The 169,506-nt window shown below is 38.5% G+C and carries 157 protein-coding genes, 5 tRNA genes and 1 pseudogene; 81 read left to right on the top strand and 82 right to left on the bottom strand.

Features of this window, described 5'->3' with window-relative positions; all coding sequences use genetic code 11:
• The 6 genes from E6H07_17690 to E6H07_17665 form a co-directional block, all read right to left on the bottom strand.
• A partial coding sequence (locus tag E6H07_17690; GenBank protein ID TMI62086.1) for a hypothetical protein occupies positions 1-3,366 on the bottom strand: 3,366 nt, incomplete at its 3' end.
• Between the two features lie 810 nt (positions 3,367-4,176).
• Positions 4,177-4,260 (bottom strand) — tRNA-Leu (locus E6H07_17685).
• A gap of 102 nt (positions 4,261-4,362) precedes the next feature.
• A tRNA-Leu gene (locus tag E6H07_17680) sits at positions 4,363-4,448 on the bottom strand.
• Positions 4,449-4,514: 66 nt separating this feature from the next.
• Positions 4,515-4,587: transfer RNA gene (locus E6H07_17675), tRNA-Gly, on the bottom strand.
• 86 nt (positions 4,588-4,673) lie between these two features.
• On the bottom strand, positions 4,674-4,892 hold the full coding sequence (locus tag E6H07_17670) for a hypothetical protein (GenBank protein TMI62085.1): 219 nt from the start codon (positions 4,890-4,892) through the stop codon (positions 4,674-4,676).
• A gap of 49 nt (positions 4,893-4,941) precedes the next feature.
• The gene (locus E6H07_17665) at positions 4,942-6,003 is read right to left on the bottom strand and encodes a glycosyltransferase family 2 protein (protein TMI62099.1); all 1,062 of its coding nucleotides are present in this window, start codon (positions 6,001-6,003) and stop codon (positions 4,942-4,944) included.
• 125 nt (positions 6,004-6,128) lie between these two features.
• On the opposite strand from E6H07_17665, the gene E6H07_17660 reads away from it, so the two are divergent.
• From E6H07_17660 to E6H07_17650, 3 genes are read left to right on the top strand one after another with little or no spacing between them, the layout of a single operon-like run.
• Positions 6,129-7,277 (top strand): HAMP domain-containing histidine kinase, encoded by a 1,149-nt coding sequence (locus E6H07_17660; protein TMI62084.1) that lies wholly within the window; start codon positions 6,129-6,131, stop codon positions 7,275-7,277.
• Positions 7,274-7,900: a hypothetical protein gene (locus E6H07_17655; protein TMI62083.1), complete on the top strand. Its 627-nt coding sequence runs from the start codon at positions 7,274-7,276 to the stop codon at positions 7,898-7,900. The genes E6H07_17660 and E6H07_17655 overlap by 4 nt, the downstream gene beginning before the upstream one ends.
• A 30-nt stretch (positions 7,901-7,930) precedes the next feature.
• A complete protein-coding gene (locus E6H07_17650; GenBank protein TMI62082.1) occupies positions 7,931-9,109 on the top strand; it encodes a DUF2130 domain-containing protein in 1,179 nt (392 codons plus the stop codon).
• A 1-nt stretch (position 9,110) separates the two neighbouring features.
• On the opposite strand, the gene E6H07_17645 is transcribed toward E6H07_17650, so the two are convergent.
• The gene (locus E6H07_17645; GenBank protein ID TMI62081.1) at positions 9,111-9,731 is read right to left on the bottom strand and encodes a 4'-phosphopantetheinyl transferase superfamily protein; all 621 of its coding nucleotides are present in this window, start codon (positions 9,729-9,731) and stop codon (positions 9,111-9,113) included.
• 178 nt (positions 9,732-9,909) lie between these two features.
• On the opposite strand from E6H07_17645, the gene E6H07_17640 reads away from it, so the two are divergent.
• On the top strand, positions 9,910-10,446 hold the full coding sequence (locus E6H07_17640) for a dCTP deaminase (GenBank protein ID TMI62080.1): 537 nt from the start codon (positions 9,910-9,912) through the stop codon (positions 10,444-10,446).
• A 7-nt stretch (positions 10,447-10,453) separates the two neighbouring features.
• Here the strand turns inward: E6H07_17640 and E6H07_17635 are convergent, their stop codons facing one another.
• Both E6H07_17635 and E6H07_17630 read right to left on the bottom strand, forming a co-directional pair.
• Entirely contained in the window at positions 10,454-10,927 is a 474-nt protein-coding gene (locus E6H07_17635) for a tryptophan-rich sensory protein (protein ID TMI62079.1), read from the bottom strand.
• A 30-nt stretch (positions 10,928-10,957) separates the two neighbouring features.
• The gene (locus E6H07_17630) at positions 10,958-12,034 is read right to left on the bottom strand and encodes a DUF3810 domain-containing protein (GenBank protein ID TMI62098.1); all 1,077 of its coding nucleotides are present in this window, start codon (positions 12,032-12,034) and stop codon (positions 10,958-10,960) included.
• Positions 12,035-12,203: 169 nt separating this feature from the next.
• On the opposite strand from E6H07_17630, the gene E6H07_17625 reads away from it, so the two are divergent.
• From E6H07_17625 to E6H07_17610, 4 genes are all read left to right on the top strand, one after another.
• Positions 12,204-12,758 carry a DUF177 domain-containing protein gene (locus tag E6H07_17625; protein TMI62097.1) on the top strand — a complete coding sequence of 185 codons (555 nt, stop codon included), beginning with the start codon at positions 12,204-12,206 and terminating at the stop codon, positions 12,756-12,758.
• A gap of 30 nt (positions 12,759-12,788) precedes the next feature.
• On the top strand, positions 12,789-12,983 hold the full coding sequence (rpmF, locus tag E6H07_17620) for a 50S ribosomal protein L32 (protein ID TMI62078.1): 195 nt from the start codon (positions 12,789-12,791) through the stop codon (positions 12,981-12,983).
• A 109-nt stretch (positions 12,984-13,092) separates the two neighbouring features.
• Positions 13,093-14,034 (top strand): phosphate acyltransferase PlsX, encoded by a 942-nt coding sequence (plsX, locus tag E6H07_17615; protein TMI62077.1) that lies wholly within the window; start codon positions 13,093-13,095, stop codon positions 14,032-14,034.
• Positions 14,035-14,132: 98 nt separating this feature from the next.
• Positions 14,133-15,257: an MCE family protein gene (locus E6H07_17610; GenBank protein ID TMI62076.1), complete on the top strand. Its 1,125-nt coding sequence runs from the start codon at positions 14,133-14,135 to the stop codon at positions 15,255-15,257.
• Positions 15,258-15,704: 447 nt separating this feature from the next.
• On the opposite strand, the gene E6H07_17605 is transcribed toward E6H07_17610, so the two are convergent.
• From E6H07_17605 to E6H07_17580, 6 genes are all read right to left on the bottom strand, one after another.
• Entirely contained in the window at positions 15,705-16,760 is a 1,056-nt protein-coding gene (locus E6H07_17605) for an AI-2E family transporter (GenBank protein TMI62075.1), read from the bottom strand.
• Between the two features lie 238 nt (positions 16,761-16,998).
• On the bottom strand, positions 16,999-17,355 hold the full coding sequence (locus E6H07_17600) for a hypothetical protein (protein TMI62074.1): 357 nt from the start codon (positions 17,353-17,355) through the stop codon (positions 16,999-17,001).
• Entirely contained in the window at positions 17,355-17,696 is a 342-nt protein-coding gene (locus tag E6H07_17595) for a hypothetical protein (GenBank protein ID TMI62073.1), read from the bottom strand. The genes E6H07_17600 and E6H07_17595 overlap by 1 nt, the downstream gene beginning before the upstream one ends.
• Positions 17,697-17,744: 48 nt before the next feature.
• Positions 17,745-18,023 (bottom strand): YtxH domain-containing protein, encoded by a 279-nt coding sequence (locus tag E6H07_17590; GenBank protein ID TMI62072.1) that lies wholly within the window; start codon positions 18,021-18,023, stop codon positions 17,745-17,747.
• Between the two features lie 103 nt (positions 18,024-18,126).
• Positions 18,127-18,318, bottom strand: a complete 192-nt coding sequence (locus E6H07_17585; protein TMI62071.1) for a hypothetical protein — start codon at positions 18,316-18,318, stop codon at positions 18,127-18,129.
• A gap of 47 nt (positions 18,319-18,365) precedes the next feature.
• Entirely contained in the window at positions 18,366-18,539 is a 174-nt protein-coding gene (locus E6H07_17580; GenBank protein ID TMI62070.1) for a DUF1328 domain-containing protein, read from the bottom strand.
• Positions 18,540-18,754: 215 nt separating this feature from the next.
• Here E6H07_17580 and E6H07_17575 point away from each other — a divergent pair, with 215 nt between their 5' ends.
• Together E6H07_17575 and E6H07_17570 are read left to right on the top strand one after the other, a co-directional pair.
• Positions 18,755-19,228, top strand: a complete 474-nt coding sequence (locus E6H07_17575; protein TMI62069.1) for a DNA starvation/stationary phase protection protein — start codon at positions 18,755-18,757, stop codon at positions 19,226-19,228.
• 266 nt (positions 19,229-19,494) lie between these two features.
• Entirely contained in the window at positions 19,495-20,916 is a 1,422-nt protein-coding gene (locus tag E6H07_17570) for a GHKL domain-containing protein (protein TMI62068.1), read from the top strand.
• Between the two features lie 47 nt (positions 20,917-20,963).
• Here E6H07_17570 and E6H07_17565 read toward each other — a convergent pair whose 3' ends face one another.
• Complete coding sequence (locus E6H07_17565; protein ID TMI62067.1) at positions 20,964-21,362, bottom strand: response regulator; 399 nt, start codon at positions 21,360-21,362, stop codon at positions 20,964-20,966.
• 234 nt (positions 21,363-21,596) lie between these two features.
• On the opposite strand from E6H07_17565, the gene E6H07_17560 reads away from it, so the two are divergent.
• Complete coding sequence (locus E6H07_17560; protein TMI62066.1) at positions 21,597-23,057, top strand: sigma-54-dependent Fis family transcriptional regulator; 1,461 nt, start codon at positions 21,597-21,599, stop codon at positions 23,055-23,057.
• A 275-nt stretch (positions 23,058-23,332) separates the two neighbouring features.
• On the top strand, positions 23,333-23,674 hold the full coding sequence (locus E6H07_17555; GenBank protein ID TMI62065.1) for a hypothetical protein: 342 nt from the start codon (positions 23,333-23,335) through the stop codon (positions 23,672-23,674).
• A 186-nt stretch (positions 23,675-23,860) separates the two neighbouring features.
• Here E6H07_17555 and E6H07_17550 read toward each other — a convergent pair.
• Positions 23,861-23,937 (bottom strand) — tRNA-Arg (locus tag E6H07_17550).
• 273 nt (positions 23,938-24,210) lie between these two features.
• Between E6H07_17550 and E6H07_17545 the strand changes: the two genes are divergently transcribed.
• Positions 24,211-24,283, top strand: a tRNA-Lys gene (locus E6H07_17545).
• A 29-nt stretch (positions 24,284-24,312) separates the two neighbouring features.
• Here the strand turns inward: E6H07_17545 and E6H07_17540 are convergent.
• Both E6H07_17540 and E6H07_17535 read right to left on the bottom strand, forming a co-directional pair.
• Positions 24,313-25,893, bottom strand: a complete 1,581-nt coding sequence (locus E6H07_17540; protein TMI62064.1) for an amidohydrolase — start codon at positions 25,891-25,893, stop codon at positions 24,313-24,315.
• A gap of 68 nt (positions 25,894-25,961) precedes the next feature.
• Positions 25,962-29,285 (bottom strand): tetratricopeptide repeat protein, encoded by a 3,324-nt coding sequence (locus E6H07_17535; protein TMI62063.1) that lies wholly within the window; start codon positions 29,283-29,285, stop codon positions 25,962-25,964.
• Positions 29,286-29,506: 221 nt separating this feature from the next.
• On the opposite strand from E6H07_17535, the gene E6H07_17530 reads away from it, so the two are divergent.
• The 6 genes from E6H07_17530 to E6H07_17505 all read left to right on the top strand — a co-directional run bounded on the left by E6H07_17530 (position 29,507) and on the right by E6H07_17505 (position 35,873).
• Positions 29,507-30,841: a CHASE2 domain-containing protein gene (locus E6H07_17530; protein ID TMI62062.1), complete on the top strand. Its 1,335-nt coding sequence runs from the start codon at positions 29,507-29,509 to the stop codon at positions 30,839-30,841.
• Between the two features lie 15 nt (positions 30,842-30,856).
• Complete coding sequence (locus E6H07_17525; GenBank protein TMI62061.1) at positions 30,857-31,753, top strand: hypothetical protein; 897 nt, start codon at positions 30,857-30,859, stop codon at positions 31,751-31,753.
• 113 nt (positions 31,754-31,866) lie between these two features.
• Complete coding sequence (locus tag E6H07_17520; GenBank protein ID TMI62060.1) at positions 31,867-33,180, top strand: insulinase family protein; 1,314 nt, start codon at positions 31,867-31,869, stop codon at positions 33,178-33,180.
• A 20-nt stretch (positions 33,181-33,200) separates the two neighbouring features.
• On the top strand, positions 33,201-34,592 hold the full coding sequence (locus E6H07_17515; GenBank protein ID TMI62059.1) for an insulinase family protein: 1,392 nt from the start codon (positions 33,201-33,203) through the stop codon (positions 34,590-34,592).
• Between the two features lie 126 nt (positions 34,593-34,718).
• Complete coding sequence (locus E6H07_17510) at positions 34,719-35,192, top strand: 23S rRNA (pseudouridine(1915)-N(3))-methyltransferase RlmH (protein ID TMI62096.1); 474 nt, start codon at positions 34,719-34,721, stop codon at positions 35,190-35,192.
• Positions 35,193-35,228: 36 nt separating this feature from the next.
• Complete coding sequence (locus E6H07_17505) at positions 35,229-35,873, top strand: rhomboid family intramembrane serine protease (protein ID TMI62058.1); 645 nt, start codon at positions 35,229-35,231, stop codon at positions 35,871-35,873.
• Here the strand turns inward: E6H07_17505 and tilS are convergent.
• Both tilS and E6H07_17495 read right to left on the bottom strand, forming a co-directional pair.
• Positions 35,862-37,232: a tRNA lysidine(34) synthetase TilS gene (gene tilS, locus E6H07_17500; protein ID TMI62057.1), complete on the bottom strand. Its 1,371-nt coding sequence runs from the start codon at positions 37,230-37,232 to the stop codon at positions 35,862-35,864. The genes E6H07_17505 and tilS overlap by 12 nt on opposite strands.
• A gap of 157 nt (positions 37,233-37,389) precedes the next feature.
• The gene (locus tag E6H07_17495; protein ID TMI62056.1) at positions 37,390-37,701 is read right to left on the bottom strand and encodes a tetratricopeptide repeat protein; all 312 of its coding nucleotides are present in this window, start codon (positions 37,699-37,701) and stop codon (positions 37,390-37,392) included.
• Between the two features lie 101 nt (positions 37,702-37,802).
• Between E6H07_17495 and E6H07_17490 the strand changes: the two genes are divergently transcribed.
• The 4 genes from E6H07_17490 (at position 37,803) to E6H07_17475 (ending at position 41,260) form a co-directional block, all read left to right on the top strand.
• A complete protein-coding gene (locus E6H07_17490; protein TMI62055.1) occupies positions 37,803-38,546 on the top strand; it encodes an electron transfer flavoprotein subunit beta/FixA family protein in 744 nt (247 codons plus the stop codon).
• A 54-nt stretch (positions 38,547-38,600) separates the two neighbouring features.
• Positions 38,601-39,590 (top strand): electron transfer flavoprotein subunit alpha/FixB family protein, encoded by a 990-nt coding sequence (locus tag E6H07_17485; GenBank protein ID TMI62054.1) that lies wholly within the window; start codon positions 38,601-38,603, stop codon positions 39,588-39,590.
• Between the two features lie 90 nt (positions 39,591-39,680).
• A complete protein-coding gene (locus tag E6H07_17480; GenBank protein ID TMI62053.1) occupies positions 39,681-40,283 on the top strand; it encodes a hypothetical protein in 603 nt (200 codons plus the stop codon).
• 164 nt (positions 40,284-40,447) lie between these two features.
• On the top strand, positions 40,448-41,260 hold the full coding sequence (locus E6H07_17475) for a 4-(cytidine 5'-diphospho)-2-C-methyl-D-erythritol kinase (GenBank protein TMI62095.1): 813 nt from the start codon (positions 40,448-40,450) through the stop codon (positions 41,258-41,260).
• Here E6H07_17475 and E6H07_17470 read toward each other — a convergent pair.
• Positions 41,249-41,734, bottom strand: a complete 486-nt coding sequence (locus E6H07_17470) for a glyoxalase (GenBank protein ID TMI62052.1) — start codon at positions 41,732-41,734, stop codon at positions 41,249-41,251. The two genes, E6H07_17475 and E6H07_17470, sit on opposite strands and share 12 nt — an antisense overlap.
• Before the next feature lie 228 nt (positions 41,735-41,962).
• On the opposite strand from E6H07_17470, the gene rocD reads away from it, so the two are divergent.
• Positions 41,963-43,198 carry an ornithine--oxo-acid transaminase gene (gene rocD / locus E6H07_17465; protein ID TMI62051.1) on the top strand — a complete coding sequence of 412 codons (1,236 nt, stop codon included), beginning with the start codon at positions 41,963-41,965 and terminating at the stop codon, positions 43,196-43,198.
• A gap of 1 nt (position 43,199) precedes the next feature.
• Here rocD and E6H07_17460 read toward each other — a convergent pair whose 3' ends face one another.
• Together E6H07_17460 and E6H07_17455 are read right to left on the bottom strand one after the other, a co-directional pair.
• Positions 43,200-43,601, bottom strand: coding sequence for a hypothetical protein (locus tag E6H07_17460; GenBank protein TMI62050.1), 402 nt, complete (start codon positions 43,599-43,601; stop codon positions 43,200-43,202).
• 3 nt (positions 43,602-43,604) lie between these two features.
• Positions 43,605-45,044, bottom strand: coding sequence for an amino acid permease (locus E6H07_17455; GenBank protein TMI62049.1), 1,440 nt, complete (start codon positions 45,042-45,044; stop codon positions 43,605-43,607).
• Positions 45,045-45,595: 551 nt separating this feature from the next.
• On the opposite strand from E6H07_17455, the gene E6H07_17450 reads away from it, so the two are divergent.
• The 8 genes from E6H07_17450 (at position 45,596) to E6H07_17415 (ending at position 53,731) form a co-directional block, all read left to right on the top strand.
• Positions 45,596-46,189, top strand: coding sequence for a DUF1080 domain-containing protein (locus E6H07_17450; GenBank protein ID TMI62048.1), 594 nt, complete (start codon positions 45,596-45,598; stop codon positions 46,187-46,189).
• A 114-nt stretch (positions 46,190-46,303) separates the two neighbouring features.
• A complete protein-coding gene (locus tag E6H07_17445) occupies positions 46,304-48,280 on the top strand; it encodes a gliding motility-associated C-terminal domain-containing protein (protein TMI62047.1) in 1,977 nt (658 codons plus the stop codon).
• Between the two features lie 96 nt (positions 48,281-48,376).
• Positions 48,377-48,979 (top strand): hypothetical protein, encoded by a 603-nt coding sequence (locus E6H07_17440; GenBank protein TMI62046.1) that lies wholly within the window; start codon positions 48,377-48,379, stop codon positions 48,977-48,979.
• A gap of 642 nt (positions 48,980-49,621) precedes the next feature.
• Complete coding sequence (locus E6H07_17435) at positions 49,622-50,077, top strand: hypothetical protein (protein ID TMI62045.1); 456 nt, start codon at positions 49,622-49,624, stop codon at positions 50,075-50,077.
• Positions 50,078-50,122: 45 nt separating this feature from the next.
• Positions 50,123-50,518, top strand: coding sequence for a hypothetical protein (locus E6H07_17430; GenBank protein TMI62044.1), 396 nt, complete (start codon positions 50,123-50,125; stop codon positions 50,516-50,518).
• A gap of 195 nt (positions 50,519-50,713) precedes the next feature.
• Entirely contained in the window at positions 50,714-51,322 is a 609-nt protein-coding gene (locus E6H07_17425) for a hypothetical protein (protein ID TMI62043.1), read from the top strand.
• A 158-nt stretch (positions 51,323-51,480) separates the two neighbouring features.
• Entirely contained in the window at positions 51,481-51,807 is a 327-nt protein-coding gene (locus E6H07_17420; GenBank protein TMI62094.1) for an antibiotic biosynthesis monooxygenase, read from the top strand.
• Between the two features lie 178 nt (positions 51,808-51,985).
• Entirely contained in the window at positions 51,986-53,731 is a 1,746-nt protein-coding gene (locus E6H07_17415) for a hypothetical protein (protein ID TMI62042.1), read from the top strand.
• Positions 53,732-53,869: 138 nt separating this feature from the next.
• Here E6H07_17415 and E6H07_17410 read toward each other — a convergent pair whose 3' ends face one another.
• From E6H07_17410 to E6H07_17395, 4 genes are all read right to left on the bottom strand, one after another.
• The gene (locus E6H07_17410) at positions 53,870-55,498 is read right to left on the bottom strand and encodes an ATP-binding cassette domain-containing protein (GenBank protein TMI62041.1); all 1,629 of its coding nucleotides are present in this window, start codon (positions 55,496-55,498) and stop codon (positions 53,870-53,872) included.
• An 80-nt stretch (positions 55,499-55,578) separates the two neighbouring features.
• Positions 55,579-56,277, bottom strand: a complete 699-nt coding sequence (locus tag E6H07_17405) for a rhomboid family intramembrane serine protease (protein TMI62040.1) — start codon at positions 56,275-56,277, stop codon at positions 55,579-55,581.
• Between the two features lie 117 nt (positions 56,278-56,394).
• Positions 56,395-58,035 carry a chaperonin GroEL gene (groL, locus tag E6H07_17400; GenBank protein TMI62039.1) on the bottom strand — a complete coding sequence of 547 codons (1,641 nt, stop codon included), beginning with the start codon at positions 58,033-58,035 and terminating at the stop codon, positions 56,395-56,397.
• A 100-nt stretch (positions 58,036-58,135) separates the two neighbouring features.
• Positions 58,136-58,417 (bottom strand): co-chaperone GroES, encoded by a 282-nt coding sequence (locus tag E6H07_17395; protein ID TMI62038.1) that lies wholly within the window; start codon positions 58,415-58,417, stop codon positions 58,136-58,138.
• A 412-nt stretch (positions 58,418-58,829) separates the two neighbouring features.
• Here E6H07_17395 and nusB point away from each other — a divergent pair, with 412 nt between their 5' ends.
• From nusB to yajC, 3 genes are all read left to right on the top strand, one after another.
• The gene (gene nusB / locus E6H07_17390; GenBank protein TMI62037.1) at positions 58,830-59,768 is read left to right on the top strand and encodes a transcription antitermination factor NusB; all 939 of its coding nucleotides are present in this window, start codon (positions 58,830-58,832) and stop codon (positions 59,766-59,768) included.
• Between the two features lie 115 nt (positions 59,769-59,883).
• Positions 59,884-60,339 carry a DUF1573 domain-containing protein gene (locus tag E6H07_17385; protein TMI62036.1) on the top strand — a complete coding sequence of 152 codons (456 nt, stop codon included), beginning with the start codon at positions 59,884-59,886 and terminating at the stop codon, positions 60,337-60,339.
• Positions 60,340-60,367: 28 nt separating this feature from the next.
• On the top strand, positions 60,368-60,703 hold the full coding sequence (yajC, locus tag E6H07_17380; GenBank protein TMI62035.1) for a preprotein translocase subunit YajC: 336 nt from the start codon (positions 60,368-60,370) through the stop codon (positions 60,701-60,703).
• A gap of 50 nt (positions 60,704-60,753) precedes the next feature.
• Here the strand turns inward: yajC and pyrF are convergent, their stop codons facing one another.
• Genes pyrF through E6H07_17345 form a run of 7 tightly spaced genes read right to left on the bottom strand, consistent with a single transcriptional unit; the run spans position 60,754 to position 67,395 of the window.
• Positions 60,754-61,560: an orotidine-5'-phosphate decarboxylase gene (gene pyrF, locus E6H07_17375; protein TMI62034.1), complete on the bottom strand. Its 807-nt coding sequence runs from the start codon at positions 61,558-61,560 to the stop codon at positions 60,754-60,756.
• A 40-nt stretch (positions 61,561-61,600) separates the two neighbouring features.
• Positions 61,601-62,950 (bottom strand): FAD-dependent monooxygenase, encoded by a 1,350-nt coding sequence (locus E6H07_17370; protein TMI62033.1) that lies wholly within the window; start codon positions 62,948-62,950, stop codon positions 61,601-61,603.
• Positions 62,951-62,977: 27 nt separating this feature from the next.
• A complete protein-coding gene (gene kynU / locus E6H07_17365) occupies positions 62,978-64,252 on the bottom strand; it encodes a kynureninase (protein TMI62032.1) in 1,275 nt (424 codons plus the stop codon).
• A 1-nt stretch (position 64,253) separates the two neighbouring features.
• A complete protein-coding gene (locus tag E6H07_17360; GenBank protein TMI62031.1) occupies positions 64,254-64,670 on the bottom strand; it encodes a RidA family protein in 417 nt (138 codons plus the stop codon).
• A 37-nt stretch (positions 64,671-64,707) separates the two neighbouring features.
• A complete protein-coding gene (locus tag E6H07_17355) occupies positions 64,708-65,100 on the bottom strand; it encodes a GxxExxY protein (protein ID TMI62030.1) in 393 nt (130 codons plus the stop codon).
• Positions 65,101-65,137: 37 nt separating this feature from the next.
• Complete coding sequence (locus E6H07_17350; GenBank protein TMI62029.1) at positions 65,138-66,595, bottom strand: aldehyde dehydrogenase; 1,458 nt, start codon at positions 66,593-66,595, stop codon at positions 65,138-65,140.
• A gap of 14 nt (positions 66,596-66,609) precedes the next feature.
• A complete protein-coding gene (locus E6H07_17345; protein TMI62028.1) occupies positions 66,610-67,395 on the bottom strand; it encodes an SDR family oxidoreductase in 786 nt (261 codons plus the stop codon).
• 65 nt (positions 67,396-67,460) lie between these two features.
• On the opposite strand from E6H07_17345, the gene E6H07_17340 reads away from it, so the two are divergent.
• Together E6H07_17340 and E6H07_17335 are read left to right on the top strand one after the other, a co-directional pair.
• On the top strand, positions 67,461-67,985 hold the full coding sequence (locus E6H07_17340) for a 3-hydroxyanthranilate 3,4-dioxygenase (GenBank protein ID TMI62027.1): 525 nt from the start codon (positions 67,461-67,463) through the stop codon (positions 67,983-67,985).
• A gap of 85 nt (positions 67,986-68,070) precedes the next feature.
• On the top strand, positions 68,071-69,063 hold the full coding sequence (locus tag E6H07_17335; GenBank protein ID TMI62026.1) for an amidohydrolase: 993 nt from the start codon (positions 68,071-68,073) through the stop codon (positions 69,061-69,063).
• Here E6H07_17335 and E6H07_17330 read toward each other — a convergent pair.
• From E6H07_17330 to E6H07_17320, 3 genes are read right to left on the bottom strand one after another with little or no spacing between them, the layout of a single operon-like run.
• The gene (locus tag E6H07_17330) at positions 69,053-69,925 is read right to left on the bottom strand and encodes a glycerophosphodiester phosphodiesterase (protein TMI62025.1); all 873 of its coding nucleotides are present in this window, start codon (positions 69,923-69,925) and stop codon (positions 69,053-69,055) included. The two genes, E6H07_17335 and E6H07_17330, sit on opposite strands and share 11 nt — an antisense overlap.
• A 35-nt stretch (positions 69,926-69,960) precedes the next feature.
• Positions 69,961-70,593 (bottom strand): hypothetical protein, encoded by a 633-nt coding sequence (locus E6H07_17325; GenBank protein ID TMI62024.1) that lies wholly within the window; start codon positions 70,591-70,593, stop codon positions 69,961-69,963.
• A 34-nt stretch (positions 70,594-70,627) separates the two neighbouring features.
• The gene (locus E6H07_17320) at positions 70,628-71,725 is read right to left on the bottom strand and encodes an Mrp/NBP35 family ATP-binding protein (protein TMI62023.1); all 1,098 of its coding nucleotides are present in this window, start codon (positions 71,723-71,725) and stop codon (positions 70,628-70,630) included.
• 211 nt (positions 71,726-71,936) lie between these two features.
• Here E6H07_17320 and E6H07_17315 point away from each other — a divergent pair, with 211 nt between their 5' ends.
• The 4 genes from E6H07_17315 (at position 71,937) to accC (ending at position 75,196) form a co-directional block, all read left to right on the top strand.
• Positions 71,937-72,467 (top strand): carboxypeptidase-like regulatory domain-containing protein, encoded by a 531-nt coding sequence (locus tag E6H07_17315; GenBank protein TMI62093.1) that lies wholly within the window; start codon positions 71,937-71,939, stop codon positions 72,465-72,467.
• 91 nt (positions 72,468-72,558) lie between these two features.
• Positions 72,559-73,125, top strand: coding sequence for an elongation factor P (gene efp / locus E6H07_17310; GenBank protein TMI62022.1), 567 nt, complete (start codon positions 72,559-72,561; stop codon positions 73,123-73,125).
• A gap of 189 nt (positions 73,126-73,314) precedes the next feature.
• The gene (gene accB / locus E6H07_17305; protein ID TMI62021.1) at positions 73,315-73,797 is read left to right on the top strand and encodes an acetyl-CoA carboxylase biotin carboxyl carrier protein; all 483 of its coding nucleotides are present in this window, start codon (positions 73,315-73,317) and stop codon (positions 73,795-73,797) included.
• Positions 73,798-73,858: 61 nt separating this feature from the next.
• Entirely contained in the window at positions 73,859-75,196 is a 1,338-nt protein-coding gene (gene accC, locus E6H07_17300) for an acetyl-CoA carboxylase biotin carboxylase subunit (protein ID TMI62020.1), read from the top strand.
• A 168-nt stretch (positions 75,197-75,364) separates the two neighbouring features.
• Here accC and E6H07_17295 read toward each other — a convergent pair whose 3' ends face one another.
• The 3 genes from E6H07_17295 to E6H07_17285 form a co-directional block, all read right to left on the bottom strand.
• Positions 75,365-77,557: a glutamine synthetase type III gene (locus tag E6H07_17295; GenBank protein TMI62019.1), complete on the bottom strand. Its 2,193-nt coding sequence runs from the start codon at positions 77,555-77,557 to the stop codon at positions 75,365-75,367.
• Between the two features lie 99 nt (positions 77,558-77,656).
• Positions 77,657-78,715 carry a glutamine synthetase gene (locus E6H07_17290; protein TMI62018.1) on the bottom strand — a complete coding sequence of 353 codons (1,059 nt, stop codon included), beginning with the start codon at positions 78,713-78,715 and terminating at the stop codon, positions 77,657-77,659.
• A gap of 143 nt (positions 78,716-78,858) precedes the next feature.
• Positions 78,859-80,139, bottom strand: a complete 1,281-nt coding sequence (locus E6H07_17285) for a hypothetical protein (protein ID TMI62017.1) — start codon at positions 80,137-80,139, stop codon at positions 78,859-78,861.
• Between the two features lie 123 nt (positions 80,140-80,262).
• Between E6H07_17285 and purL the strand changes: the two genes are divergently transcribed.
• The 3 genes from purL (at position 80,263) to proC (ending at position 84,491) form a co-directional block, all read left to right on the top strand.
• Positions 80,263-82,497: a phosphoribosylformylglycinamidine synthase subunit PurL gene (gene purL, locus E6H07_17280; GenBank protein ID TMI62016.1), complete on the top strand. Its 2,235-nt coding sequence runs from the start codon at positions 80,263-80,265 to the stop codon at positions 82,495-82,497.
• Positions 82,497-83,528, top strand: coding sequence for an ADP-glyceromanno-heptose 6-epimerase (rfaD, locus tag E6H07_17275; protein ID TMI62015.1), 1,032 nt, complete (start codon positions 82,497-82,499; stop codon positions 83,526-83,528). Before purL ends, rfaD begins: the two co-directional genes overlap by 1 nt.
• A gap of 165 nt (positions 83,529-83,693) precedes the next feature.
• On the top strand, positions 83,694-84,491 hold the full coding sequence (proC, locus tag E6H07_17270; protein TMI62014.1) for a pyrroline-5-carboxylate reductase: 798 nt from the start codon (positions 83,694-83,696) through the stop codon (positions 84,489-84,491).
• Positions 84,492-84,493: 2 nt separating this feature from the next.
• On the opposite strand, the gene E6H07_17265 is transcribed toward proC, so the two are convergent.
• Positions 84,494-85,537, bottom strand: coding sequence for a GMP reductase (locus E6H07_17265; protein TMI62013.1), 1,044 nt, complete (start codon positions 85,535-85,537; stop codon positions 84,494-84,496).
• Positions 85,538-85,647: 110 nt separating this feature from the next.
• Here E6H07_17265 and E6H07_17260 point away from each other — a divergent pair, with 110 nt between their 5' ends.
• Entirely contained in the window at positions 85,648-86,151 is a 504-nt protein-coding gene (locus tag E6H07_17260) for a redoxin domain-containing protein (GenBank protein ID TMI62092.1), read from the top strand.
• A gap of 27 nt (positions 86,152-86,178) precedes the next feature.
• On the opposite strand, the gene E6H07_17255 is transcribed toward E6H07_17260, so the two are convergent.
• A complete protein-coding gene (locus E6H07_17255; GenBank protein TMI62012.1) occupies positions 86,179-86,556 on the bottom strand; it encodes a hypothetical protein in 378 nt (125 codons plus the stop codon).
• A gap of 129 nt (positions 86,557-86,685) precedes the next feature.
• On the opposite strand from E6H07_17255, the gene E6H07_17250 reads away from it, so the two are divergent.
• On the top strand, positions 86,686-87,396 hold the full coding sequence (locus tag E6H07_17250; protein TMI62011.1) for a tetratricopeptide repeat protein: 711 nt from the start codon (positions 86,686-86,688) through the stop codon (positions 87,394-87,396).
• 226 nt (positions 87,397-87,622) lie between these two features.
• On the top strand, positions 87,623-88,558 hold the full coding sequence (gene mdh / locus E6H07_17245) for a malate dehydrogenase (protein ID TMI62010.1): 936 nt from the start codon (positions 87,623-87,625) through the stop codon (positions 88,556-88,558).
• 157 nt (positions 88,559-88,715) lie between these two features.
• On the opposite strand, the gene E6H07_17240 is transcribed toward mdh, so the two are convergent.
• Positions 88,716-89,660, bottom strand: a complete 945-nt coding sequence (locus tag E6H07_17240) for a hypothetical protein (GenBank protein ID TMI62009.1) — start codon at positions 89,658-89,660, stop codon at positions 88,716-88,718.
• A gap of 223 nt (positions 89,661-89,883) precedes the next feature.
• Between E6H07_17240 and E6H07_17235 the strand changes: the two genes are divergently transcribed.
• From E6H07_17235 to E6H07_17220, 4 genes are read left to right on the top strand one after another with little or no spacing between them, the layout of a single operon-like run.
• Positions 89,884-91,080 (top strand): circularly permuted type 2 ATP-grasp protein, encoded by a 1,197-nt coding sequence (locus E6H07_17235; GenBank protein ID TMI62008.1) that lies wholly within the window; start codon positions 89,884-89,886, stop codon positions 91,078-91,080.
• On the top strand, positions 91,077-91,565 hold the full coding sequence (locus E6H07_17230; protein ID TMI62007.1) for a hypothetical protein: 489 nt from the start codon (positions 91,077-91,079) through the stop codon (positions 91,563-91,565). The genes E6H07_17235 and E6H07_17230 overlap by 4 nt, the downstream gene beginning before the upstream one ends.
• A gap of 33 nt (positions 91,566-91,598) precedes the next feature.
• The gene (locus E6H07_17225) at positions 91,599-91,916 is read left to right on the top strand and encodes a cupin domain-containing protein (GenBank protein TMI62006.1); all 318 of its coding nucleotides are present in this window, start codon (positions 91,599-91,601) and stop codon (positions 91,914-91,916) included.
• A gap of 23 nt (positions 91,917-91,939) precedes the next feature.
• Positions 91,940-92,719, top strand: coding sequence for a transporter (locus E6H07_17220; GenBank protein TMI62005.1), 780 nt, complete (start codon positions 91,940-91,942; stop codon positions 92,717-92,719).
• Between the two features lie 14 nt (positions 92,720-92,733).
• Here E6H07_17220 and E6H07_17215 read toward each other — a convergent pair whose 3' ends face one another.
• From E6H07_17215 to E6H07_17170, 10 genes and pseudogenes are all read right to left on the bottom strand, one after another.
• Positions 92,734-95,343 (bottom strand): TonB-dependent receptor, encoded by a 2,610-nt coding sequence (locus E6H07_17215; GenBank protein ID TMI62004.1) that lies wholly within the window; start codon positions 95,341-95,343, stop codon positions 92,734-92,736.
• Positions 95,344-95,568: 225 nt separating this feature from the next.
• Positions 95,569-95,856, bottom strand: a pseudogene (locus E6H07_17210) (hypothetical protein).
• 82 nt (positions 95,857-95,938) lie between these two features.
• On the bottom strand, positions 95,939-96,253 hold the full coding sequence (locus E6H07_17205; protein ID TMI62003.1) for a hypothetical protein: 315 nt from the start codon (positions 96,251-96,253) through the stop codon (positions 95,939-95,941).
• A gap of 235 nt (positions 96,254-96,488) precedes the next feature.
• Positions 96,489-97,322, bottom strand: a complete 834-nt coding sequence (locus tag E6H07_17200) for a hypothetical protein (protein TMI62002.1) — start codon at positions 97,320-97,322, stop codon at positions 96,489-96,491.
• A 5-nt stretch (positions 97,323-97,327) separates the two neighbouring features.
• A complete protein-coding gene (locus E6H07_17195; protein TMI62001.1) occupies positions 97,328-97,819 on the bottom strand; it encodes a TlpA family protein disulfide reductase in 492 nt (163 codons plus the stop codon).
• Between the two features lie 49 nt (positions 97,820-97,868).
• A complete protein-coding gene (locus E6H07_17190) occupies positions 97,869-98,414 on the bottom strand; it encodes a hypothetical protein (GenBank protein ID TMI62000.1) in 546 nt (181 codons plus the stop codon).
• An 18-nt stretch (positions 98,415-98,432) separates the two neighbouring features.
• A complete protein-coding gene (locus E6H07_17185; GenBank protein ID TMI61999.1) occupies positions 98,433-98,957 on the bottom strand; it encodes a heavy-metal-associated domain-containing protein in 525 nt (174 codons plus the stop codon).
• Positions 98,958-99,123: 166 nt separating this feature from the next.
• A complete protein-coding gene (locus E6H07_17180; GenBank protein ID TMI61998.1) occupies positions 99,124-99,516 on the bottom strand; it encodes a hypothetical protein in 393 nt (130 codons plus the stop codon).
• Positions 99,517-99,585: 69 nt separating this feature from the next.
• Complete coding sequence (locus tag E6H07_17175; protein TMI61997.1) at positions 99,586-101,523, bottom strand: hypothetical protein; 1,938 nt, start codon at positions 101,521-101,523, stop codon at positions 99,586-99,588.
• Positions 101,524-101,715: 192 nt separating this feature from the next.
• A complete protein-coding gene (locus E6H07_17170; protein TMI61996.1) occupies positions 101,716-102,522 on the bottom strand; it encodes a hypothetical protein in 807 nt (268 codons plus the stop codon).
• A gap of 110 nt (positions 102,523-102,632) precedes the next feature.
• Here E6H07_17170 and sucC point away from each other — a divergent pair, with 110 nt between their 5' ends.
• Positions 102,633-103,844: an ADP-forming succinate--CoA ligase subunit beta gene (gene sucC / locus E6H07_17165; GenBank protein TMI61995.1), complete on the top strand. Its 1,212-nt coding sequence runs from the start codon at positions 102,633-102,635 to the stop codon at positions 103,842-103,844.
• An 89-nt stretch (positions 103,845-103,933) separates the two neighbouring features.
• Here the strand turns inward: sucC and E6H07_17160 are convergent, their stop codons facing one another.
• The 4 genes from E6H07_17160 to E6H07_17145 all read right to left on the bottom strand — a co-directional run bounded on the left by E6H07_17160 (position 103,934) and on the right by E6H07_17145 (position 106,790).
• Complete coding sequence (locus E6H07_17160) at positions 103,934-104,467, bottom strand: putative metal-dependent hydrolase (protein ID TMI62091.1); 534 nt, start codon at positions 104,465-104,467, stop codon at positions 103,934-103,936.
• A 73-nt stretch (positions 104,468-104,540) separates the two neighbouring features.
• Entirely contained in the window at positions 104,541-105,299 is a 759-nt protein-coding gene (locus E6H07_17155) for an ABC transporter ATP-binding protein (GenBank protein TMI61994.1), read from the bottom strand.
• Positions 105,300-105,312: 13 nt separating this feature from the next.
• A complete protein-coding gene (locus tag E6H07_17150; protein ID TMI61993.1) occupies positions 105,313-105,771 on the bottom strand; it encodes a GNAT family N-acetyltransferase in 459 nt (152 codons plus the stop codon).
• 11 nt (positions 105,772-105,782) lie between these two features.
• A complete protein-coding gene (locus E6H07_17145; protein TMI61992.1) occupies positions 105,783-106,790 on the bottom strand; it encodes a class 1 fructose-bisphosphatase in 1,008 nt (335 codons plus the stop codon).
• A 156-nt stretch (positions 106,791-106,946) separates the two neighbouring features.
• On the opposite strand from E6H07_17145, the gene E6H07_17140 reads away from it, so the two are divergent.
• A complete protein-coding gene (locus E6H07_17140; GenBank protein TMI61991.1) occupies positions 106,947-107,375 on the top strand; it encodes a CBS domain-containing protein in 429 nt (142 codons plus the stop codon).
• Positions 107,376-107,432: 57 nt separating this feature from the next.
• Here E6H07_17140 and E6H07_17135 read toward each other — a convergent pair whose 3' ends face one another.
• A complete protein-coding gene (locus E6H07_17135; protein TMI61990.1) occupies positions 107,433-109,532 on the bottom strand; it encodes a DNA mismatch repair protein MutS in 2,100 nt (699 codons plus the stop codon).
• A gap of 223 nt (positions 109,533-109,755) precedes the next feature.
• Between E6H07_17135 and msrA the strand changes: the two genes are divergently transcribed.
• A complete protein-coding gene (msrA, locus tag E6H07_17130; GenBank protein ID TMI61989.1) occupies positions 109,756-110,418 on the top strand; it encodes a peptide-methionine (S)-S-oxide reductase MsrA in 663 nt (220 codons plus the stop codon).
• A 274-nt stretch (positions 110,419-110,692) separates the two neighbouring features.
• The gene (locus tag E6H07_17125; GenBank protein ID TMI61988.1) at positions 110,693-111,190 is read left to right on the top strand and encodes a hypothetical protein; all 498 of its coding nucleotides are present in this window, start codon (positions 110,693-110,695) and stop codon (positions 111,188-111,190) included.
• Here E6H07_17125 and E6H07_17120 read toward each other — a convergent pair.
• Positions 111,187-112,818 (bottom strand): ABC transporter substrate-binding protein, encoded by a 1,632-nt coding sequence (locus E6H07_17120; GenBank protein ID TMI61987.1) that lies wholly within the window; start codon positions 112,816-112,818, stop codon positions 111,187-111,189. The genes E6H07_17125 and E6H07_17120 overlap by 4 nt on opposite strands.
• Positions 112,819-112,862: 44 nt before the next feature.
• Between E6H07_17120 and E6H07_17115 the strand changes: the two genes are divergently transcribed.
• Complete coding sequence (locus tag E6H07_17115; GenBank protein ID TMI61986.1) at positions 112,863-114,551, top strand: M1 family metallopeptidase; 1,689 nt, start codon at positions 112,863-112,865, stop codon at positions 114,549-114,551.
• Positions 114,552-114,599: 48 nt separating this feature from the next.
• The gene (locus E6H07_17110; GenBank protein TMI61985.1) at positions 114,600-116,099 is read left to right on the top strand and encodes a lipopolysaccharide biosynthesis protein; all 1,500 of its coding nucleotides are present in this window, start codon (positions 114,600-114,602) and stop codon (positions 116,097-116,099) included.
• Positions 116,100-116,233: 134 nt separating this feature from the next.
• Here E6H07_17110 and E6H07_17105 read toward each other — a convergent pair whose 3' ends face one another.
• On the bottom strand, positions 116,234-116,977 hold the full coding sequence (locus tag E6H07_17105) for a hypothetical protein (protein ID TMI61984.1): 744 nt from the start codon (positions 116,975-116,977) through the stop codon (positions 116,234-116,236).
• Positions 116,978-117,273: 296 nt separating this feature from the next.
• On the opposite strand from E6H07_17105, the gene dnaE reads away from it, so the two are divergent.
• A complete protein-coding gene (gene dnaE / locus E6H07_17100) occupies positions 117,274-120,951 on the top strand; it encodes a DNA polymerase III subunit alpha (GenBank protein ID TMI61983.1) in 3,678 nt (1,225 codons plus the stop codon).
• 175 nt (positions 120,952-121,126) lie between these two features.
• On the top strand, positions 121,127-121,444 hold the full coding sequence (gene trxA, locus E6H07_17095; protein TMI61982.1) for a thioredoxin: 318 nt from the start codon (positions 121,127-121,129) through the stop codon (positions 121,442-121,444).
• 75 nt (positions 121,445-121,519) lie between these two features.
• Here the strand turns inward: trxA and E6H07_17090 are convergent, their stop codons facing one another.
• Entirely contained in the window at positions 121,520-122,785 is a 1,266-nt protein-coding gene (locus E6H07_17090) for an MFS transporter (protein TMI61981.1), read from the bottom strand.
• Between the two features lie 212 nt (positions 122,786-122,997).
• Here E6H07_17090 and E6H07_17085 point away from each other — a divergent pair, with 212 nt between their 5' ends.
• Positions 122,998-127,011, top strand: a complete 4,014-nt coding sequence (locus E6H07_17085; protein TMI61980.1) for a T9SS type A sorting domain-containing protein — start codon at positions 122,998-123,000, stop codon at positions 127,009-127,011.
• A 69-nt stretch (positions 127,012-127,080) separates the two neighbouring features.
• Here E6H07_17085 and E6H07_17080 read toward each other — a convergent pair whose 3' ends face one another.
• A complete protein-coding gene (locus E6H07_17080) occupies positions 127,081-127,425 on the bottom strand; it encodes an iron-sulfur cluster assembly accessory protein (GenBank protein TMI61979.1) in 345 nt (114 codons plus the stop codon).
• A gap of 157 nt (positions 127,426-127,582) precedes the next feature.
• Between E6H07_17080 and E6H07_17075 the strand changes: the two genes are divergently transcribed.
• Positions 127,583-128,092, top strand: a complete 510-nt coding sequence (locus tag E6H07_17075) for a hypothetical protein (GenBank protein ID TMI61978.1) — start codon at positions 127,583-127,585, stop codon at positions 128,090-128,092.
• Positions 128,093-129,652, top strand: a complete 1,560-nt coding sequence (locus E6H07_17070; protein TMI61977.1) for a methylmalonyl-CoA mutase — start codon at positions 128,093-128,095, stop codon at positions 129,650-129,652.
• A 31-nt stretch (positions 129,653-129,683) separates the two neighbouring features.
• Here the strand turns inward: E6H07_17070 and E6H07_17065 are convergent, their stop codons facing one another.
• Together E6H07_17065 and E6H07_17060 are read right to left on the bottom strand one after the other, a co-directional pair.
• Positions 129,684-131,357: a glutamine--tRNA ligase/YqeY domain fusion protein gene (locus E6H07_17065; GenBank protein TMI61976.1), complete on the bottom strand. Its 1,674-nt coding sequence runs from the start codon at positions 131,355-131,357 to the stop codon at positions 129,684-129,686.
• A 73-nt stretch (positions 131,358-131,430) separates the two neighbouring features.
• The gene (locus E6H07_17060) at positions 131,431-131,958 is read right to left on the bottom strand and encodes a hypothetical protein (protein ID TMI61975.1); all 528 of its coding nucleotides are present in this window, start codon (positions 131,956-131,958) and stop codon (positions 131,431-131,433) included.
• Between the two features lie 299 nt (positions 131,959-132,257).
• On the opposite strand from E6H07_17060, the gene E6H07_17055 reads away from it, so the two are divergent.
• On the top strand, positions 132,258-132,674 hold the full coding sequence (locus E6H07_17055; protein ID TMI61974.1) for an SET domain-containing protein: 417 nt from the start codon (positions 132,258-132,260) through the stop codon (positions 132,672-132,674).
• Here the strand turns inward: E6H07_17055 and E6H07_17050 are convergent, their stop codons facing one another.
• Both E6H07_17050 and E6H07_17045 read right to left on the bottom strand, forming a co-directional pair.
• On the bottom strand, positions 132,675-133,403 hold the full coding sequence (locus E6H07_17050) for a response regulator transcription factor (GenBank protein TMI61973.1): 729 nt from the start codon (positions 133,401-133,403) through the stop codon (positions 132,675-132,677).
• Positions 133,404-133,433: 30 nt separating this feature from the next.
• Entirely contained in the window at positions 133,434-134,516 is a 1,083-nt protein-coding gene (locus E6H07_17045) for a hypothetical protein (GenBank protein TMI61972.1), read from the bottom strand.
• A gap of 117 nt (positions 134,517-134,633) precedes the next feature.
• Here E6H07_17045 and E6H07_17040 point away from each other — a divergent pair, with 117 nt between their 5' ends.
• Positions 134,634-135,290, top strand: a complete 657-nt coding sequence (locus E6H07_17040) for an intradiol ring-cleavage dioxygenase (protein ID TMI61971.1) — start codon at positions 134,634-134,636, stop codon at positions 135,288-135,290.
• 5 nt (positions 135,291-135,295) lie between these two features.
• Here the strand turns inward: E6H07_17040 and E6H07_17035 are convergent, their stop codons facing one another.
• The 3 genes from E6H07_17035 to E6H07_17025 form a co-directional block, all read right to left on the bottom strand.
• Complete coding sequence (locus E6H07_17035) at positions 135,296-135,772, bottom strand: hypothetical protein (protein TMI61970.1); 477 nt, start codon at positions 135,770-135,772, stop codon at positions 135,296-135,298.
• Positions 135,773-135,829: 57 nt separating this feature from the next.
• Positions 135,830-136,525: a YggS family pyridoxal phosphate-dependent enzyme gene (locus tag E6H07_17030; GenBank protein TMI61969.1), complete on the bottom strand. Its 696-nt coding sequence runs from the start codon at positions 136,523-136,525 to the stop codon at positions 135,830-135,832.
• Positions 136,526-136,631: 106 nt separating this feature from the next.
• The gene (locus E6H07_17025) at positions 136,632-137,786 is read right to left on the bottom strand and encodes an acyl-CoA dehydrogenase (protein TMI61968.1); all 1,155 of its coding nucleotides are present in this window, start codon (positions 137,784-137,786) and stop codon (positions 136,632-136,634) included.
• Between the two features lie 217 nt (positions 137,787-138,003).
• Between E6H07_17025 and E6H07_17020 the strand changes: the two genes are divergently transcribed.
• The 9 genes from E6H07_17020 (at position 138,004) to E6H07_16980 (ending at position 146,417) form a co-directional block, all read left to right on the top strand.
• On the top strand, positions 138,004-138,606 hold the full coding sequence (locus E6H07_17020) for a hypothetical protein (protein ID TMI61967.1): 603 nt from the start codon (positions 138,004-138,006) through the stop codon (positions 138,604-138,606).
• A gap of 17 nt (positions 138,607-138,623) precedes the next feature.
• Complete coding sequence (locus E6H07_17015; protein TMI61966.1) at positions 138,624-138,926, top strand: hypothetical protein; 303 nt, start codon at positions 138,624-138,626, stop codon at positions 138,924-138,926.
• A gap of 108 nt (positions 138,927-139,034) precedes the next feature.
• Positions 139,035-139,454 carry a cytochrome c maturation protein CcmE gene (locus E6H07_17010; GenBank protein TMI61965.1) on the top strand — a complete coding sequence of 140 codons (420 nt, stop codon included), beginning with the start codon at positions 139,035-139,037 and terminating at the stop codon, positions 139,452-139,454.
• A 47-nt stretch (positions 139,455-139,501) separates the two neighbouring features.
• On the top strand, positions 139,502-142,108 hold the full coding sequence (locus E6H07_17005) for a cytochrome c assembly protein (GenBank protein ID TMI61964.1): 2,607 nt from the start codon (positions 139,502-139,504) through the stop codon (positions 142,106-142,108).
• Positions 142,109-142,188: 80 nt separating this feature from the next.
• Positions 142,189-142,896, top strand: a complete 708-nt coding sequence (locus E6H07_17000; GenBank protein ID TMI61963.1) for a DUF4294 domain-containing protein — start codon at positions 142,189-142,191, stop codon at positions 142,894-142,896.
• An 83-nt stretch (positions 142,897-142,979) separates the two neighbouring features.
• Entirely contained in the window at positions 142,980-143,717 is a 738-nt protein-coding gene (gene bshB1 / locus E6H07_16995; protein ID TMI62090.1) for a bacillithiol biosynthesis deacetylase BshB1, read from the top strand.
• Positions 143,718-143,788: 71 nt separating this feature from the next.
• Positions 143,789-144,856: an acyl-CoA desaturase gene (locus tag E6H07_16990; protein ID TMI61962.1), complete on the top strand. Its 1,068-nt coding sequence runs from the start codon at positions 143,789-143,791 to the stop codon at positions 144,854-144,856.
• 133 nt (positions 144,857-144,989) lie between these two features.
• Positions 144,990-145,838, top strand: a complete 849-nt coding sequence (locus E6H07_16985; protein TMI61961.1) for a GMP synthase — start codon at positions 144,990-144,992, stop codon at positions 145,836-145,838.
• Positions 145,839-145,952: 114 nt separating this feature from the next.
• Positions 145,953-146,417 (top strand): hypothetical protein, encoded by a 465-nt coding sequence (locus tag E6H07_16980; GenBank protein TMI61960.1) that lies wholly within the window; start codon positions 145,953-145,955, stop codon positions 146,415-146,417.
• A 28-nt stretch (positions 146,418-146,445) separates the two neighbouring features.
• Here E6H07_16980 and E6H07_16975 read toward each other — a convergent pair whose 3' ends face one another.
• Positions 146,446-147,375: a methyltransferase domain-containing protein gene (locus E6H07_16975; GenBank protein ID TMI62089.1), complete on the bottom strand. Its 930-nt coding sequence runs from the start codon at positions 147,373-147,375 to the stop codon at positions 146,446-146,448.
• Between the two features lie 139 nt (positions 147,376-147,514).
• Between E6H07_16975 and E6H07_16970 the strand changes: the two genes are divergently transcribed.
• Together E6H07_16970 and E6H07_16965 are read left to right on the top strand one after the other, a co-directional pair.
• The gene (locus tag E6H07_16970) at positions 147,515-148,906 is read left to right on the top strand and encodes a DNA polymerase III subunit epsilon (protein TMI61959.1); all 1,392 of its coding nucleotides are present in this window, start codon (positions 147,515-147,517) and stop codon (positions 148,904-148,906) included.
• Between the two features lie 4 nt (positions 148,907-148,910).
• Positions 148,911-149,747 (top strand): FKBP-type peptidyl-prolyl cis-trans isomerase, encoded by an 837-nt coding sequence (locus E6H07_16965; protein TMI61958.1) that lies wholly within the window; start codon positions 148,911-148,913, stop codon positions 149,745-149,747.
• Between the two features lie 9 nt (positions 149,748-149,756).
• Here E6H07_16965 and E6H07_16960 read toward each other — a convergent pair whose 3' ends face one another.
• Positions 149,757-150,194: a type I restriction enzyme HsdR N-terminal domain-containing protein gene (locus tag E6H07_16960; protein ID TMI61957.1), complete on the bottom strand. Its 438-nt coding sequence runs from the start codon at positions 150,192-150,194 to the stop codon at positions 149,757-149,759.
• 43 nt (positions 150,195-150,237) lie between these two features.
• Between E6H07_16960 and E6H07_16955 the strand changes: the two genes are divergently transcribed.
• The 3 genes from E6H07_16955 to E6H07_16945 all read left to right on the top strand — a co-directional run bounded on the left by E6H07_16955 (position 150,238) and on the right by E6H07_16945 (position 153,520).
• The gene (locus tag E6H07_16955; GenBank protein TMI61956.1) at positions 150,238-151,008 is read left to right on the top strand and encodes an AMP nucleosidase; all 771 of its coding nucleotides are present in this window, start codon (positions 150,238-150,240) and stop codon (positions 151,006-151,008) included.
• 106 nt (positions 151,009-151,114) lie between these two features.
• Positions 151,115-151,576, top strand: coding sequence for an IS200/IS605 family transposase (gene tnpA, locus E6H07_16950; protein TMI61955.1), 462 nt, complete (start codon positions 151,115-151,117; stop codon positions 151,574-151,576).
• Positions 151,577-151,789: 213 nt separating this feature from the next.
• Entirely contained in the window at positions 151,790-153,520 is a 1,731-nt protein-coding gene (locus E6H07_16945) for an ABC transporter ATP-binding protein (protein ID TMI61954.1), read from the top strand.
• A gap of 54 nt (positions 153,521-153,574) precedes the next feature.
• Here the strand turns inward: E6H07_16945 and E6H07_16940 are convergent, their stop codons facing one another.
• Positions 153,575-157,441 carry a TraB/GumN family protein gene (locus E6H07_16940; protein TMI61953.1) on the bottom strand — a complete coding sequence of 1,289 codons (3,867 nt, stop codon included), beginning with the start codon at positions 157,439-157,441 and terminating at the stop codon, positions 153,575-153,577.
• A gap of 344 nt (positions 157,442-157,785) precedes the next feature.
• On the opposite strand from E6H07_16940, the gene queA reads away from it, so the two are divergent.
• A complete protein-coding gene (gene queA, locus E6H07_16935; protein TMI61952.1) occupies positions 157,786-158,835 on the top strand; it encodes a tRNA preQ1(34) S-adenosylmethionine ribosyltransferase-isomerase QueA in 1,050 nt (349 codons plus the stop codon).
• A 90-nt stretch (positions 158,836-158,925) separates the two neighbouring features.
• Here queA and E6H07_16930 read toward each other — a convergent pair whose 3' ends face one another.
• The 4 genes from E6H07_16930 to E6H07_16915 are packed head-to-tail and all read right to left on the bottom strand — an operon-like array spanning position 158,926 to position 161,776.
• Positions 158,926-160,134: a DUF3570 domain-containing protein gene (locus E6H07_16930; GenBank protein ID TMI61951.1), complete on the bottom strand. Its 1,209-nt coding sequence runs from the start codon at positions 160,132-160,134 to the stop codon at positions 158,926-158,928.
• 25 nt (positions 160,135-160,159) lie between these two features.
• Positions 160,160-160,366, bottom strand: coding sequence for a DUF4266 domain-containing protein (locus tag E6H07_16925; protein ID TMI62088.1), 207 nt, complete (start codon positions 160,364-160,366; stop codon positions 160,160-160,162).
• A 29-nt stretch (positions 160,367-160,395) separates the two neighbouring features.
• A complete protein-coding gene (locus E6H07_16920) occupies positions 160,396-161,349 on the bottom strand; it encodes an FAD:protein FMN transferase (GenBank protein TMI61950.1) in 954 nt (317 codons plus the stop codon).
• Positions 161,336-161,776 (bottom strand): thioredoxin family protein, encoded by a 441-nt coding sequence (locus E6H07_16915; protein TMI61949.1) that lies wholly within the window; start codon positions 161,774-161,776, stop codon positions 161,336-161,338. Before E6H07_16915 ends, E6H07_16920 begins: the two co-directional genes overlap by 14 nt.
• A gap of 245 nt (positions 161,777-162,021) precedes the next feature.
• Between E6H07_16915 and E6H07_16910 the strand changes: the two genes are divergently transcribed.
• Complete coding sequence (locus E6H07_16910) at positions 162,022-162,489, top strand: hypothetical protein (protein TMI61948.1); 468 nt, start codon at positions 162,022-162,024, stop codon at positions 162,487-162,489.
• Here E6H07_16910 and E6H07_16905 read toward each other — a convergent pair whose 3' ends face one another.
• The 5 genes from E6H07_16905 to E6H07_16885 all read right to left on the bottom strand — a co-directional run bounded on the left by E6H07_16905 (position 162,490) and on the right by E6H07_16885 (position 168,575).
• A complete protein-coding gene (locus E6H07_16905; protein TMI61947.1) occupies positions 162,490-163,812 on the bottom strand; it encodes an aspartate kinase in 1,323 nt (440 codons plus the stop codon). It abuts the gene before it with no gap.
• Positions 163,813-163,939: 127 nt separating this feature from the next.
• Positions 163,940-164,158 (bottom strand): hypothetical protein, encoded by a 219-nt coding sequence (locus E6H07_16900; protein TMI61946.1) that lies wholly within the window; start codon positions 164,156-164,158, stop codon positions 163,940-163,942.
• 60 nt (positions 164,159-164,218) lie between these two features.
• Positions 164,219-165,298 (bottom strand): Ldh family oxidoreductase, encoded by a 1,080-nt coding sequence (locus E6H07_16895; GenBank protein ID TMI61945.1) that lies wholly within the window; start codon positions 165,296-165,298, stop codon positions 164,219-164,221.
• Between the two features lie 101 nt (positions 165,299-165,399).
• Positions 165,400-165,813, bottom strand: a complete 414-nt coding sequence (locus E6H07_16890) for a single-stranded DNA-binding protein (protein ID TMI61944.1) — start codon at positions 165,811-165,813, stop codon at positions 165,400-165,402.
• 206 nt (positions 165,814-166,019) lie between these two features.
• Positions 166,020-168,575 (bottom strand): zinc carboxypeptidase, encoded by a 2,556-nt coding sequence (locus tag E6H07_16885; GenBank protein ID TMI61943.1) that lies wholly within the window; start codon positions 168,573-168,575, stop codon positions 166,020-166,022.
• 112 nt (positions 168,576-168,687) lie between these two features.
• On the opposite strand from E6H07_16885, the gene E6H07_16880 reads away from it, so the two are divergent.
• Positions 168,688-169,329 (top strand): CDP-alcohol phosphatidyltransferase family protein, encoded by a 642-nt coding sequence (locus E6H07_16880; GenBank protein TMI62087.1) that lies wholly within the window; start codon positions 168,688-168,690, stop codon positions 169,327-169,329.
• Positions 169,330-169,506: the final 177 nt, after the last annotated feature.

Below are 169,506 nucleotides of genomic sequence, written 5' to 3'. Positions count from 1 at the left end.
TACTGTTGTACCAGCAGGGAACGTTGCACTTAATGTTGCTGTCGCACCAGGACATAATGTTCCTATTGTTCCGAATACCGGAACTGGAACAGTTGATACTGTTATTGTAAATGAACCTGTGACAGGACAACCATTCACTGTTGCACTATAATTAACTGTATATACACCACCAGCAGCAGGCGCAGTAAATGTTGTTCCACTTACACCTGTACCACTCCATACAACACCTGTTACTGTTGTACCAGCAGAGAACGTTGCACTTAATGTTGCTGTCGCACCAGGACACAATGTTCCTATCATTCCGAATGTCGGAGCTGGAACAGTTGACACTGTTATTGTAAATGAACCTGTGACAGGACAACCATTCACTGTTGCACTATAGTTCACAGTATATGAACCACCAGCAGCAGGTGCAGTAAATGTTGTTCCACTCACACCCGTACCACTCCATACAACATTTGTTACTGTTGTACCAGCTGGGAAACTTGCACTTAATGTTGCAGTTCCACCAGGACACAATATTCCGATTGTACCAAATGTCGGAGCTGGTATTGTCGAAGGACTAACCGTTAATGGACCAATTGTTACCGGGCAGGAAACACATAGAGTTCCTGTGCTTGCAACAGTAGCTACAACACTATATGATCCAGCTGCAGATTGCGCACCAAAGCTGATTGCATTACCAGTTCCGGTAATAGCCGCACCTACATTCACACCATTAAGTTGCAATTGATAATTAATTCCCACCTGGGAGCCACTAAGCCCTAATATAACTGATCCTCCTCCCCCAGGACATAAACTGCCACTGGTAACTTGCAATGTAAAATTGCTGGCCGGAGTTCCTGCTACTATAATAGTCATTGAACCCGTAACTGGACAACCGTTCACAGTAGCACTGAAGTTTATTGTATAATTACCCGGAGTTGAAGGAGCAGTAAATGTATTTCCACTTACACCTGTTCCACTCCATATAATATTGGTAACTGTTGTACCCTCAGGGAAAATAGCATTAAGTAAAACACTAACACCGGGACAAAGTGTACCAACATTATTGAAAACTGGAGATAGTACGCTGGCTACAGTGATTGTGCGGGTAGCTGTCCTTGGACACCCGTTCACTATGGCACTAAAGTTCACTATATAAGTACCAGGAATAGTCGGTGCAGTAAATGTTGTTCCACTCACACCTGTACCACTCCATATAATATTTGTTATTGTTGTACCTGCAGGTAAAGTCACACTTAATGTTGCAGTTGCACCAAAGCACAAAGTTCCTATTGTATTAAACGTTATCGCAGGAGCATTAGCAACAGAGACCATCACCGTACCTGTAACAACGCAGCCATTTACAGTAGCACTGAAATTGACAGTATAGTTACCCACTTCAGCAGGTGCAGTAAATATATTACCAGTTACACCTGTACCACTCCATACAACATTTGTTACTGTTGTACCAGCTGGGAACGTTGCACTTAATGTTGCTGTCGCTCCAGGACATAATGTTCCTATTGTTCCGAATGTCGGAGCTGGTACAGTTGACACTGTTATTGTAAATGAACCTGTGACAGGACAACCATTCACTGTTGCACTATAATTAACTGTATACACACCACCGGCAGCAGGTGCAGTAAATGTTGTTCCACTTACACCTGTACCACTCCATACAACACCTGTTACTGTTGTACCAGCTGGGAAAGTTGCACTTAATGTTGCTGTCGCACCAGGACACAATGTTCCTATCATTCCGAATGTCGGAGCTGGTACAGTTGACACTGTTATTGTAAATGAACCTGTGACAGGACAACCATTCACTGTTGCACTATAATTAACTGTATATACACCACCAGCAGCAGGCGCAGTAAATGTTGTTCCACTTACACCTGTACCACTCCATACAACACCTGTTACTGTTGTACCAGCTGGGAAAGTTGCACTTAATGTTGCTGTCGCACCAGGACATAATGTTCCTATTGTTCCGAATACCGGGACTGGAACAGTTGATACTGTTATTGTAAATGATCCTGTGACAGGACAACCATTCACTGTTGCACTATAATTAACTGTATACATACCACCGGCAGCAGGGGCAGTAAATGTTGTTCCACTTACACCTGTACCACTCCATACTACATTTGTTACTGTTGTACCAGCTGGGAAAGTTGCACTCAATGTTGCTGTCGCACCAGGACAAAGTGTACCGATTGTGCCAAATGTTGGGGCCGGTACATTGGACGCAGCAATAACTGCTGTTGCAGATGTAACTGGTTCACAGCTTTCGAAAGTTATTCTTACAGAATAAGTACCTACGGCCAACCCGGTAAATGAAAGATTACCTGAAGTGTAAATTACTGCGGCACCAAATGCAACACCATTACGTAATAACTGGTATGTGACACCAGCCTGAGGATTGGTAACAGTTATCGTTCCAGTGGATGTTCCCGGACAAATTGCAACCGGAGTTCCTAATATTGGAGTCGTCAGTGGGCAGAGCTGTGTCGGACTCAATGTAAGAGTGGCTGAGCCCGGACAACCATTAGCATCTGTAACATTAACATTGAATGTAAAACTAGAAATGCCCGGAGCAACAGTGGCAACCGGAGTGATAGAAGAAGTATTATTAAATGAAACACCAGCTGTTGGTGAACTCCATGTGGCTGTAGCTGGGCTGGTTCCTCCGCCAATGTTGACACTTAATCCAACTGTTCGGTTAGTTGGAAATTGTGTCATATTTGATATGATGTTCACAGTTAATTGAGGACAGTCCATTAGACATCCTACACCCATACCGGCTAAAGTGCAAAGTCCACATCCCGTCCGACTGCCCGATTTATAGTAAGCATTTAGATTTCCTGTGCCCCAATTACCATGCAACACAAGACTATAATACCTTGGAGCACTACCTGAAGTGCCTCTATTAAACTTCAGGACAGGAGTATTTATGCACTGCTGACTATTATCAACATGCAGCCCCACATTCAATGAACTATGGGTATTGGGATCAGGGCTTGATCCGGTTCCCGCCCTGACGATACTTTCTTCGTTTAAAGCATCATTAGGATCGGGACATTGGTTGATGGAAAAACCCCAGTGACTTAAATCCTGCACGGTTCCATTGTTTCCATTTCCAGGATTAGGATTAACAACTCTCCATACAAATGTTGTTTGGTTCTCAGTCGCATTGTATGTTCTTGAAACCAATGAAATGTTATAAGCACATGTGCTTTGTGCTTGAATAGATAAATTAAAATTATTTTCTAAAAAAAAGAGGCATAGGAAGGTCAGCAGTTTCCAGGCTTTAAACTCATCGCACAATCTCATGTCCCATTTATGCTGAAAACAGTTTTTTGACATTGTAAAAGTCTTCATAACGTTTAGGTTTATATTGTAAATAAAAATGAAGTATAACCTCACTTGAAAATTATCGAGTAGAAATTTAGGGAGGGGATTTATTCGGACCGAACATCACACTATTGAGATTAGGCAATAGAATGCATGTGCAAGTCGATGACTTTGCCATAAGTGTATAACTTTGACTTAAAAAATAAGTAAGGATATGAGATAATCTAGGATAGGGATTGTCAGTGGAAACGACGATCGACACGAATACAAGAATGAGGCCGTGACAAGAAATTATTTAACATTTTTTTTATTTCAATTAACTCACTAACATTTCTTCACAATAATTAGGCAACACCTTTATATTGCTTACAGTATAATATAATTTTTTTAAAATAATTTTAATGTTTCGCTCACTTAACAACATCGATTTTATAACTGTAGAATTTTATCACCACTTCAACTTCTAATGATGAGAAAAATTTTCCATAAATTTTTTTTGCTACAATAAAATTTAGGTGATCAATCATGGTTGTTAAATCATCAGTGTGTACCCAATAGACTTTCCAATAAATTTGAAAATTATGTTATTGAAAAAAATCGCATTGATGTGGAAGTTAATTTTATTAGAATGCTGAAAGTGCTTTGCCGCGAAAGAACTAATACTTACTTAATCATTGCTTATGTAAAAAATAAAAATAGCTTCTGATCTTTCACAGAGCTTATCTGTGATTTCAATCGGAGAAATTTAATATCGAAGGGAAGTGAAGATTTGTGAACAACTCTAAACGAAAAAACTCTGCAATTTGCCTTGTAATAAAGCTTTGCAGAGTTATTCTGTGCCCAAGACTGGATTCGAACCAGCACACCCTTTCGGGCGCCACCACCTCAAAGTGGTGCGTCTACCAATTTCGCCACCTGGGCAAATTTTAAGAACTACTTCAAAGTGTTGGCGTTCTACCATCCCGATAGTTATCGGGATCGCCACCTGCAAACACAATGAGATGTATAAAAGAAGAAATGATGTACCCCAGACGGGAGTTGAACCCGTACAGGCATTACTGCCCACAGGATTTTAAGTCCTGCGTGTCTACCAATTCCACCACCGGGGTAAAAAAAAGAACTTGATACTGAAAAAAGAAAAAAAATCCACCAGTAGGCACTGATGGATTTTCCAGAGCGAAAGACCGGGCTCGAACCGGCCACCCCGACCTTGGCAAGGTCGTGCTCTACCAAATGAGCTACTTTCGCATGATCTGAACTGATGTTCAGAGACAAAGAACTAAAGGGCGGCAAAAATAAGCATTGAGCCCTTTCGAAAAAAATTTTAAACCCTCTTATTTATATTGGGGGGTGTACAGGCTACTTCCCTGAACTTTTACCACCGGCTTATCAAACCTTTTGGTATAAAGCATATAGCTGGCGCCAAATAAAAAAGCCACCAAAGTAAAAACAGACAGGTAGAAAATAAAGCCAGAAGCCGATACCCAGCTATGAGTAAAGTCTTTGTCCTGTACTTTTTTGAGTTCCTTGTGGAATTCGTCGTTATGAGCCATAATTCAGTTTTGTGCTGCAAAAATAATGGTTCAGGTCAAATTATAAATCTTATTTGCCAACAATCTCGCTGAAATATTTCTTCTTTTTTACAAAATGCGCCCAGACTACATTGCCCTGATAATAACCGGATAAGTTGGTATGTTTTGTAAACCCATGCCTGTTTTTCTTTCTGAGAAAAAGCCACCAACGAATAAAAGCAAAATGGGCTTTAATGATAGACCTGAAATACCCGGCATCACCAGACAATAATCCTTTTAATGCTGAAATATCATCCAAAGCAAATCTTAACCCTATAACAAATAAGGCCCTCCAGAATGGAAGATTTTTTGAAAGCATGATAAGGTTATTCCTGAAATTCAAAAACACTTTTAATGAATTGCCCTTTGGCAATGTGCCACCACCGACATGATACACTACAGATGATGGACAAGAATAAATTTTATGCCCGGCCAGTTGTATGCGCCAGCACAGATCAATTTCTTCCTGGTGAGCAAAAAAGAAATCATCAAACCCTTTTACTTCATGAAAAACATTTGCTCGGATAAATAACGCTGCGCCGCTTGCCCAGAAGATAGGTTCGCTTTTATCATATTGGCCATTGTCTTCCTCAAACACATCAAAGATCCTTCCCTTTGCAAAAGGGTAACCGTATTTATCCAGCCATCCCCCTGCCCCGCCGGCATATTCAAACAATTTCTTATTACTCCATGTAAGCAGCTTTGGCTGACAAGCAGCAATTGTTTTATCACTTTCCAATAGATCAACTAAAGGTTTTAAGGAACCCGGCAACAGTTCAACATCCGAGTTGAGGATAAAATAATAATCAGATTCTACTTGTTTCAATGCTTCGTTATAGCCTTTAGCAAAACCAAAGTTTTTTTCCAGGCGAATTATCCTGATTTGCGGATAACTGTTTTCAAGAAATAAAACTGAATCATCTGTAGAGCCATTATCAGCCACTACCACTTCAAAATTAGAATAAGCAGAAGCCAATACTGATGGAAGAAACTGTTCAAGAAATTTACGGCCATTCCAGTTCAGGATTACAACAGAAACTTTAGGTGATTGATTCAATTGAAGGGGTTTGGTTTTCAAAAATAAGGAGTTCAGTTCACAGTCAGCAGTAGACAATTGGCAATCAGTAAACTTAAGTTATTGATATGTCTTAGTGATTTAAACTACAGACTGTGAACTGTTAACTGCCGACTGACAGACTGTTTTCCCTAAATTCGTATATGTTTCAGCAATTACTAAACTGGAGAACCCTGGTGGCAATCATCGCCATCAGTATTGTTACCGGAACTATTTTTTATTCGCAGTACCTCGCAAAGAAAATTGCAAAAGAAGAACGCCAAAAAGTGGAGCAATGGGTTGAAGCCGGCCAATCTATATTGAATAACTCCGCCAGCACAGATACTAAACTTGCATCTCTAATATTGGTTGAGAATAAAACGATCCCTATCATTCAAACCAACGAAAAAGACAGCATCATTGAACATATCAATCTTGACTCATCAGAAGCATTGAGTAGATCTTATGTAGAACGAAAATTCAGGGAATTTAAATCTCAAAACTCACCGATCATTTGGATGGACCCGGTTGATTCAACCAGACATAATAACTATTACTACGGAGAATCAAAGCTGTTGAAAGAAGTCCGTTACTATCCTATTGTGCAGCTTGTGATCGTGGGCTTATTTATTATTATCACTTTACTTGCTTTGCGCAGCAGTTATCGTTCCACTCAAAACCAGGTATGGGCCGGTATGGCAAAAGAAACTGCACACCAATTAGGTACTCCCGTTTCTTCACTTGCAGGCTGGGTAGAAATGCTGAAAGAAAATCCTTCCAATGAGCATGTAGTAGCTGATCTGCAGAAAGATGTTGATCGCCTCCAATTGGTTACTGATCGCTTTGGAAAGATCGGAAGTACGCCACAGTTAGAAAAAAGAGATATAGTAGCACAGGTAAGGACAATGATGGATTATATGAAGAAACGTACAACCGGTAAGATCAATTTTATTTTGAATACACAGGGTAAAAAAGAAATATATGCTATGATATCCGGGCCGCTGTTTGATTGGGTGATTGAAAATCTGTTAAAGAATGCACTCGATTCGATGGAGGGCAAGGGCAATATTATTGTCGATATTTTTAATGAAGATAAAAAAACGATCATCGATGTGATTGATACAGGTAAAGGTATCAGCAAACAAAATTTCTCAAAAGTGTTCAAACCTGGTTTTACAACTAAAAAACGTGGTTGGGGACTTGGACTCAGTTTGTCAAAACGTATCGTTGAACAATTTCATAAAGGACGCATTTATGTAAAACAATCAGACCAAGGCAAAGGAACTACTTTCAGAATAGAATTAATTGCATGAAGCCATTACAAAAAATTTTAAGAGATCCGGCATTCTGGGCATTGATGGCATTTAACATCATCCTTATTGTTGAATATCGTGATGATCCGAACTATTATACAACGATCGTCTGGATATTCTGGATACAAAGTGTGATAATCGGCATTTTCAATTTCTTCGATATGCTCACTTTGCATAATGTAACTGAAAGTTTTACACTCAGTAATAAAGTGTCGAGCACTGGCGAATCAAAAGGCTGTCTTTCATTTTTCTTTCTTGTTCATTACGGCGGCTTTCATCTTGGATATCTCATTTTTTTATCTATTTCCTTTAAGTTCAGTGCTATTGATTTTTCTGTATTGAAATTCGCATTTCTGAGTTTGCTTGCATGTACACTGATCCAGTTCGTACAAAATAAAACAGTGTACCGAAACGTGCCACGGAGTATCACTAAAATGTTTTTTATTCCTTACCTGCGGATCGTACCAATGCATTTAACTATTCTATTACCGGAATTTTTGGACTGGCAACCGGGCCTGACATTTCTGATTCTCAAAACAGTTTTTGATCTGATCGGCCATCTTGCTACCACACCTTATTACTGGAAGGATAAAGCCCCGGAGCCTGAAGGAGGTTTTATTTAATCGCTTAACTTTATACCAATTGAAATAATTATGTCCAACGAAATAAAATGCCCGAGTTGCGGAACTGTATTTGAAGCCACTGATTCTATCCGGGATGAAGTGCAGAAAGAACTACGTGCAAAAATGCTTGATTGGCAAAACCAGAAGCAAAAAGAATTTGAAGCAGAAAAAGCAAAGTTGCAGAAGGAAACAGAAGAAGCCTTACGCAAAAATATTGCATCTGATTTTGAAGTAAGAATGCAACAGTTGCAGCAAACCAATAAAGACAACGAAGAAAAACTGAAAGAAGCCCGTCAGCAACAGGTTGAATTTTTAAAGAAAGAACAGGAACTGAAAAACAAGGAAGCAGAGCTTGAATTATCTGTTCAAAAAAAATTACAGGAAGAAAGAGAAAAACTTTCAATGGAAATAAGAAAGTTGGAGGAACAACGGATCACAGCTAAAGAAACTGAATTTCAACTGCAGTTAAGAGAGTTGCAAAAGCAATTGGACGACCAGAAAAAGCTTGCAGAAGAAATGCGACGAAAATCCGAACAAGGCTCAATGCAGTTACAAGGTGAAGTACAGGAATTGGCATTGGAAGAAATGTTGCGTTCAGCTTTTCCTTTTGATATGGTAAGTGAAGTCGGTAAAGGTATTCGTGGTGCTGATTGTATTCAAACAGTACGTAACAACCTTGGACAAGAATGCGGAAAAATAATTTATGAAAGTAAACGAACAACAAGTTTTAGCAATGATTGGATTGAAAAACTAAAAGCTGATATGCGCAACCAGGGAGCTGATGTGGCTGTCATAGTCACACAGGCAATGCCAAAAGATATGAACTCATTTGGTGAAAAAGAGGGAGTATGGATATGTTCATTCAGTGAAGTAAAAGCCGTGGTACATATGCTGCGTGATGGAGTGATAAAAATTTCTACCGCATTAAAAACACAGGATAATAAAGGCGATAAGATGAACCTGCTGTATAATTATCTCACCAGTTCAGAATTTGCCGAACAATGGAAAGCAATCCGTGAAGGATTTATGAATATGAAAATTTCCATCCAACGAGAAAGAGATGCAATGGAAAAATTGTGGAAGGCCAGGGAAAAACAATTGGAAAAAATTTTATTGAGTGCTGCACATGTACGTGGCTCCATCGAAGGCATCTCGGGTATGGATTCAGTGGATCTGAATTTGCTGGAGGAGGGAGAAGATGAAGGGTAATTTAGCTCATCACCCAGGCCAATACTAAATGCTCAAACTGGCGATAGTGGGCAGTAAGAGGTGTATCATTTTTTGAAAAGAAGCAATCAATGGTATCATCAGCTGGGTTTTGTTTTAATAATTGTATTTCTCTTCTGAAATCAACTCCACCGAATCCATGCCATTTAAATACCGATTCTTTTGTTGACCACAATAAAGTCGCAGGCTGAATCCGATTTTCGCTGGAGCCGATCAAATGAAATATCTCATGTTCCTTAGCTGAAAGAAATTTGTGCATGATGCTAGCAATTTTCTCCACCGGTATTTCAATATCAATTCCCACCCTTTTATCCCTGCTCACAATAGCTGCCGCATAATCACCACAATGAGAAATGGAAAAATGAAATTGCTCATCGGGCAAAAAAGGTTTGCGGGTATCCGCTATCTCGATCAAATGATAAGGAAATACCGGAAAAAGATATTGCAGTAAAAAACGACCAGCCAGGTGCTGCAGTCTTTTGTGCGGATGCGTTACATCCCTGTGCTGAGGCACATTAGCCTTAAAGAATTCTTCTGTTTCTTCGATCTTCCAGATGCCCAGTCTTGTAGTTTCGTTGATTTGTTGTTGAAAAAATATCGGCACAGATGTTATTTTAGATTTAGTCCCGATAGCTATCGGGAGCAGATTTTATTTATCATTGCAAAAAATTAGGTCGCCTGTAATGTTCAGTAAAGATAAGAACCCTGAAGTGTGCGACGCAACATAAGCCTAATAGTATTATCCCGATAGTTATCGGGACTAAGTACATAAAAAACAAAACATGATTTTATCTGATACAAGAATCCTGGAAGAAATTCAGAAAGAAACGATCAAAATAGTTCCGTACGATCGTGAATGCCTCGGCAGTAACAGTTATGATGTGCATCTTGGTAAAACACTGGCAACTTATAAAGAACATATTCTTGATGCAAAAAAACACAACCAGATAGAAATATTTGAGATCCCGGACGAAGGCTTTGTTTTATACCCGCATATTTTTTATCTCGGCGTTACGCTGGAATACACCGAAACTCATGCCCATGTTCCTTTTCTTGAAGGCAAATCCTCAACCGGGCGCCTGGGAATAGATATACATGCTACTGCCGGCAAAGGCGATGTTGGTTTTTGCGGTAACTGGACATTGGAAATATCTGTAAAGCAACCCGTGAAAGTTTATAGAGGTATGCCAATTGGACAACTTATTTATTTCCCTGTAGATGGTGTAATAGAGATAGCCTACAATCAAAAGAAAAATGCCAAGTACAGTGGGCAGCATGATAAGCCGGTGGAGAGTATGATGTGGAAGAATAAATTCTAAACTTCAATCAACTATTCAATTTCCAGATTGTATAATTCAGTATCGCTGCAAAGCTTACCCAACTAATGTAGGGAACCAGTAACCATGCCGCTATTTTATTAATTTTTGCGAAAGTAAAAATAGTAACCAGTATCAAAACCCATAAAGCAACAATCTCCGCAAATGCCCAGCCCGGCTCATGCTGGTTAAAGAAAATAAAGGACCAGAAAAAATTGAATATAAGTTGCAAAGCAAACATCAATATTGCATAATTCTTCTGATTACGGGTTGTATCAGCTTTCCAAATAAGAAAAAGAGCAATACCCATCATTATATACAGGATTGTCCATACCGGCCCGAATATCCAGTTAGGCGGATTCCACGACGGTCGCTGTATGGTTTGATACCAGCCTCCGACTCCGGTTATGGTAAAAAAACTGCTGGTGAATCCAACGGCAAGTGGAATTGCTATGGACAGTATAAGCTTTATTACATTATTCATACTGGTAAAACAAACAAAAAAGAATATTGTTTACAATGACTCAAGCCCATACTTTTTATAGTATGCAATTAACCATCCGACCACTTCATTATAAGCCTGCTTACCTGCCGGTTGATTATTGGCTTTTAAATATTCTCCATAACCCCACGAGATAATTTTTTCCAAAGGATTACGGTGACGGTAAAAAAACTCTCTTAGTTCCTGCCTGTCTTTTTTTACCAATGTATCCAATTGTGTAAGGTATTTTTTAGCCGCCACAGAGTCCTTTCTCATCAGATCTGTAATGGCATAACTAAATATGTCGGAATAAACTGAATACCTGAAATATGGTGATTGTGAGTTTTTTGCGGCTAGATAGCCGGCAAAATTGGCTTCGTTTTCTTTTGCATAGCCCAGTTGATGTCCTGCTTCGTGACAACTTACAAAGGGTATCAAAACTTGTGGTACTGTTGTATTCACCTGTGCCTCGCCTGAAAAGGGATTATAGTAACCCTGGAATCCAAGATAGTTGCCTGCATAGCTGAAAAGTGATGGCTTGATCGATTTGCTTTGATAATTCAAAAAAGGATATTGTTTTACTGCCTCATCATAAGCCTCCATTGTTTCATTGAAAAGATTTCTTTTGCGCTTTAATGATTTTTTTTCGCTGGCGGAAAACTCTTTCGCATAATAATTCACCTTTTCTGTTAGTTTGCTTACGAGGCTATCAAGGTCGGTATTTGAATATTTTGCCAGCTTTAAATCCAACTGTTGACCAACGCCCATCCGGTTATAGTTTAGCCCCCAAAGCAAATAGAACAAGACATACATAAAAAGAAAAAAGAAAATGATCTGCTGAAGGCCGGTAATAAAGAACTGTTTGTTGAACTTCTTTTGCCAGGCTGTTTTGATCAGCTGAAATGTTTTATAAATAATGATAAGTATAAGAAAGGCGTAAAATACATCCCCAATACTGAAAGGAATCCAGCCAAATAAAATGCGTTGAGCCCTGGAAATGAGGGGGTAAAGGCCGTTTGAGTAGTATTTTTCAATAAACCCGGGATAAAGCGAAACCCATTTGATAGCAATAGCTGTAACAATGAGAAAAACCCAGCTCTTGCTTTTCATAAGCACTGTGAATATGCGGGCAATGATTTTTTTCAACCAGCGGGATTTTATTTGAGAATCAACGCTAAAATAAGCATCCGGCGCTAAAAATAATTTAATTTCGACCCTGATTTTAAGGGTTAAATCCCTACCTTTGCGTCCCGTTTTTAGAGAACCAAAAGCTGAAGAAATGCCGCACCGCAGGGAGTTTGAAATAGCAATTGTGGGGTTGAAACCCGGTCCGCATGAGTTCAGTTATGATATTACGGATAAGTTCTTTATAGCCTTTCAGCAGCAGGATTTTAAAAACTGTAAAGCACATATCAAACTCTGGCTTGATAAGAAAACAGGTTTCATTCAGTTGAAGTTTGAGGTCGGTGGTACTATTGAAGTGGTATGCGACAGGTGCAACAGTAACCTTCCTCTTGAACTCTGGGATGAGTTTAATATGATGGTAAAAATGGTGCAGGAGCCTGAACTGATGAATAACCAGGAAGATGATCCGGATGTGCATTATATCGGTCATGGTGAAAGCCATATCGACGTATCGAACTGGATCTACGAATTCATTAACCTGAGCATACCAATGCATAAGACCTGCAGTTTTGAAAAAATGGATGGCCCATACTGCAACAAGTCAGCTATGGATATGCTGAAAAAACTGGAGGCTGAAGAAAAGAAAGACGAAGAAAAAGAAAACCCGATCTGGAAAGGATTGGAAAAGTTTAAGAATCTAGATAATTGATATTTTAAAACGACATTTAATATTTGAGTTATGCCAAATCCAAAAAGACGACACAGCCAGCAACGTAGTGCAAAACGCAGAACGCATTATAAAGCGACAGCTTCTACTTTAACTATCGACAGCACTACTGGCGAAACACATGTACGCCATCGTGCACATGTAAGCGAAGGCAAACTTTACTACAGAGGAAAAGTAGTAAGTGAGATAGCGAGTGCTAAAAAATAAAAGGATTAAGTTCCAGATAACAAATTCCAAATTCCAGGTGGAGTACTCTTCATTTGCGGGATTTGGGATTTTTTATTTGTAGTTTTTCAAACGATAGTTACATTGCGTTATGAATATTGGCCTCGACATGATGGGTGGTGATTTTGCCCCGCTGGAAGCAGTAAAAGGGGTACAAGAATTCTTGAATGAAAGTAGCGGGGATATTCAATTGTTTTTGATCGGGGACAAAACAAAAATTGAAGAAGGAATTGCTGCTACTGGTTTAAGCCCCGCCAATCTTCATATTATTCATGCATCACAGGTAATAGACATGCATGAACATCCCACCAAAGCTTTAAAAGAAAAACAAGATTCTTCAATTGCCATCGGCTTTCATTTGCTTGCTTCCGGTAAAACAGATGCATTTATCAGTGCAGGTAATACAGGTGCTATGCTGGTAGGTGCTTTGTTTAGTATAAAAGCATTGGAAGGAGTATTAAGGCCAACCATTTCTACAATCATTCCCAAAGAAAATGGAGGCACGGGCTTGCTGCTCGATGTAGGTTTAAATGCAGATTGTAAACCGGAACAATTGAACCAGTTTGCCATTATGGGTTCTGTGTTTGCGCAATTGATCTTAGGAATTGAAAGTCCAAAAGTAGGTTTGGTGAATGTTGGCGAAGAAGAAGGAAAAGGCAACCTGCTCGCACAAGCCACTTATCCCCTGCTTAAGGATAACAAGCATATCAATTTCATCGGAAATATTGAAGGCCGTGATGTACTTATTGATAAAGCAGATGTAATGGTTTGTGAAGGATTTACGGGCAACATCATTCTAAAGCTTGCGGAATCACTTTATGATATTACCCAAAGGAAAAACATCAAAAACGAATATTTTGACAGGTTTAATTTTGAAAACTACGGAGGTACGCCGGTATTGGGTGTAAATAAACCGGTGATCATTGGACATGGAATTTCCCAGGCAAAAGCATTTAAAAATATGATCAGTGTTGCCTGTAAAATGATCGAGAAGGATGTTTTAGCAAAAATGAAAGAGGAGCTAGTCAATTAATATGCTTTCGACAAAATAGATTTCTTCCTATTGAGTTTATAAGAATTGCCACTATCTTTATAGTCCACCTATAGTCCACGACCACCAAACAGCCACCAATGAGAGGATATTTACTATCCATGTTTCTTTATTGCCTTACCGCAGGGGCTCAACCCTATGCTGACCCGAATGAGTTAAAATCGCCCTCTTTAAGTGTTAGCAAAAAAACTTATTTCTTCTCTGTAGGCGAACGCAAACTACCTATTCATGTACATCAATATGGCGATGTAAAGGATCTTGTATTCATTAATATGCACGATGATGAGGTTACATCTGTAGAAGCCACCCGGCAATTGTTGGAAAGCAGAGGCGGAATACTAATACAAATTGAAAATTCGCAGAAGAGAAATGTGAGATTCAAAATGAGAGGCGTCACATACCAGTTTGACCCCAACCGCATTTTTTCCCGTGATGGCACCAAGTCAACGCTTGAATTCTTTTATCGGAGAAAAGTTTCTGAAAGAGTAATAGACGAGGTTGAGAATTTTGGTCAATGGCTTTTGCGGCTGATACCGGAAAATCCAAAATGTGTAATTGCATTGCATAATAATACAGAAGGAAATTTTTCGATCAGGGATTATTTACCCGGTCATAGTCGTGATGAGGTTGCCGAAACTGTGAATGCATTACCTGAACAGGATAGCGATGATTTATTTCTTACAACTGAGGCTTCAATATATACAGAAATAAAAGAAGCCGGTTACAATATTATACTGCAGGCCAACAGCCGGGCAAAAGATGACGGTTCCTTGAGTATCTATTGTGGTCGCAATAATATACGCTATGTAAACCTGGAAACACAACATGGCAAACTTCAACAGTATAGGGAAATGATGACAACCTTGCTAGATGTGTTGGATGGAGCAAAGCCCGGCAGAAATTTTTATAATTTTTCTATACAGCTTACGGATTCGGTAAATGCAGATCATATAAACACCGGAACCAAGATTTATTTCAATGAGAAAGAAGTTGGCGAGCTAAGCACTATTGAATTCTGGACAGACTTACAAAAGATCACCGGCCAGTTTTCGATAAAAAAAGATTTCATTATTTATTCCAATTCAGATCTTTTTCTAATTCAGTCAACATCATCCTCCCCGATAATTGAAATCAGGATTGACCCCACCCGGGAGAAATCCATTACCGATTCGCAAAGAGATATAATTGCAATCCAGTTAAAATAAAAGTGCCCGATAAGAAAGATATCGGCTTATCCTCTTCTTATTTCAATTGTTCGCATGAAAATGACTTTTCCTCTTACTCAGTATGAGAATTATTTTTCCCATTTATAAATGATTTGATGATATGTAGATGAGGCATAGATATTGCAAATTCTATTCAAACATTTATTTATGAACCGAATATTCTATCTATTGCTTTTTGCCATAATGATATTTTTTTCCGGCTGTGGTGTTGTAGAAGGTATTTTTAAAGCTGGTATGTGGTGGGCATTTATTCTAATTTTTGGATTTATTTTTCTCGTGATCTGGATTTTTTCAAAGACCAGGAAAAAATGACCTGTTGTTCCCGATACTTTCCTTACTCCGTTAAAATTTTCCTACCGGAGATGCTTACACATCTTACCCCGATATCTTTATGGAAAAAATTCCGCAGGAGAAACGAAAGAAGCATTAAGTACTTTCTGCAGGAGTTTGCAACTCTTCCTTTTCTTTTTCGACTGGCTCTACAAACTCATTCATATAAATTTTAAAGAGAACGATTATATAGCTAACTAATAAAGGTCCAAATACCAATCCTATAAACCCAAATAACCCCAAACCTACAATGACACCTAACACCGTAATAACCGGGTGTACATCACCCATTTTTTTCATAATAGTTATCCGGGCAATATAATCAACATTGCCGGTGACAATAAGACTATAGAATAACAGTCCAATTGCCATTACTGAATTTCCACTTGTATACGTATAAATAACTAAAGGTATCCAGACTAACATGGTCCCTACTATAGGAAAGAAAGCAAAGACACCGGTAAGAAAACCCCATAATGCCCATTCTTTCACTCCAAAAATGAAATAGCCGAGGGTCGCAGCAGCACCCTGGATAATTGAAATAAGCGGAATCCCCAATGCATTGGCTTTTACTATTTTTTTTGTTTCAGAAGCCAGCATTATGGTGTTGTTATCCTTTAATGGAATGACGCGGAACAATGTTTGCTCAATTTCACGGCCATTACATAGCATGTAATACAGAACGAATAACATTGTTACCAGGTTAGCAAGAAGATTAGCTGTGCTATTCAAGAAGGAAGGCAGAAAAGCAATCATTTTATCAAGAGACCCTGATAATGATTTTTCAGAAACAAAGGTATAACCCATTTTTTGCTGCACCTCTGCTACAGCTTGTTTAATAGTTTCAAGAGTAGCTGTAGGATCGCTGAGAAAATCATTCATCTTAGGGCTGATAAGTGTAATGGCAAGAAAAACCGGAAGCCCCAATAAAAGCAGGTAATACAAAATATATAAACCTGCAGCCCTTCCTTTTTTCCATTTCTTTTTATATACAAGCTGAAAATAACTAGCACGACTCAGAATATAAAGTGTTACTGCTCCCAATAAACCGGGAAGAAAGAGATATAATTCCTGGATAGAGATCCAGATGAGTAAAATTAATATAGCTAAAAGTAATACCTGCTTGATGCGGTTATTAAAGGTTACGTTCATTGGATGTTAATTTAAATATTGGAGATAGCTTGTATTATATACATTCTGGTAATTTACAACAAAAAGAGCCAGATCTTCTGATCCGGCTCCTCACAGGGTAATTAAACCGGGATTATTACACCCGGATTGAATGAAAAATTGTTAGTAGGGTTTGCCGGAGATTATTTGGACAAAGTTTTTTTTAAATATTAGCACCAGCAAATTTCACCAACAATTTTCCTTGTTCTGATCTTTATTATTACATACCACTAGTTTTTTTCTGCATTTCGGGAATCTTCTTTCTTACAAAATTGGCAACCAGGAATTGTACTGCTGTCCCGGTTATTTTTTTAAACATATTTCCCGAATTACCAACAACTAATTTTCTTCCAAGTAACCCTGCACCCATACCAATAGCCGTATTAATAGCCGCACTGCGTATATCTGGCGATTGAACTACATCTCTTAATGCTGTCCTGATCATATTAGAAGGACTAAAACTTTCCATCATACTCATTGCAGACATTTTAAATTCGGCCATTTGTTGATCCTGTAATTTTTCTAATTCCAGTATCCGCTTTTCCAGGCTGGTCATGCTTGATACAGAGGTTGCCACTACTTAATAATTTTATTTATTATCAGGTTCGTCAACGGATTCTTTATCAATTTGCGCCGAAATACATAAACTAAAAAACCAGCAAGCACATAAAAACCGCCTACAATAAAAAATCCATAACTTATATTACCCATCGCCGATCCGATCCAAAATGCCCCTCCAATACTTAATATTGTAATTGCAGTAATTGTGAGAATAACAACTGCTATTACCGAAATAATTGATGAAACTGTTTCAGAAATTTTTCCTGCAGCCCGAAGCTTCCATAACTCAACTTTTGTTTCTGCTATCTCCCCTGCCCTGGAAACAAGATTCTCTATATTGTCAATTATGGACTGCATGATAAACAGTTTTTATACTGCTGGCTGGTTAAAAATTTTCTTCAACAATCAAGACAAAGCGTTTTTCATCTCATTTTTTGCAGAACCAAGCTTTGCTTTTGTTTTATCAACAAATTCTTCTCCATCTTCTTTAACACCGGCGTAAGTTTCTTTTGCTCCATCAATAAAACTACCAACGGAATTTTTCACAGAGTTTGCCAGGTCGCCAGCCTTATTGAAAATTTTTTTTCGGGTATTTGGACCTGAATCTGGTGCCAATAAAATTCCCGCTACTGCGCCTACTGCTGCTCCGGCAAGAAAGGCAACTAATATGTTTGAAGTACTCATAAAAATGGTTTTTAATGTTTAAAAATTGTTTTAACTATGGATTACTTAAAGAATCATGCCGTATTACTACTGCATACTTTTTTTACTATCGCATTCCGGAAATTCAATTATTCTCTTTGGAGGTTTTTTTAACCGCAGGAATATCTACACCTAATGTCATAATCGAACGTAAAAAGAAAAGCAATGCAACGATCAAAGCTATATGTATGCTTGACGACCGGTCAGGAGAAAATAACCCAACTATCCACAAGCCTAAAAATGCAAAACTTAATATTAACAGTAGCATCCTTTTCATGTCAAAAGAAAAATGTTTAAAAGATAAATTGTAGTTATTCCGCCTGGTTAAATCCCTGACCCCCCAGCTCTTTTCCCGAAAATCAACGATAAGACGAAAAGAATAAGAAAGATGACGAAAAAAACTTTTGCAATAGAAGCTGCTCCGGAAGCAATACCACCAAAACCAAAAATGGCTGCAATGATGGCGATAACTAAGAAGGTAACTGTCCAGCGTAACATAATAGTTGATTTTAAGATTATCGAATTTTATTTAGTGAACTTCTTTCAATAAGGAAAATAGCATGCCACATCGTTTCGAACCTTTATAATAAATACTTTTCAATTTTAACGGGGCCTTTTTTCCCCAACCGAAGTAAAAACTACTAATGCTGCTTTCGCAATCTGTGGAATAATAGTTGCAAACCTTCTTTATCATTAACTAAAATCAGAAATGTATGAAAGTAAATATTGGCATTACGGAAAAAAACCTCTCGGCTATCAATTCACTATTAAGTAGTGTACTGGCGGATGCTGTTGTGCTTTACACTAAAACAAGAAAGTTTCACTGGAATGTTTCCGGCAATAGTTTTATGGAGCTGCACGAACTGTTTGAAGACCAGTATAAGCAACTAGAAAAATCTATTGATGAAATAGCAGAAAGAATTAACAAGCTTGGCTTCAAAACACCTGGAACAATGACGGAGTTTTTGCAAACGTCTTCATTAAAAGAAGCGCCGGGTAAATATCCTGATCAAAAACAAATGATAAAGGAGTTGCTGAATGACCACGAAGCAGTTGTAGTGCAACTGCGAAAGCATATTGAGGATAGTGATGAAAAATATAAGGATATAGGAACGGCCGATTTTCTTACAGATCTTATAAGGGAACATGAAACACTGGCCTGGAAGCTAAGGCGCTACCTTTCCTGATTTTTAAATAATGCGTTGCTATGGAATACATCTGACCATTAGGTTTAAAGGTCGAACTACAACAAATAGCTACATATATAATTCTACCAACGATGGCTGACCATTCTTGGGCATTATCCAAAACTATCGAGCAGTTATTTTGCTCCTGCCTTTGGTGGAAATGGAATTACCTTTAGTATAACAGACCCGTAATAAGGCAATAAAAATAAAAACTTAGGCTTTTCTTTCGACAGATAAACTGATTATATCTTCATTTTCTTATTCTTATGCAAAATGCGTTAAAAAAAATCAAGAGCAATCCCAGAATAAAAAATGGATACTTGGCAGGATTTACTTTTTTATTAATTGCCTGTTTAGTTACACTGTATGCCAACCGGCAACTTATAAGGCAATCTGAGCTGGTGGCAAACACTAACAAAAAAGTTACAACTATAGAAGCTTTATTGTCACAGGTTAAAGATGCCGAAACGGGTGTAAGAGGCTACCTCGTTAACCACGACAGCACATTTCTTGAACCTTATACAGGAAGTAAGATAATTGCAGATTCTTTATTTAAAATACTAAGAGAACAGATAGGGAGCAACCGTGAGCAACAAAACCATCTTACGGAACTAAAAACATTAGTGGATGAGAGATATTTCGCTTTGGAGGATAATGTTATTGTATATAACAGGAACAGCAAACGGATTATCGATTCTATTTATTACATACAAGTAAAGGGCAAAAGGGTAATGGATAACCTGAGAAAAAAAGCTACCCTTATACAGGCAAATGAAGCCGGGCAACTAAGCAGAAGAGATGAAAACCTTGCTCAAAACTTTAAGGCGTTGAACATTATAATTATTTCTACGATCAGTATTGCCGTTGCAATTTTGATCTTTGGTTTTATAACACATACAAAAGAAAACCAGGCGCGGCGGCAGGCAGAAAAAAAGATCATTGATTACCAGGCGGAATTAAATTCCCGAATCGAAGACCTGCACAAAGCCAATAAAGAACTCATACAGATACGCAGCCAGGAAAAATTTGCTGCTACCGGCCGTATTGCCAGAACAATTGCTCATGAAGTAAGAAACCCTCTTACAAATATTAACCTGGCCACTGATCAGTTAAAAGCAGAAATAATTAATGCGGATGAGAATAATAGTTTACTGTTTGAAATGATCAACAGAAACAGCCACCGTATTAACCAATTAATATCGGATCTGCTTAATTCTACTAAATTTTCTGAACTCACTTTTAATAGGATCTCGGTCAACGAACTACTTGACGAAACAATTAAAGAGGCAGCAGACAGGATTGCCCTTACGAATGTAAAAATAATTAAGAAATACAGCACTGATATATGCGATGTGACCGTTGATAAGGAAAGAATAAAGATTGCTTTCCTTAATATAATTATCAATGCGCTGGAGGCAATGGAGAATAGACCCGATGGCAAGTTGATAATGGAAACAAAGGGGGAAAATGACAAATGTAAAATAATATTTACAGATAATGGCCCCGGTATGGACGATGAATCACTGTCGAAATTGTTTGAACCTTACTTTACAAATAAGCCTAATGGAAATGGATTGGGTCTTACCAACACTCAGAATATTATCCTAAACCACAAAGGAGATATAACTGTGCAAAGCAAGAGAAATGGAGGAACAAGTTTTATTATTACACTTGATTTTGCAAAGTAGTCTGTAAAAATTGTGGAGTTTATTCCACAAACAGGGTAAAAAAGTAATCAATCTTCAGTACGACTTAGTAGAACATCAATTATATTATTTACCTCCGTAATGGTAAAAGGCTTGGAAAGAAAGAAATCGGCCCCGTTGCTATATGCCCTGGAACGATCCTGAGGAGTATCATGTGCAGTGATCATTATTATTTTTAGGTCAGGATTACTATTCTTGATTTTTGTAATGAAGTTAATACCATAGCCATCCGGCAGGCGATTATCTAATAACAAAATCTCCGGATCCTCCTGCTGAATACGGGTTTCAGCGGCGGCAAGAGAATGAACATAGGAAACACTGAAATTTCTTTTTGTAAGATTCCGGCTTAAAAAATAACAGATATCTACTTCATCATCTACTATCAGAATTTTAGCTACGGACGTCATGGCTGAATTAAATACACTCACTTTCAATCTAGTTTACACTTTCTATTATAGTCGCAAGAAATCTGCCATATATGATTTCAGGTGAAACCCACGAATTCAGGCATCTTCTTTGCTATTTGGGACTTACAAGCTTTAAAAAAGGGAATATATTTTCTCATTGTGATATAAGTTTTCAATTATAATTTTACTGTCTGAGTACCAATATTTTTCAAATCTTTTTTAAATAAATATTGACGAACCAATAATCAATAGCAAATGAAAAAAATACTGATTATCGATGACGACGCCGACATGTGTCGACTGCTTAGCCACTTCCTTCAACGGAAAGGATTTGAAACAGATTCGGCTCCTACAGCAAGTAAGGGCTTGGCAAAGTTTGCAGAAGGTCATTTCGACCTTGTTTTATGCGATTTCAGATTGGGAGAAAAAGATGGAAGGGATGTGTTGCAGGAAATAAAAAAACAAGATCCTGCGGCAATTGTAATCATAATTACAGGTTATTCTGATATTAAAATGGCCGTAGAGGTAATGAGGTATGGAGCGTTTGATTACATCACTAAGCCTTTAATACCAGAAGAGATACTTAACCTGATCAATAAAGCCCTGACATCAAGAGAGCCATCGGCTACAAAGCCTGTACAAGACAATAATACCAACACAACAGCCTCACCAACGTGGAATGCAAAAAAAATAATTCTGTCATCAGAAGAATATTTAGTAGGCGTTTCGCCAAAGACAACAGATGTGTATAAACAGGTAGCATTGGTGGCACCTACAGAATATAGCGTAATCATCTACGGCGAAAGCGGAACAGGGAAAGAAGTAATTGCACAAACTATTCATGACTCAAGCAACCGGAAAAACAAACCATTCATGGCGGTGGACTGCGGCACATTATCAAGAGAGCTTGCCGCGAGTGAGTTGTTTGGCCATATAAAAGGATCATTTACCGGTGCATTAGGCGATAAAGAAGGAATGTTTGAAGGAGCGGATGGCGGTACTTTGTTTTTAGATGAGGTATCTAACCTGCCGATGGATGTACAGATCACTCTTTTGCGGGTAATACAGGAAAGAAAATTTAAACGGGTAGGAAGCAATAAAGATCTACCTGCAGATGTACGGGTAATTGTAGCATCAAATGAAAACCTTCAGGATTCTTACCGGAAAGGAAAGTTCAGGGAGGACTTATATCACCGCTTCAATGAATTCTCTATTTCACTTCCACCTTTGCGGGAACGAAAAGAAGACATTGCTTTGTTCGGAGCATTTTTTCTTGATAAAGCCTGCAAAGAACTTGGTAAACAATTAGAAGGGTTTGATGAAGAAGTAATGCAACTTTTTCAATCGTATAGCTGGCCGGGTAATTTGAGGGAATTCAGAAATGTGATAAGAAGGGCAGCGTTATTAACTCCTTCAGGACTGATCACAGCAAATGTGCTGCCTTGGGAAATAATTGGAAACCTTGGAAAAGAAGCAGAAGCCCCTGCTGCAAGTAATGGTAATGGCCACATCATTCATTCACATCCGCCAAGAGATCTAAAGGATGCTACTTCACAGGCAGAATATGAAACCATCATGAACGTATTGAAAGAAGTAAAGTTTAATAAAACAAAAGCCGCTGAACTTTTAAAAATAGACCGTAAGACATTGTATAATAAAATGCGTCAGTACGAAGAGTCAAACCAATCAAGGAAACACGATGTCTCTGTCAAATAACAGATTATAACTATACCCTATCCTATCAGCATTTTCTGAAGTAATGATCAAGATTTTTTTCTTGATCATTACTTTTTTTAGTCCTTATATATACTACTATATTAAAAATCTTTCATGATAGTAGGCTAGATCATGAGTAGTAATTTTCCCGAATTGGTATTTTTTTCCCGTGTTTATGTATCCAAAACATTGCTTATGAGCACAAAATATTAATGGCATTGTTTTTACAATATCATTACTGCAAACTAATTTATAATAAATAAAATTTAATGTTTATGGCTAACACTCAAACAGACAACACTAAAAATGTCAACCCACAAGGAAGTGGTGCAAACAGTGCTACTGCTGAACCTCAAAAAGAAAGGGATCAAAAAAATAATCCTCAATACCGGGATTCAGACAGCGAAGATCAATCAACAGTTACCAACCAGGATTCTAAGATCATTAATAAGGATGAACCAATGAGAAAAGATCCAAAGGCTCAGGATGAAACAAATGATGATGAAGATGTTGATGAAAAAGGCAGGGTGGAAAATTATAAAGATGACCATGAAATAGATATGCCAACTCGGGATTCAGAAAAAACAGAAAAGAAGATTCCTAATATGGAAAGATAAAAGATAGTAGTATTGGATAAGGTATGGAGTGGTCATTTACTGGAGCAGTTTTTAAGTGATCACTCCTATACTATTTTTAGCCAGTACTAAACTTACGCCATTTCATTACCCAATTGTTTTTTAAAGAACTCATCAAAATAAAAAAGGTCTCATAAACTGCCTGTTTACAAGACCCTCTCATTTTTTTCGTGACCGCGTCAGGATTCAAACCTGAAACCTTCTGATCCGTAGTCAGATGCTCTATTCAGTTGAGCTACGCAGCCAAGGCCGGCAAAAATAAGACAAATAGGCTTGTGTGCCAAACAAAGAATTGATCTTGATTACGAAGTATAATTTTTTTTCCTGCAAAATTCTTGTGTTAATCTGTTCTAAAATTAATAAGCCTGCATTTCAAAAAAACAGTGTTTTAAATAACTGCTTATTACCCTCCTTTTCAGGCTATAATTTCTTCTAAAATCTGTTGATAACTAATAGAATTTTTTATTTGGACTGAAAGGCCTGAGCCTGTATTTTTGCACTCCTTTTTAGGAAAGGTTGATCTCGTAGCTCAGTTGGTAGAGCACAACACTTTTAATGTTGGGGCCCTGGGTTCGAGTCCCAGCGGGATCACAGCTAAGCTTCACAATTGTGAGGCTTTTTTATTCTTGTCCTGGCTGTTTTAGCTTCCATCCTGTCTTTGCTTTTTCCTCATCTACTATTTTCTTTACATCAGCCAGTAATTTTTTAGCATCATAAACAATTCCGTCTTTGATCGTATACTTCACACCGCCAACACGAACAGATTTATTTTCCGCATTCAATCGTATTGCACCAGTTCCATAAAGTACTTGTAAATTTTCTAACGGATTTGCATCGACAATAACCATATCTGCGAGTTTACCCACTTCAATAGTTCCAAGATCTTTATCTACCCCTAAAGCTTGTGCTCCATATAAAGTTGCTGAGCGGATAACTTCTAATGGATGAAAACCTGCTTCACGCAATAACTCCAGTTCGCGAATATATCCAAAACCATAGGTTTGATAAATAAATCCGTTATCGCTTCCTGTTGTTACACGACCGCCACGATTTTTGTATTCATTTACAAATGTCATCCACAAACGATAATTTTCTTTCCATTCTATTTCCTGCTCTGTTCCCCAATTGAACCAGTATGAACCATGTGAATTACGATTGGGTTCATAAAATTTCCATAGAGATGGCAATGTATAATCTTCATGCCATTCCAATCTTCTTGTTTTATGCAGGTCGCGACTGGCTTCATAAATATTAAATGTAGGATCGAGTGTAAAATCCAAGCCCAGTAATTCATTCATTACTGCATTCCATTTTTCGCTGTAAGGTTTTGCAGCTTGTTTCCAAAGTTTACCAGCTTCCTCAAAACGATGTTCTTCATTTGCATAATTATAATCGAGCGGATAATTCTGAACAGTTTGCTTTTCGAACATTGCTTCTGGTAATCCATACCAATGTTCCATTGATGTAAGCCCTGCTTTTGCAGAATTCACAACATTCCATTGCGCTACACTCATCTGCATATGATGGCAACAACTGCGTAATCCTAATTTTTTATTTTCACGGATAGCGGCATCCATGATCTGTGGCGCAGCTCCAAAAAATTTAATACCATCAGCTCCTTTCTTTGCGTTTTCATTTACCCATTCTCTTGCTTGTTCAGGCGTAGTGATGGTTTGCTTTGCTCCTTGCCCGAAAGCTGTGTAAGCAAAAATCCGCGGAGCAGTTATTTTGCCTTCATTGCTTTTTTGCTTTTCATCGAGTACCCAATCCAATCCATTGCCACAACTCGGGTCACGGATTGTAGTAATGCCATGCGCCAGCCAGAGTTTGAATACATATTCAGCAGGAGTGCCTTGTGCTGTTCCTCCAATATGTCCATGCATGTCTATCAACCCTGGTAACATATACATACCATCACATTTCAGTTCCTTTCCTCCCTCTTTCAACTTTGGTCTGCTGGCTTCATTGATCGGCATTCCCGGACTGCCAACTCCTGCGATCTGAACGATCCTATTTTTTTCAATTACAATATCCATCGGACCGATGGGAGGTGCACCGTTTCCATTTATCAATATAACACCACGAATGATCAATTGCGGCCATGGTCCATCACCCTCTTTTACTTCAGGTGCTTTTTTTATTTGTGGAAACGATTTGGTAAAAAATAAAATGCAGATAAATACTAAAAATATTTTTCTCATAGCAGTTGATTGAAAAAGAAAATTACTTCAAAGGAGTTCTTTGAACAAATAAAAAAATTACAGGCACACTACTGTCCTGTATATTTTTTTACGAGATCGACAAATGGTTTGAAATTTTTTAGGCTAACGAGATCAGGATCTGTGATCAGGCTTTCATAATCTTTGAAGCCTTTATCAATTGCCAGTTGCAAATAACGAACTGCTGGTTCTTTCTTATCACTTAGTGCATAACTGCAGGCCAATTGGTAATGCAAGTTGGCGTTGCGTGGTTCAAGTCGTACTCCTTTTTCAAGATAGACGATGGCAGAGTCAAATTTACTCATTGAATGATACAACAAACCAAGATTAGACGCTGCTTTCGGATAAGTAGAATCCATCTGCACAGCCCGGATATAGTAAAGCGCTGCAGAGTCATTTTGTTCAAGTCGCTGATAGGATGCACCGATACTATTTACCACCTGCACTGAAGAGTTATCTAACGCCAATGCCTTTTTATAATAAACAATTGCTGAATCAAAAACTTTCAGATCATAAAAATAACCGCCAACGCTTGCATAAACTGTTGCACTTGCGCCTCCTCTCCTTGTTAATTGTTTCTGATAATAATATCCCGCTGAATCCAGTTGATTCATCTGCTTAAAGACGGATGCAAGATTAAGATTAGCATACGTATTATCAGGATCGAGAGTGATCGCTTTGCGCAAATAAATTCTTGCCGAGTCCAGTTTTTTGTTTTCCCGCAGGAATACTAATCCAATATGTCCATAGGTATTGGCATTGGATGGATCATAAGCAAGCGATTTGCGCAGGTAGGTTCTTGCCGAATCATATCGCTTCAAATCAAGGAAGGCCAAGCCGATCTCATTCAATGAGCCAGAGTTTGCATCATTAAATCCGCGGTTATCTTTCAGGAAGTTCGTAACAGAGTCAACCTGGTCAAGTTCTTTGAACAAACGCATCAGGTTATTATAAGCTGGCAGGTAATCTGGACGTATTTGCAATGCCCGTTTGAAATAGCTTTTCGCAGAGTCATACTTTTTATCTTGTTTAAATACCACACCGAGATTATTCAGGATAATATTATTTCTCGGCTCAAGATTAATTGCTTTCTGAAAATAACTATAAGTACTATCCAATTGCTTTTGCTCTCTGAACACAAGACCAGTATTGATCAGTGAAAATGCAGAAAAAGGATTTACAGCCAATGCCTGCCTGTAATACGCTTTTGCAGAATCATATTCTTTTGTTTCAAAGAAAATTCTTCCCATGTTATTATAGGACTCTTCATAATTAGGGTCAAATAAGATAGCCCGCCTGTAATACACTTTTGCAGAATCATATTCTTTTAACTGTTTGTAAAAATTACCGATATAGATATTTACAGTTGCTTTATCCTGGTAGTTGACAAATGCTTTGTCAAAATAAACCCGTGCTGAATCATACTGTCGCTTTTCAATAAAAGCTTTGCTCATACCATTATAGGCATTGATGAACTTCGGATCAAGCGTTATACTTTTTCTGAAATAAATAATAGCAGAGTCATATTTTTTTCGGCTCATATAAATCCAACCGATATTATTTGTAGCATAAGTATTTTTTGGTTCTATTATCAAAGCCTGCCTGTAATTATAAATAGCAGAGTCCGCCCGGTTCAATGTTTGGTAATAACTTCCTAAGTCAACCCATGCATCAGAAATGGTCGGATCCAAATCAATTGCCCGACGATAATATTTTGTAGCAAGATCCGGCTGGGCAAGACTGCGGTAAGAAAATGCAAGGTTCAGATAGGGATATCTCCATTTCGGCGCCTTTGCAATCGCTTTTAATGCATAATAGATCGAACTGTCGTAACGTTGGTTGTCCATATGCAATGATGAAAGTGTGTTCATCAGGTAGGCAGCATCCTTTTCAGTAGTAATAGCGGTATAAGCATATTGAAATGCTCTTTTGATATCAACTGTTTTCCTATCCCTGCCGAAATAACCTCTTGCTTTAAAAAAATACATCCTGCCGGTTAATGATTTTGCATACTGCGGATCATCAGGTTCAATCAATTTTATAGCTTTCTCCAGCATCAACCCCACTTCATAGAATTCCTGTCGTGCAATTTTTTCCATCCGGTCAAGACTTGAACTCCCTTCCCCTCCCTCATCTTCTACTGTTTCCGACATCTGGCTTCTTATCTTTTGAATCGTCGACGCATCCTTACAATCAAGATAAAGATTGATTTTTTCCTGTGCCACATTCACGAACTCAGCAGCAAGTGTTGACTGTGCATCCGAAGTATATGGATCACCTGGATATTTTTTTACCATCTGCTCATAATAGTACTCAGCAGATTTATCACCCGTCAGTTTATTTTCTTTTATGGCTTTGTTGAAAGCATTGTACGATTGTATCAATACGGTATCCTCATAAAAATGTCTGTACTTATATCTGGCTTGAAATGCATTCCCCCCCGATTTTAAATATTGATCCTTTACTTGTATCCATTTACGCAAATAAGCAGTGTCGATCTGTGAGATCATCGGATCCTTTGTCTCCGGACAGCAGATATAGGGTTCCTGTTTTTTATGAAATTTTGTCATCGCAAAAGAGGGAACGTTCTTATCAATATATGACTTAAGCTCATACAGTGATACCTTCTTATCTTTTGATTCATCTGCTGAGCCGTTTAATCCGTCCACTAGAAAATAAGTAAAGAGACCATGACCCGTTCCGCCAATCTTTCCATCTTCAAATGATTCCTGTCCCGCACCAGTTGCAAGCATGGTTATTTCACCAGATGATTTTTGAGTAATCGCCTTTGTAAGTGCTGCCTGGCCATCTTTACCACCGGGCAGCTCATTACTACGACAAGCATCCATGATAAAGTACACTTCTACTCCTTTACCGGTCATTTCCTCAATACGACTTTTCAGGTTATATAACTGAATGCTACCCCCGGCGAGATAATTGTTCTTATCGCCTGCCGGGTTAGTTTCATAAGTAAGAAAGAAAAATTCATCTTCATCAATTGCATCTCCATGTCCGGCGAGATAGATAAAAAGTCGGTCCTTGTCTCGCAGGCTTTTTGCCTTCAGCCATTTATTCCCTTTGCTCCAGAAATTCGTGGACATAGCCTGCTCATTCAATAGCATAAAAATATTGTCATCGCTCAAAGAGCCGCCGGCAGGAGATTTTAAAAAATCATGGAACAATTCGGCATCCTTATCTGCGTACTGAAGCTCACGAACATATTTGTATTTGGAAATACCAAGGATAATTGCAAAGGTCTGAGGCCCGGTAATAGTTGAGTCACGGAGCTTGGGTGGAGCCTGCGCATGTAAATACTTGACTTGCAACAAGCCGAGTAAGAGAAGCAAAATAACAATGGAACCTTTTTTTGCCATAAATTAGCCTTCGAATTTACTGATTTGCGCAGACAATCTATACCACAAAAGTGGTAATCTGGCCTTTTGGCCATTTCATATTCAGTTTTCCATATAGTTTTGTTCAAAATCGGTTAAGCATAGTTCCATTCATCAAGGCTTAATAGAAGCATCAATGATGAACGGAGCGTCGCCACTAAAGTTAAATCGGAGTTAATGCTGCCGGGAACCAAAAATTAAAAATGAAGCTACCATTTCACAAACGCATTTTCCATCATTCCAAAAGGTATGCAAGACATCTTACAAAATATCTCTACGAAAGAGATACGATTTTTGCTACCCTTTCAGTGTTCATATTCCTGTTTTTGCTGGGCATAATACCTATCAATTTCTATGTGCTGAACCCGATGAAAATGGCCCTGAAGGATTTTGATTTTAATGATATTGCTTATGCAAAAACTCATAAAGATGATGGTATAAAGATTGACAGGCGGATTGTAATAGTTAACATTGGTACATTGGACAGGGCACAAATGGGATTCCTTATCGAAGCTGTAAATGCATATAAACCCAAAGTGATCGGGCTTGATACTTTTTTTGAAGGTGAGAGGGAATCTGAAAAAGATTCAATCTTAAGAGAAGCATTCAGAAAAACAAAAAACCTCGTAGCGGTAAGTGTGGCCGAAGCTGATGAACATGGTAAGATAAAGATCAAGAAAAACAATTTTGATGATGTACTTCCCAAACGTGGTTATGCCAACCTTGTCGGCGAAGATGTAGGTACCATACGCTATTATGCTCCATTCGATGATATAGACGGTAAAAGGTACCCTCAAATTACTTCTGCAATCGTAAAAGAATACAACGATACCACCTATAAGAAATTAGAAAAAAGGCATAAGGAGGTGGAAACAATAAATTATACCAGGACGGTAAACAATGAGGACAAAAAGAAATACCAGGTAGTTGAACCTGAGGAATTGTTTGCAGATGGAATTGATACTAATATGCTCAGGGGAAAGATCGTTCTTCTTGGCTATATTAATCTTGATCCCAATAATATAGAAGATAAAAAGTTTACCCCCATGAATAGCAAATTCTATGGTAAACAGCACCCGGATATGAATGGAATCATCGTTCAGGCAAATATTATCTCGATGGTTCTGGATGGAGAATACGTTAATAAAATGCCGGCATGGGTAGCCTGGATATTTGCCCTTTTGATTGGCTGGCTGCATATGTCCCTTTATATCCGGTTTTACCTTGAGGATCATATCTGGTTTCACCTGGTCGCTAAGCTTACCCAGGTGTTTTCAGTGATATTTTTTGCGTATCTTGGCATGATTATTTACGATAAGTTCAGAGTAAGGCTGGAAATGAAGTATACGCTGTATGTAATCGCCCTTGCTGTTGACGTGATTTACTTCTACGAAGCCTTAGTTACCTGGATGCACAAAAAATTTGGTTATGCAACCATTTTCGGCCACCATCATCATGAACATGGGACAGAAGAAGCCCATCACCCTGCTGTACATTCAACACATGAACAACATACAAATACCCACGAGGCCCATTAAACAAAACTAACGAACATGAAAAAACTCTTCTTCCCGCTTACAATTTTACTGGCTACCTCTGCTGCTGCACAGGAGAACCAGTTTGTAGTTTACAGTGTAAAAGGAAATGTAACTGTGGTACAGAACAACGCTGAAACAAAAGCAAAGATCGGGACCATTGTTACCAGTGGATCCACCATTAAAGTACCGCAGGGTTCATTTGCTACATTGATCTGCAATGAGACCCGGGCATTTTCTCTTAACAAAGCCGGCAATTATAATACCGCCAGTTTTAAAGATTCCTGCAAAGTCGGAGGTGGCTCCCTTAGTTCCAACTACATGAAATATGTATGGAATGAAATGACCAAGCCGAAAGGCAGTCCCGAAAAAAACAGGAAACAGTATATGAACAATGTAGGTGCTGTTAGCCGCGGTATCAACAATGTATGGATAGACCCGAAACTGGATACGGTAAATTATGTTTCCGGTACAGTGCCGCTTTCATGGAAAGCTTTTACCGAGTCTGAGGAATTTGAATTCAAATTATTTGAATCAGCTACCGGTGGCGAACCCATTCATTCAAAAGTTGTGATGAAAAAGCATGTTGATATTAAAGATATCCTGACCATTATTAAACCTGGCAAAACTTACTATTGGACAGCCATGGTAAAAGGCGAAGAAAATGAAGACAGGAAATTATTGAAATATTGGACAAAAGAAGAATATGCTATTTATTACAACAGCATAAAAAATGCAGGCCCTGCTGCTGAATCAGATGGTGAAAAGAATTTTCGTATTGCCTTCATACTGGAGGAAGCACATTTCCTGGCCGAAGCTTATGACCATTATTTAAAAGCAACACAGTTTACACCTGATAATGTTTTTTTCCGCTCTACATTTATGTCGTTTAAAAAAGATTACGAGATCAAATAAAATAAGAGTGAAAAGATATAGTGGGTCCCGCTTCGGCGGGACTTATTTTTTTATGAAAGGTGTTGCTGATACCCTTTGTTTCCTTAGTTTAGCCCCGCATTAAATTAATTACTATGAAAAGAATATTTGCACATGCTTTGTTCCTGCTTGCCGTTTCATCGCAGGCACAGATGAAAGCGGATGATGTAAAAACATTTACATTGAAGAACGGAATGAAATTCCTTGTCATCGAGGACAATTCAATTCCTAATGCCAATATGTATATGTTTTACAAGGTAGGTAGCCGAAACGAATACCAGGGTATTACAGGTCTCTCCCATTTTTTTGAACACATGATGTTTAACGGTGCCAAAAAATATGGTCCGAAAATGTTTGACCAGACTATGGAATTTAACGGCGGCGCCAATAACGCTTATACAACAGAGAATGTAACGGTGTACACCAACTGGTTTCCATCTTCAGCAACTGAGGTGATCTTCGATCTGGAAGGTGACCGCATTTCCAGTCTCAGCATTGACCCTAAAATGGTGGAGAGTGAAAGAGGTGTTGTAATAAGTGAAAGAAGCACTGGTCTTGAGAATTCACCATGGAATGTACTTTTTCAAACTGCACAAGGTGTAGCGTTCTTAGAACATCCTTATCATTGGCCGGTAATCGGATACCTGGACGATATGAAGAATTGGAAACAAGCTGACCTTGAACGTTATTTTAAAACTTACTACGCACCGAATAATTGTGTAACAGTTATTTCGGGTAATGTAAAGTTTGATGAAGTAAAAAAGCTGGCTGAAAAATATATTGAGCCAATACCTGCACAAGCCGCACCTCCGAAAGTGAACATAGTTGAACCGCCACAAAACGGCGAACGCAGAGTCGTGATGCAAAAAGATGTAGCTACACCCTATATCGGGATTGGCTGGCATGTACCGGAAGCAAAGCATGAAGATTATTATGCGCTAACATTATTAAGCGATATTCTTACCAGTGGACGTTCATCAAGATTATACAGTTCGTTGGTTGATAAAAAGCAACTGGCAACAAATATCTTCGCCAATTTTGGTGAGAGCTTCGATCCTACGCTTTTCAACATTGCAGGTGTAACTGCAAAAAACATCAGCGAACTGGACCTGGAAAAAGCTATTTATGAGGAACTGGATAAAATAAAAAAAGATGGTGTTACTGATAACGAACTACAGAAAGTAAAAAATCAAAAGCTGATGGAGTTTTATGGACAGGTGGAAACAATCAATGGTAAATCAAATAACATCGGCACTTATGAAGTGTTCTTTGGTGATTACCGGAAAATGTTTGATGCACCCGCAGCATTTAATAAAGTAACATCAGATGATATTAAAAAGGTGGTAACAAAATATTTTACCAAATCAAACCGTACGGTAGGAATTTTAAAATCAAATACTGAAGAATAACCAACCTAAAAAGAAATTTTATGCAAAGAATATTTTATATACTGGCTATTTGTTTGTTTACCGGCATTAGTTTAAATGCACAATCGTACAAACTACCGCCTTACGAGAAATTCAAATTGAAAAACGGGCTAACCGTTTATTTGATGGAGCAGCATGAAGTACCCATCATCAGTGTATCGGTAATTTTACCGGCAGGTGCCATTTATGATGGAGAAAAATCAGGCCTGGCATTGTTAACTTCTTTTGCGTTGAAGCATGGCACAAAAAATTTCAACAAACAAAAATTGGATGAAGAACTTGATTTTCTTGGCGCAAGTATAGGCACTTCATCTTCAAAAGAATCAGCAAGTCTTTCAGCAAGAATGGCCACAAAGGATAAAGACAAAGTGTTGAACATGCTTAAAGAAGTTTTGCTGGAACCAACATTTGATGCAGGAGAGTTTGAAAAAGAAAAAAAGCGTTGGCTTGTTACTCTTGAGCAGCAGAAAGAAAGTCCCCGTTCCGTTATCGGTTCTTATTTTGATAAGTTTTTATACGGCGATCATGTATATGGAAATATCGGATCGGGAAAAATTTCAACTGTTACCCCACTTACTGTTGATGACGTAAAGAAATTTTATGCTGAAAATTATTTGCCCGAAGGAGCTGCCATTTCAATTGCCGGTGATTTTAAAATGGCTGAAATGAAAACGACTGTTACCAATCTTTTTTCTGAATGGAAAAAAGGAACTAAGCCACAGGTTAATCTTGCTTCAAAACCAATTACAAAACCAGGTAAGCAACAGGTCTTACTCATTAATAAAGACGATGCGAAAGAAACAACTTTTTATATCGGTGCACCGGGTATCAGCCGAAACAATCCTGATTATGTTTCAATAGATGTGATCAATACATTATTCGGTGGCCGTTTTACATCTATGCTCAATGATGAGCTGCGGGTAAATACCGGTTTGACTTATGGTGCAAATAGCCGTTTCGCTGCACTTAAGAACGGTGGCAGTTTTGTTATTTCAACTTTCACAGCCGGTAAAACAACTGAGCCTGCAATTGATAAAGCACTGGAAGTTTTGGATAAACTGCATAAAGATGGTATCGATGAAAAATCGTTGGCTTCTGCAAAAAATTATGTGAAGGGACAATTTCCTCCACGTTATGAAACAGCCGGTCAGTTAGCTAATTTAATGACCCAAATGTTCTGGTATAATTTTGATGAATCGTTCATCAACAATTTTGAAAAGAATGTTGACGGACTGACATTAGATAAAGCAAAAGAAATAATTGCTAAATATTTTCCTAAGGATAAGCTGCAGTTTGTACTGGTTGGCAAATCAGCAGACATTAAAAAGATAGCAGAGAAATACGGCCCGGTAACAGAAGTGCAGATAAAAGAAGAAGTGAAGAAAGCGTTTTAGATGATAATTGCGCAGATGATAACTGATAGTTAGAAGATAATAGTGCCTCCCTTTTTCGGGAGGCATTTTTTTACAGATGCAGTTACTATCTTTAGCGCAACTAATACCCCTTTAGGGGACAGGGGCATGAAAATACAATTCTGGAGTATAGGGAAAAGTCATGAAGCATATATCAAACCCGGTGTGGAAGAATTCACTCACCGCATCTCTAAATATTATAAAGTTGAATGGAACCTGATACCCGTTCCGAAAAATGCCGGCATGATGAGTGAAATGGATCTGAAAAAGAAAGAGGGTGAAATGATCTTAAATTTCTTAAGCAAAGACGATTATCTTGTCGTATTAGATGAAAGAGGAAAGCTATTAAGCAGCGAAGGACTCGCTGAATTTATACAGAAGAGAGGAAATGAAAGTGTGAAGAGTTTGATCTTCCTGGTTGGTGGTGCTTTTGGAATTGATGATACAGTATTGCAAAGGGCAAATTTTAAATGGAGCCTTTCACATCTTGTATTTCCTCACCAGTTGGTAAGATTGATCTTAGCCGAACAGGTCTACCGGGCATGCACCATTCTTAAAAATGAAAAATACCATCACAAATAAATTATATTTGAAAATCTTTAACCCAACGACTACTTCATGCTGAGCTTAACTGTTATCATCTGCATCCTGACTGTTCTGCTTTCTTTTTCCGCATTTAACAATCACAAACTTATAAATGATCTGATCTTTTGGCCTGCTGAGCTTACAAGACGCAATCAATGGTATCGCTTCATCACTTATGGTTTTATTCATGGCGATTTTATGCACCTGATCTTTAATATGATTGCCCTGTATTCTTTTGGAGAAAGTATTGAAAATTATTTTAAAGACCCGGTCTTGTTTGGGGAAAATGGTGGTCTTGTGTTTCTTGGTTTTTATTTCTCTGCTTTAATAATTTCTGTTATTCCTGATTATTTTCAGCACAGGGACCATTATCATTACCGTGCATTAGGTGCTTCGGGTGCAGTGTCTGCAATTATTTTTTCTGCCATATTGTTTAACCCCATGGGCGGAATCGGTTTTGCATTTTTACCCGGCATCAATATTCCCGGATTTATTTTCGCTGTGCTGTATCTCGTTGTATCAACTATCCTTGCAAAGAAAGGCCAGGATAATATTGGCCATATGGCACATATCACCGGCAGTGTTTATGGATTACTCTTTACTTATCTTGCCACAAAACTCTTTACAGACTATGATGTGATTGATGTTTTCTTGCGCAGAATACAATCAGGATTTTAGTTCCAGTTTCAGAACTGATTTCGTTTTCCCGGTAATTTTAAAACGTTCATCTATCCGGTGACCAACAACCCAGATAATTTTTTTATTACTTTCAATTACCCAAATTTTTTCTTTAGCAGGCTTTGAAAGTTTACTATCAATAAAAAACCGGGAAAGTTTTTTCTTTTTCTTCATGCCCAATGGATAAAAATAATCGCCTTGTTTCCATTTACGAAGAATTAGCGGATAGCTGATCTCTTTTGAATCAAGACATGCAGTTGCATTGCCGGTTGTTGGCTTCTGGCTATTGGTTTCCTCTATATGTAAAATACCTTTTTCGAATCCAACATTTTTATCTTTCTGTTCAATTATAATGATCCCGGATGCTGCAGACTGCACCGGGCTGATGATAAACCAATGACGGTGTTTGATCAACCTGTAATTAAATGACGGGGAATCAATATAACGACCCGATTCGCTTTCGGCTAACTTCAACACTTCAACAATTTGTTTTTCGCCGAACCCAAACTCTGAAATTATTTCATAGATCAATGCCCGGTTATTATAACCCAGTAATTGTTTGATAGGAATATGCCATTCGCTTCCTTTCTCTTTTACCAGTTTCTTTTTTAAACCGGCTACTGATAGTTTGTAAAGTTTTTCTATTTCTTTAAACCTTTCAATATTATCAGCAAGGTTTTCTTTTACCTGGGGATAAACTTTGCTGATGGCTGGAATAATTTCATTCCTGAAAAAATTTCTTGTGTATTTGGAAGATTGATTAGAAGAGTCTTCAACAAACTCCAATTTATTCTCTTTTGAAAACTCCAGGATTTCTTCCCGTGTAAAACAAAGCATTGGCCTTTTGATATGGCCATAAGAAACAGGAATACCAGTCAATCCATGCAAACCTGTACCGCGGCAAAAATTCATCAATACAGTTTCTGCATTATCATCCTTATGATGTGCAGTGAGCAGGTGAGTGGTGAGCGGTGAGTGGTGAATAGGATTCTCAGAATTGCCCGTTGCCCATTGCCCATTGACAATTTCCTCAAACCATTCATATCTTAAAACTCTCGCTGCCTCCTGGATTGATAATTTATTTTCATCAGCATATTTCTGCGTATCAAATTTCTTAACCTTAACCTCAACCTTATACTTTTCTCCCAATGCTCTTACAAACTGTTCATCTCTTTCACTCTCATCTCCTCTTAATTGAAAATTGCAATGAGCAATAATAAAATCGTAGCCAGACTGTTTACATAATTCACAAAGCACAACAGAGTCTACACCACCGCTTACAGCCAGCAGTAACTTATCTTTTGATGAGAAAAGATTTTCGTCTTTAATGAACTGTTGATATCGTTGCAGTAAATTCAAATTTGTTCAATATTGTTCTGAACCCTGAAGAGTGCGACGCAACAAAAGTTCAATAGTAGCAATACAGTTGATTTCATAAATAAAAAATTGTACTCAAAGCATTTTCGATGGTCTAAAAATTTTTCGAACTAAGTTCCCCCTTTAGGGGGACAGGGGGCTAAAAAGTTAACTCCTCATATGCACTTCTCAATTCCCCGAATGCATGATTATCTCCTATTCTTTTTGTTTCCTCCATTCCTTTTTCATAAATCTTAATTGCGTTATCAGTTTCGCCAATTCGTTCCAGCAATTTAGCGAGGTGATAATAACTGCCGACGTAACCCGGCTCTCGTTCCAGTATTACTTCAAATAATTTCTGTGCATCTGCATCATTACCCAGCTTGATATACTCCAGCGCAAGAGCATGCTGCAGAAAACTATCTGCAGGGTTATCTCTAAGCATTTCATTTATTCGCACTATCCTATCCATCTGGAAAAATTATTAGTTATTAATTACTAAATATTAATTGCCCACCCTTATCTTTGCTTTGGTTGCATAAACAACTATTTCTCTGACCTAAATAATCTCACATGAAGATTCTTGTCTGTATAAGCAAAACGCCGGACACAACGGCAAAAATAGCCTTCACCGATAACAACACGAAATTCGATAACAACGGTGTGCAGTGGATCATTAATCCTTACGATGAATGGTATGCATTGGTTCGTGCCATTGAACTGAAAGAAGCAGATGCATCAACGGTTATTCATCTTTGTACAGTTGGTGCTGCTGATGCTGAACCTATCATCCGTAAAGCACTTGCACTTGGTGGCGATGAAGCTTTCCGCGTAAATGCAGACAGTCATGATAGTTTTTATATCGCATCGCAAATTGCTGAAGTAGCAAAACAAGGTGGCTATGATCTGGTCTTTACCGGAAAAGAAACAATTGACTATAACGGTTCATCAATCGGTGGAATGGTTGCGGAACTACTGAACCTCCCCTATGTTTCATTGGCAACAAAATTTGATCTGGCCGGAAACAAAGCAACCATCACAAGAGAGATTGAAGGTGGCGAAGAAGTTTGTGAAGTGGATTTGCCAGTTGTTGTAAGCTGCCAGAAAGGTGTTGCTGAGCAACGCATACCAAATATGCGAGGCATTATGGCTGCAAGAACAAAACCATTGAAAGTAACAGAACCTGCAGCGGTTGATCCACTCACTTCAATAACTAGTTTTGAATTACCACCCGCTAAGGCAGGTGTAAAATTGGTTCCTGCAGATAATCCTGAAGAACTGGTTCGCTTGTTACATGAAGAAGCAAAAGTTATTTAACTAATATCTCAATATCCAATATCTTAATATCACATAACTCTTCAATCAACTCATATGTCTGTTTTAGTTTTTATAGATCAATCAGAAGGCCAGGTAAAAAAATCTTCCTTTGAAGCTTTGACTTATGGCAGCAAATTAGCAGCGCAACTCGGCACAAGTGCTGAAGGAATTATTTTGGGCACAATAAAAGATGATATCGCTGCATTAGGAAAATATGGTGTTTCAAAAATTCATCATGTAAATAATGATGCATTGACCAACCTTGATGCGCAAACTTATACGAATGTGATTGCGCAGGCAGTACAGGCTTGCGGCGCAACTGTAGTTGTGTTCTCAAATAATGTAAATGGAAAAGCAATAGCCCCACGTCTTTCTGCAAAACTGAAAGCCGGATTAATTTCCGGTGCAGTTGGTTTACCTGATACAAGTAATGCCCGCCCGGATGATCCGGTCGGACGGGGTTTTGTAGTGAAAAAAGGAGTGTTCTCAGGAAAGGCCTTTGCAAAGATCGCTGTAAATACAGCTGTAAAAATTATTGCGATACAGCCCAACTCCTTCCAAACAATAGCCGGCGGTGGAACAGCGGAAGTTGTTGCATTCAACGCAACAGTTGATACACCCAAAGTAAAAATAACAGCCATAAATAAAATAACAGGCGAGGTGCCGCTTAGCGAAGCCGAACTCGTTGTAAGTGGTGGCCGCGGATTAAAAGGCCCTGAAAACTGGGGCATGATAGAAGAAATGGCTAAACTATTAGGGGCAGCTACAGCATGCAGCCGTCCGGTTTCCGATGCACATTGGCGTCCGCATCATGAACATGTGGGACAAACAGGGCTTGCCATTGCACCTAACTTATATATTGCAATTGGTATCTCTGGCTCTATTCAGCATCTGGCTGGAGTAAACCGCAGTAAAACGATTGTGGTGATCAATAAAGACCCCGAAGCCCCTTTCTTTAAAGCGGCAGACTATGGAATCGTTGGTGATGCATTTGAAGTAGTGCCTAAAATGAACGAGGCTATAAGGAAATTAAAGGCGCACTAATGAGAGGTTTAAAAATCATTAAAATATGTTGAGTAAAGCAGCTTTTATTAGGCTGCTTTTTTTATTAAAATGACTATTTTCGTGCCGGTTATGAAGAAAATAGAATTGGAAATAGTAGCCCTTTCGCACAGTATTACGCAAACACATTCGTATGCAGTTGTATTGGGAGAGGCAAATGGTGTTCGCCGTTTGCCCATTGTTATTGGTGGTTTTGAAGCACAGGCAATTGCAGTGGCACTTGAAAAAATGCAGCCCAGTCGTCCACTTACCCACGACCTGATGAAAAATTTCATGAATGCTTTTGCACTCACATTGCATGAGATCATCATCTGCGATCTGCAGGAAGGGATTTTTTACTCAAAGCTTGTTTGCTCATCCGATAATGACACGGTGGAGATCGATTCCCGTACATCTGATGCATTGGCGCTGGCCGTTCGTTTTGGCTGCCCTATTTATACCTACGAAAACATTCTCGAGAGTGCTGGCATTGTAATGGAAGACCAGGAAAAAGGCGGCAAAAAGAAAAAAGGACAGGAAGTTGCAGTGGAAGAACCGCAGCATACCGGTAAGGAAGATCTAAAAACAATGACGCTGGATGAACTGAATGAACTCCTGAACAATGTGCTGGAATCAGAAGATTATATCAGGGCCGTTGCTATACGTGATGAAATAAACAGCCGGAAGAAGAAATAATTTTTGTACCGGGCGACATTACTACTATTAAGTTTCTGTTGCGGCGCTCCGTTCAGGGTTCTGTTCTTTTTTCAGCAATTGCGTCGCAGTTTACCCTGAGCTTGTCGAAGGGTCACTCACTTGTACGTTCTTATCGCCACTCAGCATATCCGAATAATCTCTTAATGGTAACATTTCCTAACTGCAAGATCAATCTTGGCTTAAGCATTACCGGCAAACGTCCGGATGGTTACCATAATCTTGAAACAATATTTTTCCCGATTACTATTAAAGATGTTCTTGAAATTATTTCTGCAGATAAAACTGAGCTTACAGTAACAGGAAATGAAATTGATGTTAAGCCCGAAGAAAACATTTGCTTTAAAGCATATCAACTACTGAAAAAAGATTTCCCTGAACTGCCAGCAATAAAAATTCATTTACATAAAACAATTCCATCCGGTGCAGGATTGGGAGGAGGTAGTGCCGATGCATCTTTTATTTTAAAAATGCTGAATGATAAATTTCAGCTCAACTTATCTACCGATCAGCTTATCAGTTACGGGTTACAGCTCGGTAGTGATTGTCCTTTCTTTATCATCAACAAACCTTGTCTTGCCACAGGCCGTGGAGAAATACTGGAAGAAATAAAAATTGATCTGTCAGCTTATAAAATTTTGATCATTAATCCCGGTATTCATATCAATACAGGTTGGGCATTTACACAACTCACTCCTACCCTGCCTGCAAAACCGATTAAAGAAATTATCCAGCAACCTGTCTCAACGTGGAAAGATAAATTGAAAAATGATTTTGAAGAACCGGTATTCAAAAAATATCCTGAAATAAAATCATTAAAAGAAACTCTTTATAACAACGGAGCCATATATGCAGCTATGAGTGGAAGCGGTTCTTCTGTTTTTGGTTTATTTGAAAAAGAGAAAAAGATGAAGATCGATTTCCCTGGAAATTATTTTACAAAAGAGTTATTCTGCTAAAGCAAGTAAGGATTCGAGATCAAGTCTGTCTGTTCCCATTACAAGATTTCCTTTTTCATCAACTGGCCATTCTTCTTTGGGTTTATCCCAATACAACTCTACTCCATTTTTGTCCGGATCATCCATATAAAGAGCTTCTGATACACCATGATCACTTGCACCAGTCAACGGATATTTTGCGTCAATCAATCTCTTCAATGCAATTGCAAGGTCTTTTCTTGTGGGATACAATATTGCTGTATGATAAAGTCCTGCTGTATTTATCGGTGCTGGTCCTGCATTTTTACTGTGCCATGTATTGAGCCCGATATGATGATGATAACCACCAGCCGAAATAAACACGGCGCTATCACCGTAGTATTGCTGAACCTCAAAACCGAGCAGATCCCGATAAAACTTTAACGACCTCTCAAGATCAGCTACTTTTAAATGCACATGCCCGATTCTTGTGCCTGAAGGAATTGTGTAAGCCATATAAAAAATTTAATCTAACTGTATAAACTTATAACCTATTACTTAAAACTCTACGCTTCTTTTCTTATCTTGCATGCAAATGTCGCACAACAAATCATATTTATTCTTATCATTCCTCAAGAATAATCTCGATCTACTCAATCATCGAGGGTAGCCCCTCCTGCCTCCCCAAAGGGGAGGTTCCCGAGCATTCATTATTACTTATCATCTTTTCACTATTATCTTTTTATGACATCAACTATTATGTTATCCGATAAAACACAATATTATTTAGATCTCGAAAAAAAATACGGTGCACATAATTATCACCCGTTGCCGGTTGTGCTTTCAAAAGGCGAAGGTGTTTACCTGTGGGATATAGATGGCAAACGCTATTATGATTTTTTAAGCGGCTATTCTGCCGTTAACCAGGGCCATTGTCATCCAAAGATCTTAAAAGCATTTATAGAACAGGCACAGCAACTTACTTTAACAAGCCGTGCATTCCATAATAACCTGTTGGGTGAATATGAAAAGTTTATCACCGAATATTTTGGTTATGATAAAGTGTTGCCAATGAATACAGGTGTTGAAGCAGTTGAAACCGGTATTAAACTTTGTCGGAAATGGGCCTATGAAGTAAAAGGCATTCAGGAAGGCGAAGCGAAAATAATTGTGTGTGAAGGAAATTTTCATGGTCGTACCACTACTATTATTTCTTTCAGCAGTGATCAGTCTGCAAGAAAAAATTTCGGGCCGTATATGTCCGGATTTATTTCTATTCCTTATAATGATATTCCGGCTTTAGCCGAAGCATTAAAAGATAAAAGTGTCGCCGGCTTTTTAGTAGAACCAATACAAGGTGAAGCCGGTGTGTTGGTACCTGATGAGGGATATTTATCAAGAGCTAAACAGTTATGCGAAGCAGCGAATGCACTTTTCATTGCTGATGAAATACAAACAGGCTTAGCAAGAACAGGTAAAATGCTTGCCTGTGACCATGAAAATATAAGACCTGATATTTTATTGTTAGGGAAAGCATTAAGCGGCGGCATGTTGCCAGTGAGTGCAGTGCTTGCTGATGATGAAATAATGATGACAATAAAACCCGGCGAACATGGAAGTACATATGGTGGTAATCCATTAGCAGCAAAAACTGCAATAGCTTCCTTACAGGTTTTAAAAGATGAAAAAATGATAGGGAATGCAGAAACAATGGGTATAATACTGAGAGGTGAATTAAAGAAACTGGATTCCCGGCATATCAGCATCATTCGTGGAAAGGGTTTGCTGAATGCAATTGTTATCAATCATCCAAATAAAGAGGCGGCATGGGATCTCTGTCTTGAACTAAAAGAAAATGGCCTGCTTGCAAAACCAACGCATGGCGATAAAATTCGTTTTGCCCCTCCACTTATAATTACAGAAGAACAAATAATGGAATGTGTTGAAATTATTGGAAAGAGTCTGAAAGTGCTTGATTAGATCAGCTCTTCTGCTCTTGTTTTATTTCAATATCAGGGAAAAAAGAAGATATAAGCATAACACCTGATGCAAATAACATTAGCCATAATCCTATTTGAGAAACGGGACATTCACCGCCTGCGCAAGCAGTGAGTAAAAAATAATTTTTAGCGGCCCAGGCAACATTTATTGCAACCACCAAAAGATTAAACCGTTTGGCCCATAATTTTTGAATGAACGATAATAGCAGGAAGAAAAAAGCAAAGATGAAATGAAAATAACCGGGCTTACCATAATTAGTTCCTGTTGCATCTATACCGCTTACTGTAATGGCTTTTGATTCAATGATCACCCAGGGTGTAAAACAGGAAACGATCAGCAATATTGCTGCTATCACTCCAATCCATTTCATTTTCTTGTTCATGTTCTAAGAATTATCTGTTTTGTATTTCCTGCGAAAATAAAAATATAATGGGATACCAATGGCAGTAAGTACCAGGCCAATTACAGAATTAATTGTATTCGATTTACCCATATTGTAGTTCTTAATATCATTATACAAGGTCATTACGAGGTAAAAGGCATTAAAGATGATAACAATAATAGGTACCCACGGATAGCCCCAGACTTTATAAGGCCGTTCAGCATCCGGCATCCTCTTTCTTAAAATAATAACTCCGGCTACCAGCATCAGGTTAAACAGCCACACAATAAAAATATAGAGATCGGCAAGAATAGTAAATGAACCGCTCAATACGAGAATAAGCATCCATACAAAATGAATAAGAAAAGCATTACCCGGGGTCTCGTATTTTTTGTTGACGATGCCAGTCGATGCAAAAAATCTGCCTTGCTCGGCCATTGCAAATGTCATACGTGGTGATGTAAACACATTTCCATTTGAAGTGCCAAGTACATTTATACAAATCAATCCTGCAACAATTCCACCGCCAATAGTACCAAATGCAACCATCATTGCATCCGTGGCTACCAATGAAGATTTTGCCATTACACCAACGGGCAGTATATACATCATTGCCGCAGTAATGAGAATGTAAACGATCATACAAACAATAAGCCCCATAATAAGACTTCGGGGAATATTTTTTTTCGGATTTTTTATTTCACCACCTATTGTCAGCATTATACTGTATCCGTCAAAAGCCTGTAAGGCGCCATTACAGGCAGCCACCATCGCAGCCACCAAAGCAAAACCTACGGGTTTTATTCCATGATCCTCTATAATAAAATTTTGCAAACTTCCTTTTCCTGAAAACAATAAACCAAAAACAATAAATAAGATCGCAAGCATTTTTGCATATGTAAGATAACGTTGCAAAGCTCCGCCGGCTTTAGTACTGTAATAGCCAACCAGGGATAAAAGTCCCAGTACAATGATTGTAAAAATTTTTACTCCAAAATTCTGTAGTGGAAAAATGTCGCCCATCATTGGGAGATGAAAACTTACTGATTGTTCAACAGCTTCCGAAAACCGCGGAAGCTTTACAAAATATTCAAAGTACTGACCGATTATAAAAGTAACAGCAGCAGTGCCGGCAGTATTGATCACGGCAAAATTTGCCCAGCCAAAAAGATAACCCCAGAAATCGCCATAGATCTTTTTCATGTACACATACTGGCCTCCTGTTTCGGGCATCATTGCCCCAATTTCAGCAGTGGACATGGCGCTTAATAAAGTAATAGTGCCGGCAATGATCCATGCTAACATTATTAAATAAGGAGAACCTAATTGCCCGGCCATTTCCGCCGGACGCATAAAAATACCGGAGCCGATAACTCCTCCAATAACTAACGATGCAGCAGTAGTAAAACTGATTGTTCTTTTTAATTCAGTGGTTGGTGGCATGAGCAGGGAAGATAAGGAAGAACAGTGTTACAAAAGAAAACCCCGTCCCGCTTGAAGCGGGACGGGACATTTAAATTATTTTTTCACTTCAGTTGGCTTCAACCCGAATATCTTGCCCTTCGATAAACGCAGGACTGCTCGACATACTCCCGGCCCGGATGCTAGTTTTTCCCGGAAGATTAACAGGTACGGAAGGATAAAGATCGTTTCACTAAGATAATTTCATTTCTCATTTGGCACAAACTCACAGTTCATTTTTTTATTCATAAACAAAAAAAATAATTGATATCAACTCAAAACCCGAAATAATGAACCAGCTTTCGTATAACTACGATATTAACCAGTCCTCAGAAAGCTAAATAGTATCTCAGTTTGAAAAAATTGAACCACATAGAAACATAGTTACATAGGCTTTCACATAGATGGTCTATGTGTCTCTCACTATTGTGGGCTATGTGCCTATGTGGTTCAAAAAGTATTTCACAATAAACAGAAAGCTACCTGCTAACTTCTGTTTATTTAAAATGGCTAACTTGTTTTAAAATAACAGCATGAAGAATGTACTGCTTGCCCTTCTCATTTTTCCTTTTTTAAACTTTCAAAACAAATCCGTTTCACTTTTTAATGGTAAAGACCTAACAGGCTGGACAATTCATGGTACTGAGAAATGGTATGTAGAAAAAGGACAGCTTGTTTGCGAAAGCGGACCCGATAAACAGTATGGTTATCTCTCCACTAATAAAAGCTATAAAAATTTTGTTCTCAATCTTGAATTCAAACAGGAATCGAATGGCAACAGTGGCGTGTTTTTCCGTTCTTCTATTGAAGGCACTAAGATCAGCGGCTGGCAATGCGAAGTGGCGCCAAAAGATCATTTTACCGGGGGCATTTATGAATCATATGGCCGGGGTTGGCTGATAAAACCTAACCCACTGCATGAACGTTTTTTAAAAACCGGCAAATGGAATAAGCTGAAACTACAGGTAAATGGCGACGAAGTAACAACCTGGCTGAATGGCCATATGATGGTACAATTCAACGATGAAAAAATTGGTAAAGGCAATGGGTTTATAGCTTTGCAGATACATGATGGAGGTGGAATAAAGGTGAGATGGAAGAAAATTATGATTGAAGAACTGCCGTAATTCGATCCTCTTGTTAATGTTAAATGTCACCCCTAAACTTTCAGGGGCAACCGGGCCCAACTTCACTTCGTTTTATCTAAACTAAATCTTAACTTTAGTTACTCAATCCGGTCTGTGCATAACATCACTAAACAAAATATTAAAGCCATAAAATTGTTGCACCCGGCCATACTCTCATTTTTTCTATTCACTGTTTTTTTTCAATCTAAATTAACTGCTCAATGTCCTCCCAATATTGATTTTGAAAACGGAAGTTTTAGCGGATGGACATGCTATACCGGGAATACAGTTGCTTTAGGTAATTCAACAAATGCAATAAATCTCTTTCCGTCCGGTGGCCCGGTACCCAATTATCATACAATGTACTCTGCTGCCAATGATGCAGGTACCCTGGACTTTTATGGTGGCTTTCCTGTTATGTGTCCAAACGGAAGCGGCTATTCTGTAAAACTTGGAAATACTATGGGTGGTGCAGAAGCAGAAGGTATCTCCTATGAATTTACGATACCTGCCGGCCGCAATACTTATTCTTTGATCTATCATTATGCAGTCGTATTCCAGGATCCGAATCACCTCGATTTTCAACAACCACGACTGGTGCTGGAAGTAACCAATGTGACCGATAATCAACGTATCGATTGTTCCTCCTTTACTTTTTTTCCGAATGGCTCACCACTACCAGGATTTTTTCAATCGACTAATGGCGATTCTACTGCCGTTTGGTGCAAAGACTGGTCAGCAGTTACGATCAACCTGAATAACCAGGCAGGAAAAACGATTCGTTTGTTTTTTAAAACGGCAGATTGCACATTCCGCCGCCATTTCGGTTATGCTTATATCGATGTAAATACGGAATGCAGCAGCGAATTTGTTGGCGCCACTTATTGCCGCGATGATACAGCAGTAAATGTAGTAGCTCCTTACGGATATCAATCATACACATGGTATAACAATACTTTTACTCAAACATTAGGTAGTACGCAGCATATTCGTTTCAGTCCGCCACCCGCGGTAGGCACTACCATTGCCGTTGAGCTGATACCCTATAATGGTTATGGCTGCCTGGATACCTTATATGCCAGGCTGGTCGATACCCTTACGCTTAGGGCCAATGCAGGCGAAGATGTACTCTCATGCAATAAAAATCCTGTAATGATCGGCGGCAATTCTAAGCCCGGAGTAGTGTATACCTGGAGCCCGGATGTGGGATTATCCAATCCGGACATTTCAAACCCAAGGGCCAATCCTCCTAATACAATGTTATATGAATTGACGGTACGCAGCACGGGAGGTGGCTGCATGAGTAAAGACTCGGTTCTCGTTACTACTTCGATCATAGATAGTAGTATGCAGGTAATTGGGAAAACAAATTTCTGTGTTACTACTGGCGATAGCGCTGTGTTTCGTGTGCAACCAACCGACAGTATTCAATGGTATGTAAATGGCAACCCGGTTATCGGAGCTAATAATACAAGATACAGGGCCAATATATCGGGCACCTATCATGCAATGTTGTATACCGACGTAGGTTGTGCAATATCTACAAGGACTGAAACGGTATTAATAGAAACACCGCGGTCACCTGTTATTTATCCTATTCAATATGCAGTGATAAATAACCCGATTGACTTAACTGCGAGAAATTTTGGAGTAAGTTATTTATGGAAGCCACCCATTTACCTGGATCATGTAAATATTATCAATCCGCAATTCAACAGTCCATTGACTGACGAAGAATTTATTTATACAGTTACCATTACTACCTCTGGTGGTTGTGTAACTGTTGATACGCAAATTGTAAAAACAATTAAAGAAGTAAAAGTTTATATACCCACAGCATTTACTCCAAATAATGATGGCCGGAATGATCTTTTGCTGCCCATAACTTTTGGTATAAAAGAAATTCAATACTTCCGTGTATTCAACCGCTGGGGCCAGCTCGTATTTGATATAAAATCAAACCAACGTGGTTGGAACGGAACCATCAGCGGTATGCAACAACCTACCAGCACATTTGTATGGATATTCCAGGGATTGGGGCTGGATAAAAAAACCTACACACAGAAGGGAACGGTGACGTTGATACGTTAGAAGGTGGCATAGAATAAGATTGATTCTCAGAAGAAATTTATACCAGATACTACGTAAATTTATGAGTTGTGCGTCACCAAATCAGATTCCGTAATTATGATGAAATTATTTATTATCGTTTTCTTTTCATTGGCTTCAAGCATTCATTCTTTTGGACAATTCTCTTTTAAAGGTGACAGTACCGACATGAGAATTCAAAGTGGAGTAATGGAGGGAATAGATAAAAAATTCATTTTGCAAAAGGACAATGAATTTGAACTTCGACTCTTCATTTTTCCTAAATGGTCTGACAACAAAGAGGGGCTTTCAATATTCATAATTTCTTTTAAAAGTGGCGAATGGAAAGCCAGGCTGTTTAAAAATGCCTGGTCACCCGAGCAATCTCAAGAAGTTCCATTAAAATCAGACGGATTGGACTCCTTGTGGAAAGAGTTGGACAAAAACAATGTCTTAACTATTCCACTTGCACAAAACTTAGTTGACAAGAAAGGTGAAATACTTATTGACCAATTACAAACTGACAACAACTCCATTCTTTATTCATTTGAGCTATTGGCCAAAGATGCTTATCGAAGTTATGCCTATAAATGTCCCTTGGAGTTTTCAAGAAAATACGACTACATTTCAACTTTTAAAAAAGTGTCTAATATAGTTCAACTTATTCTGCAGTTTTGCAAAATTGAAAAGATGAGTTGTTAATTGGCGAACGCACAACATTCAGTTTTGCGTCAGCAGGGGGCGAGGAACATATCCTCATCTTTACGCCATTGTTGGTGTTCAAAATAAAAACTCTTTCAAATTTCTGACTCTTCACCAACAACACACTCATAGTAAAACTTCGGTTGTTGGTGAATAGAATTAAAGGAGCAAAAGACTTAACTTCGTTTAAATTGAAAAAATAGTTTCCTAACTCGCTATGGACATTGTCAAGCCCACATTCTATCTGAAACAAATTTGCCCTTGTTGTGAGCAAGGCTATCCATCATTCGTTGTATGTCCAAACTGCAATTACTTAACAGCACACTGTGAAGAAATGGGAGACACCTTTATAGCCGCAAAGGATTTAGACAAGGGATTTACTAAGGTTTGTCCGAATTGTAAGCAGACCAAAACAGAGGATTTTATATTGGCTTCTTCAAATGATATTTTGAATGCTGGTCTTACAAAAGATGATTACCAATGAAACAACTGTGCTAACATGGTATTCATGCGATGATGACTGATATGCATGTCTTCATCAACAACACAATCATAGTACAACTTCGGTTGTTGGTGAAGAGAATTAAAGAAGCAAAAGGCTTAACTTCGAAAACAGCAATAACGGTGTAAATGTGCAACTATATGCGACCATTCATTATTATTTGGTATGTGACTATTTTTTTATTTGTCTTAAGCTGTTCTCAAAAAATTAATAATGCCAAATACCCAGATTGTTCATCTGACGATATTTCAAAGATGGACACTTGTTTATTGGACATGACTCTTCGACAAGCGATTAATAAACTAAACCTTGACACTTCACAGTTCTATGTTATTGAAGAACCAATTGCAGCACTTCGTGGCATTCGATTTAGACCGAATGATAGTTCCGAGGTCAATCTATATGTTCAAAAGACCTTAATAAAAGAGAAGTATGATTCATTCAGGATACATGACTCTTTAAATTTTCTGTTGAAAGACTCCTTGAAATTCAAAAATCGATATCTTTTCATTGTTGACAAACCGATCAAAACGGTTGTCTGGACAAAAGATGCTGGGGCGACATATAAAACTGTTTATGTTCCTGAAAAAGAATAACTGCACAAAATATAAACTGCGTAAGAAAGCAATTCCTAAATCACTATGAAAATTTATTTTACACTAATCCTGATCATTTTATTTCATACTCATGAAACAAACGTTGGCGTTGCTTTTCGACAATTAAATTGCAATGAAAGTGTTCCAGATTGTCGAAAAGCAATTGAAACTTACAACTCATTAGCAAATAGTTTTAGTAAAGGAGTTTATATATACTCCGCAAAACGGGTTCAAACTAATTACTCAGATGGAAAGACAAAGTATAAAGTAAAAGGGAAAAATAAATCTATTCAGTTTTTGATAAATTTCACGCATATCAAGTGTGATGAAAGCGAAAATGGTACCTATGTAATAACCAAAGAAGTATTAGCCGAGTGGAGTAAGTGGTTAAATTCTAATTGCAAGGAAGAATCCGAAAGGATAATACTAATAAAGGAATAATATTACACCGTTGTTGGTATTCAAAATAAAAACTCTTTCAAATTTCTGACTCTTCACCAACAACACAATCATAGTACAACTTCGGTTGTTGGTGAATAGAATTAAAGGAGCAAAAGACTTAACTTCGAAAATACCAACAACGGCGTAATAAACCAGTACCGGGAGTTAGGTATATTAATGAGTTAGTGGCCATTTATGCAGACACCTTTTCAACTATACGACTATTTTAAAATATCAATTATTCAAGATAAAATTGAAAATGTATCCAGGAACTTAAATACCCTTCTTGTTGATTTTGCATTGAAGCAAAAAGAGCTGACAAAAGTTGACTTCAAAAAAATATGTTCGACACGAACGATTCCGTATAACTCAAATAAAGTAAAGTTTCTTTTGTTTGAACCAGCAACTAATCTAGGCTCAACAGTATTTTTTCCAAACTTCCGTGATGGGTGGTATACGGCAGTTTACAACTACACAAAACTTAGAAACAAAAACGCATATCAAGTTGGCTTTACAATTGACGACACAAAAAAATATCCTGCATATTTTTTTAGTTATTTCTATAAGGACAAAGGCCAAATTGCTGAAAGAAGAGTGCATGCCATAAAAGAGGATAGTAAGTGGGTTTTCTTTTCTGGAAGGACACCACTTCCGATTGAAGACACCAGCAATTACACAAGGAGGAGTATAAAAGACAGAATCAGCAATGAAATAATTATTGGTTACTTGAAAAGAGCTGGTTATGACTTAACAGATCAGAATTTTTATACATCGGCTAAAAACGCAATCCTATTTACAAATTAGGAGGACAATAAACGGCCACAAACATAAGCTGTATAAAAAGCTCTTTCAAACTTCCAACTCTCTTCTAACTATTCAAAGATTAAAACATTTTAAAGATGAAATATATTTTAGCTTTCATGCTTTTTACATACAACAACATTTCAGCCCAAACAAAAGATATGATGATCCGTTTATCAGAAATAGAAATTGATTCAACTTATCTTAAAGAGTACAAACTAATTCTTCAGGAGGAATCCCGTGCCTCAGTTCAATTAGAACCGGGAGTTATTGCTATCTACCCAATGTACCAAAAGCAAAACCCCACACAAATTCGTATTTTAGAAATATATGCAAACAGGGAAGCGTATGAATCTCATTTAAAAACTCCTCATTTTCAGAAATATAAAAGCAACACTTTAAAAATGGTAAAAGCCCTGAAACTTGTAGATATGGATAATATAGATCCTCAGACAATGAGTGAAATATTTCGTAAAATGAAACATTGACAAAGAAGAAACCTTCTTCAAATCCCTTGCTCATCTCCAACAACAACATTGAAATAAAAATTTGAAATTGCTATTTCAAATCGAAAGACTTCGTTTATAGCAATAAACAGCAGTATGGTGTAAATTAAATATGCCTGCTAATAGTTAAATGGCTTATTATTTGACTTATCAGCATTACATGAACAAAAAATTGTTTTTGCTGATATTGATCCCCTCGCTTCTAATCGTTGGCGGTTATTTATTCATCCGGTATACACTCGGGGTGACTATAGCCCGTGACGGGGAAAAAATTGCCACTGTAAAAGAAACAGATTCAGCATCAACAAAAAAATCCTTATCACTAAACCTGCGTCCACTTATTATAGAACGATTGCAACAATTAGTTGCAAAAACATCTAATAATATTTATGCCTTGTCCATTGGTGATATGAAAGCGGATGTCTTGGCCTCCACTGCCAGTTTTCAAAATGTTGTTTTAAAGCCGGATAAAAAAAGAGCCGATTCATTAAATGAATTAAGGATAGCACCGGCTGAAATTTTTGCTTTTTCCTTTCCGAAATTTGAAGTAGAAGGGATCAATTTTGATGATATATTAACTGAGAAAACCATGGATTATAAACTGGTGAAGCTAACCAATCCTGTTTTCGAGATCTATCGTAATAAAAACGACACGAAAGAAATAAAAGAAGATTTTACACAACGTTTTTTAAAGGAGATGAAAAAGCTATCAGTACAAAATCTTATAGTGGAAGGTGGCAGGATCATTATTCACAATAAAGGCAGATCAAATGTGCTGAAGGATGTTACCATAAATATGAAAGATATCCTGGTAGACTCTGCTACAAGAAATGACCGGTCCCGCTTTCTTTTTGCAAAAAAAGCCAGTCTCAGCTTTAAAGACTATAAAGCAGAAATGAGCAAAGGACAATATAACCTGGCTATTGATAAAGTGAATGTAGAAGTACCGGAGCAAAAACTTACCCTTGCAAACCTTTCGTTTAATTCACCATTAAATAAAAAAGAATTTTCCAGTCGTCAAAAATTCAGCAAAGAATATTTCCAATTTTCATTTCCTTCAGTAACATTAAATGGTGTAGACTGGTGGAAACTTGTCAATGAAGACGAGGTAGTAGCAAAAGAAATTACTATCAATAGTGGAAAGCTGCTTATTTATTTAGATCGTTCGTTACCACCAAGATCAAAAATGGGAAACTTTCCTGTGGATCTTCTTATGAAGCTGGCAATGAAAATAAATATTGACCGGTTGAAAACAAATGATCTTGATTTTGCCTACGAAGAGTATAATCCTTTGTCGCAGCAAAGCGGAACGATTCATGTGAATAATATATCCATGAACATTGCTAACGTTTCAAACAGAACCGGGAAAGGATTGAGCCCGGTTACTGTCAATGGGAATGGCTTGTTGATGGGCAAGATCCCTGTGAAAGCAGATTTTACTTTCAACCGTGAAAATTATAAATCCGGCGGGTTTACAGCCCGCATCAGTTCCGATAAAGATTTTGACGGAACTATGATTAACAGTTTTGCAATGCCGATGGGAATGGTTAAGATCGAAAAAGGTGAGCTACAAAAATTGGACGCCAATATACAGGGCGATCAATTACAGGCTTCCGGAGATATAACTGTTTTATATAAGGACCTTAAATTGTTTCCGCTGGAAAAAGATAAAGGTGAAAAAGAATTAGATAAAAAAGGTGTTACCAGCCTGGTGGCAAATGCATTTGTATTAAAAAAAGACAATCCAAAAGAGGGAGAAGAAATACGAAAAGTGCAGGCTGCATTTAAGCGTATTCCTGAAGGTGGTTTTTTTATGCTGGTTTGGAAAACAATAATGACCGGAACTTTAAAAACGATCGGAGCACCGACAAGAATCGCTAATAAAACTGTAAGCAATTCAAAATAGATATCTTCGAAATTTCACGCAAAGACGCCAAGTAATAAGAAGGCGCAAAGAATTTACTTTGCGTCTTTGTCTTCTTTGTGCCATTGCGTGCCATATTCACAATTCACAATTCACAATTCACCATTCACCATTCACACTCTAAGCATACATCTCTTCTCTCAGCGTCTTTACTCTCTCGTCTGAAAGATATTCATCAAACTCTGACAGCCGATCAATAATGCCTTTAGGTGTTAACTCGATCACACGATTGGCAACAGTTTGCATAAATGTATGGTCATGACTGGTGAGTAAAACGATTCCTTTAAAAGCTGTACACTGTTCGTTGAAGCTTTGAATACTTTCCAGGTCAAGATGGTTGGTAGGCTGATCAAGAATAACCACATTGGGATTTTGCAACATCATGCGGCTGATCATACAACGTACCTTCTCTCCCCCACTCAGTACATTTGTTTTTTTCATGATATCATCACCACTAAACAACATCTTGCCTAAAAAACCACGAAGAAAAGGTTCATCTATCTTTTCAGTAATATGTTGCGGCACATATTGACGCAACCATTCCATCAGGTTATCGCTGCCATCGAAGAATTCACTGTTCTCGATCGGCAAATAAGCATGTGTAACAGTCGAACCCCATGAATAAGAACCAGCATCCGGTATAGCATTCGCCGTAATGATATTGAAGAAACTTGTAACAGCCAGCGGGTCGCGGCTAAGTATAGCGATCTTATCTCCTTTGTTTACGGTAAACGTTACATCTTTAAACAACACACGGCCATCAACAGACTTTGATAATTTTTCCGTACTTAATATCTGGTTACCTACTTCACGCAACGGCTGAAAAATAATACCGGGATATTTTCTATAACTCGGTTCAATTTCATCAATGGTTAATTTTTCCAACGCTTTCTTTCTTGATGTCGCTTGTTTACTCTTGGATGCATTGGCGCTGAAACGTGCAATAAAGTCTATCAATGCCTGGCGTTTCTCTTCTGTTTTCTTATTCTTATCACCGATCTGTCTCGCCATTAATTGCGAACTCTCATACCAGAAACTATAGTTACCGGAGAATATTTTTATTTTTTGCCTGTCCACATCGGTTACATGTGTACACACCGCATCTAAAAAGTGACGGTCGTGGCTTACAATAAGAACGATATTTTCATAATCAGCCAAAAAGTTTTCTAACCAGCTGATGGTTTCAATATCCAAACCATTCGTCGGCTCATCGAGTAAAAGAATATCAGGATTGCCAAAGAGTGATTGAGCTAGCAATACCCGAACCTTTAAATTAGATGGAATATCTTTCATCAGCATGGAATGATATTCTTCTTTCACACCCAACTCACTTAATAAAGTAGCTGCATCACTTTCTGCAGTATAGCCGCCCATTTCTCCGAATTCATGTTCCAGTTCACCGGCCCGCATTCCATCTTCTTCTGTAAAATCAGCAAGGGCATAAATGCTTTCTCTTTCCTTCATCACCTTCCACATTTTAGTGTGGCCCATCATCACTGTATTTAAAACAGTATACTCATCAAACTCAAACTGGTTTTGTTTTAACACAGCCAGCCGCTCGCCGGGTGTAATTTCAACAGTCCCTTTATTGGCCTCTATTTCGCCGCTGAGTATTTTTAAAAAAGTACTCTTGCCGGCGCCATTTGCACCAATTACACCATAGCAATTGCCTTTGGTGAAGTTGAGGTTCACATCTTCAAATAAAACTCTTTTGCCGTAGGCTAATTTGAGGTCTCTTACGCTGATCATAATGCTTCAAAAATTGAAGCCGCAAAGGTAATGCAATCAAGCGTCTTTGAGGAGGTCAACCATGATTAATTATACACTGATCATCTATTAATTGTTATATCCCTTTTACTGCGGATATCAAACAATTTAATAAGCAATAACCCAGCAGCAAAACCGCCAATATGCGCAGCGTAAGCCACTCCACCACCGGTTTGTTCACCACCCAACAGGCCCATCCCCATTATTACCTGCAAGACTATCCAGATGCCAAGTGCAACGTATGCCGGCACCTCGCCAATTCCCCGGCCCATCCATACACGAACTCTACGGGAGGGAAAGAGTAGCAGGTATGCACCCAATACTCCGGATATAGCGCCAGATGCACCGAGGCTTGGTATTTCTGATGATGCCCCTGATACAAACACATGAGCAAGTGAGGCAATGATTCCACAAACGAGATAAAAAATGAGATAGCGGGAATGACCAACCCGGTTCTCGATATTGTCGCCAAATACCCATAAGAACAACATGTTTCCCAACAGGTGAGCCCAACCACCATGCATGAACATTGAAGTAATAAGTGTTAAATAAACAGGTACAGGAGTAGGCTCTAAGACTCCTGATACAATATCATTTCCAGTGAGAATTTCAGCTGGAACAGTTGAGAATGCATAAGTAAATTTTTCATTCCCGCCCATTCCCTGCAGGAATACAAATACAAGGACATTAATGGCGATCAACAAATAGTTAACCATTGGAGCAAATCGCCTGTCGGAATCATCGTCGCCTATTGGAAGCATAAGATTGTTTAAATGACGATATACAAAGATTGGGCCTTTATAAAAAAAGTCCCGCTTCTTTCGAAGCAGGACTTATACTTTATAAAATCTTCTTAGCCCCTTTAGGGGTTGGGGTTTTTAATAACCCATACCACCCATATCAGGTGCACCATGGTTATGGCCGCCTGCTTCTTCTTTCTTAGGCTTATCAGCAATCACACACTCAGTAGTGAGTAACATACCGGCGATAGAAGCTGCATTTTCCAATGCAACACGTGTTACTTTCGTAGGATCGATAATTCCGGCTTTAAACATGGAAGTTTCATACTCCTCAGTTCTTGCATTGAAACCAAAATCATTTTTTCCTTCTCTTATTTTGTTTACTACAACAGAACCTTCTGCACCTGCATTCTCTACGATCATGCGAAGAGGTTCTTCCAGTGCACGGCGTACAATAGCAGCTCCTGTTGTTTCATCTTCGTTAGCACCTTTGAATTTCTCCAATGATTCCAATGCACGAATGAAAGCTGTACCACCACCTGCAACGATACCTTCTTCTACTGCAGCTCTTGTTGCATGCAATGCATCGTCAACACGATCCTTCTTTTCTTTCATTTCCATTTCTGTAGCAGCACCTACTTTCAATACAGCAACACCACCGCTTAATTTAGCAAGACGTTCCTGTAATTTTTCTTTATCATAATCAGATGTCGTATTCTCGATCTGAGATTTGATCTGGTTGATACGAGCTGTGATATCTTCTTTCTTTCCTTTACCACCAACGATGGTAGTATTGTCTTTATCAATTGTAACTGTAGATGCAACACCGAGATAAGTCAGGTCAGCATTCTCCAGTTTGTATCCTTGTTCTTCGCTGATCACAACACCTTTTGTAAGGATAGCAAGGTCAGTAAGCATTTCTTTTCTGCGATCACCGAAACCAGGAGCTTTTACAGCAGCTACTTTCAAAGTACCACGCAATTTGTTTACCACCAATGTTGCCAGTGCTTCACCTTCGAGGTCTTCAGCAATGATCAATAAAGGACGGCCACCTTGTGCAACTTTCTCCAGGATATGAAGAATATCTTTCATGTTGCTGATCTTCTTATCATAAATAAGAATGTAAGGATTCTCCAGTTCAGCTTGCATTTTTTCGCTGTTCGTAACGAAGTAAGGAGAAATATAACCGCGGTCGAATTGCATACCTTCTACTACATCAACAGTAGTATCAGTACCTCTTGCTTCTTCAACAGTGATAACACCTTCTTTACCTACTTTCTTCATTGCTTCAGCGATCAGCTTACCAATTTCTGCATCGTTGTTTGCAGAAATAGCAGCTACCTGTTGGATCTTGCTGCTGTCATTTCCTACAGCCTGGCTCTGACCTTTCAGATGCTCAATTACTTTAGCAACTGCTTTGTCAATACCACGTTTCAGATCCATCGGGTTAGAACCTGCAGCTACCATTTTCAAACCTTCGCTGATGATCGATTGTGCCAACACAGTTGCAGTAGTAGTACCATCACCTGCAATATCAGCAGTTTTAGATGCTACTTCTTTCACCATCTGTGCACCCATATTTTCAATTGGGTCTTCCAGTTCGATTTCTTTTGCTACAGTTACACCATCTTTAGTAATTGAAGGTGCACCAAATTTTTTCTCAAGTACCACGTTGCGGCCTTTAGGACCGAGTGTTACTTTCACCGCATTGGCGAGAACATCAACGCCACGCTTCATCCTGTTTCTTGCTTCTATATCGAAGAATAATTGTTTTGCCATATTTTATAATTTGAAAAGTTTTTTAATTTGAAAAGTTGATGTGCGGATGTGCGGTTTGGAAAACTTAATTCGCAAATTTGCACATCAGCAAATTCGCACATTAAACAATCGCTAAAATGTCACTCTCTCTCATGATGAGGAAATCTTCACCATCAATAGTTATCTCAGTTCCGGCATATTTGCCATAAAGAACCGTGTCGCCAGATTTTACTGTTACAGGTTCATCTTTTTTACCAGGACCAGCAGCGATGATAGTACCACGCTGTGGTTTTTCTTTTGCAGTGTCGGGGATAATGATTCCACCTGCTGTCTTTTCTTCAGCAGCTGCGGGCTTCACAATTACCCTGTCATGAAGTGGGGTAATACTGAGCTTCTTTGCCATAGTTTGTATGATTTTTTTTGTTTAAGGAATTTTGTCCCCCCTGCCAGGAGCCTGACTAAGACGGGGCGGCGAAGTTACGGGCTAATACCGTGCCTTCAATAATGAAACTGCAAAATTTTCAGGTTCAGGGAAATGTTGTCAATATTGGTAATACAGAACTATTTGAGTAGTCTCTTTTTGGCAGGTCAGTCAGTGTTGATTTGACCATTTCTGCCAGATATGATTAAAGGGTGTTGTAATATTTTATGACTTTTACACAATCATCCTCATTTTTTGGATTCAGAAAATGAAAGAATAATGACAGAATACAATTTCTTCATACCTAATCTAAAAAGAAATAAATATATAACAATCTGTTTCGGCTGGTAATGCTACAAATGTTACATTTGCCGCCTCAAACAGTTCTTGATTCATGATTAGCAGAAGAAATATCAGGGTGAAAGTGATGCAGACGATCTATAATGAGTCCCTGCTGGAAGGCGAAAAAGAAAAAGCCGCAAAAGAGAACAACCCCCTTACCATTCTCAACAAACATTTTGACAATACCCGTTCCCTGATGGTTTACCTGATCTGGTTCCTCACGGAAATACCACGGTATTCTGAAAAACTTGCCCACCAACGGGCCAGTAAACATTTACCTACAAAGGAAGACCTGGCCGTGAATACGAAACTCGCCGGCAATGAAGTTCTGTGGAAAATGCTGGATGATCCGGCGCTGAAAGAACAGTTTACAAAAGATAAACCCCAGTTGCGGGCTGATAATGAACTGGTACGTAAGATCTACCTGGAACTGATAGAAAAAGAAGAATTTAAAAAATATATAGCCGCTCAAAACCGAAATCGTGATGATGAGAAAGCGATCATGGAATTTATACTAAATGACCTGATGCTGGCGAATGAAGAATTCACCTCACATGCAGAAGAAATATTTTCTAACTGGGATGATGATGGTGAAATGCTGATCCAATTGTTGGTGAATTATATGCATAAACCTGGTCATTTTAATTTTAAAGACATGTTGGGCGCAGATAAAAGAGGTTTTGCCGAGAGTCTTACGAAAACAGTGATAGAAAAAAACGATCACCTGCAAGAACTGATCGTTCCGAAATTAAAGAACTGGGACCCCGAACGTATTGCATTGCTGGATATGATACTGATGAAAATGGGGGTGGCTGAATTCTTGTATTTCGAAACTATACCTCCTAAAGTAACCATCAACGAGTATATTGACCTTGCAAAAGAATACAGTACCCAACAAAGCGGACAATTTGTAAATGGGATACTGGATAATATTCATAAAGAACTGGTACAGCAAGGGAAAATGCAGAAAGTGGAGTATAAGAAAGGATGAGTTGGGATATTAGGATGATAGATACTGGATACTGGATTACTAAAGAATGTTGACTGCCGACTGACGACTGATTCATTTGTTTCTCTTAAATTTGCGATTCATAAATTTAAAAATCATGAAAAAACTTGTTTTCATTTTTGGAGCAGCATTATTAATGACTGCATGTAACGAAACTGATAAAAAAGCTAGCCAAACAGGAACTAGTGATACCAGTGCTGCAAAACAGCCTGCTGCTACTACCAACGCAGATCCTGAAAACTATACAACTATTGAGTGGATAGATAATGTGAACCAGGCACTTCCAAAAGTAAAAGAAGGGGAAATAGTGGAAGTAACTTTTCGCTTTAAAAATACCGGTAACAAACCCCTGGTTGTAGATAATGTTTCTGCAAGCTGCGGTTGCACTGTTCCTGAAAAACCAGAAGAACCAGTGATGCCCGGAAAAGAAGGCTTGATAAAAGCAAAATTCGATAGTCATGGCCGCATTGGACCGAATACAAAAACACTTACGGTTGTTGCCAATACAAACAGCGAGAAGATGCTGAATTTTTCAGTAGAAGTAGTTAAATAATTTTAAACAATATAAACAACTCAAAACAATGTTCAATTTATTACAGGCAACACAGTCACCCGGAGGCGGATATGGCACATTGATCATGCTGGGTGCGATGATTCTTGTTTTCTGGTTATTCTTTATAAGACCACAAGCAAAAAAAGCAAAGCAGCAAAAACAATTCATTACCGATTTACAAAAAGGCACTAAGATCGTAACGATCGCAGGCATCCACGGAACGATAAATAAAATAAATGAAGACGGCACTATCAATCTTGAAACAAGCCCCGGGAGTTATATAAAGATCGAAAAAAGCGCAGTGAGTATGGAGTGGTCGAACAATCTGAATAAACCGGCAGCAGTGACCGGGGAGAAAAAATAACAAGAACCAAATCACAAATAAGGCTCAAACTTAAAAAAGTTTGAGCTTTTTTATTTTGAAAGATATTCCTTCATCTCCCATTGATATTGTTGAGCAATAGCTCTTGCTTCTTCAGCAAAGTCTTCTTTTTCCGATGCATAGATAATAGCACGACTGGCATTTACCAAAATACCACAATCAGCTATCATTGCTTTTTCTGAAATCTCTTTTAAGCTGCCACCTTGTGCACCTACACCCGGAACAAGGTAAAAATGAGATGGTACGATCTTTCTTATATTGGCAAACTCATCGGCCTGTGTAGCGCCAACTACAAACATCAGGTTTTCATCAGTACCCCATTCACTTACTTTCTTCAACACTCTTTCATAAAGAAGTTCATCCTCCATTACCTGCAATTCAAAATCTTCTGCACCTTTATTAGAAGTTAATCCCAAAACGATAGCCCATTTTCCTTCGTATTGTAAAAATGGTTTTACACTGTCCTCTCCCATGTACGGAGCTACAGTTATGGAATCAAACGGAAGTGTTTCAAAAAAAGCTTTGGCGTATTGTGAAGAAGTATTTCCGATATCACCTCGTTTTGCATCAGCAATTTTAAAATGTCCGTCACCGATATAACGAACTGTTTTTTCCATTGCCTCCCAGCCTTTCAATCCTAATGCTTCATAAAATGCTGTATTGACCTTATAAGCAACACATAAGTCTTTAGTAGCATCAATAATGGCTTTATTAAATGCGAAGACCGGATCCGGTTCTGACAGGAGATGTTTTGGGATCTTTGTAATGTCGGTATCCAAACCAACGCAGAGATAAGATCGCTTTGTAAAAATTTGTTCGGCGAGTTGCTGGCGGGTCATGTGGCGAAGATAAGACTAGAACTTAGATGGGGCAAGTTGTTCACTTACTGATCAATCCTATAATTCTCTGATGCAGGTTATCATCATCCCAATTTTCAATAATGGTATTATCTTTCATTACCTCCTGCATTATCGCTTCCTGCTTCTGCCCTTGCTTCAACGCTTCGCTATAGCGGATCTGCGGACTGAATGTAACCTGCGAATAAGCCGGTATCCATTTGTCAGGATATTTTTCATGCAGCTTTGCTTCTATTTTCTTTTGCAATAAAAATTTAGGATCAGCAGTTTTATCACGCATCTCTGTGAAATTGCTTACTGCTAAATCAGCAATTGCATCAGCATCGGGTTTGCGCAGTGTTTGATAGTGCTGCAAGATTGACTGCCAATCATCTTCATATTTTTCAATCAGCTCATCCAGTATCCGGCAATCTTCAAAACCGCAATTCATTCCCTGTCCAAAAAAAGGAACAATGGCATGTGCAGCGTCACCTATTAATGCAAACTTGTCTTCACGGATCCATGGAAAACATTTTACCGTTACCAATGATGAAGTAGGGTTATTAAAAAAATCATTGATATAATCCGGCATCAATGCAACTGCGTCCGGAAATGTTTTTTCAAAGAAATCTTTTACTTTTTCTTTTGTGTCCAGCTTTGAGAAAGATGCTTCCCCTTCGAAAGGGAAAAATAGTGTACAGGTAAAGCTGCCATCCAAATTTGGCAAAGCAATCAGCATGTATTCTTTTCTTGGCCAGATATGCAATGCATTTTTCTCCATTTGAAAACTGCCACCCGGCCCGGCTGAAATTGTCAACTCTTTATATCCACAATCAATATAATGCTGACTGTAATCAAACTTATCATGATATAACTGGTGTTGTAATCTCGCTGCAGAGAATGCTCCATCTGCTCCAAAAAGAATATCTGAATTAATCTCTGTAGTATCCCCGTTTTTAGTGTTTATAAACTCGGTCACATTCTCTTTCCAATTAATGGATGCGCATTTTGCGTGAAAGAAAATAGAAATTCCATTCTCTTCCGCCAGGTCCATCAATTTTTTATTCAATTCACTTCTTGATACAGCATTAATGAACTGCCCCTGTTTTCCGTATGGCTGAAATGCAGTGGTTCCATCTATATTATGAATAAATCGGCCATGCATTGGAATGGAAATTTCCTGGATCGCTTTTGCCAATCCTACTTTTTCCAATGCCAACAATCCACGATCGCTTAATGCAAGATTAATAGAACGGCCTGCTTCCACTTTTGCACGCCGCATATCACCACGGCGTTCATATATACTAACCTTGTAGCCCCTTTTTGCCAGGTAGATAGATAAAAGAGAACCTACAAGACCAGCACCTACTATGGTAATATTTTTTTTTGTCATACTCCGGTGTTAATTACCTACCTCAGCTTACTTTAATATCGATTCAATAATATTTCCAAACCGCCAAATATCTTCAAATGAGTTATATAACGGAACAGGAGCAACACGAATAACATTCGGTTCCCGCCAGTCAGCTATTACTCCCTGTTTTGTCAGTACATCAAAAATTTCTTTCCCACGGTTCAGCATCAGTATTGAGACCTGGCAACCTTTTTCATTTTCCTTTCGCGGAGTAATTACTTCAATAATTTCTTCGGTTTGCTTTAAGTTTATATTATCCAGAATAAAAAACAGGTAATCACTTAGCATTTTTCTTTTTGTATGCAATTTCCCCATACCAGCTTCATCAAAAATATCCAATGATGCTTTGTGTGCTGCCATGGAAAGTATTGGTGCATTGCTCAATTGCCAGCCTTCTGCAGTGGGTATCGCCTTAAACCCTTTTTCCATTTTAAATCTTGACTCTTTTGTATAACCCCACCAACCGGCGAAACGAGGTAACTCAGAATTGGCTACATGTTTTTCATTTATATAAACTCCTGCTACACCACCGGGACCGCTATTTAAATATTTATAAGAGCACCAGCAGGCAAAGTCAACACCCCAGTCATGAAGTTTCAATTCAACATTACCTGCAGCATGTGCCAGGTCAAATCCTGCATAAGCACCAGCATCATGAGCCGCATCAGTGATTGCTTTTATATCAAATAACTGACCGGTATAATAATTTACTCCGCCAAATAAAACTACTGCAACACTTTCACCATGTTTTTTTATAGTTGAAATAATATCTTCTGTTCTTAGATAATGTTCGCCTTCACGTGGAGACACTTCAATAACAGTGTCTGCAGCATTCAATCCATGATATATTGCCTGCGTTTCAAACGCATACTGATCAGAAGGAAATGCTTTTGCTTCACAAATAATCTTATAGCGTTGCTCTGTTGGCCTGTAAAATGAAACCATCAGCAAGTGAAGGTTCACAGTGAGTGAATTCATTACCACTACTTCATTTTCCTTGCAGCCAACGATATTTGATAATTGTTTGGGGAAAATTTCATGATATGGCAACCAGGGGTTCTTTGCCTGGAAATGTCCTTCCACTCCCATCTTCGCCCAATCATCTAACTCCTGTTGAACATACTGTGAAGTTGTTTTAGGTTGTAATCCGAGTGAGTTGCCGGTAAAATAAACGCAATCAGCTCCGTTATGTTGAGGAATAAAAAATTTATCTCTAAACGTTCTGAGTAAATCTTTTGAATCTAAATCTTTCGCAAAAGCCTGTGTATTTTGAAAATTCATGTTAATCTATTGTAGCAATCACTTTTAATTCGATAGCAATTGGTGTTGGCAAACTTTTAACTTCAACAGTTGTACGACAAGCCTGCACATCTTTAAAGTATTCACCGTAAATCTTATTATAAATTGGAAAATCCTTTTTCATGTTTGTGAGATAAACTGTTACATCTACCATTTTATTCCAACTGCTGCCACTCGCTTCGAGTACTGCTTTTACATTTGAAAAAACCGAGTGAGTTTCCGCTTCGATATCATACTTCACTATATTTCCATCTGTATCGAGCTCCAATCCAGGAATTGAGTTATCCTTCGGACTTCTTGGGCCAATGCCGGAAAGAAAAAGAAGGTTGCCAACTTTTCTTGCATGCGGATAAGCACCGAGTGGTGTTGATGCGTTTGAAGTATTTATTATTTCTTTCATATTTATTTTAGCCACTAAGACACGAAGGCACAAAGTATTAGTTTCTAAATCTGTGAATTCCATCTTTAATTAAAGTCACATTAAAGTTTATAAGAAACCCAATCCTTTTTCCTGTCAACTTTAAATGGCTAATTATTTGCGCTTTCCAAACCAAATTTAATTCATCTTTTGCCTTTAGCTCACATATAACTAAATCATCAACCAACACATCCAGTCTCAGGCCTTCGTCAAATTTTAATCCATCATAAACAATTGAAATATCGATTTGCCTTTTGAATGAAATTCCCTTCTTTGCTAATTCATGACAAAAACAAACTTCATATACTTTCTCAAGCAATCCTGGTCCAAGTTGTTTATGGACTCTATAAGCACAGTCCACAATTTCCTTTGCAAGAAACTCTTCTCTTTCGTTTCTCTCCAACTCTGTCATAAATTTTTTCTTTGTGCCTTCGTGTCTTAGTGGCAATCTATAATTGTATACAAACATTTTTCGCTTCAGTAAAAAATCGCAAAGCTTCCCAACCACCTTCCTTCCCTACCCCGCTGTTTTTCATTCCGCCAAATGGCGTTCTTAAATCACGAAGTAGCCAGCAGTTTACCCAAATGATCCCACTTTCAACTTTTGCTGCCATACGATTGGCTTTTGAAATATCCTGCGTCCATATTGTTGCAGCTAATCCGTATGAAGTAGCATTCGCTAATTGCAATGCTTCTTCTTCAGTCTTGAAAGATTGTAATGTAACAACAGGACCAAAGATCTCTTCCTGGTTAGTTTGACAATCTGGTCCTAACCCTTCAACAACAGTAGGTTCAATAAAATATCCTTTTGCGCAACGACCGCCAGCATTTACAACATTTCCACCACATAAAATTTTTCCAGCTTCCTGTTTGGCAATATTTATACAACGAATAATTTTATCAAAATGAACTTTGCTCACAATAGCTCCCTGGTTTGTTTGCTCATATAATGGATCGCCAATGATGAGGCTCTTCGCTTTTTCAACAAACTCCTTTTTGAATTTTTCATAAACAGATTCTTCAATAAGGATCCGGCTGCTGCATAAACAAATTTCACCCTGGTTAGAAAAAGAAGAACGAATTGTTTCAGCCATCATCTTATCCCAGTTACAATCTGAAAAAATGATTGCTGGATTTTTGCCGCCGAGTTCCAGCGAAAGTTTTTTAAATACTGGCGCAGCCAACGAAGCAATTCTTTCTCCTGCACGGGTGCTGCCTGTAAATGATATAGCCTTAATGCCCGGGTGTTTAACAATAGCTTCGCCGGTAATATTACCTGTACCAAAAAGAATATTGAGAACTCCATCCGGTAATCCTGCTTCTTTGCAAATCTTTGCAAGCAGAAAAGCTGTGACCGGAGTTACTTCACTTGGTTTTGCAATAACACAATTACCTGCCGCTAACGCTGGTGCAATTTTCCAGGTAAATAAATAAAGGGGAAGATTCCATGGCGATATACAAGCAACTACTCCTAAAGGCTGACGCAAAGTATAATTCACAGCCTTGTCTTCCATATTATGACTTTCAGTAGCAAAGTGCAATATACCTGTTGCAAAAAAACGAAAGTTTGCAGATGCTCTTGGAATATCAACCTTCTTACTTAGCCAAAGGGGTTTACCATTATCATTTGTTTCTGCCAATGCCAACTCATCAAGATGTTCATCAATAAGCTCGGCTATACGATTAAGAATTTTAAATCTTTGCTCAACCGTTGTTGTACTCCACGAAGGGAAAGCTTTCTTTGCAGATTCAACAGCAATTTTTACATCGTTCTCATTGCTGTCTGGTATTTGTCCATATACTTCTCCTGTTGCCGGGTTAATATTATCAATAAAATTGCCACTCACTGATGCAATAAAAAAGCCACCAATAAAATTTTCCAGGTGATATGGTATTTCCAGTTTCATTGAGTATTGAATATTTATATACTTCCCGTACGACCACCATCTACAGGAATACTTACTCCATTTACATACGAGGCAGCAGGTGATGCGAGGAAAGCGGCTACTGCTGCTACTTCTGAAGCAACCCCAAATCTTTTCATGGGCACTTCCTCAACCATGTTTTTCTCAATTACATCAATAACTGTGTTTCCCCTTTTTGCTAACTGGTCTATTAAGGATGTTAATCGTTGTGTAGTTGTAAAACCAGGCAACACATTATTTACGGTGATATTATACTGACTTATTTCGTTGGCCATACTTTTTGCCCATGAGGCAACAGCACCACGAATCGTATTACTTACTCCTAAATTCTTCAACGGAATTTTTACTGAAGTAGAAATAATATTAATTACTCTTCCGTATCCCTCCTTTTTCATTGAAGGAAAAACAGCTTTAGTTAAAATGTGATTACAAATAAGATGCTGATTAAATGTATTCAAAAAAGCCTCTTCGCTTGCTTCAATAACCGGGCCTGATGGCGGACCACCGGTATTATTAACTAAAATATGAACGGGAGTTTTTGCAACATGTTTTTCTATTACCGCTCTTACTTCATCAGCTTTACTAAAGTCGGCAACAAGATAATTATGCTGCTGTCTTAATGAAATATCAAGATGCTGCACTGCTGACTTTAATGCATCTTCATTTCTTGCTATCAAAGTACAACTGGCACCTAACAGTGCTAATTCTTCAGCTGTTGCCAGACCTATACCTTGTGTGCTGCCACAAATGACGGCGTATTTACCTTCGAGTGAAAGATTCATAGTGTCAAACCTAAGTAAAAAGTTGTAATTTTCTCCACGAAATAATTCTATACAAATTCTATACTATGCCAGTTATTGCTCCTTTTAATTTAAAAAAATGGATCGACGAAAATCGTGACCTGCTGAAACCACCAGTAGGTAATCAATGTGTGTATAAAGATGCCGAAAATTTTATCGTAATGGTGGTTGGTGGGCCGAATGCAAGAAAGGATTATCATTTTAATGAAACAGAAGAATTGTACTTCCAGGTGGAAGGTGATATTGTTGTAAAAATTATTGACAACGGGGAGTTCAAAGATATTCCCATTAAGGAAGGTGAAATGTTTTTACTGCCACCTAAAACACCGCATTCGCCACAACGTGGGCCTGGCACGGTCGGGCTTGTGATTGAAAAGAAAAGAGAAAGTGAAGATGATGGCTTTATGTGGTTCTGCGAAAAATGTGGCAATAAATTATATGAAGAGGCTTTGCATGTAGATGATATTGTAAAGCAATTACCACCGGTGATGAACCGTTTCTGGGAAGATACTATGCGTAGAACTTGTGATAAATGCGGCACTATAATGGAACCTCCTGTTAGAAAAAATTAATTTCACGCAAAGGCGCTAAGTTTCGCAAAGCTGCAAAGTGACTTAGCGCCTTTTGTATTTATACTTTGCGGCTTTGCGTGAAAATATGAAGATCGACATCCACACTCACATCATGCCGGAGCATATGCCAAACTGGACACAGAAGTTTGGCTATGGTGAATTTATTCATCTTGAGCATCGCAATTGCGAAGCTTGTATGATGAAGGGCGATAAACTGTTTCGTGTTGTTGAAGAGAACTGTTTCAAAGAAGATAAGCGAATAAAGGAAATGGATGACACAGATGTAACGATACAAGTACTTTCAACTATTCCTGTTTTATTTAATTACTGGTCCAAACCATCAGATGGTTTGGAAACATCACGATTTTTCAATGACCATATTTCAGAGACAGTTTCAAAAAATCCAAAACGATTTATTGGTTTAGGAACAGTTCCATTACAGGATATTGATTTGGCGATAAAAGAAATGGAGAGATGTGTAAAAGAATTAAAAATGCCCGGATTAGAAATTGGCAGTAATATCAATGGAGAAAATTTATCAGATAAAAAATTCTTCCCTTTTTATGAAGCAGCAGAAAAACTGGGCTGTGCTTTGTTTGTGCATCCATGGGAAATGATGGGAGAAGATAAAATGCAGAAATACTGGTTGCCCTGGCTCGTAGGCATGCCTGCTGAAACTTCGAGGGCAATATGCTCAATGATATTTGGCGGTGTATTTACAGCATTCCCAAAACTAAGAGTCGCATTTGCGCATGGCGGTGGTTCATTCCCTTTTACTCTTGGAAGAATTAAACATGGATTTGATGTTCGTCCTGATTTGGTAGCGGTAGATAATTCAATTTCTCCGGAAAAATATCTCGGAAAATTCTGGATGGATAGTTTAGTGCATGATAAAAATGCAATGAAGTATCTGATTAATGTAATGGGTGAAGATAAGATCTGCCTTGGTAGTGATTATCCTTTTCCACTTGGCGAGCATAAGCCGGGAAGATTGATTGAAAAAATGAAACTTGGAAAAAAAATTGAAAAGAAATTGCTTTATAAGAACGCTGAAGAATGGCTAAGCACTACTCATTAAAAAGATTAGGATAATCAGTAATTATTCCATCTACTCCCATCTTTTTCAATTCATCAATCTTTGCCTTATCATTTACAGTCCAGGGAATGATCTTAATTCCTTTAGCATGACAATTTGAAATAACAGTTGTGTTAACCAATTGGTAAGCCGGGCTGTAAATTGTTGGATTAAATCCAAGGTCTTTGATAAGCGTTTCAATATTTCTTTTATCCGTTGCTTCTACTAAAGCCGCCGTTTTGATTAAAGGATATTTTACATGCAGGTATTGTAATGTTCTGAAATCAAATGACTGGATGATCACTCTATCCTCAATTCCTTTTTCTTTTATAACTGCTATCAGCAATTCCACAAACTCTTCAGGCCTGGGATGATAAATATTATCACCTGCGGGCAAACATTTTGTTTCAATGTTAAAATAAGGAAATGGTCTGCGTCTTGTCATCATATCTTTCGCTACACTATCAAGCAGATCTGCCAGCAATGGTTTATATGCTTTTATTTTCGCCTGCTGTTTGAAACGTGGATGTGGTTTCATACCCACATCATATTTTTTTACCTCCTCATAATTCATGTGGTAAATGTTCAATGATTTTTCTTCTGCTGCAGTAACATACTCGCCATTGGGTTTCGTTGTAATTTCTGCACTCATCCATGCATCATGTGATACTACTACTTTTTTGTCTTTTGAGATCACAACATCCATTTCTAAAGTAGTAACACTTAATCCTATTGCTTGAAGCATTGCAGGTATCGTATTCTCAGGCATTAGACCACGGCAGCCGCGGTGGCCTTGCTTGTCAAACTCACGGGGTTCCGTTACAGGCACAGAACTTTGAGGATTCTTTGAATTCGAACATCCCATAACGAAACAAAAAATAAGTATTGAATATGTTTTAATCACGGAAATACTTTTGATTTTCTTTTCTCCATTATTTCAGCAATTGCTTTTGCATCGCTGTCCCCTTCTTTCAATTTTACAATAATGTTATCATAGCTTTTCTCATTACGATTCTGGCTTAATTTAAAAACATTATCAATCGAGCTTATTTCTATTTCGAAAGATACAATTGCTTTCATTAATGGCGTCGTATACTCATCTGAAAGGTTGTCAAACACAGTTGAAGAAGCAGAATTATTATTCTCATAATGCAGGGTGAGGCGTTTCAAAATTGCGATCAGATCGTCCTTATCACCAAAACGAACCGTGCCTTTTGCATGCACACTCATATAGTTCCATGTGCTTGCCTGGCTCGGGTCATCATACCAGGTTGCACTCACATAAGTATGTGGCCCCGTAAAAACAGCAAGTACATTAGGGTTTTGTTCAAATGCTTTGTGATGATCATTATTCCGCATGATATGGCCAGTGAGAAAAAGTTTTCCATCTTTTTCATCAATAAATACTGGCACCTGTGTAGCTACGGGTTTATTTTCTGCATCTACACCACTTAAAAAAACAAAAGGGTGCTCCCGCATAAACTGAAGCACTGTTTCTTGTTCACTTTCTTTGAAATAAGGAAGATTGTACATGAAAGCAAGTTAATGAATTGCCCTTGAAGAAAGACTATCCAACAACTTCAGAAACTTTTGTAGTAGCAATATTAGCATTCCGCATTGCAATACTTCTCACAACTATGGAAGTAAAATCTTCAAATGCCTTTTTTGTAATTTCATCATTACCCATCATTACAGGTATACCTTGATCACCACCTTCACGAATAGTTTGCACCAGAGGTATTTGTCCAAGAAAAGGTATTTCATATTCTTCAGCCAATCTTTTACCGCCATCTTTACCGAAGATGTAATATTTATTTTCAGGTAACTCTGCCGGAGTGAAGTAACTCATATTTTCAACCAGGCCAATGATTGGCACATTTACCTGCGCCTGGCCAAACATGGCAATTCCTTTTTTAGCATCAGCTAATGCAACATCCTGTGGAGTGGTTACAATCACTACACCGGTAACAGGTACAGTTTGTACCAATGTTAAATGAATATCACCAGTACCCGGAGGCATATCAACAACGAGATAATCGAGATCATCCCAATACACATCGGTTACAAATTGTTTTAAAGCACTGCTCGCCATCGGACCACGCCACACTACTGCATTTTTTTCATCAACCAGTAATCCAATACTCATCAATTTAATTCCATATCGTTCCACCGGAGCAATCATTGGTTTTTCTCCACCTACATCTACCATCATTGGTCTTTCTCCACGAACACCAAACATGATCGGCACACTCGGCCCATAAATATCTGCATCCATCAAACCCACTTTAGCTCCACCTTGTGATAAAGCCAGCGCAAGATTAGCAGCAACAGTAGATTTTCCAACACCACCTTTACCGCTTACAACTGCAATAATATTTTTTACTCTTGGTAAAATAGATTGGCCGTCTGTTCTTTTTGTAGTTGTGTTAGCGGTAAAATTAATTTTTACATTCGCCTCTTTATTCACCAGTATTTTAATGGCGTTGGTGGCAGCCGTGCTCATCATATCTTTCATAGGACAAGCCGGTGTTGTAAGAACAATTGTAAATGAAACATCATTCCCATTAACAGTCAGGTCCTTTATCATATTTAATGTAACGAGGTCCTTGCCGAGATCAGGTTCCTGTACATTGCTTAGTGCTTCCAGTATCTTTTGCTCTGTCATTACTCAACTATTTGTTAAAAAGTTTTTATTATGCAAATGTAGCCATATGTAAGGCCATTTTGTTTTACGATTTCCGCAACTTGTCCTTATTTTTGAAGCCTTGAAAAAATATTTACAATACACTTTTTTATTATTTCTTTTTGCTTCTCAAAAAGCCTTTTCACAGTTCGAAACCGGCCGTGATTCTGTAGTACAGCTTTATGGTATTGTAATGACAGCTGATAGCCTGAAAGGTATTCCTGCAGTAAGTGTGATGATAAAAGGACAGAACCGAGGTACCATTACCAATTACCAGGGTGTATTTTCAATTGTAGTTATGAAAGGTGATGAAGTGGAATTTACCCACGTAAGCTATAAACCCAAGGTTACTTATATTCCAAAAAATCTTGAAAGTACCCAATATAGTATTGTGCAATTGATGATTGAAGACACCGTTTATCTGCCGGCAACGATAATCCGGCCACGACCTACACCTGAACAGTTTGCAAGAGATTTTGTGAACACTAAAATTTCTGATGATGATATTGAGATAGCTAGAAGGAATACAGATTATGCAAAAAGAAGAGTTTTGATGAGAACAACCCCAGCTGATGGTGGTGAAGCCACCAGTCTGCAATTCCGTAACCTTGCAAATAAAGCTTATTACTACGGTCAGTCACCTCCTATCAATTTATTCAATCCTGCGGCCTGGACAGATTTTATACAAGCTTGGAAACGGGGTGATTTTAAGAAGAAGAATTAGACCGTTTTATCAGTTTGCCCGCAAAGCATCTTCCCTTATCTTTGCCGCCCCAATCTAAATTGGAATTTTTAATTTGAAACTTTAATCATTTATGGCAAATACATCAGATATCAGCCGCGGTATGATCTTAAAACTGGATGGCAGCCTTTACGCTGTTGTTGAGTTTGGAGAAAACAAAACAGCCCGTGCAGCAGCAAAAGTGTGGGCAAAACTGAAAGGCGTGGATAATAACCGCAGCATTGAAAAAACCTGGAACAGTGGCGATACCATTTACCCTATCCGTGTTGAAAGAAAAGATTACCAGTTTTTATATAAAGATGATACTGGTTACAACTTCATGAATATGGAAACCTTTGAGCAGGTGGCTGTACAGGAAGCTATGGTGGATGCCCCGCAGTTTTTGAAAGATGGCCAGGAAGTTTCGATGCTGATCAATACTGAAACTGAATTGCCAATGAGTGTTGAATTACCAGATAAAATTGTAGTGCAGGTAACTTATACCGAGCCCGGTCTCCGTGGCGATACTGCGACAAGAACACTAAAACAAGCAACAGTAGAAACCGGTGCTACTGTAAACGTGCCTTTATTTGTGAATGAAGGAGAGCTTATCCGTATTAATACAAAGACCGGTGATTACGTAGAAAGAGTGAAAGAATGATAAAATGATTTTACCTTAAAATGGCCTGAAATCACCCGATTTTGGGTCATTTTTGTTTGATTTTGGGCCAATTTTACCCGAAATCTTCAAAAAATCATGGAGTCAATGAATTTGATTTACCTATCTTAGCCGCGTTTTCAACCAAGCCATCTTTTCTAGTAACTAAATTCATTCTCAAAATTGAAAAACATGGATTTCAAACAAATTCAGGAGCTGATCAAAATGGTCAGTAAATCAAATATTGGTGAGGTCACTATTGAGCAGAAAGATTTCCGGGTTACTGTAAAACAAAAAGAAGAACATATTACACAGGTTTTGTCCTCAGCACCGGTTTCAGCTGCACCAGTTGCTGCAGCACCAGCAGCCCCTGTTGCTGTCATTGCATCAGCACTTGCTGCCGAAAAGGCGAAAACGGAAGAACCACCTTCAAATACTATTACTATCAAAAGTCCAATGATCGGGACATTTTATCGCCGTTCTTCACCTGATAAGCCATCCTTTGTTGAAGTGGGTGCAAGCATTGCCCCCGGCCAGGTAGTGTGTATTATTGAAGCGATGAAATTGTTCAATGAAATTGAAGCAGAAGTAAAAGGTAAAATTGTAAAAATATTGGTGGAAGATTCTTCACCGGTGGAATACGATCAACCGCTGTTTCTTGTTGAACCAGCTTAATTCATTTTCTTTTAGAATTCCTCCCTTTGAATTATTAATCACTCATTATTAATTATTAATCGTGTTCAAAAAAATACTGATTGCTAACCGCGGAGAAATTGCATTACGTGTAATACGTACCTGTCGTGAAATGGGCATTAAAACCGTTGCAGTTTATTCCACTGCCGATAGAGATAGCTTACATGTAAAATTTGCAGACGAAGCAGTTTGTATCGGAAGACCACAAAGTGCAGATTCTTATTTAAACATCCCTCACTTGATGGCTGCAGTTGAAATAACGAATGCTGATGCTATCCATCCCGGTTATGGATTTTTAGCAGAGAATGCAAAGTTCTCGCAGATATGTGCTGATCATGGAATAAAATTTATCGGCCCTACTCCGGAAATGATCAATGGCATGGGCGATAAAATAACTGCTAAAGACACGATGATAAAGGCCGGTGTACCGGTAGTGCCGGGAAGTGAAGGCTTATTGCAAAGTGTTAATGAAGCAAAAGGATTGGCAAAAGAAATTGGTTACCCTGTAATGATAAAAGCAACTGCAGGTGGTGGTGGTAAGGGAATGCGATTGGTGTGGGAAGAAAGCGAACTGGAAAAAGCATACGACTCTGCAAAAACAGAAGCAGCCGCTGCATTTAAGAATGACGGCCTGTACATGGAGAAATTTGTTGAAGAACCGCGTCATATAGAAATACAGATAGCAGGTGATCAATATGGCAATGTTTGTCACCTGAGTGAAAGAGATTGTTCCATCCAGCGCCGTCACCAGAAACTGGTTGAGGAATCCCCTTCACCTTTTATGACGGATGAACTGAGAACAAGAATGGGTGATGCTGCCAAAAAAGCTGCAGGTGCAATCAATTATGAAAGTGTTGGTACGGTTGAGTTTCTTGTTGACAAATACCGCAATTTCTATTTCATGGAAATGAATACCCGCATCCAGGTAGAACATTGCGTAACTGAAGAGGTTATCAATTTTGATCTGATAAAAGAACAGATAAAAATTGCTGCCGGTGAACGTATCAGCGGTGCTGACTATATTCCTGAAATGCATTCTATTGAATGTCGCATCAATGCTGAAGATCCTTACAATGATTTCCGCCCCTCTCCTGGTAAGATAACAATATTACATCAACCCGGTGGTCATGGTGTTCGTGTAGATAGTCATGTGTATGCAGGTTATGTTATTCCTCCTTATTACGATTCAATGATCGGTAAACTGATCACTGTTGCCCGTACAAGAAGCGAAGCGATTGATACAATGTACCGTGCATTGAGTGAATATATAATTGAAGGGGTGAAAACAACTATTCCTTTTCATCTCCAGTTGATGAAAGACGAACGTTTCCGCAGCGGTGATTTTAATACTAAGTTTTTGGAAGGGTTTACTTTGAAATAACTATTTGAATTATTTATAAAAAAAATCCCGGTAAATTAACCGGCATTTTTTTGTTTCCAAATAAACTCACTGATATGAAGAACGGTTTATTTTGTGCATGAAAGCCAACTCCAAATAAAAAAGCTGATAAGTTTTACTTACCAGCTTTCAAGTATCTCTTATAAAAATTTATCTAAGGAAAAGCATCTCTCTGTATTTCGGCAAATACCATTCTCTATCGTCTGTCAGCAATTCTAATTTATCTGCATGATAACGAACAGTATCAAAATAAGCTTCCTTCACTTGTGTGCAGTAAGCAATTGCCTTCTCTCTTGTATCACTGATGATATTACAAACCTTTCTTGCTTCAATCATCTTCTCCACATTATCACTTAGTGCATTGATATGCTCAGATATTTTCTCCAATATCTGTTTCTGATTGGCAAATGCTGAGTCGCTTAATCCTGATTCTTTGAGCCCTTTTATGTTACCTGCCAACAGGTTTTGATACCGGATAGCACAGGGAAGAATATGACTAGAAGCGATCTCACCCATAATGCGGCTTTCGATCTGTACTTTCTTAATGTATTTCTCCAGTTCTATTTCATGTCTTGCTTCCAGTTCAGGATGAGAGTAGATATTATTGCTCTCGAATATTTTCTTTGCTTTATCTGTAAGCATTGCATCCAATGCAAGAGGTGTAGTTTTTACATTTGGTAACCCTCTTTTCGCTGCTTCATGTTGCCATGCTTCACTATAGCCATCACCTTCAAAAAGTATTTTTTCACTTGACACTACGTATTCGCGAATCACATGCATAATGGCGATTTCTTTCTTATCTCCCTTTTCGATCAATGCATCTACATCTTTTTTGAATTGCTTAAGTGTTTCAGCAACGATTGTATTCAATACCGTCATCGCATTTGCACAGTTAGCAGTTGAACCTACAGCCCTGAATTCAAATTTATTTCCAGTAAATGCAAATGGTGAAGTACGGTTACGATCTGTGTTATCAAGCATCAGTTCAGGAATGCTTTTATGAATATCGATCTTCAGCATGCTTTCATCTGTTTCATCCATCTTCTTACTCACTCTTTCTTTTACATCGCCCAACACTTTAGAAAGATATTGACCAATGAAAACAGAAATGATAGCTGGCGGTGCTTCATTTGCCCCAAGCCGGAAATCATTTCCTGCTGATGCTATTGATGCTCTCATCAGATCTGAATAATCATGAACAGCTTTAATAGTGTTTACAAAAAAGGTAAGGAACATCAGGTTGGTCTTTGGCGTTTTACCGGGAGCCAGAAGATTTACACCTGTATCAGTTGCCATGCTCCAGTTATTATGTTTACCACTTCCGTTGATGCCGGCAAATGGTTTTTCATGTAACAGTACACGCAGTTTATGACGGCGTGCTACCCTGTCCATTATATCCATTAGTAATGAATTATGATCCACGGCCACACTTACTTCTTCAAATATCGGTGCACACTCAAACTGTGCTGGTGCTACTTCATTATGTCTTGTACGAAGAGGAATTCCTAATTTATAAGATTCCGTTTCAAAATCCCGCATGAATGCATAGATCCTTTCAGGTATTGAACCGAAATAATGATCTTCCAATTGCTGACCTTTTGCAGGGCTATGACCAAATACAGTTCTGCCACATAAGACCAGGTCAGGTCTTGCATTGTGCATGCCTTCGTCAATTACAAAATATTCCTGCTCCCATCCTAAAGTAGCTGTAACACGGCTTACATTCTTATCAAAATAATTACAAACATCAACAGCGGATTTATTTAATGCCTCAAGAGCTTTAAGCAATGGAGCTTTATAGTCAAGTGATTCGCCGGTATAAGAAACAAATATTGTTGGAATGCAAAGTGTTTTTCCATTACCGATCTCCATAATAAAAATCGGTGATGAAGGATCCCATGCAGTATATCCTCTTGCTTCGAAAGTAGCACGCAAGCCACCACTTGGAAAAGACGATGCATCTGGCTCCTGTTGGATCAGTGCATCTCCATCAAAAGTTTCCATAGCAGTGCCATCACCTTTTAATGTAAAAAATGAATCATGTTTTTCAGCAGTTGTACCTGTGAGTGGTTGAAACCAGTGTGTAAAGTGTGTCACACCTTTTTTCTCCGCCCATGCTTTCATCCCACTTGCGATCTGGCTTGCCATTGAACGGTCGATCTTATGCCCGGTCTTTACAGATGATAGTAAACTCTTATAAGCATCATCGCTTAAAAATTCACGGGCCGTTTTAATTGTAAAAACATTCTCGCCGAATATGGCTGTTATCCTTGAAGAGCTTTCAACTTCCGGTTTGTCAGCAGAATTTGTAATCTTGTTTAGGGCATTAAATCGTTGTGACATGATTTTGTAATTTTTTTTTATTGATGAATGCAAAAATGGTTAACCCTTGAGAATAAAGATTAACCATTTTAATTATGTGGATAACTTAGTTATCAATCCTTATGCTGCGACCGCTTTTTTTGTTGTCTCTTTTACTGTCAATGATGATACATCAGCAGTCTTTACAGTTTTGATTATCCTTGCAGCTACTTTATATGGATCTGCAGCACTGTTTGGACGACGATCTTCTAACCAGCCTTTCCAACCTCTTTCCACCGTACCGATCGGAATGCGTATAGAAGCACCACGGTCAGAAACACCATATTTAAATTCATGGATGGCTGCAGTTTCATGCTTACCAGTTAAACGCATATCATTGTCGGCACCATAAACTTCGATATGCTCTTTAATAAATGGTCTGAAAGCTTCGCATACCGCTTCATAGATATCTTTTCTTCCGCATGTTCTCAGCAATGTATTGGAGAAATTAGCATGCATACCGCTGCCATTCCAGTCAAGGTTGCCAAGCGGCTTGCAATGCCAGTTGATAGCAATGCCATGTTTCTCACAATTTCTCTCCAGCAGGTAACGGGCAATCCAGATTTGGTCGCCAGCTTCTTTAGCGCCTTTTGCAAAAATCTGGAACTCCCATTGGCCGGCAGCTACTTCAGCATTAATACCTTCAACATTCAATCCTGCTTCAATACAAATATCAAGATGCTCTTCAACTATATCACGACCAAATGCATTGCTTGCGCCAACTGAACAATAATATGGGCCTTGCGGACCAGGGAAACCACCTTCAGGAAAACCTAGAGGTTTATTTGTTTTTGGATTCCAAAGGAAATATTCCTGCTCAAATCCAAACCAGAAATCATTATCATCATCTTCGATCGTAGCACGGCCATTTGATTCATGTGGCGTACTATCTGGATTTAAAACTTCACACATTACCAGGTAAGCGTTTTTACGCTGGGGATCTTTTGCAATAAAAACTGGTTTCAACAAGCAGTCAGATGAACCTCCCGGAGCCTGTTCCGTAGAAGAACCATCAAAACACCACACTGGACAATCTTCAAGTTTACCACTGAAATCTTTTTCGACTTTTGTCTTGCTACGAAGACTTTGGGTTGGTTTATATCCATCGAGCCAGATATACTCAAGTTTGATAAGAGCCATGTTTTTAGTTTTAAATTAAAAATATTTTTAATGTGTTGCTATAAGACAAAACTAAGGCTCAAAATTGATAATTCAAGAAAAAAAAATGTTCAAACCAGTTATTTGTGGAAAAAAAATTAAAATATATGGAAAATGAGCAAAAATTATAGCGACTCTGGGCTTTTCGGACCGAAGACTTTTATAAGTCTTGACCAATCAATTCCTGCAACAACGGGAATAATGAGAAAAGGAAGTACAATGCTCCTGTAACGGACAATGGCTCCCAGATTATTTACACTAAAACCAATGGAGAGTAACACCGATGCCGAAAAGAAAACGCAAAAGAAAATGAAACCCCTGCCGGGCTTCAGAGAAGTATGAAAAAGAATACATAGAATTAAAAGCATCAATAACAGATTAATCTCAGATGCAGCAGCTAAGGAAAGCAGGTGACGTACATCGCTGGGATATGGCCGTATAGCTGAAAGCGTAATGGCCTGCGGTGTATTGGTTAAAAAACTAATAGCAGTTGGCTCAAGCGTTTTAATAGGAATAGTGGAACCACCCGGAACAAGTTTTAAAAATTCCTGCTGTTTGTTTACTACCGCCTGCGGGAAATCAAGCTCAGGATTTATTTTTCTTACATTAAAAAAAGCTATTACACAAAACAAATAAATGAATCCATAAATGGCAATTGTATGCTTTGGCCATTTTATGGATAATATCCATGCAAGGATCGCAGGTACTGCCATCACTATCAAAAAATTCCTGAGAATTGTCATCAGGAATAACCCCAATAATATCCAGAGTATTCTTTTTATTGTAAACTTTTTCTCTACTGAAGCGAAATAGATATTATAAACGATGATACTGATGCCCAGGAAGATCAATCCTTCTTTGTGAATGCCACTACACCAATAAAGAAATGAGGGAATAAAAAAAGAAGCAAGGGCTATCTGAATGCGTTTACCCGGAAATGCATGGTTCATTACCCTGAATACTGCAACAGCGCCAAAAAGTGATAAAAAAGAATAGATGATTACGTTCACATAGTAGTGACAAAAGCTGAACAAGTTGAAGAGTGATAATATCTTAATGAAAAAATTACCTTTTATATCACTCCAGTAAGAATCCTGCGAAGTAAAAAATTTCATAAACCCTCCCTCATAAGGATTATAAAAAATGTTCGCAAAATAAGTTCCCGGATCACTGATCAGCAATTGATATTCTGGCAAGCTGCTCATATGAAAGGCCCAGGTATCCTGCATCTGGGCCAGGTTTCCATAGTAACGGCCGATCCAGCCATAAAAAATTCCTGCTAATACCTTTAATAGAAAAAGTATTATCAACTGTGGCGATGAAAAACCGGTTTTGGTAAAAAACTTAACACGGGTGACAAGCCAGGAGAAAAATAAGAGGTATCCTAAAAAAAGTATATACTCCAAAACGGTATCAGAATTTTCTGCAAAATATCATTTCCTGAGCATAAAAAGTTGACAAGTTATTTTTAATTGGTAAACAGCTGAGTTGTAGTTTTGCGCTTCTTCAAAATCCTTATACTTATTTACATGGAAGTAACAGTAAAAACAGCGCAGCAGTTACGGTTAACAGAAGACGAATTTGAACTCATCAAACAAAAACTCGGACGTATACCCAACTTTAATGAACTCTGTGCATTCAGCGGCATGTGGAGCGAGCATTGCAGTTATAAAAACTCAATTAAATGGCTAAAGACTTTACCAAGAGAGGGCGGAAGAATGCTGGTAAAAGCAGGTGAGGAAAATGCCGGGCTGATGGATATCGGCGATGGCCTTGGTGTTGTATTTAAAATAGAATCACATAATCACCCTTCTGCTATTGAACCTTTCCAGGGAGCAGCAACAGGTGTTGGCGGAATTCACCGTGATATTTTCACGATGGGTGCAAGACCAATTGCCTCTCTCAACTCATTACGTTTTGGAAAACTGGAAGAAGATAAAACACAACATCTCTTATCTGGTGTTGTGCACGGTATCGGTCATTATGGAAATTGTTTTGGTGTGCCTACAGTAGGTGGTGAAATTTATTTTGATGAATGTTATCATACCAACCCCTTGGTTAATGCGATGAGTGTTGGGATTGTAAAAGCTGGTGAAACTGTTTCAGCAACAGCGCTGGGAACTGGTAACCCGGTAATGTTTGTAGGAAGTGCTACGGGTAAAGATGGAATTGGCGGTGCTTCATTTGCATCTGCTGATATTACAGCAGATAGTGCACAGGATCTGCCTGCAGTACAAGTTGGCGATCCTTTCCAGGAAAAGAAATTACTGGAAGCATGTTTAGAAGTAATACAAACTGGTGCTGTAGTTGGAATGCAGGATATGGGAGCAGCTGGAATTATTTGTTCTACTTCAGAGATGAGTGCAAAAGGTGAAGTAGGTATGCGTATCGATCTGGATAAAGTTCCTACAAGACAAAAGAACATGAAAGTATGGGAACTGTTATTAAGTGAAAGCCAGGAAAGAATGTTACTCGTTGCTCAAAAAGGAAGAGAAGATGAAGTAAAAAAAGTTTTTGATAAATGGGACCTGCCTTGCTCAGTAATTGGTGAAGTAACTGACGATGGCATTTTGAATTTTTATATGCATGGAGAATTGGAAGCTTCATTACCTGCGCATGACCTCGTGTTGGGTGGCGGTGCTCCACAGTATGATAGAGAATACAAAGAGCCAACATATTTTGAAGAAATAAAAAAATTTAATGCCGACGCTATACCTCAACCGGAAGATCTGAAAGATATAGCTGAGAAAATTATCAGGCTTCCTTCTATTGCGTCGAAAAGATGGGTATACAATCAATATGATAGTATGGTAGGAACAAATAATACTTCTACCAATGCACCAACAGATGCGCCGGTTGTATTAGTGAAAGGCACAACTAAGGCTTTAGCGATAACTACAGATTGTAACAGCCGTTATGTTTTTGCTGATCCTTATAAAGGAACAATGATCGCAGTAGCAGAAGCGGCAAGAAATATCGTTTGCAGTGGTGGTCAGCCATTGGGTGTAACCAACTGTTTGAATTTTGGCAATCCCTATGATCCCGAAGTTTATTACCAGTTTGTAAATGCTATAAAAGGAATGGGAGAAGCATGTCGCAAATTTGATACCCCTGTTACCGGTGGTAATGTAAGTTTCTACAACCAATCCGCCGAAGGCGGACCGGTTTATCCAACACCGACAATTGGGATGGTAGGTTTGCTGGAAAATGTAGAAAATAAAATGACATTGGATTTTAAAACAGAAGGTGATGTTATTTATTTAATTGGCTCTGCTAATAATGATATTGCTTCCTCGCAATACTTAAGCAAAATAGTTGGAATTGAATTTTCACCTGCCCCGCATTTTGATCTTGAAGAGGAGTTTGACTTGCAGAAAAAAATCACTGAACTAATATCAGCCGGAGTAATTGAATCAGCACATGATGTAAGTGAAGGCGGTTTATTTGTTACTTTATGCGAAGCCGGCTTTAATCGTGAATTAGGTTTTGCTATTGAAACAAAAGAACGGATAAGAAAAGATGCCTGTTTATTTGGCGAAGCTCAAAGTCGTGTGGTTGTTACAGTAAGTCCTTCATCAATTGAGAAGTTTGAAAAGCTTGTCAGCGATTTTCCTCATGAAAGATTAGGCCTGGTTACAAGTGGTGAAATGCTTGTTGATGAAGATTTCTGGGGAACAATTGACTGGTGGCAGGAAGAGTATGATACAGCGATCGAAAATTATTTAAGCAAAGAAGAAGCAGGCTCTGCACTAAGCTCTATATAATGAATAAGGATTCACAGATAATAGTTACTGGCGCTGCAGGTTTTATAGGCAGCTATATGGTTGGATATCTTAATGAGCAAGGATATGAAAATCTTATCATCGTCGATGATTTCAGCGAAGCAGAAAAAAAAGTTAACTATCATTCAAAAAAGTTTACTGTAAAAATTGAAAGAGTTGAGTTGTTTGACTGGTTGAATAAAAACAATCCATCAATTGATTTTATTTTTCATTTAGGTGCCAGAACCGATACCACAGAGTTTGATTATTCAATTCATGAAGAACTGAATGTTGAATATTCAAAACAAATCTGGAATTACTGCACAGAGAAAAACATTCCTCTTGTTTATGCATCTTCAGCTGCTACTTATGGTGGTGGTGAACATGGATACAAAGATGACCATGACATACTGGATAAACTTGAGCCCTTAAATCCTTATGGCGTTTCAAAAAATGAGTTCGACAAGTGGGCATTGAAGCAAGGTGAAAAGTCAAAAGTGAAAAGTGAAAAACATGAGCCTCCACATTGGTATGGGTTAAAATTTTTCAATGTTTATGGGCCCAATGAATATCACAAAGCAAGGATGGCCAGTGTTATTTTTCATGCCTATAACCAGATAACGAAGTCAGGAAAAGTAAAACTTTTCAAATCACATAAAGAAGGTTTTAAAGATGGTGAACAACTTCGTGATTTTATTTATGTAAAAGATGTGGTAGCTGTCTGTTTCTGGCTGATGTCCGCCCGTGACGGTACGGACGGGCAAAATCAACCGGCAAATGGGTTATATAATTTAGGCACAGGAAAGGCAAGAACGTTTAATGACCTGATCAGATCCATTTATTCAGCATTAGAAAAAGAACCGTTGATCGAGTATATCGATACACCGGCTGATATCCGTGATAAATACCAGTACTTTACTGAAGCTGATATGAACAAGTTGAAGAACGCAGGATACAATGCTTCGTTTTATTCGCTTGAAGATGGAGTAAAGGAATACGTAAATAACTTCCTGCTCACTGGAAAAATTTACTGAGCCCCCAACCCTGCCTACCGGCAGGCAGGCCTCTAAAGGGGGGCTATTACTCCAATAAATGAAGATGTGCTACTGTTTCAATAATTCATCCTATTTTTACACAGTTGTTGCCTGCCACAGAAGTTAATTCTTCGTGTGGCATTTTTATTTTATTAAACGAAAGTTATGTCAAAGAAAATTGCAATCATTGGTGGCGGAAATCTTGGAGCATCGATAGCAGATGGTTTGATCATGAGTGAATTCAGCCGCCCTGTTGAACTAAGCATTACCCGCAGGAATATTTCTGTATTAAGCCGCTTTGCCGAAAGAGGTTGTATGGTTCATAGTAATAACAAGAAAGCTGTAAAAGATAGTGAGATCATCATTCTTGCAGTTAAGCCTTATAATTATGCAGATATTATTAAAGAAATAAAACCTGTTTTAGATCCAAAGAAGCATGTTATTGTATCTGTCATCACCGGTGTGTGGATTGATGAAATGCAAAAAGCAATTGGCAAACCTGTTCCTATTATCCGTGCTATGCCGAATACTGCCATCGCTATTCAGCAAAGCATGACCTGCATAGCACATAATGGCGCAAGTCCATCACAGATCAGTTATGTGCAGCAATTGTTTGATGTATTGGGAAGAACGGTGATAATCGATGAAAAATTGATGGATGCCGCCACTGTGTTAGGAGCTTGCGGCACTGCATATGCAATGCGTTATATCCGGGCAAACATCCAAGGCGGTATTGAAATTGGTTTTGATGCAGCAACGGCAACATTGATCGCTGCACAAACAGTAAAAGGCGCTGCGGATCTATTGCTACAAAAGAATACACATCCTGAACAGGAGATCGATAAAGTAACGACCCCAAAAGGTTGCACCATCGCAGGATTAAATGAAATGGAACACCAGGGATTCAGTTCATCATTGATCCGTGGTGTAGTGGCGAGTTTTAAAAAAATTCAACAGCCCTGATCTTACTCCGAGAACCATTCGTTATGCTGTTCCTCTACACGGATAAATGTAGTACGTTTTGTAAGTTCCTTTAAAACCTTTGCACCTACATACGTGCAGGCAGAACGAAGCCCACCGAGAATATCCTGAACGGTATCAGATACATTTCCACGATAAGGTATTTCTGTTGTCTTGCCTTCTGATGCACGGTAATCAGCTACACCACCGGAATATTTATTCATGGCTGTTTCAGAACTCATGCCATAGAAAAGTTTAACCTTAGTACCATCTTCTTTTTCCAAAAGCTCTCCACCACTTTCTTCATGACCTGCAAGCATACCGCCAAGCATTACAAAATCAGCGCCACCGCCAAATGCTTTTACTACATCACCGGGGACTTTACAACCACCATCAGAAATTATTTGTCCGCCTAATCCGTGTGCGGCGTCGGAACATTCAATGATAGCAGATAACTGCGGATAGCCTACTCCAGTTTTTACCCTTGTTGTACATACTGAACCCGGACCAATTCCTACTTTAATTATATCCGCACCTGCCAGCAATAATTCTTCTACCATTTCACCCGTAACCACATTGCCCGCAATAATTACTTTGCCGGGATATTTTTTTCTTGTCGCAGCAACAAACGATACAAATTTCTCTGAATAACCATTAGCTACATCGATACAAATAAATCGTAACGCTGTATTCTCTTTTAAAATTGTACCCAACTTCCTTGCATCTGCATCACTGGTGCCGGTGCTTATGGCAATATGCTCAGCGATCTTCTTTCCATCATTTTTCATAAATGCTTTCCATTGTGCAGCAGTATAATGCTTATGTATTGTTGTAAACATTTTATGAGTTGCAAGTGCTTTAGCCATTTCCATGGTTCCTACCGTATCCATATTGGCTGCCATGATTGGGATCCCTTCCCAATCTTTACCGCCATGCAGGAATTTAAACTTACGGTTCAGCGAAACTTCGGAACGGGAACTAAGTGTGGAGCGTTTAGGTCTTAACATCACATCTTTAAAACCCAGCTTAATATCTGAATCTATATGCATAATTTAAAAATTTGAACCGGGCAATTTAACTAAACATAAGCTATGCCGAAAAGAAAATTATGAACAGCAGAAAAATCAATCAGTTATTTTTGCAGTTCAAATACCCGATAATGAAATTCCTTACCATTGCTGTTGCCCTTCTGATAACATTTAATGTAAATGGTCAAACAGATTCCATACAGCCGCCTTATAAAAGATTTCCGACCCCACCTCCTTTTAAATTATTACTTACTGACAGTGCCACTTATTTTACAAAAGCAGATCTCGAAAAGAAAAAACCTTTATTGATAATGTTGTTCAGTCCGGACTGTGACCATTGCAAACATGAAACTGAGGAGTTGATAAAGAATATTGATAAGTTTAAAAAAGTTCAGATCGTAATGGCAACTTTTCAACCGTTTGATGAGATGAAAAAATTTTATGCTGATTTTCAGCTAAATCGCTTTGAGAATATTGTAGTCGGCAAAGACATCAACTTTATCCTCCCTCCTTTTTATAATATTCGCAATCTTCCATTCCTGGCTTTTTATGATAAGAAAGGACAACTGATCTCTGTATTTGAAGGCGGATTGCCGATGGATAAAGTGGCGGAGAAGTTTGGGATTGATAAATAAAATTGAATCACTGTGAAGTTCAATTTTTCAAGGAAGATTCATAGCTTCCCATTCTTTGATCTGCTTTTTAGATGCCAGCCCTCTCCAGCTTAATTCAAGTATCTCTTTCAACAATTTCATATTGTATTGGTGGATCCACATGCAGATATAGGGATATGCTTTAAAGTGATCCGGCAAAAGAAAAATTTCAGGATAGCGTATTAAGTATTCATCTCTTTTTTCAAAATCAAGATGAATAGGAATGAATTCGCCGTTGTCATGTAACCTGCACATGAGTTTACCTCTTACTTTTATTGATGGAGTATTTTCATGAGATACACTTTCCTCTGCTCCCGGAAATAATAAAGCGATCCTTTTAATAGGTTCAAAATCTGCAGGATCGTATTTTATATTTTCCCGATTCATTAATATGCCTTGCCAGGTTTTAAGATAAATACTTCGGTAAACATTAAAAATGTTTTTTAAATTTAGAAAATAATCTGGTATAAAATTTAATTGATTATCAGAAGAAATCTTTACCAGAGAATAAGGCAAATGTTGGCTTCAATAGTTATGAGACATAATATTTCTAATATACTTTTTACTATATTCCTATACTCTTGTACCTCCTTCGGTGACTATTTACAAAAAGCGGACACCGCGATTGAAAAAGAAGATTATAGAGAAGCTATAAATTTCTTAAATAAAGCTCTTTCTAAAAAGAAATATCTCGCAGAAGCTTACTCGGAAAAGGCTCACTGTTACACAAAACTCAATAAAGACGACTCTGCTATAATAGTCTACGAACAACTTCTTGTCTTTGATCCAAATAATACATTGGCTTTTTATAATCTCGGTTTGTGCAAATACCGACAAGAAAAGTTTGATGAAGCAATTGATTATTTTAACGACGCAATGAAAACAAAAGGCTATAACCCCAACGATACATCGAAATCACAATTAATCATGGAATATACTCAGGGAGGAAAGGAGTTACTTGGTATGGATGGTAAATTTGATATCTCATTTTCAGAAATCTTTTATATGGCAGGATTAGTGTATTATAAAACAGGAAAGATAAAAAAGGCGTATAGATATTTCATGGACTGTATTTCCAAAGGATTCAACGTGCCTGAAAGTCACTATATGATTGGGTTATGCTGGCTTTCCGCTGGCGATAATCAAAAGGCCTGCGAGTCATTCAAGACTTCCCAAATTTCCGGTTATGCGCTAGCAATTGAACAGTTTGAAAAAAACTGCAAATAAACTACTGTAGTCAACAAAGGTTTTTCTGCTATCCTATCAGACGAATACGATAGTGATGTGTGAAGAATGCCAAATAGAATTACAGAACCCTGAACGGAGCGTCGCAACAGAAGTCTAATAGCAGCACTTCAGCAGGTTGAATACCCAAAAATCTCACCCTACGAAAAGCTGCCCAACCATTATCTTTGCCCCCTCAAATAATTTACTCAATAATAAAAATTCTCTGATGAAAGTAACCGTAGTAGGTGCAGGCGCAGTAGGCGCAACAACTGCCGATAATATTGCCCGTAAACAATTATGCAGTGAGCTGGTGCTGGTAGATATTAAAGAAGGTGTGGCTGAAGGTAAGGCCATGGACCTGATGCAAACAGCACAGATCGAAGGTTTCGATACAAAGATCATTGGCAGTACTAATGATTATGCAAAAACTGCCGGCAGCGATGTGGCCGTTATTACTTCCGGTATTCCACGTAAACCGGGTATGACACGAGAAGAATTGATCGGCATTAATGCAGGTATTGTAAAAACGGTTGCAGAAAATATTCTGAAGAATTCACCGAATGCAATCATCATCGTCATCAGCAACCCGATGGATACGATGACCTATCTCGCATTAAAAGCTACAGGACTTCCTAAAAACCGTATTATTGGAATGGGTGGCGCATTGGACAGTGCAAGATTCCGTTATTTCTTAAGCACCGCCATGAAATGTTCACCAAACGATCTGAATGCAAATGTAATTGGCGGTCATGGCGACACTACAATGATCCCTTTAACAAGGTTGGCTACTTATATGGGAATACCGGTGAGTAATTTCCTTGATGCAGATGCTTTGAAAAAAGTAGCTGCTGATACAATGGTGGGTGGTGCTACGCTGACAGGATTATTGGGCACATCAGCCTGGTATGCACCGGGTGCAACTGGCGGTTTTTTAGTAGAAAGTATTTTACGTGACGAAAAAAGAATTGTTCCCTGCTGTGTAGCGTTGGATGGAGAATACGGACAAAAAGATATTTGTCTTGGCGTACCTGTTGTAATTGGTAGAAATGGCTGGGAAAAAATTGTTGACTATAAACTGAATGAAGAAGAACAGGCCGCATTTAATAAAAGCGCAGAAGCAGTAAGAAATATGAATAGTGTTTTGAATACGCTAAGCTTGTAAAATATTTTTTATAACTTTTGAAAGCGGATGAGTGTTCATCCGCTTTTTTTTTGAATAGGACAGCAAGCAACATATAACTACCGTAAGATCCGCAACACTAATTGAAAATAAAAAGGCCCCGCAAATTGCGGAGCCTCTCATGTTATAAGTGCAAGGTTTATCTCTGTTGTACAGGAGGAGGAGGGAATGCAGACGCAGGCGGTGCATTTTTTATATCTATCACTTCCACCTCAAATAATAGATTGGTGAAAGGCGGAATGTCCTGGTAACCTGAAGTACCATAAGCCTGGTCAAAGGGCACAAGGAAATTTGCTTTGGAACCTTTCTTTAATAATTGCAATCCTTCAAACCATCCACGGATCAATCCCATCGGCGCCAGGTTAAAATCCAGTGGCCTGTTACGTGTAGTATCTTTATTATTCATGTTCCCGTCAAATACTCTGCCATCGGGATAACGGCCTTCATATTTCATAGACACAACTTTTCCGCTATCACAGGTAGGGCCATCACCATCTTTTGTAATTTTTACATAAGTGCCACCTGCTGTTTTTATAGCACCTGCAAATTTTTCTTTTGCTATTTTCTCCACCTCTGCTTTACGCTTATCAGTTACTAACTGCTGCATACGCATCATTTCTGTTCTGTATTCCTCCTGCACCACTTGAACAGAGTCATAACGTTTTAATATTTTTACATACAGGTAATAATTTGATCCTTTTTTCAGGTAAGCTGGAATTGAACCCGGAGGTGCATTGGGGCTTTTACTGAGAATAGTATCAACCGGAAAACGATAAACAACACTATCACCAACAACTAATTTGTTTGCAATTTCCCAGATATCAAAATCTCTTGCTATTGAATCGATCTTTGCAAACTGATCAGGTGTTTCATCAGGAACATTAAGCAATGAATCCTCGATCTTCTGTACAAGGCGGAAACGTACAAATGTTCCGGATTTCAAGCTGTCTTTACCACCGTTGGCAAAGATCTTATATCCCAGGCCGGTTTTGGTAACTGAAAAATTTTTGTTGTCTGCGTTCGTGCAGGATGTAACTGTAAAGGCTATTGCCACTAACATCAGCACCCACTTGTTCATTTTCATTTTTGGTTATTTAAGTATTTATAAATTCTGTAATGGGGAAATAAAAAAGAATTACCCAGTAAAGCGGCGCAATATCGGAATAAATTCCCGTTTTGCCTGTTCTTTCTGCCAAATACCAGGTGTTTATTTTGATGCCTGAAAAAAAGGATAATTGAGCAGAAATCTCTTCATTTTGGTTACCAATATTTCATTTCCTAACTTTCGATTTAATAAAAATACATACATGGTATCCGAAATACGGGGCAGCTTCAATGGCAGTTTCAACAAAGAAAAGTATGAGGCATTCCTCCGTGACCTGAACAGTGTACATCCGGGTGCTATTGAATTCCGTGTAGCTGAAACGCCGGTTTTTGTTTCCAAAGATTTTACCACCAAAATGCTTGATGCCTGTGAAAGTATTGTAGACGTTATCACCGATCCTGGTTTTAATGAAATGGTTAAAAATGCGGTCCCCAAAAATATTCATGTGCCCGGCGAAAGCAGGCATTCGCATTTTATTGCTTTCGATTTTGGCATTTGTATAAATGAGGCCGGTGAATATGAACCGCAACTGATCGAAATGCAGGGCTTCCCTACCCTGTTTGCATACGAAGTATTGCTGGATGAAGTTTTCAGAAAACATTTTCCGGTGCCGGATAATTTTAGTTGCTATCTCGGGGATCATGAAAAAGAAAGTTACCTGCAATTATTAAAAGATATTATCGTAGCTGATGAGAAGCCTGAAAATGTGATATTGCTTGAAATTTTTCCACACCAGCAAAAAACAAGAATTGATTTTTATTGTACGCAGGATTATCTCGGTATAAAACCTGTTTGCCTCACAGAGTTAATTAAAGAGGGGAAGAAATTGTTCTACATGAATGAGGGGAAGAAAACCCAGGTCAGGCGAATTTATAATCGTGTAATATTTGATGACCTGCAACAACAAACACCTGAAGTGCAGGAGAAAGGAAAAATTTTATTTGAAGAATTGGATGTGCAATGGATACCGCACCCCAACTGGTTTTATAAGATCAGCAAATACACAATACCTTTTATACATCATCCTTATGTGCCAAAAACATTTTTCCTGGATGAAATAAAACAAATACCTACTGATCTCGAAAATTATGTTTTAAAACCGTTGTTCTCGTTTGCAGGCCAAGGTGTGGTAATAGATGTAACACAAACCGATATTGATAATGTAAAAGACCCGGAGAATTGGATACTGCAACGAAAAGTAAAGTATGCTGATATAATTGAAACACCAGATATCCCGGCCAAAGCGGAGATCCGATTATTTTATTTCTGGAAAGATGGTGCTGCAAGACCTGTTGCTGCCAACAATCTTGCAAGATTGAGCAAAGGAAAAATGATCGGTGTTCGTTATAACAAGGACAAGGAATGGGTTGGCGGAAGTTTTTGTTATTTTGAAAAATGAGATTTTTTGCGATCATATTATTACTTCTGTTTTTTATAGCCTGCAATCAACATTCTGGTGATGTACAGAAACTGCAATCAAAAATTGACAGTCTTGAAAAACGACTGGCCGAAACTTATAAACCGGGTCTGGGTGAGTTTATGTCGGGCATACAGATACATCATGCCAAGCTTTGGTTTGCCGGACAAAATCAGAACTGGCCTTTAGCAAATTTTGAGATACACGAAATACAAGAAGCTCTTGATGATGTACAGAAATTTTGCAGCGACAGAGAAGAAACTAGATCAATTGGAATGATCAATGGCCCTGTCGATAGTTTGACCGGAGCTATTCAACAAAAAGATCTAAGACTATTCAGCAGCAGATATGCCCTTTTAACCCAGGCATGTAACAATTGCCATTTAGAAACAAAACATAAATTTAATATTGTTACTATTCCATCATCCACACCTGTTGTCAACCAGGATTTCAGGCCATTAAAATAATACTGGTATTACACTCAATCCAGAACGTCATATATGGAACAGATCAAAAATATCAAACCTAAAGAAGTTGTCCCCGGTATCACGGGCCACTATGTACATGGCGATGCTTTAACCCTCGGATATGTTGAAGTAAAGAAAGGAAGCATTTTACCCGAGCATCATCATGTGCATGAACAAATCACTTTTGTACTGGAAGGGCAACTGGATATGATAATAGGTGGTGTACCCTGTCCTTTAAAAGCCGGTATGTATCATGTTATTGCTTCCAATGTTCCCCACTCCGCTACTACACCGGTGGATTGCAAAGTGATTGATGTGTTCAGCCCGGTAAGAGAAGATTATAAACAATAATTGTTGCTTCTTATATTTGTGTAATGAGAAAACCACTGCTCATTCTTACATTGATAAGTATAAACCTTTATGCTCTATCGCAGGAAGAAGGCCGCATGGAAACTGATCGTCCTGATCAAACCGAATCCCCGATTATTACAAAAAAGAAATATATACAGACAGAAATTGGATTCAACTATGAAAAAGATGGAGATCTTCACGCATTTGTACATCCTACTATTCTGTGGAAATATGGAGCTTGCAGTCGGTTTGAATTTAGGTTAATAACAGAGTTTGTTTCTGTGGAGACTCCCCTGATCATCCCCAATGGAAATGAAATAAAAACAGGAATTCTTCCTATTAAGATCGGTGGTAAAATAGCACTTTGGGAGGAAAAAGGTTTAGTACCTAAGACATCAGTGATCTTTCATATAGCACCTTCAAATATCGGCAGCAAAAAATTTTACACAAGCAAATGGGCTCCCAATTTTATTTTAACCATGCAGCACACTTTATCAGAAAATATCGGGTTAGGTTATAACCTGGGATTTGAACTGGATGGCGAAAGCGGCAGTCCATTTTGGGTCTATACAATAGCTCCGGGTTTTAATATCGGTAAAAGCTGGTATGGCTATATTGAATTGTTTGGGGCGGTGAAAAACAATGAACTGCCTCGTCACAACCTGGACGGCGGCCTTGCTTATTATTTTTCTGATAACAAAAAGCTTGATTTTTCATCCGGCATTGGACTCACTGATAATGTGACTGATTGGTATGGTTCAATAGGATACTCTTTTCGATTCAATACAAAAAAGAAGAAATAATTACTGCACGATCATTACTTCAATTTATACCTGATCCCAGTATAAAATAATCTACCACTTACAGGCCCCCAAACCAATGACGCATCAAAGTATTGGCTAAAAGGTTGATCAGCTGCAATGATTGGATCCTTTTGAAAATAATTAGACAAATTCTCTCCGCCAAAATATAGCTCAAACGGATGTTTTTTACCAAGCGTCTTGCTAACCTGCGCATTCATCAGGACATAAGATGGTGAACTTGTGTTGAGTTGATATTGAGCTGGGTTAGCCGATGTATTTGGTATCCTCTTAGTACCATTATAATTAAACGTATAATCAAGCTTCCAGCCGCTTACTTCGTAGGCAAGATTTGCAAATGCCCTGTTTTTTGCAGTAAATGGTTTTTGTAAAAGCTCATTACTATAAGTTGTTTTTACATCAAAAAAGCGGTAAGCTACCCTTACCTCCAATTTACGAACAGGTTCAAAGTTCATTTCTGCCTGGAAACTATTTGAAAAAGATTTTCCCGCCAGATTATAAAATTTAACTTGTCTTACATCTTCAAGGTCCACCACTACTTGTTCATCAAAATCATTTCTGAAATAATCAACACTGAATGATCCATCACGTTTGAAGAGTTTAAACTTCTGATCAACACTGATCCCTTTATTCCACGCAACTTCAGGATCGAGTCCATAGGCTTTACCTGCTGAAGATGATAAAATATTTACTTGTCTTGAGCTCACAAACACACTCATATTCTCCGCAAAAATATTTGCAGTACGTTGTCCACGTCCTGCACTTAGGCGAATCGTAGTTCCTTTTAGGGGTTCATAGCGTACATGTACCCGGGGAGTAATAAACCAGTCAAATAAACTATTATTGTCGGCACGAAGACCGGCAACAATATTGAACTTATCAACCGGTGTAAACGTATATTCGAAAAATGCACCGGGAACTGTTTCGGTTCTTTTAAAATTGATGGATTTAAAATCTTCATCATATTTATCTGAAACGAAACTTAAACCAGTTCTGAATTTATGATTGGTGTTGCCAATGATAGATTGATAAATCAGGTTAGCATAAAAATTACGCTGTTCTGCATTATATTCAGTAAGCCCGAAATAAGAATCCTGCTGATGATTGAAGGTTGATAATTGCAGGCCGATACTTTTATATTTTTTGGCAGGGAATACATAACCGATCTTGGCAAAACCTTCATATCGTTTAGTGTTGATACCAAGCCCGTAATAATTGGTAGTAAACTTATCGTTAGCCGCATCAAACTTTGTCTCACCTCCTGTTCTGTTATCATTCAATATCTTGAAACCAAACTGTGTTAAAAAACCTTTCCCATCTTCATACTTCCATCGATTAATCGCACTAAACTGATTACCCATTGGAAGATCACGAAATCCATCATTGTTAAAGTCGATCGATTTGTTATTTAAGTAATCATCATGCAGTAATAATGCCGTACTCCATTTTTTGCCAAGCTTCTGTGTAAGGACAAGATTCAAATCTGTTTTACCCATATCATTTATATACGCATTTGCATAAAGCCGTTCCGCTTTCTCTGGTTTCTTTAATTCAATATTGATCTGCCCGGCAATACTTTCAAAACCATTTGCCACCGAGCCTACTCCTTTATTCAGTTGTATCGATTCAACCCATGGACCAGCAATGGAATTTAAACCCAATGGTGTAGCAATTCCTCTTGGGCCGGGAAGATTCTCAACGGTTAGTTGTGTGTAATTACCACTCAAACCCAACAACTGAATTTGTTTACTACCTGTTACAGCATCGTTATATGAAACATCAACTGAAGGGTTGGTTTCAAAACTTTCACTCAGGTTACAGCAAGCCGCTTTAAATAATTCTTTTTCTGACATTACCTGTTTACGTAGGGGGCTTAATGCAGAGACAAAGGTTGAACGTTGCCTTGCTATGATTGTAACCTCTCCCAACTTCTTATCTGTTGCAAGAATAATTTTCAGTTCCTTCATATCGGCAACTGTCATTGTATCGGGTTTATAACCTGCATAGCTGACAATTAATCTTTCTGCACCTGGGTGATGAGGAATACTGAAAACACCTGATGTATCCGTAACCGTTCCTTTATTTGTACCCAGCCATATAACAGAAGCACCGGCTAGCGGTGAAAACATTCCTTTTTTATTTTCTTCAAGCACTACTCCTTTTACAATATGAGCATCGGCAGGTAATTGGACTGTTCCATTTTCTAATACTGCAAGATCACCTGCAATTGATTTTTCAACCTGTCTTTTCATGTCCGCATTTCGTTTTTCGATTTCCCGGTAATGACAGCAATCCGGCAGTTCATTATACGTTGCAGTAGTTGCTTTTTCAAGTTCCGTGTCGTGTCCGGTCCCGGCTATTAATTTATGTACTTTCGATAAGCTGATCTTTTTAGGATTATAACTCAATGCAAGATTTTTTGTATCTACATCCCAGACAGCTGAACTGATTCCTTTCAGTTTAAGTGTTTGCTCAATCCGTTGTTTACACATTTCGCAGGCGCCGCTTACTTTGAAAATGATCGTAGAATCTTTAGCAGGTTGTGCACTCACAAAAAATGTAAAAACCAATAACGCAACTGTAAAAAAATATTTATTTGGTTTCATCCCGTTAAGTTTTTTGAAAAAAGAATAGCGGGGGCAGTTGATTTACCCCCGCCCGTTGACTTATTAACGATGATTTTCCTTTTTATCCTTTACCGGTTTTAAATCCATTCCGCATATGGAACATTTACCTGGTTTATCGCTGGCTACATCGGGATGCATACTACAGCAATATGCTTTCATGACTTCAGTTTTCATTTGCTCTTTTTTTGAAAGCGATAATTTTTTTCCACACTGAGGGCATTTGCCAGATTTATCACTTACGACATCAGCATGAACAGGACACGCATAGTTCTTTGTTACAGCAGCCTTCATGTCTTCTTTTTTGCTCAATGATAATTCCATACCGCATTTAGGGCATTTACCCGCTTTATCCATCTTTACATCCGGGTGCATAGAGCATGTGTACAAAAAAGTATGCTGAGTTGTGTCTTTTTTCCCTGCTTTCTCCTGTGCGAATACAGAAACGGAACTGATAGTTAAAGCTGCTATCAACAGCATCATGAACTTTTTCATATAAATAATTTTGAAGTATAAAAAATGTAATACAATGAACCCGGTAATAGTTTATTACCCGGACAGGATAGACCAGTAATTATTAAATACGGAAAACGCAGTTGCGGATATAAACTGCAACACCAGCACTTCGGGGAGGAGTATGTACATAATAATTTTCCCGGCTGGTGGACGTAATATTGATGCCAGGATTTTCAATAATAGAAGCAGGCAGTGCGTCTGATGCTGTTTGCATCAATTGAATGGATGCTTCAGCGATCTGCTGATCACCAGTGCTCTTTATAAGTCTTGATTCATCTTTACAACAACCACCGTCTTTCTCTGTTTTATCCATTCCGCAAAACGCACAAACAGTGGAATCATTATTTGCCACTCCCCAACCGGTCAATTTGTCCATACAATAATGCATATGAACATTTATCCCAGTCGCTGAAAAGAGATAGAAAAAAGCTAATATGGTTGTAACCAATTTACCCATCATCAGATATTAACTCAAAACTACATTTAAAGAGTTCCATGAAGAGATGATCTGCATCATTTGCAGCAGTCCTTTTTCCTGATAAAAATCATTCTGAATACTTTCGCAATAATTTTCTTTATAGAAGCCATTACTTTCAAGATCAATTATTTGATTATTTCTTCTTCCGCAAGGCATTCAAAAATATCCGCTCATAGCTGATCATAATACTTTTTTTCATCATACGGGAAATATCGCTACTCAACTGAAAGCGGTAGCCCAGGTTGAGCTTGCTGGTGCTATTAAAGATCAGTTGTATAGCTGGTGCCAGGTCTACATAGTATTTTTCAGAAGGCCAGTTAAGATTCCTTCCGCCAATCAATTCTGCATAAATATTCAGATTGATCTGATCATAATCGATATAGCTCCGCGGAAATACAAGATAGCCTGCAGAAAGTGTATAATTAAACGACTCAAAAGCGTAGGGCTGCGGATCTTGTTTTGATGATCTTACTTCATCCAGCACTTCGCTTATACTTGCTGTACCTGAAATGGCGAACTTATGCCATAGCTGCGTTGCAATAATTCCCGCCTGTATCCCGCTTTGATCTCCATTTGTCAAATTGATCTCATTATGATGAAGTTTGTTGCGGCTATAGGTAGCTGAAGTAAATGCAGCCATCCGAAAATGTTTATGTATTTCATCAATTGAAAGGAACCGGTACTTTGCATAAACTTTTGCAAACTCATAATAAAAATAATTCTCATGCATATTACCAAAACCGAGGCTGCCATGTACCATCCATTTTTTATTTAGCCCTAACATGACTTCCGGAACGTAGCGCTGTCCTAATCCATCATTATGAACACTATTACCAAACATTGTTCCCAGCTTTGCAGAAATAGATTTTGATGGCATATTCGATGCAGGCTCTGCATAAGGATATAACTCCTGTGCTGCTGCGGTTGTAACTATAAAAGAAATAAAAATAAAAAAGCAAAAACGCATGATCATTATTTTGAAAGCAAATCCTTAACTGCTGCCTCAAGGTCTTTCCCTTCCAGGTCCATTCCCACTAATTTGCCTTCTTTGTTTATTAAATACGAAGTTGGAAGGGCACTAACATTCCATTTCATTGCTGTACTCGCTTCTCCCATTTCTCTATCATTCACCTGCAGCCATGTTATTTTATCTTTTTGCACTGCTTTCTTCCAGTCTTTCTCGCTGTTATCAACAGATACACCGAATATCTCAAAACCCTGCGATTTATACTTAGCATATAATTTCATCATATGCTTGTTTGAAATACGACAGGGGCCACACCAGCTTGCCCAGAAATCAAGCAATACAATCTTTCCTTTTAATGAGGATAGTTTTAATGTATCGCCATTCAAAGATGGTAAAGCAATTTCCATGGCTTGTTGTCCCGGTCCGGGCTGTGCCTTTGCAGCAATAGAGAGAATGATAACAAATAAAAGCAAGTTGATTTTTCGTTGGATTTTCATATTGGTGATTTAAAAAATGTCTCCCCGATTGTAACGGGGAGACATCTGATTAAATAATTACATGATAGACTCTTTCATGAGCAGCTATTCCTTCCTTAGTACAACAATCACCCGATACACCTGTCTGTACACAGGTATGTTTGGTTGTATTAGCATACTTCTTGAATTCCTTTGCCGATAAAAAATTCTTATCAACAATGGTTATTGTTTTTTCGCCAGTAAGGGTTTCATCTGTACCGTTCAGGAAATGAATATTCAAACCGGCAACCTTTGCATGTGAATCCTTTGCTGCTTTTACATCAGCAAAATTTCCGGATGCTTTTAGCGATGCCACTGAAAAACCGGCATCTTCCACAGCTTTGCTCAATGCATCAAACTCAACATGACCGGATTGCTTAAATACCAAAACATAATCCTGTGATTTGATATCCACTTTTACCTCCTGTACAAAATCCACTTTCTCCAAAGCTACTTTTACTGCCTTGGAACACATGGAACATGTCAGCCCACTGGCTTTTAATGTGGCTTTTGTAAACTGTGCATTTACAGTAACTGAAAATGCAACCACTATCAATAGAATTAATAGCTTTTTCATGAATGACTGATTAAATGATTAATGATCGCCTTTCTCATTTTTACAGCAGTCTTTGCCATCATGGCCTTCTTTGGTGCATTTACCATCTTTGCAGCAGTCCATTTTTTCAGCACCTTCTTTTTTACAACAATCTTTACCATCATGACCAGGCATTGTGCATTTGCCATCTTTACAACAATCCATTGTTTTAGCAGCATTACTAGTCTCTGCTACTCTTTCATATTTACAGCAGCTATGCAATTTGTCGTATGATTCGTTGGTAGCTTTTACACCTACATTATCATAACCTGCATCAGCAATGCTTTTCTGAATTTTAGCAAGATCAGATGTAGACGAACTGTATTTAACGGTGATGACCTTTGTGTCTTTATTCCATTCTGCGGAAGTAGCGCCGGCTTTTTTAGCGGCTTTTTCTATATTGGTTTCACACATGCCGCAATTCCCGGATACCTTGAAGGTTTCAGTTTTTGTCTTTTGTGCAAAAACAGATGATGCAATAAGTGAACATACTAAAGCGATTGAAAATATCTTAAACGTTTTCATGATAATTCTAATTTGAGATTAATTAATTTAAAATTGATTCTAAAAAGTCATTGTGTCTAAAAGCACAGAGACTTATTCAAAACATCGCTGAATAGCGATATGAACGTACAAGAGTGCGACGCAACAAAAGTTATATAGTAGCACTGCTGCACGGCTTATAATATTCTCAAATTCTGAAAACGCAATTCTGCAGGTAGGTATCCTGCTGCGATAATAAAGGAGGTGAATGATTCTGGTAATCATTTTGCTCAACCAGCTGAATATTAAAATCAGTGATCAGGTTATGATAATTAACCGGAACTGCTTCGGGAGATCTTAATTCAAAATTGAATTGGCTGATATTGTGGTCATCATTCAGCTTTACCACTTTTACTTCATCATGACAACAGCCATTGCTGTCATCAGTATGCATTCCGCATTTGCCACATATATCGGATGATGTAGAATATAATTGTGCTGAATCGATCCGGTTCATGCAGTAGTGAATATTCACGACCACACCTGTTACAACAGTGAAGTAAATAATTGTCGATATGGCTCCTAACAGCTTTTTCAGCATGACCCCACAAAGATAGAATCATTTTCTGGCCAAACAACTGAGATTTTACCAACTGGGGAAAATTCAGGATCAGTTAACAAAACTCCAATAAACACCCAGCCTGATCTGTAATCCCGGCATTGGATAGCCCGGTGTTTCAATAATATTATTGGTAAAATTGATATTACCCATTTCCTGGATCGTATTCAGGTTTTCAGCCCGGATAAAAAACTTCATCGGCCTGATACGGAAGTGTAAATAAGCTGATATATAGGGTAACTGGTTTTTTATAGTAATGCTGTCCTGGTAATAAAACTGGCCAAGGGCTGGTGAATATCCGTCTCCTTTATAAGGGGTATGGTAAGTAACTTCCAATCCTGTAGAAATATGAAGGTTTTTAAATTTAGGGGGGCCTTCATACGCAAACCGGTTTCTTGTAAAAATCAGGGGTAGGTTTACGTGAGCATTACCAATTACCTGTTGAAAATAAACTTCAGAATGCCAGGCAAATTTCTTCCCCAGTTTAAACGATTTTTCAAAACTTACCTGGAACACATTGAACAAAGACGATTCCTGCGATAACTCATAATAGTTCTGGATATAGTTGTAATTCGTAAGTAAATAATAATGCGCTGACATATTCAACTTTCTTACCGGTTGAGTTAAAGTAGCAAAAAGATGTGTTGTGTTTTCATTGCTAAAAGCCTTTTCACTTTTCATCAGGTAAAAACTGCTTCGGCTATTGTAGATAAACGAAGGCGACCGGTTTACATTCTGAAATCCCAGTTGCAGGTAACCAATTTTTCGACTTAGAAAACGACGAAGGGCAGCGGTAGCTTCATAATCACTGAAATTATTACCACTGAGATAAAGTTTACCCTCTAAAAACATTTCCCATTTCTGGTTGCGGGTCTTGTTGCGATATTCACCATGCGCCATCAGGTTATAATAGCTCTGAGTTGACTTTGACAACCTGCCTTTAATGTTCTGCACCAAAAGACCCAGCTTGATAAACTGCTGCTGATTTTTTATATCCGGAAACTGGTAGAAAGAGAAATCATTGTTGATCACAGTCCAGTTTTCCCGGAGTTCAAAAGTATCAATGGGGTTCTGAAGAGTAGTATCATAAACATCCTTGTAATAAGTTGAGTCGCCAACATAATCCTGGAACAGGTATTTATTTTTTTCGATACTGAGTGTATGTTCAAAACGCAACCGCGGATAATACAAGTAATAGATAGTAGAGTCTGAGATCAGGGAATCCTTTTTGCCTAGATCATATTGTTGTCGCATTACGTAAACCGTTTCTGTATATTTTGTACCCGTCTCAATTCTTGTGCTGAAAAAATCACGGCCAAACTCAGGATCGCCGCCAATATTGGTAGGAATATTGAACCTGTCCTTATATACAACATCATTCATGTAATCCTGGTCACTCTTTATGCCTCCGTTTTCTGCCGATTGCAGCTTGTTTGATACCAGCATGAAATAATTATTATAACGTTTATTCGGCGATTGGTACCATGAGTTCAAAATGTAATTATTATGGTTTGTTTTTTGATTTTTAAACCACCCAGGAGAATTAATGAGCCTGTAGTTAAATGAAAAATTCCAGTTGGGCTTTATATTTTGTGTATGCAGTAATTCAATTACCTGTTCAGCTCTTGAACCCAGCAGGAAATTGATCTCAGAATAAGGCCTTGTAGTATGCATGAAGCGGGTCGTCTCTTTTTGCCACCGGTAAATATCAAATGAGTGAAAGCCTGCATCCCAGCCGGCAAATAGTTTGGGTGAAAATAATATTGACCGTGAAGCATTGCCAACATTACCCAGGTAAATATTAGTGGCCGGAACAGGATAACGCAAACGAAAATCTTTTATCGATGAATCCAGTTTACCGTAAGATGTGGAATCAAGATATTTGAAATAAACAGTTACGGAATCTTCAAACTTATTTCTACGCTTGAGGCTATCCTGTCCGCCTCCACTACCCATTGATGATAAGGCCCCTAACCCTGAGCCACCCATCCGTTGGGGATTAAAACCGCCACCACCGCTGGTAGGAAAACCTCTTTGCGCAGCAATACCCGTTTGCAGGAATAAGATAATGAAAGCAGTGTATGTGAGTTTATTTAACAGGGTAAATAATTAATGCTGGCAAAAGTAACTTAACTGGATAAGGTATTAAAATGAAATGCTGGTAAAGAAAAGAAGGCTATGTTAATAATTATACCTGAAAAAATCACAAAATTCTTCATCACATAACAAACGCTGCAGTGTTTTATCTTTTAACAGATCGGTATAATCAATCCAATTATTTCCAACTTTAATTTTCCTGTATATTAAGCGTATCCCTTGGCTATAATCAACCCACCAGTTGATATGACCCGTGTATAATGGTTGGATCGGTTTACCATCCAGTTTATGCCAGCCATAAATAGCAACCCTATCGGGTCGGCCATCTCTTGAGATCTTTCCGCTGATCACTACATCTTTTTGTATACCGGCAATCAATCCTTTTCGTCCTTTTCGCTGTCCTTCGATAATAAGATGATGATGCCACATGGTAGGCGTACTATCACGAAAAGCATACATCGGTACTGGTTCCAGTTTTAGTTTAGCTGCTTTATAAATGTCGTCCACCATTTTTCTTGTAGGTAAAAAACAATTAAAACTATCAGCGATCTGTTGAGCTGCCATCGGTGTTATATTAATTCTTGCCCAATCATCATTTGTACCAACGGATAAGTAATCAGGAGCGACATAGTAGGTTGCTTTAACATTTTTACCAGTTGCCGAATCAATAACCGAAACATGAACAGGAACAAATTTTTCGAGAAAAGAAGGAAGATTGCCAGCCAGTATTTCTTTAAGCACAAATGAATCCCTGCTTTTCCATTTCATGCCGGCAGCCTGCTGATAAAATTCAGTGCCTGTAAGTGAAGATCGCCTTTCCGGCAACTGTATTTTCTTTATACCCTGGCAGGAAAACAAGAAAACGATAAGAATCAGTAATACCAATTTCATAAATGAAAAATAGCAAATAATGATGGAACCAGAATGCAATACAAAAAAACTATTCGCTATTCACCATTCGCTATTCACTTCTCTCTATCTTCGCCGGAAACTTTTAAGATATGAATCTCCACGAATACCAGGCTAAGGAATTACTGAAAAAATACAATGTGCCCGTTCAGGAAGGTATTGCCTGCAGCACCGTACATGAAGCAGAAGAAGCTTACCGTCATATCAAGCATACAAGCGGCAGCAGTTTTGCTGTGGTAAAAGCACAGATACATGCAGGTGGTCGTGGAAAAGGAACGATAAAAGAAACCGGTATCAACGGAGTGAAAGTGGGTAAATCCGTTGATGATATAGTTGAATTTGCCCGCAAGATCCTGGGTGGCACACTGGTCACTTTACAAACAGGGCCGGCCGGTAAAGTGGTAAGTAAAGTTTTGGTGGCACAGGATATGTATTATGATGGTCCTTCGCCACGTAAAGAATTTTATTTATCAATACTGCTTGACAGGAGCAAAGGACAGAATGTAATAATGTATAGCACAGAAGGCGGAATGAATATTGAAGAGGTTGCACATAATACACCTGATAAAATTTTTAAAGAATGGGTAAATCCTTCAGGTGGCCTTCTCCCCTTCCAGGCCAGGAAGATCGCTTTCAATCTCGGACTAAGTGGCGAAGCATTTAAGAACTGCGTAAAGTTTGTTGCGAATTTATACAATGCGTATGTGGGTTTGGATTGTTCAATGCTTGAGATAAATCCTCTCTTCAAAGCATCCGATGATAAGATCATTGCAGTTGATTGTAAAATGGGTCTTGATGATAATGCGCTGATGCGCCACTCGGATGTTGCATCGCTACGTGATGTAAGTGAAGAAGACCCGACTGAAGTAGAAGCTGGACAGTACAACCTGAACTATGTAAAGCTTGATGGCAATGTTGGTTGTATGGTAAATGGAGCCGGTCTCGCAATGGCCACGATGGATATGATCAAACTCAGCGGTGGTGAACCAGCCAACTTTCTTGATGTGGGTGGTACCGCCAATGCACAAACTGTTGAAGCAGGATTCAAGATCATTTTGAAAGACCCGGCCGTAAAAGCAATTCTCATTAACATTTTTGGCGGTATCGTTCGTTGCGACCGTGTAGCACAGGGTGTAATAGACGCATATAATAATATCGGCAACATCAGGGTTCCGATCATTGTCCGTTTGCAAGGCACCAATGCTGAAGAAGCAAAAAAACTAATTGATGAAAGCGGATTGAAAGTGCAATCGGCTATTCAGTTGAGTGAGGCGGCAGCGTTGGTGAAGAAAGCTGTAGCATAAGATAATAACTAACAGATAAAAGATTTAATGCTTCCTGTAACGGGAAGCATTTTTATTTTTACAACATATTACTACTGCTTAATTAATAATTATTTCCAGCCCATTCTTTCACGCAGAGAAGTGATATGTGCCACATGATGTTTTCCATGCCATGCATACATACCCAATAAAAACCAGAGCCGCATTGTCCTTTTACTTTCAGGATGATAAACATTATGATTGTTCCATTCATCATCGCTGATCTGCTTCAGCACTTCATCCCAACGTTGGTGAAGGGCATGAAGCAGTGTAAGAGAAATATTGATGGGTGTTTTATGCGTATCGTTTAGTTCAGCCCAACGCTTCTCATCATAAGGTTTGATAGTCGGGTTATCTTCAGTAAGTCCCAGTTTGAAACGGCAATAAGCATTGATATGACTATCGGCCACATGATGCACCAATTGTTGCACCGTCCACCCGTCTTCCCGATAAGGAGTGAGCAGTTGATGTTCATCCAGATTCAACACTGCATTTTCCAACTGCAACGGAAGGAATTTTATATCCGCCATCCATTCTATTTTTTGGCCGATAGAAAATGGTTTCGGTTCATACTGCCCGATAGGATACTTTGGGTCAGCTTCAATAACTGTTTTCATATAAATTGTTTCAAATTATGTAATGCCAATTCGCTAATCCGCACATTAGCTAATCCTCAAATCATTCTCTCAAAGAATGTCCTGTCTTATTAATAAATACATCTTCCAGGTTAGCCAGCTTCATTTCTTTAGGCCGGTCAAAACCAGAGTTTATTAAATCATCGATCAGTTTATCCGGTGTATCCATTGCGATGATCTTTCCCTGATCAATAATAGCAACACGATCACAGAGGTATTCTGCCTCGTCCATATAATGCGTGGTAATGATCACCGTTGTTCCTTTCTCCCTGATATTTTTTACCAGTTCCCATAAACTGCGTCTTGCCTGCGGATCCAGGCCGGTTGTAGGTTCATCAAGAAAAATAATTTTGGGATCGTTGATCAATGTAGTGGCAATTGAGAAACGCTGTTTTTGTCCACCGCTTAATTGTTTGAGTTTTGATTTTGCTTTGTCTTTCAGGTTTACCATCTCAAGCAATTCCATTGAATCAACACTTTTATTATATAAGCCATTAAACAGATCGATCAACTGCAAAAGATTCAGCCCGGGATAATAGCCACTTGATTGCAATTGCACGCCGATAATTTTTTTTATTTCACCCGGTTGCTTATCAAGATTGAGACCATCCACAATTACTTCGCCGCTAGTTTTGCTACGTAATGTTTCAATGATCTCGAGTGTAGTTGATTTACCGGCGCCATTAGGTCCGAGCAATCCAAAGATTTCTCCTTCATTTACATGAAAAGAAATTCCTTTTACAGCCTGGAATGATCCATAATTCTTTACCAGGTTATTTACAGAAATAATTGTTCGGGACATAGCTGAGATTGAACTATAAAGATAACTCCATTTTAATATCAGCAGTTAAAAATGGAGCATCGGTAACGGGCACATGTTCAAATCCATATTTTTTGTACAAACTGATTGCAGTTTGCAACTGGCTGTTGGAGAAAAGAATGATTTTTTCTGCACCTGCTTTTGCAGCCTCGCTGATACATTTTTCCAGCAGCAGTTTACTGATGCCTAGTCCGCGGTGATGCGGATCAACACCCATTTTTATCAGCTCATATTCTTCATCACTTGATTTCCACAAACCGGCCGTACCTACTACATCGTACCCATCCATCGCCAGGAAGATCATTCCACCACGGGCTATCACAGTTCCTGATGGATCGTCCATTATTTCCAGGTCATGGCTTTCTGTGAGGTTGTACTTATCCAGCCACTCAAGATTTAATCTCTTAAAATCTGGCTGATATTTTTCTTCGTAATTAATTATTTTTATCGCCACGAATCAAAATTTTATTTCAAACACTCCTCCAGTTCTTCCATCATTGATTTACTACCAATAAATAATGGCGACCGCTGGTGCAGTTCAGTTGGCATTACCTCTAATATTCTTTGTTTCCCATTAGTAGCCTTACCTCCTGCCATTTCAAGAATAAATGCAAAAGGGTTGCACTCATATAACAAACGCAATTTCCCTTTTGGTTTATCAGTAGTACCTGGATACATAAAAATGCCTCCTTTAATTAAATTCCTATGTACATCAGAAACCATACTACCAATATAACGTTGCGTATAAGGACCGCCGTCTTGTTTTGTTTTCCGCTGGCATTTATGAATATAATCTCTCACTCCTTCATCATATCGAAAAAAATGACCATGATTCACTGAATATATATTACCCGCATCAGGACATTTAATATCCGGGTGACTCAAACAGAATTCACCAATAGCAGGATCCAGCGTAAAACCATTCACTCCTCTTTTGGTTGCGTATACAAGCATCGTCGAAGAACCATAAACAATATAACCACCTGCTACCTGTTGAGTACCTGGCTGCAGGAAATCTTCTAGCTTAACTAACTCACCTTTTGGGGTTATCCGACGATAAATGCTAAAGATGGTACCGATAGAAACGTTCACATCAATATTACCACTGCCATCTAATGGATCGAATAAACAGATATACTTTGAATTGCGGCTAACATCATCATCAAATGCGATATAATCATCTAATTCCTCGCTGGCAATACCGGCACAACTGATACCATGTTTCAACACACCCATAAATTGGTTGTTAGCATATATGTCCAGTTTCTTTACATCTTCACCCTGCACATTTACTGAACCAGCGTCACCCAATATATCTACCAGTCCTGCTTTATTCACTTCAACATTCACTCTTTTAGCAGCTAAGCCAATATCCCGCAGCAAACTGCTCAGCTCACCCGTAGCTTGGGGAAACTGTCTTAACTGTTGGATAGTAAATTCATCAAGTGTAAGGACGGTGCGGTTGGTTATCATTTTGCAAGCATTTAGATTGAGACAAATGTAAGAGAATATTCAGTTGAGATGTCAATTATGCTGCATAACCATTCTGTTTGAACTTTAGCCCGGAAAAAATAAGGTATATTGTCTTTTCAACAGACTTTTTTCCTAACTTTAAAAAAACGCTTACATATGAATAAAGTTTTCAACATTCTCTCACGTAAAAACCGTGAACCTATTTCAGTGCCGCCTGAATGCTCGGTATTGAAAGCACTTGAAATAATGAACGGTGAGAACATCGGTTCGTTGGTGATAAAAGAAAACGATAAATATCTCGGCATCTTTTCAGAAAGGGATTACTCAAGAAAAGTTGTACTGAAAGGAAAGAATTCAACAGAAACAACTGTCGGTGAAATCATGAGTACTGATCTGCCTGTTGTGTCTCCCTCTGATACGATCGATCATTGTATGGAACTGATGAGTGATAAAAATATCCGCTATATGCCGGTATTTGATGGCAACAGGATGGTGGGAATTATTTCAATGAGTGATGTGGTGAAAGAAACGATCCTGGCACAAAAAGAAACAATTGAACATTTACAAAGCTATATTCAAAGCTGATAAACGAGTTACTGATTCATTAAATATAGGCGGGGCCCCGTAAGGCCTCGTTTTTATTTATTGCTCTTTTTCTTTTACGACAACTAAATCCTTGATCTCTACCTGCATTGGCAGTAATCCAATTTTTACAACGGCTCTCTTACCTCTTAACTCAAGCACCTCGCCTACCTGGTGATTGCGTTTCATCTTCACCTTCACACCTTCTTTTATTTCGCCATTTATCTCTTCAAATTTCGATTCGATCTTCTTCTGCATTTTGCTTGCTACTTTCTGTTCATTCTTTTTAAACAAAAGATTTTCCATTTCTTTGATCACTTTATTTTTATTCTCTGTCTTTCTCCATTCAATGATCATCTGCTTTAGTTTTCTTTCCATATCCTTCAGGTACACCAATCTTTCCTCATTTATCTTATTCTGCTGGGCAAGCAGCTCGACCTGCTGAGTATGTTTTTCTTTTTTTATAACTTCTTCCATTTCCTTTCGCAGTTTTTCATTTTCTTTTAACTGCTTATGCAATTCTTTTTCTTTCTGTTCAATGGTTCGTAGATCCTGTTCAGTTCGGTTCAGCAATTTATCAAGACGAAACTGATCTTCATCTATCAACTGCTTTGCAGAATTGATCAATTGTTTATCCAATCCGATCCGTTCCGCAATTGAAAATGTATAAGAGCTCCCGGGTTTACCTACGATCAGTTTATATAAAGGCTGTAAATGTTTTTCATCAAATGCCATTGCGCCGTTAACAATGCCCTGCGTTTTGCCTGCCATCACTTTCAGGTTAAGGTAATGTGTAGTCACTACACCATATGCATGTTTCTTTAGTAATTCTTTCAAAATCACTTCGGCAAATGCACCGCCAAGATTGGGATCACTGCCGCTGCCAAGTTCATCAATAAAGAATAATGTTTTGCCATTTGCATTCTCCATGAAATGCTTCATGTGGATCAAATGGCTGCTGTAAGTACTTAGCTCAAACTCGATACTCTGCGTATCGCCGATATGTATCATGAGTTGCTTGAAAATACCAAACTGTGAAGATGGATGAACAGGAACCAATAAACCGCTTTGCACCATCATTTGCAACAGCCCGATCGTTTTCATCGTTACTGTTTTACCACCGGCATTGGGCCCACTAATAACAAGAATACGTTTTGTTTCATCAAGTGTTAATGTAACGGGTATGGTTGGCTTGGCCGATTTCTTATTATATAAAAATAAAAGCGGATGATAGGCATTTACCAACTCTACAAGAGCTTTATCATGCACAACCGGGTATTCACCATTGATATCCGAACCAAGTTTTGCTTTGGCACGGGCAAAATCAAATTCACCTATTACTGCATGATACGATGTAAGTAAATGAGCATAAGCAGAAAGTTTCCGTGTGAGTTCCTGCAGTATCCGGTACACTTCTCTTTGTTCGGCATGCTCCAGTTCATAAATAAGATTATTCAATTCGATCGTTTCTTCGGGTTCAATAAACGCTGTCTTTCGGCTGTCACTCTCAGCATGTAGGATCCCTTTTACAGTTCTTTTTTGCTCTGCAAAAACCGCAACTACCCGACGGCCATTCATAAAACTTTCTTCTATCTCAGCGAGATAACCGGCTTTATTCAGTTTAGAAATAATTTTTTCAAACTGGCGGCGCAGTTCATTACGTTTGCGATAGAGACTTATCCTTATTTCTTTCAGCTCATCCGATGCATCATCTTTTACATAACCCGTCTCATCCAGTACATCATCTATCATTCCAATGATCGCCTTTTCATAAAAAACTCCTTCGATGATCTTTGCTAGTGCTGGGTAAGCGGTTTTTCTTTCATTATCAAACCAACGGGAAATTTTTTCCATACTTTCAGCCAGCTTGCGCAGTTGCATAAACTGTTCGCCATTCAGCAATGCACCGGGAATTGCAAGCAGTTTTAGTTCTTTTGAAAGATTGAGAATATAATCATTTGGGAAATAAATTGAATTGGATATCAATTGCCGGTATTCATGGCTTTGCTTCAGTTCTGTTTGAATAAACTCAATACGGGTATGAATACGAAGATTATCTGCTTTTTCTTTCGCATACTCCGTCTGGCAATGTGCAGCCAGCAGGGATTTTATTTTATCAAACTCCAGTTGTAAATAAGCCGATTCAGGATAAAGCCGCATTCCGTAATTTTTTGTAGCCAGCAAAGGTAATTTTTAGCTAAGAGATTAAAAGAGAAAAAGAGACATTTCAGAGCTTTTCTCTTTTTCTCTTTCTCTCCTTTATCCTCTTAGCTTGTTAATGTTTTCCAAAGGCCCCCTGTTTGTCATCCTCCTTACAAACCAAAGCCGTAACCATTTCGTAAATTGCATGATAATTATGAAACAGTCCATCAAACAAAATATTATGAAATCAGTGCTATCAGGAGCAATTTTATTCTCTGCTGTTCTTTTTTCCTGTGCTCAAAACTCAAATAAAGAAACTAAACAAACGAATACAAAAAAGGTTATGAAAGATACTACGAATTTAAAACCGACAGGTGTTGCAACATTTGCAAACGGATGCTTCTGGTGTACAGAAGCTGTTTTTGAAGAATTGAAAGGCGTCATCTCAGTTGTTTCCGGCTACACAGGCGGCAATGTTGATAACCCAACTTACGAACAGGTCAGCTATGAGCAGACCGGTCATGCAGAGTGTGCACAAATTACTTTTGATACTTCTGTAATTACCTATGATGAATTACTGGAAGTGTTTTGGGAAACACATGATCCCACTACACTCAACCGCCAGGGAGGTGATGTAGGCACTCAATATCGCAGTGCTATTTTTTATCATGACGATGAACAAAAACAAAAAGCAGAACAATATAAAGCTGCACTGGATAAAAGCGGCGCATGGGATAAACCCGTGGTAACCGAGATCGTTCCCTTTACTAAATTCTACTCCGCTGAAGAGTACCATCAGCAATACTACGAGCTGAACAAAAATAAAAACCCTTACTGTGCTGTTGTTATCAGGCCAAAACTGGAAAAATTCAGGAAAGTGTTTGCATCGAAATTAAAGAACTAAATAATCTTTATTGAAATGACAAATGCGTTAACAGTTCTTTAAAATTCGAAATTAAATTGTTTTCGGAGATTTTTTGTCTGAATTTAGAATAGTGATAACCGATATAGCGAATTTGATCATTCACAAACCACCTGTTATAAAAAAGATCAATTGTCTTTCTTTTCTACTGCTATTATGCTCATCAATCGGGCTATTTGCACAACCGGATACTTTCTGCAGATATTTTCCAAACCGCTATAAATTAGATATACCTGAGGAATGGAAAAAACCCAAGATGATTAAAGCATTAAACGAAATTCTCCCACAAACTTTTGATGACTATATAGATTCAAACAAACAATTCTGCTTAGACTGTAAGGCTGATTTTACTGTGATGCTTGTAATTGGCAACCCATATTTCAATCATAACGGGCAAACATTTCAGTTCAGAGCAGCATTAGGCCTCTTCGATACTACCGGCAAAAAATTAATGGAGTTATTACTTGTTTCGCAGGAAGAGAAACATGTTATAAAGCTTAGAGCGGAGTATAATAATAACCAATATCCTTTAGATGATAGACAAAATGTATATACAGAAGTTATCAGGGACACCAATATCGGAATTATCAATGTTGTACAAACCCCAGTGAAACCGCTGCCAAGAGGTAACAGCGGGCCTGTTTACAAAAAAGAAATTACATCCACGTACGACTTAATGAATATTGCCGAGTCAAGGGTTTACCAGATAAAGCATGTGCTTTCAAATTTAAAAAAGACTGCTGCTGGCGATTAATTGATTTTTGTTTTTCTCAGCTCAAGCAGATTCAATGCATTTGGTCTGAAGCCATCTACATTAGTTTGTACTAACCTTATTACTTTATCATACCACAGCGGAACAACTGGTGCATCATCAATCATCAACTGATCAGCCTGCTGATACAATTTCATGCGTAGCGAATCATTTTCTTCCAGCAATGCTTTTTCAAACAATGCATCAAAGGCTGGATTTTTATAACGGGTATAGTTGGGCGGTGCCGGGTTCTTTGAATAAAAAACAGACAAATAGTTTTCTGCATCGGGGTAATCTGCTATCCAGCTACCCCGAAAGAACAAAGCTTGAGATGAAGATGTCATCTGCAGCAATCTTGCTTTCTGCACTACTTCTACCTGTACTTTTATTCCCAGCTCCTGTAATTGTCTTGAAATATAAACGGCGATATCAGCATAAATAGGGATCGTGTATAATGTTATTTCGGGTAAACCATTGCCATTTGCAAAACCGGCTTCACGCAATAACTGTTTACTTTTCCCGGGATCATAAGTGTAACCTCTCACAACAGTTGAATCAAAAGAAGGCAAACCAGCCGGCACAAAACCAGATTCAGCTGCAGTACCGATTGAATTACGTAAATACAAAACCATTTTTCTTCTGTCGAATCCATAATTGATAGCCTGCCTTACTTTCTTTAACCGAGTCGGCGAGGTTTTAACGAGATCGTTTGTGCTGTCAACCATCAAACCGAGATACTCAATATTCAAATATGGATTAGTTTGTAAAACAAGTTTACCATTCCAATTATCACGCAGTACTCCTTTTTTAGTAAGTATCTCATCTTTAAATGAAGCATCAATATCATTTATAAAACTGAGTTGTTTTTGGCGGAACAATAAAAATTCTGTTGCCTTGCTATCATAAAAACTCACTTTGATCCCATCTAAATAAGGCAATGCATTTCCTGAAGCGTCTTTTTCAAAATAGTTTTTATTCTTTTTCATGATCAATGCCTGCCCTTCTTCCCATGCAACAAACTGAAATGGCCCGGTGCCAACAGCATGACGGCGGAAATCATCTGTATATTTTTCAACTGCTTCTTTCGGAACAATGGAACAATACTGCATGGAAAGAATACCGAGGATCGGGTTATAAGGTTTCAATAATCTCAACTGAAATGTAGAATCATCAATTGCTGTAAATGCATTTATCGTATCCACTTTGTTGTTAAATATCCATGCCCCAGGGCTGGCAACTTTCTTATCCTGTATTCTTTTAAAACTATAAACAATATCTGCCGCAACCATCTTTCTTCCCTTACTATTTGGAAATGCCGCATCATCATGAAAGAATATATCATTGCGCAAATGGAATACAACCGTCTTTCTATCCTCGCTGAACTCCCAGTTTTTCGCCAGAGATGGAATAATATTGAGATTAGAATCCACTTCCACCAGCGTGTTGTATAATTGATGTACGGCCCACATGATAGATTGGTTTTTTGCAAAAGCGGGGTCGAGACTGGCAATACCTGTTTGCTCATTGTAGCGGAAAATATTTTTGTTAGCCTTTTTATCATTACTACAGCATAGCAGAACTACACAGGCGGCCAAAACCAAAGCAAGTCTTATTGTATTTTTAACGGGCATATTGAAGATGAACGGCTAAATTTACAATTCAAATTTTTACCACTGTGAAGAAATTTTTAATATTAGTTGCTAGTTGCTTTTTATTGATTACTGGTTATAGCCAGCCTCTAAATAAAAAAGAAATATTTACAAAACAGGATACATTAAGGGGAAGTGTTGGTAAAGGAAGAGATTGGTGGGATGTAATGTCATATTATATTGATGTAACACCGGATTATAAAACCAAAACTATTATTGGAAATGTCTGGATTCATTTTAAAGCAAACCCAGGAACAAACAAAATAATGCAAATTGATTTACAGGAACCATTATTGATCGATAGCATTATCCCGGTTAGCAATGAAATTCAAATAAAAAAATATTGGCGGGAAGGCAATGTATATTTTATAGATTTTGGAACTACTGTCTTTAAAACTCATGCAGCCCTGGGCTCAAATTCTTCAAAAAGCTATTCACTTAAAATCAGTTATCACGGCAAACCCCGCGAAGCAAGAAATCCGCCATGGGATGGCGGTTGGATCTGGTTAAAAGATAAAAACAAAAATCCATGGATGAGTGCCGCTTGCCAGGGATTAGGCGCAAGTGTATGGTATCCCTGCAAAGACCACCAGAGTGATGAACCCGATCAAGGCGCATCATTAGCTATTACTGTTCCTGATTCTTTATCTGCAATTGGCAATGGAAGATTGAAAGAAAAAAAATCAAATGACAACGGAACCAGCACATGGGTCTGGGAAGTAAAAGACCCGATCAATAATTATAATATCATTCCTTATATCGGCAAGTACACCAATTGGACCGATACATATGATGGAGAAAAAGGAAAACTCGATTGCAGTTACTGGGTGCTTGATTACAATGTTGAAAAAGCAAAAAAACAATTTGGCCGTGATGTACACCCGATGCTTAAAGCATTTGAATACTGGTTTGGCCCCTACCCTTTTTATGAAGACGGATTTAAACTAGTGGAATCTCCTCACCTCGGGATGGAACATCAAAGTGCAGTTGCTTATGGTAATCAATACAGGGATGGATACCTCGGTATGGATCTTTCGCATACTGGTTGGGGATTGAAATGGGATTTTATTATCATTCATGAATCAGGTCACGAATGGTTTGCCAATAACATCACCACAAAAGATATTGCAGATATGTGGGTGCATGAAGGCTTTACTGCTTATTCTGAAACTTTATTTACTGAATATTATTATGGTAAAGAGGCCGGCAGAGATTATGTAATTGGTACAAGATCTGAAATAGAAAATGATAGACCCGTCATTGGACCTTACGGTGTAAATAAAGAAGGCAGCGGTGACATGTATTATAAAGGAAGTAACATGCTGCATACTATCCGGCAGGTGATCAATGATGATAGTTTGTTCCGCCAGATACTTCGTGGATTAAATAAAACATTCTATCATCAAACCGTTACTTCAAAACAGGTGGAAGAATATTTTTCAAAAATGGCGAAGAAAGATCTGTCAAAGATCTTTGATCAATACCTGCGTACTAAAAATGTACCGGTTCTTGAATGGAAAATTACCGGTGATAAAATTTCATACCGGTGGACCAATTGTGTAAAGGGCTTTAACATGCCGGTAAGAATGGCTGATGGTGGGTCTACATGGCTTTATCCGGCTACCGAATGGAAATCTGTAACAGGGACAAAAGATTTTTTAGATAACAATATGAAAGCTGACCGTAACTTCTTTATCACTACAAAAAAACTTTAATCGCCTCTGCCGATTTGCAAATCGGCAGTACAGCAGTACATTTACCCCATGAGCAAAATCCGCAGGCAAAGTATAATCTCTTCCGCAGTGGTTTATACAGGCTTTGCTTTCGGGTTGCTGAACACTTATCTTTTTGCGAGAGAAGGCGGATTTACCAAAGAGCAATATGGTCTTACCGGTGTCTTCATCGCTGTCTCAAATATTTTCTTCTCGCTGTCACAGTTTGGGATGACAGCATATATCTATAAGTTCTATCCTTACTATAATGATAACCTGCCGAAAAAGAAAAACGATATGCTCAGCATTGCGCTGATCGTTTCATTAATTGGTTATTGTTTAGTGATCATTGCAGGTTTTTTATTAAAAGATCTTGTTATCCGGAAATTCGGAACCAATTCGCCGGAGCTTATCACTTACTACAAGTGGATATTCCCTTTCGGGCTGGGACTTACCTTGTTTTCTATATTAGAAGCCTATGCCTGGCAGCTAAGAGAAGCAGTATTCACCAATTTCTTACGTGAAATATTATTCAGATTGTTGACTACAGTCTTAATCATCCTCACATTAACCAGTTTTATACCTGACTTCGATCTATTCATCAAACTTTATTCACTCACCTATCTTGTTATTGCATTCGTATTGATCTTTTATCTTATTAAAAAATCAGAATTCAATTTATCATCCAGTTTTAGCATTGTTTCAAAAAAGTTTTTCAAAAAAATACTTAGGCTTTGCTCGTTTGTGTATGGCGGCGCACTTCTCTTTACAATCTCCAGTGTATTTGACACCCTCGTTATAGCTTCAGTAATCGGAATAGAAATGGCAGCTGTTTATACATTGGCGCAAAATATGGCCAGCCTTGTACAGGCACCTCAGCGTGGTGTCATCTCTTCTTCTCTTGCTTCGCTGTCGCAGGCATGGAAGGACAAGAATATGGGGCTAATCGATAAAATTTATCATCGTTCATCTATCAATCAATTGATATTTGCAACAGCCATGTTTTCGCTTGTTTACTTAAATTTTATAGATGCTGTTTACACATTACATCTGAACAAGGTTTACCTGGATGCTATCAATGTTTTTCTTTTTATCGGGCTTACGAAAATCGTAGATATGGGTACCGGTGTAAGTGGCCAGATCATCGGCACATCTACCAAATGGCGGTTTGATTTTTTAACGGGCATATTGCTTTTACTTATCACACTTCCGTTGAATTATATTCTGACAAAAAAAATAGGTGTGACAGGACCGGCCATTGCAAACCTTATTTCATTCTCTGTTTATAATGCCATCCGCTATTGGTTTCTCGCTAAAAAATTCAACCTGCAACCGTTTAACAGTAAATCCTTGCTTACGCTTTTATTAGCTGCAGTTACATTTACGATAACTTATTTACTATTCAATGGCAAAATCGGTTTTGAATGGCTGTTTATAAGAAGCATTGTATTCCTTGCAATATTTATCAGCGGATCGATAGCATTGAAGCTAAGCCCGGATATTTTACCCGTACTGCAATCAATAAAAAAGAAACTGGGATTAAGTAAGTGAGGGAATGTGGATGCTAGATTCTAGATACTGGATACTGGATATTAGATATTGAGCTATATTACAAATCCAATTTTTGCTGATTGCTGATTGCTGATTGCTGATTGCTGATTGCTGATTGCTGACTTCCGACTGATCTACTGTTTAGCAAGTCCCGTCTTCTCCACCCTGCCAACGCCAACAAAACGACGGAGATAATAAGGATCGAAGAGATCGCTGATAGTAACCCCGCCGGTGGAAGCATGAACAAACTTATTATTCTGTAAATAGAAACCAACATGGCTAACTCCGCCACGGGTATTAAAGAAAACCATATCGCCTTCTTTTAATTCAGTACGTGAAATTCTTGTGGTTGCTTTGTATTGCTCATGGGCTGTTCTTGGTATACTAACTCCATAAACTGATGAAAAAAGGATTTGCATAAACGCAGAACAATCGATGCACTTACTCGTTGTACCACCCATGCAGTATTTTGTTCCGTACCATTCATCTATTTTTTTCAATAACTCTGTATTTGGAACATTCTCCACTTCTGTATTCAGCAGTATTGCATACTTCAACTGTAACGAACTGGCAACTTCAACTGCATTAGGTTTTGATGAAGCTGCAGAAGGCTTTGCGGCGGGTTCATTTTTTATAACCGATGTAGTAACTTTCTTTTCTGTTTCAACAGGAATTGTTTTGCTACCAGCAGGAGACGATGAAATATTCTCAAGAAATTTAACTTCCTTTTTTTCGGAAGCAGATGCTTTAGCCGTATTAGAACTTATACCCGATGAAGTATTCTCTTTATTGTTGTTACCGGACGTAAGGGTTTTCAGGCTGGAACAGCTTGAAAATATAAATGCAGATATGAAAAGATATCTAAGGTGCTTAACCATTCGGACTTTTCAGGATGATGACTTCTACAGTTAATTTCGAAAACCCTGCCCGCAACAGGCAAGTCCACAAAAATAAACTCCTTTTCTCAGAATGTGGATATTAAATAAACGATTTTCCGTTAATTAAATTGTGATTCATTTTTATTTGCATTTGGTCGTATTGAAACTTAGTAAATTACACATTGAATCTTTTGATAAATAAAAAAAATGATGCAGGTCAAACTGTAGATTGTGATGAGAACAGGAATTTGCCTAAACAGTTTTTTAACAATTCACGCATTGAACAACCCGACAAAATGAAATTTTCCCATCTACACGTACATACTCAATTCTCCTTATTAGATGGCGCTGCCTCTATTCAAAGTCTTTATAAAAAAGCAATGGATGATGGCATGCCGGCATTAGCTATCAGTGATCATGGCAATATGTTCGGCGTATTTGAATTTGTTGCTGAAGCACATAAACATAAAGATGAAAATGGCAACCTGAAAGTAAAACCGGTTGTGGGTTGTGAATTTTATATTACCGAGGATCGTCATCGGAAAACATTTACCAAAGAACAGAAAGACCCCCGCAACCACCAGATACTGCTGGCAAAAAATGAACAGGGCTATAAAAACCTGAGCAAACTTACATCACTGGGTTTTATAGAAGGTATGTACAGCAAATACCCACGTATTGATAAAGAGTTGATCGAAAAATATCATGAAGGGTTGATTGCAACTACTTGTTGCCTCGGCGCAAGAGTGCCACAGGCCATTCTTAAAAAAACAGAAGCTGAGGCTGAAATAGAATTTAAATGGTGGCTTGATCTATTTGGAGAAGACTATTATGTGGAGTTACAGCGCCATGGAATGAAAGAGCAGGATGCCGTAAACCAGGTGCTGATAAAATTTGCTGTAAAGTATAATGTAAAAATTATCGCCAGCAACGATTCGCATTATGTTGACCAAAGCGATTTTAATGCACATGATATTTTATTATGCATTAATACCGGTGAAAAAGTAGCCACTCCTGCTCTCCGTGAATTTTCGGATGATGATGTGCACACAAAGGATAAACGATTTGGTTTTCCTAACGATCAGTTTTATTTTAAGACTACTGCGGAAATGGTCAAAGTATTTCATGATCTGCCGGAAGCAATTGATAACACCAACGAAGTTGTTTCGAAGATCGATGTACTCGATCTTAAACGAAATATCCTACTGCCGAATTTTCCCATACCAGAAAAATTTAAAACGCATAAAAAAACGGAGACGACTAAAAAAGGTGAAGTGCTCAGTGTTGATTCACTCAACCAGTGGGAGTTCTTAAAGCATATCACATACGAAGGAGCGAATAAACGCTACAGTGAAATAACAGAAGAAATAAAAGAACGAATAGAGTTTGAATTATTTACAATTAAAACAATGGGCTTTGCCGGGTATTTTTTAATTGTAGGTGATTTCATCAAAGCTGGTCGTGATCTGGGTGTATATGTTGGGCCGGGGCGTGGTTCTGCTGCGGGTTCGGTTGTTGCTTACTGTATCGGTATTACCAACATTGATCCACTCAAATACAATTTACTTTTTGAAAGATTCCTGAATCCCGATCGTAAATCATTACCGGATATCGATACTGACTTTGATGATGTGGGCCGGCAGAAAGTGATCGACTATGTTATTTCAAAATATGGAAAACAACAGGTAGCACAGATCATCACATTTGGCACAATGGCCGCAAAGATGAGCATCAAAGACGTGGCGAGAGTGATGGATTTACCATTGCCCGAATCAAATGCTCTTGCCAAATTAATACCTGAAAGACCCGGCATTGAACTACGTCGTGTTTTACATGCGCCGATGAAAACAAAAGATGGCGAAAAATCATTAGAAGAAAAAGATGGACTAGGAAATGAAGATCTTGATAATGTAAAAAAACTACGTGATCTCTATAAAAAGACAGATAGTATTGAAAGTAAAATTTTACATGAAGCCGAAAGATTAGAAGGTTCTGTACGCAATACGGGTATTCATGCTGCAGGCATCATCATTGCACCAACAGATCTGACGGACCTGATACCTGTTGCTACTGCAAAAGATTCTGATTTGTGGGTTACGCAAATTGAAGGAAATGTGATCGAAGAAGCCGGTGTGATCAAGATGGACTTTTTGGGTTTAAAAACATTAACCATCATAAAAGATGCGTTGATGCTTATTAAACAAAATCACGGAGTGGAAATTGATATTGACACCATTCCCCTGGATGATAAAAAAACATTTGAACTCTACCAGCATGCTGCAACGATCGGCACATTCCAATTTGAGAGTCCCGGTATGCAGAAATATTTGCGGGAACTAAAAGCCGATAAATTTGATGACCTCATTGCGATGAATGCTTTGTATCGTCCGGGGCCGTTGGCTTATATTCCCAACTTTATCGATCGTAAACATGGCCGTGAAGCGATCACCTACGATTTGCCAGAGATGGAAGAATACCTGAAAGAAACTTATGGTATTACTGTTTACCAGGAACAGGTAATGTTGCTGGCGCAAAAACTCGGTGGCTTTAGCAAAGGTGATGCAGATGTGTTACGAAAAGCAATGGGTAAAAAACAGAAGCATGTGCTCGATAAAATGAAGAAACAGTTTATTGATGGTGCTACTGAAAAATTATTTCCGAAAGAACGTTTAGAAAAAATATGGACAGACTGGGAAGCATTTGCACAATATGCCTTTAATAAATCTCACTCTACCTGCTATGCTTATGTTGCTTACCAGACTGCTTATTTAAAATCACATTACCCTGCTGATTACATGGCTGCAGTACTTAATCATGCAGGAAGTATTGAGAAGATCACATTCTTTATGGAAGAATGTAAGCGGATGGGCATAAAAGTATTGGGGCCAGATATTAATGAATCATTAAATGGATTTGCTGTAAATAAAGCAGGTGAAATTCGTTTTGGATTGGGTGGTTTGAAAGGTGTTGGTGAAGCTGCCGTTGAAAATATAATTATTGAACGGGATAAGAATGGTCCGTTCACAAGTCCTTTTGATCTTACAAAACGTGTCAATCAAAGGTCTGTGAATAAAAAAACGTTGGAAAGTCTTGCGTATGCAGGAGGCTTTGATTGTTTCCCTGAATTTCACCGTGCACAATATTTTCATTCCTCTCCGGAAGAACCGCGAACAGGGCTTGAAAAAATTATCAACTTCGGCCAGGTCTATCAAACACAAAAATCGAATGGAGCCAACACATTGTTCGGTGATCTGCCGATCGCATATGATCTGCAACCCCCAAAAATTTCTCCTTGTGAACTTTGGCCATTGATCGTACAACTCGATAGGGAAAAAGAAGTAACAGGAATGTTTTTAAGTGGCCACCCGCTGGATCATTTCAAATTTGAAATGAAACATTATAATGTATCATCGATCGCTGACTTCAATGAATTTAAAGAAGCCATAACATTACATTCAAATCCGAACCGACCATTCAGATTGATTGCACTCGTGGCAGAAGCACAACATAAAATTTCCAAGAATGGAAATAAATATGGCAATTTTATAATTGAAGATTATTCGGGCAAGGCAACAATTATTTTATTTACTGAAGATTATTTACGCTTTACTCCTTTTTTACAACAGGGACAGACAGTTTATATAACCGGTTATTTCAAACAACGATACAATCGTGATGATTTTGATTTTAAAGTAAACGGTGTATCACTAGTAGAAACAATGAAGCGGAATATGACAAGGCAACTCAGCATTGATATTCATCCCTCAATGTTATCGCCAGATATGATCCAGTTTGTGGAAAAAAATATTAAAACACATCCAGGCAAATCTACCTTGAAGATCAACCTTGCAGAACCCAAACAAAATCTGAAAATAAGCTTAGTATCAATGGATAGTGGCTTTGAAATGAACGATGAAATGGTGGAATTTCTGCAATCGAAACCGGAGCTGGAAGTGCAGATTACTACCGTCTAAACCTTAAAAAAAATACAAATGACAGGTCAATCAGGCAGATTTTGTGGGATAAGTATTGATTTGGATGACATTTTTTGCACATAATCACATCGATGCTGATTAATTCATCAGACGGGCTTAAATTTGCTCCCCTTTCGATGTAACAAAGAAATAAAAAACAAATAAAAATAATAAAATGGCAAAAGAATTCACAGATGGCAATTTTCAATCCGATGTGTTAAGTTCTGATAAGTTAACCGTGGTTGATTTCTGGGCTGAATGGTGTGGCCCATGCCGTGCAATCGGACCAGTAATTGAAGACCTTTCAAAAGAGTATGATGGTAAAGTGAATGTAGGAAAACTAAATGTTGATATGAATCCTAACGTAAGCATGAACTATGGTATCACTTCTATCCCTGCTATACTTTTCTTTAAAGGCGGACAGGTTGTTGACAAATTAGTAGGTGCACAACCAAAAGGAAATTTTGTAAAGAAAATTGAATCGCATATTTAAGCAACCACATTATAAAAGACAATCCCAAACTTCCATAAGGAGTTTGGGATTTTTTATTAAATGTATGATCTTGAATTAATGCTTTATTTCAACAACTGCATTGCGATCATGCTTGTATTTAAATCCAAAAACAAATAGCACAGCAATTACTAATGCATAACCTGCAAACGTGAACCATATATTCTGCCAGTTCTTATTTCCTGCAGCATCAGTAAAATAATCAACAATCGCACCAGCAAAGAATCCACCTAAGATAGCGCCAAGCCCGTTTGTCATTAACATAAACAAACCTTGTGCACTTGCCCTGATGCCAGGTTTTGCTTCGCGGTCAACAAATAAAGAACCTGATATATTGAAGAAGTCAAATGCCATTCCGTAAACGATCATAGATAGAACAAGAAGCCATAACCCTGAGCCTGGATTTCCAATTCCAAACAAACCAAAGCGTAATACCCATGCAAGCATACTTATCAGCATTACCTGCTTGATACCAAACCGGCGTAAGAAGAAAGGAATTGCGAGAATGAATAGTGTTTCGGAGATCTGTGAAAGCGATATAAGAATATTACTATGTTTTACTGCAAAACTTTCTGCATACTCGGGCACTTTTCCAAAATCACCCAGGAATGGATTGCCAAACATATTTGTTATTTGCAGGGCTGCCCCGAGGAACATAGCAAATAAAAAGAATCTCGCCATCATAGAGGACTTAAACAACTGAAAAGCATCTAACCCAAGCCGTGTGGCAAATGATTTTTTTTCTTTTGATCTGCTTATTTCAATTTTTGGAATGGAAAAACAATACAAACCAGTACATACACCTGCAACAGCAGCAAAATAAAACTGGTTACTATTCTGTGTCCATCCCAATAAATCGACCGCCCATTCTGCCACAATAAACCCAACCGTTCCCCAAACACGGATCGGCGCAAACGATTTTTGTACGTCAAAATTATTTTTACTCAGTAAAGAATATGAAACTGTATTACTCAAACCAATCGTAGGCATATAAAAACAACTAACGAAGAAGATAGCCCAGTACATATCACCAGCATTGTTAACTGTGCTTGCATAATACAGCCCTGCAGCACTTATAATATGACATATACCTAAAACAATTTCAGCCCTTATATACTTATCCGCAAGAATGCCCATTAAAGCAGGCATGATCAAAGCAGCCCATCCCATTGTTCCGTATGTATTACCGACTTTGGAACCGAGTGCAGGATCAACGGGGTTATTGAAATTTGCAAACATATACCCCCCCAAAGAAATAAGCCAGATACCCCAAACAAAGAATTGCAAAAAGCTAAGTATGGTCAGCCGGTAGCGAAGATTCATATCAGTGATTTTGGTGAAACCTAAAAAGAGGAAGATAGGAAAATTAAGGCTTATAAATTAAAGCAACGATTTTACCGATAAGGCCGATTCTAAAATGTGGAAAACAACGGGAAATCAGGACGTTTTGCTGGAAAAATTTTTCCCTTTCTAAACCGGATTCCGTATACTTGTGCCTCGGACTCTGACATTTAATAACCAAAAACTATACTGACTTGAAAAATTTTACATTCCTGCTTCTTGCGGTCTTTTCAATTTTAGTTTTTAATGTAATCGCAAAAGCACAAAGCGAACCTGTACATCGTACCTGTGCAACAGATGAAGTCATGCAGCAATTGTTTCAAAATGATCCCTCAGCAAGGGCTCGTTATGAAAATACACAACGCCAATTCGAAAGCAGAATAAGAGCTATTCTGAATAATCCACAGCACAGAACTCAGGCTATCACAACCATCCCTGTAGTAGTGCATGTCGGGGTAACAAGTGCCCGACAATCCCTCGTTACAAATGCTATTATTCAAAGCCAGATCGATACTCTTAATTTTTACTATGGAATCCAGCCAATTGGGGACAGCTTAAGAGTGTACACACCATTCAGAACTGCCTATGGAAGAAGTGAAATCAGGTTTTGCATGGCACAACGTACACCAGCCAATGCTCCTTCAACCGGCATTGTGAGAACGGTTACATCAACTGTGTTTTCTAGTGCCAACCACCCGAGTGGAGAATTAGGTTTTTGGGATCCTACAAAATATCTTAACATATGGGTGGTGGAATTAAGCGGTGGTGTTTTAGGCTTTTCTTATTTGCCCGGCAGTTTTACACCCAGCGACCCTAGAAATGGTTTCGTAAATGACTTCCGTGCATTTGGTGCTGGCCCAGGTACAAGCAGTGGTGGTTATCATTTCAATTTATACAATCAGGGTAAAACCGCTGTACATGAAATTGGTCATTACTTTAATTTATTACATCCCTGGGGACCTTTAGCTACTACAAACCCGGGTTGTGCGAACGATGATTTTTGCGGTGATACACCACTTACTTCAGCACCAACATTTGGTTGCCCCGCTTCACCAGTTACAAATACTTGTTCACCGGCAGCACCAGGTATACAGTTCCAAAACCATATGGACTATGCTGACGATGCCTGTATGTATTTATTTACAGTAAACCAGTGTACCCGGATGACAACATCTCTTACATTGGCTGACAGGGTTGGGTTAACTACTTCAAATGGTTGCCAACCAATTGTAACAACAAATGATGATGCATCAGTTTCTGCAATACTTACACCTGCTAATGGTTCATCTATTGCTTGTGCCAGTGTGCCATTGATTGTTACATTGAGAAATAACGGAACAAATAGCCTTACATCTGCTAATATCAGGGTAAGAGTTAATGGTGCTGATGTTCCAGCTGCAGCATTTAATTTCGCCGGTACTCTTGCTCCGGCTGCGTCTACTACTGTTACAATGCCAAACCTTAATCTTGCTGCGTTGGGAGCTTATACGATCAAAGTGCATTCAACCATACCAAACGGTGTTCCTGATTCAAGTCCTGCAAATGATACTTCAACGGTAAGTATCACAAGGGTAGGAACATCAACATTACCGGTAGTTGAAAATTTTGAAGGAGCTTCTTTCCCATCTGCTGGATGGCGTGCAAATAATCCTGATGGACCGTCAAGTATTCCTGCTCAAACAGGATTTGGATGGGAAAGACGTGCATCCGTTCCATCACCAAATGGTACAAGAGCCGCTGAAATTGATTTCTACGATTACTCAACATTGGATGCAAAAGATTCCATTGTTTCACCCGATATTGATATGACAAATCCTCCGGGTTTAAAACTTTTGCAATTTGACCGTGCACATGCTACTTATGGCTATCCTCCGATTTTTGCTGCTAACGTAGATACAATGGAAGTGATGGTTTCAACAAATTGTGGCGCCAGCTATACAAGCGTCTGGAAAAAATATGGTGCAGTTATTACAAATCCTAATTCATTAAATACAGTTACACTCAATACTACAGCTGGCTATACTCCATCGTCAGCCGCTGACTGGCTTACTGAAACAATTGATATCACTTCAGTAGTGGGTGCATCACCTGTAGCAAGAGTATTGTTTAAAACAATCAACCGCTATGGTAACTTCCTGTTCCTTGATAACATCAATATCAGTAGTCAGTTCCAACGTGATATGGGAGTAACCATAATCACAAGTCCGCTGGCTAATGAATGTAATAACACAATAACACCACAGGTGACAGTACGGAACCTTGGTACCGCTGTAGTAAACTCTTATACAGTTGAATATACTATTGATGGAGGTACTCCGATATCAGCTACATTTAATACCCCAGTAGCCCCAGGTGTTACCGTAGTACATACGCTTCCTGTTTCCGGTGTAATCACTGCAGGCAATCATGTGTTCCGTGTATACACGATTAACCCTGTGGGTCCATCGGGCACAGGTGATCAGAATACAACCAATGATGCATTGACAAGAAACATTACTATAAGAAATGTAACCGATGCACCAGCTATTGAAACATTTGAAGGTGCTGCTTTCCCATCTCCTAACTGGAGTATTGCCAACCCGAATAATAACAATACATGGGTTAAGAAAAACCAGGGATACCTGAGTTCCAACTCTGCATTCATTGATAATTATAACAGTAATACTCCAAATCAAGTGGATGATATCCTTACTCCTGTATTCAGAACAACTGGTAATGGTGGTGCGCAAGCTGACTCAGTAATTATTACATGGGATCTGGCAGCTCGTTACTATCCTGCTACTCCATACGACACATTTACTGTAAGAACATCTCCTGACTGCGGCAATACTTTCCCGAATACCTTATTCAATGCAGGTGGCGCAACCCTGGGTGCTGCAGATGGTAATGATTTTTTAGTACCAATCGAATCTGAATGGAGAACCCGTCGTGTAGCAGTAGGTGGCGCAGCCATTACTTCAGGTACTCATATGGTTGGTTTCAGAAATAAAAACCAGTTTGGTAACAATATGTTTGTTGATAATATCAACGTTTCCTTGTTATTCAAACGTGATGTTGGTGTTGTTGCAATTAACAATCCTGACGCAGAATGTTCAGCAACATTTACTCCGAATGTTACAGTAAGAAACTTTGGTAGCGAAACTGTAACCGCATTTAGTGTCTCTTACAGGATAAATAGCGGGGCAATTCAAACAGCCAGCTTCACTGGACAAACTCTTGCCCGTAATGGACAGGTGAGTGTAAGCCTTCCAAACAATTCAGGAACCCTTGCAACCGGTTCACATACAATTACAGCATTTACATTGAACCCGGTAACTGCAAGTGGTACGGGTGATCAGTTCCTAGCAAATGATACCTTGACAAGATCTTTCAGTATACTTGCTAGTTTGCCTGCGCCATTGATCGAAACTTTTGAAAGCCCGACCTTCCCTCCTGCTAACTGGGGTGTATTTAATCCTAACGGAGACCTGACCTGGCAAAGAAGTACTGTTGGTAATAATAATGCAGGATCGGCTTATATGAACAACTGGAATTACCTTGGCCGTGGCCAGCTCGACTACCTGTATTCACCGAATGTAACTTATACAGGTGTTGACTCCATTTCATTATCCTTCGATATTTCTGCAGCTACTAGACTGTACCCGGGCAGCCAGCAATTACCGTTAGATACTGTTGAGGTACTTGTTACAACTAATTGCGGAACTTCATTTACTTCTATCTATAAGAAATGGGGAGCAGACCTGCAGACTATCGGTAACCCGAATGATCCGCAGCCGTTTGAATTCTTCCCTGGTGCCCCAAGCCATTGGAGAAATGAAAAAATCGATCTTACTGCATTTGCTCCAACAGGTCCATTGCAGGTTGTATTCAAAAACAGAAACGGTTTTGGCAACAATGTATTTATTGATAATGTAAATCTGAAAACCCGTACACTTCCGGCAAGCCTGAAAGCGGATGGATTACAGATACTGCCGAGTCCGTTCCAGTCAACATTCCAGATCTGGCACCTACAACAACCAACCACATTGAAGTCAGTGAGGATATTTAACTCAGCGGGCCAGCTAGTATGGCAAAAAGAATACTCACTTACTGCACCGAAAATAATAGATGTAGATCTTAGCAAAAATGCGGCCGGTATGTATATAGTTGATTTAAGATACTCAACCCGTGGCACAGACCAGCAAATTCGCATTATTAAAACACAATAAAAGGTTTTACGTATAAACTAAAAAACCTCCGCAATTGCGGAGGTTTTTTTTATTTACTAAAGAAAAAAATTATACTGCGAAAGAAGTGCCGCAACCACAAGTGCTGCTAGCATTGGGATTTTTAAAAGTAAAGCCGCGGTTATTAAGTCCATCCTGCCAATCTACTTGCATACCGAACAAGTAAATTTCATGAGCTTTGTCCATAATGCAACGAACACCATTTACTTCAAACTCATTATCATTTTCCTGCTTGTGATCGAAACCGAGGATATAGGTCATGCCAGAGCAGCCACCGCCTTTTACACCTACACGCAAAAGCATAGTGTTATCAAAACCTTCCGCATTCATCAGTTTATTTATTTCCAGAATAGCCCCTTCAGTAAAACTTACCGGGCTTGTAGTTAATGTTTCCATACTGCAAAAATAATCAAAGCATTTTTCTTGCATAGCCTTATCATTTCCGAGCAAGGGAAATATTGAAGCATTAACATAGTTTTTAACCTCGTCAAACTCAAACTTGAAATCTTAAACGTCGACCCATATTCCCTATTTTTGCTGAAAACCAATTACTATGGATGTAACAACTATCAGTTTGATCGTATCAATCGCTGCTTTTCTTGCAGCACTCTATGCAGTATTCATGATCAATGAAATGAAAAAGACCCCAGTGAAATCAGAATCACCCAATGAAACAAGACCCTTGCAATTACAGGCCTACGAAAGATTAGTGATGCTGGCAGAAAGGATTGGCCTTCCAAATTTAGTAAGCCGTGCAAATCAGCAATTCTCAGGTTCTTCTGCGGAAATGAGAGGACTTTTATTGGAAAGCATAAAGCAGGAATATGATTATAATGCCACGCAGCAGATCTATGTCAGTCCAGTTGCCTGGGAAGCATTGAGAAACCTGAAAGAACAAAACATGCTTATCATTAACCAGGTAGCAGCTTCGTTGCCCAATGGCGCAACAGGTTTTGATCTAAATAAACGATTAATGGAATTTGCTATGACTGAAAAAAAAGGAGCTATGCACCAGATAGTACTTGAAGCATTAAACTACGAAGCTAAAAAGGTCATGAAGTAAATGCCGGATAAAAAAAAATATACAGATTCAGGAATAGAGATAAAACCTGTTTATTCTGAATCTGATTTACAAGCTGCGAGTAACCAACAAGCCGGCGAATACCCCTACACAAGAGGTATTCAATCCGACATGTATCGGGGTAAACTCTGGACCATGCGGCAATACGCCGGTTTCAGTACTGCAGAAGAAAGTAATAAGCGATACCATTATTTATTATCGCAAGGAGTAAATGGACTGAGTGTAGCATTTGATTTACCTACACAAATAGGATATGACAGTGATCATGCCTTGGCAGAAGGTGAAGTTGGCAAAGTTGGTGTCGCCATTGATTCGCTGGAAGACATGAAGGCATTGTTCAAAGGAATAAAACTGGAAGATGTATCTACTTCCATGACGATAAATGCAACAGGATTTATTTTACTCTCATTATATGTTGCATTGGCAAAACAGCAAGGCGCTGATCTGAAAAAAATAAGCGGCACTATACAAAATGATATTTTAAAAGAATATGCCGCAAGAGGAACTTATATTTATCCGCCCAAACCTTCTATGCGCATCATTACCGATATTTTTGAATGGTGCAGTCTTGAAGTGCCGAAGTGGAATACGATCTCTATTTCCGGCTATCATATCCGGGAAGCAGGAAGTACAGCTGTGCAGGAAATTGCATTTACTCTCAGCAATGGGAAAGCCTATGTACAGGCCGCATTGGAAAAAGGATTAGATATAAATGTATTTGGCAAACGCCTCTCCTTCTTTTTCAATGCACATAATAATTTATTTGAAGAAGTGGCCAAGTTCCGTGCGGCAAGACGCATGTGGGCAAAAATGATGAAAGGGCTCGGCGCAACTGATCCCAAAGCAATGATGCTCCGCTTTCATACACAAACCGGGGGAAGTACATTAACAGCCCAACAGCCATTGAATAATATTTCAAGAGTAACCATTCAAACACTAGCAGCAGTTTTAGGAGGCACACAATCTTTACATACCAATGGATATGATGAAGCAATGAGTTTGCCAACAGAAGAGGCTGCACGAATTGCATTGCGTACGCAACAAGTTGTTGCCTTTGAAAGTGGTGCTCCTGATACAGTTGATCCATTAGGCGGGAGCTATTTTATAGAATCATTGACAAACGAAGTAGAAGCCGCTGCATGGAAGCTGATAGAAAAAATTGATGTAATGGGCGGAAGTGTGAGTGCTATCGAACAGGGCTTTATACAAAATGAAATTGCCCGCAGCGCCTACGAACATCAGCGGCAGGTAGAAACGAATGAGAGGATAATTGTAGGTGTAAATAAATTCCAGGTGGATACTGAAGAACCTATCCCTCTTTTTAAAATAGATGACAGCATACGGTTGATACAAATAGAAAAGCTAAAACAACTAAAGCAAAACCGCAACAACGCAAAAGTTGATTCCCTTCTGCAACAACTAAATGATAAAGCTGCCAGCGGCGAAAACCTGATGCCTGCAGTAATAGAAGCCGTTGAAAATAATATAACCTTGGGTGAAATTGCTGATGAGCTAAGAGCTGTTTTTGGGGAGCATAAATAATCAGCAATATGAAATATTGTCTGAGTAGCTCCTACCCTTTCTTCACTTCCTTCGCCCATGCATCTTTCAATGTAACTGTTCGGTTAAAGATCATCCCTTCTTCTGAAGAATCTTTATCAAGACAATAATACCCTTTGCGCAAAAATTGAAACCTATTATCAAACTTTGCATTCTTTATCGAAGGCTCAGCAAATCCTTTCACCACTTTAAGTGACTGCGGGTTGATATAATCTTTAAAATCTCCTTCTTCACTTGACGGATCCTCCACACGGAACAACCTGTCATACTCTCTTACTTCTACTTCTACTGCATCCGTAACATTTACCCAATGCAAAGTTCCTTTTACATGAATACCACTTGTATCATGCCCGCTTTTACTTTCAGGTATATAGGTGCACCGTAACTCAGTTACATTACCGGCTGCATCTTTTATTACTTCTTCACATTTGATGATGTATGCGCTTTTCAAACGAACCATTTGTCCCGGAGCAAGCCTGAAATATTTCTTCGGCGGATTTTCCATAAAATCATCCCGTTCGATATAGATCTCACGACTGAATGGGATATCACGAACTCCTCCATTAGGATCTTCAGGATTATTCTCACTTGAAAGTAATTCGGGTTCATTACTGTAATTCGTGATAACAACTTTAACGGGATCAAACACTACCATTCTTCTATATGCAATTTTATTCAAATGCTCTCTCAAACAGAATTCCAGCAATCCTACATCAACGATATTCTCTCTTTTAGCAATACCAATACGATCGCAAAAGTCACGGATACTATCGGGTGTGTAGCCCCGGCGTCGCAAACCACTTACAGTAGGCATCCTAGGATCATCCCATCCTGTAACAAATTTTTCATTTACTAACTGCAACAGTTTTCTTTTGCTGGTAACAGTGTAGTTGATATTCCTTCTTGCAAATTCATATTGATGTGAAGGATAAATTTCCAGTTTCCCGATCAACCAGTCGTATAGTTCACGATGCGGAACAAACTCCAACGTACAGATAGAGTGAGTAATATTTTCTATTGAATCACTTTGCCCATGTGCAAAATCATACATCGGGTAAATGCACCATTTATCACCTGTACGGTGATGATGTGCATGCTTGATACGATAAAGCACCGGGTCACGCATCAGCATATTGATATGCGCCATATCAATTTTTGCACGCAGCGTCCGGCTGCCATCTGCAAACTCGCCGTTCTTCATTCGTGTAAACAGATCAAGATTCTCATCAATGCTCCTGTCCCTGTATTTACTATTTTTTCCTGGTTCAGTTGGTGTACCTTTTAATGCAGCCATTTCTTCACTGGTACTTTCATCCACATAAGCCAGGCCTTTTTTGATCAGTGCTATTGCAAATTCAAACAACTGATCAAAATAATCAGAAGCATATAGTTCATGTTTCCATTCAAAACCCAACCAGCGAACATCATCCTTGATACTTTCAACGTATTCTGTTTCTTCAGTCTCAGGATTTGTATCATCAAAACGAAGATTGGTATAGCCTGGATATTTTTTAGTAAGTCCAAAATTCAAACAGATACTTGAAGCATGCCCGATATGGAGGTAACCATTCGGCTCTGGCGGAAAACGGGTAACAATAGCTTTATATTTACCAGCTGCAAGATCTGTTTCAATAATTTCTTCAAGAAAATTAAGACTGCGTTCTTCTTTTTTTAGTTCCTCTGCCATAAGTCGGCAAAGATAATATTTAAGAGGCAGTTTTATTGGGAATAAAGCTTATTGATTATTAATAATAAGCTGTTTACTGTTTAGGTTTCCATGTATCTTTTCGTAACTCCTCTAGTTCCTTTGCCATGCAGCTTATCATTTTCAGTAACAGTTCCTGTTCTTCTGCCGTAGGGATCAACTCAATTTTCTTTTCTGAGCTACCGGATAATTGTATCTTCTCTATTTTTTTCAGCGTAAGATTAGTAAGATTGGCTGGTTGAATTTCCTGGTTCTTAAAAACAAAATGAAAATTACCCTTGCAATTGGTAGTCCCACCATTTTTAAATGTAGCCCTTTGCTTTCCTCCTTCAAAAATCACGGTTGCACGGGAATAATCGTCAAAACAGATCCCATTAGGATGGCTAACAGAAAAGAACAGATCCATTTCGGTTTTGTCTGCGGTAACAGAAAACAAAAACTCCTCCTTTCCTTTTACAAATTCCTTGAACCCTGTTGTAAGCCTCACACCCTGGTTAAATTGATCTTTCTCATCCCTAAGTTGGCAATCCTGTGCAGATATAAAAGCCGGGTACAAAAGAAGAAGACTAAGCAATTTTTTCATGCAATAAATTTACACTAAAAATAAAACCCAACCCCGACAATGATGTGAGTTACCTGTTAAAAATTTACATGATGCTAAAAGCCTTATAGGCATTATCTTTACAAACAAAAATCAAACTCTATGTCACTACTAAATCAAAAGAAAGGAAAAGATAATAAGAAGGAAGGTAAAAAAAATGCTGCCGGCAATACACAAGGTTCTAAATTCATTCAGAAGCCTAAATCAACCGGTTTTGTAAGCAAACAATCTAATACGGGTTCACAAAGAGGCAGCTAACCTCCATCCACCACATATTTATTATGACTAAAGAACAGATCTTAAAAGAACTGGCAACCGAGACATTTGTCACTTTGAAGCCATCAATCGTCCACGGTATCGGGGTATTTGCGTTGAAAGACATTCCAAAGGGTTGCCGTGATATCTTTTCTAAAAATGAGATCAACTGGATAAAAATCCCCATCACGGATGTTGACAAGCTACCCGATTATTCAAAAAATTTAGTGGAAACTTATTGCCTCTACGATAAGGAAGATTATTTCATTCCATCACATGGTTTCAAAATGGTGGATATGGTAAATTATCTTAATCATTCTTCTCTGCCCAATATCACACCAGTGGATGAAGGTGAATTCTATGAAGCATTGATTGATATTCCGGCAGGAACTGAATTGCTGGTGAATTACAAGCACCTCGTAGAAACAGATGAGTACGATTGATCAGCGTTTCAAAAATTTTCCTTTTAGTAATTTTTCCATCACTTCATCTTTCAGGTTTCGGCTGATGGGTATATGATGTGCCCCGATGCGGATATCATTCCCTTCAATACTTTCTATTTTACCTGCAGCAATTATATAGGATTTATGCACTTTAATAAATAATGAGGCAGGAAGGTATTCTTCCACCGATTTGAAAGTAAGGTAAGTGATGTATTTTTTATCCGTGGTATGAATGACCACATAGTTTTGTAATGCTTCAACATAGAGTATTTCATCAAACTGAATTTTTACAAGCTTATTATCAGCCTTGATAAAGAAATAATCCTGTTGTGCTGTTGCCTGTTTCGCATCTTCTGCATTTACCTGTCTTATTTCATAAAACTCTTTTGCACGCATTGTTGCTTTTAAAAACCGGTCGAAAGAAATTGGTTTAACGAGATAGTCAAGTGCATTTAATTCAAAGCCATCCAGCGCATACTTCGGGTAAGCTGTAGTAAAAATAACCGGTGGAGCTTGTTGCAAAGTTTTAAAAAAATCAAGTCCAGTGATCTTTGGCATTTGTATATCCAAAAAAAGCAATTGTATTTCTCCTTTGCTGATCTGCTCTGTTGCTTTTAAAGGATTATCATATTCACCAATAAGATTTAAAAAATCGACATCCGTAATATATTCCTTCAGTCCTTTGCGGGCCAGTGGTTCGTCATCAATTATGATACAATTAATTTTCATTATTTGATACCTGGAAAAGTTATTGAATAACTAATTACTTATTTGCAACTTAAGATTCACATCAAAATATCCATTACTATTTTTTATTTCCAATTTGTGTTTGCCGGGATATAATAACTCCAGCCTTCGTTTAACATTCACCAGCCCGATACCACCCTGCTCTTTTCCATTTAGCACTCCCCCTTCTGTAGTATTGTTTACACTAAAATTCATTTCTCCATTTTGTTTTGAAATATCAATCTTTATTTCATTTTTTCTTCCATCCGCAAAATGAGAAATATGTTTAAAGGAATTTTCAACAAAAGGAATCAGCAAAATAGGTTCAATAGAAAAACCCTTTACATCCGGCGAGCAATTGAGCTCAATCTTATACTGCTCATCTGTACGGAGCTTTTGCAGGTCCACATAATCTTTTAAAAAAGTGATCTCCTTTTCTACCGGTATTTTATCGCCATTACATTCATAAAGCTGGTAACGCAGCATTTCAGAAAATTTATGTAGCGCATTTCTCGCTTCCTCATTCTCTTTGTTGATGAGAAAATAAACCGAATTGATAGAGTTAAAAAGAAAATGCGGGTTGATCTGTGATTTCAGAAAACTCAATTCCGTCTCCGCTTTTTCCTTCGCCATTTCAGTTAAGCGCTGTTGTGTTTTTATAAAATCGATCACCAGTTTTACGGCTACACCTGCCGTAACAAGGAAGAAATGCGGAATGATATTATCATAGATCCTTGCTTTAAAGTTTACAGAGTTGATCGCAAACAACCCGGGATTATTATAGATATGGCCAAGTATCTGCATTTTACTATAGCTGCTCAGCAAGATCATAACAATATAACTTAACCCAAAAAGGAAATATCTTTTTTTGTACAATAAATGCGGAACCAATAAGAAGTTCGCAATATATATCATCAGTGCCAGGTCAGTTACTTTCAATAGGGTAATAATAAAACCCTTGTCCGGCGGATAATCCTGGACACGGAGGTTGTACCAAATGCCAAAAACCAGCATCCAGATGATGACATGATGCAGTTTGTACTTTATAAAGAATGGAGCGTTGTGCATAGTGCAAAATAAATTTACGAAATACAGTCCGTAAAACACATTACACATAGGGTAACTGTGACTTGATGAAAAGCATTTTGCATTTTATCACGCCTTTTATACCGGATATGTAATCGTTTTACAAAATGGGTTCCTGTTAGATTAACTTGTTTTAAAAGTATAGCCATGAAAACATTTTGGGTATTAATACTGATAACTATAAGTTTACAGGCCTGTACACAAACTGGTACAACTGTTAAAAACCAACCGCTGGCATCCGATAAAAAGGTTGGCGGCAATTGTGAAGGATGCGAAGCGATTTATGAGAGCCCGGTTCCCTTTTCACAGTTAAATGAAGTGGATACATTACCCGATTTTAATGATGCCGGACCTAAAATTCAGATCAGTGGAATTATTTATAAGCCCGATGGCAAGACGCCGGCGGCAGGAGTTGTGCTGTATGTTTATCATACCGACCAGAAAGGTATTTACGCAACGAAAGGAAATGAGAAAGGCTGGGGTAAACGACATGGTTATATCCGCGGCTGGATAAAAACAAATGAAAAAGGCGAATATAAAATCTATACGTTAGTTCCTGCTTCATATCCTAACAGCAGTAACCCTAAACATATTCACCCAACAATAAAAGAACCAGGGTTCTCTGAATACTGGATCGATGAATTCGTATTCGATGATGACCCGTTGCTGCCTGCATCGGAAAGAAACCGAACAAACCCTGTTGGAGGAAATGGTATTTTAAAAACAGAAATGAAAGATGGGATACTCCATTCTGTAAGAAATATTACATTAGGATTAAATGTGAAAGATTATCCCAAACAGTAAGCTGGTTACTTAATTGAAAAATCAGCTTTTATTTTGTAATAAGCAACCGTACGCTCCACAAGGTTACTGAGAATGCCGTTTACTTTGAGATTCCAGTGTTCTGTTTCCTTATTATAAGTTACTTCAATTGTACCTGAAGTTGCTTCAACATAAGAAGCACGGCCCGCTGAACGAAAAGAATATCTTGCATACACTTCAGCTTTATCATCAGCGTTTGTCTTTATTTTATAAGTTCTTGAAGAAAGCTTTTTTCCCTTGAAAAACATAGTAAAAAACTGCTCCCGTTGCTGAATAGTAATGGTGAGATTGCCTTTTATCTTTTCAACTTTTACAACAGCACTTTGATGCGAAGTAAAATAATTATTATATCCACTGGTATCTGTAATAGCTATCGGGCAGCGGGCATATGTAGTGTCGCCTGTTTCTTGAGCATTCAACTCAAAGGCAAATAACAGCAGGGCTATAATTGTATAAATTTTCATTAATTATTGGTGGGGAATAATTACAAAGTTTTAAAGATAGCGAACTCATTGGAAATATTAGGCATCTACTTCTGTGTCAACCCCCTTCTTATCTCTTTCTCCAAAGATCAGGCTACCGATTCTCACCATATTCCCGCCTTCCTCAATTGCAATCTCATAATCACTACTCATTCCTATCGAAAGGTTTTTGAATGACGATTGCCAGCCCCGAAAGGTTTTATGCTTATCAAACAATTTTTTCAGGTATTTAAACTCACCCCTGATCTTGTCATTGTCTTCGGTCAATGTTGCCATGCCCATCATACCACATATTCTTATGTTCTGCAGATCAAGTGCATCCCATTGCTGAATGAGATCGTCGATCTCTGTTTCATAAAACCCGAATTTGGTTTCTTCATCCGCAATATGCACCTGTAATAAGCAATCGATCACATGGTCTTTTTTTCGAGCTTGCTTATTTATTTCTTTCAACAGGCCGGTGCTGTCTACACCATGTACCATATGCACAATGGAGGCGATCTTTTTTACTTTGTTTGCCTGGAGGTGACCAATAAAATGCCAGCGGATATCGGCAGGTAACTGCATAGATTTCTCCAGCAACTCCTGTACATAATTCTCTCCAAAATCCCGTTGACCAGCTTTGTAAAGCTCAAGGATTTCAGATGAAGGTTTAGTTTTGGAAACTGCTACCAGTGTTATCTCAGTGCCCAGCCTTTTTATCAGCCGTTTATAATTCTCAAGATTAACGGACATTCAATGAAATATTTAATTCAAAGGGTAAAAGTCCTTAAGAAGTAAATGTAAAAAAAATGTACAAACAGCAAGGCTGTTTGTACATTAAATGATTTATGTCATTATTTTACTTTAAGATACTGCGGCTTATTACTATCCGCTGCACCTCACTTGTGCCTTCGTAGATCTGGGTGATCTTGGCGTCACGCATCATCCGTTCAACATGATATTCTTTGACAAAGCCATAGCCACCATGTATCTGCACTGCTTCCGTCGCTGTCCACATTGCCGTTTCACTTGCAAATACTTTTGCCATGCTGCTGCTAAGTGTATAATCCATCCCATTATCTTTTTCCCACGCTGCTTTCAGGCACAATAGCCGGGACGCTTCGATCCGTGTAGCCATATCCGCCAGTTTAAATGCAATTGCCTGGTGGTTCATGATCTCCGTGCCAAATGCTTTTCTTTCTTTTGAATATTTTAATGAAAGCTCATAAGCACCGCTTGCAATACCGAGAGCCTGCGATGCAATGCCGATACGTCCGCCGGCAAGCGTCTTCATAGCGAACCTGAAACCGAAACCATCTTCTCCAACCCGGTTTGCCTTCGGCACTTTTACATCCTGGAACATGATGCTATGTGTATCACTACCGCGGATACCGAGTTTATTTTCTTTAGCGCCAACTGTAACACCCGGCCAGTTTTTTTCAACTATTAATGTATTGATGCCGCGGCTTCCTTTACCAGCATCAGTCTGGGCCATTACCAAATAAACAGAAGCTGAATTACCATTGGTGATCCAGTTCTTAGTACCATTCAGCAAATAATGATCGCCTTTATCCTCTGCAATTGTCCGCTGGCTTGTTGCATCACTGCCTGCTTCAGGCTCACTTAACAGAAATGCGCCAATATAAAGCTCACCATCTTTTTTGCCCTGCGCCAGCGGCGTTAAATATTTTTGTTTCTGTTCTTCATTGCCATATTCCTGCAATCCATAACATACTAAACTGTTATTTACACTCATCACAACACTCACACTGGCGTCTATCTTGCTGATTTCTTCTATTGCCAGCACATAACTTACCGTATCCATTCCGGCACCGCCATATTCAGGTTTTACCATCATGCCAAGAAAGCCCAAATCAGCTAGTTTCATGACTTGTTCTTTGGGAAATTTTTGAAGTTCGTCTCTTTCAATTACACCGGGTAGACATTCTGTACGGGCAAAATCTCTTGCTGCCTGCTGAATCATCAGTTGCTCTTCTGTGAATTCAAATAACATCTTATCTATTTTAAAACCCGATAACTATCGGGAGGCGCAAAGATAAGTGTAAAGAGGGCTTGACGAACAAGTGTTCGGGGTGAATTAATATTGAACTTTTAGGCGTATCCGAAAGATATTTTAGCTTTATAAAAAATCAAAACAGAGAATAAAGTCATGGAGTATTTTAATAAAATAAAATCTGCCTGATTTTTCCCAACTCTTCAAACGAATTCATATGCCAGTCATGAAAAATTTCAAGGATATTGACAGCTATATAGCTAGCTATCCTGCTGCCACACAAAAACTCCTGAAGCAAATACGAACTACAATAAAAAAAGTAGTGCCAAAAGCAGAAGAGAAAATCGTTTACGGAATACCGACTTTTTTCCAGAATGGAAATCTTCTACATTTTGGCGGCACTAAAAATCACATTGGATTTTATCCAACACCTTCAGCCATTATTGCATTTAAAAAAGAGTTGAAGGATTATGTCACATCAAAAGGAACAGTACAATTTCCGCTCGACAAACCATTGCCTTTAAAACTGATTACAGAAATGGTGCAGTTCAGGGTGATGGAAGCTGAAGAAAAAGCTCAAAAAAAAGCAAAGCCAAAAGCAAAAAAGGAATCTAAGAGTGAATACATCAAATACCATAATGATGGAACTATTTGGGCAAAAGGAACAATGGTTGGTGATAAGCAAGATGGTTACTGGCAATTCTTTCGCAAAGATGGGGTGATCATGCGTTCAGGATATTTTGATAAAGGCAAACAAACCGGCGAATGGACGACCTATGATAAAAAAGGAAAAGTGTATAAAGTAACAAAGATGAAATAACTCTTTAAAAGCTTTTGTTGAAACCAAAAAACAAAACACTTCGCATATGCAAACAGGGGCATCGGTATTATAAAAGCAGCGATTGCCCTACTTGTCCGGTTTGTGAAAATGCAAAGAAACCAGGTACAGGGTTTCTTTCACAGCTTAGTGCACCTGCAAGACGAGCATTAGAATCAAAAGGAATCAAGACTCTTAAACAGTTATCAGGATTTACTGAAAAGGAAATACTTGCTCTGCATGGCATGGGCAAATCAACTATACCTAAACTAAAATCAGCTTTAAAGGAAAAAGGTCTATCGTTCAAATCATTGCAGGATTAAACCGGTATAAAGCCGGCAAAAACTAATTGACAAAAATCATTTATCGACCTGTAAACAATCGCTTTCATTCTGTGGTTTTGACCTAACTTTGCCTCGCAAATTTGCATTATGAAAAAAATTCACATTATCCTGTTGGTGCTGATAGCTGTGGCTATCGGGGTGCTGATAAGCTTTTTAAAGGTCGCCTCTACTTACGATACGTTTGCGAATGCCAAAGAGCAACCCGGAAAGTTCATGCATGTAATTGCAAAGCTTGACAAATCAACTCCCCTTGAGTACGACCAGGTGAATAACCCCAACTATTTAGGCTTTAGTGCTGTAGATAGTACGGGAACTGTAATGAAAGTGATTTACAGGAAAGGCAAACCTGAAAATATTGAACACAGCGAACGGCTGGTGCTGAAAGGTAAATACGAAAACGGGCAATTTGAATGTAAAGACATATTGATGAAATGTCCATCCAAATACAAAGAGGATATGAGTGCTGCGGAAAAAAATATTCAGAAAGCTACTGAAACTAAATACTAATAGCCCGGAAGAATTGATAATTAACAATCGAAAATCAACAATAACTAATGGATTATATAGGCGAACAACTATTGCCCGGTAAGCTGGGACATTTCTTTCTTTATCTCTCACTTGTATCTTCCTTAGTTGCTACGCTTACTTACTTTTTATCTGCTCAATCAAAAAACCAGGAAACGGCGAACGACTGGAAAAAATTGGCCCGCATCTCCTTTATCACTGAAGCATTTTCGATAGTTTCTATTTTTGCAATCCTCTTTTACATCATTCATGAACATCGTTTCGAATACAAATATGCCTGGCAGCATAGCAGTCTTTCGTTAGAGTTCAAATACCTGCTCGCCTGCTTCTGGGAAGGCCAGGAAGGTTCATTCCTGTTATGGGGCTTCTGGCATTCTGTAATTGGCCTGGTCCTGATAAGAACAGGAAAAAAATGGGAAGCTCCGGTAATGACGGTGATAAGCTTTGCACAGTTTTGTTTGGCCACCATGATCGTCGGGCTTTATTTCTTTGGAAAAAAAGTTGGTTCTGATCCATTTATTTTACTGAGAGATTCTGGTGTGCTGGATAATGCCCCTGCATTGCATATGGGCATGGACGTGACAAAATCTTTGAGAGGCGACTATCTCACTTTTATAAAAGATGGTAATGACCTGAATCCACTGCTGCAGAATTATTGGATGGTTATTCACCCTCCTGTTTTATTTCTTGGTTTTGCATCTTCCATTGTTCCGTTTGCCTATGCAATTGCCGGTTTATGGAAAAAGCAGGATGGCCAAGGAATCATTGCTGATTGGATCAGGCCTGCATTACCGTGGACTTTATTCTGCGTCGCATTTTTAGGATTAGGTATCATGATGGGTGGCATGTGGGCTTATGAGTCACTCACTTTTGGTGGCTATTGGGCATGGGACCCGGTTGAAAACGCATCACTTGTTCCGTGGCTGGTGATCATAGCAGGTGTACATACATTACTTGTGTATAAGCATACAGGCCGGGCTTTAGGAGCAACTTATTTATTCCTTATGTTAGGTTTTGTTTTAGTTCTGTATTCAACCTTCCTTACACGTAGTGGAATATTGGGCGATACCTCTGTGCATTCATTTACCGATCTGGGTTTAAATGCCCAGCTCTTTTTATTATTATACACTTTCCTCTGGGGCAGTGCAATACTTACAGCGCAAACCCGTGACCAGAAAATATATTTTGGTGTATCAGCAATTGCCTTAGTCATTCTTTCCGCTTTTATAACCGTACCTGCCATAGCATTTATTTCCATGCTTGCAGGTTTGGGTGTTTTGTGCTATAATATTTTTTCAATCTCCACCGCAGTTAAAGATGAGGAAAAGGCATCTTCCCGTGAATTCTGGATGTTTATCGGTTCGTTGGTTCTATTCTTGTCCGCATTGGTTATTATTTCCATTACATCTACCCCGGTATTCAATAAGGTTTTTGGTATAAACAAAGCACCGGAAGAAGACATGATGCATCGATATAATAGCATCCAGATATTTGTTGCCATTATTATTGCGGCTCTCTCAGGCCTTGTTCAATACATGAAGTACAAAAGCACCGGCCGCAGTTATGTAGTTAAAAAAATTATCTATCCAGCTTTGATCTCTGCTGTACTTGCTTTCGTTGTCATTTATTTTGGTAAAATTAATTATGGAGTTGAAGGCCCGGGTTTCCTTGCAGCAATCTGGCTGGCAGTAACCTGCAGCATATTTGCCATTGTTGCTAATCTTAGTTATATCTGGTTGGGTATAAAAGGCAATTTGAAAATAGCTGGCGCATCAGTTGCGCATTTTGGTTTTGGTTTAATACTATTAGGCATCCTCATTTCATCGTCCAAGAAAGAGATCTTATCTAATAATAGAAATGGTATAGCTGTTCCGTTAGGCGAAAAAGAAAACCCAATGGAAAATCTGACATTGATCAAGGGAGTGCCCAGCGAAATGAGCAATTACACTCTCACCTATGTATCAGATTCTATTCACCCAAAAAAGCAACAGTGGTATTACAATATCCGGTTCCAAAGCAAGGACGGCAAAGAGGATTTTCTTTTACGCCCTGATGCATTTGTAAACTACAAGGGTAATGAAGGCTTAATGGCAAACCCATCTGCCAAACATTATTTTACACATGATGTGTTTACCTATATCACTTCTTTACCCAACCCGGATAAGATGCAGGATACGTCAAATTTTCAACCTAAAATGATGAAACCCGGTGATACTGCATATTACTCTAATGGCTATATCATTATGGATAAAGTGACATCGAGGGACAGCATTCCACAGCCCGGGTTTAATCCTGAGGATATTGCAACCGCTGCTTCCTTCACCATCAAAACAAAATACAATGCCACTTATACGACTGATAAAGCATTGCTGCTAAATGTTGGCGGTCAACTGCAATCTTACCCTGATACCATTGCAGCAGAGGGCCTTGTTATTAAACTAAACAGGGTTGACGCTAATGGAGTCGAGGTAGGGATCAAAGACTCCAACGCTATCACTAAATACATCACCCTTAAAGCGTATAAGTTTCCCATGATTAACCTGCTATGGCTTGGTGTGGGTGTTATGGTAATAGGCAGCCTGATGAGTATGCTACGCCGCATCAATGAAAACAGGAAGAAAAGGGCCATATCGTAATTATCCGGGCAAAACAGCTTTTCGAAACTTTTAACTGTCTTATTTAACTCTGAACAAAGGTTTTTTTAACTTTGGTAAGTATGTTATTGGTTCGCATCCATATTAAACCGGTTTTACTCGCAGCTATTTTTTTTACCTGTGCAGTTGATCTTTTTTCACAAAGGCAAGCAGAAACTGTCAGCGACAGCAGCATATTACCCATTCCTTCTTATGCTGAACGTTCAAAAAAATGGGGGCCTAACGATACTATCATCACTTCTGCTATCTGGTATAAAAATGAAATGCTTTCTTATAAAGACGAAGAAATGGTTTGGGTAAGCAAACTCGGTGGTCGTCAACTGGAAAAATACAAAGCCGAGTGGACCCGTTTGCGCAATGCAGTGTATGTAACCTATCCCTATGCAAGAGTGGCCGGGGCGACTATCAATGATATCAATGCACAATTAGCAGGCGTTAAGAATAAAAATAAAAGAAAAGAAATTATTAAATCAAGAGAAAAAGAATTGCGTAAACAATTTCAGCAACCGTTGGAGAATTTATCTGTTTATCAGGGAAAAATATTAATGAAACTGATCAACCGGCAAACGAATAATGATTGCTACGAGATCATCAAAGAATATAAAGGTAGTTTCAATGCAAGGGTTTACCAGACAGTAGCATTCTTTTTTGGCAGCAGTCTGAAACAGGATTATGACCTTACAAAAAAAGATAATCGTGATATTGAAAATATCGTCAAAGAGATTGACGGTGTCTGGTATCAAAATCCTAACAGGCCCTTAATTAACTGATGCCGCATTGGCAATTCCTCAACTCTCCCCTATCTTGCATCACTTTCTGATAAAGCCACACTCAAAAAATTTTAATCATGGGTATTAAACTGGATATTCTGGCCATCGGTGTTCATCCTGATGATGTAGAGTTGGGTTGCAGTGGTGTACTGCTACGTGAATTAAAGAAGGGAAAAAAAACTGGCATACTGGATCTGACACAGGGAGAATTAGGCTCAAGAGGTACTATAGAAACAAGATATGCTGAAGCAGCCAATGCTGCCATGATCTTAGGCGTGCAGGTACGTGAAAACCTGAAAATGGCAGATGGCTTTTTTAAAAATGATGAAGAGCATCAGCGGAAAATAATTACAGTGCTGCGCAAATACCAACCAGAAATAATTATTACTAATGCATTGCACGACCGGCATCCCGATCATGGTCGTGCAAGCCAGCTTACTGAAGATGCAGCTTATTTATCTGGCCTGGTAAAAATTAAAACAATTGATGAAGCCGGAAATGAACAGGCGCCATGGCGCCCTAAATATGTTTTTCATTATATACAAGACCGTTTTATTGAGCCAGACTTTATCATAGATATAACAGATGTGTTTGAACAAAGAATGGAAGCTATTAAAGCATACACTACGCAATTTTATAATCCCGAAAATGAAGAGGATGGGCCACAAACCTATATCTCCACTCCTGATTTTTTTGAATCGGTAATTGCCCGTGCAAGAATGATTGGCAAGAAAATAGGGGTGAAATATGGTGAAGGTTTCAACACTAGAAAAACATTGGGCTTGAGCAATTTTGACTCACTCATGTTAGTTGAGACTTAATGAAAAAGGGGAAAACTCTAACGTTTACTTCATTTATTAAAGTGTACCTTTGTCCCTTATAATTACAGTACATGACAATTCCAAAGTTTGCTCATTCATCCAATTCCTTTCATTCCGAAATGAAGAAAAGAATCAACGATTACTTCAGTAATGTAGGAAAATCGTATACCGGTAATTACAAATTGTGGCTGAAAGCGGGAATTCTTCTAGTAAGTCTTCTTGCAGTTTATATACATCTTATATTTTTTACACCGCCAACATTCTGGGCTATTATGGAATGTCTTCTGTTAGGCGGGTTGACTGCTGCTGTTGGCTTTAATGTAATGCATGACGGCGGGCATGGCAGTTTCAGCAAATACAAATGGCTGAATAAAATGGCCTCTTTTTCTGCAAACTTTTTAGGCGCTGATAATTTTATGTGGCGTTCAAAGCACAATATCATCCATCATACTTATACAAATATTGATGGCGTAGATGATGATATTGAAGCAAGACCTTTTTTACGTTTATGCCCTGAGCAGAAGTTTTATAAAATTTACAAATTTCAATATCTCTATTTCTGGATGGCTTATTGTCTTTTATATCTCTGGTGGATATTTGTAACAGATTATAAAAAATATTTCCTGAAGCGTGTCGGCAATGTACCGCTTCAGAAAATGAAATGGTATGACCATATTACTTTCTGGAGTTTCAAAGCTGCACATGCCTTTTTGTTTATTGTACTGCCTATTACACAGGTTGGTTTTGTAGCATGGGTAATAGGATTTTTGGTATTTGCAATGTTTGCAGGTTTTGTGTTGGCCATTGTATTCCAGTTAGCGCATACAGTAGAACACACTCATTTCCCTGTGGCTAATGAAGAAACCGGAAAAATGGATGATGAGTGGGCTATTCACCAGTTGAAAACAACCGCCAATTTTGCTACAAAAAATAAACTCGTAAGCTGGTTCGTGGGTGGATTGAATTTCCAGATCGAACACCACCTGTTCCCTAAAATTTCACATGTACACTATCCTGCCATCAGCAAGATCATCAAACAGGTTTGCCAGGAGTATGGAATTACTTATATCGAATATCCAAGAGTTCGGTTAGCAGTAGCTTCTCATATTTCATTCCTTCGTCAAATGGGCAGAGGATAAATTAGTTGGCTCAATCATTTGCAACTGTACATTTCATAATTCATGTCAATTTTTTACTGTTAATCCACAATTGTGGAGAATCGTAACATACACGATTGCATTCTGTTTTAAATAACTATTATTTTTGTATACCATGAATTTATCTGAGAACAACAAGCTACGTATTGCTATTCTTGATCTGTACAATGGAGCAGCTAATCAGGGCATGCGTTGTATCCGTGAAATACTGAACGAATGGAGTGAAGCTGTAGATGAGGATGTGGAATGGGATGAGTTTGATGTAAGACAGAAAAACGAATTACCCGATCTTTCATACGATATCTATATTTCAAGTGGTGGTCCCGGCAGCCCGTTAGATTCACGATTTGATGATTGGGATCAGAACTGGTGCAACTGGTTGAACGAAGTAGAACGCTGGAATAATAACCCATCCAATCTCAAAAAGAAATATATCTTCTTTATCTGCCATTCATTTCAACTGGCATCGCGGTATTTCAATGCAGGTGTTTTGAGTAAAAGAAAGTCTACAGCATTTGGTGTTTTCCCTGTCCATATGATCGCCGGAGGATTTGATGAACCTGTATTTGATGGATTGAAAGAGCCCTTTTATGGAGTTGACAGCCGCGACTATCAGCTTACACAGCCCAATATGGATCACTTGGATGAATTGGGTGGTGAGGTCTTGTGTATTGAAAAAAACAGGCCGCATGTACCTTATGAAAGAGCCGTGATGGGTATCCGTTTTAATGAATATATGGTGGGTACGCAGTTTCACCCTGAAGCTGATGCTGTCGGCATGAGCATGTACCTGCAAACGGATGAAAAAAAGGAAACAGTGATAGAAAATCACGGATATGAAAAATGGGCCAGCATGTTAGAGCATTTGAACGATCCGGATAAGATCATGTGGACCTATTCTAAAATACTACCCAATTTTCTCAATCATTCTCTTGAGCAACTGACTCCTGTAATAGTTGCATGAGTTTTGGATAGATTGATTTTTTTGAAATATAAAAGATTGTAAAGCCTCTGAGATTTCAGGGGCTTTTTTGTCAATAGAGAGTTATATCAGAAGTTGTGTAAATTAGAGAGTTATGTGAAACCTAAAGACACAATCATTTTTTTGAAAAGTAAATACAATAAGATATCGTTACGTTTTGCAATCCTTTTTGGAATTATTTTAATCATTGAGTTTTTATTTGCACAGGTTTTTCCTGACTGGACATTTAAGGCTGGTTTTTTAGTTATTACAAATAACATCCTATCCTATTTGTCTTTTTGGGGACTAGTTTATTGCATGATCTTATTTTTTAGACCTGCTTTTGAGATAAAAGTTGTTTGCGGAATTCTATTCACAGTCTTACTCGGAATACATTCTTGCTCTGAAATTTATCCAATTGACACAACAACTCAGCCGAATGACTTGAAAACAATCCAAACATATAGTGACGGAAAGAAGTTAGTGGTTCGACAGTATAAAAATGCTAAAACAAATGCAGATATTCAGGACACTGTACTTGTAAAAGATGTTTACTTATTTCGACGCTTATATAAACGATAGAACAAGTTTATAGCTAAAAATAGCATTCTCACTTCACCACCTCAAAACAAACCCTTCCCAACTTTCCTTCAAAATCAAATGGTGTAGTTGGCTTTGTAATATCTTTTATTGAAGCAGCTTTTATTTTATCCTTATGCAGTTCAAACTTCCGGTAATTATTACTGAAGTATAAAATGCCACCGGGTTTCATCGAAGCAAGACAATCATTGATCATTTCAACATGGTCACGTTGTATATCCAGAAAATCAGTACCCATTTTTTTACTGTTGCTGAATGTTGGTGGGTCGCAAACAATAATATCAAAATAACCGGCTGATAAAGTTTTCAGGTATTGCTTTACATCAGCAGCAATAAACTTGTATTTCTTATCATCCGTAAACCAATTCAACTGCATATTCCGTTCAGCCCAGCGCAGGTAAGTATTAGAGAGATCAACTGTTACTACTTCATCTGCACCACCTGCTCCTGCATAAACAGAAAATGAACCTGTATAGGCAAACAGGTTCAAGACTTTTTTACCTGATGATTTTTCTTTTGTTATTTGCCTCGTTACCCGGTGATCTAAAAACAAACCTGTATCGAGATAGTCAGAAAGATTTACATAAAATTTTAACCCATTCTCTTCAACAATAATTTCATTTTTAGCAGTCTCTAACCGTTGATATTGTCCCAGTCGCCCCGGCTTCCGTTGACGGAGTTTCAGGTAAACCTTTTCACGTTGGAACTCTAATAATTCACATATCACTCCAATACATTCTTCCATCCATCCATCATGCTCCTCTTCACTCATTCCATGGCGGCGTTTATATTCAGCAACATAAAGACATTCGCCATAGATCTCTATGCAAAAAGGAAATTCCGGCAGATCATGGTCGTACACCCGCCAGCAGGAAACACCCAGCCGTTTAGCCTGTTTATTCAGGTGACGGAATACTTTCATAAGCCGGTTACGAAACATCTGTAATTTCTCTTCCTGCACTGCCATAAATTTGCGAACTTAGAATTTCGCCACAAGATAAGGATTGTGAATGGTGAGTTGTGAGTGGTGAATAGTGGCTCAATATCATAATATCCAATATCCCAATATCAAATACTCCATGTACGCAATAGTCGACATAGAAACAACCGGCTCCTATGCAGCAGCAAACGGCATTACTGAAATTGCAATCTTCATTTCAGATGGTGAACGCATTACCGATAGTTTTTCAACGCTTATAAATCCTAATCAACCCATTCCGCATTATATTCAAACGATGACCGGTATTACCAATGAAATGGTAGCAAAAGCACCGGCTTTCGAAAAAGTAGCAAAGAAGATCTACAAACTATTGCAGGATAAAATTTTTATAGCCCATAATGTAAACTTTGATTACTCATTTGTAAAATCACATCTCGAAGCAAATGGATTTTCCTTCAACACAAAAAAATTATGTACTGTAAGACTGGGGCGTAAGATACTGCCCGGTCTTTCTTCTTATAGTTTAGGCAATTTCTGTAACTCAATGGGTATTCTCAACAATGCCCGTCACCGTGCAACCGGTGATGCAGAAGCTACTGCACATTTATTTCACCTGATGGTGCAGCGTGATACAGAAAATCATATTGAAAAAAGTTTGCAACGCAATTCAAAAGAACAGCACCTGCCACCGAATGTTCCAAAAAAAGATTTTGAACAATTACCTACAACACCCGGCGTTTATTATTTCCATAATGAAAAAGGAAAAATAATTTATGTTGGTAAGGCAAGAAATATCCGCAGCAGGATCAGCAGTCATTTTTCCGGTGATATGCAGGGCCGGCAAAAACAGAATTTCATTAAGCATACACATTCTATCAGTTTTCAACCAACGGCTACAGAACTGATGGCACATATTCTTGAATCAACAGAAATAAAAAAACTCTGGCCCATTTATAACTACTCGCAAAAGAGATGGGAAGATGTGTATGGCATTTTCAGTTTTGAAGACCAGAACGGGTATCAGCGTATAGCGATCGAAAAAAATAAAAAGAATCTTCACCCGCATCACACTTTTCATTATCTCGTGGATGGTCATGCTATTATCCGCAAGCTGATCAAAGAATATAATCTTTGTCCCAAAATCTGTTTTATGCAGGCAAATAATATTGCTTGTGAAGGATTGAAAGATGAAACCTGCTATGGTGCCTGCGAAAAATCAGAATCGGCAGAAAAATATAACAAGCGGGTAAAAAAAGCATTAGACTCTCTACGTAATCAATCTTCATTTATTATTGTTGATGAGGGGCTGCATCATGAAGAAAAAAGTTGCATATTGGTGGAACATGGCAGCTTTAAAGGCATGGGATATATTTCCTCTGAAATTCAGGTTACTGACCCGGGTACAATAAAGGACCTTATCAAATTATACAGGGAGAACCAGTTCATCCGCAATATCGTATTGGGATATGCAGCCAGGTATCCCAATAAGGTCATCCATTTTGAAAGCGAAACTATCATTACAGAAGGTTAAATAAATGATTTCCGGTGCAATCATTAGGCCCTCATCCCCTATTTTTGCTGCTCAAATTTTAAATATGAAAAGATCAGTTTTAATATTGGCTGTTTTGGTAAGTGTATCAACTGTGTTTGCGCAAACAGGCACTAAACCAGCCACAAAGTCCACTACTACAAAACCGGTAACGAAGCCGGCCACAAAGCCTACTGCCAAACCCGCAGCCGCGGCTCCGGCAATGAAAAATATCCTGGATTCAGCCAGCTATGCAATTGGTATGAGTGTGGCAAATTTTTACAAACAACAGGGTGTTGTGAACCTTAACTCAGCCATGATCATAAAAGGATGTGACGATGTAATGAAAGGTAACAAAGCAGCATTTGATGACAATACTGCCAACAACATCATGAATACATTGATGAATATGCTGCAGGCGCAAAAATCACAGGTAACCGTAGCAGAGGGTGAAAAATTTTTAGCAGCGAACAAAATGAGACCCGGCGTAAAAGTAACAGCAAGCGGTTTGCAATATGAAATAATAAAAGATACTACGGGTTACAAACCGGTACCGGCTGATACATTTGTTGTTCATTACCGTGGCACTTTAATAAATGGAGTTGAATTTGACAACTCTTATAACCGCGGTGAACCTTTGGTATACCCAATGACCCAGGTTGTTACAGGTTGGACAGAAGGATTGCAACTGATGAGCATTGGTAGTCGTTATAAATTTTATGTCCCTTATCAACTCGGCTATGGTATTTATGGAAGAGAACCAACGATTCCCGGCGGCGCAGTACTTGTTTTTGATCTCCAACTGGTTGATGTAAAAAGATTCAAAGCTCCGAATTCACAATAAAGTAATTTATCAGCTCATTACAGGCATTGAATCGATACCTATCAATTCAATGCCTTTTTTTTGCCAACCATAAGTGTAACTCCCATTGGTAATTAGCATATATGAAACAGGAACAGCCTGGTTGTATCTTAGTAACTGTTCAAAAACTTTTTCCTCTAATGTAACTGATGATGCTTTGCATTCTACCATCATCCATGGTTGATGTTGTCTGTCATAAACAAGAATATCAAATCGTTTTTTAAGTTCACCCAATTGTATTTCTTTCTCGATAGCGATCAATGTTGCCGGATATTGATGAGTCTTAATAAGAAACTGAATAAAATTTTGCCGCACCCATTCTTCGGGTGTAAGTGGCACCCATTTGCGGCGGAGTAGATCAAATATTACTTCTTTCCCTTTCTCTTCTTTAATTGTAAAACCAGGTTCGGGGTAATTTATTACAATCATTCTTCAAAACTAATTGATTAAATTCGCAATGAAAGGAGTTCATATGAAAACAAAAGATGAAATAGTAAAGAACTGGCTGCCCCGTTATACCGGTGCAAAGCTCGAAAGTTTTGGTGAGTATATATTGCTTACCAATTTCAGCAATTATGTTGACCTGTTTGCGAAATGGAATAAAGTGAAAATAATTGGTGCCGGCAGACCGATGCAATGTGCAACAGCGAATAATATTTCCATTATCAATTTCGGTATGGGTAGCCCTACTGCAGCAACGGTAATGGACCTCCTTTCTGCCATTACTCCAAAAGCCGCTTTGTTTCTTGGCAAATGCGGTGGATTAAAAAGAAGAAACAAGCTCGGTGACCTGATACTTCCTATTGCTGCAATACGAGGCGAAGGTACCAGCAATGATTATTTTCCTCCGGAAGTACCGGCGCTGCCAGCATTCGCATTACAAAAAGCTGTTTCCACAACCATTCGTGATTACGAAGTTGATTACTGGACGGGCACGGTGTACACAACTAACCGTCGTGTATGGGAACATGATGAGGTCTTCAAAGAGTATTTACAAAAAATAAGGGCTTATGCAATTGATATGGAAACTGCAACCATATTTACTGTCGGTTTTTATAATAAAATACCAACGGGTGCATTGCTGCTTGTAAGTGACCAACCTATGATACCCGAAGGTGTGAAAACAGAAGCCAGTGATACAAAGGTGACAGCAAAATTTGTTCAGACACATTTAAAGATTGGCATCGACTCATTGAAACAATTGATGAATGATGGAATGACTGTAAGACATTTGAAGTTTTGATTTGTGTAATCAGCATTGTTATTACTATTGGTCTTACGTTGCGTCGCACTCTTGTACGTTCATATCGCTACTGAATATATACTCCAAACATCTAAAACCATCAATCATGGCTGGAACCTTTTCACAGCTTTATGTACAATATGTATTTGCAGTTAAAGGCAGGGAAAACCTTATTCGCCCCGAGTTTGAAACTGAGCTTTACAAGTATATCGCAGGCATCATAAAAGGTAAAGAACAGAAACCATTGGCAGTAAATGGCATGCCAGATCATATTCATATATTGGCAGGAATAAAACCGGTGATGCGCATTTCCGATTTAGTTCGTGATATAAAAAATAATTCAACCAATTTCATAAATGAGAAGGGTTGGCTAAAAAAGAAATTTTCCTGGCAGGAAGGTTATGGTGTATTCTCTTATTCTGAATCCAACTATGGGAAAGTAATCGATTATATCCGTGACCAGAAAAAGAAACATGAAATCAGAACATTCAGGCAGGAGTATTTATTGTTACTAAAGAAGTTCAACATTTCGTTTGATGAGAAATATTTGTTTGAGTTTTATGATTAATATTTAAAATCACCTGAATAAATCCCGAAGGGATACCATTAATATAGCCCCGAAATGACAGCAATATCTAAATTACCAACCCCGAAGGGGTGGCATATAAATAAGGACATCAAACTAATATCACCCCTTCGGGGTTTTGAGATAAATTCGTTCATAATATTTTAATTCTATATAAATAACATCCCTTCGGGATTATGAAATAGAATACAATAAATGACCCCATTACTTCAAATAAAAAACCTCTCTGTTGATTTCATTGCAGAAAATGAAACGACACATGCTGTTAAAAATATTTCATTTGAAGTAAACAAAAATGAGATCGTGGCGCTGGTTGGCGAATCAGGCTCAGGAAAATCAGTCACCTCGCTTTCTATTCTTCAATTATTGCCAATTCCGCCGGCAAAATACAGTTCAGGTGAAATTTTGTTTAGTGAAACTGAAACAAAAAACCTTTTACAACTCAGCAAAAAAGATCTGCAAAAAATCCGTGGCGATAAGATCTCGATGATCTTCCAGGAACCGATGACATCATTGAACCCGGTACTCACCTGCGGCAACCAGGTAATGGAAGCTTTGCTACAACACAGAAAAATTTCAGCAACAGAAGCAAAGCAAAAAACAATTGAATGGTTCAGCAAAGTAAAACTGCCTTCACCAGGATCTATCTTTAATCGTTATCCGCATCAGCTTAGTGGCGGGCAAAAACAAAGGGTAATGATAGCAATGGCCCTTTGCTGCGAACCTGCCCTATTGATATGTGATGAGCCAACCACTGCATTGGATGTAACTGTACAAAGAACCATTCTTGAATTAATAAAAGAACTGCAACAGCAAACAGGAATGGGAGTAATTTTTATTACTCATGATTTGGGTGTCGTAGCCGAAATAGCCGACCGTGCTGTAATCATGTACAAAGGAGAAATTGTTGAACAGAATTCTGTAAAAGAAATTTTCACGAATGCTGTACATCCTTATACAAAGGGATTAATTGCCTGCAGACCGGTTTTGCATAAAAAAGGAGAACGGCTACCTGTAGTGAGTGATTTCCTGGATGAAAAGAATACTACTGGAAGAATAACGAACAAGGAACAAGGAATTTCGAATATAGAAACCAAATATCCCAATACCCTAATATCCCAATCACAAAACAAAATACTTCTGCAAGTACAGAACCTTTCCGTTTACTTCCCTTCTAAAAAAACTTTTCTTGGAAAAACACTTGAATATGTAAAAGCAGTTGATGATGTGAGTTTCGAAGTGTACAAAGGAGAAACCCTGGGTCTTGTAGGAGAAAGCGGTTGTGGAAAAACAACATTAGGCAGAACATTGCTACGTTTAATAGAACCTACTTCAGGCAAAATAATTTTCAACCAGCAGGAGCTTACAACTATTCCATCAACTGATTTAAAGAATGTACGCAAAGAAATGCAGATCGTTTTCCAGGATCCTTATTCTTCGCTTAATCCACGCATTTCAATTGGCTCAGCGATCACAGAGCCTATGAAAGTTCATTCGATACTTAAAACTGACAAAGAAAGAAAGGATAAAGCTGTTGAGTTGCTTGAAAGTGTAAATCTCGATGCAAGGTTTTTCAATCGTTACCCGCATGAATTCAGCGGTGGGCAACGACAACGGATCGTAATAGCAAGAGCTTTAGCTCTCAATCCATCTTTTATTGTTTGTGATGAATCTGTTTCTGCATTAGATGTATCTGTACAGGCCCAAGTATTGAACTTGCTAAATGATTTGAAAAGCAAATTTGACTATACTATCATTTTTATTTCACATGATCTTTCCATTGTACGCTATATGAGTGATCGTATACTGGTGATGTACAAAGGAAAGATCGAAGAAAGCGGAACTGCTGAAGCTGTTTATACAAATCCACAATCCGATTATACCCGCCGCCTGGTTGAATCAGTGCCAAAAGGAATTGTGGCATAAAAAAACCGCTGAATAATTCAGCGGTTAGTTATAAAAAAGAGTATTCGTTTTTATTTAATCATTCTCATAGTTCCGGTTTCTTCCTAACCCTTCTTCATCCTCATCATTGTAAAATTTTTTGGCACTTTTTCTTTTTGAGTAGAGCAACTTCTTCAGGATCTTGCTTAACTGTCCCTGCAAGGGTTCATCCTCTTTTATTTTAGTGTCAGTTATCCGGGTAAAATTATAACTGTTATACGATGGCAATCTTGAATAGATATTCGAAATTGTAGGAAAATATGGCCACTCCAACTTATCAGTTTCAAACTCGAATTTTTGGGGATCTTCTGGTACAAGGCCTACTGTCGCTATTTTCCAGAAACCATCATCTTTCTTAGGTTTTACTTTGAAGAAATAAACAAAGCCTTTTTTGCCCTTGTATTCTACCGGTAAACGATCAAGGTATAAAACAGAATCTGGCTTGCCATATGAGTTTTCGAGTAATATTCGGCTTTTTCCCAATGAAATATGCGTATTGAACGAATCAGGGAAAAGATCCAGTCGTTTCATTTTCTTTAATTCATCATAGAGATCATAACGATATTCATCTTGCTTGGCAAAATAACTGATCATCGTATCCGGGTAGTTTTTCTTATGCTCAATTAAAAGCAACAAAGTATGATACTTCAGTTTCTTATCATTTGAATTCAACATTTGGTCAAGTACCGGTTTTACTGAACTATTTGTTTCTGCAAATGGCAACAACAGCTTTGCATAAGTTTCAAGTTCCGCATTACCAAAACCTGCATCCGCATTTGTTCGATAACCATAATCCTCCTTAGCTTCTTTTTTGTTTTCTTCTTTCTCAATCAAACGTTTCTTTTCAGCAATAGCTTGCTTTTTTAATAACTGTTTTGCCTCGACCAGGAATTTGCTGAAGTAAATTTCATAATCCTTAGGCTTCACCAGGTTACTGTCCACCATTTGCCCCAGCAGGTCCATCATTGGCTTTTCATAATCATCAAGGTTGATCAATGGTAACAGGTCAGGTAAAATAGTACGTGTAAGCTCCAGTGTATCGGTTAACTCATCAAAGAACTTACCATTAAAATAACTGAAAGACATGCCACTGCTACGTCCCGTCCTGCCGCCTGAATACACACTATAATTGGTAATATCATAGCTATAGTTATTATCACCTACGTTCAATACAGGCGGATCGGCTGTTACGATATCCCTGAACATTTTATATGCATGATCTGTCTTGTGTTGAAGTATAGCCTCCAATATGGTATACTGTAATTCCACCGTATCACCTGCTGCATAGTACAGTTCTTTCAGGTAATCTGTTGCTACCGTATTTTTTATTTCGCCAATTTTTTCAATCAGCTCTTTTTTACTGTCCAGGTATTTTTTCATATCCCAGTTCATCCGGGATATAGCTTTTTTAAGTTGCGGCAGATCGGCAGAATCAAAATCCATAGATGAAAGATTCCTGTAAGCTCTTTTAACCACTACACTGTCACTGCTGAACATATCATCAAAAAAGATCTTAGTTTTCTTTTCAAACGGATTGAGTCCTTTTAATGTATCTGCCGGTGTAAATGTTTCAAAGAAAGTTTTAATAAAAGCACTGGGTTTACTCAGTGTATCCGTTTGTGTAACGATTGAAAACCCAACTCCATCCTTATAAAATGATTTGCCCCAGAGCATACGGCTGCTTCCCGAATCAGATACCTGTACTTCCCAAACTTTCATTTTATTTGGTAACTCAGTTTTATTTTTATAGCGGATGATCCAACTGCTGTCAAAATCGGTCAGCCCCTTGTTATCTAACTCCAGCCAGATCGAATCACTATAGTATGCGTATTTTGAATTTCTAAAAAAAGTAACATATATCTTTTCGCCTGTGGTGTCATTTTGAATCATTTTGTTCCTATAAACTCCTGATTCCAGTTTACCTTTTTCCGATTCATCTGCCTCACCTTCATCGTCGTAATTGCGGAACCATCCGCCATTACCCATATTATCCAGCTTAATTTTTTTATCCTCAGGGTAAACAGGTGACTTTACTTTGAAATACAATGAGGTATCAACTCTTTCTTTAGCTGCATTATAATTATAAGGCAATAGTTCGAATGAATTGATAAAGGATTGCATTTTCGGTGTCTCATTTTTACCATGTGCCACGAGTGTGTAATAATGCGGACCGCGGATGATAAATCGGGTAATGAATAATGAACTGTCCTTGTCTTTAAACTTACATTCAAGTGCCGGATAACCTTTATGGTTTACAAATTTTCTTGATAAAGTTCTTGCGATGAATTCTGATGACCCAAAACTTTCTTCCATCAAGGAAAGATCAAAACTGTCTTCTTCTACAAAACTATAATTGCTGATATCAGTACGGATGATACGGTAATGCGTACCCGACGTTTTATCCTCTGCATCATAGATCCAACTTCCATCGTTACCTATATAAGGCTCATGTGGCAACTCGACTTTAAATCCACCGTAAGGCGGGGAATATTTTATACCCCCGTTTTTATATTCTTTTAAATGGATGCTGTTAAAAAATTTCTGCGCTTCTGTTCCATTCTTTACATAATCCCCTGAACCACTTATTTTGAAAAATAAGATCTCAAAAGGTGTTACAAAAATCTGGTAATGCTGCATGTCTCCCCTGCGTGTACGATTGATAATCTCAAAACCTTTGTAGCCATTTTTTACGATCGGAGTTTTTGAAATAATTTTCCCCGGTATATTCTCATATAGCAAACTATCCACTCTTCGAAAAGCTTCATCCGATGAATGGTTCCAAAGCCATGCGTTAGTCATTAGCCTTGTCACCATATAATAACTTCCGTTTGCCATATCTGCATACTGGCGCAGATCAACAGACTCGCCAATATCTGCTTTATGAAATTTTCCAGGAATATCTACTTTAAAAAATCCATCTTCTGAAACTTCAGTTTTGAATGTAACCGGCACACGAAGCTTTTCAACAATTTCTTTATGCTTGCTGTCACGTTCCTGTATTTTAATAGCACGGAGCTTATATCCTCTCTTTCTTAGTATTTCAATCACGCCTCTTTCACCCGGCAGGTGTGCGGCTCCAACACCCACAAAAAGTGTTGCTCCGGATCTAATAATGGAGTCGATACCATCTGCCTGTATCTCGTTTCTGCGGTACAAAAATTTCTCATCAAATGCAGCTGAATAACTGCTCAGTTTATTGATTGAATCCAGTTGATCAAGATTCCCGTTACGATAAGCCTCCTGCAATTTCCCGGGACTATAATCGCTATCATAATCATCGCTTCTTTCTTTTTGCGGTGTCTTATCCTTTCCTGCATCTTTGTAAGCTTCCATCATCAGCCGCATACTTTCTTCATAGTGTTCTACACCTGTCACTTTTTTACCCCAACGTTTTCCGCATTGATAAATATACATATCAAGGTAAGTGTCTTCCTCAAAATCAGCTTCATCATCACCGTAAGTACGGTAAAGAAGACTATTAATTACGGATGGGTTACTTGATAATGCATTTTCAATTTTTGTATCATACTTATAAAACTTCAGTGTACTAATGGTAAGAAAATCATCAGGCACTCCTATATAATTGCCAAACCGGGAAGCAGCTGTCTGATAACCCTGGCCACTTTCCATTTCATATTTATCCATATCCTCCTGCCAACTTTCAGGGTTTGTTTCAAGTGCTACAACATCTGCATTTTTTATACCGAGATAAAAAGAATCGGACAGATGAAATGCGATCTTGCTGCTTACATGCATTGTGCCGAATAGATAAGATGGCTTTTTCAATCCTTTACCGGTAATTTCCCAAAGCAAGCTGGGATATTTTCCTGGTTTAGGTTTTTTTTGTGCCAAAGTAGATAAGGAAATGATAACCGCAGAAACGAAAACAATTAGTTTTTTCATTATTGGTTGTTGGTTCGTAATTTTTTTATTACTCAAATTTAAGATGCAACAACTGATGTAAAAGCATAAAATAAAAGAATGAAAATGATTTGACAGGCTTTTCACAAATATATCAGCTGCCCCTCCTCCCCGACCATTTGTATAACGGGAAATGATGGGGAAAATTTTCCGCTAACTTGGTCTATCAACCCTTACCTTTGCCGACTTTAAGACCTGTCGCAATTGTGACAGACTGTATAACCAATCCGGCGCCGTAAGGCCGGGATGGTAATATAACCTCCCCTCTGCACCAACCGGTGATCGTTATACAGCTTATAATCCAGTAACTAAAAGCATTTTTTAAGATGAAGTTATCACAGTTCCGTTTCGACCTCCCTTTGAACCTTATCGCCCAAACCCCCACCAAAAGACGTGAAGATGCCCGTATGATGGTTGTACACAGGCATACAGGCCAGATGGAGAATAAGCATTTCCGCGACATCCTTGATTATTTTGATGATAAGGATGCATTTGTGGTAAACAACACTAAGGTATTTCCGGCAAGAATGTATGGCCGTAAGGAAAAGACCGGTGCCAAGATCGAAGTATTCTTGTTGCGTGAATTAAATAAGCCTAACCGCCTTTGGGATGTTATTGTTGACCCGGCCCGTAAGATCCGTGTGGGTAACAAGCTCTATTTTGGCGAACAGGAAGAACTGGTGGCAGAAGTTATTGACAATACTACGAGCCGCGGCCGTACTATCCGTTTTCTCTGGGAAAGCAGTGAGGAAGAGTTCCGTGCACAATTGGAAAAACTAGGGGAAACTCCTTTACCAAAATATATCAAGCGTAAACCTGATGAAGAAGATAAAGAACGTTATCAAACTGTTTATGCAAAACACGAAGGAGCTGTAGCAGCACCAACTGCAGGTTTGCATTTCAGTCGTGAATTAATCAAACGCCTGGAGATAAAAGGTATTCGTTTCGCGGAAGTAACACTGCATACCGGCCTCGGCACTTTCCGCCCGATAGAGGTGGAAGACCTGAGCAAGCATAAAATGGATGCAGAATATTACCGCATTGATGACACGGCTTGCAAAATTGTAAATCGTGCAAGAGAATATGGCCACCGTATCTGTTCTGTTGGTACTACAACGATGCGTTGTCTTGAATCTTCTTTTACCGCTCAAAAATTATTGAAGCCATCAGAAGGTTGGACGAATATGTTTATTCATCCGCCGTATGAATTTAATATTGCAGACTCACTGATCACCAATTTCCATTTACCAAAAACAAGCTTGCTGATCATGACTTGTGCTTTTGCCGGTTATGAACTCACAATGGAGGCTTATAAAAAAGCAATTAAAGACAAGTATCGTTTTTTCAGTTATGGAGATGCGTTGGTGATAATTTAAGACTACGATTTTTTAGATCATAAAAGATTAGGAAAAAATAAACCCCGCAATCAGCGGGGTTTATTTTTAAAGTGATATTAAAAATGTTCCCTATTTGAACTTTAAATGCAATGAAATAGCATTTGACTGCAAGCCATTACTCCTGCTATAGCGACCGTACCTTAGCTCAAGCATATTGACATGTTTGCTACCAAACACACCGTTTGGCGGTGCTACCCTGAAACCTGCACCAAAGAAATTGCTGCTGAATTTGGACAGATCATAATTGCTTGTGTAATACTGATCGGCTGCTTTATGAGTATGATATGGCTGGAAATAATCAACAGCAGTCTGGTTATAATACCTGTAAAAAGGAGTAATTGAAAAGAAGGGAGTGATCTTAATCGGTGTCTCCAGGTCAATAGTATGCGCTGACAATCCCCAGTCATCTTTATAATAGCGGTAAAAACTCCGGATGATCACTTTGTCTCCAATAAAATAATTAGCCCTGAAACCCAACGGAATTTTCAAACGTGTGTCCGGAAGATTTTCAACTTTCACCACATTGTTATCGAAATACACTCGATGAAAAGGAAGACCTAAATATCCTTGTTGATAGATCAGGTCTGCTATGAACATGATCTGCAATCGCTGGTTTATGATCTGCGAATATGAGAACGACCCGCTGAATGAATTTCTTTTTTCCGTTGGGTAACTATTTTCATCTATGTCATCATTCTGATCGGCCGGAGGCCTTAACTCAACCGGTAAAATGATTTTTAAATTATCAAGATAGCCCTGTAGTCTGGCAGAAAATTCGCCATTCTTATCGGCCGTCTTTTTTGCAAAATTCAAATTCAATCCTAGTGATTTATAGTCAAACTCGGAAGATGCTGAAATACCGGCTCCAATCGTTGTTCCTTTAGTTTCATTCTCCCTTGTCCAATTCAATGAAGGATAAATCCGTGTATCAGAATGTGAAGCTGAAGAAATAGATGCAGGATTGATCTTATCGGAAGATGCTGAAGTATAGTGATCAATGCCGATCTCAAAATCAAAGTTATTTTTACGCAGTTTACGATCGTATTTAAAAAACTTCACATCAACTGAACCCGACAGATCGGAAAGCTTTTCGGTGCCAATGCCACCTGTGACAGCAGAATTATTTCCTGTTTGATTATAATAGCTGGAGACAAAATTCGCTTCTTCAAATGTCAGTTTCTTGGGTTTATACTGCGAAGAATCTTTCGGTGTGTTTTGAGCAAAGCCTGAGAATAGTATCAGAAATACACCGACAATAGATAAACAAAATTTCTTCATGAATTGGTTTTAAAAAATAAAAAGATCAATTACAACCACAACCGCCACCCGTTTTTCCGCCATTTGCGCCAGAGGCGCCTTCACGATAAGACTGAAAACTTGTTTCCGTTTTTTGAATTTTACGGCTGCCCAAAACCATTTCTGAATCATTTAGACGGTTCTTCTGGTACTCCTTAACAGAAGAACAGGAGGCAAGCACCAACGCTGCTGTTACTGCAGCCGTGGCCTGCATAGCGATTTTCTTTTTACTTTTCTGGTTACTCATTTTAGATTGATGTTTTTCGATGTGTGTAGATTATTGTTATCATCAACGATGATACAAGCAAGGTTCTTTAGCTGGTTAATCAGGTCTAGGCCTACCCTTACTCCCATTATCATCACTGGTGTGGCCATAGCATCTGCAATCTCTGCATTAGGACAAATAATGGTTACGCTTTTAATTCCAGTAACAGGCAATCCTGTTTTAGGATCGATGGTATGCGAGTATCTTTTGCCATCAATTATTGCAAACTTTTCATAATTGCCGGAAGTAGCGACCGACATACCTGAAATAGATAAAGAAGAAAACGGATGATGACGGTTATCGGGATCGGCAATACCAATGGTCCATTGTTTGCCATCCGGTTGATTGCCCCATGCTGTAAGATCACCGGCTGCATTGACGATTCCGCTTTCCACTCCATTTTCAACCAGGATCATTTTTGCTCTTTCTGCAGCATATCCTTTCCCGATTCCACCAAAACCAATCCGCATTCCTTTTTCCTTTAAGAAAACAGTGCAGTTGTTTTCATCCAACAGTACATTTTTATAATTGATAAGGTGAACTGATTGTTTTGCAATTTCAGGTGATGGCAGCGATGTCAAAGTTTTATCAAAGTTCCATAAACTTTTATCTACAGACCCGTAGGTAATATCAAATGCACCTTGTGTTATATCGGAAATTCTTTTTGATCGCTGGATTATATCAAACATCTCACTATCAACTTCAACTGGTTTTATGCCTGCATTACGGTTAATGAGATTGGTCTGACTATCTTCACTAAATGTGGTAAGCAGTCTTTCAATCCGCCTGATCTCGTTGACTGCCTTCTCAATCATTTGCTCTGCCCATTCCTTCTCTTCAGCTACTACTGTAATTTCAAACCGATTGCCCATCAGTTTTAAAACCTGACGATGAACACCTGTCTCAAAGATCAGCGTTTCATTTTCGGGCATCAATGATTTCTTTTAGCTGTTTAACGAATTGATCCGGGGTTTTATCTGGCATACCATCCCATGAATATATAACAGATCCATCACCTGCCAGCAAAACGGTTAAAGGAAAACTTCCTTTAGTATTATACTTATCCGCCAGCAAGTCGTTTTTCTTTTGCTGCTCTTTGGAAAGTTGGTTCTTTTTTAAACGGGGGAAATCTGCATTCAGCAGAACAAGATTAGCATCTGCATAGGTTTTAAAAACGTCGCTTTCAAAAATTTCTTTGTGCATCCGGATACAAGGACCGCACCAGTCGGAGCCGGAAAAATTCAGGAGAATATATTTATGCTGTTCGCTAGCTTTTTGCTTTGCTGACTCAAAATCAGTTTCCCAACCGGGGGATAAAACAATATATAGAGCTATCAATGAGATTGAAAATAACCGCATGTGTGTAGAATTATACCTCAATCTAATAAAACGTCTAAACTGTTAGCATGACAAAAGTCACATTAACATATTATTATCCGGCACACGGTTGATCCGGGCTAATTCTTAAAAAATTTCTTCAGAATTTATTCAGAATGTGTAATCACTATTTCTAGGATTTTACAGGAATCCAAATTTGGAACATCATTGTTAGCTGTCAATTAATACTTAACGATGCCCTAACACGAAAATGAGGTAACTTTAAGATGGAGGACAGAGCTATGAAAAAGTCATTTTTAATTCTGGTATTTATTCTCATCCTTGCAACGCTGTATGGTCAAAGTTACAGAGGGTCATATTCAGCAAGCCAGTATGATTTATTAAATGAAAAATATTGCAGTGGCTTGTTTAAAAGTACAGAGGGCAACATTATTGATGTGCTGAATGAAACAAGTGCAGCTACTTATATGAATGTATTGGATTGGCTACAAGGCCGGGTAGCAGGTTTACAGATCTATAAATCCAGGACAGGAGTAAGCATCCCTTATATACGGGGAAGCCAGGCGAGGATATTTGTAGATGAGATGCCGATGGATCCCGGTTTTCTTACGATGTTACCAGCTGCTGATATTGCAATGGTTAAAGTAATAAAGGCGCCATTTGCAGGATCATTTGGCAATGCCAGCGCTGTGGCCATTTATACAATACAACCTGAAGAAGATGAAGAACATTGATTACTCTAATCCAAACAATCCTTTATTCAGCAATTGCAATGTCTGTGTTTTAAATTCAGATGGCACCAGAATGGAAACATTGTGTTTACTTCCTCCATAACTCACCATACTAATAGGCACAGGAGATAAAGCATCAAATAATTTTGCAAGAATATTTTCTGTTTCAGCTATTTCATTCCCCACTACTGAAACAATAGATTGATTATCCTGTACAGTAATAGTTCCAAATGGCTCCAGCTCTTTTACGATCTGCTTCAGCGAAACGCTATTGTCAATAGTAACGGACACAGCTACCTCAGAGGTAGTGATCATATCAATTGAAGTACGGTATTTTTCGAACACTTCAAATGTCTTTCTCAAAAAACCATAAGCCAGCAACATGCGGCTGCTCTTTATATTAATTGAAATGATCCCGTCTTTTGCAGCAATTGCTTTTATACCGGTAGAGCCGGCATTTTCCTGGATCGTCGTTCCTGCAGCTTCGGGCTGCATAGTGTTCAATAATTTAACCGGCACTTTTTCTTGTTGTGCAGGCCATATACAAGTCGGATGTAAGATCTTTGCTCCGAAATAAGCCAACTCTGCTGCTTCTTCAAAACTTAGCTGTTCAATTGGGATAGTTTTCTTTACCACTCTCGGGTCATTATTGTGCATGCCATCTATGTCTGTCCATATTTCACAAACAGATGCATTGGCAGCTGCAGCAACCAGTGATGCTGTGTAATCACTCCCTCCGCGTTTCAGATTATCCACTTCTCCTTTTGCATTACGGCAGATATATCCCTGTGTAATGAATAATTTTTTTCCTTTATAATTCTTTAAAGTCTGGGCTAATTTAATTTTAATAGTACCCAGTTGTGGCTCATCATTACTATCAATAGTCATAAACTCCAATGCAGGCAGATAAGCATGATCAATACCTATCTCTTCGAGATAAATACAGAATAGTTTAGTAGAAAGTAATTCGCCCTGTGCAAGAATGTCTTTATTCAGTGCATCGCTGAAAGAAATTTTAAGAATGATATTTAGAAATTCAAAATGCTCAGCAATAATTGCTTTTGCTTTCTCTAACAGTTCGGGTTTCTTAACGAGTTCTGTGATGAATTGCTGGTAATGCGCTTCCAGCTTATCAATATTTTGTTTGGCGAGATTGCGGTCGCCTGAAGCCAGTGCATCACCAATGCTTACCAAGGCATTTGTAGTGCCGCTGAGTGCACTTAATACAACAATAGTTTCATCACCACCTTTAGTAATCAGTTTTGCTACCTGGTGCATCCTTTCCGGTTTGCCAACGGATGTACCACCGAATTTCATCACTTTCATCGTATAGAATTTTGAGGCCGCAAAGATAAGTGTGCAGGTTGATAACAGCTGTTAGAAATAGTTCTACAATGACTACAGACCAATATGCTAAGCGGAATGTTTTTGTTTGGGAAAAGTACCTGAATTATTAAGACTTAAGTCGGCCAATAGTTGCTAATTGAGCCTCACAAGAAAAATCAGGCTTATCGGTTGTATTTTGGATCGTGATATTGTATTGTGACTTACTTCCAGTATTTAGTATTGGGAAAACTTGTTTCTTATGAGTGTCAGGTTTTGCAGGAATTTCGTGATAGAAGTAATAACCTAATACAAATACTGTCCCTACAATAATAGATTTTGTTTCCATGATATTAGATTTAAGTCCCAAAGGTAAATAAAATGGGTCACTACATCTACTATGGCATCCCTACAATTCAACCTTAAACTTCTCCCCAAGAAAACTCAGATCATCAATCACAGGTTTCAGTAATGGAATGCCATTTTTCATTCTTTCTGCTTCCATTGCTCTTTCGGGATCGCCGGGAATCAAAACTTTTTCATGGCCTTGTGAAGGTTTTGCCGAACGGAAACGGCGGATCCATTTATCCATATGTTTTTTAAAATCATCTGCAGGCCTGAAGGCATCAATACGCATTGCGCCAAAGAAATGACCAATACCTTTTCCGGGTTGCTCATCCGGCATTGGAACGTATGCAGGAAACGGAGGAACCCATGGACCATAATTTGCACCGCTCAATACAGCAGAAAAAATGTCAACGATTGCTCCTAGTGCATAACCTTTATGACTACCATGTTCCCTATCACCTCCTAATGGTAGCAATGCACCACCTGCTTTCAATTCATGCGGGTCAGTTGATTGTTTACCCTCTTTTGTTTGTATCCATCCCAATGGAGCAACCCCACTTTTGCGTTGTAAAATTTCCAGTTTCCCGTTTGCAGCTGTTGTAGTTGCCATATCAGCCACAAATGGCGGCTCCTCTCCTGCTGGTATCACAACGCAAATGGGGTTTGTTCCCAATAAACGTTCAACTGAAAATGTCGGGGCAACTAACGGACTTGCATTGGTGAGTGCAATACCGATCATATCATGTTCCAATGCCATCATTGCATGATAGCCTGCAATACCAAAATGATTACTGTTTTGTACACTTACCCAACCTGTACCGACGCTTTTTGCTTTATCAATTGCCACTTGCATTGCATAAGGTGCCACTACCAGGCCTAATCCGCTATCACCATCTACAACTGCAGTTGAAGGTGTTTCATGAATTATTTTTAATGCAGGTGTTGAGTTCACTCTTTTTGCTTCCCATAAACGTACATAACCACTAAGGCGTGCTATACCATGAGAGTCGATGCCACGCAGATCAGCAGATAGTAAAACTTTTACTGATAGCTCAGCATCAGCATCGCTGCAACCGATCTTTTTTAAAACAGTTTTAGAAAAATCAAATAGTTGTTGGTAGGAAAATTTTTGTTCTGACATGAGGCAAAGAAACAAAATATTTTAGCGTTAAGGATAGAACCGGATAAAACAAAAAGCCTCTTCAGTTCTGAAGAGGCTTTTTGCTGATATCTGAATTATTTTCAGAATGGTAAATCGTCTGATACTTCGCTGATCGGCGCAGGCTCATTCATAGAAGAAGACTGTGATGATCCCGAAGCTGATGAAGGAACTCCTTCGCCGCGGCCACCCAATAACTGGATGTCACGAACTCTTAATGAAAGTGAAGCTCCTGCAGTTCCATCGTTTCTCTGGAAAGCTCTTGCCTCAGGCTGGCCTTCCACATAAACCTGTTTTCCCTTGGTTAAATATTGCGCAACACCAGTTTTATCGCTCCAGTAAGCACAATCAACCCAGGTTGTTTTTTCCTGGTTGTTGCCTTGTGAATCACGATACTTTTCTGTGTGTGCAACGGTGAAGTTTATAACATTCTTTCCGTTAACTGCATTTACCACGCAATCTTTGCCGAGGTTTCCGATAATCTGTAACTTAATCATAGTGCTCAATTTTAAACGTACATAAATAATTTAACGATGCAATTTAAGGTTATTTAGTAGTCGAAGTCAATACCACTTTGCGGTAATTTTTAAATGTTGGCTTACTTGGGGATAACTATTGAAGGCTGTTAAAAGTGAAAGGTCAAACGTGAAAAACATAGCTTATTAGCTTAAAAACCATATTTTCATATTTCGTTTTTCCCATTTCATTCTTCGCTTCTTGCACTCGCCGCATCAATTATTCTCCCAAAAAATATCGCATTCATAAACAATTTAGTACCGCCGAGCCAGAATGCTCTGAAATTTGGATTATCTGCAATATTTATTACACGGCCATTACCAACTGCATTTACAATAACTGCAGCAGAATTTTTTATAGCATCCATATTTTGCCGGCTAACCCAACCACTCTGCAATGGTTTATCTGTATAATAAAAAGGAGTAGCATATGCATTCTTGCTTTTTTCGGGGAACACTTTGTTTGCTTTAAAGAGACTTACTGTTTTTGAATTATATCCATACGCCAACGGATGCGTAAGATCAACATCAGCTCCGAAGATGGCGCCGTTCATTTGCTGTGCACCATCAATTTGTTCTCTTTGTGTGTAGCCAACCCGTTGTGTGCTATCAGCACCGGGTTTTGCTCTTTTAAATTTTACATCTGTAATTCCATTTTGAGATGCCCATGTTACAGCTTCTTCAGTTAGTATTAATGTACCACCCGCCTGCACCCATGTTTTCAACTTATCCTTATTCAAGTCGCTGAAGGTTCCGCCAGCCATTATGATGGTATTGTATTTATTTATATCAACACGATTGAAAACAGATTGCTCCAAATGAGTAGAAGGAATATTCATCCGCTGATCCAATAAATGCCAGACCTCTCCTGCATCAGTTGCATTGGCTCCTGTACCAACGATCATCGCAATGCTGGGCTTTGTCAATGCAACAATTTTATTAGACCCCGGATCACTGCCGCTGATCGCATTGCCTGTTTGCAATGCATAAAATTTCAATCCATATTTCTCTGCAACAGTATTTACTTTATTATAAACTTCGTCAGCATTGGCATCCTGCATAGAAACAGGAATTAAAATTGTTCCATAATTAAATTTATGATTGCCGCCGGCAACAGGAATCTCAAAAGGATTGGTTGTAACCTTTGCGTTTAAGTCAGCATTTAATAATTCATACAAAGCTGCGGGTGCATAGTATTCACTCCATTCAAGCAGGTAACCACTTTGTGATTTACCACCGGCTATCTCGCCTTTTATTATCGGAACGGATTCAATCTTTTTTCCAAATGCTCCTGAAGAAGCATTTGTATAAGGCAATCCAAAAGCCAGTGGCATATTCCATGCAGTGATATCATAAAACAAACTGTCTTTGTAAACAGGAATATTTTCAAAAATTGCTTTTACTAATGTGCTTTGTGCTTGATTTAATGAAACTGCATAGGCTTTATCTTTTTCGTAATCATTATTTGCAAAACCACTACCCAGTTCATTTACTTCGATCTGGTGACGCAATAATATCTGTACAAAAAGATTTGTTTTTGCTACATCATTTTTATCGCCAAAAACATACCCTGCAACGGAGCCTGATGATGCAGCAACCGCCTTTTTATAAAACTCCCTTTGCCATTCTAAAAATTCTTTGCGTAAACTCTTTGCACCTTCCAGCGTTGACAGAGCAGTTACAAATTGATTTTTGATCGTAAAGGAAAATCTTAAAATACCATTAGCTGTTTCCTGCGCATGACCTCTTGAACTTGCCTGTTCAAATAAAATTCCGATACAGCCATTGATATCAGGGTAAGTAGATCCTTTGCCATAATAAAAATCATCATAGTTTTCTTTAGTGAAATAGAGTGAGCCAATTTTATCCAGTGCCTTTGCATGAAACTTTGCAAGCTTACCTGTTAACTCCTGGTTTTTATCCGGCGTTAATGGATTTACTCTTGATGGTACTCCCGGTTGAAAAAAGAAAGTAGCATTACTTCCCTGTTCATGATGATCGGTTAAAATATTCGGTTTCCATTTATGAAACCAGTTAATTCTGTTCTGACTTTCAGGATGCACAGTCGGTAACCAATCACGGTTTATATCAAACCAGTAATGATTGAAACGGCCGCCGGGCCAAACTTCATTAAACTCTCTTGAGTTTACATCAGTAACTAGATTTTTACTCTTATGCTGGTTGGCCCATGTAGAAAAACGCTGTAATCCATCCGGATTAAATGAAGGATCAAAAAGTATAACTACATTTTCCAGCAACTCATCAATTTCTTTTCCCTGTGCCGCTGCAAGATGATAAGCTTCCAGCAAACTTGAATTGGCACCGCTGGGTTCATTCCCATGAATTGAATGACCGATCCAAACTACGATCGGCATATTATCAATATTTACCGATGCAGATTGTGAAGGGTCACTCAGCTTAATATGTTGCTGTCTTATTTCTTCAAGACGTTTATGATTATTGGGTGAAGTAATAATTAATAAAACCTGCGGACGATTTTCATAAGTGAATCCCATTATTTCCAGTTTTACTCTATCAGGCGCAGCAGCGGCAATAGCCTTCATATAATTCACCAACCTGTCATGTGTTACATGAAACTCTCCTACTTCATGATAAATGATATCTTTTGGTTTAGGGATAGCGGGATTGTAAGAAACATTTTCCGGTAAGTAATATTTTAAATCTTGTGCGTTGAGTGAAAAGTGAAAGGTGAAAAGTGAAATGATAAATGCAAGTGTCCTCATAATAGATAGTTTTGAAATTTTCCGGAAGATAAGCACTGTTCTGTAAAGTAATTAAATCAGGGTCTGCAAAATTGCTCTTTAAAAAAACTGTCAGCTTGTGAATTCTGGAAAAATGATTTATTGTGTATATTTATGTGTTGTGCGTAATATTATAAGCAAAATTCCTAAAACATTAATCTATTCAAGACTTGCAATAGGATTGACAATAATTTATTTGAGCATTCAACAGGTGGACAATTATAAATTTATTGCAGTTTTGCTTTTCTCAATTGGCCTATTAACAGACATTTTTGACGGTATAATTGCAAGACACCTGAATATTTCCACTCAGACTTTAAGACGGTTAGATTCGACAATTGACCAAATATTTTTTATTTCATTTGCTATTGCGACTTACATTCAATGTCCAGATTTTTTCAAGACTAATTCATTAAAGTTGACAATGCTGTTAGGCCTCGAAGGTTTAACCTACGTAATCTGCTTTTTAAAATTTAAAAAAGAAATTGCGACACACTCAATTGGTGCAAAAGTCTGGACGTTGCTACTTTTCGCAACTCTAATACAGATAACTTTACAATGTCATTCAGTTGTCTTATTCAATATTTGCTTTTTTGTCGGACTGTTGACAAGACTTGAAATTATAGCCATCATTGCCATATTGAAGAATTGGACTAATGATGTTCCGACGGTTTATCATTCATTAAAACTTAGACAGGGCAAAGAAATTAAACGTCACAAAATGTTTAATGGTTAACAAATACTACGCACAACATGAACTGTGTAAAAAACCAAATATAAAATTGATTTTTTTTATGGTTTAGCTGAGCAATAATTAGGTTGATACAATGTTTTGTTTTTTACCACTGCAAATACTTGTTTTAAAAGTTTATTACACACCGCTATTAATGCTTGTTTTCCCGTTTTTCCATTA

This window comes from Bacteroidota bacterium (assembly GCA_005882315.1).
GTDB lineage: Bacteria > Bacteroidota > Bacteroidia > Chitinophagales > Chitinophagaceae > VBAR01.
This window is presented reverse-complemented; position numbering and strand designations above follow the sequence as displayed.

Bases quoted from the DNA above. Each gene is read 5' to 3' on its own strand.
- E6H07_17670 (TMI62085.1), bottom strand. From the start codon at position 4,892: ATGGCTCATAACGACGAATTCCACAAGGAACTCAAAAAAGTACAGGAC.
- E6H07_17660 (TMI62084.1), top strand. From the start codon at position 6,129: ATGTTTCAGCAATTACTAAACTGGAGAACCCTGGTGGCAATCATCGCC.
- E6H07_17655 (TMI62083.1), top strand. From the start codon at position 7,274: ATGAAGCCATTACAAAAAATTTTAAGAGATCCGGCATTCTGGGCATTG.
- E6H07_17650 (TMI62082.1), top strand. From the start codon at position 7,931: ATGTCCAACGAAATAAAATGCCCGAGTTGCGGAACTGTATTTGAAGCC.
- E6H07_17640 (TMI62080.1), top strand. From the start codon at position 9,910: ATGATTTTATCTGATACAAGAATCCTGGAAGAAATTCAGAAAGAAACG.
- E6H07_17635 (TMI62079.1), bottom strand. From the start codon at position 10,927: ATGAATAATGTAATAAAGCTTATACTGTCCATAGCAATTCCACTTGCC.
- E6H07_17630 (TMI62098.1), bottom strand. From the start codon at position 12,034: ATGAAAAGCAAGAGCTGGGTTTTTCTCATTGTTACAGCTATTGCTATC.
- E6H07_17625 (TMI62097.1), top strand. From the start codon at position 12,204: ATGCCGCACCGCAGGGAGTTTGAAATAGCAATTGTGGGGTTGAAACCC.
- rpmF (TMI62078.1), top strand. From the start codon at position 12,789: ATGCCAAATCCAAAAAGACGACACAGCCAGCAACGTAGTGCAAAACGC.
- plsX (TMI62077.1), top strand. From the start codon at position 13,093: ATGAATATTGGCCTCGACATGATGGGTGGTGATTTTGCCCCGCTGGAA.
- E6H07_17610 (TMI62076.1), top strand. From the start codon at position 14,133: ATGAGAGGATATTTACTATCCATGTTTCTTTATTGCCTTACCGCAGGG.
- E6H07_17605 (TMI62075.1), bottom strand. From the start codon at position 16,760: ATGAACGTAACCTTTAATAACCGCATCAAGCAGGTATTACTTTTAGCT.
- E6H07_17595 (TMI62073.1), bottom strand. From the start codon at position 17,696: ATGCAGTCCATAATTGACAATATAGAGAATCTTGTTTCCAGGGCAGGG.
- E6H07_17590 (TMI62072.1), bottom strand. From the start codon at position 18,023: ATGAGTACTTCAAACATATTAGTTGCCTTTCTTGCCGGAGCAGCAGTA.
- E6H07_17585 (TMI62071.1), bottom strand. From the start codon at position 18,318: ATGAAAAGGATGCTACTGTTAATATTAAGTTTTGCATTTTTAGGCTTG.
- E6H07_17580 (TMI62070.1), bottom strand. From the start codon at position 18,539: ATGTTACGCTGGACAGTTACCTTCTTAGTTATCGCCATCATTGCAGCC.
- E6H07_17575 (TMI62069.1), top strand. From the start codon at position 18,755: ATGAAAGTAAATATTGGCATTACGGAAAAAAACCTCTCGGCTATCAAT.
- E6H07_17570 (TMI62068.1), top strand. From the start codon at position 19,495: ATGCAAAATGCGTTAAAAAAAATCAAGAGCAATCCCAGAATAAAAAAT.
- E6H07_17560 (TMI62066.1), top strand. From the start codon at position 21,597: ATGAAAAAAATACTGATTATCGATGACGACGCCGACATGTGTCGACTG.
- E6H07_17555 (TMI62065.1), top strand. From the start codon at position 23,333: ATGGCTAACACTCAAACAGACAACACTAAAAATGTCAACCCACAAGGA.
- E6H07_17540 (TMI62064.1), bottom strand. From the start codon at position 25,893: ATGAGAAAAATATTTTTAGTATTTATCTGCATTTTATTTTTTACCAAA.
- E6H07_17535 (TMI62063.1), bottom strand. From the start codon at position 29,285: ATGGCAAAAAAAGGTTCCATTGTTATTTTGCTTCTCTTACTCGGCTTG.
- E6H07_17530 (TMI62062.1), top strand. From the start codon at position 29,507: ATGAAGCTACCATTTCACAAACGCATTTTCCATCATTCCAAAAGGTAT.
- E6H07_17525 (TMI62061.1), top strand. From the start codon at position 30,857: ATGAAAAAACTCTTCTTCCCGCTTACAATTTTACTGGCTACCTCTGCT.
- E6H07_17520 (TMI62060.1), top strand. From the start codon at position 31,867: ATGAAAAGAATATTTGCACATGCTTTGTTCCTGCTTGCCGTTTCATCG.
- E6H07_17515 (TMI62059.1), top strand. From the start codon at position 33,201: ATGCAAAGAATATTTTATATACTGGCTATTTGTTTGTTTACCGGCATT.
- E6H07_17510 (TMI62096.1), top strand. From the start codon at position 34,719: ATGAAAATACAATTCTGGAGTATAGGGAAAAGTCATGAAGCATATATC.
- E6H07_17505 (TMI62058.1), top strand. From the start codon at position 35,229: ATGCTGAGCTTAACTGTTATCATCTGCATCCTGACTGTTCTGCTTTCT.
- E6H07_17495 (TMI62056.1), bottom strand. From the start codon at position 37,701: ATGGATAGGATAGTGCGAATAAATGAAATGCTTAGAGATAACCCTGCA.
- E6H07_17490 (TMI62055.1), top strand. From the start codon at position 37,803: ATGAAGATTCTTGTCTGTATAAGCAAAACGCCGGACACAACGGCAAAA.
- E6H07_17485 (TMI62054.1), top strand. From the start codon at position 38,601: ATGTCTGTTTTAGTTTTTATAGATCAATCAGAAGGCCAGGTAAAAAAA.
- E6H07_17480 (TMI62053.1), top strand. From the start codon at position 39,681: ATGAAGAAAATAGAATTGGAAATAGTAGCCCTTTCGCACAGTATTACG.
- E6H07_17475 (TMI62095.1), top strand. From the start codon at position 40,448: ATGGTAACATTTCCTAACTGCAAGATCAATCTTGGCTTAAGCATTACC.
- E6H07_17470 (TMI62052.1), bottom strand. From the start codon at position 41,734: ATGGCTTACACAATTCCTTCAGGCACAAGAATCGGGCATGTGCATTTA.
- rocD (TMI62051.1), top strand. From the start codon at position 41,963: ATGACATCAACTATTATGTTATCCGATAAAACACAATATTATTTAGAT.
- E6H07_17460 (TMI62050.1), bottom strand. From the start codon at position 43,601: ATGAACAAGAAAATGAAATGGATTGGAGTGATAGCAGCAATATTGCTG.
- E6H07_17455 (TMI62049.1), bottom strand. From the start codon at position 45,044: ATGCCACCAACCACTGAATTAAAAAGAACAATCAGTTTTACTACTGCT.
- E6H07_17450 (TMI62048.1), top strand. From the start codon at position 45,596: ATGAAGAATGTACTGCTTGCCCTTCTCATTTTTCCTTTTTTAAACTTT.
- E6H07_17440 (TMI62046.1), top strand. From the start codon at position 48,377: ATGATGAAATTATTTATTATCGTTTTCTTTTCATTGGCTTCAAGCATT.
- E6H07_17435 (TMI62045.1), top strand. From the start codon at position 49,622: ATGCGACCATTCATTATTATTTGGTATGTGACTATTTTTTTATTTGTC.
- E6H07_17430 (TMI62044.1), top strand. From the start codon at position 50,123: ATGAAAATTTATTTTACACTAATCCTGATCATTTTATTTCATACTCAT.
- E6H07_17425 (TMI62043.1), top strand. From the start codon at position 50,714: ATGCAGACACCTTTTCAACTATACGACTATTTTAAAATATCAATTATT.
- E6H07_17420 (TMI62094.1), top strand. From the start codon at position 51,481: ATGATGATCCGTTTATCAGAAATAGAAATTGATTCAACTTATCTTAAA.
- E6H07_17415 (TMI62042.1), top strand. From the start codon at position 51,986: ATGAACAAAAAATTGTTTTTGCTGATATTGATCCCCTCGCTTCTAATC.
- E6H07_17410 (TMI62041.1), bottom strand. From the start codon at position 55,498: ATGATCAGCGTAAGAGACCTCAAATTAGCCTACGGCAAAAGAGTTTTA.
- E6H07_17405 (TMI62040.1), bottom strand. From the start codon at position 56,277: ATGCTTCCAATAGGCGACGATGATTCCGACAGGCGATTTGCTCCAATG.
- groL (TMI62039.1), bottom strand. From the start codon at position 58,035: ATGGCAAAACAATTATTCTTCGATATAGAAGCAAGAAACAGGATGAAG.
- E6H07_17395 (TMI62038.1), bottom strand. From the start codon at position 58,417: ATGGCAAAGAAGCTCAGTATTACCCCACTTCATGACAGGGTAATTGTG.
- nusB (TMI62037.1), top strand. From the start codon at position 58,830: ATGATTAGCAGAAGAAATATCAGGGTGAAAGTGATGCAGACGATCTAT.
- E6H07_17385 (TMI62036.1), top strand. From the start codon at position 59,884: ATGAAAAAACTTGTTTTCATTTTTGGAGCAGCATTATTAATGACTGCA.
- yajC (TMI62035.1), top strand. From the start codon at position 60,368: ATGTTCAATTTATTACAGGCAACACAGTCACCCGGAGGCGGATATGGC.
- pyrF (TMI62034.1), bottom strand. From the start codon at position 61,560: ATGACCCGCCAGCAACTCGCCGAACAAATTTTTACAAAGCGATCTTAT.
- E6H07_17370 (TMI62033.1), bottom strand. From the start codon at position 62,950: ATGACAAAAAAAAATATTACCATAGTAGGTGCTGGTCTTGTAGGTTCT.
- kynU (TMI62032.1), bottom strand. From the start codon at position 64,252: ATGAATTTTCAAAATACACAGGCTTTTGCGAAAGATTTAGATTCAAAA.
- E6H07_17360 (TMI62031.1), bottom strand. From the start codon at position 64,670: ATGAAAGAAATAATAAATACTTCAAACGCATCAACACCACTCGGTGCT.
- E6H07_17355 (TMI62030.1), bottom strand. From the start codon at position 65,100: ATGACAGAGTTGGAGAGAAACGAAAGAGAAGAGTTTCTTGCAAAGGAA.
- E6H07_17350 (TMI62029.1), bottom strand. From the start codon at position 66,595: ATGAAACTGGAAATACCATATCACCTGGAAAATTTTATTGGTGGCTTT.
- E6H07_17345 (TMI62028.1), bottom strand. From the start codon at position 67,395: ATGAATCTTTCACTCGAAGGTAAATACGCCGTCATTTGTGGCAGCACA.
- E6H07_17340 (TMI62027.1), top strand. From the start codon at position 67,461: ATGCCAGTTATTGCTCCTTTTAATTTAAAAAAATGGATCGACGAAAAT.
- E6H07_17335 (TMI62026.1), top strand. From the start codon at position 68,071: ATGAAGATCGACATCCACACTCACATCATGCCGGAGCATATGCCAAAC.
- E6H07_17330 (TMI62025.1), bottom strand. From the start codon at position 69,925: ATGGGATGTTCGAATTCAAAGAATCCTCAAAGTTCTGTGCCTGTAACG.
- E6H07_17325 (TMI62024.1), bottom strand. From the start codon at position 70,593: ATGTACAATCTTCCTTATTTCAAAGAAAGTGAACAAGAAACAGTGCTT.
- E6H07_17320 (TMI62023.1), bottom strand. From the start codon at position 71,725: ATGACAGAGCAAAAGATACTGGAAGCACTAAGCAATGTACAGGAACCT.
- E6H07_17315 (TMI62093.1), top strand. From the start codon at position 71,937: ATGACAGCTGATAGCCTGAAAGGTATTCCTGCAGTAAGTGTGATGATA.
- efp (TMI62022.1), top strand. From the start codon at position 72,559: ATGGCAAATACATCAGATATCAGCCGCGGTATGATCTTAAAACTGGAT.
- accB (TMI62021.1), top strand. From the start codon at position 73,315: ATGGATTTCAAACAAATTCAGGAGCTGATCAAAATGGTCAGTAAATCA.
- E6H07_17295 (TMI62019.1), bottom strand. From the start codon at position 77,557: ATGTCACAACGATTTAATGCCCTAAACAAGATTACAAATTCTGCTGAC.
- E6H07_17290 (TMI62018.1), bottom strand. From the start codon at position 78,715: ATGGCTCTTATCAAACTTGAGTATATCTGGCTCGATGGATATAAACCA.
- purL (TMI62016.1), top strand. From the start codon at position 80,263: ATGGAAGTAACAGTAAAAACAGCGCAGCAGTTACGGTTAACAGAAGAC.
- rfaD (TMI62015.1), top strand. From the start codon at position 82,497: ATGAATAAGGATTCACAGATAATAGTTACTGGCGCTGCAGGTTTTATA.
- proC (TMI62014.1), top strand. From the start codon at position 83,694: ATGTCAAAGAAAATTGCAATCATTGGTGGCGGAAATCTTGGAGCATCG.
- E6H07_17265 (TMI62013.1), bottom strand. From the start codon at position 85,537: ATGCATATAGATTCAGATATTAAGCTGGGTTTTAAAGATGTGATGTTA.
- E6H07_17260 (TMI62092.1), top strand. From the start codon at position 85,648: ATGAAATTCCTTACCATTGCTGTTGCCCTTCTGATAACATTTAATGTA.
- E6H07_17255 (TMI62012.1), bottom strand. From the start codon at position 86,556: ATGAATCGGGAAAATATAAAATACGATCCTGCAGATTTTGAACCTATT.
- E6H07_17250 (TMI62011.1), top strand. From the start codon at position 86,686: ATGTTGGCTTCAATAGTTATGAGACATAATATTTCTAATATACTTTTT.
- mdh (TMI62010.1), top strand. From the start codon at position 87,623: ATGAAAGTAACCGTAGTAGGTGCAGGCGCAGTAGGCGCAACAACTGCC.
- E6H07_17240 (TMI62009.1), bottom strand. From the start codon at position 89,660: ATGAAAATGAACAAGTGGGTGCTGATGTTAGTGGCAATAGCCTTTACA.
- E6H07_17235 (TMI62008.1), top strand. From the start codon at position 89,884: ATGGTATCCGAAATACGGGGCAGCTTCAATGGCAGTTTCAACAAAGAA.
- E6H07_17230 (TMI62007.1), top strand. From the start codon at position 91,077: ATGAGATTTTTTGCGATCATATTATTACTTCTGTTTTTTATAGCCTGC.
- E6H07_17225 (TMI62006.1), top strand. From the start codon at position 91,599: ATGGAACAGATCAAAAATATCAAACCTAAAGAAGTTGTCCCCGGTATC.
- E6H07_17220 (TMI62005.1), top strand. From the start codon at position 91,940: ATGAGAAAACCACTGCTCATTCTTACATTGATAAGTATAAACCTTTAT.
- E6H07_17215 (TMI62004.1), bottom strand. From the start codon at position 95,343: ATGAAACCAAATAAATATTTTTTTACAGTTGCGTTATTGGTTTTTACA.
- E6H07_17205 (TMI62003.1), bottom strand. From the start codon at position 96,253: ATGGACAAATTGACCGGTTGGGGAGTGGCAAATAATGATTCCACTGTT.
- E6H07_17200 (TMI62002.1), bottom strand. From the start codon at position 97,322: ATGCGTTTTTGCTTTTTTATTTTTATTTCTTTTATAGTTACAACCGCA.
- E6H07_17195 (TMI62001.1), bottom strand. From the start codon at position 97,819: ATGAAAATCCAACGAAAAATCAACTTGCTTTTATTTGTTATCATTCTC.
- E6H07_17190 (TMI62000.1), bottom strand. From the start codon at position 98,414: ATGAAAAAGCTATTAATTCTATTGATAGTGGTTGCATTTTCAGTTACT.
- E6H07_17185 (TMI61999.1), bottom strand. From the start codon at position 98,957: ATGAAAACGTTTAAGATATTTTCAATCGCTTTAGTATGTTCACTTATT.
- E6H07_17180 (TMI61998.1), bottom strand. From the start codon at position 99,516: ATGCTGAAAAAGCTGTTAGGAGCCATATCGACAATTATTTACTTCACT.
- E6H07_17175 (TMI61997.1), bottom strand. From the start codon at position 101,523: ATGGGTGGCTCAGGGTTAGGGGCCTTATCATCAATGGGTAGTGGAGGC.
- E6H07_17170 (TMI61996.1), bottom strand. From the start codon at position 102,522: ATGAAATTGGTATTACTGATTCTTATCGTTTTCTTGTTTTCCTGCCAG.
- sucC (TMI61995.1), top strand. From the start codon at position 102,633: ATGAATCTCCACGAATACCAGGCTAAGGAATTACTGAAAAAATACAAT.
- E6H07_17155 (TMI61994.1), bottom strand. From the start codon at position 105,299: ATGTCCCGAACAATTATTTCTGTAAATAACCTGGTAAAGAATTATGGA.
- E6H07_17145 (TMI61992.1), bottom strand. From the start codon at position 106,790: ATGATAACCAACCGCACCGTCCTTACACTTGATGAATTTACTATCCAA.
- E6H07_17140 (TMI61991.1), top strand. From the start codon at position 106,947: ATGAATAAAGTTTTCAACATTCTCTCACGTAAAAACCGTGAACCTATT.
- E6H07_17135 (TMI61990.1), bottom strand. From the start codon at position 109,532: ATGCGGCTTTATCCTGAATCGGCTTATTTACAACTGGAGTTTGATAAA.
- msrA (TMI61989.1), top strand. From the start codon at position 109,756: ATGAAATCAGTGCTATCAGGAGCAATTTTATTCTCTGCTGTTCTTTTT.
- E6H07_17125 (TMI61988.1), top strand. From the start codon at position 110,693: ATGATTAAAGCATTAAACGAAATTCTCCCACAAACTTTTGATGACTAT.
- E6H07_17120 (TMI61987.1), bottom strand. From the start codon at position 112,818: ATGCCCGTTAAAAATACAATAAGACTTGCTTTGGTTTTGGCCGCCTGT.
- E6H07_17110 (TMI61985.1), top strand. From the start codon at position 114,600: ATGAGCAAAATCCGCAGGCAAAGTATAATCTCTTCCGCAGTGGTTTAT.
- E6H07_17105 (TMI61984.1), bottom strand. From the start codon at position 116,977: ATGGTTAAGCACCTTAGATATCTTTTCATATCTGCATTTATATTTTCA.
- dnaE (TMI61983.1), top strand. From the start codon at position 117,274: ATGAAATTTTCCCATCTACACGTACATACTCAATTCTCCTTATTAGAT.
- trxA (TMI61982.1), top strand. From the start codon at position 121,127: ATGGCAAAAGAATTCACAGATGGCAATTTTCAATCCGATGTGTTAAGT.
- E6H07_17090 (TMI61981.1), bottom strand. From the start codon at position 122,785: ATGAATCTTCGCTACCGGCTGACCATACTTAGCTTTTTGCAATTCTTT.
- E6H07_17080 (TMI61979.1), bottom strand. From the start codon at position 127,425: ATGGAAACATTAACTACAAGCCCGGTAAGTTTTACTGAAGGGGCTATT.
- E6H07_17075 (TMI61978.1), top strand. From the start codon at position 127,583: ATGGATGTAACAACTATCAGTTTGATCGTATCAATCGCTGCTTTTCTT.
- E6H07_17070 (TMI61977.1), top strand. From the start codon at position 128,093: ATGCCGGATAAAAAAAAATATACAGATTCAGGAATAGAGATAAAACCT.
- E6H07_17065 (TMI61976.1), bottom strand. From the start codon at position 131,357: ATGGCAGAGGAACTAAAAAAAGAAGAACGCAGTCTTAATTTTCTTGAA.
- E6H07_17060 (TMI61975.1), bottom strand. From the start codon at position 131,958: ATGAAAAAATTGCTTAGTCTTCTTCTTTTGTACCCGGCTTTTATATCT.
- E6H07_17055 (TMI61974.1), top strand. From the start codon at position 132,258: ATGACTAAAGAACAGATCTTAAAAGAACTGGCAACCGAGACATTTGTC.
- E6H07_17050 (TMI61973.1), bottom strand. From the start codon at position 133,403: ATGAAAATTAATTGTATCATAATTGATGACGAACCACTGGCCCGCAAA.
- E6H07_17045 (TMI61972.1), bottom strand. From the start codon at position 134,516: ATGTGTAATGTGTTTTACGGACTGTATTTCGTAAATTTATTTTGCACT.
- E6H07_17040 (TMI61971.1), top strand. From the start codon at position 134,634: ATGAAAACATTTTGGGTATTAATACTGATAACTATAAGTTTACAGGCC.
- E6H07_17035 (TMI61970.1), bottom strand. From the start codon at position 135,772: ATGAAAATTTATACAATTATAGCCCTGCTGTTATTTGCCTTTGAGTTG.
- E6H07_17030 (TMI61969.1), bottom strand. From the start codon at position 136,525: ATGTCCGTTAATCTTGAGAATTATAAACGGCTGATAAAAAGGCTGGGC.
- E6H07_17025 (TMI61968.1), bottom strand. From the start codon at position 137,786: ATGTTATTTGAATTCACAGAAGAGCAACTGATGATTCAGCAGGCAGCA.
- E6H07_17020 (TMI61967.1), top strand. From the start codon at position 138,004: ATGCCAGTCATGAAAAATTTCAAGGATATTGACAGCTATATAGCTAGC.
- E6H07_17010 (TMI61965.1), top strand. From the start codon at position 139,035: ATGAAAAAAATTCACATTATCCTGTTGGTGCTGATAGCTGTGGCTATC.
- E6H07_17005 (TMI61964.1), top strand. From the start codon at position 139,502: ATGGATTATATAGGCGAACAACTATTGCCCGGTAAGCTGGGACATTTC.
- E6H07_17000 (TMI61963.1), top strand. From the start codon at position 142,189: ATGTTATTGGTTCGCATCCATATTAAACCGGTTTTACTCGCAGCTATT.
- E6H07_16990 (TMI61962.1), top strand. From the start codon at position 143,789: ATGACAATTCCAAAGTTTGCTCATTCATCCAATTCCTTTCATTCCGAA.
- E6H07_16985 (TMI61961.1), top strand. From the start codon at position 144,990: ATGAATTTATCTGAGAACAACAAGCTACGTATTGCTATTCTTGATCTG.
- E6H07_16975 (TMI62089.1), bottom strand. From the start codon at position 147,375: ATGTTTCGTAACCGGCTTATGAAAGTATTCCGTCACCTGAATAAACAG.
- E6H07_16970 (TMI61959.1), top strand. From the start codon at position 147,515: ATGTACGCAATAGTCGACATAGAAACAACCGGCTCCTATGCAGCAGCA.
- E6H07_16965 (TMI61958.1), top strand. From the start codon at position 148,911: ATGATTTCCGGTGCAATCATTAGGCCCTCATCCCCTATTTTTGCTGCT.
- E6H07_16960 (TMI61957.1), bottom strand. From the start codon at position 150,194: ATGATTGTAATAAATTACCCCGAACCTGGTTTTACAATTAAAGAAGAG.
- E6H07_16955 (TMI61956.1), top strand. From the start codon at position 150,238: ATGAAAACAAAAGATGAAATAGTAAAGAACTGGCTGCCCCGTTATACC.
- tnpA (TMI61955.1), top strand. From the start codon at position 151,115: ATGGCTGGAACCTTTTCACAGCTTTATGTACAATATGTATTTGCAGTT.
- E6H07_16945 (TMI61954.1), top strand. From the start codon at position 151,790: ATGACCCCATTACTTCAAATAAAAAACCTCTCTGTTGATTTCATTGCA.
- E6H07_16940 (TMI61953.1), bottom strand. From the start codon at position 157,441: ATGAAAAAACTAATTGTTTTCGTTTCTGCGGTTATCATTTCCTTATCT.
- queA (TMI61952.1), top strand. From the start codon at position 157,786: ATGAAGTTATCACAGTTCCGTTTCGACCTCCCTTTGAACCTTATCGCC.
- E6H07_16930 (TMI61951.1), bottom strand. From the start codon at position 160,134: ATGAAGAAATTTTGTTTATCTATTGTCGGTGTATTTCTGATACTATTC.
- E6H07_16925 (TMI62088.1), bottom strand. From the start codon at position 160,366: ATGCAGGCCACGGCTGCAGTAACAGCAGCGTTGGTGCTTGCCTCCTGT.
- E6H07_16920 (TMI61950.1), bottom strand. From the start codon at position 161,349: ATGCCCGAAAATGAAACGCTGATCTTTGAGACAGGTGTTCATCGTCAG.
- E6H07_16915 (TMI61949.1), bottom strand. From the start codon at position 161,776: ATGCGGTTATTTTCAATCTCATTGATAGCTCTATATATTGTTTTATCC.
- E6H07_16910 (TMI61948.1), top strand. From the start codon at position 162,022: ATGGAGGACAGAGCTATGAAAAAGTCATTTTTAATTCTGGTATTTATT.
- E6H07_16905 (TMI61947.1), bottom strand. From the start codon at position 163,812: ATGAAAGTGATGAAATTCGGTGGTACATCCGTTGGCAAACCGGAAAGG.
- E6H07_16900 (TMI61946.1), bottom strand. From the start codon at position 164,158: ATGGAAACAAAATCTATTATTGTAGGGACAGTATTTGTATTAGGTTAT.
- E6H07_16895 (TMI61945.1), bottom strand. From the start codon at position 165,298: ATGTCAGAACAAAAATTTTCCTACCAACAACTATTTGATTTTTCTAAA.
- E6H07_16890 (TMI61944.1), bottom strand. From the start codon at position 165,813: ATGATTAAGTTACAGATTATCGGAAACCTCGGCAAAGATTGCGTGGTA.
- E6H07_16885 (TMI61943.1), bottom strand. From the start codon at position 168,575: ATGAGGACACTTGCATTTATCATTTCACTTTTCACCTTTCACTTTTCA.
- E6H07_16880 (TMI62087.1), top strand. From the start codon at position 168,688: ATGATTTATTGTGTATATTTATGTGTTGTGCGTAATATTATAAGCAAA.